The sequence below is a fragment of the Streptomyces sp. NPDC002386 genome (assembly GCF_053593175.1).
Map to the genome: position 1 here is coordinate 1 of NZ_JBSFBX010000008.1, position 223130 is coordinate 223130.

Here is a 223130-nt window from a genome sequence, read left to right on the forward strand (position 1 = left end):
GCTTTCCTCCGGGCGCTTCCCTTTGTTCTTGCGTTTCCGACTCTATCAGATCTTTTCTCGACCCGATTTCCTCGGTGCTTTCCAGGTTCCCGCTTCCGCGTTTCCCTTTCCGGCGGTTCCGACTTTACCAGATCCTCTCGGCGTCCGATTCCCTGTCGGCGGGATTCGCCGGCCGGCCTCGGGCTTTCGCTCGTCGGCCTTTCGACATTCACTACGCTAGCCGATTCTCCCGGCGACTCATAATCGAGTCCGGCGAGTTCGAATTCGACGCGCGGGCGCGCCAGAATCGACCCCGCTCAGGGGTTGTTGCTAGGTAGTGGTTTGGCCGCTCCGGCTGCAGGCGATCGCCGTACCCGGTTCAGCGGCTCGGGCCACATTACGCACCTTGCGGGGTGGAGTCAACTTCGGCGGCGCCTCGGCACGTGGGCCCGATAGGGGCTCACCGTCGGGTCGTTGGCCGCCCAGAAGCGCCAGGGGTGGACGTCGCCGTTTCCGCCCTCACCCGCGACCCCCGTGCGGGGACCGCTTCGCACCTGGTCGGATGCGACCGGCGTGCCGGTGAGCATCCGCAGGGGCGTCTCGCCGGCGGCACACGCGTCCGTGCCGTCGAGGGCTCGGTCCACCCCCAGGGCCGTCGCGAGGCGGGCCGGCCCCTTGGCCAGTTCCTTGTCGTTCCGGGCCGAAATCCTGCGCCGGCGGGCCAGCTCGGCCCCCTCGACGACCTCGCCGGCCCGGAGCAGCACGGCGCTCGCCCGGCCCTCGGGTCCGCAGACGAGGTTCATGCAGTGCCACATGCCGTAGGTGAAGTAGACGTACACATGACCGGGTTCACCGAACATGACGTCGTTGCGGGCGGTGCGGCCGCGGTAGGCGTGCGAGCCGGGATCGTTCGGACCGTCGTACGCCTCGACCTCGGTGATGCGTACCGCGATCGGGCCGTCGGGGGTCGTGCGGACCAGGATGCGGCCGAGCAGGTCGGGTGCGACCTGGAGGACGGGGCGGTCGAAGAAGCCTCGGGGCAGTGGCATACGGTCCGGGGGCGCGATCATGCCCTCCGAGGGTAGCCCAGACGGGTGGCCGCCCGGCCGGAACCGCTGGTGGCCGGATCGCGTTTGTACGGGTCGAGGGTCCTTTCGTAAAGGGAGAGTCATGGCGTTCAAGAAGCTGCTCGCGAGCCTCGGGGCCGGCGGGGCCTCGGTCGAGACGGTGCTCACCGAGGTCAACGTCGTTCCGGGAGGTGTCGTCCAGGGCGAGGTGCGGATCCAGGGCGGGTCCGTGAACCAGGACATCGAGGGTCTGTCCGTTGGCCTGCAGGCCAAGGTCGAGGTGGAGAGCGGCGACCAGGAGTACAAGCAGGACATCGAGTTCACCAAGGTGCGGCTCGGTGGTGCCTTCGAGCTCCAGGCGGGCGCGGTGCACGCGGTGCCGTTCGGGCTCGAGATCCCCTGGGAGACGCCCATCACGATGATCGACGGGCAGTCGCTGCGCGGCATGAACATCGGTGTGACCACCGAGCTGCAGATCGCGCGCGCGGTGGACTCCGGCGACCTCGACCCGATCAACGTGCACCCGCTGCCGGCGCAGAAGGCGATCCTGGACGCCTTCATCCAGCTCGGCTTCCGCTTCAAGAACGCGGACATGGAGCGCGGTCACATCCGGGGCACGCGGCAGCGGCTGCCCTTCTACCAGGAGATCGAGTTCTTCCCGCCGTCGCAGTACCGCGGGCTGAACCAGGTCGAGCTGAGCTTCGTGGCCGACGAGCACGCCATGGACGTCGTCCTGGAGATGGACAAGAAGCCGGGTCTGTTCAGTGAGGGCTCGGACACCTTCCGCTCCTTCCAGGTGGGTCTGAACGACTACCACGGGACCGACTGGGCGGCCTACCTCAACCAGTGGCTGTCCGAGGTCGGTTCCAAGCGGAACTGGTTCTAGGCTCGGAACTGCTGAGTCCAGTAATCGATCAGGAGGTACCGAGGTGACCGAGCTCAAGCGGCGGCCGCTCCCCCACGACTTCCATCCGCCCGTCCCGTCGTTCACGGTGACGAGTGAGGACGTCGAGGAGGGTGCGACGCTGGGGAGCGCCCAGGTCCACGCGGAGGGGAACACCTCGCCGCAGCTGCGGTGGGAGGGCTTCCCCGCCGAGACCAAGAGCTTCGCCGTGACCTGCTACGACCCCGACGCGCCGACCGGCAGCGGGTTCTGGCACTGGGTCCTGTTCGACATCCCGGCCTCCGTGACGGAGCTGCCGGCGGGTGCGGGCGGCGGCAAGTTCGAGGGGCTGCCCGAGGGTGCCGTGCACGTCCGCAACGACTACGGGACCAAGGACTTCGGTGGTGCCGCCCCGCCGCCGGGCGACGGCCCGCACCGGTACGTCTTCACGGTGTACGCGGTGGACCAGGAGAAGCTCGGCCCCGATGCGGACGTCTCTCCCGCGGTCGTCGGTTTCAATCTGCGGTTCCACGCGATCGCGCGTGCCCAGCTGATCGGCGAGTACGAGACGCCCGCCGAGGGCTGACGTACCGCGCCGATCCAGCCAAGCGTTCATTGAACGTTTGCCCGCCTCTGGTCTTGGAAGTGATCAGGGGCGGGCATTTTTTATTGCGTTGTCCATCTCGGCGCGCCCGTACAGAGTTGATCCGAGCCCGCCGGGGGGTGGGCAGGTGCGCACGGGAGGTGGGCTGGATGCGTGACACGCTGGTTCTGAACGCGAGCTTCGAGCCGCTGTCGACGGTGACTCTGAACCGAGCCGTCGTTCTGGTGCTGCAGGACAAGGCCGTCGTCGAGCAGGCCCATCCCGTACTGCGCATGCGCGGTGCCGATGTCGACATACCCGCGCCCCGGGTGATCAGGCTCTGCAGATACGTACGGGTGCCGTTCCGAAGACAAGCGCCCTGGTCGAGGCGCGGGGTGCTGGTCCGGGACCGGCACCGGTGCGCCTACTGCGGGCGCAGGGCGACGACCGTGGACCACGTGCTGCCGCGGGCGCAGGGCGGGCAGGACACCTGGCTGAACACGGTGGCCGCGTGCGCCGAGGACAATCACCGGAAGGCGAACCGGACTCCGGAGGAGGCCGGTATGGCCCTGCTGCGGGAGCCGTTCGAGCCGACGCCGGCCGACGCGATGCTCCTGGCCCTGGGGCAGGCGGACATGGCCGCGCTGCCCGGTTGGCTCGCCCGGGAGGCGGCCTAGTCACCGGGGCCCGCGCGGCCCGGCCGTGACACGTGAAGAAGCGACCCCGCGCCCGTCGAACGGGCGCGGGGTCGCTTCGTCGTGCGGTGTCAGTCGATCGACGGCTTCTCGCGGCGGTCCGCGTGCGGGCCGTTGTTCTGGGCCGGGACGGAGCCGCCGCCGTTGCCTCCGCCGCCCAGGGGGCCGAAGTTGCCCATGGCGCCGGACAGGCCCTTGAGGGCGTCGCCGATCTCGCTGGGGACGATCCAGAGCTTGTTGGCGTCGCCTTCGGCGATCTTCGGGAGCATCTGGAGGTACTGGTAGGAGAGGAGTTTCTGGTCGGGGTCGCCTGCGTGGATGGCCTCGAAGACGGTGCGGACGGCCTGGGCCTCGCCCTCGGCGCGGAGCGCGGCCGCCTTGGCCTCACCCTCGGCGCGCAGGATCTGGGACTGCTTCTCGCCCTCGGCGGTCAGGATGGCGGCCTGGCGCGTACCTTCGGCGGTGAGGATCGCGGCGCGCTTGTCACGGTCGGCGCGCATCTGCTTCTCCATCGAGTCCTGGATGGAGGTGGGCGGTTCGATGGCCTTCAGCTCCACGCGGTTGACGCGGATGCCCCACTTGCCGGTGGCCTCGTCCAGGACGCCGCGCAGGGCCGCGTTGATCTCCTCGCGGGAGGTCAGGGTGCGTTCGAGGTCCATGCCGCCGATGATGTTGCGCAGCGTGGTGACGGTGAGCTGCTCGATGGCCTGGATGTAGCTGGCGACCTCGTAGGTGGCGGCCCGGGCGTCGGTCACCTGGTAGTAGATGACGGTGTCGATGTTGACGACCAGGTTGTCCTGGGTGATCACCGGCTGGGGCGGGAAGGGGACGACCTGTTCACGCAGGTCGATGCGGTTGCGGATGGTGTCGATGAACGGGACCACGATGTTCAGGCCCGCGTTCAGGGTCCGCGTGTAGCGGCCGAAGCGCTCGACGATGGCGGCGCTGGCCTGTGGAATGACCTGGATGGTCTTGATCAGGGCGATGAAGACCAACACCACCAGAATGATCAGGACGATGATGACCGGTTCCATCGTGTTCCCCGTACCCCTCTCCGCCTCGGCACCATCAACGGATCCAGTCGCCGTTGAGGATCTTGCTGGTCGAGTCTGTCAGACCGTCGCCCAACTCGTGGGCCGGACGGCTCAGATGACGATCGCGGTGGCCCCTTCGATGTCCACGACGTCCACCTCCTGGCCCACGTCGTAGGCGCGGCCGGTGTCGAGCGAGCGGGCGGACCAGATCTCCCCGGCGAGTTTGATGCGGCCGCCGGCGCCGTCGACGCGTTCCAGGACGACGGCCTGCTTGCCCTTCAAGGCGTCGACTCCGGTGGCCAGTTGGGGCCGCTGTCTGCCGTGCCGGGCAGCGATGGGGCGGACCACGGCGATCAGGGCGACCGAGACGACGACGAAGGCGAGCACCTGGATCACCACGCCGAAGCCGAGGCCGGCGGCGGCCGCGGCCGCGATCGCTCCGACCGCGAACATGCCGAACTCCGGCATCGCGGTGACCACGAGGGGGATTCCGAGCGCCGCCGCGCCGACGAGCCACCACACCCATGCGTCGATGTCGTTCACAGGGGTCATGGTAGGACCGCGGTCCGGCGGCGGACAGGGCGCGAACGGGGGTGCTACGGCCTTCAGGACAGGGGCAGGCCCTGAGCGGTCCAGCGGTCGCCGACCTGCTCGACGACGAGCGGGAGGCCGAAGCAGAGGGAGAGGTTGCGGGAGGTGAGTTCGAGTTCGATGGGGCCGGCGGCGAGGACCTTGCCCTGGCGGATCATGAGGACGTGGGTGAAGCCGGGGGCGATCTCCTCGACGTGGTGGGTGACCATGATCATCGAGGGGGCGATGGGGTCGCGGGCCAGCCGGCCGAGGCGGCGCACCAGGTCCTCGCGGCCACCGAGGTCGAGACCGGCGGCGGGCTCGTCCAGCAGCAGCAGCTCGGGGTCGGTCATCAGGGCGCGGGCGATGAGGGTGCGCTTGCGCTCGCCCTCGGAGAGGGTGCCGAAGCGGCGGTCGAGGTAGTCGCTCATGCCGAGGCGGTCGAGGAAGGCGCGGGCGCGCTGCTCGTCGACCTCGTCGTACTCCTCCTGCCAGCCGGCGGTCATGCCGTAGGCGGCGGTGAGCACGGTCTGGAGGACGGTCTGGCGCTTGGGGAGCTTCTCGGCCATGGCGATGCCGGCGACGCCGATGCGGGGGCGGAGATCGAAGACGTCCACCTTGCCGAGGGTGTCGCCGAGGATGGTGGCGGTGCCCTTGCTGGGGAAGAGGTAGCTGGAGGCGACGTTCAGGAGGGTGGTCTTGCCGGCGCCGTTGGGGCCGAGGATGACCCAGCGCTCGCCCTCCTTCACCGACCAGGAGACCTGGTCCACCAGAGCCCGGCCCTCACGGACCACGGATACGTCCTGAAGCTCCAGAACATCGCTCATGAGCGCGTTGTCTCCCCTTGCAGTGTGGCCGGTCTCGGCTGGTCGCTTACGCCTGTGGCTCGGTCCGCCGCGCCGGTGGGCGCAGCCCCTATGAAATCTACGCCACGAGTGCCCCGCACCATTCCATCGGTCCGGTCCTTAGGGTGGGGGGATGCTCTCGGAACCGCGTTCAGGACGCCTCGCCGCTTGGGGAAACGCTCTTCTGGCCGGACTTGTCTCTCCGGACGACGCCGCTCTCGCCGTCGTCGGCGAGGACGCCGTGCACCGGGTGCGGGGGCTGCCGGGTGATCCGGCGCCGGCCGGGCTCACGGTCGCGCTGGGGCGGCTGCGGGCGCTGGGGGTGACCGGTCTGCGGGTGGCGCTGCCCGCGCCCGGCCATCCGCTGGGGCTGAGCGGGCCGCCGGACTTCAACGCGCGGGCGCTGGAGGCCGAGGAGGCGGTGATCTGCTTCGGTGCGGCGGTGGGACTGGTTCCGGAGGTCCACGCGGCCGGGCCCGACGGTGATGTGCATGTCGAGGTCGTCTGGCAGGTGCTGCCGGTGCGGGAGGCGCCGCCCGCCGATGTGCCCTCGCTCGGGGAGGCCGAGCGGGAGCTGGCCGAGGCGCTGCGGGAGGCGACCGAGGTGCTGTCGAAGCTGGACGTCGCCGGCTCGGGGCCGGTGGCGGAGGCGGCGATCGACGCGTACCGGGCGCGGGCCGAGCGGGGGCGCGAGGTGCTGGCGCCGGGGTACCCGCCGCGTGCGGTGCGGGTGCTCGAACTGGCTCAGCGGGTGGGTCTGCTGGTGTCCCTGGCGTACGGCAAGGGGCACGGCGGTGCGGTGAGCGCCTCGGAGATGGCGGCGCGGGGCGCCGCGCTGCGGCCGGTGGAGCGGACCGCGCGGCGCGCGCAGGTCGCGGCGTACAACTCCATGGTGGAGGAGCGGGAGCGGGGGGTCCGCTGAGCCGTGGGGGGGCCGGTGAGGCGGCCGATGCCGCGGGGTGCGGGCCGTGGCGGGCCGGCGGGCCTTCCGGGGGGAGGATCCCGGAAGGCCGGTGATCACCGCCGGCGGGGACTCAGCGGTTGATGCCGACGTTGCCGAAGGCCGGGTTCAGCAGGCCGATGACGTCGACGCTGTTGCCGACCGCGTTCACGGGGACGTGCACCGGGGCCTGGACGACGTTGCCCGAGGCGACACCGGGAGAGCCCTGGGCCACGCCGCCGGCCCAGGCACCGTCCGTGGCGGAGGCCATGCCCGCTCCCGCGGCCACCAGTCCCCCGGCCACCATCGCCACGGCCGCTGCCTTCTTCAGGTTCTTCACTTTCCAACCCCTCCTGGGTGTCCACCGCGACGATCGCCGCGGCACGCACTGGAGAACGGCGGAGGCCGCCGGAGGGTACGGCCATCCGGGTGACATTCCCACGACGGTATGAATCTCAGCCCGGAGGGGAACCTTCCGTGTCGCCGCACACGAGACGCCCGCGGGGTTCAGCCTGCCGCTCCGTGGCGCACGGCCCACAGGGCGGCCTGGGTGCGGTCGGCCAGGTCGAGCTTCATGAGGATGTTGGACACATGCGTCTTGACGGTCTTCTCGGACAGCACCAGGGCGCGGGCGATCTCCCGGTTGGAGCGGCCGTCCGCTATCAGGCCGAGCACCTCCCGCTCCCGGTCGGTGAGTGAACCCGCCCTGCCCTGGCCTGAGTTGACCTCGTCCTGGGAGAGCAGGGCGTCGGCGACCTCCGACTGGAGCAGGACGTGCCCGGCATGCACGGAGCGGATGGCGCCGGCGAGCGCGTCGGGATCCACGTCCTTGTAGACGTACCCGGCGGCGCCCGCGCGCAGGGCCGGTACCACCGTGCGCCGTTCGGTGAAGCTGGTGACGATCAGCACGCGGACGGGGTTGTCGAGTTCGCGGAGCCGGCGCAGGGCGGCGATGCCGTCCATGCCCGGCATCTTGACGTCCATGAGGACGACGTCGGGACGCAGTTCCTCGGCGCGGGCGACTCCCTCGGCGCCGTCCGCGGCCTCTCCGACGACCTCGATGTCGTCCTGCACCTCGAGGAAGGTGCGCAGGCCCCGGCGGACGACCTGGTGGTCGTCGACGAGCAGGACTCTGATGGGGTCAGCCACCGGGTACCTCCATCTCGATCGTGGTGCCCCTGCCGGGCGCCGCGTGCACGGTGAGGGTGCCGCCGACCCCGCCGGCCCGGTCCCGCATCGAGACCAGTCCCAGATGGCGTCCGGCCCGGCGCACCGCATGGGGGTCGAAGCCGCTGCCGTCGTCGGCGACGCGCAGGACGGCTCCGCCGCCGCGCCGGTCCACGGTCACCCGGACGTGCTCGGCGCCGGAGTGGCGCAGGGCGTTGTGCAGGGCCTCCTGGGCGACCCGCAGCACCGCCTCCTCCTGCGCCGCGGGCAGGGCGCGGAAGCCGTTGGCCGCGAAGCTGACGCGCGCGGTGTGGGCGCGGTCGAGGACCTGGGTCTGGGTGCGCAGGGTGGCGATCAGGCCGTCCTCGTCCAGTGCGGCCGGGCGCAACTCCACGACGGCGGCCCGCAGTTCGTCGGTGGCTTCGGCGGCGAGGACGGCGACCTGCTGCAACTCGCCCTTGGCGCGGGCGGGATCGCGGTCGACCAGGGCCGCCGCCGCCTGGGCCGTCAGGCGCAGGGAGAAGAGTTTCTGGCTGACCGCGTCGTGCAGTTCGTGGGCGAGCCGGGAGCGCTCCTCGGCGATGGTCAGCTCCCGACTGCGCTCGTACAGGCGGGCGTTGGTGAGGGCGATCGCGGCGTGCTGGGCGAGGATGGCGAGCAGTTCCTCGTCCTCCTCGGTGAAGCCGCAGCCGCCCTCGGGCTTGGGGCAGCGCTTGTTCGCGAGGAACAGGGCCCCGATGACCTCCTCGCCGTCCCTGATCGGCAGCCCCAGGAAGTCGGACATGTCCGGGTGGGCGGAGGGCCAGCCCTCGAAGCGGGGGTCCTTGCGGACGTCGGCGAGCCGCTCGGGCCGGGCCTCGTCCAGCATGGCGGCGAGGATGCCGTGCCGGCGGGGCAGCGGGCCGATGGCCTTCCACTGTGCGTCGCTGACCCCGTCGACGACGAACTGCGCGAAGCCGCCGTGGTCGTCGGGGACGCCGAGGGCGGCGTACTGCGCGTCGAGCAGTTCACGGGCCGAGGCCACGATCGTCTTCAGGACGTCGCGCACCTCGAGGTGCCTGCTCATGGCCAGCAGCGCGGAACTCACCGCGGCGAGGCCGGACCGGGGGCCTTGACTCATGCACTCACGGTACCGGCGGGGTACGACGGCGCGGATCGGTCCGGTGGCGGCAAGGCCCCCTCCGCGGGCCCTAGGGCGCGAGGGGTAGGTCCCCGGCCCCGGACGTGCGGCGTACGCCGAAGGACCCCGCCGCTCTGGTGCCCGCGTCCGAGGCGGTGCGGGGCCGGCCGTTCCTAGGTTGTGCTCACCGCCCGGCGGGGCGGCCGGGGCGCGGAGCCCCGGGTGACGAGGGGACGGTTGTCATGCCGGTAGCGATCATCACGGGAGCCTCGAAGGGGCTGGGGCGCGCGCTCGCAGAGGGGCTGGCCGCGCGCGGCTGGGACCTGGTGCTGGACGCCCGGGGCGCCGGGCGGCTCGAGGAGGCGGCGGAGGCGGCCGCCGGGCACGGCACGCGCGTGACGGCGGTGCCCGGGGACGTCACGGACGCCGGGCACCGGGCCGCGCTGGTGGCCGCCGCGCGGCGGCTGGGCGGGCTGGACCTGGTGGTCAGCAACGCGAGCGCGCTGGGGGCCGAGCCGCTGGTGCGGCTGGCGGAGCTGCCCGTGGAGGGGCTGCGGCGGACGCTGGAGGTGAACGTCGTCGCGGCGCTGGGCCTGGTCCGGGAGGCGCTGCCGCTGCTGCGGGAGTCGGCGGCGGGCACGGTGGTCACGGTCAGTTCGGACGCGGCGGTGGAGGCGTACGGGACGTGGGGCGGGTACGGCGCCTCGAAGGCGGCCCTCGACCGGCTCGCGGCGGTGCTCGGCCGGGAGGAGCCGGCCCTGCGGGTGTGGGCGGTGGATCCCGGGGACATGGCCACGGAGCTGTACGCGGCGGCCGTGCCGGACGACGACGGTCCGCGGCCCGCTCCCGCGAGCGTGGTGCCGGCGTTCCTGCGGCTGCTGGACGAGCGTCCGGTGAGCGGGCGGTACGCGGCGCCGGCGCTGCTGGAGGCACGATGACCACGGCGGTGCGGGTGCCCGGGGAGCTGTCCGCGCGCGTGCCGGCCGAGCAGCGCGGGCCCGGCCTGGACCGGGACGCCGTACGGCTGCTGGTGTCGCGCGGCACCGAGGTGGCGCACCATGCCTTCCGGGAGCTTCCGGGGCTGCTGCGGGCCGGTGACCTGCTGGTGGTGAACACCTCGCCCACGCTGGCCGCGGCGGTGAACGGGCGGATCGGGCGCACGCGCGTGGTGGTGCACTTCTCCACCCGCGGGGACGACGGCCGGTGGGCGGTGGAGCTGCGGGAACCGGACGGGCACGGCACCACGCGCGCGCGTGCGGGTGTGTCCGCGGGTACGGGTGCGGGCGGGGCCGCGGGGGTGCGCGCGGGTGCAGTGGTGCGGTTGCCCGGCGGGGCGCGGCTGGTGCTGGAGGAACCGCTGGACGGGCGGGGCGGCCGGCTGCGGTGGGCCCGGCCGTCCGGGGCGGAGGTGCTCGGGATCCTCCGGGAGCACGGGCGGCCCATTCGCTACTCCTATACGGAGCGGGACCAGCCGCTGTCGGTGTACCAGACGGTGTTCGCGCTGCCCGCGCCGGACGGGGCGGGCAGCGCGGAGATGCCGAGCGCGGCGCGCCCCTTCACGGAGCGGCTGGTGGTGGAGCTGGTGAGCCGGGGGGTGCAGTTCGCGCCGGTGTCGCTGCACACGGGGGTGGCCTCGGCGGAGGCGCACGAGCCGCCGTATCCGGAGCGGTACCGCGTCCCGGAGGCGTCGGCGCGGCTGATCAACGCCGCCAGGGCCGGCGGCGGGCGGGTCGTCGCGGTGGGGACGACGGCCGTGCGGGCGGTGGAGTCGGCGGCCGGCCCGGACGGGGTGGTGCGGGCGGCCGGGGGCTGGACCGATCTGGTGGTCACGCCCGAGCGCGGGGTACGGGCGGTGGAGGGGCTGCTGACCGGGCTGCACGAGCCGGAGGCCTCGCATCTGCTGATGCTGGAGGCGGTCGCAGGCCGGGCCGCGGTGGGCCGCGCCTACGAGGAGGCGCTGCACGGGCGCTACCTGTGGCACGAGTTCGGGGACGTGCACCTCCTGCTGCCCCCGGAAGCCACTCACTGAGTGCGTTGCGACGGCAACGCGCGGTGAGAACCGCGTGCCGCCAGTGTGAGCCCGCGCATAGGGTCCACGTCACGTACGAAGGCACATAGGAGATAAACCCCCCATAGGTGAACGGGACAGACGGCCCAGTCTGTCCCGTTTTGCCCTTCCCTGATCCACTATGCGGCTTCGTACGTCACACCTTTGCCTGGGCATTTTGCGCCCGCTAAGAATTGCTTCCGTCGCTCGGCGCCGCGGTTTCCCGCCGCGGCCCTCGTGCGGGAGGAACCGATTCCCCCGGCGGACGCAGGAGAGCGACCTCCGCGCAATCGAAGAGGTCCATCACGCCATGCCTAAGAACATCCTCAACCGTGCTTATAGTCGTACGCTGACGAAGCAGCACAAGATCGCCATCGCCGGTGTCGGCGCCCTCGGTGCCGCCGCCCTGGCCTTCACGGCCGTCCCCGGCAACGCCCAGACCGTGACCACGGACGCCGCGGCCACGCAGCAGGTGCACTACGCCGACACCCCGGTCAAGGACGTCAAGGGCTCGCTCACCGACCGGCTCGCCGGCCAGACCACCAAGCTCGACGCCGTCGCCAAGCAGCAGGCCGAGGCCAAGAAGCAGGCCGCCGCCAAGCAGGCCGAGGCGAAGAAGCAGGCCGCCGCCAAGCAGGCCGCGCAGGAGCGCGCCGACAAGGCCGCGAGCCGTTCCGCGCAGCGCCCCGCGATGCAGATGGTCGCCGCCAAGACCTACACGAACAACCTGGACGGCTGGATCCGCCAGTCCCTGGACATCATGAAGTCCAAGGGCATCCCGGGCAGCTACCACGGCCTGCACAAGAACATCATGCGGGAGTCCTCCGGCAACCCGATGGCCATCAACGACTGGGACATCAACGCCATCAACGGCATCCCGTCGAAGGGCCTGCTCCAGGTCATCCCGCCGACCTTCAAGGCGTACCACGTGCCCGGCACCTCGTGGAACATCTACGACCCGGTCGCCAACATCACCGCCGCCGCCAACTACGCGGCCGACAAGTACGGCACGATCGACAACGTGAACAGCGCGTACTGAGGCCGGCGCGGACCTCTGAGACTACGCGGAAGGGCGGCACCCCCTGGTGGGGTGCCGCCCTTCGCGTCGTGCGGCCGCGTGCCACGCGGCCCGCGGTCACTTGCGCATGACCTCGGGCTCGTGCCGGCGCAGGAAGCGGGCGACGAGGAAGCCGCAGATCACACCGAGCACGAGCAGCGCGGCCATGTCCAGGCCCCAGGCCGAGGCCGCGTGGTCCCACAGCGGATCGGTGCTGGTCGGGTCGTCGGCGTTGGGGGCGATCTTGTTGAAGTCCAGCGTGGTGCCGGCCGCGGCCACCGCCCAGCGCGACGGCATCAGGTAGGAGAACTCGTTCACACCGAGCGTGCCGTGCAGCGTGAAGAGGCAGCCGGTGAAGACGACCTGGATGATCGCGAACATCACCAGCAGCGGCATGGTCTTCTCGGCGGTCTTCACCAGCGAGGAGATCACCAGGCCGAACATCATCGAGGTGAATCCCAGCGCCATGATCGGCAGGCACAGCTCGAACAGCGTCGAACTGCCGAGCACCAGCCCCCGGCCGGGGATCTCACGGCTGGAGAAGCCGATCAGGCCCACCATCAGGCCCTGCAGCACCGTGACGGCGCCGAGCACGACCACCTTGGACATCAGGTACGCCGAGCGGGACAGGCCCGTCGCGCGCTCCCGCTCGTAGATGACCCGTTCCTTGATCAGCTCACGCACGGAGTTGGCCGCGCCCGCGAAGCACGCGCCGACCGCGAGGATCAGCAGGACGGTGGTCGCCGTACCGTTCGGCACGGGCACGCCGGTGCGCGGGTTGACCGGGTTGACCAGCAGACCCTTGTCGGAGTCGATCAGCAGGCTGACCGCGCCGAGCACCGCCGGCAGGATCACCGTGAGCGCCAGGAAACCCTTGTCGGACGCGATGACCGCCACGTAGCGGCGGATCAGCGTCATCAGCTGGGAGCCCCAGCCCTGCGGCTTGGGCGGTCTGATGGCCTGCGGCGGCGGCATGTGTACGGACTGCGGGGCAACCGCGTCGATGTCCGCGGCGTACATCTGGTAGTGCTGCGAGCCCTTCCAGCGGCCCGCCCAGTCGTAGTCGCGGTAGTTCTCGAAGGCGGAGAAGACGTCGGCCCAGCTGTCGTAGCCGAAGAAGTTCAGCGCCTCCTCCGGCGGGCCGAAGTAGGCGACCGCGCCGCCCGGCGCCATCACGAGGAGCTTGTCGCAGATCGCCAACTCGGCGACCGAGTGGGTGACCACCAGGACCGTGCGGCCGTCGTCGGCGAGGCCGCGAAGGAGCTGCATCACGTCGCGGTCCATGCCCGGGTCGAGGCCGGAGGTCGGCTCGTCCAGGAAGATCAGCGAGGGCTTGGTCAGCAGCTCCAGGGCGACCGAGACGCGCTTGCGCTGGCCGCCGGAGAGGGAGGTGACCTTCTTGTCCTTGTGGATGTCCAGCTTGAGCTCGCGCAGCACCTCGTCGATGCGGGCGTCGCGCTCGGCGGCCGTGGTGTCGGCCGGGAAGCGCAGCTTGGCCGCGTACTTCAGGGCCTTCTTGACGGTCAGCTCCTTGTGCAGGATGTCGTCCTGCGGGACCAGACCGATGCGCTGGCGCAGCTCGGCGAACTGCTTGTACAGGTTCCGGTTGTCGTACAGGACCTCGCCCTGGTTGGCGGGCCGGTAGCCGGTGAGCGCCTTGAGCAGCGTCGACTTGCCGGAGCCGGACGGGCCGATGACCGCGATCAGGGACTTCTCCGGGACGCCGAAGGAGACGTCCTTCAGGATCTGCTTGCCGCCGTCGACCGTGACGGTCAGATGGCGCGCGGAGAAGGAGACCTCACCGGTGTCGACGAACTCCTCGAGCCGGTCGCCGACGATGCGGAAGGTGGAGTGGCCGACACCGACGATGTCGTTCGGGCCGAGCAGCGCCGAACCGCCCTTGGCGATCGGCTGACCGTTGACGTAGGTGCCGTTGTGCGAGCCCAGGTCGCGGATCTCGAAGCGGCCGTCGGGCGTGGAGTGGAACTCGGCGTGGTTCCTGGAGACCTGCAGGTCGGAGACGACCAGCTCGTTCTCCAGGGCACGGCCGATGCGCATCACGCGGCCGACGGCGAACTGGTGGAACGTGGTCGGGCTGCGATCGCCGTAGACCGGCGGCGCCCCCGCCGCGCCACCGGGCGTCTTCTGCACCGGGTTCCCGGCCGGAGCACCCTGCTGCTGCGGGAACGCCGGCGACTGCCCCGACTGCTGCCAGTCGGCCTGCGGCGCCTGCTGGTGCGCGGCGGCCTGGTGCGGCACCCCCTGCTGCGGGGGCTGCTGCTGAGGGGCCTGCTGCTGGGCCCAGCCGGGTCCCGCGCCCTGCGCGGCGTACGGCGCGGACTGCGCCTGCTGCTGGGGCTGGGCGACCGCGGCCGCGGCGCCGGAGAGGTCCAGCCGCGGTCCGTCGGTCGCGTTGCCGAGGTGCACCGCCGAGCCGGGACCGATCTCCATCTGGTGGATCCGCTGGCCCCGCACGAACGTGCCGTTGGTGCTGCCGTGGTCCTCTATGACCCAACTGCGGCCGTTGAAGCCGACCGTGGCGTGACGCCAGGACACCCTGGCGTCGTCGAAGACGATGTCACCCTGCGGATCGCGGCCGAGGGTGTAGGACCTGGACGGCTCGAGCGTCCAGGTCCGTCCGTTTGTTTCCAGTACGAGTTCCGGCACTCCATGCCCCACTGAGTTGTCCCCCGAATTTCCCCCATCACAGGGAGTCTAGGGATGTCGAACATCGTGGGGAACTATTTCAGGCTCGGCCCCGTGACCGAAACCCGGGCCTTGCGACGCGGGCCGGCGCACGCCTCGATTCGCCCCGTTGACGGGGTTGAAAACCGGCCGGAGAGTGGTAATCCCCCGCGAGGGGGACAAGCGCGGCAGTGGTGCCGCGCCGCGGATCGGGGGGTCTGCCATGAGTGCTGCCACACGTACCGGGACCGCGCGGCCGGGCGGGACGCTGCCGTGGGGGGATGTCCTGCTGTCCGCGATCGCGGCGGTGAGCTGGGCGTTGGCGGGGATGACGGCCACGGCCGCGCTGGGGCTGCACCTGCTCCGGGCGGACGCGGCGGGGTCACTGGGCCCGATGACGGCGGCAGTTGTGGCGCTCGGGGCGGGTGGTTCGGTCTCCCCGTCGGGCAACGTGTCCGCCTTCGGGCTGAAGGGCGCCGAGGCGCACACCGCCGTCGAGATCACGCCACTCGGGGTGAGCCTGGCCGGTGCGCTGCTGCTGTCGTGGTTCTTCCTGCGGTCGTTGCGCACGGCGGGAGTTGAGATCGCGCCGTCCGAACTGCTCGCGCGCGCGGGCACGGTGGTCGCCCTCTTCGTGACGATGCTCGGCGGGCTCGCCTGGGTCGGGCACGACGTGGTCACCGTCGACGGCGGCGCGCTCGGCCTCGACGACCTGCCCGGCGGCGACGGCGGCACCAGCGTCCCCGGCCTCGGGGACCTCGGCGGTCTGCTTCCGGACCGGATCGGTGACCTGATCCACGCCAAGGCGGCCGTCGGCTTCAGCGTGGACACCGCGCCCACCCTCCTCGGCGGGCTCGGCTGGTCCGCGGGTGTCCTGCTGATCGCGCTGCTGGCCTCCCGCCGCACTCCCCTGCCGCCCGGCTGGGACGCCCTGCACCGGGTGGTGCGGCCGGCCGTCTCGGCGCTCGTCACCGTGCTGCTGCTGGCCGTGGCCGCCGGGCTCGCCGCGGCGGCGTACGCGGCGGTCGGCGACGAGCATCCCGGGCGGATCGCCGGCGCGGCGCTGCTCGGCGCGCCGAACGGAGTGTGGCTCGGCGTCCCGCTCGGCCTCTTCGTCCCCTGGGACGGCCGGGCCACCGGCGCCCTGGCCGGCGTTCTCCCGCATCCGCTGGACCAACTGCTGAGCACGGCGCGGGACCAGCCCGTCACCCTGAGCCGGCTGGCCGGGCTGGACGGCCGGGTGTGGCTGCTCGCGGTGGCGGCCGCCGTGGCGATGCTGCTGGCGGGGGTGCTGACGGCGGTGCGCACACCGGTGCCGGGCGGGACGGGCGCGGCGGGCTTCGCGGGGCGCTGCGCCCTGCGGCTCGGGACGGCGACCGCGCTCGCCTGGCCCCTGCTCGTCGCCCTGACGGACGTCTCGGCGGACGCCTCGCTGTCCGTGCTGGGCTTCGACGCGTTCGGCGCGGGCATCGAACTGCACGGACGGACGGGGCCGGCCCTGCTCCTGGGCGCCTTGTGGGGTGCGGTGGCCGGCGCGGTGGGAGCGCTGCTCGCCCGGGCGCTGGGGGCGGCGGGAAGCCGGGTGGCGGGGCCCGCGCGGGACGGGACGGTCACGGCGCACGGTGCGGGGCGGGCGAGGGACGGTACGGGGCCGGAATACGGGGCGCGGCCGGAGTACGGCGCGCGAGCGGGGTCCGGCGGTCCGCCGTCCGGCGAGGGCCACGGGCAGTCCGGGCGGGGCGCGCCCGGCGACGCCCACGGGCGGCCCACGTCCGGTGATGGGGCCGGGCCCTACGCGCCGGGCAGGCCGTACCGGCCGCCGAACCCCGGCACGAACCCCTATCTCCGGGTGCCGGAGGAGGTGCGTGCGGAGCCCGAGGACGCGCGGCCGCCCGCGCCCGGGGACGACATGTACGGCGCCCCGACCATCTCCCGCCGGCTGGACCCGCCTCCGCCCCGGGGGCGGCCGGCTGCCCGGCCGCCGTACCGCTCGCCGGACGGTCCGGACGAGGGCCCGCCCCCGCCGCCTCCCCCGCCGCCTCCGCGTCCGGGCACCGGGAGGTGACCGGCGGGCTCGTACGCGGGGGCGACCGCGGCGGGCAAGGTGCGGGACATCCGGGGGACACGTGTTGTTCCGTGTCCGTCAGGCGGACCGCAGGGGCGCAAGACACTGGGTGCCGGATACGGTGGTGACACCATGAGCGCTTCGCAGACCTCCGAGGTCCCCACTCTCCTCGTCAAGATCTTCGGCAAGGACAGGCCGGGCATCACGGCCGGCCTCTTCGACACCCTTGCCGCCTTCAGTGTCGACGTGGTCGACATCGAGCAGGTCGTCACCCGGGGCCGCCTGGTGCTGTGCGCGCTGGTCACCCAGCCGCCGGCCGGGCTCGAGGGCGATCTGCGGTCCACCGTGCACAGCTGGGCCGAGTCGATGAAGATGCAGGCGGAGATCATCTCCGGGCGCGGCGACAACCAGCCGCGCGGACTCGGACGCTCCCTGGTGACCGTGCTCGGCCATCCGCTCACGGCCGAGTCCACGGCGGCCATCGCCGCCCGCATCGCGAAGACCGGCGGCAACATCGACCGTATCTTCCGGCTCGCCAAATACCCCGTGACCGCGGTGGAGTTCGCCGTCTCCGGAGTGGAGACGGCGCCGCTGCGCACGGCTCTGGCCTCGGACGCGGCGGCACTGGGTGTCGATGTCGCCGTGGTCTCGGCCGGCCTGCACCGGCGGGCCCAGCGGCTGGTGGTCATGGACGTGGACTCCACCCTCATCCAGGACGAGGTCATCGAACTGTTCGCCGCGCACGCGGGCTGCGAGGACAAGGTCGCCGACGTGACGGCGGCGGCGATGCGCGGGGAGCTGGACTTCGAGCAGTCGCTGCACGCGCGCGTCGCGCTGCTGGAGGGGCTGGACGCCTCCGTGGTGGAGAAGGTGCGCGACGAGGTACGGCTGACGCCGGGCGCCCGCACGCTCATCCGCACCCTGAAGCGGCTCGGCTACCAGGTCGGCGTGGTCTCCGGCGGCTTCACACAGGTCACGGACGACCTGAAGGAACGCCTGGGGCTGGACTTCGCCCAGGCCAACACGCTGGAGATCGTCGACGGCAAGCTCACCGGGCGGGTCACCGGGGAGATCGTGGACCGTGCCGGCAAGGCGCGGCTGCTGCGCCGCTTCGCCGCCGAGGCCGGGGTGCCGCTGTCGCAGACGGTGGCGATCGGTGACGGCGCCAACGACCTGGACATGCTGAACGCGGCCGGGCTTGGCGTCGCCTTCAACGCCAAGCCGGTGGTCCGCGAGGCCGCGCACACGGCGGTGAACTTCCCCTTCCTCGACACCGTGCTCTATCTGCTGGGCGTCACCCGCGAAGAGGTCGAGGCGGCCGACACGCACGACGAGGGCTGAGCCGCGCCCGTCCGGACGGCTCTCGCTCCGGCCGAGGACGTGAGGAGGGCCCGGCACCACGACGGTGCCGGGCCCTCCTCATGCCGTGCGTGCCGTCACTCGGAGGGCGCCCAGTAGTCCACCAGCGTGGCCGTGCCGGGCTCCAGGCTCTTCCAGCCACCGTCGAAGGTCAGCACCACGAAGGCGGCGGCCGGGAAGCCGCGGCGCTCCATCCGCTTGCGGGCGTCGCCCCCGGACTCGCCGGCCAGGACCTCGGCCAGTCCGTGCACGCCCGGGTTGTGGCCGATGAGGATCACGTTCTGCGCGTCGTCCGGGACCTCGTTGAGCGCGGCGATCAGCTCGCCGGGAGAGGCCTCGTAGACCCGCTCCTCGTAGACGGTTTTCGGCCGGTGCGCGAGTTCGTGGACGGCGAGCTTCCAGGTCTCGCGGGTCCGGACGGAGGTGGAGCACAGGGCAAGGTCGAAGGTGTAACCGGTGTCGGCCAGCTTGCGTCCCGCGACCGCGGCGTCCATCCGGCCCCGCTCGGCGAGAGGGCGCTCATGGTCGGACACCTGGGGCCAGTCGGCTTTCGCATGCCGGAAGATGACGATCCTGCGGGGTTCTGCGACGCTCATGGGTCCCAGCTTCGCATGAAACAGGCCACCCGGCGCAGGGAGTTGACATGGGGAATCACCGCGATCGCGACTCCCGCGTCAACGGGCGAGGAGCTGCTGCGCGCGTTCCAGGAGCTGGGTGATCGCCGGGTCGCCGCCGGCCGCGTGGGCCTCCGACGGGTTCAGTATCAGCGCCAGCAGTACGGCGAAGGCGAGGACGGGCAGGGCGAGGGCCCACCAGGGCAGCCGGATGCCGACGCCGCCCGTGGTCGCCGGGTGGGGCCGGGTGTGCGTACGGACCGGCATGGTCGCCTCCGTGGGTCCTCGAGTGGTTCTGGCCGCCTGCCGCGGTCATGTCTCGAAGTTACGGAGTGCGGGGGCGCCGGCCCATCCGGTGACCCACCCACTTGACCCTGACCCTGCCCCCCTAGGGGATGGTGGGGACAGCCCCACCATCGGGGCACGGGGACGGTCAGGGCGAGGCGATCGTCGCGATGATGCCGATGATCACGAAGATGGCGAGGAACGAGCCGAGGACGAGCAGCAGCTTCTTCTGGCCGTTCTTGGGGTTCGGGTCGAGCACGGGCTCCATGCGCCCAGTCTCGCACCCTTCGTCCACGCCGGGGGACCGGGGGGCCGGCCGGCCCGTCGGCCGGCGGCCGCGGGCGGCGGCCGCGGCCGTGCGCTCAGGCCCGGCCCGCCTCGTCCTCCACCGTGCGGTCGCGCCCGGCGAGGAAGCCCACCGCCATCTGGGGCAGCATCAGGCCCGCCATCAGGGCGATCGGCAGGCCCCAGCCGCCGCTGTGCTGGTAGAGCACGCCGACCAGCAGCGGGCCCGGGATGGAGATCAGATAGCCGGTGCTCTGCGCGAACGCGGAGAGCTGGGCCACGCCCGCACCGGACCTGGCGCGCATGCCGACCATCGTCAGCGCGAGCGGGAAGGCGCAGTTGGCGACGCCGAGCAGCACGGCCCAGGCCCAGGCGCCGCCGGCCGGCGCCAGGTACAGGCCGGCGTATCCGGCGAGGCCGCACACGCCCAGGGCCAGCACGATCGGCCCCTGGTGGGGCAGCCTGGTGGCGAGCCGCGGGATGACGAAGGCCAGGGGGACGCCCATCACCATGGTGACGGCGAGGAGCAGGCCCGCCGTGCCGGCCGGGACACCGGCGTCCCGGAAGATCTGCGCCATCCAGCCCATGGTGATGTAGGCGGCGGTGGCCTGGAGCCCGAAGAAGACCGCGAGCGCCCAGGCGGTACGGCTGCGGGTGATGCGCAGCGGGGCCGCCTGCCCGTCCGGCGCGGTGCGCACCGGCTCCTGGGCGGGGGCCGCGTCCCGGTTCCGCACCAGCGGCAGCCAGGGCAGTACGGCGGCGGCCGCGAGGCCCGCCCACACGGCGAGCCCGGACTGCCAGCCGCCGCCCAGCGCGCCGGTCAGCGGCACGGTCACCGCGGCGGCGAGGGAGGTGCCGAGGGCGAGGGCCATCGAGTACAGGCCGGTCATGGAGCCGACGCGGTCGGGGAACCAGCGCTTGACGATGACCGGCATCAGCACGTTGCTGACGGCTATGCCCATCAGGGCGAGCGCGCTGGCGACGAGGAAGCCGGCCGTGCCGCCGGCGTACGGGCGTATCAGCAGGCCCGCGGCGATGGCGGCCATGCCGGCGCACACCACGGCGGCCGGTCCGAAGCGGCGGGCCAGGCGGGGCGCGGTGACACCGAAGACGGCGAAGCAGAGCGGGGGCACGGAGGTGAGCAGCCCGGCCACGCTGCCGCTCATGCCGAGTCCGTCGCGGACCTCCTCCAGCAGCGCGCCGAGGCTCGTGATGGCGGGCCGGAGGTTGAGCGCGGTCAGCACGATGCCGACGACGACCAGCCGGGTCGCCCACGCGCGCGTGGGCGGCGTCGTACGGGTGCCCGGCGCCGTGCTCGCGCCGCGTTCGGTCGAAGGCATCTCGGTACGGGTGTCCGCGATCCGCGTTTCCTCACTGGCCATGCGCTCATCATAGAATCATGGGATGATTGGTTGTCCACTCCCCCGGCGGCCACCGCCGGGAATCCCGTGCGAAGGTGTGCCATGCCTCTGAGCCACCCGCGCCGTTCGGCGCTCTCCGAGCAGGTCATCGCCGAGCTGCGCGCGCAGATCGCGTCCGGCGAGTGGCCCGTGGGATCGCGCATCCCGACCGAGCCGGAACTGGTGGAGCAGCTCGGCGTCGCCCGCAACACCGTCCGCGAGGCCGTACGGGCGCTCGCGCACAACGGCCTGCTGGACATCCGGCAGGGCTCGGGCACCTATGTCGCGGCGACGAGCGAGCTGGCCGGCGTGATGCAGCGCCGCTTCGCGGGGGCCGACCCCCGGCACATCGCGGAGCTGCGCTCGACGCTGGAGTCGGCGGCGGCGCGGCTGGCCGCCGAGCGGCGCAGCGAGAAGGACCTCAAGCAGCTCGACGCGCTGCTGGTGCGGCGCGAGGAGGCCTGGGAGTCGGGTGAGGCCGAGGCCTTCGTGACGGCCGACGCGACCTTCCACCTGGCCGTGGTGGCGGCCTCCCACAACGACGTCATGACGGCGATGTACGCCGACCTGGGCGAGGTGCTGCGCGACTGGCTGCGCGCCGACGTGGGCGCGGGCCTGACGCCGGAGACGCACATGGACCACGCCCGCCTGCTGGACGCCATCCGCGCGGGTGACGCGCAGGCCGCGGCCGAGGAGGCCGCGAGCTATCCGTTCCTGTGCCGTCCGGACCGGTTCAGCGCGCCTTCTGGTGGCTGACCCACACCGAGCGGATCTCCTCCCAGCAGCGCCCGGTCAGCCGTACCGTCATGGCGGCGTCGGTGTTCACCGGGGCGCTGTCGGTGTCGATGTCCCACCAGCGGGCGCACTCGATGTGCAGGCGCACGCGGTCGGTGTCGACGTAGGGGTTGTGGCAGTAGGCGACCACGTGCGAGCCGGTGACGGCCGTGCGGCACGCGGCGCCGAACAGGTTCGGCGCGGGCGGCTTGCCGTCGCTCACGCGCGTGTGGCACAGCGCGGCGTACGGCAGGCAGAGCACGAGGGAGACGGCCACGGTCACCGGGGCCAGGCTGCGGGACAGGCGCACAAGGGGACCTCCTCGGCCGGGCTGCGGAGGGATGCGCGAGGTGAACGCTGTCTCCAGGGTGCGCCGCCCGCTCCCCGCCCCGCCCGGCCGGATGAGCCGAACGAGTGACGCCCCGCTCCCCGCGCGCTGCGGGGAACGGGGCGTCGACGTCGTGCGGGGCCCACCCGCGCCCTACGCGGGTCACGGGGCGCCGTGCGTGACTCAGGCGCCGATGGCGTGCAGGCCGCCGTCCACGTGGACGATCTCGCCGGTGGTCTTCGGGAACCAGTCGCTGAGCAGGGCGACGATGCCGCGGCCGGCCGGCTCCGGGTCCTTCAGGTCCCACTCCAGCGGGGAGCGGGAGTCCCACACGGCGGCCAGGTCGCTGAAGCCCGGGATGGACTTGGCGGCCATGGAGCCGAGCGGGCCCGCCGAGATCAGGTTGCAGCGGATGTTCTGCTTGCCCAGGTCGCGCGCGATGTAGCGGCTGGTCGCCTCGAGGGCGGCCTTGGCCGGGCCCATCCAGTCGTACTGCGGCCAGGCGAAGGACGCGTCGAAGGTGAGGCCGACGACCGAGCCGCCGTTCTGCATCAGCGGCAGGCAGGCCATGGTCAGCGCCTTCAGCGAGAACGCCGAGACGTGCATGGCGGTGGAGACCGACTCGAACGGCGTGTTGAGGAAGTTGCCGCCGAGGGCGTCCTGCGGCGCGAAGCCGATGGAGTGCACGACGCCGTCGAGGCCGCCCAGCTCCTCGCCGACCACGTCGGCCAGGCGCGCGAGGTGCTCCTCGTTGGTGACGTCCAGCTCGATGACCTTGGTGGGCTTGGGGAGCTTCTTCGCGATGCGCTCCGTCAGCGTGGGCCGCGGGAAGGCGGTCAGGATGACCTCGGCGCCCTGCTCCTGCGCCAGCTTCGCGGCGTGGAAGGCGATGGAGGCCTCCGTCAGCACACCCGTGATCAGGATGCGCTTGCCCTCGAGAATTCCGCTCATGGTGATCAGTGACCCATTCCCAGTCCGCCGTCAACGGGGATGACGGCTCCAGTGATGTACGAGGCGTCGTCCGAGGCGAGGAACCGCACCGTCGCGGCGATCTCCTCCGGCTGCGCGTAGCGGCCGAGCGGCACCTGGGACACGATGTCCTTGCGCTGCTCGTCGCTGAGCACCTTGGTCATGTCGGTGTCGACGAAGCCGGGCGCGACGACGTTGAAGGTGAGGTTGCGCGAGCCCAGCTCACGGGCGAGGGAGCGCGCGAAGCCGACGAGGGCGGCCTTGGAGGCGGCGTAGTTCGCCTGCCCCGCCGAGCCGAGCAGGCCGACCACCGAGGAGATCAGGACGACGCGGCCCTTGCGCGCCCGCAGCATGCCGCGGTTGGCGCGCTTGACGACGCGGAAGGTGCCGGTGAGGTTGGTGTCGATGACCGAGGTGAAGTCCTCCTCGGACATGCGCATCAGGAGCTGGTCCTTGGTGACGCCGGCGTTGGCGATCAGCACCTCGACCGGACCGTGCTGCTCCTCGATCTCCTTGTAGGCCTGCTCCACCTGCTCGGGGTCGGTGATGTCGCACTTGACGGCGAGGAAGCCGGCCGGCGGCTCACCCGAGCGGTACGTGATCGCGACCTTGTCGCCGGCGTCGGCGAACGCGCGGGCGATGGCGAGGCCGATGCCCCGGTTGCCTCCGGTGACGAGAACCGAGCGGCTCAACGGATCACCCTTTCGATAGCGGTCTGATGCGGTACGGCACCCGCCCGAACACCTCGATGACAGGCGGCTTCATCGAAAACCTATCGGTAGCGCCCCTTCCGTGGGCAAGCGGGCACCGACAGTGGCTGAACTGCGTCACTGTCGGGTCCCTACAGAAAGCACGGTGCGCGCGGCGAAACGTGTGGTCCGGCGGGCCGCTGTCACGACATGATCGGACCGACAGGCCACGACAGCAGGGAGACCTCCGTGCCTCATTCCATCGACGAAGCCTTCACGGCGCTGCCGCTGAGGGCCCTGGCCGACGCCGCGCTGGCACGCGCGCGTGCGCTGGGGGCCGAGCATGCGGACTTCCGGTTCGAGCGGGTGCGCAGCGCGTCCTGGCGGCTGCGGGACGCCCGGCCCGCGGGATCGTCGGACACCACCGACCTCGGCTACGCGGTCCGGGTCGTGCACGGCGGTACGTGGGGCTTCGCGTCCGGGGTGGACCTGAGCCTGGACGCGGCCGCGAAGGTCGCCTCCCAGGCGGTGGCGATGGCGAAGCTGTCCGCGCAGGTCATCAGGGCGGCCGGGTCCGACGAGCGGGTCGAACTGGCCGGCGAGCCGGTGCACGCGGACCGGACGTGGGTCTCGTCGTACGAGATCGACCCGTTCTCGGTACCCGACGAGGAGAAGGCCGGGCTGCTGGCGGAGTGGAGCTCCCGGCTGCTGGCGGCGAACGGCGTGGACCACGTGGACGCCTCGCTGCTCACCGTGCACGAGAACAAGTTCTACGCGGACACCGCCGGCACCGTGACGACCCAGCAGCGGGTGCGGCTGCACCCGCAGCTCACGGCGGTGTCGGTGGACGAGTCGAGCGGTGAGTTCGACTCCATGCGGACCATCGCGCCGCCGGTGGGGCGGGGCTGGGAGTACCTGACGGGCACCGGCTGGGACTGGGACTCCGAGCTGGAGCGGATGCCGGAGCTGCTGGCGGAGAAGATGCGGGCGCCCAGCGTGGAGGCGGGCGTGTACGACCTGGTCGTCGACCCGTCCAACCTGTGGCTGACCATCCACGAGTCCATCGGGCACGCCACCGAGCTGGACCGCGCCCTCGGCTACGAGGCCGCCTACGCCGGCACCTCCTTCGCCACCTTCGACCAGCTCGGCAAGCTCCGGTACGGCTCCGAGCTGATGAACGTCACCGGCGACCGGACCGCCGAGCACGGCCTCGCGACCGTCGGCTACGACGACGAGGGCGTCGAGGCGCAGTCCTGGGACCTGGTGAAGGACGGCACGCTGGTGGGCTACCAGCTCGACCGGCGGATCGCACGGCTGACCGGGTTCGAGCGGTCCAACGGGTGCGCGTTCGCCGACTCGCCGGGGCACGTGCCGGTGCAGCGCATGGCCAACGTGTCGCTGCGGCCGGATCCGGCGGGGCTGTCCACCGAGGACCTGATCGGGGGCGTCGACCGGGGCATCTACGTCGTCGGCGACCGGTCCTGGTCGATCGACATGCAGCGCTACAACTTCCAGTTCACGGGGCAGCGCTTCTTCCGGATCGAGAACGGCCGGATCACCGGGCAGCTCAAGGACGTCGCCTACCAGGCGACGACCACCGACTTCTGGGGCTCGATGGCCGCCGTGGGCGGACCGGGGACCTATGTCCTCGGCGGCGCCTTCAACTGCGGCAAGGCCCAGCCGGGCCAGGTGGCCGCCGTGTCCCACGGGTGCCCCTCCGCCCTGTTCCGGGGCGTCAACATTCTGAACACCACCCAGGAGGCCGGTCGATGAGCGCCCGTACCAACAAGCCGCACGAGATCGTCGAGCAGGCGCTCGCGCTGTCCCGGGCCGACGGCTGCGTGGTCATCGCCGACGAGCAGTCGACCGCGAACCTGCGCTGGGCGGGGAACGCGCTCACCACGAACGGGGTGACGCGGGGCCGCACGCTCACCGTGATCGCGACCGTCGACGGCAAGGAGGGCACCGCGTCCGGTGTCGTGTCCCGGTCGGCGGTGACGGCCGCGGAGCTGGAGCCGCTGGTGCGGGCCGCCGAGGCCGCCGCGCGCGGCGCCGGGCCGGCCGAGGACGCGCAGCCGCTGGTCGGCGGCGTGCCCGCGTCCCCCGACTTCACCGAGGCGCCCGCCGAGACCTCCTCCGCGGTGTTCGCGGACTTCGCCCCGGCGCTCGGCGAGTCCTTCGCACGCGCGCGGGCCGGCGGCCGGGAGCTGTACGGCTTCGCCAACCACGAGCTGGTGTCGACGTACGTGGGCACCTCGACCGGGCTGCGGCTGCGGCACGACCAGCCCACCGGCACGCTGGAGATGAACGCGAAGTCGCCGGACCGTACCCGTTCGGCGTGGGCGGGCCGGTCGACGCGCGACTTCAAGGACGTCGACCCGGGCGCGCTCGACGCCGAGCTGGCCGTGCGCCTGGGCTGGGCCGAGCGGCGCGTGGAGCTGCCCGCGGGCCGGTACGAGACGCTGCTGCCGCCGACCGCGGTCGCCGACCTGCTGATCTACCAGCTCTGGTCGGCCTCGGGCCGGGACGCGGCGGAGGGCCGGACGGTGTTCTCCAAGCCGGGCGGCGGCACCCGGGTCGGCGAGAAGCTGAGCGGGCTGCCGCTGACGCTGCGCAGCGACCCGCACGAGCCGGGCCTGGAGTGCGCGCCGTTCGTGGTCGCCCACTCCTCCGGCGGTGACCAGTCCGTGTTCGACAACGGGCTGCCGGTACGGGCCACCGACTGGATCGGCGAGGGGGTGCTGCGCAACCTGACCACGACCCGGCACAGCGCGGGCCTGACCGGGCTGCCGGTCGCCCCGGCGCTCGGGAACCTGATCCTCGACGGCGGGCAGGACCGCTCCCTGGAGGAGATGGTCGCGGACACCGGGCGCGGGCTGCTGCTGACCTGCCTGTGGTACATCCGCGAGGTGGACCCGGCGACGCTGCTGCTCACCGGCCTGACCCGGGACGGCGTCTACCTCGTGGAGAACGGGGAGGTCACCGGGCAGGTGAACAACTTCCGGTTCAACGAGTCGCCGGTGGACCTGCTGGGCAGGGCCACGGAGGCCGGGCGCACCGAGAAGACGCTGCCGCGCGAGTGGAGCGACTGGTTCACCCGGGCCGCGATGCCCGCGCTGCGGATCCCCGATTTCAACATGAGCTCTGTCAGCCAGGGCGTATAACCTCGTAGTCGGCTGTCACCCGGCTGCCCGAAGATCTTCAAGGAGACACGAGAACCGTGACGGACATCGTCGACGAGCTGAAGTGGCGTGGGCTGTTCGCCCTGTCCACAGACGAGGACGCCTTGCGCAAGGCTCTCGCGGACGGTCCCGTCACGTTCTATTGCGGCTTCGACCCGACGGCGCCGTCGCTGCACGTGGGGCATCTGGTGCAGGTGCTCACCGTGCGCCGGCTCCAGCAGGCCGGGCACCGGCCGCTGGCGCTGGTGGGCGGGGCGACGGGGCTGATCGGCGACCCGCGCCCGACCGCCGAGCGCACGCTGAACGACCCGGAGACGGTGGCCGGCTGGGTGGGCCGGCTGCGCGGCCAGATCGAGCCGTTCCTGTCCTTCGAGGGCGAGAACGCGGCGGTCATGGTGAACAACCTCGACTGGACCGAGGGGCTCTCCGCGATCGAGTTCCTGCGGGACATCGGCAAGCACTTCCGGGTCAACAAGATGCTGACGAAGGACTCCGTGGCCCGCCGCCTGGAGTCCGACCAGGGCATCAGCTACACCGAGTTCAGCTACCAGATCCTGCAGGGCATGGACTTCCTGCAGCTGTACCGGCGGTACGGCTGCAGGCTCCAGCAGGGCGGCAGCGACCAGTGGGGCAACCTCACGGCCGGCCTGGACCTGATCCACCGGCTGGAGCCGGACGCGGACGTGCACGCCCTGGCCACCCCGCTGATGACCAAGGCGGACGGCACCAAGTTCGGCAAGACCGAGGGCGGCGCCGTCTGGCTCGACCCGGAGATGACGACGCCGTACGCGTTCTACCAGTTCTGGCTGAACGTGGACGACCGGGACATCTCGCGGTACATGCGGATCCTGTCCTTCAGGTCCCGGGAGGAGCTGGAGGAGCTGGAGCGGCAGACCGAGGAGCGCCCGCAGGCCCGTGCCGCGCAGCGCGCGCTCGCCGAGGAGCTGACGACGCTGGTGCACGGCGCCGACCAGACGGCCGCCGTGATCGCCGCGTCCAGGGCGCTCTTCGGCCAGGGCGAGCTGGCGGAGCTGGACGACAGGACGCTGTCGGCGGCGCTGTCCGAGGTGCCGCACGTCCAGGTCACCGAGCTGGGCCCGGTGGTCGACCTGTTCGCCGAGGTCGGTCTGGTGGCCAGCAAGTCGGCCGCCCGCCGGACGGTCAAGGAGGGCGGTGCCTACGTGAACAACGCGAAGGTCACCGCCGAGGACGCGGTTCCCGCCCGGGAGGACCTGCTGCACGGGCGCTGGCTGGTGCTGCGCCGGGGTAAGAAGAACCTGGCCGCGGTCGAGGTCAAGCCCGCGTGAGACGGGCCGAAGGGCGGCTCCCCGGTGCCGGGGGGCCGCCCTTCGGTGTGTCCGCCGTCAGACGCGCTGCTGCTGTTTCCGCTTGCCGATCGTCGCCATGTAGGCGGCGTCGATCAGGGCGACGATGATGATCGCGGCGATGAGCTGGAAGGCGTGCCGGCTCCAGTCGATGCCCTTGGTCTCCGCGACGCCGAGGGCACTGGCGATCGCGTTGCCCGCGATCGCGCCGAGGATGCCGCCGATGGTGGTCAGCCACAGAGGGCTGTGCTGCTTGCCCGGGATGACGGCCTTGGCGATGAGGCCCAGCACGAACCCCACGATGATCGCCCACAACCAGCCCATGGCTGCCTCCTCGTACCGATCGGCGTGAGCCCTACGGCAAGTCTCCGCGTGGGGGCCGTACGGCGCATGTCGGACACCCCCGTACGTGGCCCCGCCGACGCGGTCCGCGCGGGCGGGCGGCGACCCGGTCTCGTGGGCGGTCTGGGCGCGGCGTAACGTGGAGATGTTCCGCCACGGGTCCTTCGCCCGGGCGGACGAAGGGTGCGGGCCATGGGAGTCCGATGCGGGCGGATGGTGGAATGTGATGCGGAAGCAGCACGGCGGCGGCGTCCAGGTGTTCCGGATCACCGGCGCCCGGACCGGGCTGGCCGAGGACGTGCGGGGCCGGCAGCGGCGGTACGTCATCTCGATGACGGTCCGGACCGCCTCGGTGATCCTCGCGGCGACCCTGTGGAACGTCGAACGGTACGTCGCCATCGTGGCACTGGTGCTCGGCGCGGTGCTCCCCTACATCGCGGTGGTGATCGCGAACGCCGGCCGGGAGCGGCCGCCCGCTCTTCCGTCGACCTTCGTGACGGCCCCGACGCGGCCGATGATCACGCCGCCGCGCGCGCAAGACGACGGCGCGCGAGCGGAATCCGTACCGGAGGACCTGTCGGCCGAGCCGGGGCCGCACGGGCCCGGTGAGCGGCCGGAACGGGGCTGACCACGGCGGATACCGGGCCGCGGACCGGACCCTCGGCCAAGCTCAAGAAAAGCTCAATTCAATCGTGCGGTTCAGTGCCGGACGCAGGGTGACCCATGACATACTGCGTACGCGCTCCGCATCCCCCGTCGGAGCGACGGACCGACGCCGGGCAGCTCCCCCCGTGGCTGCTCGGCGTCGCCTTGTTTACGGGGGCTCTGTGAGACGGAACCAGTGACGAACCCGTGAGTGACGAGACCCCCATCTGCTCCGCCAAGGGCTGCCACGACCCCGCCGTGTGGGTGCTGGCCTGGAACAACCCGAAGATCCACACCCCGCAGCGACGCAAGACGTGGCTCGCCTGCGAGGAGCACCGCGAGCACCTCTCGCAGTTCCTCGGGGTCCGGGGGTTCCTCAAGGACGTGGTGAAGTTCGAGGACTGGAAGGCACCCGAGGGCTCCTAGCCGCCGATCGCCGACATCGGCCGGTCCGGCTGGACGAAGGAGGGGTCGTCGAGGCCCGCTCCGGCCTTCTTGCCCCACATCGCCTGGCGCCAGACACGGGCGATCTCCTCGTCGGGGGCGCCGGAGCGCAGGGCCGCTCGCAGGTCGGTCTCCTCGGTGGCGAACAGGCAGGTTCGCACTTGGCCGTCGGCCGTGAGGCGGGTGCGGTCGCAGGCCGCGCAGAACGGGCGGGTGACCGAGGCGATCACGCCCACGCGGTGCGGGCCGCCGTCGACCAGCCAGCGCTCCGCCGGTGCCGAGCCGCGCTCGTCGGCGCCCTCGGGAGTGAGGTCGAACCGGGTGCGCAGGGAGGTGAGGATGTCACCGGCGGTGACCATGCCCTCGCGCTTCCAGCCGTGCTGGGCGTCGAGCGGCATCTGCTCGATGAAGCGCAGCTCGTAGTCGTGTTCCACGGCCCAGGCCAGCAGGTCCGGGGCCTCGTCGGCGTTCAGGCCCGGCATCAGGACCGAGTTCACCTTGACCGGGTCGAGGCCCGCCTCGCGGGCGGCCTCGAGGCCCTCCAGGACGTCCCGGTGGCGGTCGCGGCGGGTGAGGGTCTTGAAGACGTCCGGGCGCAGGGTGTCCAGGGAGACGTTGACCCGGTCCAGGCCGGCCGCCTTCAGGGCGGACGCGGTGCGCCTGAGGCCGATGCCGTTGGTGGTGAGGGACATCTGGGGCCGGGGCTCCAGGGCCGCGACGCGCTCGACGATCCCGGTCAGACCGGGGCGCAGCAGGGGCTCGCCGCCGGTGAAGCGGACCTCCTCGATGCCGAGCAGGCGGACCGCGATGTCGATGAGGCGGACGATCTCGTCGTCCGTGAGCAGGTCGGGCTTGGCCAGCCACTGCAGGCCCTCCTCGGGCATGCAGTAGGTGCAGCGCAGGTTGCACCGGTCGGTCAGCGAGACCCGAAGGTCGGTGGCGACTCGGCCGTAGGTGTCGATGAGCACGTGGGCCCCCTCCCTCGGTACCGCATCATCGTTCTCCGTCACCTGCGAGCCTACGTGAGACCACCGACAAGAGTGGTGGCCCGATCCCACGAGGCACGGCGGGGCCGCGTCGTAGGACCGTACGATCCGGTACGACGCGGCCCCGCCGCCGGGTGGATCAGTGCGCTCCGGTGCCGGTCAGGGACCGCACCTCCAGCTCCGCGTACTTCCCGGCGTCCGGTACCTCCTTGGAGAGCAGGGTGCCCACGGCGCCCAGCAGGAAGCCGACCGGGATCGAGATGATGCCCGGGTTCTCCAGCGGGAACCAGTGGAAGTCGACGTCCGGGAACATCGAGGTCGGCTTGCCGGACACCACCGGCGAGAACAGCACGAGGCCGACCGCGGTGACCAGGCCGCCGTAGATCGACCACAGGGCGCCCGAGGTGGTGAACCGCTTCCAGAACAGGCTGTAGAGGATGGTCGGCAGGTTGGCGGAGGCGGCGACCGCGAAGGCGAGGGCGACCAGGCCGGCCACGTTCAGGTCGCGGGCCATGGCGCCGAGCAGGATGGAGACGGCGCCGATGCCGACGGTGGCCCAGCGGGCCGCGCCCAGCTCCTGCTTCTCGGTGGCCTGCCCCTTCTTGATGACGTTGGCGTAGATGTCGTGGGCGAAGGACGACGACGAGGCCAGGGTGAGGCCGGCGACCACCGCGAGGATGGTGGCGAAGGCGACGGCCGAGATGGTGGCGAGCAGGATCGCGCCCCAGTTGGAGTCCACTCCGCCCAGGTGCAGGGCGAGGAGCGGGGCGGCGGTGTTGCCCGCCTTGTTGGAGGCGATGATCTCGTCGGGTTTGATCAGCGCGGCCGCGCCGAAGCCGAGCGCGAGGGTCATCAGGTAGAAGGCGCCGATCAGGCCGATGGCCCAGATGACGGACTTACGGGCGGCCTTGGCGGTCGGCACCGTGTAGAACCGGATCAGGATGTGCGGCAGGCCCGCGGTGCCGAGGACCAGGGCGATGCCGAGGGAGATGAAGTCCAGCTTGGTGGTCCCGGTGGCGCCGTACTTCAGGCCGGGCTCCAGGAAGGCCGAGCCCTTGGCGCTGTTGTCGGCGGCCGTGCCGAGCAGGTCGGAGATGTTGAAGTGGAACTTCAGCAGGACCAGGAAGGTCAGCAGCAGGGCGCCCAGGATCAGCAGCACCGCCTTGACCATCTGGACCCACGTGGTGCCCTTCATGCCGCCGATGGTGACGTACACGATCATCAGGACGCCGACCAGGGCGACGATGCCGATCTTGCCGCCGTCGCTGGTGATGCCGAGCAGCAGCGAGACGAGGACGCCGGCGCCGGCCATCTGGGCGAGCAGGTAGAAGATCGACACGACGATGGTGGAGACGCCGGCCGCGGTACGCACGGGCCGCTGGCGCATCCGGTAGGCCAGGACGTCACCCATTGTGTAGCGGCCGGAGTTGCGCAGCGGCTCGGCCACCAGGAGGAGGGCGACCAGCCACGCCACCAGGAAGCCGATGGAGTACAGGAAGCCGTCGTAGCCGAAGAGGGCGATGGCGCCCGCGATGCCGAGGAAGGACGCGGCGGACATGTAGTCGCCGGAGACGGCCAGGCCGTTCTGGAAGCCGGTGAACTGCCGTCCGCCGGCGTAGAAGTCGGCGGCGTCCCTGGTCTGCCGGCCGGCCCAGACGGTGATCACGAGGGTCGCGGCGACGAACACCGCGAACAGGGTGATGATCAGCGTCCGGTGCTCACTGGCCTCGCCGGCGGCCAGCAGGGTGTGCTGTGCGGGGCTCATGCTCCGCCCTCCATCCGGGACTTGATGGCCTCGGCCCGCGGGTCGAGCTTGGCGGCGGCGTGCCGCGCGTACCACCAGGCGATGAGGAACGTGGTGAGGAACTGCGCCATGCCCAGGACGAGGGCCACGTTGACGTTGCCGGCCACCTTGGTGCCCATGAAGCCTCCCGCGTAGCAGGAGAGCAGCACGTACAGCAGGTACCAGGTGATGAAGGCGATGGTCAGGGGGAACGCGAAGGAGCGGTTGGCGCGGCGCAACTCAGCGAATTCCGCGCTCTGCTGGACCTCGGCGAACTCCTCGGTGGAGGGAAGGTGGGCTTGCGGTTTCGCGGGTGGCGGTGTCTCGGTGGCCACGGGCTCTCCTCGCGTCGGACATGCGCTGGGTCGACCTCACACGGACAAGGGATCACGTTACCGGCAGTCGCCAGCCGACTCCGGTGGGTGATTCCGGTGGGGACCCGCGATCGTGCCGGGCCCTCCGTCCACGGTCACGGCGCCGCGCACGGACCGGTTCAAGTCGGCCTGCCTCTTTCGGAGATCAGATCGGGGAGATAGCTTCGGCCTGCACCACCCGTCATGTACGCGCCCGAGCACCACCTGTGTATCGGGCGGTTCCGTTTCCGGATGATGTGGAGATCCCATGGTTCATCTGCGCTCCAGACGCCGACTGGCGCTCGCCGTGCCGGTCGTGCTCTCACTGACCGCCTCGCTCGGTTTCCTGCCGACGGCGGCCTCGGCGGCGACCGAGGCGGCCACCGCGGCACGGGCGGCGGACGGCCCGGCCCTGGCGTACGTGGTCAACACCAGGACGGACCACCGCACGATCGAGTCGGTGGAGCGGGCGATCTCGCGCAACGGCGGCACCATCGTGGCGAGTTACGCCCGGATCGGCGTGATCGTCGCGCACTCCGCGCAGGCGGACTTCGGCGCACGGATGCGCGCGGTGCGCGGTGTGCAGTCCGCGGGCGCCACGCGTACCGCCCCGCTGAGCGCGGCGGGGACGACGGACGAGGGCGCGGTCCAGGTCCTGTCGAAGGCGGAGGCCGCCAAGGTCTCCCGGGGCGCGGCGGCGGGCGAGGAGCCCCTCGAGGCCGACCAGTGGGACCTGCGGTCGATCGGCGCCGACAAGGCCGCGACGATCAACCCGGGCAGCCGGAGCGTGACCGTCGGCGTGATCGACACCGGCGTCGACGACACCCACCCGGACATCGCCCCGAACTTCTCGGCGTCGCAGTCGGCGAACTGCGTGAGCGGCAAGGCGGACACGACGTACGGCGCCTGGCGGCCGGCGGACGCCGACCACTACCACGGCACGCATGTCGCGGGCGAGATAGCCGCGGCCCGCAACGGCATAGGCGTGGCGGGCGTCGCGCCCGGCGTGAAGGTCGCCAGCATCACGGTGGCCCAGCCGGACTCGACCTCGCTGTTCTACCCGGAGAGCGTGGTCTGCGCCTTCGTCTTCGCCGCGGACCACGGCGTCGAGATCACCAACAACAGCTACTACGTGGACCCGTGGCTGTACAACTGCATGGACGATCCCGACCAGCGGGCCATCGTGGACGCGGTCAACCGCGCGCAGCTGTACGCCCAGCGCAAGGGCACGCTCAACGTGGCCTCGGCGGGCAACTCCAACGACGACCTCGACTCCGACGCGATCGTGGACGACTCCAGCCCGGACGACTCGACCGCCACCACCCGGACGGTCGACCCGCACGAGTGCTTCGACATCCCGACCCAGCTGCCCGGCGTGGTCACCGTGAGCGCCGTGGGCGTCAAGGGCGCCAAGTCGTACTACTCCAGCTACGGCAAGGGCGTCGTCGACGTGGCGGGACCGGGCGGCGACAAGTACCAGATCCCGGACACGCCGTCGAAGAACGGCCGCATCCTGTCCACGCTGCCGAACAACCAGTACGGCTTCCTCCAGGGCACCTCGATGGCGTCCCCGCACGTGGCCGCCGTGGCCGCGCTGCTGAAGTCGGCGCACCGGCACGCCACTCCGGCGCAGCTCCAGGCGCTGCTCAAGGCAGAGGCCGACAACCCGGGCTGCCCGGCCGGCCCGTACGACGGGGACGGCGACGGCGTCGTGGACGCGACCTGCGTCGGCGGCAAGCGCGTCAACGGCTTCTACGGGTCCGGGATCGTCAACGCGCTGCGCGCGGTGCGCTGACCCCTCCCCCGCGCACGGGTGCCGCCGGTGGGATCCCCGGCGGCACCCGCCCGGCCGCGGCCCCACCCGAAGTTGATCGAATCAATACTGCATAGTGCAGTCATGACGGAAATCAAGTTCGCCTGGGCCGCGCTCGGCGGTGACCCAGCCCTGCTGTCGCGTGTGTCGGTCGTCGAGCGGGCGGGCGCGCTGCCGGCCCGGCTGCCGGTAGCCCGGCTGGCGCGCGCGTGCGTCGGCGCGTGCGCGCTGGCCGCGGCGGAGCTGGGGGCGCTGCGGGCCGGACTCGGCCGGGTGCCGGAGGCCGAGGTGGACGACGGCGCGGTCGCCGCCGCCTTTCACAGCGAGCGGCTGCTGCGGGTGGACGGCCGGGCACCGGTCGCCTTCGCGCCGCTGTCCCGCTTCTGGCGGACCGCCGACGGCTGGGTGCGCACCCACGCCAACTACCCGCACCACCGCGCCCGGTTGCTGCGCGCGCTGGACCTGCCCGAGGACGTGACGGCGGCGCGGGCGGGCGAGCGGATCGCCGAGCGGTCCGCCCTGGAGGTGGAGGACACCGTCCACCGCGCCGGCGGCCTCGCCGTGGCCCTGCGCACTCCGCGGGAGTGGGCGGCGCACGGACAGGCCGCCGAGGTGGCCGCCCGGCCGCTGGTCGAACGCGAGCGGCCGGCCCCCTCCCCCGCTCGCGTGCCGCCCCCGCTCGACCCGGCGGCGGCCCGGCTGCTGCCCGCCGCCGGGCTGCGGGTCCTGGATCTGACCCGGGTGCTGGCGGGCCCGGTCGCCACCCGCACGCTGGCGCTGCTCGGCGCGGACGTACTGCGCCTGGACCCCCCGCGCTCGCCCGAACTCCCCGACCAGCACGCCGACACGGGCTTCGGCAAGCGCTCGGCCGTCCTCGACCTCACCACCGACCGGGCCGCACTCGAGGAACTGCTCGCCGCGGCGGACGTCGTCGTGACCGGCTACCGGCCCGGCGCCCTGGACCGGTTCGGGCTCTCCCCCGAGGCGCTGACGGAACGGCACCCCGGGCTGGTGGTGGCGCAGGTGTCGGCGTGGGGCGCGTACGGGCCCTGGGGCGGGCGGCGCGGGTTCGACAGCCTGGTGCAGGCCGCGACCGGCATCGCGGTGACCGAGGGCTCCGCCGAGCGGCCCGGCGCGCTGCCCGCGCAGGCCCTGGACCACGGCACCGGGTACCTGCTGGCGGCGGCCGTGCTGCGGGCGGTGACCGAGCAGTCGTATGACGGGGGCGGCCGGCTGATCCGGCTGGCGCTCGCCCGTACCGCGCACTGGCTGACGGACGGGATGCCGCCCGCCCGGTCCGCGGGCGGCGGTCCGTCGTACGAGGGCCCGGACGCCTGGCTGGCGGAGACCGGCAGCCGGCTCGGACGGCTGCGGTACGCCCTGCCGCCGGTGTCCTTCGCGGGCGGCCCGGCCGACTGGGCGCGGCCCCCGGCGCCCTGGGGGTCGGACCCCGCGCGCTGGGAGTGAACCCGGGGACGGCCAAAAACGCACCCGCGCCCGCACCGGTCGTTCGCCCGGACTTGCCCGGTTCCCGGCCGGCTGGCGAGGATCGCGGGATGACCTCGACACCACCGGCCGCCGGGGCCGTGGAAGCGGACGGCGCGGCGCGGGGGACCGGCACCGGCCGGGCCGTGGCCGTGCTGGTGCTGGTGGCCCTCGCGGCGCTGATCCCGCTGTACGGGCCGTCCGCCGCGCTGCACGGCACCGGGGAGGCCGCCGCGCCCGGGGCGGGCGGCATCGCGCTGCTGCGCGGGGTGCTGTTCGCCGCCCTGAGCGTGCCGCTGGGCGAGCTGTTCGTGCTGCGGCTCGCCCGGCTGCTGCCCGGCGCCCCCGCCGGACGGCCCCGAAGCTGGGCGCCGGCCGCGAACGCGGCGGGTTTCGCCGCGGCGCTGGCGCTGGCCGCGGTGGTGTCCGCCGGCAATCTGATCCCGCACGGGCCGGGGCAGATCGACGTGGGCGGTCTGTACGACTCCCGTGACGGCAGGCTGGCGCTGCTGGAGGTCAACGGCTTCCTGCTGGCGGGGCTGTGCGCGCTCGCCCGCCGGCCGGCGGCCCAGGTGTGGCCGCTGGCCGCGGTGGTGGTCGCGGAGGCGCTGCGCGCGCACCCCGCGAGCGAGCAGAGCCCGCTGACCGGCTCCGGCCTGACGCTGGTTCACCTGATCTGCGCGTCGCTGTGGGCGGGCGGACTGCTCCACGCGCTGCGGATCCTGCGGCGGTGGCGCGGCGACGCTGCCGGGCCCCGGCTGCTGGGGCTGTACGCGCGCGTGGCGGCCGTACTGCTCGCCGCCCTCACGGCGACCGGTGTGTGCAGCTCGCTGCGGCGCATGCCGGCGGCGACGGTCCTGGACCAGCTCACGACGACGGCCTACGGGCGCGCCCTGCTCGCCAAGGTGGTCCTGGTCGCCGTCGTCGCCGGGTTCGCGCTGTGGGCGCGGATCCGGCTGAGCCGCGCGGCCGACCCGCTGACCGCGTACGCCCCGGCGCGGGCCGAGGTGGCCGCCCTGGGCGCGGTGGTCGTGGTCTCGGGTCTGCTCACGGCTCTGCCGCTGCCGATCCGCTGGTCCTAGCCGGCCCCCGGCCGGGTGCTAGTGCTGTGGCCGGAAAGGTTTGCCGGGAAGCTCGCGGCGTCCGGTGCGGTGCATCGCAAGGCGGAGCATTGCCCGCGTACCGGATGTACTCGGGTGATGCGACAACGCGGCGAGGTGCCGGGCCGGGCGTCGCGAGCCGGTGAACCTCTCCGGTCGCAGCACTAGCCGTTGGTGACGAGCACCTTGAGGGCGGTGCGCTCGTCCATCGCCCGGTAGCCGTCCGGGACGCCCTCGATGCCGACGGTCAGGTCGAACACCGGGGAGGGATCGATGGTGCCGTCGAGGACGTCGGGCAGCAGGTCGGGGATGTAGGCGCGGACCGGCGCGACGCCGCCGCGCAGGGCGATGTTCCGGTCGAACATGACGCCGAGGTCCAGTCCGGTGCCGCTGCCGTGCGGCACACCGACGAAGCCGATGGCGCCGCCGTCGCGGGTGATGTTCACGGCCGTCCGCATGGACTGCTCGGTGCCGACCGCCTCGACCACGGCGTGCGCGCCCTGACCCCGGGTCAGCTCGCGCACGGCCTCCACGGCCGCCTCGCCGCGTTCGGCGACGACGTCGGTGGCGCCGAAGCGGCGCGCGATGTCGGTGCGGACCTCGTGCCGGCCGAGCGCGATGACGCGTTCGGCGCCGAGCCGCTTGGCGGCCAGCACGGCGCACAGGCCGACGGCGCCGTCACCGACGACGGCGACGGTGGCGCCCGGGCGGGCGCCCGCGCCGAGGGCCGCGTGGTGGCCGGTGCCGAGCACGTCGGAGAGGGTCAGCAGGGCGGACAGCAGGTGGTCGTCGGAGGCGGCGTCCTTGGGCAGCTGGACGAGGGTGCCGTCGGCGAAGGGCACGCGCACGGCCTCGCCCTGGCCGCCGTCGTACCCGACGGAGCCCCAGAACCCACCGTGCTCGCAGGAGGTCGTCAGGCCCTCCCGGCAGTAGTCGCAGACGCCGTCGGACCACATGAAGGGGGCGACCACCAGGTCGCCGCGCCGGACGGTGGACACCTCGGACCCGGTCTCCTCGACGATGCCGAGGAACTCGTGGCCGATGCGCTGCCCCGGCTGGCGGGCGGCGTCGCCGCGGTAGGCCCACAGGTCGCTGCCGCAGATGCAGGCGCGCAGCACCCGCACCACGGCGTCGGTGGGCAGCTGCACCACGGGTTCGGGGACGTCCTCCACGCGCATGTCGTACGGGGCGTGGATGGTGGTGGCGCGCATGGCGAGGGTCCTTCTCGTGCGAGGTGTCGTGCGGTGCGCCCGGGGGGTGGTCGAGCGCACCTCACCGTACGTCCTGGTGGCGGCGGGCCGCGCGGCCGGGGCCCGGGTCGGCCCGCCGGCGGGCTACGCCCCCACCGCGCCCAGCAGCGTCCCGGCCAGGTACGTCACGCCCATGGCGAGGGCGCCGCCCGCCGCGTTGCGCAGCACCGCGCGGCCGGGCGCGGCGGCGCCGAGCCGGGCGCTGCTCCAGCCGGTGAGCACGAGCGCGGCCAGTACGGAGAGCACCGTGACCGGGAGCCGCCAGCCGGCCGGCGGCAGGACGATCGCCAGCAGCGGCAGCAGGGCGCCCACCGTGAAGGCCAGGAAGCTCGCCCAGGCCGCGTGCCAGGGGTTGGTGAGTTCGTCCGGGTCGATGCCCAGTTCCACGCGCGCGTGTGCCCGCAGCGCGTCCCGCTCGGTGAGCTGCCCTGCGGCCTCCCGGGCGACCTCGCGGGACAGGCCGCGCTCCTCGAGCATCCGCGTCAGCTCCTCCAGTTCCGCGGCCGGCTGCTCGCGCAGCTCCCGCCGCTCCTGGGCCAGCGCGGCCTTCTCCGAGTCCCGCTGGGTGGAGACCGACACGTACTCCCCGGCGGCCATCGACATCGATCCGGCGAGCAGGCCGGCCAGGCCCGCGGTGAGCAGGGCGGTGCGGGAGTCGGTCGCGCCGGCCACGCCGACGACGAGGCCCGCGGTGGAGACGATGCCGTCGTTCGCGCCGAGGACGGCCGCCCGCAGCCAGTTGAGGCGGGAGCCCAGCGCGCCGCCGTGCGTCTCGTCATGGGTTGGTTCGGTCACAGCAGGGAGAATCGCACAGCCGCGGCCGGGCGGGCGCTGCGCCGGGACCCGCGCCGCCGCGCGCCGGCGTACTCCGCCACCGGCGCGCCGAGTTCGGGCACGGCCGCGGGAACTGCCGCGCGTCCGGGACGGGTTCGCGGCACGCACGCGTGTGCGGCCGCCGAGCGGGAGGACGGGCCCGGGGCGGCCCCGCCGGACCTGGGGGACGGCACTGTCGGTCGTGGCCCGTATCCTCAGTGACCATGCTCGAAGACCGTGCGACCGCAGTGTCCCCCGCCACCCGGTGGCCGGCCGCGTATCCGCAGGGATACGCGGTCGTTGACGTGGAGACCACCGGCCTGGCCCGGGACGACCGGATCATCTCCGCGGCCGTGTACCGGCTGGACGCGCGCGGCGAGGTCGAGGACCACTGGTACACGCTGGTCAACCCGGAGCGCGATCCGGGACCGGTGTGGATACACGGGCTGACGAGCGAGGTGCTCGAAGGGGCGCCGCTGTTCGCGGAGGTGGCGGAGGAGTTCGCGGCCCGTCTCGACGGCCGGGTGCTCGTCGCGCACAACGCGGTCTTCGACTGGCAGATGATCGCGCGCGAGTACGCGCGCGCGAGCCGCGAGGCCCCGGTGCGGCAACGGCTGTGCACCATCGCGCTGTCGAAGGAGCTGGGGCTGCCGCTGCCCAACTTCAAGCTGGAGTCGCTGGCGGCGCACTTCGGGGTGGTGCAGCAGCGGGCGCACCACGCGCTGGACGACGCGCGGGTGCTCGCCGAGGCGTTCCGGCCCAGCCTGCGGGCCGCGGCGGCGGGTGACGTACGGCTTCCGCTGCTGGAGTGCCGGCCGCTGACGGAGTGGTCGGACACCCCCCGGATCGGCCGGCAGGCGAGCGGCGGCCACGGCGCCCCGGGCTACGGCGGCTGGCGCCCGTCCCGGAAGCGCCCCGCCTGCCCCCACCCCAACCCCGGCCGCTACGAAGCGGGCAAACGACTCAAGCAGGGCATGCGGGTGGCGTTCTCCGGGGACACCTCCACCGAGCGGGAGCTGCTGGAGGACCGGGCGACCGAGGCCGGGCTGCACGTGGCGACGAGCCTGTCCCGGCTGACCAGCCTGCTGGTCACCAACGACCCCGGCTCGGGCACCTCGAAGGTGGTCAAGGCGCGGCAGTTCGGGACGCCGGTGGTCGACGAGGCCGCGTTCGGACAGCTGCTGCGGGACGTCGAGCCCGCCGACGGGTGACCGTACGGACGGGTGATTGACGCGCGACTCGCCCCGCGCCCCCTCGCCCGGGGGGTCGGCCACGGCTCACGCTGTGCCCCATGGCGACATGCGAAGTATGCGGTAACAACTACGGAATGACCTTCGAGGTGCACGCGCAGGGCGCCGTGCACGTGTTCGACTGCTTCTCCTGTGCGATCCACCGCATGGCTCCGATCTGCGAGCACTGCCGGGTCCAGATCATCGGGCAGGGCGTGGAGGTCGAGGGCCACTGGTTCTGCGGCGCGCACTGCGCCCGTGCGGAGGGGAAGACGGGGGTGGTGGACCGGGTGTGACCCGGTACCCGCCCGAATGCACCCCACGGCCCGGATGTACCGTCGTGGGGTGCACCGCTACCGCTTCCTGCTGACCCGCCAGTGGGTGATCCTCACCGTCATCGCGATCGCGCTGATCCCGACGATGATCGAGCTGGGCTTCTGGCAGCAGCACCGGTACCAGGAGCGCACCGCCCGCAACGACCTCGTCTCACGGGCGCTGCACGCCGAGCCCGTCCCCGTGGAACGGCTCACCTCCCCCGGGCACTCCGTGACCCGCGCCGAGAAGTACCGCACGGTCACCGCGACCGGCACCTTCGACGCGACCCGCGAGGTGGTCGTCCGGCGCCGGACGAACTCCGACGGCGAGGTCGGCTTCCACGTGCTGACGCCGTTCGTGCTGACCGACGGCCGGGTGCTGCTGGTCAACCGGGGCTGGATCCCGGCGAACGGCGTGCAGACCGACTTCCCCGAGGTCCCCGCGCCGCCGGCGGGACGGCTCACCCTCACCGGGCGGCTTGAGGCCGACGAGACGACCTCGGCGAGCGGCATCAAGAACATCAAGGGACTGCCGGACCGGCAGATCATGCTGATCGACAGCGCCGAGGAGGCGCGGCGGCTCGGCGCCGAGGTGCTCGGCGGCTACGTCGAGCAGACGGCGCCCGCGGCCAGGGGAGGCACCCCCGAGCAGATCTCCGACCCGGGCAGCGAGGACGCCCCGCTGAACTACGCGTACATGCTCCAGTGGTGGCTGTTCGCCGCGGCCGTCCCGGTGGGCTGGTGGTTCCTCGTCCGGCGCGAGATCCGGGACCGGGACGAGGCGGCCGCCGAGCCGGCGCCGGAGGAGAGCGAACCCGCCACCGTGTGAGGGCCCGGTCCCCCGGGGCGGACGTCACTCCCCCGGCGCACCACCTGATTGGCCGCGCGGGCCCCCGGGGAAACCGCATGCTGTGAACGAGCGCATCGAGGACTACGCGGTCATCGGGGACGAGCAGACCGCGGCCCTGGTCGGCCGGGACGGCTCGATCGACTGGCTGTGTCTGCCCCGCTTCGACTCCGGCGCCTGCTTCGCCCGGCTCCTGGGCGACGAGGACAACGGCCACTGGCGGATCGCACCGAAGGGCGCGGGCGCCTGCACACGCCGCGCCTACCGGCCCGACACCCTGGTCCTCGACACCGAGTGGGACACCGCCGAGGGCACCGTGCGGGTGACCGACCTGATGCCGCAGCGCGACCGCGCCCCCGACGTCGTACGGATCGTGGAGGGCGTCAGCGGGCGGGTCACGGTGAGCAGCATGCTGCGGCTGCGCTTCGACTACGGCTCGATCATTCCGTGGATGCGCCGCTCCGACGGCCACCGGGTGGCCATCGCCGGACCGGACTCGGTGTGGCTGCGTGCCGAGCCCCATGTGCGCATGTGGGGCGAGGACTTCTGCACCCACGCGGAGTTCACCCTCGCCGAGGGCGAGCGGGTGGCGTTCGTGCTGACCTGGCACCCCTCGCACGAACCGCGCCCCGCGCTGGTCGACCCCTACGCGGCGCTCAGCGCCAGCGTCCGGGACTGGCGGCGGTGGACGGCCCGCTGCCGCTACGACGGGCCGCACCGGGACGCCGTCGTACGGTCCCTGATCACCCTCAAGGCGCTCACCTACACCCCGACCGGCGGGATCGTCGCCGCGGCCACCACCTCGCTGCCCGAGGAACCGGGCGGGGTGCGCAACTGGGACTACCGGTACTGCTGGCTGCGCGACTCCACCCTCACCCTGGGCGCCCTGCTGGCCGCCGGCTACCACGGCGAGGCCGAGGCCTGGCGCGACTGGCTGCTGCGCGCGGTCGCGGGCGACCCGGCCGACCTGCAGATCATGTACGGGGTGGCGGGCGAGCGGCGGCTGCCCGAGTGGGAGCTGCCCTGGCTGCCCGGCTTCGCCGACTCCGCACCCGTACGGGTCGGCAACGGCGCCGTCGACCAGCTCCAGCTCGACGTGTACGGCGAGGTCATGGACTCGCTCTACCTGGCCCGCGCCTCCGGTCTGTCCACCAAGCCGCACATGTGGTCGCTGCAGTGCGCGCTGATGACGTTCCTGCGGTCGGCCTGGCGGCAGCCCGACGAGGGGCTGTGGGAGGTGCGCGGCGGCCGGCGTCACTTCGTGCACTCGAAGGTGATGGTGTGGGTGGCCGCCGACCGCGCCGTACGGACCCTGGAGCGGTACCCGGAGCTGTCCGGCGACCTCGACGGCTGGCGGACGATGCGCGACGAGGTGCACCGGGAGGTGTGCGAGCAGGGGTTCGACCCCGAGCGCAACACCTTCACCCAGTACTACGGCTCGCGCGAACTGGACGCCGCCCTGCTGCTGATCCCGCACGTCGGCTTCCTGCCGCCCGACGACCCGCGGGTGATCGGCACGGTCGACGCGATCCGGGCGGACCTGGACCACGGCGGGCTGGTCCGCCGCTACGACACCGACGCGGTCGGCGTCGACGGCATGCCGGGCGGCGAGGGCGCCTTCCTGGCCTGCTCGTTCTGGCTCGCGCAGGCCCTGCACATGACGGGCCGCAAGGAGGAGGCGCGGGAGCTGTTCGAGAGGCTGGTGGGCCTCGCCAACGACGTGGGGCTGCTCGCGGAGGAGTACAGCCAGGATCTGGGCCGCCAGCTCGGCAACTTCCCGCAGGCGTTCAGCCACATCGCGCTGGTGAACACCGCCCTCGCCCTGTTCGGCGGCGAGGAGGCAGGATAGGTGCCATGGATCTTGGACTGAAGGACCGGGTGTACGTCGTCACCGGCGCTACGCGGGGGCTGGGCAACGCCGCCGCGCGGGAGCTGGTCGCCGACGGGGCCAAGGTGGTCGTCACCGGCCGTGACGAGGAGCGGGTCGCCGGCGCGGCGGCCGAACTGGGCCCGAACGCGGTGGGCGTGGCCGTCGACAACGCCGACCCGGGGGCCGCCGAGCGGCTGATCGCGGCCGCGCGGGAGCACTTCGGCGGTTTCCACGGCGTTCTGGTCAGCGTGGGCGGCCCCGCGCCGGGGTTCGTTTCCGACAACACGGACGAGCAGTGGCGGGACGCGTTCGAGTCGGTGTTCCTCGGCGCGGTGCGTTTCGCCCGCACGGCGGCGGCCGAGCTGGAGCCGGGCGGCGTCATCGGGTTCGTGCTGTCCGGGTCGGTGTACGAGCCCATCGCGGGGCTGACCATCTCCAACGGGCTGCGGCCGGGGCTCGCCGGGTTCGCCAAGTCCGTCTCCGACGAGCTGGGGCCGCGCGGCATCCGCGTCGTGGGTCTGCTGCCGGGCCGTATCGACACCGACCGGGTGCGTGAGCTGGACGCGCTGTCCGCCGATCCCGAGGCGACCCGGGCGGCGAGCGAGTCCCGGATCCCGCTGCGCCGGTACGGGGCGCCGGACGAGTTCGGCAGGGTCGCGGCGTTCCTGCTGTCCCCGGCGGCCTCCTACCTGACCGGGATCATGGTGCCGGTGGACGGCGGGATGCGGCACGGGTTCTGAGATTCCGCCACGATCGCGTGCGGTCAGGAGACCCGTTCCGCGCGGTGCCTGACCGCCCGCAGCCGCACCTCCGCCGGGAGCGACGCCAGGCCCGCCGACTCACGCGCGCGGGTCAGGGGCGAGGCGGTGAACTCGCTCAGGGCGGCGCCGGGGTCCATGGCCGGCTCCAGCCGGAGCCCGGCCCGCACCCCGGGCCGGGTGGGGCGGCCGGCCAGCAGCACCTCGGCGTCGGCCACGCCCGGCTGCCGGGCCGCGTCCTCGGCGAGCGCGGACTCCAGGGCCGCTCCGCGCAGCAGGGCGCCCTCGCCGTCCCCGGTGTCCACCAGGATCTCGGCCGGGCGGCGCCGGCGCAGGATCGCGGCGAGCCACCACAGGGCGAGCAGGACGAGGACGGCGAGGCCCGCGATGACCGCGGGCCACCACCAGCCCGTGTCCCGCCACCGGGTGCGCTCGGCGGTGCCGAGCAGGACGTCGTGCGGGCCGGAGTGGATCCAGCGGCGCGGCGCCGGGGCACCCAGGCCCACGGCCAGCACCGAGCCGCCCGCCGCGAGCAGCAGGAGCCCCACGAGAGCGAGCAGTACGCGGTTCACGCGACCGGTGCGCACCGTCCTCACCCCTTCCGTCCGGGCCGCCGGACGGCGACCGAGAGCGCGGGCGGCCGGCTCAGCCCGAGCCCGCGCACCGCGTCGGAGAGCACGTCGTCCAGATCGGCCCGCACCTCGTCCAGATCGCGGAAGTGCGCGAATGCCCGGACCCGGGCCCGGCGGCGGCGCATCCGCACCTTCGCCTCCCGTACGCCCGAGACCTCCAGGGCCCGGTCGCGCAGCACCAGGGCGGCCGCCTCGCGGCGCAGTCCGGCGCGGACATCGGGGTGCGGGCGCAGCATGGGCAGCAGGGCGCGCAGACCGGGCGTCACGGCGAGCACGATCAGCCACAGGCCGAGGGCGGCGGCCACCCCGGCGCCGGTCAGCACCCAGACGTCGTCCAGGGGGCGTTCGGCGAGCTGCCGGGCCAGCGCGCGGCGCCAGTGCATCGCCGGGCGGTGGGCGCGCACGGCGACGACGTCGTACAGCAGGACTCCCGCGCCGGCCAGCAGAAGCAGGGCGACGACGCCGGCGGGGACCCGGCGCGGGGACCAGAAGCGGCCGCTGCCCCGGTCGAGCAGGGGCGGCGGGGCGCCGGGGTTCCTGTCGAGGCCGGGGCCGGGCGGTCGCCGGGTGTCCTCGGCCGGCCGGGGTTCGCTCATCGCGTCCTCCCACGGTGCGCGCCGGGCAGCGGGGCCGGATGCAGCCGCTCGACCCGGACGGCGACCTCCAGCACCTCCATGCTCACCAACTCGCGCACCCGCTCACTCACTTGCCGACGCACCGCGGCGCAGCGGGCACCGATGTCGACGGGGTGGGCGAGTTCGACCTGGACGCGGACACGGGCCGTTCCCACCAGGCTCCCCCGGCCCGAGCCGGACCTCGGGTGCGGGTGGACGACGACCGCGGCGTGCGGGGCGGAGGCGGCCTCGGGCAGTGGGCCGAGCGCCTCGCGGGCGGCCCGCGAGGCGATCTTCGCCACCACCCGGTCCGCGATCCTGAGGGCGCCGCGCTCACCGGGTGGCACCGGGGTGGGGCGCGGGCGCGCCGGGCCGGTCTCCGTGCTCACGGTGGTCATCCCCGCCGGTCGCGCCGGTCGCCGCGGCTCCGGAAGAGGTCACCGGGTTGCAGATCGCCCTCCAGGTACCGGCCGGCGACGAACCCGACGGCGCCCAGCGCCGCCACCAGCAGGAAGGCCCCGAAGCCGCCGAAGTACCCGGCGAATCCCAGCGCCATTCCGGCGATCATGCCGACCATGGCCATGCTCATGCAGCGCTCCTTCAGTCCGTCGGCGGTGCGGTTCCGGGCGGGTGGCCCCGGGCGGGCGGGGCGTCACTGGATCCGGGGCGGCTCGGGTTCCTCCTCCTCGTCGGGCAGCTTGACGTCGCTCACCGCGATGTTGACCTCGACGACCTCGAGTCCGGCCATCCGCTCCACGGCGGCGACCACGTTCTCCCGCACCGAGCGGGCGACGTCGGAGATGGACACGCCGTAGTCCACGACGATCTCCAGGTCGAGCGCGGTCTGCACCTCGCCGACCTCTGCCTTCACTCCCCGGGTCACGGACTTCGTGCCGCCGGGCACCCGGTCGCGGACGGCGCCGAAGGTCCGGGCGAGACCGCTGCCCAGGGCGTGCACGCCGACCACGTCACGCGCGGCCAGCCCGGCGATCTTCTCCACGACACCGTCGGCGATCGTCGTCCGGCCCCTGGCCGCCGGGTCTCCGCCACCGCGTCCGGTGGCCTTGCGGGTCGAGAGCTGCGGTTCGTTGCCACCGTCTTGGGTCGTCGTCATGTCGGTCATCGCCGTACGTCCCTTTCGGTCGTGCTTCTTCGACCACCGTAAGCGGGGTTGCGCGGTTGCGCGCCGGGGATACGGCAGGCTGGAGGAATGACGGCGCAACGGTGGACGCGGGTGTCGGGGCAGCACCGGCCGGCCCTGGGCAGACTGCTGCCGCTCGGCGGCCCGCGCGACGGCGCGTGGATCGCCGAGGGCGCGGCCCGGGCGGTACTGGAGGGCGCGGCGAACGGGGTGCCGGGCGTGCGCCTCGGCACGCCGCGGATCACGCTCGCCGATCCCGACGACGTCGGCGAACCCGTCGTACCGCGGCCGCCGGGGGCGCTGCCCCCGGGTGCGCTGCGGGTGACGGCGGACTTCTCGGCGCCGGCCGCCGAGCCGCTGCGGGCGGCGGCGTCCCGGCTGCGGCTCGCCCTGCTGGCGGCCGCGACGGACGTCCTGGGCCTCGTGGTCACGGAGGTGGACCTGCGGGTGACGGAGCTGCTGGAGACGGCGGAGAGTCAGGTCACGCCGGTGGAGGCGCCGCGTCCGGCGGCCGCCCGGGACATCACGGACCCCGACGAGTCCCGCGCGGCGGCGGCCGCGCTGGCCGTCCCCGGGGTCGTGCGGCTGACCGGCTCACTCGGCGGTCTCGGCCGGGCCGTGCACATCGAGGAGCGCGCCGGGGACACCGCGCTGCCGCACCGTCACGTACGCGTGGAGCTGGCGGCGGGCGCGGGTCACCGGACCGTGGAGGTGGCCCTGCGGGTGCGCGAGGCGGTGCGGGACGCGCTGGACGACCGTCCGACCGTGGCGGTGCTGGTCACGAGCGTGGCCTGACCGTCCGGCCGTAGGGCGCGGCGTCCCGCGGGCTCATTCGCCCACGCCGGCCAGGTCCCGCAGCCGCCGGGCCTGCGCGGCCCGCTCGGCGGCGCGCTGGGAGTCGTAGTCCCGTTCCGGCGCACCCCGCAGCAGGGCCTTGGTCTCCACCACCGCGTCGCGCGGGGCGGCCAGCAGCGCCGCGGCCAGGTCCCGTGCCGCGCCGTCGAGCTCGGCCGCGGGCACGGCGAGGTTGGCCAGCCCGGAGGCCACCGCCTCACCGGCCCCGACGAACCGGCCCGTCGCGCAGATCTCCAGCGCGCGGGCGTACCCGACGAGCCCGACCAGCGGATGCGTGCCGGTCAGGTCGGGAACGAGGCCGAGCGAGGTCTCGCGCATGGCGAACTGCACGTCGTCCGCCACGACCCGCAGGTCGCAGGCGAGCGCGAGCTGGAACCCGGCACCGATGGCATGGCCCTGGACAGCGGCGATGGACACGATGTCGTTGCGCCGCCACCAGGTGAACGCCTCCTGGTATTCGGCGATGGTCGCGTCGAGCCCGGCGTCGTCACGGCGCGCGAGTTCGACGAAGTTGGGCTCGCCCGGGATTCCCTCCGGCGTGAACATCCGGCGGTCCAGCCCGGCGGAGAAGGACTGGCCCTCGCCACGCAGCACCACGACCCGGACGGAGCCCGGCAGCAGCCGGCCGGCCTCGGTGAGCGTCCGCCACATGGCGGGGCTCTGCGCGTTGCGCTTGGCCGGGTTGGCCAGCGTCACCGTGGCGAGCGCGTCGTCGACGGTGAGCCGTACGCCGTCCTTGTCGAGTACAGGAGCGAGGTCCTGGTCGGGCGAAGCCATGGGGCGCCTCCGATGAGTGCGGTCATCACACATTGCCGTACGGCATGCTAAGTGACTGCACAGTAACCACCCGGCCGTTCAGACTGCCGGCCGGGTGGCCACCATCGAAGCCGATGGGCCGCCCGGAGTCAGGACGAAGCGGCCTTCTTGCCCCGGGTCGCTCCGCCACGCCCACGGAGCGTGACGCCCGACTCGCTGAGCATCCGGTGTACGAAGCCATACGAGCGGCCGGTCTCCTCGGCCAGCGCCCGGATGCTCGCACCGGAGTCGTACTTCTTCTTCAGGTCTGCCGCGAGCTTGTCGCGCGCGGCGCCGGTCACCCGGCTGCCCTTCTTCAGAGTCTCGGCCACCCGTGCCTCCTCATGGGAAGTGCGCTCTGGTCTCCTCATGATCACCCCTCCGGGGCGTGATGGCCACCCATTCGGCAAGGTCCGTGAGACATCGACGTGACGACAGGAGCGCGTCCCCACATACGGAATCAGTGATTCCACGATCTCGCGGACACACGGCCGAACGGGTGGTTCCGTGAAGTGCCAGGTCAGGGACGCGAGGCGGCCGACCCCTTGGTGCTGAAGGGATCGGCCGCGAAATCGGTGTACGACACACGTCGGTACGAGGAGATCTCACACAGATGATGGATCACGGCTCGGCCGAATGATCCATACGCCGTGGATCAGGCTTTCGATCAAGCCAGGGCGACGAGATCCGCGTAGTCGGCGCCCCACAGGTCCTCGACGCCGTCCGGCAGCAGGATGATGCGTTCCGGCTGCAGGGCCTCGACCGCGCCCTCGTCGTGCGTGACCAGGACGACCGCGCCCTTGTAGGTGCGCAGGGCGCCGAGGATCTCCTCGCGGCTGGCCGGGTCCAGGTTGTTGGTCGGCTCGTCCAGCAGCAGGACGTTGGCGGAGGAGACGACCAGCGTGGCGAGGGCCAGCCGGGTCTTCTCGCCGCCGGAGAGCACCCCGGCGGGCTTGTCGACGTCGTCGCCGGAGAACAGGAACGAGCCGAGCACCTTGCGGACCTCGACCAGGTCCATGTCGGGCGCGGCCGAGCGCATGTTCTCCAGGACCGTGCGCTCGGGGTCCAGGGTCTCGTGCTCCTGGGCGTAGTAGCCGAGCTTGAGACCGTGGCCGGGGACGACCTCGCCGGTGTCGGGCCGCTCGACTCCGCCGAGCAGTCGCAGCAGCGTGGTCTTGCCCGCGCCGTTGAGGCCGAGGATGACGACGCGCGAGCCCTTGTCGATGGCCAGGTCGACGTCGGTGAAGATCTCCAGCGAGCCGTACGACTTGGACAGGCCCTCGGCCATCAGCGGGGTCTTGCCGCAGGGGGCGGGGTCGGGGAAGCGGAGCTTGGCGACCTTGTCGGACTGGCGGACCGCCTCCAGGCCGGAGAGCAGCTTGTCGGCGCGGCGGGCCATGTTCTGCGCGGCGACCGTCTTGGTGGCCTTGGCGCGCATCTTGTCGGCCTGCGAGTGCAGGGCGGCGGCCTTCTTCTCGGCGTTGGCGCGCTCGCGCTTGCGGCGCTTCTCGTCGGCCTCGCGCTGCTGCTGGTAGAGCTTCCAGCCCATGTTGTAGACGTCGATCTGGGCGCGGTTGGCGTCCAGGTAGAACACCTTGTTGACGACCGTCTCGACCAGGTCGACGTCGTGGGAGATCACGATGAAGCCGCCGCGGTAGGTCTTCAGGTAGTCGCGCAGCCAGATGATCGAGTCGGCGTCGAGGTGGTTGGTCGGCTCGTCCAGCAGCAGGGTGTCCGCGTCGGAGAACAGGATGCGGGCCAGCTCGATGCGCCGGCGCTGACCGCCGGAGAGCGTGTGGAGCGGCTGGCCGAGAACCCGGTCGGGCAGGTTGAGCGCCGCGGCGATGGTGGCGGCCTCGGCCTCGGCCGCGTAGCCGCCCTTGGTGAGGAACTCGGTCTCCTGGCGCTCGTACTGCTTGAGGGCCTTCTCGCGGGTGGCGCCCTGGCCGTTGGCGATGCGCTGCTCGTTCTCGCGCATCTTGCGGAGCAGCACGTCGAGGCCGCGCGCGGACAGGACGCGGTCGCGGGCGAGGACGTCGAGGTCGCCGGTGCGGGGGTCCTGCGGCAGGTAGCCGACCTCGCCCGAGCGGGCGATCTGGCCGCCGGCCGGGATGCCCTCGCCGGCCAGGCACTTGGTGAGGGTGGTCTTTCCCGCGCCGTTGCGGCCGACAAGGCCGATGCGGTCGCCCTTGGCGACACGGAAGGTGGCGTTCTCGATGAGGACGCGCGCACCGGCGCGCAGCTCGATACCGGAAGCGGAGATCACGGACAGACTCCAGGGCGTACTGGGGATTGGCGGTGGGCGGCTGAGGACGTTCCCGCCGTCTAATGCGCGAGGAGAATGGCCATGGGCCAAGTCTAACGGGACCGTGCAAGCGGTTTTCCTGGGTCCGCGGGTCCGGGCCGGCCGGTGGGTGCCGGTGGCGGCTGCGAGACTCGGGGGACGGGGGCGGTGACCGGCGCACGAGGGAGTGATCGGCATGGCGGGAACGGGCGGACGGCCGAGCGTCTTTCCGACGTTGCTGTACGCGGACGCGAAAGCGGCGATCAGGCAGCTCACCGAGGCCTTCGGCTTCACCGAGCTGTCGGTGTACGAGACGGAGGACGGCACGGTGATGCACGCCGAGCTGGTCCAGGGCGAGGGCGCGGTGATGCTCGGCTCCAAGGGCCGCGGCGGTCTCTTCGACACGGCCATGCGGGACGCGGGGCCGGCCGGGGTGTACGTCGTCGTGGACGACGTCGACGCCCACCACCGGCGGGCCGTGGCGCACGGCGCGGAGATCCTGATGCCCCCGACGGACCAGGACTACGGCTCGCGGGACTACATGGCACGGGACGCGGAGGGCAACGTCTGGAGCTTCGGCACCTACGCGCCCGGGATCGGCGGCTGACCGGTCCGGGCCGGCCGCGGACGTCGCGGGCGCTGCGCGCCCGGCCGGCCGGCGCCCCGGATCAGCCGCCGGTGTGCACCTGGAAGGCGGCCCGGCGCACGGCCTTGGCGAGGGCCGGGTCGGGGTGGGCGGCGGCGAGGGCCACCAGGACCTGCACGGTGCGCGGGTGGCCGACGGCGCGGACCTCGTCCAGCAGCGTGGGGACGGTGGGCTGGACCGCGGCCTCCAGGTGCCGTACCAGCATCGACGTCTCGCCGTGGTCGGCGACGGCGGCGGCGGTGTCGACCCACAGCCAGGTGGCCTCCTCGCGGGTGAGGACCTCGTGGGCGTCCTCCGGGTCGACTCCGTCGTGCTCGGCCAGCCACAGCAGCGCGTAGGGCCGCAGGGCGGGGTCGTCCAGTACCGCGTGCACCTCGGGTTCGGCGGGGGCGCCGACGACGCGCAGCGCCTCGAAGGCGAGGCCGCGCAGCAGGGCGTCGTCACCCCGGGCGGCGGCCAGCAGCTCGGTGACGGCGCTGCCGACGGGGCGGGCGGCGAGCCAGGCTCGGTACTCGGCGCGGGCGGCGTTGGGGCGGAGCTGGGCGCAGCCGCGGAGCATGTCCTCGGCGGCCTGCTCGATGTTGCCGGCGGGGCTCTGCGCGGCCACGCAGATCTGCTCCAGCTTGACCCAGACCGCCCAGCTCCCCAGCGGGGTGAGCGTGGCCTGGCCGTCGCCGTAGGTCAGGGCGCCCACGGAGGCGAGGGCGGTGAGGGCCCACTCCAGGAGCGGGGCGAGCGGGGTGTCCCCGGTGGGCGCGGGCTCCGCGGGGGCGGCGGTCCCGGCGGGGGCCGGGGAGCCGGCGGCACCGGGCTCGTAGGAGACCTCGCAGCGCTCGGTGCGCAGTTCGGTGACCCGCTGCTGGAGCAGGTCCAGGAGCTGCTCGACGGGCACGGGGCCGGCCGAGAGCTGGAGGAAGGAGAGCACCTGGGGCATGGCGGAGACGACTTCGGCGACGACGGCCGGCTCGGCCTCCGCGGGCTCCGGGCCGGCGAGCGACCAGGCGTCGAACAGGGCGACCCAGCCGCGCAGCACGGCGCTGTCGTCGCGGTCCCAGGCGCGCAGGCGCCAGCCGGGGCGGGCGTTGTCCCCGTGCACCTCGATGAGTCCGGCGAGCCGGGCGGTGTCCCAGTCGGCGCGGATCCGGTCGGTGTCCAGGCCGAGGCCGGCGGCGGCGCGCTCGGCGGTCGCGTCGGAGAGGGTGGCCTTGCCGTCCGCGGTGGCGGCGTCGCTGCCGGGGCCGAGGGCGGAGTCGGCCCAGCGGGCGACCCGGACCGCGCCGGCCAGGCCGGTGCGCGCCATTCTGGCCAGTTCGGCCGGGGCGGGGGTGCCCTCCGGCGGCCGGGGTGCGGGGCGGCGCGGGCGCCGCTGGTTCACAGCTCTGGGGGCGGCGGCCAGGGGTCGCGGTCGGACGAGTCGGAGCCTGGAGTCGCGCGGGATACGGGACGTCACGGGTGCAGTCTTCCGGTTGACGGTCCGAAAACCCAAACGGAATGTCACGGGCGGCTACGGGGCCGGCCAACGCACCCGGTCCGCGGGCGGGCCGGGAGGCGGGATCAGGCCAGTGGTACGGCCTTTGACGGAACGGCCGGCCGCGGCGCGGGCCGGCCCTACCGGAGGGCACTCCGGGCCGGTCACATCAGCGGGGTCAGGAACCGGCGCAGCCGCTCCTCGTACTCCTCCGGGCCGGCGTTCCACATGGCCGCGTGCGGGGCCCGCGGCACGGTGTGCAGCGCCACGAGGTCGGGGCGGCGGGCGGCGAAGCGGCGGGAGTACTCCCACGGGGCGACCACGTCGTCGGGGCCGTGGACGATCAGCGTGGGCACGGCGAGCCGGTCGGGGTCGGCGGTCCGGGCGCCGTGGTCGGCGTGCAGTCCGGCCCGCCCCTGCGCGGCCCGCACCGCGAGCGGCAGCAGGGCGCCGGGGGTGTGGCGGGCCTGGGCGAGGGCGCGCAGGGTGGCCTGCCAGTTCAGCACCGGGGAGTCGAGGATCAGCCCGGCGACGCGCTCGCGCACGGCGGAGTGCTCGGCGGCGCGCAGGGCCATGGTCGCGCCGGTGGACCAGCCGAGGAGGACGACCCGGCGGGCGCCGTAGCGGACGGCGTAGCGGATGGCGGCGTCCACGTCGCGCCACTCCGTCTCGCCCAGGTGGTTCAGGCCGTCCGGGGAGCGCGGGGCGCCCAGGTCGCCGCGGTAGGCGAGGGCCAGCACGGGGACGCGGCGGCTGTGCAGGTACGCCATGACGTTCAGGGCGTGCTCGCGGGTGGCGCCCAGGCCGTGCACCGCGATCACCCAGGTCTCCCGGTGGCCGGGCACGAACCAGGCGGGCAGCGCGCCGAGTTCCCCGGGGACGTCGATGTCGGCGTGGTCGAGGCCGAGGGCGGCGCTCGGGTTGCCGACGTACACGTTCGGGGTGAGCCACACGGCGTCGCCGGGGGCGAAGGTGCCGTGGGTGACGCTCTCCAGACGCCGCACGACGGTGTCGGCGGTGTGCTCGGCCGAGTCCAGCGGGGGCCCGACGACCGCGTGGGAGCCGTCGCCGGCCAGGCCGTAGGTGCCGGGGCGCAGCGAGGCGAGGTCGCGGGTGAGGGTGATGCGGCCGGGCGCGGTGCCGTGCACGGTGAGCCGGGGCTCGGTGGGCAGGGGCCGGCCCGGGGGCGCCTTCAGCGCGGCGTCGCTGGCCAGCCGGCCGGCGGCGACGGATGCCGCGCCGGCGGCGAGGACGGCGCCGAGGGCGGCGGCGGTCGCTCTGACGGTGCGCACGGCTCCAGTGTCGTGGGGGGCGCCGGAACCGGCCAGCCGGAGGGCCGGGCCGGACGGCCCGCCGCGGCGGCCGAGGGGCAGCCGGCCGAAGGACAGCCGGCCGGCGGGGGGACGGAGCGGGTGGCTGTGCGACGACACGTCGTGCGACGACAAGGGGTCACCTCCGTTGGCCGTATCCCTTCAAGCGTGCCCCGGCCTCGGCGATGTGTGCCTCCGTCAGCAGAGCGGGCGTGCGGCCCGGCACGGAGGACGCCGTCAGCCACAGCCGGCACATCCACTCGAGCTGGGCGGTGCGGTCGTAGGCCTGGTCGAGGGTGGCGCCGTGGGTGATCGTGCCGTGGTTGCGCAGCAGGCAGCCGGAGCGGCCGGCCAGCGCCGTGAGCATGTTCTCGGCCAGTTCGCCGGTGCCGTAGGCCGCGTAGGGGGCGACCCGCACGATGCCGCCGAGGGAGGCGGTCATGTAGTGGATCGGGGGCAGCTCGGTGACGAGGGTGGAGACGGCCGTGGCGTGCACGGCGTGGGTGTGGACGACGGCGCGGGCGTCGGTGCTGCGGTAGACGGCCAGGTGCATGGGCAGCTCGCTGGTCGGCACGAGGGTGCCGAGCACCTGGCGCCCGTCGAGGTCGACGCCGGTGACGTCGGCCGGGGTGAGCCGGTCGTAGGGCACGCCCGACGGGGTGACCAGTACGAGGTCCCCCACGCGTACGGAGACGTTGCCGGAGGTGCCGACCACCAGCCCGTCGGTCACGGTCCGGCGGGCCGTCGCGACCAGCGCCGCCCAGCTCCGCTCCCGCTGCTCTTCCGCGTCCCGCCGCTGTTCAGCCATGCCGCGATCCTGCCAGCCCGCCGGGTGCGGGGCGGGACGCCCGCGGACTCGGGGCCGGAACCCGTGCCGCCGGACGAGTGGACACCGGTATGAAACACCCATGAAAGGACTTAACCGGGCGACGGCCAGGCATCCAATGACCACTGACGACCACAGCCGCACGACGCCTCACCGTCGCACCAGGGGGACGCATGGCCCGTGACCGCTCGCTCTCCCGTCTCCGCCGTCGCGCGGCCGTCGTCGCGGCCGCCGCGACGGCGCTGGTCCTCGCGGGCACCCAGTGCGCCTCCGCCGCCGGTCCGTCGGCCGCGGTGGCGGCCGGTCTGCCCCGGGGCCACGACGTGTCCTCGCACCAGGAACAAGTCGACTGGCCCGCCGCCCGGTCGGACGGCGCCCGGTTCACCTACGTCAAGGCCACCGAGTCCACGACCTACCGCAATCCCTTCTTCGCCCGCCAGTACGCGGGCGCGCGCCGGGCGCACCTGATCCGCGGCGCCTACCACTTCGCGCGCCCCGACCAGTCCTCCGGCGCCGCGCAGGCGGCGTACTTCGTGCGGTACGGCGGCGGCTGGCGGGCGGACGGCTGGACGCTGCCGCCGGCCCTCGACATCGAATACGACCCGTACGACGGCAGGCACATCTGCTACGGGCTCGGCCACCGGCGGATGGTCGGCTGGATCCGCTCCTTCAGCGACGAACTGGACCGGCTCACCGGCCGCCGCCCGGTGATCTACACGACCGCCCAGTGGTGGGCCTCCTGCACCGGCGGCAGCCGCGCCTTCGCCGCCGACCACCCGCTGTGGATCGCCCGTCACGGCACGTCAGGGCCCGGATCACTGCCCGGCGGATGGCACTCCTGGACCTTCTGGCAGTACGGCACGCAGGGCGGTCTGCCGGGTGACCAGAATCTCTTTCACGGGCCGCCGGACCGGCTGCGGGCCTTCGCGCGCGGCCGGTAGCCAAGGGGCGCCCGGGCGCCCGCCCGGAGCGGAATCGGGAACCCCCGTTACCGACACCCCCACGCCCGGCCCAGTTCACCTTCCGTTCACCCAGGTTGCCTACGTTCGACCCGCCAATGACGCTCGAACGATTGCCTGGGTAAATGGAAAGCTTCTCGCTGATCCTCGCGATAGTGGTGGTCACCGCTCTCGCGTTCGATTTCACGAACGGTTTCCACGACACCGCCAACGCGATGGCCACCACCATCTCGACCGGCGCGCTGAAGCCCAAGGTCGCGGTGGCCATGTCCGCCGCGCTCAACCTTGTGGGCGCTTTCCTCTCCGTGGAGGTCGCCAACACGATCTCCAAGGGTCTCGTCGATGAGAACGGCATCCGTCCCGAGGTCATCTTCGCCGCCCTGGTCGGCGCGATCCTCTGGAACCTGCTGACCTGGCTGGTGGGACTGCCCTCCAGCTCCTCGCACGCCCTGATGGGCGGCCTGATCGGCGCCACCGTCGCCTCGGCGGGCTTCGGCGCCGTCCACGGCGACGTCCTGGTCACCAAGGTGCTGCTGCCGGCGGTCGCCGCCCCGGTCGTGGCCGGCCTGGCCGCCATGCTCGCCACCCGCTTCTCCTACGGGATCGGCGGCGGCGCCGAGGGCGAGGCCACCCGCAAGGGCTACCGCGCCGGCCAGATCGCCTCCGCGGGCCTGGTCTCCCTCGCGCACGGCACCAACGACGCCCAGAAGACGATGGGCATCATCACCCTGGCGCTGATCGCGGGCGGTGCCATCGCCCCGGGCTCCAACCCTCCCACCTGGGTGATCCTCTCCGCGGGCCTGGCCATCGCGCTCGGCACGTACATCGGCGGCTGGCGCATCATCCGCACCATGGGCAAGGGCCTGACCGAGCTGGAGCCGCGTCAGGGCTTCGCCGCCCAGACCAGCGCCGCCACCGCCATCCTGGCCTCCTCGCACCTCGGCTTCTCGCTCTCCACCACGCACGTCGTCTCCGGTTCGGTGATGGGCGCGGGTCTGGGCCGCAAGGGCGGAGTGGTCCGCTGGTCCACCGCGACCCGCATGGTGGTCGCCTGGGTCCTCACCCTGCCGGCCGCCGCCCTCGTCGGAGCGCTCGCCGAGTCCGTCACGGACCTGGGCGACTGGGGCACCGCCGCCGTCGCGGTCTTCCTGGTCGGCTCCAGCGCCGCCATCTGGAAGCTCTCCCGCCGCGAGGTCGTCGACCACACCAACGTCAACGGCACCGACGAGGCCGCTGAGCCCGCCGGTGTGGTGACCACCGCCATCGCCGCGGTGACCCCGCCGCCGACCGGCACCGTCACCCTCACCGAGGGGCCGGCCATCACCTTCCCGGCGCAGTCCGGCGGCCCGGCCCCCACCGCCGAAGTCACGGCACCGGCCGCGACGGCCGTCCCGCCGGCCGCCACCGTCTGACCCGGTTACCGGAGGAAAAGCAACATGAAGATCGACTGGGCGGCCATCGGCTCCGTCTTCGGCGTCAGCCTCGCCTTCACCGTGGGCCTGGTGGCCCTGTTCACCCTCGGCGTCAACGGCCTGTCCCGGCGCGAGCGGGCGGCGGCGCAGGGCGGGTCCGCGGGGCTCGCCGTGACCGGCGCGTACGTGTGCTTCGCGGCGTGCGCGGCGGCCGTGGCCTACGGCATCTACCTGATCGTGGCCAAGCCCTGAGCCGAGCCACCCTCGAAGAGGCTCCCCGCCGGTGTGTACCGGCAGGGAGCCTTTTTCGTGTCCGGATCCCGCCGGTGTGGGGCTCAGCACACTCTCCCCCCGCAGGTCAAAGGCAAGTTGACGGCCCTTCGGGGCGCGTGGTGGACTGCCCGGGCCATGTACGGCGGCAGGAGAGGAAGCCGGTGCGAATCCGGCGCGGTCCCGCCACTGTGACCGGGGAGTGATCCCCGGGAGCCAGGAACTCTCACCGCCGGCTTCGTCGAACCAGGGCGTGGACACCCTGAGTGAGGACACATATCGCCATGCTCGGCCGCAGATCGAGGACCGGCAGCCGGTCCTGTCACGAGAGTTCCGCTCCCGCGCCCACGGCCGGCTGAGCCGATGGGTGCCGATCGCGCTTACGCGTACGGCGCCGCCGCCGGCCTTCTCGGCGACCTGCTCCTCGGCGATCCGCGCCGCGGGCATCCGGTCGCCGCGTTCGGGCGGGCGGCCGCTGCCGTGGAACGCGTGCTGTGGCACGACCACCGCGGCTGGGGCACGCTGCACACCGCGGTCTGCGCCGGCGGCGCCGTGGCCACCGGGCTCGTCGCCCAACGGGCCGTGCGCCGCTCCCCCTTCGCCTCCGCCGCGCTGACCGGTGTGGCCACCTGGGCCGTCGTCGGGGGCACCTCGCTGGCCCGCGAGGCCCGGGCGGTCGGGCGCGCCCTGGAGGCCGGTGACGTGCCGGCCGCCCGCGCGCGGCTGCCCCATCTGTGCGGCCGGGATCCGCAGGCGCTGGACGCCGACGGGATCGCCCGGGCCGTGGTCGAGTCCGTCGCCGAGAACACCTCCGACGCCGTCGTGGGCGCGCTCGTATGGGGTGCCGTCGGCGGGGTGCCGGGGCTGCTCGGGTTCCGGGCCGTCAACACCCTGGACGCGATGGTCGGTCACAAGTCGCCGCGGCTGCGCCGGTACGGCTGGGCCTCGGCCCGGCTCGACGACCTCGCCGGCTGGCCGGGGGCCCGGCTGACCGCCGTGCTCGCCACGCTGGCCGGGCCGGACCCGCGCGGAGCGGTACGGGCCTGGCGGGCGGACGCGGCCGAGCACCCGAGCCCCAACGCCGGGCCCGTCGAGGCGTCGTTCGCGGGCGCCCTCGGAGTGCGGCTCGGCGGGACGCTCTCCTACGCGGGGCGAGTGGAACACCGGCCCGTACTCAACGGCGGCACCGGGCGGGCCGTCCGGGTCACCGACATCGACCGGGCCGTACGGCTCTCCCGCCGCGTCGGCCTGCTCGCGCTCGGTGTCACCGCCGGTGCGCGCCTCCTCGTGAAGGGACGTGGCAAGTGAGCGGTGGTCTCCTCGTCGCCGGCACCACCTCCGACGCCGGCAAGAGCGTCGTGACGGCCGGGATCTGCCGCTGGCTGGTGCGCCAGGGCGTGAAGGTCGCGCCGTTCAAGGCGCAGAACATGTCCCTCAACTCCTTCGTGACGCGCGAGGGCGCCGAGATCGGGCGGGCGCAGGCGATGCAGGCGCAGGCCTGCCGGGTGGAGCCGACCGCGCTGATGAACCCCGTGCTGCTCAAGCCGGGCGGTGAACAGAGCAGCCAGGTGGTGCTGCTGGGCAGGCCGGTGGGCGAGATGAGCGCGCGCGGCTACCACGGCGGGCGCCAGCAGCGGCTGCTGGGCACGGTGCTGGACTGCCTGGCCGAGTTGCGGGGCACGTACGACGCGGTGATCTGTGAGGGGGCCGGTTCGCCCGCGGAGATCAACCTGCGGCGGACCGACATCGTCAACATGGGGATCGCGCGGGGGGCGCGGCTGCCCGTGCTCGTGGTAGGCGACATCGACCGCGGCGGCGTCTTCGCCTCGTTCTTCGGCACCCTCGCCCTGCTGTCGCCCGAGGACCAGGAGCTGGTCGCCGGATTCCTGGTGAACAAGTTCCGGGGGGACGTCTCCCTGCTGGAGCCCGGCCTCGACATGCTGCGGAACCTCACCGGGCGGCGGACGTACGGTGTGCTGCCGTTCCGGCACGGGCTCGGCATCGACGAGGAGGACGGACTGCGGGTGTCGCTGCGCGGCACCGTGCGGGAGTCCACGGTGGCTCCCCCGGTCGGGGAGGACGTGCTGCGGGTCGCCGTGTGCGCGATCCCGCTGATGTCCAACTTCACCGACGTGGACGCGCTGGCCGCCGAACCGGGCGTCGTGGTGCGGTTCGTGGACCGCCCGGAGGAACTGGCGGACGCGGACCTGGTGGTGATCCCGGGCACCCGCGGGACCGTGCGGGCGCTTCGGTGGCTGCGCGAGCGCGGGCTCGCGGACGCGCTCGCGCGACGGGCCGCCGAGGGCCGTCCGGTGCTCGGGATCTGCGGCGGCTTCCAGATCCTGGGTGAGCACATCGAGGACGAGGTCGAGTCGCGCGCCGGCGCGGTCAGCGGACTCGGCCTGCTGCCCGTGCGGGTGCGGTTCGCCCGGCAGAAGACCCTCACCCGGCCGGCCGGCCGGGCCCTCGGCGAGCGGGTCGAGGGTTACGAGATCCATCACGGGGTCGCCGAGGTCGCCGGCGGGGAACCGTTCCTGGACGGTTGCCGGGTGGGTTCCGTGTGGGGCACGCACTGGCACGGCTCGCTGGAGTCGGACGGCTTCCGGCGGGCCTTCCTGCGCGAGGTGGCGGCCGCCGCGGGCCGCCGCTTCGTACCGGCCCCGGACACCTCGTTCGCCGCGCTGCGCGAGGAGCAGCTCGACCGGCTCGGCGACCTGATCGAACAGCACGCGGACACGGACGCGCTGTGGCGGCTCATCGAGTCGGGCGCGCCGCAAGGACTGCCTTTCATTCCACCGGGAGCGCCCGCATGAGCACAGTGTTGTTGTTGTCGACCGCCGACACCGATCTGCTGGCGGCCCGGGCCTCCGGCGCCGGGTACCGGATCGGCAATCCGACCCGGGTGGACGTGGCCGGGGAACTGCCGGGGCTGGTCGAGGGCGCGGACCTCGCGGTCGTACGGCTGCTCGGCGGCAAGCGGGCCTGGGAGGACGGGCTGGCCGCGCTGAGGGCGTCCGGCGTCCCCACCGTGCTGCTGGGCGGCGAGGCCGTGCCGGACGCCGAGCTGATGGCCGAGTCGTCCGTACCGGCGGGCGTGGTGGCGGAGGCGCTGAAGTACCTCGTCGAGGGCGGCCCGGACAACCTGACCGAACTGGCCCGGTTCCTCTCCGACACGGTGCTGCTCACCGGGGAGGGCTTCGAGGAGCCGCGCAGGATGCCGGAGTTCGGCGTCCACGGCTCGTACCCGGTCCGGGACGGCCGCCCGACGGTGGGCGTGCTGTTCTACCGGGCGCACGAACTGAGCGGCAACACCGCCTTCGTGGACACGCTGTGCGAGGCGATCGAGGCACGGGGCGCCAACGCCCTCCCGGTGTACTGCGGTTCGCTGCGCGGCGCGGACCCCGGGCTGTACGAGCTGCTGGGCCGGACCGACGCCCTGGTCGCCACCGTGCTGGCGGCCGGCGGTACGCACGCCTCGCAGGCGTCCGCCGGCGGCGACGAGGAGTCCTGGGACGTCGGGGCGCTCGCCGAGCTGAACGTGCCCGTGCTGCAGGGGCTGTGCCTGACGTCCTCGCGGGCCGCGTGGGCGGAGTCGGACGCCGCCCTCTCCCCCATGGACGCGGCGATGCAGGTGGCCATCCCGGAGTTCGACGGACGGCTCGTCACCGTGCCGTTCTCCTTCAAGGAGCAGGGTCCGGACGAGGTGCCGGTGTACGTCGCCGATCCCGAGCGGGCCGCGCGGGTCGCCGGAATCGCCGTGCGCCACGCCGAGCTGGCCCACAAGCCGAACGCCGAGAAGCGGATCGCGCTGGTGTTCACCGCCTACCCGACCAAGCACTCCCGGGTCGGCAACGCGGTCGGCCTGGACACGCCCGCGTCGGCGGTACGGGTGCTGGACGCGCTGCGGGACGCCGGCTACGTGGCCGAGGGGTACCCGGAAAACGGCGACGAACTGATCCACCGGCTGATCGCGGCCGGCGGCCACGACGTCGAGTGGCTGACGGAGGAGCAGCTGGCCGCCGCGCCCGCCCGGGTGCCGCTCGCCGACTACCGGGAGTGGTTCGGCCGGCTCGACCCCGGGCTGCGGGACGCCATGCGCGAGGCGTGGGGCGAACCGCCGGGCGGCCTGTACGTGGACGGCGACGACATCGTGCTCGCCTCCCTGCGGTTCGGGAACGTCGTCGTGATGATCCAGCCGCCGCGCGGCTTCGGCGAGAACCCGATCGCGATCTACCACGACCCCGACATGCCGCCCTCCCACCACTACCTGGCGGCCTACCGCTGGCTGGAGAACGGCTTCGGCGCCGACGCGATCGTGCACATGGGCAAGCACGGCACCATGGAGTGGCTGCCGGGCAAGGGCCTCGGCCTGAGCGGCGGCTGCGCTCCGGACGCCGTGCTCGGCGACCTCCCGCTGATCTACCCGTTCATCGTCAACGACCCCGGTGAGGGCACCCAGGCCAAGCGGCGCGGGCACGCCACCGTGGTCGACCACCTGGTGCCTCCGATGGCGCGCGCGGACACCTACGGCGACCTGGCCAAGCTGGAGCAGCTGCTGGACGAGTACGCGCTCGTCTCCGACCTGGACCCGGCGAAGGCGCCGGCGGTGCGCGCCCAGATCTGGACGCTGGTCAAGGCCGCCGAGCTCCACCACGACCTGCATGTGGACGAGCAGCCGGACGACGACGCGTTCGACGAGTTCGTCATGCACATCGACGGCTACCTGTGCGAGATCAAGGACGTGCAGATCCGCGACGGACTGCACGTCCTCGGCGGCGGCCCGGAGGCCGAGCCGCGGGTGAACCTGGTCCTCGCCGTGCTGCGCGCCTCCCAGGTGTGGGGCGGGCAGGCGAACGCGCTGCCGGGGCTGCGGGCCTCGCTGGCTCAGCACTACGGCCTGGTGGAGAAGGAGCTGCTGGCCGAGCCGGGCGCGCCGGTGAAGGTGCCGGTGGAGCTGACGGACCGGGTCCAGGGTCCGTCACGCACGGCGGCCGACGCGATCGACCTGCTGGAGCAGCTCTGCCGGCGGATCGCGGAGGGCATGGAGTCGCGGGCCTGGGACCGGGCGGCCGTGCCCGGCGTGCTGGGCGACGTACTCGGCACCGGGCTCCCGGACGCCGTGGCGGTGCTGGAGTTCGCCTGCGACGAGGTCGTGCCGCGGCTGGCCCGGACCACCGACGAGATCGGGCACATCCTGCGGGCGCTGGACGGCGGTTACGTGCCCGCCGGACCCTCGGGTTCGCCGACCCGTGGTCTGGTCAACGTGCTGCCGACCGGCCGGAACTTCTACTCGGTCGACCCGAAGGCCATCCCGTCCAGGCTGAGCTGGGAGGTCGGCCAGTCGCTCGCGGACTCGCTGGTCCAGCGGTATCTCAAGGACACCGGGGAGTACCCGAGGTCGGTGGGCCTCACGGTGTGGGGCACCTCCGCGATGCGCACCCAGGGCGACGACATCGCCGAGATCCTGGCGCTGCTGGGCTGCCGTCCGGTGTGGGACGACGCCTCCCGCCGGGTGACGGGGTTCGAGGTGATCGGCCCGCAGGAGCTGGGTCGGCCGCGCGTCGACGTCACGGTCCGTATCTCGGGCTTCTTCCGGGACGCGTTCCCGCACGTGGTCGGGCTGATCGACGACGCGGTCCGGGCGGTGGCCGAGCTGGACGAGCCGGCCGAGGTCAACTACGTGCGGGCGCACGTGGAGGAGGACACGGCGGAGCACGGCGACCGCCGGCGGGCGACGGCCCGTGTCTTCGGCTCGAAGCCGGGCGCGTACGGCGCCGGCCTGCTGCCGCTGATCGACGCCCGGAACTGGCGCTCGGACGCCGACCTCGCCGAGGTGTACGCGGTGTGGGGCGGTTACGCCTACGGGCGCGGACTCGACGGGCGGGCGGCGCGCGGGGACATGGAGACCGCGTTCCGGCGGATCGCGGTGGCGGCGAAGAACGTCGACACCCGTGAGCACGACCTGGTCGACGCCGACGACTACTTCCAGTACCACGGCGGCATGGTCGCCATGGTGCGGCACCTGACCGGCGCCAACCCCGAGGCGTACGTGGGCGACTCGGCCGTGCCGGACCAGGTGAGAACGCGCACGCTGGGCGAGGAGACGCACCGCGTCTTCCGGGCGCGGGTGGTCAACCCGCGCTGGATGGCGGCGATGCGGCGGCACGGCTACAAGGGCGCCTTCGAGATGGCGGCGACCGTGGACTACCTGTTCGGCTACGACGCCACGGCGGGCGTGGTCGACGACTGGATGTACGAGAAGCTCAGCGCGGAGTACGTCTTCGACCCGGAGAACCGGGACTTCATGCGGAAGTCCAACCCGTGGGCGCTGCGCGGCATCACCGAGCGGCTGCTGGAGGCGGCGGACCGCGGGCTGTGGGCGGAGCCGGACGCGGACACGCTGGAGCGGCTGCGCGCCACCTATCTGGAGCTTGAAGGCGACTTGGAGGGCGACCAGTGACCACCCCGTTCCCGTTCACGGCCGTGGTCGGCCAGGACGATCTGCGGCTCGCGCTGCTGCTGAACGCCGTGTCACCGGCGGTCGGCGGTGTGCTGGTGCGCGGCGAGAAGGGCACCGCGAAGAGCACGGCCGTACGCGCCCTGTCCGCGCTGCTGCCGGAGGTGGCCGTCGTCCCCGGGTGCCGGTTCTCCTGCGACCCGGCGGCACCGGACCCGTCGTGCCCGGACGGACCGCACGAGGCGGGCGCCGGGGACGAACGGCCGGCGCGGATGGTCGAGTTGCCCGTCGGCGCCTCCGAGGACCGGCTGGTCGGCGCGCTCGACATCGAGCGGGCGCTCGCCGAGGGCGTGAAGGCGTTCGAGCCGGGCCTGCTGGCCGACGCCCACCGCGGGATCCTGTACGTGGACGAGGTCAACCTCCTGCACGACCATCTCGTCGACCTGCTGCTGGACGCCGCCGCGATGGGCGCCTCGTACGTCGAGCGCGAGGGTGTCTCGGTGCGGCACGCCGCCCGCTTCCTGCTCGTCGGCACCATGAACCCCGAAGAGGGCGAGCTGCGGCCGCAGTTGCTCGACCGGTTCGGGCTCACCGTGGAGGTCGCGGCCTCCCGGGAACCGGACGAGCGCGTGGAGGTCGTACGGCGCCGGCTGGCGTACGACGACGATCCGGGTGCCTTCGCCGCGCGCTGGGCCGAGGAGGAGACCGCCGTCCGGCAGCGGATCGCCGCGGCCCGGGAGCTGCTGCCGCGGGTGCGGCTCGGCGACGGCGCGCTGCGGCAGATCGCGGCGACCTGCGCGGCCTTCGAGGTGGACGGGATGCGCGCCGACATCGTCATGGCGCGTACGGCGACCGCGCTGGCGGCGTGGGCGGGGCGGACCGACGTGCTCGCCGAGGACGTCCGGCAGGCCGCGCTGCTCGCGCTGCCGCACCGGCGGCGGCGCAACCCGTTCGACGCGCCCGGCCTGGACGAGGGCAAGCTGGACGAGACGATGGAGCAGTTCTCCGGCGAGGGCGAGGACGAGGGCGACGACGACCCCGGCCCCGACGGGCCCGGCGGCGGTGGCGGACAGCCGGCGCCGGACAGCGGTCCGCAGGACGACGGCGGCGCGGCGGCGCGGCCCGAGGCCGGTGAGGGCGGGCAGCCGCAGCCGTCGGGCGGGCAGGAGCAGTCGGCGGTGCGGGCGGCCGAGCCGTTCCGTACGAAGGTGCTGAGCGTGCCCGGCCTCGGGGAGGGCGCCGCGGGCCGGCGCTCGCGGGCCCGCACCGAGCACGGGCGGACCACGGGGGCCCGGCGGCCCCGGGGCACGCTGACCAAGCTGCACCTGGCGGCCACCGTGCGGGCCGCGGCCCCGCACCAGCGGGCGCGGGGGCGGTCCGGGCCGGGTCTGGTGGTGCGCCGGGACGATCTGCGGCAGGCGACCCGGGAGGGGCGCGAGGGCAACCTCGTGCTGTTCGTGGTCGACGCCTCCGGATCGATGGCGGCGCGGCAGCGGATGAGTGCCGTGAAGGGCGCGGTGCTCTCGCTGCTCCTCGACGCCTATCAGCGGCGGGACAAGGTGGGTCTGGTGACCTTCCGGGGGGCCGCGGCGGACGTGGCGCTGCCGCCCACCTCGTCGGTGGACGCGGCGGCGGCCCGGCTGGAGTCGCTGCCGACCGGCGGCCGTACCCCCCTCGCGGCCGGGCTGCTGAAGGCGCACGAGGTGCTGCGGGTGGAGCGGCTGCGGGACCCGGCGCGGCGGGCGCTGGTCGTGGTGGTGACCGACGGGCGGGCGACCGGTGGCCCGGAGCCCGTCGCGCTGGCCGGGCGGGCGGCGCGGCTGTTCGCGGCGGAGGGCGTCGCCTCGGTGGTCGTGGACTGCGAGTCGGGGCCGGTGCGGCTCGGGCTCGCCGGGCGGCTCGCGGGCGAGCTGGGCGGCACGGCGGTGACGCTGGAGGAGCTGCGGTCCGACTCGATCGCCGGGCTGGTCAGGGATGTGCAGGGGACTTCGAGGAGGGCCGCGTAATGCCGCAGGGACAGCCGAGTGTCGTACCCGACGACGGACTGACGACCCGTCAGCGCCGCAACCGCCCGCTGGTCGTGGTGCACACGGGCGTCGGCAAGGGCAAGTCCACCGCCGCGTTCGGACTGGCGCTGCGGGCCTGGAACCAGGGCTGGCCGATCGGGGTGTTCCAGTTCGTCAAGTCCGCCAAGTGGAAGGTCGGCGAGGAGAACGCGCTGCGCGTGCTCGGCGCCTCCGGCGAGGGCGGCAGCGTCGACTGGCACAAGATGGGCGAGGGCTGGTCCTGGGTGCAGCGGGACGCACAGATGGACAACGAGGAGAAGGCCCGCGAGGGCTGGGAGCAGGTCAAGCGGGACCTGGCGGCCGAGACGTACCGGCTGTACGTGCTGGACGAGTTCGCCTATCCGATGCACTGGGGCTGGGTGGACACGGACGAGGTGGTGGACGTGCTGCGCGGCCGGCCCGGCACCCAGCACGTGGTGATCACGGGGCGGAACGCGCCGGAGAAGCTGGTGGACCTCGCCGACCTGGTCACCGACATGTCCAAGGTCAAGCACCCCATGGACGTGGGGCAGAAGGGCCAGAAGGGCATCGAGTGGTGATGACGCCGGTGCCCCGGCTGGTCGTCGCCGCACCCTCCTCGGGCAGCGGCAAGACCACCGTCGCCACGGGGCTGATGGCCGCGTTCGCCGCGCGGGGGCTCACCGTGTCCCCGCACAAGGTCGGGCCGGACTACATCGACCCCGGGTACCACGCGCTCGCGACCGGGCGGGTGGGACGCAACCTGGACGCCTACCTGTGCGGGCCCGAGCTGATCGCTCCGCTGTTCCTGCACGGGGCGCGGGGGTGCGATCTCGCCGTGGTCGAGGGCGTGATGGGGCTGTACGACGGGGCCGCGGGCCACGGTGAGCTGGCGTCCACCGCTCATGTCGCGAAGCTGCTGCGGGCGCCGGTGGTGCTGGTCGTGGACGCCTCGTCGCAGTCGCGGTCGGTGGCGGCGCTGGTGCACGGGTTCGCGTCCTGGGACCCGGAGGTGCGGGTCGGGGGCGTGATCCTGAACAAGGTGGGGTCGGACCGGCACGAGGCGATGCTGCGGGAGGCGCTGGACGCCTCCGGGGTGCCGGTGCTGGGGGCACTGCGGCGGGTGCCGCGGGTGGACACCCCGTCGCGTCATCTGGGCCTGGTGCCGGTCGCCGAGCGGCGGGCCGCGGCGGTGGACGCGGTCGCGGCCATGGCGGCGCAGGTGGCCGAGGGCTGCGATCTGGACGCGCTGGCGGCCCTGGCGCGGAACGCGGGTGCGCTGCCGGGTGCGGCCTGGGACGCGGCCGAGGCCGTGGCCGCCGTGGACCCGCCCGCCCGCGACCACCCGGCCGGGCCGGCCGGGAAGCGGGCGCCCGTGGTCGCCGTCGCCGGCGGCCCGGCGTTCACGTTCTCCTACGCGGAGCACGCCGAGCTGCTCGCCGCCGCCGGTGCCGAGGTCGTCACGTTCGATCCGCTCCGGGACGAGGAACTGCCGGAGGGCACCGCCGGACTGGTCGTCGGGGGCGGGTTCCCCGAGGTGTACGCGGCCGAGCTGTCGGCGAACGAGCCGCTGCGCGAGGCGGTCGCCGAGCTCGCGCTGAGCGGTGCTCCCGTGGCCGCCGAGTGCGCCGGACTGCTCTATCTGTGCCGGGAGCTGGACGGGCGGCCCATGTGCGGGGTGCTGGACGCGGGCGCCCGCATGGGCGAACGGCTCACTCTCGGCTACCGGGACGCGGTGGCCGTCGGCGACAGTGTGCTGGCCGCCGCGGGGACGCGGACGCGCGGGCACGAGTTCCACCGCACGATCGTCGAGCCCGGCGCCGGCGCGGCCCCCGCCTGGGGTCTGACCACCCCGGTCCGGCGGGTCGAGGGCTTCGTGCAGCGGGGCGTGCACGCGAGTTATCTGCACACGCACTGGGCCGCCGCGCCCGGTGCTGCCCATCGGTTCGTGGAGAGGTGCCGGACGTCATGAGCAGCAGGCTGGTCGGAGTCGGGGTCGGTCCCGGGGACCCGGAGCTGGTGACCGTCAAGGGGGTCAACGCGCTGCGCGCGGCCGAGATCGTCGTCGTCCCGGTGATGGACACCGGAGAGCGGGGGCGGGCCGAGGCGACCGTGTCGCACTACGTGCCCGGGGAGAAGATCGTCCGGGTGGTGTTCGCGTTGAACGAGCGGACCGACCGGGCGCGCCGGGAGGCCGCCTGGGACGCGGCGGGCGAGCGGGTCGCCGGGCTGCTGGAGCGGCACGGGTCGGTCGCCTTCGCCACCATCGGCGATCCGAACGTGTACTCGACGTTCACGTATCTCGCGCAGACGATCGCGGAACTGGTGCCGGGCGTCGTGGTGGAGACGGTGCCCGGGATCACCGCCATGCAGGATCTGGCGGCGCGGTCGGGCGCGGTGCTGACCGAGGGGACCGAGCCGTTGACGCTGGTGCCGGTGACGGCCGGCGCGGCGGCGCTCAAGGAGGCGCTGGCCGGGCCGGGCACCGTCGTGGCGTACAAGTTCGGGCGGCAGGCCACCGAGGTCGCCGAGGCGCTGCGGGAGACCGGGCGGATCGGGGACGCCGTGTGGGGTTCGGCGCTCGGGCTGCCGGAGGAGTCGGTGCGGCCGGCCGCGGAGCTGGACGGGGCGCCGCTGCCGTACCTCTCCACGCTGATCGCCCCGCCCCGGCGCGACGGCGGGCGGGGCGGGAAGCTGTGACGCGGCCCGTGCGGTCAGCCGCCGGAGACGCCGACCACCAGCCAGATGAAGGCCGCTCCCGCGACCGTGCACAGCAGGGTGGAGCGGGCGGGGTGCTCGTGGTGGGCCTCGGGGAGGATCTCGGCGGCGGCGAGATAGAGCAGCACGCCGCCGAAGAGGCCGAGATAGCCGCCGAGCACCGGCTCGGGGATGTGGAAGAAGACCGTCGACAGCGCGCCCAGCAGAGGGGCGCAGGCGTCGGCCACCAGCATCCCAACGGCCCGGCGGCGGGCGTTGCCGTACAGGCTCGTGATGGTGAAGGTGTTGAAGCCGTCGGCGAAGTCGTGCGCGATCACGGCGAGCGCGACGGACGTGCCCATGCCGCCGCCCACCTGGAACGCCGCGCCGATCGCCACGCCGTCCATGGCGCTGTGACCGACCATCGCGGCCGCCGCCGTCAGGCCCACCTCGGGCGCGCGGTGCTGGTGCTCGGCACCCCCGTGCGCCGCCTGGCGCGCGGCCAGGGTGCGCTCCACCAGATGGGCCAGCAGGAAGCCGGCCACGAACAGCAGCAGGGCCGCGGGGACGCCGAAGATCTCGCGGTCCGCCGCGTGCAGCGCCTCCGGCAGCAGGTCGAGGCCGACCACGCCCAGCATCAGGCCGCCGGCCAGCCCCAGGACGAGATGGCGACGGTCGGTCACACGCTGTGCCGTCCAGCCGCCGGCCAGCGTCATCAGGAACGCGCCGAGCGCGACGAAGACCGCCATGGGCCCTTGCTATCCGATGAAGGTGCCTTCGCGCACATCCGGCGCCCTGCGCGACTGCCCAGACCCTGACGTTCCATCCCAGACCAGACCAGCGTCTTTCCTACGAGAGGACCCCTTCCCATGGCCAAGGCCGATGCCCCCACCGGCAAGGTGACGTTCGTCGGTGCCGGCCCCGGTGCCGCCGATCTGCTGACGTTCCGGGCCGCGCGCGCGATCGCCGCGGCCGACGTGGTGATCTGGGCGGCGAGCCTGGTGCAGGCCGAGGTCCTCGAGCACGCGCGGGGCGACGCGGAGATCCTGGACTCGGCGGCGATGTCGCTGGAGGACGTGGTCGGCGTCTACCGCCGGGCGCACGCCGAGGGGCTCGAGGTCGCGCGGATCCACTCCGGGGACCCGGCGCTGTGGGGCGGCACGCAGGAGCAGCTCGACCGGTGCGCGGAGATCGGCATCGCGACGGAGGTCGTGCCGGGCGTGTCCTCGTTCTCCGCCGTGGCCGCCCTCGCCCGGCGGGAGCTGACCATCCCGGAGGTGGCCCAGTCGGTCGTCCTGACCCGGCTCGGCGGCGGCAAGACGCCGATGCCGCCCGGCGAGGAGGTGCGCGAGTTCGCCCGGCACGGCACCACCATGGCGGTCTTCCTGTCGGCGGCGCGCAGCGGCCAGCTCGTACGGGAGCTGCTGGAGGGCGGCTACCCGACGGACACCCCCGTGGTCGTCGCGTACCAGGCGACCTGGCCGGAGGAGCTGATCGTCAGGTGCACGATCGGCACGCTGGAGGAGACGGTCAAGGAGCACAAGCTCTGGAAGCACACCCTCTTCCTGGTCGGTCCGGCCCTGGACGCCCACGGCACCCGCTCGCACCTGTACCACCCGGGCCACTTCCACGGGTACCGCAAGGCCGACCCGGAGGCGCGGCGGGCGCTGCGCGAGCAGAGGGCGAAGAGTTGATCACGGTCGTCGGTACGGGGACGGGGGCGCCGGTCGCGGACGAGGTGCTCGCCGGGGCCGCCCTCGTCGTGGGCGGGCGGCGGCACCTGGACGCCGTGGACCTGCCCGAGGGGGCCGAGCGGATCGCGCTCGGGCCACTGGCGCCCGCCCTGGACGCGATCGGGCAGTACGCGGACCAGGGGCTGCCGGTCGTGGTGCTGGCCTCCGGGGATCCGGGGTTCTTCGGGATCGTGCGGGCGCTGGCCGAGCGGTTCGGGGCGGGGCGGCTGGACGTGCGGCCGGGGGTGTCCTCGGTGGCCACCGCGTTCGCCCGGCTGGGGCTGCCGTGGGACGACGCGGTCGTGGTCAGCGCGCACGGGCGTGATCTGCGAACGGCCGTCAACGCGTGCCGGGCGCATCCGAAGGTGGCCGTGCTGACCGGGCCCGGCGCCGGGCCGGGCGAGCTGGGAGCCGCGCTCGGCGGCAACCGGCTGCTGGTCGTGGCGAGCGCGCTGGGCGATCCGGAGCACGAGCGCGTGGAGCGGGTGACGCCCGCCGAGGCCGCCGCCCGGGACTGGGGCACGGCGGTGAGCGTGGTGCTGTGCCTGGACGAGGCGCGGACGCCGGGCGCCGTGCGGACGGTCGCCGGGGCGCGGGCGCGGCCCGCCGGCTGGGCCCTGGACGAGGGCGAGTTCGCGCACCGCGACTCGATGATCACCAAGTTCGAGGTGCGGGCGCTGGCGCTCGCCCGGCTGGGGCCGCGCCTGGGCGACCTGGTGTGGGACGTCGGGGCCGGATCGGGTTCGGTGGCCGTGGAGTGCGCGCGGCTCGGCGCGGCCGCCGTCGCCGTGGAGCGGACCGCGGACGGCGTCGAGCGGATCCGGGCCAACGCCGCCGCCCACGGAGTCGACGTGGACGTGGTGCACGGTGCCGCGCCGAACGCGCTGGCCGGGCTCGACGACCCCGACGCCGTGTTCGTCGGCGGCGGGGGGCGCGAACTGCCGGCCGTCGTCGGCGTGTGCGCGCGGCGGGCCCGGCGGACCGTCGTCGTCGCCGTGGCCGCCCTGGACCGGGTGCCGGCCGCGCGCGCCGCGCTGACGGACGCGGGGCTGCGCTGCGAGGGCGTGCTGCTGCAGTCGTCCCGGCTGGCGCCGCTGCCCGGGGACGTGACCCGGCTGGCGGCGGCCAATCCGGTTTTCCTGCTGTGGGGCGTGCGGCCCCCGGCATCCAGCGAAGGAGTAGCGAAGTGATCGGCCTCATTTCCGCCACCGCGGCGGGCGCGGCGGCGCGGGACCGGCTGGCCGCGGCCTGGCCGGACCGTACGCGGGTGTACGACGGCGGCGCCGGGGAGGCCGTACGGGCCGCGTTCGCCGAGTGCGAGCAGTTGGTCTGCTTCCTGGCGACGGGCGCGGTGGTACGGCTGCTCGCGCCGCTGCTCGGCGACAAGGCGACCGACCCGGGCGTGGTGTGCGTGGACGAGGGCGGCCGGTTCGCGGTGTCGCTGCTCGGCGGGCACGGCGGCGGCGCCAACGAACTCGCCCGCGAGGTCGGCGGGCTGCTGGGCGCCGAGCCGGTGGTGACGACCGCGACGGACGCGGCGGGGCTGCCGGGTCTGGACACCCTCGGCCTCCCGTTCGAGGGGGCGGTGGCCGCGGTGTCGCGGGCGCTGCTCGACGGCGAGCCGGTCGCGCTGGAGGCCGAGGTGCCGTGGCCGCTGCCCGCGCTGCCCGCCTCACGGGAGGGCGCGTACACCGTACGGCTCACCGACCGGGCCGTCGCGCCGGGCGAGCGGGAGGTGCTGCTCCGGCCGCCGTCCCTGGTGGTCGGCGTGGGCGCCTCCCGGGGCGCGCCGGCGGACGAGGTGCTCGGACTGGTCGAGGAGGCGCTGCGGGAGGCGGGCCTGTCGCCGCGGTCGGTCGCCGAACTCGCCACCGTGGACGCCAAGTCGGAGGAGCCTGGCATCGTGGCCGCCGCCGCGCGGCTGGGGGTCCCCCTGGTGACGTACCCGGCGCCGGACCTGGCGGACGTTGCGGTGCCCAACCCGTCCGGCGCGCCGCTCGCGGCCGTCGGCACGCCGTCGGTCGCGGAGGCGGCGGCGCTGGCGGGCGGCGGTGAACTCCTCGTGCCCAAGCGGAAGTCGGTGCGCGCCGACGGCCGGCCGGCGATGGCGACGTGTGCCGTGGTACGGCGTCCGGGGCGCGGGCGGCTCGCGGTGGTCGGACTCGGGCCGGGCGCCCGGGACCTGCTGACCCCGCGCGCGACGGCCGAGCTGCGGCGGGCCTCGGTGCTGGTCGGCCTCGACCAGTACGTCGACCAGATCCGCGATCTGCTGCGGCCCGGCACCCGGGTGCTGGAGTCGGGGCTCGGCGCGGAGGAGGAGCGGGCCCGCACGGCCGTGGCGGAGGCCCGGCGCGGGCACGCGGTGGCACTGATCGGCAGCGGGGACGCGGGCGTGTACGCCATGGCCTCCCCTGCGCTCGCCGAGGCGTCCGACGACATCGACGTGGTCGGCGTGCCGGGTGTGACGGCCGCGCTGGCCGCCGGGGCGGTCCTGGGCGCGCCGCTGGGCCACGACCACGTGTCCATCAGCCTGTCCGACCTGCACACGCCGTGGGAGGTCATCGAGCGGCGGGTGCGGGCGGCCGCCGAGGCGGACATCGTGGTGACCTTCTACAACCCGCGGTCCCGGGGCCGCGACTGGCAGCTGCCCAAGGCGCTCGCGATCCTCGCCGGACACCGGGACCCGGCGACGCCGGTCGGTGTGGTGCGCAACGCCTCCCGGCCGGACGAGTCGAGCCGGGTGACCGCGCTCGGCGAACTGGACCCGGCGACGGTCGACATGATGACGGTCGTCACCGTCGGCAACACCGCGACCCGGAACGTCGCCGGCCGCATGGTGACCCCGCGCGGCTACCGCTGGCAGGAGAGCACGAATACCGGCCCGCGGGAGGGTGCCCGATGAACCGTGTCGTCCACCCCATCGAGCGGGAGTCCTTCCGGCGGCTGCGCGCCCGCCTGGACACCTCGCACTTCCCGCCGCTGACCCGGGCGGTGGTGGAGCGGGTCATCCACTCCGCCGCCGACCTGGAGTACGCGACCGACCTCGTCACCGACGAGGGCGACCTGGTGAGGGCGCACGCCGCGCTGCACGCCGGGGCGCCCGTCGTGGTGGACGTGGAGATGGTCGCGGCCGGCATCACCCGGCGGGAGACCGTCTGCCGGCTGAAGGACGCCGTGGCCGGCCCGGGGCTGACCCGTTCCGCGCACGCGGTCCGGCTCGCGTACGAGCAGGTCGGTCCCGGTGCCCTGTGGGTGATCGGCTGCGCGCCGACCGCCCTGGAGGAGCTGCTGACCCTGGACGCCGCCCCGGCGCTCGTCATCGGCCTGCCCGTCGGCTTCGTCGGCGCGGCCGAGTCCAAGGAGGCGTTGCGCGCGAGCGGGCTGCCCGCCGTGAGCAACGTGTCCGAGAAGGGCGGGTCGGCGGTCGCCGCCGCCGCGCTCAACGCCTTGCTGTACCAACCGATTTCCCCGGAGGAGAACCCGTGACCACCCCGTCGCCCGCCCTGCTCATCGCCGGCCACGGCACCCGGGACGAGGCCGGAGCCGAGGCGTTCCGCGACTTCGTAGGGGAGCTGGGCCGCCGCCACCCCGAACTGCCCGTCGCCGGCGGCTTCATCGAGCTGTCCCCGCCGCCGCTGGGCGAGGCGGTCGCCGAACTGGTGGAACGGGGCGTACGCAGGTTCGCCGCCGTACCGCTGATGCTGGTGTCCGCCGGGCACGCCAAGGGCGACATCCCGGCGGCGCTGTCCCGGGAGAAGGAACGGCACCCCGGCATCTCGTACACCTACGGGCGGCCCCTCGGCCCGCACCCGTCGCTGCTGAACGTGCTGGAGCGGCGGCTGGAGGAGGCGCTGGCCGGTGCCTCCGCCGAGCGGTCCGACGTCACCGTGCTGCTGGTGGGGCGCGGCTCGACCGACCCGGACGCCAACGCCGAGGTGCACAAGGCGGCCCGGCTGCTGTGGGAGGGGCGCGGCTACGCGGGCGTCGAGACGGCGTTCGTGTCGCTGGCGGCGCCGGACGTGCCGAGCGGGCTCGACCGGTGCGCGAAGCTGGGGGCGCGGCGGATCGTCGTGCTGCCCTACTTCCTGTTCACCGGCATCCTGCCGGAGCGGGTGCGCCGGCAGACCGAGGAGTGGGCGGCCGCCCGTCCGGACGTCGAGGTGCGCTCCGCGGACGTCATCGGGCCCGAGCCGGAGCTGCTGGACCTGGTGATGGAACGGTACGCGGAGGCCGTCAAGGGTGATCTGCGGATGAACTGCGACTCCTGTGTGTACCGGATCGCGCTGCCGGGCTTCGAGGACAAGGTGGGGCTGCCGCAGCAGCCGCACTTCCACCCGGACGACGACGGCCACCACCACGGGCACGGGCACCACCATCACGGGGGGCACTCGCACAGCCATGCGCACTGAGGAGACCGGGGGCGTCCCGGGCCCCGGGCACGATCTGCGTCATCACGGCGACGCGGAGACGCGCGACGACGGCGCCGGGCTGGTCGATCTCGCCGTCAACGTCCGCGCGGACACGCCTCCGCCGTGGCTGCGGGAGGAGATCGCCGCTTCGCTGACGTCCCTCGCGGCCTACCCGGACGGGCGGGCCGCGCGGGCGGCGGTAGCGGCGCGGCACGGGCTGCCGGTGGAGCGGGTGCTGCTGACGGCGGGGGCGGCGGAGGCGTTCGTGCTGCTGGCGCGGGCTCTGAAGGTGCGCCGGCCGGTCGTGGTGCATCCGCAGTTCACCGAGCCGGAGGCGGCGCTGCGGGACGCGGGGCACACCGTGGACCGGGTGCTGCTGCGGGAGGCGGACGGGTTCCGGCTGGATCCGGCGGCGGTGCCCGGGGACGCGGACCTGGTGGTGATCGGCAACCCGACGAATCCGACGTCGGTGCTGCATCCGGGCGGCTCCGTCACCGCGCTCGCCCGGCCCGGCCGGGTGCTGGTGGTCGACGAGGCGTTCATGGACGCGGTGCCGGGTGAGCGCGAGGCACTGGCCGGGCGGACGGACGTGCCCGGTCTGGTCGTGCTGCGCAGCCTGACCAAGACCTGGGGGCTGGCCGGGCTGCGCATCGGGTACGTGCTGGCCGCGCCGGAGACGATCGCCGAGCTGGAGCGGGCCCAGCCGCTGTGGCCGGTGTCGACGCCGGCGCTCGCCGCGGCCCGGGCGTGCGTGGCGCCCCGGGCGCTGGCCGAGGCGGCGCACGCGGCCCACCGGATCGCGGCGGACCGCGCCCATCTGGTGGCGGGGCTCGCCGCGTTCGCGTCCCGCGGGGTGCGGGTGGTGTCGCCCGCGGAGGGGCCGTTCGTGCTGGTGCGTGTGCCCGGAGCGGCCGCCGTGCGGCGGCGGTTGCGTGAGCTGGGGTACGCGGTGCGGCGGGGGGACACGTTTCCCGGGCTGGACGGGGACGCGTGGGTACGGGTGGCGGTGCGGGACCGGGGGACGGTGAGCGGTTTCCTGGCGGCTCTGTCGGACGCGCTGCCGTAGCCGGGGCGCCGCCCTCACTCCCCGGATCCCGTCCGGGCCCCGTCTCCCACCCGTCCCCCCGTCCCGGTCGGCCTGGACGGTGGCGTCAGCCCCTGCGGCGGCGGGCCACCGTCACCGCGCCCCCGCCGGCCAGCAGCAGTGCCAGGGCGCCGCCCGCGATGTACGGCGTCGCGGAGCTGCCGCCCGTCTCCGCGAGGTCGGCCCGGCTGCCGGGGGCGCCCTGGGGCTTGACCTCGGGGGCGGTGCCGGCGGGGCTCGGGGCCGTGTGGCGGGCGGCGGCCGGGGTCTCGCAGGTGGCCCTGGCGAGGGTGACCGTGCCGGTCACCTCGGCCACGTTGAGCTTCAGCGGGTTGACGGAGACCTTGAGTTCGAGCGCCGTGGCGGCCGCGGTACGGGAGGTGGTCCGCCGCTGGGAGAGGTCGAGGCGGACCTCGCCGACGCCGGGCACCTTCACCTCGGCCGGACCGCCGGCGGTCAGCGTGACCCGCTTGCCCAGGACCGTGACGGCGCCGAGGACGTTCGCGGAGGCGACCGGCTTCCGGCCCGCGGCACAGGTCGCCTTGGCGGTGACCGTGCCGACCTCCACCACGGACAGCAGCGGCAGGCCCGGGACGTGCAGTCTGGCGTGGGCGAGGCGGACCGAGCCCTCGGCGAGCCGGCCGTTCGCCGTCGCCCTGGCCGACGCGGCCTGCGCGGCGAGGACCGTGAACGGCCGGCCGCCGTTCACGCCGTCGAGCCGGGCCGTCAGGGTGGTCCGGTCCGCGCTGCGCGGCGCCTGGACCTCGTTGAGGCTGACCGCGAGCGGGACGTTCACGGTCCTGTTGAGCAGGGACACGTCGAGCCCGGTGCGGAGCACGACCGCGGAGGCGCGACCGTGGCCGGTGGTCGCGTGCGCGGCGCTCGCGCCCAGCAGCGCGGGTGCCGCCGCGAGCGTGGTGACCGTCGCCACCGTGGCGAGCCTGCGTGCGGGCATGCGGAAGTTGTTGCTGTTCAAGGCGGTGGGACCCCCAGAGGAAACTTGCTTGGGACGCGTCAACCTTGTACGCACTCCGGGTGAACGGTCAGCGATCCTGCGTTACTTCACTCCTTCGTGGAGTTTCAGCACGCTTCTTCGAATCACCGGGCACGCGCGTTCCCCTGTACCGCCCCGGCCCCGCCGTCCCTACTCCACCACGCGTCCGTTCAGCACCACCCGGCGCGGGGCCGCCAGGACCCGGACGTCCGCCCGCGGGTCGCCCTCGTACACCACGAGGTCGGCCGGTGCGCCCTCCTCGAGGCCGGGCCGGCCCAGCCAGGCGCGGGCGCTCCAGCTCGCCGCCGCCACCGCCCGGACGGGCGGGATGCCCGCGGTCACCAGTTCCGCGACCTCGGCCGCGACCAGGCCGTGGGCCAGTGAGCCGCCGGCGTCCGTGCCGACGTAGACCGGGATCCCGGCGTCGTAGGCGCCGCGCACGGTGTCGTAGCGGCGCTCATGGAGCCGGCGCATATGGGCCGACCAGCGCGGATACCGTTCTTCGCCGCCCGCGGCGAGCCGCGGGAAGGTGGCGATGTTGACGAGGGTCGGGACGATGGCCACGCCCCGCTCGGCGAAGAGCGGGATCAGGTCGTCCGTCAGGCCGGTGGCGTGCTCGATGCAGTCGATACCGGCCTCGACCAGGTCGCGCAGCGAGCTCTCGGCGAAGCAGTGCGCGGTGACGCGGGCACCCAGCCGGTGGGCCTCGGCGATGGCGGCCTCGGCCACCTCCCGCGGCCAGCAGGCGGACAGGTCGCCGAGGTCGCGGTCGATCCAGTCGCCGACCAGCTTCACCCAGCCGTCGCCGCGCTCCGCCTCCCGCGCGACGTACGCGACCAGGTCCTCCGGCTCGACCTCCCACGCGTAGTTGCGGATGTAGCGGCGGGTGCGGGCGATGTGCCGGCCCGCCCGGATGATCTTCGGGAGGTCCGCGCGGTCGTCGATCCAGCGGGTGTCGGAGGGCGAGCCGGCGTCCCGGATCAGCAGGGTGCCCCGCTCCCGGTCGGTCAGCGCCTGCTTCTCGGCGGTGTCCGCGTCCACCGGGCCGTCGGCGCCGAGGCCGACGTGACAGTGCGCGTCGACCAGGCCGGGCAGCGCCCAGCCCTCGACGGTGGTGATGTCGCGCGCCCCGGCGGGGCGGTCGTAGGAGACACGGCCTCCGACCACCCACAGCTCGTCGCGGACGTCCTCGGGCCCGGCCAGGACCCGCCCCCTCACATGCAGCACCGCGTCATCGCTCATACCCGGCACCTTAGTGAGCCGCCGCCGCGGACTACTCCCCGCCCTTGCCGGCCTGGTCCGAGGTCTCCTCCTCGACCTCCGCCATCGCCGGGTCCAGCAGGCGGGAGAGGAAGTGGCGGGTGCGCTCGTGCCGAGGGGCGCCGATGACCTGGGCGGGGCCGCCCTCCTCGACGATCACGCCGCCGTCCATGAAGACGACCCGGTCGGCGACCTCGCGCGCGAAGGTCATCTCGTGGGTGACGACCATCATGGTCATGCCCTCCTCGGCGAGCCGGCGCATCACCGCGAGGACGTCCCCGACCAGTTCGGGGTCGAGCGCGGAGGTCGGCTCGTCGAACAGCATCACCTCGGGGCCCATGGCGAGGGCGCGGGCGATGGCCACCCGCTGCTGCTGGCCGCCGGAGAGGGAGGACGGGTAGGCCCCCGCCTTCTCGGCCAGGCCGACGCGGTCCAGGTTCTCGGCGGCGATCCGCGCCGCCGTCGCCTTGTCCCGGCCGAGGACCCGGCGCTGCGGCAGCGTGAGGTTCTCGGTGACGTTCAGGTGCGGGAAGAGGTTGAACTGCTGGAAGACCATGCCGATGCGGCGGCGGACGGCGTCGATGTCGACGTCGGGGTCGGTCAGTTCGGTGCCGCCGACGAAGACCTGGCCCCGGGTGGGCTCCTCCAGCAGGTTCACGCAGCGCAGCAGCGTGGACTTGCCGGAGCCGGAGGGACCGATGACGCAGACGACCTCGCCCTGGCCGATCTCCAGGTCGATGCCGCGCAGCACGTGGTTGTCGCCGAAGGACTTGTGCAGGTCCTGGACCCGGATCTCCGCGCCGCTCATCGGATGGCCTCCTGTGACCTGGACTCCATACGCCGGACGACGTAGCCGAGCGGAATGGTCACCAGCAGGTAGCACAGACCCGCGACCAGGATCGGCGTGGAGTTGGCGGTGGTACTGGCCAGATCACGGCCGTACTTGGACAGTTCGCGCTCCTCCAGGGTGACGCCGAGGAACAGCACCAGCGAGGAGTCCTTGAAGAGCAGGACGAGTTCGTTGGTGAGCGGCGGCAGGATGATCCGGAAGGCCTGCGGGACGATGATCGAGACCATGGCCCGGGCCGGCGAGAAGCCGAGCGAGCGGGCCGCCTCCATCTGCCCCTTGGGCACGGCCTGGATGCCGGCCCGGATCGTCTCCGCCATGTACGCGGCCGAGACCAGGCCGAGCGCGATGGCGACCTTGCCGTAGGTGCCGCCCGGGATCTCCGTGCCCGGGAAGGCCAGCGGCACGGCCACGCCGACGAAGATGAAGATCAGCAGGGCCGGCAGCCCGCGGAAGATCTCGATGTAGACGCCCGCCACCCAGCGGTACGGCCCCACCGAGGACAGCCGCATCAACGCGATGACCATGCCGAGGACGAGGCCGACGACGAAGCCGGACAGCGTGTAGAGCACGGTGTTCTTCAGCGCCAGCGTGATGACCTCGGGGAACATCTGCTTGGCGATGCTGCCCTGGGCGAACTGGTTCTTCAGCCGGCCCCAGTCCGCCGCGACCGCGAACGCGATCACGGCGGCGGCGAACACGACGTACTGCACGGCCCGGGACAGGCTGCGCCGCTGCCGCCGGGTCAGGCCCTTCTTCTTCGGCTGGAGCCGTACGCCGGTGTCGCTCATGAGGCGGCGGGAGAGGCGGCGGACGCGTCGTACGGGCCGATCCACTTCTCGTACAGCTTCTTGTACGTGCCGTCGGCCTTCGCGTCGGCGATCGCCTTGTTCAGGGCCTCGCGCAGCTTGGTGTTGCCCTTCTTGACGGTGAACCCGTACTGCTCACCGGTCTTGAGATTGCCGACGACCTTGAACTTGCCGGCGTTGGCCTTGTCCTTCAGCCACCCCTGGACGACCGGGTAGTCGATGACGACGGCCTGGACCTGGCCGGTGCGCAGGCCGTTGAGGACCGCGTCGGAGGACTCGAAGGAGATCGGGTCGTAGCCCTTGCCCTTGACGTAGTCCTCGCCGGTCGTCTGCGCCTGGGCGCCGAGCTTCCTGCCCTTGGCCTTGACGTCCTCGAGGGAGTTGATCCCGCTGTTCCGGTCGACGAGGACCGCCTGGGTGGCCTCGAAGTACGGGTCGGAGAAGTCGACGTTCTTCTTGCGCTCGGCGGTGATGGTCATACCGGCCGCGGCCAGGTCGCACTGCCCGGAGTTGAGGAAGGCGCCGGTCTTGAAGTTCTCGAACGGCGTGTCCAGGACCTGCTGCTTGACGCCGAGGTTCTTGGCGACGAGGTCGACGAGGGAGACGTCGAAGCCCTGCACCTTGCCGTTCACCTCCGACTGGAACGGCGGGTAGGGCAGGTGGGTGCAGGTGGTGAGCTGCCCGGCCTTGACGAGGTGGACCCCCTTGACCGTGGCGCCGCTCCCCCCGTCGCCCGAGGAGCAGCCGGCCACGAGCACGAGGCCGGCCGCGGCGGTGGTGGCGGCCAGAAGACGGGTCCGGCGCCGGAGGAGCGTATTCATGGGGGATCTCCAGTGGGGGGAATCGTGGGTTCCGATTATAAGGAGATGTTTGGGTCTCTCAAATCAAACCCATGGCCGAGGGGCTGTCCAGCCTGAGAACTCGCCGGTCGTGAGGGCGGCGGAGGGCGGGCGCTACCCTCGATCCCGTCGGCCTCCGGCCGGCCTTTTGGACCCTCGTGAGCGAAGAGAGCAGCGCCGTGACCCACCCCCTCCTCGATCTGCCCCCGCTGAGCGCCGAACGGTTCGCCGCCATCGAGGACCGGGTGGCCCGGCTACTGGAGACCCGGCAGGACGTGCTGATCACCCAGGGCGAGGCGCTGCTGCCGCTGGAGGGCGCGATCCGCGCGGCGGCCGGCCCCGGCACTACGGCGCTGAACGTGATCACGGGCCCGTACGGGCAGACCTTCGGGAACTGGCTGCGGGACTGCGGGGCCACCGTGCACGACGTCGAGGTGCCCTTCCACGCGGCGGTGACGGCCGAGCGGATCCGGGAGGCGTTCGCCGGGCACCCGGAGATCGACTTCGTGTCGCTGGTCCACGCGGAGGCGGCGACGGGCAACACCAACCCGGTCGCGGAGATCGGCGAGGTGGTGCGCGAGCACGGCGCGCTCTTCTATCTGGACGCGGTCGCCTCGGTGGGCGCGGAGCCGGTACTGCCGGACGCGTGGGGCGTGGACCTGTGCGTGATCGGGGCCCAGAAGGCGATGGGCGGGCCGGCCGGGGTGTCGGCGATCTCGGTGAGCGAGCGGGCGTGGGCGCGCATGGCGGCCAACCCGAACGCCCCGCGCCGCTCGTACCTCTCGCTGCTGGACTGGAAGGACCGCTGGATCGACGGCGGGCGCAAGGCCCTGCTGCACGCTCCCGCCCAGCTGGAGATGCTGGCGCTGGAGGCGTGCCTGGAGCGGATCGAGTCGGCGGGCCCGGACGCGGTGATGGCGCGGCACGCCGCGGCCGCGCGGGCCACCCGGGCCGGGGCCGCGGCCCTGGGCGGCGGCCTGGAGCCGTATGTGTACGAGGCGAAGGACGCGGCGCCGGTGGCCACCACGCTGCGGGTGCCCTCCGGGACGGTGGCGTCGGAGCTGGTGGCGCACGCGCTGGCGAGCGACGCGGGGCTGCCGCTGGCCGCCGGCGGCGGCGCCCTGGCCAAGGAGATGATCCGGGTGAACCACTACGGGCCGGACGCCACGGCCGACGTCGTGCACGCCTGCCTGGCGGCCCTGGGGGGAGCGCTCGCCGAGCGCGGCCTGACGGTGGACGTGGCGGCGGCCCGCCGGGCGGCCGACGAAGCCTGGCGGTGACCACGGAAGTCCGCGAAACGACGGCCCGCACGCACCGTGCGGGCCGTTTTCATTGCCCGAGTGAGAATTCAAATCACTTTCACAATTTCCGCGAATTCATCCGCCTAGAGCTTCCCGTATTCTTCTGCCCGCTTTTTGCGAAGCTAAACGGCCTCTTTTTCCGGCAGGTTTCATGCATGTGACACAATCCACAAGCAGACCCCTTTGTCCCGATTTGATGCGGGTCAAATGCGACATTTGACCGCTGCGAGTACGAGCCGGCTCGACCTCGCCCGTGCATTCTGCAAATTGTCTCGCTAAATTCTCTCCGCATGACTGCCGCACCAGCAGACCTGCTGATCGACCGACCGGCGGTGACCGACGGAGCCTCGCTCTGGCGGCTCGCCAAAGAATCGAAAACCCTCGACCTGAACTCCTCGTACAGCTATCTGCTGTGGTGCCGGGACTTCGCGGCCACCTCGGCGGTGGCCCGCGACGCGGACGGCGAGCCCGTCGGTTTCGTCACCGGGTACGTGCGGCCCGACGACCCCCGCACCCTGCTCGTCTGGCAGGTGGCCGTGGACTCCGCCTACCGGGGCCACGGCATCGCCGCCGCGCTGCTCGACGGGCTGACCGCCCGGCTCGCCGAGGAGCAGGGGATCACCGGCATCGAGACCACCATCACCCCGGGGAACACCGCCTCCGAGCGGCTGTTCACCTCGTTCGCCGCCCGGCACGGCGCGGACCTGACCCGCGAGGTGCTGTTCCAGGCCGGCCACTTCCCGGACGGCCCGCACGACCCCGAAGTCCTGTACCGCATCGGCCCCCTCACCCCCACCACCGCGCACTGAGGAGCGATTCACCGTGACGATCACCCAGCCCGACCTGAGCGTCTTCGAGACCCTCGAGTCCGAGGTTCGCAGCTACTGCCGCGGCTGGCCCACCGTGTTCGACCGTGCGCAGGGCAGCCGTATGTACGACGAGGACGGCCACGCGTACCTCGACTTCTTCGCCGGGGCCGGCTCACTCAACTACGGGCACAACAACCCGGTGCTCAAACGGGCGCTCATCGACTACCTGTCGCGGGACGGCGTCACGCACGGCCTGGACATGTCGACGACGGCCAAACGAGGCTTCCTGCAGACCTTCGAGAGCCTGGTGCTGCGCCCGCGCGACCTGCCGTACAAGGTCATGTTCCCGGGCCCGACGGGCACCAACGCCGTCGAGTCCGCGCTGAAGCTCGCCCGCAAGGTGAAGGGGCGGGAGGCGATCGTGTCGTTCACGAACGCCTTCCACGGCATGTCGCTGGGCTCCCTCGCGGTCACCGGCAACGCCTTCAAGCGGGCCGGCGCGGGCATCCCGCTGGTGCACGGCACCCCCATGCCGTTCGACAACTACTTCGACGGTCAGGTCCCCGACTTCCTGTGGTTCGAGCGGCTGCTCGAGGACCAGGGGTCCGGCCTCAACAAGCCGGCCGCCGTGATCGTGGAGACCGTGCAGGGCGAGGGCGGCATCAACGTCGCGCGCCCGGAGTGGCTGCGCGCGCTGGCCGAGCTGTGCGAGCGCCAGGACATGCTGCTCATCGTCGACGACATCCAGATGGGCTGCGGCCGCACGGGCGCCTTCTTCTCCTTCGAGGAGGCGGGGGTCACGCCCGACATCGTCACGGTGTCGAAGTCGATCAGCGGCTACGGCCTGCCGATGTCGCTGTGCCTGTTCAAGCCCGAGCTGGACGTCTGGGAGCCGGGCGAGCACAACGGCACCTTCCGCGGCAACAACCCCGCGTTCGTCACCGCCACCGCGGCCCTCGAGACGTACTGGACCGACGGCTCCGCCATGGAGAAGCAGACCCGCACCCGGGGCGAGCAGGTCGAGCAGGCGCTGATCTCCATCACCGAGGAGAACCTCGCCGACGTGAAGGAGTACCGCGGCCGCGGCCTCGTGTGGGGCCTGGAGTTCCGCGACAAGGACCGCGCCTCGCGGATCGCCCGGCGCGCCTTCGAACTGGGACTGCTCATCGAGACGTCGGGGCCGGAGGGCGAGGTCGTCAAACTGCTGCCCGCGCTGACCATCACCCCCGAGGAACTGGACGAGGGACTCAGCATCCTCGCCCGCTCGGTCCGCGAGACCGTCTGACCCGCTCCGTACGGCCCACCGGCCGCACGCACAGCACACCGTACGACCAGGAGGAAGTGCAGCACCGTGATCGTCCGATCGTTCAAGGACATCGAAGGCACCGACCGGCACGTCAAGTCCGCGTCCGGCACGTGGGAGAGCAAGCGGATCGTCCTCGCCAAGGAGCGGGTCGGCTTCTCCGTGCACGAGACCATCCTGTACGCCGGCACCGAGACGCACATGTGGTACGCCAACCACATCGAGGCCGTCGTCTGCACCAAGGGCGAGGCCGAGCTCACCGACCGCGAGACCGGCGAGACGTACACCGTCACGCCCGGCACCATGTACCTCCTGAACGGGCACGAGCGGCACACGCTGCGCGTCAAGGAGGACTTCCACTGCATATGCGTGTTCAACCCGCCCGTGACCGGACGGGAGGACCACGACGAGAACGGCGTCTACCCGCTGCTCACCGAGCCCGAGGAGGTGTGACACCCATGACCGCTGTCACCGACCTGTACCCCAGCCGCGGCACCAGTGAGGTGGCCGTGCCCCGTCAGGACCCGGTGGTCTGGGGCTCCCCCGACACGCCCGGCCCGATCCCGACGGCCGACCTGCAGGCGTACGAGCGCGACGGCTTCCTCGCCGTCGACCAGCTGATCACCCCGGACGAGGTCGAGGTCTACCGGGCCGAGCTGGACCGGCTGGTCGCGGACCCGGCGATCCGGGCCGACGAGCGCTCGATCGTCGAGCCGAAGTCGAAGGAGATCCGCTCGGTCTTCGAAGTGCACCGGATCAGCGAGGTGTTCGCAAGGCTGGTGCGCGACGAGCGGGTGGTCGGCCGGGCCCGGCAGATCCTCGGTTCGGACGTGTACGTCCACCAGTCGCGGATCAACGTCAAGCCGGGCTTCGGCGCGAGCGGCTTCTACTGGCACTCGGACTTCGAGACCTGGCACGCCGAGGACGGCCTGCCGAACATGCGCACGGTGTCCGTCTCGATCGCGCTGACCGAGAACCACGACACCAACGGCGGGCTCATGATCATGCCGGGCTCGCACCGCACCTTCCTGGGCTGCGCGGGGGCCACGCCCGAGGACAACTACAAGAAGTCGCTGCAGATGCAGGACGCGGGCACCCCGTCCGACGAGGCGCTGACGAAGCTGGCCGGCGAGCACGGCATCCGGCTGTTCACCGGCAAGGCCGGCTCGGCGACCTGGTTCGACTGCAACTGCATGCACGGCTCCGGCGACAACATCACGCCGTTCCCGCGCAGCAACGTCTTCATCGTCTTCAACAGCGTGGAGAACGAGGCCGTGGAGCCGTTCGCGGCACCGGTGCGCAGGCCGGACTTCATCGGGGCCCGGGACTTCACTCCGGTGAGGTAGAGCCGGCGTCACCCCCCCGACCACCGGGCCGGGGCCTCCTCGTGTGGGACGGGAGGCCCCGGCCCGGTCGTGCCGTCAGCGGGCCAGCGCGTCCAGCAGGCGGTCCACGTCCGCCCGCGTGTTGTAGAGGTGGAAGGCGGCGCGCAGATTGCCCGCGCGGTCGGACAGCACGACGCCCGCCTCGCCCAGCCCGGGCTGGCGGTCACCGAGTCCCGGCACCGAGACGATGGCCGAGCCGGGCGCGGGCACCGGCTCGTGGCCCAGGCCGGCGAGACCGGCCCGGAACCGGTCGGCGAGCCCCACGGCGTGCGCGTGCAGGGCGGGCAGCCCGATCTCCTCGATCAGCTCCAGCGAGCGGCGCAGCCCGGCGTAGGTGAACAGGGCATGACTGAGGTCGAACTGCCGTGCGGAGTGCGCGAGTTCCTCGACCGGGCCGTAGCAGCTGTCCCACGGCCGCTCCCCCGCGACCCAGCCCGCCAGCACCGGGCTCAGTCCGCCGAAGTCCTCCGGGACCACCAGGAACGCCGCGCCGTGCGGGCCGAGCAGCCACTTGAAGGAGACCGCGGCGCTGAAGTCGAAGGCGGCGGCGTCCATCGGGAGCCAGCCGGCGGACTGGGAGTGGTCGACGTAGGTGCGCGCGCCGTGCTGGCGGGCGGCCTCGCGCACGGCGGCCAGGTCGGCGAGCCGTCCGTCGGCGGACTGGACGGCGCTGAGCGCGACGAGCGCGGTGCCCGGACGGACGGACTCGGCGATCCGCTCCAGCGGCACCGCGCGGACCTTGAGGTCGCCGCGGACGTGGAAGGGGTTCACCACGGAGGTGAAGTCGTCCTCGACGGTGAGCACTTCGGCGCCGGCGGGGAGCGATGCGGCGATCACACCGGTGTGCGCGGCGACCGAGACACCGGCCGCGACCCGGGCGGCCGGGACACCGGCCAGCCGGGCGTAGGCGGCCCGGCAGGCCTCGACGTCCTCGTACAGCGGCAGCAGCGGCCGGCCCTCCGCCCGCAGCAGCGCCGCCTCGTGCAGGGCGGTGACGGTACGGGCGGGCAGCAGGCCGTTGCCGGCCGTGTTGAGGTAGGTGGTCCTGGGGGCGAACTCGGCGCGGACGAGGCTCTCGAACGTCTCCGTGGTCTCCATGGGTCCACTCTGCGGCCCGGGGAGGTCGCAGTCCATTGCCTGTTTCTGCGTGGATCCTCTCAGCGGCCCTTATACGTCCGCCCCCACCTGCGGTTTCTCAGTGCTGGGGCACCGCGCACCCGTCCGGGCCGCAGGCCTCGGCGCCGCTCGCGCCGACCGGCTGCAGCGGGGAGCGCCCGCCCCAGGCCTGGGTCAGCGCCTGGGTGAAGACCTCGGCGGGCTGGGCGCCGGAGACGCCGTACGTGCGGTCGAGGACGAAGAAGGGCACGCCGGTGGCGCCGAGCTCGGCGGCCTCCCGCTCGTCGGCGCGGACCTCGTCGGCGTGGGCCGTGGGGTCGGCGAGGACCGCCCGGGCCGCGTCGGCGTCCAGTCCGGCCTCGACGGCCAGTTCCACCAGCCGCTCGTCGCCCTCGGTGTACACGGACCGCTCCTCGGCGAAGTTGGCCCGGTAGAGGATCTGCAGCAGCTCGTCCTGCCTGCCCCGTTCCTTGGCGAAGTGCAGCAGGCGGTGCATGTCGAAGGTGCTGCCGTGGTCGCGGTCCCGGGTGCGGTAGTCCAGGCCCTCGGCGGCGGCCTGGGCGCCCAGGTTGTCCTCACCGGCCCGGGCCTGCGCCTCGCTCATGCCGTACTTCCGGGTCAGCATGGTGAGCACCGGCTGGACGTCGCCCTTGGCGCGGCCGGGGTCCAGTTCGAAGGAGCGGTGCACCACCTCGACGTCGTCACGGTGCGGGAAGGCCGCGAGCGCCTTCTCGAAGCGGGCCTTTCCGACGTAGCACCAGGGACAGGCGATGTCGCTCCAGATTTCGACGCGCATGCTCTCGGCTCTTCTCCCACTCGTACGGCGGCGGAGGCGGTCTCCGCGGCGCGTACGTGAACGTTCAAGCAGCGGGTTTCATTCCCCGGGGACCGTGAACACCAGGTTGAGGTGGAGGTGGCCGTCGTCCGGGTGCTCCGGGTCCGGGACCCAGCCCTGGCGGGCGTAGAAGGCCTGGGCTCGGAGGTTGTGGACGTGCACCTCGAGCGCGGCCGTCCGGGTGCCGTCGGCCTGCCACTGCTCCACGCAGGCGGCGTGCAGGGCGGTGCCGATGCCCCCGCGCCAGTGAGCGGGGTCGACGTGGAACTGGAACAGCTTGACCGCCCGGGCGGGCGAGCCCTCCGGGGCGCGGAAGGAGGCCAGACCCACCAGGCGGCCGTCGCGCACCGCGCACAGCACGTGGCCGTCGGGCCGTTCGATGGCCTGCCGCCACCGTTCGGTCCAGTCCGTCTCCGGGTCCGGAAGGCCGTCCGGGTAGTACGTGGACCGGGCCCGCACCATCACCTCGGCGGCGGCCTCGGCCTCCGCGGGCAGGGCGGTCCTGATCATCAGGGACCGGGGGGTCCGGTGCGCATCGATCATGCGGGGGTAGACGTGCCGGGGCGCGGTTCCGGTTCCCGGGCGCGCCCCGGCCGCCGGGCTCAGCCGCCGTCGCGCAGGTCGTCGGGCCAGCCGGCCCGGAACTCGAGGTGGTCGTAGGTCACCACGCAGCCCTCCCCCAGCGGCGACTGGGTCATGAAGCCGACCAGGGCCGCGCCGGACTCCTTCTCCTCGCCCAGGGTGAAGAGCCGGACGAAGGTCCAGTGCCGGCCGTCCCGGGAGGCGTGGAAGGCGAAGGCGCGGCCGGTCCGGCTGATCCGCAGCCACACCGAGCTTCCCTCGACGGTGAAGGAGTTGGCGTCGTCGGAGTGACCCCGGGTGACCACCGTGCAGACGGTGGGCACGTCCGGGGAGTACTCCAGGCAGAGCTTGGCCCAGGCGCGGTCGCCGACGTGGACGTACAGGACCCCGGCGTCGAAGGAGGCGCCGAACCCCACGGTGACCCTGGCTATGAGCTGGAAGTCCCCCTCGGGCGCCCCGAGCAGCCGGGGCGCGTCGGTGGCGGGATCGAGGGCCTCACCGGTGGGCGGTACGAAGCGGTCCTGCCGGGGTCCGGCCCAGCCGGTGAGCACACCGCCCTCGTAGGACCAGTTGCCGTCGGGCCCGTAGGTCCGCAGGGAGAAGGGCAGTTCGGGGAGTTCTACGTCCATCGCGCGAGTGTCCCAGGTTCCTCGTCGGCAGTCCGGCCGATCGGATCAGCGTTCCAGCAGGCCGTTGAACCGGCGGGGCAGTCCGAGCGGGTTGTCGTCGCGCAGTTCCCGGGGCAGCAGGGCCTCGGGCGCGTTCTGGTAGGCGACCGGCCGCAGCCACCGCTCGACGGCGGTGCCGCCCACCGAGGTGGAGGTGGAGGTGGTCGCGGGGTACGGGCCGCCGTGGTGCTGGGCCGGCGCCACCGCCACCCCGGTCGGCCACGCGTCGACCAGCACGCGCCCGGCCAGCGGAGTCAGCTCGGCCAGGATCTCCGTGCCCCGCCCCTCGCCGGCGGCCTCGCCGGCCGACAGGTGGACCGTGGCCGTGAGGTTGCCCGGCAGCCGCGACAGCACGGCCGTGGCCTCGCCGTCGTCGGCGTAGCGGACCACCACGGTCACCGGTCCGAAGCACTCCTCCAGCAGCAGGTCGTACGCCCCTTCGGCGGTCAGGCCGCTCGCCGGGACCGTCAGGAAGCCCGGGCTCACCGTGTGCTCGCCGCCCGCGCCCGGCGTGACCGGCGCCTCCACTCCCGGCAGCTGGGCGCGCTCGGCCACACCCGCGATGAAGTCGTCCCGCATCCGGTGGTCGAGCAGTACCCCGGCGGCGGTGCCGCCGACGGCGTCCGCCAGGGACTTCAGCAGCCGGTCGCCGGCGTCGCCGGACGGCACCAGCACCAGGCCCGGCTTGACGCAGAACTGGCCGACGCCGAGGGTCATGGACCCGGCGAGCCCGGAACCGATCGCCTCGGCCCGCTCGGCCGCCGCCTCCTCGGTGACCAGGACCGGGTTCAGCGAGCCCAGTTCACCGTGGAAGGGGATCGGCACCGGACGCGCGGCCGCCGCGTCGAACAGGGCGCGCCCGCCGCGCACCGAACCGGTGAATCCGGCGGCGGCGACCAGCGGGTGCCCGATCAGCTCGACCCCCGCCTCGAAGCCGTGCACGAGGCCGACGACCCCTTCGGGGATGCCGTGTTCGGCGGCGGCCCGGCGCAGCACCCCGGCGACCAGCTCGGACAGCGCCGGGTGGTCGGGGTGGGCCTTCACGACCACCGGGCAGCCGGCGGCCAGTGCGCTCGCGGTGTCGCCGCCGGCCACGGAGAAGGCGAAGGGGAAGTTGGAGGCGGAGTAGACGGCCACGACGCCCAGCGGCACCTTGTACCGGCGCAGGTCGGGGACCGGCGGGGTGGCGGTGTCGTCGGGGTGGTCGATGATCACGTCGAGGAAGGCGCCCTCGTCGACGATGCCGGCGAAGGCCCGCAACTGGTACACCGTGCGGGCGAGTTCCCCGGTGAGGCGGACCGGCCCGAGGGCGGTCTCGGCGTCCGCGGTCCCGATCAGGCCGTCCGCGGCCGCGTCCAGGCCGGCGGCGGCCGAGCGGAGGAAGGCCGAGCGCACGGCGCGGTCGGCGAGGGCACCGCGCGCGGCGCGCGCCGCCCGGACGGCCGCGTCCACCTCCTGGGCCGTGGCCTCCGTCGCAACCTGCTCACGCTGCTTCCCGGTGCGCGGGTCGACACTCCAGACTGGTGCTGCTGCCACCGCGGGTCCCTCCAGATAAGGCCGCATTCGCTGGGTAACCATCAGCCGCGTTCGATATACTGAACGCTGTCTCTGATGATGAATATGCTGCTCGGAGACTATTTCTCGTCGAACGAAGGGGTCAAGGGCGATGTCGGCAGGCGAGACGGGCGGGGCGCAGGTCAAGTCCGCGGTGCGGACCGTGGAATTGCTCGAGTACTTCGCCGGCAGGCCCGGCATGCACTCCCTCGCGGCCGTGCAGGAGGCCGTGGGCTACCCCAAGTCCAGCCTGTACATGCTGCTGCGCACGCTCGTGGAGCTGGGCTGGGTGGAGACGGACGCCACGGGGACGCGGTACGGCATCGGCGTGCGGGCACTGCTGGTCGGTACGTCCTACATCGACGGTGACGAGGCGGTGGCGGCCGCCCGGCCGACCCTGGACCGCCTCTCCGACGACACCACGGAGACCATCCACCTGGCCCGGCTCGACGGCACGAACGTGGTGTACCTGGCCACCCGGCAGTCGCAGCACTACCTGCGCCCGTTCACCCGGGTCGGCCGGCGGCTGCCCGCCCACTCCACCTCCCTCGGCAAGGCGCTGCTCGCCACCCACACCGACGAGCAGGTGCGCAAGCTGCTTCCGGAGACCCTGCCCGCGCTCACCGAGCACACCATCACCGACCGCGAGAAGCTGATCGAGGAACTGCACCAGGTCCGCGAGCAGGGCTTCGCCGTCGACCGCGAGGAGAACACACTGGGGCTGCGCTGCTTCGGCGTGGCCATCCCGTACCGCACACCCGCCCGGGACGCCATCAGCTGCTCGGTGCCGGTGGCCCGGCTGACCCCCGCCCACGAGCAGATGATCAAGGACGCGCTGTTCGACGCGCGGGACCGGCTGACGCTGGCGACGCGGCGGCTGTAGTCCGGCGCGGGCGGCGCGGTCCCCGTCCGGCGGCGCGGGATCGTCGTCACGCAGGAGGCGCGACACCGGTGCGGTACGGGAGAGCTGGGCCATGCCGACCTCGCCCTCCCCCGCCGCCTCCCCGCTGGGGAGGGCGCCGGCGTTCCTGTTCGGCGGGCGGGCGCGACGGCGCTGGATCCATCTGGTGCTGGGCGGCGCGCTCGCCATGCCCTACGTCCTCGTCGGCTGGTGATCCTCTTCCGGCGGGGCGCCCCGGATCGTGAGCAGGCTCACGGGACGCGAGAGCGAGACGCTGCGCCTCCTGGCCGCCGGGCTCACCGACGCCGAGCTCGCCCGGCGGCTCGGCGTCGGGCCGGCCACCGTGAAGTCGCACGTCGCGGCGGTGCCGGCGAAGACCGGCACCCGGGACCGGACCCAGGCGGTGATCGCCGCGTACGAGGCCGGCTTTCTGAACGGGGGATGAGAAAAACGGGCGTACGGGAACGATTGCCCCGCCCTGGTCGTCATCACGGGCGGGATGAACAAGACGATCAGGCGGGCGTCCGTCTTCACACTGCTGCTCGTGCTCGCCCTGCTGGTCAGGGCGACCTGGGTGCAGTACTACGACGGCACGGCCCTCGCGGACGACCAGGCGAACCGGCGCAACGCCATCCAGACGTACGCGCAGCCGCTGGGCAACATCATCGTGGCGGGCAGCCCCGTCACCGGCTCGGCGCGCACGAAGGGCGGCGACCTCGCGTACAAGCGGACCTACAAGGACGGAGAGCTGTACGCGGCGGTGACCGGCTACGCGTCGCAGGCGTACGCCCCGACCCAGTTGGAGGGCATTTACCAGGACCTGCTGAACGGCACGGACAGCAGGCTGAAGACCGTGCTGGACACGGTGACCGGCAAGCGCGCCGACCCCGGCGACGTGCTGACCACGATCGACCCGGCCGTGCAGAAGGCGGCGTACCGGGCGCTCGGCCGCAACAAGGGCGCCGCGGTGGCCCTCGACCCGAAGACCGGGAAGATCCTGGCCGTGGTCTCGACGCCGTCGTACGACCCCACACGGCTCACCGACGCGAACACCGCCGGGGTGGCCTGGAAGTCGCTCACCACGGACAAGGACAAGCCGCTCACCAACCGCGCGCTGCGCCAGCCGCTGCCGCCGGGCTCGACGTTCAAACTGGTCGTGGCGGCCGCCGCGCTGGAGAACGGGCTCTACGGCAACGTGGACGAGCCGACCGACAGCCCGGATCCGTACACCCTGCAGGGCACCGACCGGGTCCTGGCCAACGAGAACAAGTCGGCCCCCTGCGAGAACGCCTCGATCCGGGTCGCGCTCCGGTACTCCTGCAACAACGTCTTCGGCAAGATGGCCGTCGACCTCGGCCAGGACAAGGTGCGGGCCATGGCGGAGAAGTTCGGCTTCAACGACGAGGAGCAGGACGTCCCGGTGCGGGCGTACTCCAGCGTCTACCCCTCCGGCATGGACAAGGCGCAGACCGCCCTGTCCGGCATCGGCCAGTTCGACGTCACCGCCACCCCGCTGCAGATGGCCATGGTGTCCGCGGTGATGGCGAACGGCGGCAAGCTGGTCTCCCCGCACATGGTGTCGCGGATCACCGACGGCAACGGCGACGTGCTGCGGGACTACGACGACGAAGCGGACAGCGAGGAGATCGTCGGTTCGGACACCGCGGCGCAGCTGCGCTCGGCGATGGAGACGGTGGTCCGGGACGGTACGGGCACGAACGCGCGGATCGACGGGGCGACGGTGGGCGGCAAGACGGGCACCGCCCAGCACGGCGAGAACAACAGCAAGACGCCGTACGCCTGGTTCACCTCGTACGGCAAGTCCGACAGCACCGGCAAGGAGGTCGCCGTCGCGGTGATGGTCGAGCAGTCGGACGCGGCCCGCTCGGAGGTCAGCGGCAACGGGCTCGCGGCGCCGGTGGCCAGGGCGATGATGCAGGCGGCGCTCGACTAGGCGGGCGCAGGGGGCGGTCCGGCGGGGCCGCCCCCTCACCGTGCCTCACTTGACGCCGAGGGCCTGTTCCACCGGGTCGATGGCGAAGTACACCAGGAACAGCGCCGAGACGCCCCACAGCAGCCAGTTGACCTCGCGGGCCTTGCCCAGGACGGTCTTGATGAGCACGTAGGACAGGAAGCCCGCGCCGATGCCGTCGGTGATGGAGTAGGTGAACGGCATCGCGGCGATGGTGAGGAACGCCGGGATGGCGATCTCGTAGCGGTCCCAGTCGATGTGCTTGACGTGGGTCATCATCAGGAAGCCCACCGCGATCAGCGCGGGCGCCGCGGCCTGCAGCGGGACGATGGTCAGCAGCGGGGTGAGGAAGAGCGCCAGCCCGAACAGGCCACCGGTGACGAGGTTGGCGAAGCCGGTGCGGGCGCCCTCCCCGACGCCGGCCGCGGACTCGATGTAGGCGGTGTTGGAGGAGGCGGAGCCGACCCCGCCGGCGACGGCGGCGGCACCGTCGATGAACAGCACCCGGCCGATGCCGGGCACCTGGCCCTCCTCGTCGAGCAGTCCGGCCTCGGCGCTGATGCCGACGATGGTGCCCATGGCGTCGAAGAAGTCGGACAGGATGAGGGTGAAGACCAGCAGCACGGCGGTCAGCACGCCCGCCTCGGCGAAGCCGCCGAACAGGCTGAAGTGACCGACGAGACCGAAGTCCGGGGCGGCGACGACCTCGTCCGGGACCTTCGGCGTGGTCAGGCCCCAGCTCTTGACACCGGCGAGCGCGTCGATGACGATCGCGACCACCGTCATCGTGACGATGCTGATGAGGATCGCGCCCTTCACCCGCCGGGCGAGCAGCGCGATGGTCAGCAGCACGCCGAGGCAGAAGACCAGCACGGGCCAGCCGGTCAGCCGCCCGACCGCGCCGAGCTGGACCGGCACGGTGCTGTGCGCGGCGTCGGGGATGCGGCTGACGAACCCGGCGTCCACGAAGCCGATGAAGGCGATGAACAGGCCGATGCCGACGCCGATGGCCTGCTTGAGCTGCTGCGGGATCGCGTTCATGATCGCCTCGCGCAGGCCGGTGAGCACCAGCAGGCAGATGACGGCGCCTTCGAGGACGACCAGGCCCATCGCGTCCGCCCAGCTCATCAGCGGGGCCAGCTGGAAGGCGACGACCGCGTTGAGGCCGAGGCCCGCGGCGATGGCGAGCGGGAGGTTGCCCCCGACGCCCATCACGATCGTCATCACACAGGCCACCAGCGCGGTGGCGGTGACGAGTTGGCCGGTGTCGAGGGTGTGGCCGAACTTGTCCCTGGCGCTGCCCAGGATGATGGGATTCAGGACGAGGATGTAGGCCATGGTGAAGAACGTGGCGAAGCCGCCGCGTATCTCCCGGCCGAGAGTGGAGCCCCGTTCGGAGATTCTGAAGAAGCGGTCGACGCCGTTGCCCACGGGCGGTGCGGCGCCTGCCCGCTGGTCCGCCTTCTGCGTGTCGGACATGGTCGTACTCCTCGTCGGCTGATCAAGGGTGCGTGGATGCTGGCTGGATTGTTCCCCTGTCGGATCCGTTTCAGGTTTTCCTCGTGTTACGGAATCGGGGTTCGGCCCGCCATGGGCACCGGGCCGTCCCCGGCGCCGACGTCAGACCCCGCCGGGAACCTTCGGCGGGGCCTGCGCCGGGAGGTGCGTCCGGGCCCGCCGGGTCTCGTCCGCGTCGAGGTCGGGACGCGCGAGCAGCGGCCCGAGGACCGCCTCGGCACCGGCGGTGACGAAGCCGTCGGCGGTGCCGTCGGCGTGCTGGTCCAGCCAGCCCAGGGTCCAGGCGACGACCCGGCGGACCTCGGCCGGGGGCAGGCCGGTCAGGGACAGCAGGGCCGCCAGGACGAACCGGGACCGCCACACGGGCATGTACTGCTCCAGCCAGGACAGCGCCCAGGAGACCGCCGTCGCGCGCCGGGCCGCCGTCAGGTCGGGCCGGCCGAGGAAGGGGGCCAGCAGGAAGCTGGCGTCGTAGGCGGCGGGGTCCGGCTGGAGCCCGGAGACCACCCGGGAGACGACCTCGCGGGCCTGGTCGGGCGGCAGGTCGGTGCGCTCCACGAGCAGTCCCAGTACCCGCCAGGAGTCCGGGGCCGCGTAGTCCGACAGCCTCCCGAGGGTGAAGCCGGCGAATTGGCGGAGCTGTTCGGGGCCGAGGTCGGCGCGCGCGAACAGCGGTGCCAGCACGGTCTGCGCGTTGGCCGGGCCGTCGTGGCGTTCCAGCCAGGTGACGGTGGCGTCGAAGGCGTGGCCGATCTCCGCCGGACCGAGCCCGGCGTGCGCGTTCACCGCCACCAGCACGTGGCGTGCCTCGTGCAGGGAGCCGAACTCCCGCAGCCAGCGCGTCGCGTGGGTCACGGCGAGCCGGGTCTCGTCCGGGGTGAGGTCGGAGCGGGCGAGCAGCGGCTCGAGCACGAAGCGGGCCGCGCGCATGCTCACGTGGCGCTCCAGCCACACCTCGGTGAAGGCCACCGCGGCCCGGGCCCGGTCCCCCGTGATCTCCCCGCGCGCCAGCAGCTTGTCCAGCACGAAGCTCGCGCCGGGCGAGGTGACGTTCTGCTGGAGCCAGTCCGCGGCCAGCGCGATCCCCCGGTCCAGCGTCCGCGCCGTGATCCGCCTGCTGGCGATCAGTGCTCCCAGGGTGTAGCTGGCCTGGGCGCTCTCCCGGTGGTGCGCCAGCCACTCCAGGGCGTGGGCGGCCACCGGGCCGGTGGCGTCGTCGGGGAGTCCGCGCAGCTCCAGCAGCGGCTGCAGGAGGTAGGAGGCGGCCGTACGGGTGACGTGGTGCTCCAGCCAGGTCGTCGCGGCGGTGACGGTCCGGCGCAGTTCGTCCCCGGTCAGCTCGTGGTGGACGAAGACCGCCCGGAACACCTGCGCCGCCTCGGGGAGGTCAGGGTGCCGCTCGAGCCAGGCCAGGGCCGAGGCGAGGTCCTCGCGCCCCTGTTCGGCACCGAATCCGGGCCGGGCTGCCAGGCGGCGCGAGAGCGTCTTCGCCTCACGGTACGTGGCGCCGTTCTGCTGTCCGCGCTGGGTGGCGAAGGCGGCTGCCTGCTCGCGTTCGCCGCGGGACAGGTCGCCGCGGCCGAGCAGGGAGGCCAGCACGGGCTCCGCCTCGGGCACGTGGCCGTGGTGGGCGAGCCAGCTCAGCGCCGCGGTGACCGCCTCCCCGGCCTGGGCGGCGGTGAGGCCGCCGTGGCCGAGCAGCGGGCCGAGGACGTACCCGGCGTTCCGGGCGGTGCCGTACCGCCGCATCCAGTGGGTCGCGCGGGTGACGGCGTCGCCGGTCTGCCCGGCGGTGAGGTCGGGGCGGGAGAGCAGCGCGCGCAGGACGTACTCGGCCGCGTCGCTGTCGCCGTGCCGGCTCAGCCACCGCTCCGCCGAGCCGATGGCCTGCCGGGCCCGCTCCCCGTCGAGGTCGGAGCGGGACAGCAGCTTGCTGAGGGTGAAGTTGGCCTCCGGGGAGCCGGTGCGGGGGGCGAGCCAGGCGCAGGCCAGGGCGTGGACCCCGCCCGCCTCGTACTCCGGCAGGTCGCCGCGGCCCAGCACCCCGCTGAGGACGTACCCGGCGGCGTCGGTGCCGGCATGGCGGTCCAGCCAGGTCATCGCCGCCGTGACGGCCTGTTCGGCCTGTTCGTCGGTGAGGTCGGCGCGGGCGAGCAGCGCCCCCAGCGCGAAGCTGGCCTCGGGGGCGCCGGCGTGCAGGGCGAGCCACTGCACGGCGAAGCCGGCCGCGCGCCGGCTCTCGTCGGCGGTGAGGTCGGGGCGCGCGAGCATCTGCCGGATGAGGAAGTCGGCCTCGGGCGTGGTGGCGTGCTGCTCCAGCCACCGCACGGCGAACCCGGCCGCCCGCCGGCTCTCGTCCTCGGTGAGGTCGGTACGTCCGAGCATCTGCCGGACGAGGAAGTCGGCCTCGGGCCGTACGGCGTGCTCCTCCAGCCACTGGGCGGCGAAGTCCACGGCCCGCCGCACCTGGCTCCTGGCGAGTTCGGTCCGGGCGAGCAGCGGCCGCAGCACGAAGGTGGCGGGCGGGGCGGCGGCGTGCTGCTTGAGCCAGCGGAAGCTGAACGAGGCGGCCTGCCGGGCCTCGTTCTCGGTGAGGTCCCTGCGGGTCAGCAGGGAGCGCAGCACGTTGTGCGGCTCCCACAGGCTCCTGTGGTGCCGCAGCCATTCCAGGGCGAGCAGGACGACACGCCGCAGCTCGTCGCCCGTGAGGTCGGTGCGGGCGAGGAGCGGGGTGAGGATCTGGGCGACCTGGCGCAGCGTGGTGTCGCGTTCCGACCACCGCAGCGCCTCGGCCACGACCTGCCGGACCTGCTGGGGCGTCAGGTCGGCGCGGCCGACCAGCGCGCGCAGCACGAAGTGCGCCTCCAGCACCTCGCCGTGGCGGCGCAGCCAGGTGATCGCGTCGCGCAGGGCGGGCTTCTGCTGTTCGGCCGGGATGTCCGTGCGGCTGAGCAGGGGACCGAGGACGAAGCTGGCCTCGCGCCGCCGGCCGTGGGACTCCAGCCAGCGCAGCGCCGCCGGGACGAGCAGCAGGGCGCCGCCGTCGGTGGGCAGGTTCCACAGGCCCCGGTAGAGCACGTGCCGGGCGTTGACGCCGTCCCCGAACTCCTCCAGCCAGGGGCCGACGAGCCGCTGCCAGTTCCGGACCACGGAGTGGGCCCAGGGCTGTCCGGAGCAGAGCGCGCCGAGGGCGTAGCCGCCGATGTCGGCGTCGGCGCGCATGACCTCGCCGATGGCCGTGGCGTTGTCGGCGAACCAGGTGTCGAGGACCGCGGACACCGCCTCCGCCCGCTGGTCGAGCGCCAGGTCGTTCATGAGCCGGGCCAGGTTGGTGGCGTAGCGGCCGATGGTGCGGGGGCTGGTGAGGCTGCCGTCGAGGAGGGTCCGGGTGCGGGCGCGGTGCGGGATGCGGCTGTGGGCGGGCAGTATCACGGACTCGACGAGCTGGTCGCAGACGATGTCGTGGGCGGTGGACAGGACGTCGCCGTCCCCGTCGCGTTCCAGCCAGCCGAGGTCGATCAGGGTATCGACGACGACCTCGGCGTGCAGGCTGCCGCTCGGGGTGCCGGACAGCGCGGCGGCCGCCGCCGCGATCACCTCGGCGTGCTCCTGGGGGCAGGCGGCGGCCGCCGCGGCCGCCGCCACCAGGTCGTCGGAGGCGGTGACCTGGTCGAAGGCGGTGCGCCGGCGCTCGTCGGGCAGGCGCCGGACGGCGAGGTCGTCCTCCATGAGCCGGTCGCGCAGCCAGCGCGCGAGGTCGCCGCCGGCGCGCAGCCCGGCGTTCCCGGAGTCGAGCAGGCCGGCGGCCGCCCGGCGTTCCAGCTCCCGGGCGAGGAGCAGGGCGATGATGGGGCGGTGGCCGCAGATGGCCCGCATCCGGTCCATGCCGAGGCTGTCGATGGCCGTGGGGGCCAGACTGGCGAGGGCGTGCTCGGCGACGACCCGCTGGAACTCCTCGTCCTGGCGCAGGTCGACCTTGTCGAACAGGTCGTGCAGCGGGATGTGGGCCGCCTTCTGCAGCCAGCCCGGGCGCACCGAGGCGAGGAAGGCGACCTTGATGTCCTTGCGGCGGGCCTCGGGCAGCAGCCGGTGGCGCAGGGCGGTCAGGTCGAGCTGGGCGTCGTTGTCGTCGTCCTCGAGGTGCTCGTTGAGGTAGTCGATCACCACGAGGACCGGGCTGTCCTCTGCCAGTACCAGGCTGCTGATCTGCCCGGTGATGGTCGACTCCCGGCCGGGGCGGACGTGCAGCACCCGCCAGCCCTCGTCGAGGGCGATCCGGCCCACCTCGAGTCCGGTGCGCGTCTTGCCGGTGCCGGCCGTGCCGACGAGCAGCACACCCCGCTCGTCGGTGTCGCGGAGCCGCCGGAACAGCGTCTCGGGCGCGGCCGGATGGGTGCTGCCCGGGGAGACGAACGGCAGTTGCTCGGGGGTGAGGTTGCGGCGGAAACCGCCGAGCCCGTCGACGAAGGTCCGCTGTCCGACCACGGCGGCCAGCGGATCCGGGGCGGGCTGCGGCTGCCGCTTCGGGGCGGCGCCGGACGGGCCGGCCTCCTGCTTGAAGGCCCGGTTGAGGGCGAGCGGGATGTCGTGGCCGCCGTCGAGGGTGGCCATCCGGGGCTGCGGGACGGGCCAGCCGTCCACCTTCAGGCCCTTCAGCCCCTGCCTGAGCGCGTCGAACAGGTCGGCCGCGAGGAGGTGGCGCTGCTCCTCGCCGCGCCGGCCGCCGCGCAGCGGCCCGGTGAGGCCGTCGCGCAGCAGGCGGACCAGCTCCATGGTGAACACGCTGCCGTCCGGGCGGCACAGGGAGCGTTCGGTGGCCGCCGCCGAGGCCAGCACGCAGCCGCCGTCGAAGGCGAGCGCCCGCTCCGGGATCGGCGGCGCCTCCTCCCCCATGTGGAGGGCGCCGCCGGCGTAGCAGCAGTCCACGATCACGACCTTGTGCCGGGCCCGGGACCCGGCCACGAAGTCGCGCACGCGCGCGTAGTCGACGAAGTGGTGGGGCCGGTCGAGGTCCGCCTTCCTGGTGGCGAGCAGCAGCCCCTCGTCGGTGTGGTGGCCGTGCCCGGCGTAGTAGACGAGCAGGAGGTCCTCCGCCTCCCCGGCCGCGTCGGCCACGGCGTCGAGGACGTCGTCCGCCCGGCTGTCCGCGGGCAGGACCCGGCAGTCGTCCTCCGCCAGGCCGCCCACGTCGGGGGCGGTCAGCAGGGCGAGCAGCGCGGGGACGTTCCGCTCGACGCCGCCGAGCGCCGGGAAGCCGTCGAACGCGTGGGCCCCGAAGAGCACCGCGCGGGAGCCGCTCGGCCGCGGTGCGGTCATGACCCGTGCGTGCCGGTGTCCGTGTTCTCCAGGCGGCGCAGCAGGTCCGCGAGTTCCTCGGGGTTCAGGTGGCCGATGTCGACGGTCGTGCCGCCGTGGGTCAGGGTACGTCCGCCCGTGCCGCCGGACCCCTTGGCGAGCCGCCAACTGGCGTACGCCACGGCGAAGTTGGCGATGTCCGTCACATTGCCGAGGACGATGTCGAGGGCGTCGAGCACGGACATCGTCGGACCCGGCGTGCTGACGGGGGTGACGGAGAGCCGGCCGGCCCCGGGGTCACCGGCGAGCCACTTCCGCAGGTCCGTCAGGGCCTGTTCGTCGCCGTCCCCTTGAACGCGGATCCGCATACGTCGCCTCCCCCGGTGCATGTGCCGCAAGCAAAGCCGATGGTAACGGAATTCAACGCCCCGGGAAGCGGCGGTCACAGGTAGCCGGAAACCGCCCGTCCACCGGCCGGCCCCGGTCCCGGCAGCGTGCTGCCGGGACCGGGGCCGGGGGGGAACTACCGCTGGACGTACGGCGGTCCGGAACGGGTCAGGACACGAAGTACGTCGGGTTGGGCAGCTTGTAGGTGCGGTCGGCGTGGCCGCCGTCCAGGTCCGAGTACTGGTCGCCGAAGTTGGCGATGATGTCGTACCCGAGGTCGTCCTCGATGTGCTCGCGGGTACCGGACTTGTACTGCACGGTCGTGCAGTTCCAGGTGCCCGGCGTGGCGCAGCCGCTCAGGTAGGCCGGGGGGTTGGCCTTGTCCTTGAGGAACATGTGGCCGGCGTCGAGGTTGACGTCGGCGCCGACCTTCTTCAGGTTCTCCACCGCGCCCGCGCGCTGCGCCTCGCTGAGACCGGAGTTGTAGAAGACCTCCACGCCCTTGGACTCGGCGTAGCGCACCAGCTCCGGGCTGCCGAAGACGGCCGGGCGGTCGGCCCGGTTCACGTAGTCGTTCCACGTGGTGGGGTTGTACGTGTAGTTGTAGCGCTTCTCGTAGTCGAGGCTGAGCAGCAGGGTGTCGTCGATGTCGAAGACGACGGCCGGCCTCTCGCCGTGGTGGTGGGCCTTGCGGGCCGCCTTGTCGATGTAGCTCCGGGCGTCGGCGTCGATGCGCGCCAGGTCCTTGGCGTACGGGCTGACCGGGGACGCCTGGTAGACGCCGTTGCTGTCGGCGGTGGTGCCGTAGTAGGTGTCGATGTCCTTCACCAGGAGCCCGATGTTGTAGGGCTCGTGGGTGGAGTTCGCCGTCGACTGACCGGCGGTGGCCGCACCGGCGCCGTACAGGGCGCCGCCGGCGAGGGCACAGGCGGCGGTGGCCGCCGCGATCCGCAGTGATTTACGCATGACAGGTTTTCTACGCGCGTCACCAGGGGTAGCGCGAGGACCTTTGCCCGATCGATATCAAGCCACCGGACGAAAAGGCCCCCGCCTGCCCCGGCCGGACCAGCCGGACGTGCCGTCAGCACTCCTTCCAGGGTTCCCAGTCCCCGGGATGGGCCTCCCTGGTCGCCGACGCCGCCTGCCCGGCGGTCGGTTGCGGCCGGTTCTCCGCGGGGTGGCGCGGGCGGTTCCGCCACGGCTGCGGCTTGGGCCGTGACTGTTCTCCGTTCGCAGTGGGGCGGTTCAGGGGGCGCAGGAAGCGCTTTGCTCTCCACGCATGGGGGAAGCACTTCCGCGGTGGGCGGGGTCAGCCGGCGTAGGGGTCAGGCACGGTGCCCCGGCGGGCCAGGAACTCGAAGTCGCAGCCGGTGTCGGCCTGGGTGATCTGCTCGTTGTAGAGGGCGCCGTAGCCGCGCTCGTACCGTGCGGGCGGCGGTGTCCAGCCGGCCCGCCGGCGCTCCAGTTCCGCGTCGTCGACGTGGAGTCGCAGGGTGCGCGCCCCGACGTCCAGGGTGATGAGGTCACCGGTGCGCACCAGCGCGAGCGGTCCGCCGATGTACGACTCCGGCGCCACGTGCAGCACGCAGGCGCCGTAACTCGTCCCGCTCATCCGGGCGTCGGAGATCCGCACCATGTCCCGCACGCCCTGCTTGAGCAGGCGGTCCGGGATGGGGAGCATGCCGTACTCGGGCATGCCCGGGCCGCCCTTGGGACCGGCGTTGCGCAGCACCAGCACGCTGTCCGGGGTGATCTCCAGAGCCGGGTCGTCGATGGTGCGCTGCATCGTCCTGTAGTCGTCGAAGACGACCGCGGGCCCGGTGTGCCGGAGCAGGTGGGGCTCGGCGGCGATGTGCTTGATGACGGCGCCGTCCGGGCAGAGGTTGCCGCGCAGCACCGCGACCCCGCCCTCGTGCGCGACCGGGTTGTCCCGGGGCCGGATCACGTCGTCGTCGTGCACCCGGGCTCCGGAGATCTGCTCGCGCAGGGTGTCGTGCGACACCGTCGGCCGGTCCAGGTGGAGCAGGTCGGGGATCCTGGAGAGGAAGCCGGGCAGGCCCCCCGCGAAGTGGAAGTCCTCCATCAGGTACCGCTGTCCGCCGGGGCGGACGTTCGCGAGGACGGGGACGGTGCGGGCGATGCGGTCGAAGTCGTCCAGGGTGAGCCGCATCCCGGCCCGGCCGGCCATGGCGATCAGGTGGATCACGGCGTTGGTGGAGCCGCCGAGGCCGAGGACGGTCGTCACGGCGTCCTCGAAGGCCTCGCGGGTGAGGATCCGGCTCGGCCTGCGGTCCCGGTGGACCAGTTCGACGGCGGTCATGCCCGCCCTGGCCGCCATCCGGTCGTGCCCGGAGTCCACCGCCGGGATGCTCGACGCGCCCGGTACGGTCACCCCCAGCGCCTCGGCGGCGGCGGTCAGTGTGGAGGCCGTGCCCATCGTCATGCAGTGGCCTGGCGAGCGGGCCAGGCCGCTCTCCAGCTCGGTCAGCTCGCAGTCGCCGATCAGACCGGCCCGCTTGTCGTCCCAGTACTTCCACATGTCGGTGCCGGAGCCGAGGACCTCCCCCCGCCAGTGGCCGGGGAGCATCGGGCCGGCCGGGACGAACACGGCCGGCAGGTCAGCCGAGGCCGCGCCCATCAGCAGGGCGGGCGTGGACTTGTCGCAGCCGCCCATCAGCACCGCGCCGTCGACGGGGTAGGACCGCAGCAGCTCCTCCGTCTCCATCGCGAGCATGTTGCGGTAGAGCATCGGGGTGGGCTTCTGGAAGGTCTCGCTGAGGGTGGAGACCGGGAACTCCAGCGGGAAGCCGCCCGCCTGCCACACCCCGCGCTTGACGGCCTGGGCGCGGTCACGCAGGTGGACGTGGCAGGGATTGATGTCGGACCAGGTGTTGAGGATCGCGACGACCGGTTTGCCGAGGTGTTCCTCGGGGAGGTAGCCGAGCTGGCGGGTGCGGGCGCGGTGGCTGAACGAGCGCAGGCCGTCGGTGCCGTACCACTGGTGGCTCCGCAGCTCCTCCGGGTTCCTGCGGGGCGCGCTCATATCGACCATCCGCCGGCGATGGCGGCGACCTCGGCGCGCTCGTCCGCGGGCAGCGGCCTGCTCGGCGGGCGGACGTCACGGCGGCACAGGCCGAGCGCGGCGAGCGCCTCCTTGACGACGCTGACGTTGTTGGCGTTGCCGTGGGCGGCGCGCAGTTCCTCGAAGCGGCGGATCTGCTCCCAGACCTTCATGGCGCCCGGGAAGTCGCCGGCCCGGAGCGCCTCGATCATGTCGCGGGAGACGGCCGGGGCGACGTTCACCAGTCCGGAGGTGAAGCCGGAGGCGCCGGCCGAGAAGTAGGAGGGGGCGTAGGGCTCGGCGAGCCCGGCGACCCACACGAAGCGGTCGAGCCCCGCGTCCCGGGCGAAGCCGGCGAAGCGCGCGGCGTCCGGGACGGCGTACTTGACGCCCATGACGTTCGGGCACTGGTCGGCGAGTTCGGCGAGGCGGGCGCCGGCCAGCCGCTCGTCGCGGATGTAGGGCACCACGCCCAGTTCGGGCACGGACTCGGCGATCGCGCGGTGGTAGTCGACCCAGCCGGCGGACGAGACGTAGGGGTGCACGGGCTGGTGGACCATCACCATCGCGGCGCCGAGGTCGCGGGCGTGCCGGGCGGAGTCGATGGCGGTGGGCAGGTCGTGGCCGACGCCGACCAGGACCACGGCGCGCCCGCCGACCTCGTCCATGGTCAGCTCGGTGACGAGGCGGCGCTCCTCGGGCGTGAGGGCGTAGAACTCGCCGGTGTTCCCGTTGGAGGCGATGGTGGTGATCCCGCCGTCGAGCAGCCGGCGCAGCAGGGCCCGGTGGGTGTCCCGCTCGACGGAGCCGTCCTCGGCGAACGGGGTCACCGGGATGGCCACCACGTCGGCCAGGGCCGCCCGCTGGGTCTCGAACGTCACGCTGCTCATTCCTGGCCTTCCTCGGGACGGGGCTCGGAGATCGCCCGCCGGACGAACGACGCGATGTGGGCGTGCAGGGCGCTCGCCGCGCCGTCCGCGTCTCCCTCGAGCGCGAGGCGCAGGATGTCCCGGTGCTCGGCCGCCTCCCGCTCCCAGGAGGGGTCGGTCGCCCAGGCCACGGCCGCGACGAGGGCGGCCTGGTCGCGGACCTCGTCGAGCATCCGGCCGAGCAGCGGGTTGCCGCAGGGCAGGTACAGGGCGCGGTGGAACCGGCGGTTGGCCAGGGAGCGTTCGGCGGTGTCGCCGGCGGAGTCGGCGCGGGCCAGCGCGTCGCGGGCGGCGTCCAGGGACGCCCCGCGGCGCACGGTCCGGCGCAGGGCCTCGGGTTCCAGCAGCAGCCGGACGTCGTAGACCTCGCGCGCCATGTCCGCGTCCACCATGCGCACCGTGACGCCCTTGTACTGGCTCATCACGACGAGCCCGGTCCCGGCGAGGGTCTTCAGGGCCTCCCGCACCGGGGTCTTGGACACCCCGAACTGCGCGGCCAGTTCCGTCTCGACCAGGGCCTGGCCGGGCGTCAACTGCCCGGTGAGGATGCGGTGCTTGATCGCGTCGAGCACGTACTGCGTGCGGGACGGGATCGGCGTGGGCACAGAGGTCATACGGCCCTCTCGGATCTCGCGTATCGCGTCTCATATATGACGTACGAAGTACGACGCGTTGAAGGTAGGAGGGGGCCCGTGTTTCGTCAATGCTTCCGGCAAAGGAGGTCCGGGTCGCCGGCGGGTGCCTCAGACGGTGTGGGTGTCGCCCTCCACGGCGGCGCGGGTGGGCCGGCCGGAGACCTCGGCGGCGCGGGCGGTGGCCGCGTCCCGGGTGAGGGTGGGTCCGACGTGGGTGACGAGCAGTTCGCGCACCCGTGCCTCCCGGGCGACGCGGCCGGCGTCCTCGGGGGTGAGGTGGACCTGCGGGAGGTGTTCGCCTCCGCGATGCGCGTCGATGTCCGCCTCGCACAGGAAGAGGTCGGCCCTGGCGGCGAGTTCACCGAGCGCGGCGCAGGGGCCGCTGTCCCCCGAGTACGCGAGCACGCTCCCCTGGCACTCGGCGCGCAGGCCGTACGTCTCGGTGTCGTGGGCGACGGCGCGGGCGGTGAGCCGGAGGTTCCAGTGCCGGACGTCATGGCCGTCGTACAGGGCCCGGAAGTCGAAGACGCCCTTCAGGAAGCCGGTGTCGGGGCGCCCGAAGAAGCCCGCCAGGCGGCGCGCGCAGTCCTGTGGCGCGTACACCGGCACGGGCACGGCGGGGGCCATCCGGCCGAAGGCGAAGGCGTAGGCGGCGGCGAGCAGATCGGCGCTGTGGTCGGCGTGCAGGTGTGAGATCCAGATCGCGGTGAGCCGGGCGGGATCCGTGTGCCGCTGCAACGCCGCGAAGGTTCCGGGCCCCGCGTCCACCCACACCTCGGCGCCCCCGCCGGCCAGCAGGTAGCCGGAGCACGGCCGGTCGGGACCGGGGTGCGGGGAGGCGGTGCCGAGAACGGTGAGGGTGAGCGGCATGGCACGGAGAGTACGGGGTGCGAGGCCGGGTTCCGGCCGCTTCGGGCCAGGACGTGGCCGCGCCGCCGGGGTGCGCGGCGCGGGGCATACCGGACGCGGCACGGCCGGCGGCTGCCGCGCGGCACGCCGCCGGTCAGGACCTCCTTGGCCGGGGGCGGCCGGGCGTCACGGGCGCCACTGCGGATCCCGGCCGCTCAGTCCCACCGCCCGGTCCAGCAGGGACGCGCCCTCTTGTACCGGGACGACCGGGCCGAAGATGCCACCGCCGCGGCCGGCGTCCTCGGCGGCGGCGAGGAGGAAGCCGTGTGCCGTGTCGAGGGCGTCGGGGTCGGGCGTGTAGTGCTGCCCCGTCGCGCGGGCCAGGTCCCAGCCGTGGATCACCAGTTCGTCGACGGCGACGGCGCCCGCGACCTCGCCGGGCAGGTCGATGCCGCCGGCCCTGGTGAGGCCGGTCCAGGCGGCCGGGTCGCGCCAGGCGTCGGCGAGGTCGTCCAGCGCCTTGGGCAGTTCCTCGCGCCAGCCGGGGCCGATGTCCGGTACGGCGGCGTCCGGGCTGGTGTCCGTGGTCGGGCCGAGGTCCTTGCGGGCGGCGTCACGGAAGGCCACCGAAAGGTGCAGGAGGTGGCCGAGCAGGTTGCGCACCGCCAGGTCCGGGCACGGCGTGGCCGCCGTGAGCCGCTCGTCGGTCACCGCCGCGGCGAGCTGTGCCACGATCCGGGTCTGCGCGCCGAGATCCACCATGGTCATGGCCCACTCCTTCGGGGTCGCGATGTGCGTACGGAGGACTGACCGTCCTGGTCCGCGGAACTCATCGCTCCGGCGGAAATAAGGCACCTTGCCGATCCCGGGGCCCCCGCCTCAGGCTCACGATGGGCCGGTATGACGACTTCCTGGTCCGTGGTCCGCGTCCTGCGGGACCGCGACGCGGCGCTGTATCTCGGTGGCGTGGTGGTGTCCGCCTTCGGTACCTCCTCGCTGTGGCTGGCGGCGGGCGTGTGGGTGAAGGACCTCACCGGGTCCGACGGCCTGGCCGCCCTGTGCGCGCTCGCCATGTGGGCTCCCACGCCGGCCGGGCCGCTGCTCGGCGCGCTCGCCGACCGGGTCCGGCGCAGGCCCCTGCTCGTCGCGTCGAACCTGGGTCTGGCGGCCCTGCTCCTCTCCCTGTTCACCGTCGACTCCGCCGGCCGCCTGTGGCTGCTGTTCGCCGTGCTCTTCCTGTACGGCGCCGTCGGGGTCGTGCACGACGCCGCCGAGTCGGCCCTGGTCGCCGCCGCCGTCGCCCCGGACCTCCTCGGTGATTTCAACGGTCTGCGGACCACCGTCACGGAGGGCGTGAAGCTCGTCGCGCCGCTGACGGGAGCGGGTCTCTACGCGGTCTGCGGCGGTCCGTCCGTGGCCTGCCTGGACGCCGTCACCTTCGTCCTCGCGGCCGGGCTGTACGCCCTGCCGCGGGTGCGCGAGGAGCGGCCCGTCCGCTCCGGTGACGGATGGCGCCGGCAGACCGCACGGGGTGTCCGGCACCTGTGGGGGCATCCCGTGCTGCGCCCTCTGGTCGTGGCGGGCGGTACGGCCATGCTGCTGGCCGGGCTCGCCGGCTCCACGGTGTACGCCGTCGTCGACCGCCTCGGCCACTCCCCCGCCTACGCGGGCGTGCTGTACGCCTTCCAGGGCGCCGGTTCGGTGGCGGCCGGGCTGGTCTCGGGGCCCGCGCTGCGCCGGCTGGGGGCGCGCCGGTTCGCGGCGGCGGGGATCGCGCTGACCGCGGTCGCGGTGGCCGCGCGGGCCGTGCCGTCGGATCCGGTGGTCCTGGCGGCCGGTGCGGCGATCGGGGTGGGCCTGCCCTGCGTGCTGGTAGCGGCGTTCACCGCCGTCCAGCGCGCGACGCCCGGCCCACTGCTCGGCCGCGTGACGGCCACCGCCGGTTCGCTGGTGTTCACTCCGAACGCTCTGGGCCTCGCCCTCGGGGCCGGCCTGGTCGAACTGACCGGCCCCGGCCTGCTGCTGCCGCTGTACGGGGCCGCGCTGCTCACGGCGGCGGCCGCGCTGGCTCACCGCGCCGGGAGCGCCTCCCGGACCGCGGCCAGGTCGCCGTCCGACGCCAGTCCGGCGTGATACAGGCGCAGTTCCGTGGCGCCCTCGTCCCGCGCGCGTGCCGCGTCCTCGGCGAGGGTGCCCGGGCTGCCGCCCATCCCGGTGACCACCGTGAAGTTGGCCGCCAGGACCTTGCGGCCCTCCACCAGCCCGGCGAAGGGCGCCAGCGGTCCGGTGCCGCCCGTGCACGGCACCACCACCCCGTCCGCGACACCGAGGACGTGGCCGGGGTCGACGCCGGCGTTGGCACCGCAGTGGTACGGCACCGGGTCTGCGTGCAGCAGCACCTGGAAGCCCTCGGGCGCCGCGGCGCGTACGGCGGCGACGGCCTCCTCCTGGAGGGTTCGGGCGACGGTGTCGCGCCACGCGCGCGTGGCGGCCGCCGTGTCCTCCCCGAGGAGCCTGCCGACCGACGGCCAGCCGCCGTCGTCCGCCGCGCCCCGCCACAGGGGCTCCAGGGCGGCGCGCACGCCGGCCGCGAGCCGGCCGGGGTCCAGCCCCTGCTCGCCGTAACCGGCGGCGCAGGACGGGCAGAAGCACAGGGACATCAGGTACTGCCCGGCGTCCCCGAGACCGACACCGGAGGTCTTGTCGTGCGCGTGCAGGTGCTGCAGGCCGTACCAGCCGAGGGACTCCAGCTCGGTGCCGTGCGCGCCGGGGCGGACGGCGGCCTCGGCGGCGAGGTCGACCAGGTACGCGCGCGTGGCGGGCTGTGCGACGCACGGCGCCCACGGGTAGCGGTCGCCGTAGGCGTTGACCACCGAGGTGTCCGGATGTTCGGCGCCCATGCGGGAGTTGTGGGCGAGGACGACCCAGGTGTGCACCTCCAGCCCGGCCGCCGCGAGCGCCCCGGCGGCCTCGCCGTAGGCGTCGCCGGGGGCCCAGCGTCCGGCGGGGTAGGGGCGCAGCGTTCGGCCCGCCCAGCGGTCGCCGGGCGGGTAGAGGACGGCCGCGTGCTCCGCCGTCACGATGCGGTGGCGGGGGTGGCGGGGGGTCAGGGCGCGGGTGGAGTGGTAGGCGGAGGCGAGGGTGACCTGCCCGGCGCCGAGCGAGGCGATCCGCCCGGGGGCCCGCGGGTCCCCGGCCACGTCCCAGGGATAGAGGAACGCCGACGCCTTCACTCCCCGCCCTCCAGCAGCGCGTGTCCGCGCTCGATCAGCCGGGCGAGGCGCTTGACGTGGTCCTCGGCCGGTTCCTGCAGCGGCGGGCGGACCTCGCCCACGTCCAGGCCGCGCAGCCGCACGCCCGCCTTGACGAGCGAGACGGCGTAGCCGCGGCCCTGGTCGCGCAGCTCCACGAACGGGCGGTAGAAGCCGTCCAGCAGGCGCCGCACGGTGGCGTCGTCGCCCGAGCGCAGTGCCCGGTGGAAGGCGAGGGCGATCTCCGGGGCGAAGCAGAAGACGGCCGATGAGTACAGGGTGACGCCGAGCGCGCGGTAGGCGAGCTGGGTCTGTTCGGCGGTCGGCAGGCCGTTGAAGTACAGGAAGTCACCGGGGGCCTCGGTGCGCACGGCGCTGACGATGCGCTGCATCAGGTCCAGGTCGCCGAGCCCGTCCTTGAGGCCGATGACGCCCTCGGTGCGGGCGAGTCCGACGACGGCCTGCGGGGTGAGGACGACGTTGTCGCGCTGGTAGACGATGACCGGCAGGGCGGTGGCGGCGGCGATCTCCCGGTAGTGCCGCAGCAGGCCCTCCTGGCCGGCGTGGACGAGGTACGGCGGCATCGCGAGCAGCCCGTCGGCGCCCGCGGCCTCGGCGGTGCGCGCGTGGCGGACGGCGAGCGCGGTGCCGTAGCCGACGCCGGCCACGACGGGCACCCGGCCGCCGGCCGCCTCGACGGCCGCCCGGACGCAGGCCTCGAACTCCTCCGGCAGCAGCGCGTGGAACTCCCCGGTGCCGCAGCAGGCGAAGACGGCCGCGGCACCGGCGGCGACACCCTCGCGCACATGGGTCCGGTAGACGTCGAGGTCGACGGAGCCGTCGGGGCCGTAGGCCGTGACGGGGAAGAACAGCGGCCCGCTGGGATCGCGGAGCCGGGCGGCGAGAGGGGCTGGCGTCACGGGCGCTCCCTGTCGGTGCATATTTCTGATCAGCGTCTATATTTCTGAACAACTGCACGCTACGGCCCCCCTTCGACCCGGGTCAAGCGCCCGAACCCGCGACACCGCACCGGATTTCCCCACTCCACGGCACACTTGACCGGACACGGCAGCGCTTTCTAGCGTGTCCACGCATGTGAATGACGTCCATGTGAATGATGCCGCCGCACATGAACCCGCATCGTTCGTCCGACCCGACCAAGGAGACCGAGGATGCCCGCTCCCCGCACCGTTCTGCTCACCGGCGCCGCCGGCGGGCTCGGCACCCTGATGCGGTCCCTGCTGCCGGAGTACGGCTACAGCCTGCGCCTGTTCGACGTGCGGCCCGTCGAGGGCGAGCCGGACGCCGTCACCGCGGACCTCACCGACACGGACGCGCTGCGCGAGGCCGTGCGGGGCGTGGACGCCGTCATCCACCTCGCGGGCATCTCCCTGGAGGCGCCGTTCGAGAAGATCCTGAGGTCGAACATCGAGGGCACCTACAACCTGTACGAGGCCGCCCGCCTCGAAGGCGTGCCCCGGATCGTCTTCGCCTCCTCCAACCACGCCGTCGGCTTCACCCCGGCCCCGCGCCCGGGCGGGCCGCTGATCCCCGTCGACACCCCGCGCCGCCCGGACACCTTCTACGGCCTGTCCAAGTCCTTCGGCGAGGACCTCGCCCAGCTCTACTGGGACAAGCACGGCCTGGAGACCGTCTCCGTGCGCATCGGCTCCTGCTTCCCGGAGCCGACCAGCGTGCGCATGCTCTCGGTGTGGATGAGCCCGCGGGACGGCGCCCGCCTCTTCCACGCGGCCCTGACCGCCGAGGGCGTCGGCCACACCGTGGTCCACGGCTCCTCGGCCAACACCCGCCTGTGGTGGGACCTCACGAGCGCGCGGGCGCTCGGCTACGACCCCCGGGACGACTCCGAGCCGTACGCCGAGAAGCTCGTCGCCGAGCAGGGCGAACTCGACCCGGCCGACCCCGCGCACAGCCACCTCGGCGGCCACTTCGTGAACGACCCGCCGATCTGGCCGTACTGACGCGGCCGGCCCCCGGGGCCGGAAACGGCCGCCCACGGCGGCGGGCGGGCACCGAACGGGCCCGCCCACCGCCGTGTTCGGGCGTCCGGGCCGCCCGATCCCACCCCGCCCCGGACGGTCCCGCAGGTCCGCGACGGGCACCGCACACCGCGAACGGGCGCACCCGGGCAGGATCGGGCCCGTAACAGACCTGTTCGGCGCCGCACACCCGCTGTAGAACTTCCCCCATGGGCCCGAACGGGCAACTCGGCAGGGAAGCGGGTGACGACATGGGCACCAGGACGGCGGAGGAACGCCGGCGCGAGATCGTGCGGGCCGCGCGCACCACCGGCTCGGTCGACGTCACCGCGCTCGCCGCCGAACTGGGCGTCGCCAAGGAGACCGTCCGGCGCGATCTGCGCGCCCTGGAGGACCACGGCCTGGTCCGCAGGACGCACGGCGGCGCCTATCCGGTCGAGAGCGCCGGTTTCGAGACGACGCTCGCCGTCCGCGCCACCAGCCACGTCCCCGAGAAGCGCCGGATCGCGGCCGCCGCGGCCGAACTGCTCGGCGACGCGGAGACGGTCTTCGTCGACGAGGGCTTCACCCCGCAGCTCATCGCCGAGTCCCTGCCGGCCGGCCGGCCGCTCACCGTGGTCACCGCCTCCCTGCCGGTCGCGGGCGCCCTGGCCGGGGCCGAGGACGTGTCGGTCCTGCTCCTCGGCGGCCGGGTCCGGGCCGGCACGCTGGCGACCGTCGACCACTGGGCCACCCGGATGCTGGCCGGCTTCGTGATCGACCTCGCCTACATAGGGGCCAACGGCATCTCCCGCGACCACGGGCTCACCACCCCCGACCCCGCGGTCGGCGAGGTGAAGACGCAGGCCGTCCGGGCCGCGCGGCGCACCGTCTTCGCGGGCGTGCACACCAAGTTCGGAGCGGTCAGCTTCTGCCGGTTCGCCGAGATCGGCGCGCTGGAGGCGATCGTGACGAGCACGCTGCTGCCGGCCACCGAGGCCCACCGCTACTCCCTGCTGGGCCCGCAGGTCATCAGGGTCTGAAACGGCCGGGCCCGGAGCACCGGACCCGCACCTCGGCATCACCTCCCCCACGGGCACCCTCATGCCCCCCGAACGCCCCTTACCTCCCCATACATCCAGGAGCGATCCATGCGCATCCCGAGCCGACGGAGGTCGCGGGCCACGCTCGCCGCGGCCGCCGCGGGGACGCTGCTCGCCCCGCTGCTCTCCGGCTGCTGGGCCGGTGCGGGCGGGACCGGTTCCGGCGGCGACTCCATCAACGTGCTGATGGTCAACAACCCCCAGATGACCGAATTGCAGAAGCTGACCGCCGCCCACTTCACGAAGGAGACCGGCATCAGGGTCAACTTCACGGTCCTGCCCGAGAACGACGTCCGCGACAAGATCAGCCAGGACTTCGCCAACCAGGCCGGCCAGTACGACGTGGCCACCCTGTCCAACTACGAGATACCGATCTACGCCCGCAACGGCTGGCTGCACGACATGGACGGCTACGTCGCCGAAGACCCCTCCTACGACGAGCAGGACGTGCTGAAGCCGATGCGCCAGTCCCTGACGGCGGACGACGGCAAGCTCTACGGGCAGCCCTTCTACGGCGAGTCGTCCTTCCTGATGTACCGCAAGGACGTGTTCGCGGCGAAGGGCCTGAAGATGCCCGCGCACCCCACCTGGACGCAGGTGGCCGCCCTCGCCGCCGAGGCGGACGGCGCCCGGCCCGGCATGAAGGGCATCTGCCTGCGCGGACTGCCCGGCTGGGGCGAGCTGATGGCACCGCTCACCACCGTGGTGAACACCTTCGGCGGCACCTGGTTCGACAAGGGCTGGAAGGCACGGCTGGACTCCCCGGAGTTCGAGAAGGCGACGAAGTTCTACGTCGGTCTGGTGCGTGAGCACGGCGAGTCCGGCGCCGCCCAGTCCGGCTTCGCCGAGTGCCTGAACGGCATGACCCAGAGCAAGGTCGCCATGTGGTACGACGCCACGAGCGCCGCCGGTCTGCTGGAGGCGGCCAGGTCCCCGGTCAGGGGCAAGCTGGGCTACGCCCCCGCCCCCGTCGAGCGGACCGGCTCCTCCGGCTGGCTCTACACCTGGGCCTGGGGCATCCAGAAAGCCTCCCGCAACCCCGACAAGGCCTGGAAGTTCGTCTCCTGGGCGTCCGGCAAGGGCTACGAGCGGCTGGTCGGCGAGACCAGCGGCTGGTCCGACGTGCCGGCGGGCAAGCGGGCGTCGACCTACGAGGACGCCGACTACCGCGAGTCGGCCGCCGCCTTCCAGGAGATGACCCGGAAGGCCATCGAGGGCGCCCGCCCCAACGACCCCGGCGTACAGCCGCGGCCCGCGCCCGGCATCCAGTTCGTCGGTATCCCCGAGTTCACCGACCTCGGCACCAAGGTCTCCCAGGAGATCAGCGCGGCCATCGCCGGACGCCAGTCCGTCGACGCGGCCCTGAGGAAGTCACAGGCGCTCGCCGAGAAGATCTCCGAGGAGTACGAGGGACGATGACAGCGACGACCACGGCACCGATCGCGAGCACACCCGCACGGGCGGCGCGCCGCCCCCCGGCCCGGCTGCGCGCCTGGGCCACCCGGGCCCCGCTGCTGCCGGCCCTCGTCTTCATGATCGTCGTGACCCAGCTGCCGTTCGTGGCCACGCTGGTGATCTCCTTCTTCGACTGGAACGCCCTCTACCCCAGGGCCCGTCGCTTCACCGGCCTCGACAACTACCGCCAGGTGCTCACCGACGCGGATCTGCGGCACTCGGTGTGGACGACACTGCTGCTCACGGTGGCGGTGGTACTGGCCAGCCTGGTCCTCGGCCTGGCCCTGGCCCTGCTCCTGGACCGCAGGTTCCGCGGCCGGGGCGTCGTGCGCACCCTGCTCATCGCCCCGTTCCTGGTGGTGCCCGTGGCGGCGGCCCTGCTCTGGAAGCATGTGCTCTACAACCCTGAATACGGTCTGCTCAACGGGCTGTTGCACTATGTGGGCGGCCCACAGCCGGACTGGATCTCGAACACCCCGCTGCTCGCGGTCGAGGCCTCTCTGGTGTGGCAGTGGACACCGTTCATGATGCTGATCCTGCTGGCCGGGCTGCAGAGCCGGGACCAGCAGCAGATCGAGGCCGCGCGGGTCGACGGCGCGAGCGACTGGCAGATCTTCCGCCATCTGACCCTGCCCCACCTGCGCCGCTACCTGGAACTCGGCGCCCTGCTCGGGTCGATCTACATCGTCCAGAACTTCGACGCGGTGTTCACCATCACCTCCGGCGGTCTCGGCACCGCCAACCTGCCCTACACCGTCTACCAGAGCTTCTACCAGGCCCACGAGAACGGCCTCGCCTCGGCCGCCGGCGTCCTGGTGGTCATCGGCTCCATCGTCATCGCGACCTTCGCCCTGCGCGTGGTGTCGTCCCTGTTCCGCGAGGAGGTGTCCCGCGCATGAGCGCCACCGTCGTCAAGCGCAGGGTGCGCACGGGAACCGGCCTGGGTCTGGTGGCCTGGCTGGCCGGCGTCGTGTTCTTCCTGCCCATCGCCTGGATGGCCCTGACGTCGTTCCACTCCGAGCCGGACGCGGCGGCCAACCCGCCCTCCTTCGCCGCCTCCCTCACCCTGGACGGCTACCGCGAGTTCTTCGGCACCGGCGGCGGGGCGAGTCCCTGGCCCGCCCTGATCAACTCCACGGTGGCGTCGGTGGTCTCGACCGTCTGCGTGCTGCTGCTCGCCCTGCCGGCGGCGTACGCGCTGTCGATCCGGCCGGTGCGCAAGTGGACGGACGTCCTGTTCTTCTTCCTGTCCACGAAGATGCTGCCGGCCGTGGCGGGCCTGCTCCCGGTCTACCTGTTCGCGAAGAACGCCGGGCTGCTCGACGACATCTGGCTGCTGGTCGTCCTCTACACCTCCATGAACCTGCCGATCGCGGTGTGGATGATGCAGTCCTTCCTCGCCGAGGTGCCGGTGGCGGTGATCGAGGCGGCACGCGTGGACGGAGCCCGGCTGCCGACCGTCCTCGCGCGCGTGGTGGCCCCGATCGCGCTGCCCGGCATCGCCGCGACCGCCCTGATCTGCTTCATCTTCAGCTGGAACGAACTGCTCTTCGCCCGGGTGCTGACGGGCGTGGTCGCCGAGACCGCCCCCGTCTTCCTGACCGGCTTCATCACCAGCCAGGGCCTGTTCCTGGCCAAGGTGTGCGCCGCGTCGCTCGTCGTCTCCCTGCCGGTGCTCGCCGCGGGGTTCGCCGCCCAGGACAAGCTGGTCCAGGGCCTGTCGCTGGGAGCCGTGAAATGAAGGCCGCCGTCATCGAGTCCGTGGGCCGCGCCGTCGTCACCGACGTGCCCGACCCCACGCCGGGGCCCCGCGAGGTCGTCGTGGAGGTGGCCGCGTGCGGCCTGTGCGGCACGGACCTGCACATCCTCCAGGGCGAGTTCGCGCCCAAGCTGCCCGTCGTCCCCGGGCACGAGTTCGCCGGCGAGGTGGTCGGCGTCGGCACCGAGGTCACGGAGGTCGCGGTCGGCGACCGGGTGGCCGTGGACCCTTCCCTGTACTGCTACGAGTGCCGCTACTGCCGCACCGGCCACAACAACCTGTGCGAGCGGTGGGCCGCGATCGGCGTGACCACGGCCGGCGGCGCGGCGCGGTACGCGGTGGCCCCGGTGGCGAACTGCGTCCGGCTGCCCGAGCACGTGCGCACCGAGGACGCGGCCCTGGTGGAGCCGCTGTCCTGCGCGGTGCGCGGCTACGACGTGCTCAACGCGCGTCTCGGCGCCCATGTGCTGGTCTACGGCTCCGGGACGATGGGCCTGATGATGCTGGAGCTGGCCAAGCGCACCGGCGCGGCGAGCGTCGACGTCGTCGACGTGAACCCGGCCCGGCTCGAGACGGCGCGGCGCCTCGGTGTCTCGGCGTCGGCCGCGAGCGCGGACGAGCTGGACCGGCCGCGGGGCTGGGACGTGGTGGTCGACGCGACCGGCAACGCGGCGGCCATCCAGGACGGTCTGGACCGGGTGGCGAAGGCCGGTACGTTCCTGCAGTTCGGGGTCGCCGACTACGCGACCCGGGTGACCGTGGACCCGTACCGGATCTACAACCAGGAGATCACCATCACCGGCTCCATGGCGGTGCTGCACAGCTTCGAGCGGGCGGCGGAGCTGTTCGCGAACGGCGTGCTGGACCCGGAGGTGTTCATCAGCGACCGCATCCCGCTGGAGCGCTACCCCGAGGCGCTGGAGCAGTTCGCGGCGGGCGTCGGCCGGAAGATCGTCGTGGTGCCCTGAGCCGAACGGGGGTCGCGCCGTCGGTAAGGGAACGGTAAAGCGGTGCCGTTCGTTCACCCGGCATGACAGCTATGACCCCCGGCTCGAACATCCCTCTCTCCGCCGCCCGCGTGACGGTGGACGTCGCCGCCCCGGTGCGGCTCGACGTATCGGGCCTGCTGCTCACCGCCGACGGCAAGGTGCGCTCCGACGACGACTTCATCTTCTACAACCAGCCCGGCGGCCCCGGTGTGACGTACCGGTCCGGTGGCGGTGCCGCGCCCGACGCGATCGAGGTCGACACCGCCGCCGTGCCGCCGGAGATCGAGAAGATCGTGGTCACCGCCAGCCCGGACGCGGCGGGCCAGACCTTCCAGGGCATCGAGCCGACGGCAACCGTCCGGGACGCGGCCGGCGGCTCGGTCCTGGCGACCTTCACGCCGCCGCGGCTCGGCTCCGAGACGGCGCTGGTGGTCATGGAGATCTACCGCCGCAACGGCCAGTGGAAGGCCCGCGCCGTCGGCCAGGGGTACGCCGACGGGCTGGCCGGCATCGCCACGGACTTCGGCGTGACGGTGGAGGAGCCCGCCGCCGCGCCCGCCGCGCCGCCGGCCGCGGCACCCGTGGCCCCGCCCCAGCCGCCCGCCGCCCCGCCCGCGCCGGCCGCGCAGGCCCCCTCCACCCCGCCGCCGGCGCCCGCCGCCGCTCCGGCGCCCGGCAGCGGGAAGATCAACCTGGACAAGGGCCGGGTCAGCCTCCAGAAGAACCAGACGGTGTCCCTGGTCAAGGGCGGCCGCCCGCTGCTCTCGCTGGTGCAGATGGGCCTGGGCTGGGAGCCCGCCTATCGCGGCAAGGACATCGACCTGGACGCCTCGGTCATCGCCTACGGCCCACAGCGCAACCCGGTCGACAGCTGCTACTTCGGCAAGCTGTCGATCCTGAACGGCGCGATCAAGCACTCCGGTGACAACCTCACCGGCGAGGGCGGCGGTGACGACGAGGTGATCGTCGTCGACCTCGGCCGCATCCCCCAGGAGGTCACCGGCCTGGTCTTCACGGTCAACTCCTTCTCCGGCCAGAAGTTCACCGAGGTCGCCAAGGCCTACTGCCGCCTGGTCGACGCGGCCTCGGGCGAGGAACTGGTCCGCTTCGACCTGACCAGTGCCGAGCCGCAGACCGGCGTGATGATGGCCAAGCTCATCCGGCAGTACTCCGGCGAGTGGGAGATGACGGCGATGGGCGACTTCGTGAAGGCGCGCACGGTGCGCAACATGGTCGACCCGGGAGCCCGGGCGCTGTAGGCGCCGCTCGGCACGGCGGTCAGGGGCGCCCCCGCGCGGGGCGCCCACCGGCCGGCCGGTCGCGCCGCCCGTGCAGCCCTTCCATCAGCAGGGACAGATACCGGCGGATCTGCCCGCCCTGCCCGTCCGCGAACTCCGAGGCGGTCGCCACGCCGTGCGCCAGCCGGAGCAGTTCGACCGGTTCGACGTCGGACCGCAGGGTGCCCTCCGCCCGGGCCGCCGCCACCAGCCTGGCCGCCGCGTCCCGTACCGGTGCGCAGCAGACCGGGACCGGCGCCGCCCCTTCGTCCGTGACGGCCGAGCCCAGCAGCGCCTTCAGGCCGCGCACCCGGATCGTCCCCGCGCACACTTCGTTCAGCCACTCGACCAGCGCCTCCCCCGGCGGCAGCCCCTCGGCCAGCTCGCCGGCCCGTGCGGCGAGCGCCGCCATCCGGTCGGTGTAGGCGGCCTCCAGCAGCGCCCGGCGGTTGGGGAAGTGCCGGTACAGCGTGCCGGAACCGACTCCGGCGCGCCTGGCGATGTCGTCGAGCGAGGCGTTCTCCCCGTGCTCGGCGAAGACCTCCGCCGCGACCCGCAGCAGCCGCTCGTAGTTGCGCCGGGCGTCCGCGCGCATGGGTCTGGCCTGCGTCATCCAGGAACTCCTCGCGAACCGTGGGCCGTTCCCGAACAGTACCGGGAGCGCTTTGCGGCCGGGCGGTCAGCGCTGGTCCGGCGGCTCGTACCCGGCGCCGGCCGGGTCCGGTCCGGGCCGGCGCCGGACCGCTCCGGTGCCCAGGGCGATCGTGGCGCGGATGCGCATCGGGCCGTCGTCGCGGCGGGACAGCACGCAGATCCCGGCCACGCTCGCGTGCAGCGCACCGAGCCGGGCGGCGCACTCCGCCGCCAGCTCGCGCGGGGCCCGGGTGCGGCCCAGCGAGAGGTGCGGGGTGTAGCGCGGGAAGCGGTCCACGCATGCCGGGAAGGGCTCCGCCAGCGCGTCCCGCAGCCGCGTCCAGGGGGCGAGGCCGGCCGCCGCGGGGTCGAGCCACACGGTGGCGCCGGCGCGATGGCGGAAGAAGCGGACCCCGTCGAGCCGGACACCGAAGGGCTCGCGCTCCGCGGCCGCCGCGGCCAGCAGCGGGAGCGCCACCGGGAAGTGCTCCTCCGGCACGAACCCGAAGAGCAGGTTCACATGGGGCGGCCACCGGTGGATCTGCGGGTCGTGCTCGGCCCGGATCCGCTGGACGGCGGGCCACAGCGAGCCCGGGGGCAGCCAGGCGACGGCGGTCCGGGGCGTGGGCGCCGACGCCAGACACCCGGGGACGGCGGCCGGGCGGGGCCGTCCGGCCGGACCGGGCGTCTCGGGGCGGGGCACGTCTCCATCATGGCCCCGCCCGCCGCCGGCCGCCGCCCCCGGGACACCGCTCAGCCGGAGCGGGGCGGCCGGGTCAGCGCCGCTGCCGCTTCCACGGGCCCGTGATGGCCAGCATGATGCCGGGCGTCTGGATGTTGGCGTACAGGGTCCTGCCGTCGGGCGAGAAGGTGACGCCGGTGAACTCGCTGTACTCGGGCTCCTCGGCGGTGCCCACGTTCAGCTCGTTGCGGGCGATGGGGTAGGTGCGGCCGCTCTCCGTCGCGCCGAACAGGTGCTGCACGCCCTCGCCGTCCTCGGCGATGACCAGGCCGCCGTACGGGGAGACGGTGATGTTGTCCGGGCCGTCGAAGTTCCCGTCGGCGGACGGGTCCGGGTTGACGCCGATGAGGACCTTCAGCGTCAGGGTGCGGCGCTTGGGGTCGTAGAACCAGACCTGGCCGTCGTGCTGGACGGGACTCTCCGCCCGGGCGTAGGAGGAGACGACGTAGGCGCCGCCGTCGCCCCACCACATGCCCTCGAGCTTGCGGGCGCGGGTGATCTGGCCCTCGCCGAACTGCTTGCGGGTGGAGACCTGACGGGCGTCGCGGTCCGGGACGGTGACCCAGTCGACGCCGTAGACCGTGCCGGTCCTCGTGGCGCGGGAGAGGTCGTCGACGAACTGACCGCCGGAGTCGAAGCACTTGAAGGCCTGCAGGACGCCGGCGTCGTCGGCGAGGGTGCGCAGCTTGCCGCGGCCGTGGCGGAATCCCTCCGGCGGGGTCCAGCGGTAGAGCAGGCCGTTGGGGCCGGAGGCGTCCTCGGTGAGGTAGAGGTGGCCGCGCCGGGGGTCGACGACGACGGCCTCGTGGGCGTACCGGCCGAGGGCCTTGACCGGCTTGGGCTCGCGGTTGGCCCGGCGGTCCTCGGGGTCGACCTCGAAGACGTAGCCGTGGTCCTGGGTGAAGCCGTTCTTGCCCGCCTTGTCCTCGGTCTCCTCGCAGGTGAGCCAGGTGCCCCACGGGGTACTGCCGCCCGCGCAGTTGGTGGCGGTGCCGGCGATGCCCACCCATTCGGCGACCTCGCCGCCGCGCCGGACCTCGACGACGGTGCAGCCGCCGGCCGCGGCCGGGTCGTAGACGAGGCCCTCGGCGAGCGGCACCGGGTGCGGCCACTGGGCGCGGGCCCCGGCGAGTTCGTGGTTGTTGACGAGGAGCGTGGTGCCGCGCGGGCCGTCGAAGGCGGCGGTGCCGTCGTGGTTGGACGGGGTGAACTCGCCCGACTCCAGCCTGGTCTTCCCGCTGTGGGTGATGACCCGGTACTCGAATCCGGCGGGCAGCGCGAGGATGCCGTCGGGGTCGGGGAGCAGGGGGCCGTAGCCGACGCCGTGGTGCCCGTGCCCCTGCGCCGGCTCGCCGTCCGCGGTGCCGGTGTCCGTGGCGGCGAGGGCGCCCGGGGCGGTGGCGAGGGCGCCGACGCTGCCCGCGAGGGCGACTCCGGCACCGGTGATCGCGGATTTTCTGGCGAAGTCCCTGCGGCTGAGCGACATGGATGTCTCCTGTGACAGTGGGCGTGCCGTGGAGGGTGGCGTCCTGCGGTCGGCGCTCACGCTCCCGTCCGGTGCTGAACGGGAGTTGAACGCCGGGCCGCCAACGGGGTGCCTGTTCCATGAATCCGTACGCCCTGCCCGACCGCCGGTGCAGGAACCGGCCGCGCGCCGCTCTCAGCCGCCGTGCTGCGAGCGGGCCTTGAAGGCGGCCTTGCGCGCCTCCTTGGCCACCTTCTTGTCCGGGTGCAGCCGTCCCATCGCCTCCAGCACGTCGGCGGTCGCGGGATGGTCCACCCGCCACGCCGCCGCGAAGAACCCGCTGTGCTGCTCGGCCAGTCCCTCCACCAGGGCCTGCAGTTCCTCGGAGTTCCCCTCGGCCTGGAGCTGCGCGGCCAGGGTGTCGACGGTCAGCCAGAACACCAGGTCCTGAGAGGGCGCGGGCACGTCCGAGGCGCCGTGCTCGCTGAGCCAGACCCGGGCGAGCCCGCCCAGCTCGGGGTCGTCGAGGACGTCCCGCAGCGCCGGCTCGGCCTCCGCGCCGACCAGGGACAGCGCCTGCTGGCAGCGCAGCCGGCGCAACGGTGCCCCGGTGTCGGCGCCGCGCGCCGCCGCCAGCAACTCGCGGGCCGAGGCGAGCGGTTCGCGCCGGGTCAGCCACTGCTCGGTCTCGGCGCGGGCGGCGGACTGGCCGAAGCGGGAGGTGCCGTCGAGCAGCGCGTCCGCGCCCTTGTCGGAGAGTTCGCCGACCGCGGGGGCCTCGAAGCCGGCCTCCAGCAGCCGGGCCCGCAGCCCGTACGCGCCGAGCGCGGTCAGCCGGACCATGCCGTAGCGGGAGACGTCGGTGTCGTCCACGGGCGCGGCGGGTTCCTCGTCGGCGTCGGCCATCAGCGCCTCGTCCACCGGCTGGTACTCGACGAGCCCGACCGGCTCGAGCATCCGGAACTGGTCGTCGAGGCGCATCATCGCGTCGGAGACCTGCTCCAGGACGTCGTTGGTGGGCTCGCCCATGTCGCCGGGGACGATCACCGAGGCGGCGAGGGCGGGCAGCGGTACCGGGGCGTCGCCCGCGCCGCCCTCACTGACCGTCAGCGCGTAGAGGGTGCCGAGGACGCCGTCGAGGAACTCCGCCTCGGCCTCGGGGTCCCAGTCGAGTGACGCGAAATCGATCTCGCCGCCCTCGTCCATGGCGTCGAGCAGGCCGTCCAGGTCGGGCACGCTCGCGTCCGCGACGACCGTCTCCAGGGCGCTGAGCCACACGGTGAGCACGTCGTGCGGGGAACCGGCGGTGAGCAGCGCCAGTTCCTCGCCGGCCGCCACGGTCCCGGCCTCCTCGTCGGTGACCGCGACCAGACCCGCGTCCACGGCCACCCGCCAGGCCTCGCTCGCGTGGGCGGCGGCGTCGTCCCCGCTCAGCCCGAGCAGTTCGGCGGCGGCCGGAAGCTGCTCCTCGACCAGTCCGCCGCCGGCGTCGACCCGGGTAGCGGGCCCGGCCCAGCGAGCGAGCCGGGCGGCGCGGGAGAGCAACGGCGTGGACAGTGCGGCACGCGCCAGCTCCGCTTCAGGACGCAGCCGCACCGGCGGCAGGGGGGAGCTGTCTGACATCGGCTGACTCTCCTAGGACCGTGAAAGGGCTCAGCCGCTCAGCCTAGACGGATTTCCACCCATGCCGCCCGGTTCATCTCCCCGCCGGGCACCGTACATGGCCGAAACCTTGACAACTCACCGTCGCAGGCAGGAGATTGACGCGCGTAGAAGTTCGGGGGACAACTGTTCACTCGGCTCTACGCGTGTCACAGAGGGCCACGAGTCCCACACGCTGCCGTTCCACCCTCGTCCCGGCGCCCAGTCACGTCCCCGGAGGGATCCCCTTGCCGAGCAGGTCTTCAGCGCGCCTCGCCGCGCTCACCGTCGCCGCCGTCTGCAGCGCGGCGTCCGCCGTCGTCCTCACCTCGCCCGCGCACGCCGACTCGGTGCGCGTCCACGACATCCAGGGCACCACCCGGATATCCCCGTTCGCGGGGCAGAAGGTCACGGACGTTCCCGGCATCGTCACGGCCACCCGCACCTACGGCTCCTCCAAGGGCTTCTGGCTGCAGGACGCCACGCCGGACGACAACCCGGCCACCAGCGAAGGCGTCTTCGTCTTCACCAGCTCCACGCCGAAGGTCGCGGCCGGCGACTCGGTCACGGTGACCGGCACGGTCTCCGAGTACGTCCCGGGCGGCGCGTCCTCCGGCAACCAGTCGCTGACGGAGATCACCAAGCCCACGGTCACCGCGGTCTCCACCGGCAACGCCGTGCCGGCCCCGGTCGTCGTCGACGAGGACTCGGTGCCGGACGCCTACGCCCCGGCCGGCGACACCGCCGCGGCCGGCTCCGTCAACGGCCTCACCCTGGACCCGGCGAAGTACGCCCTGGACTACTACGAGTCCCTGGAGGGCATGAACGTCCAGGTCGCCGACGCCCGGGTGGTCACCGCGACCGACCCGTACAGCGAGCTGTGGGTCACGGCCAAGCCGCACGAGCACCCCAGCCGGCGCGGCGGCACGGTCTACGGCTCCTACGACTCCCAGAACACCGGCCGGCTGCAGATCCAGTCGCTGGGCTCCACGGCCGACTTCCCGAAGGCGAACGTCGGCGACACCCTGGAGGGCACCACCACCGGCCCGCTGGACTTCAACCAGTACGGCGGCTACACCCTGGTCGCGAGCGAGCTGGGCACGCTGAGGAGCGGCGGCCTGGAGCGCGAGACCACGCAGAAGCAGTCGGGCCGCGAGCTCGCGGTGGCGACCTACAACGTCGAGAACCTCGACCCGTCGGACGCCACCTTCGACCAGCACGCCGCCGCGATCGTGCACAACCTGCAGTCGCCGGACATCGTGTCCCTGGAGGAGATCCAGGACAACAACGGCGCCAAGGACGACGGCACGGTCGACGCGAGCCAGACCGTGAACAAGCTGATCGACGCGATCGTCGCGGCCGGCGGCCCGAAGTACGACTGGCGTTCCATCGACCCGGTCAACGACCAGGACGGCGGCGAGCCCGGCGGCAACATCCGCCAGGCCTTCCTGTTCAACCCGGAGCGGGTGTCCTTCGTGGACCGCGCCGGCGGTGACTCCACCACCGCGGTCGGCGTCACCAAGGCGCAGGGCAAGGCGCGGCTGACGGTCTCCCCGGGCCGGATCGCCCCGGCCGACGCGGCCTGGGCGAACAGCCGCAAGCCGCTGGCCGGCGAGTTCGTCTTCCACGGCAAGACGGTGTTCGTGATCGCCAACCACCTGAACTCCAAGGGCGGCGACCAGGGACTGACGTCCCAGTACCAGCCGCCGGTGCGCAGCTCGGAGATCCAGCGTCACGCGCAGGCGACCGTGGTGAACGGCTTCGTCAAGGACATCCTGTCCGTGCAGAAGAACGCGGACGTCATCGCGCTCGGCGACATGAACGACTTCGAGTTCTCCGGCACCGCCCGGATCCTCGAGGGCGACGGCGAGCTGTGGTCGGCGATCAAGTCGCTGCCCAGGAGCGAGCGTTACACCTACGACTACCAGGGCAACCAGCAGGTCCTGGACCAGATCCTGGTGAGCCCGGCGATCCGGCGCGACTGCGGCCTCGAGTACGACAGCGTGCACGTCAACTCGGAGTTCAACGACCAGATCAGCGACCACGACCCGCAGGTGCTGCGGTTCCGTCCGTAACCCCTGTCCCTGTCAGGACTGGCCGAACACGCCGTTCAGCCAGTCCTGCCAGGCGGCTTCGTCCGCCCGGCCGTCGGCGTCCGGCGCGAAGTCGTGGACGCTGACGCCGAGCGGGGCGCCCCAGTGGCCGCGTCCGAAGAACCGGATGAGGGCGCTGTCGGTGCGCAGCCCGATGAAGTACGGGTTCCGGTAGTCGAGTACGGCGTCCAGGGTCCGCCCGCCGGGCCCGCGGGCGCCGACCTTCGTGCCCGCGGCCGTGTCGTCCGCGAGCCCGAGGGCGCGGCCGACGGCGGCGAGCGCCCTCGGCGTCGCCGAGGCCGCGGGTCCGTTCACCTGGGTGAAGGTGACCGGGCGGGGCGCGAAGTGCGTGAGGTACTCGCGCAGGGTGTGCAGGTAGAAGTTGGTGTGCTTGCTCGCGCCGTCGTACTGGTTGTTCCAGTCGTCGGTGAAGATGCCGCTGTGGACGTAGCGCACCCAGGCACGGCGGCCCTCGTCGCGGGGCTCGATGGTGTGGTCGAGCTGGTTCAGCGACTGGCCGGGCATGCCCACGTCCTCGCTGCGGTTGGTGTAGCGGTGGGGCGGATCCCAGACGGTGACGGTGGATCCGAAGGGACCCCGGCCGCCCTCCCGGGGCTCGGGCGGGTCCATCGGCCACAGATAGCCGCCGGTACCGGTGGTGATCGCCTCCCAGACCTTCTCCGGCGGGACGTCGACCTCGAACTCCCGGACGATCTCGAATTCCTCGGGCATGGCGGGGCTCCTGCTCAGCTCTCTGGGGCGGTCCGGTCCCGGACCGTGGGGTGGAGGGCGACGACGATCCGGTGGTCACGGCCGTCCTCGGCGCCGGGGGCGTCGTACTTGCGGATCAGCGCGCTCACGCCGGCCGTCAGCTCCTGCGCGAAGGCGGCCCGGTCGGCCGCCGAGGCGAAGCGGACCTCGCCGTCCAGGGCGTAGGTCGCCAGCCGCTTGCGGGCCTTCGCCGCGCCGGTGATCAGCTCGCCGACGTCCCGGACGAGGCGGGCGCCGAGCGCGAGCAGCCAGCGGGCGGAGAACTGGTCGCGGAAGCGGTCCGGGTCGGGCTGCACCGCGGCGAGGGCGGCCGGCGAGATGACGTACGACGCGGCGGTCGCCCGCATCAGCCGCTCGGTGACGTTGCCCTTGCGGCGCTCCCCCGCCAGTTCGACCAGGCCGTGCCGCTCCAGCGCCTTGAGGTGGTAGTTCACCTTCTGCCGGGGCAGTCCGACCCGGCCGGCCAGCATGGCGGCCGACGCGGGTCCGGCCGCCAGCTCGGCTAGCAGCCGGGCCCGCACCGGGTCCAGCGACACGGCCGCCGCCTCGGGATCCTCGATCACGGTCACGTCCAGCATGCGACCACCCTCCCACCGAAAACTTTTTTTGTCCAGGAGGACGGAGTGTTCGGTAGGAGGGTGGTCAGCGGTGCCCGTCCGCCGGCGTGACGGGCGGGCCGGAGCGGTTCAGCGGCAGCGGCCGTGCTGCCGGCGCCAGGCGATGACCCCGGCGACGGCGGCGGTGGCGAGGGCGCCGGCGGCGAGGACGGGCCCCGGGTGCCGCCGGCCCGCGTCCAGTGCGCGCCGCACGGACTCCGGAAGGGGGCGGCCGGCGTGCCGCGCGCGCCGTTCCTGCAGGGCGTGACCGGCACTGGTGGCCTGCTCCTGCAGGGCGTGACCGGCGCTCGTGGCGCGTTCTTGGAGGGCGTGCCGGGCGTGGCCTGACCGGTCCTGCACGGCGTGCCGGGCATGACCGGACCGGTCCTGCATCGCGTGCCGGGCGTGGCTCGACCGCTCCTGCATCGCGTGCCCGGTCCTGACCGCCCGCTCCTGCACGGTGTGCCCGGCCTGGGCGGCGCTGGAGCGGAGCTGCACGGTCATGGCGCCGGCCTTGTCCTTCAGGTCGGCGGCGCGGGCCTTGGCGCGGCCCTTCATGTCGGCCTTGCCGACGAGCTGTTCGACGGTGTCGCCGAGCTGGCTGCGGGTCTGCTCTATCTGGTGCCGCAGTTCGTCGGGGCCCTTGGCGCCCGAGCCGTGCGGGTTCTTGTGGCTCATCGGTGTGCCCTTTCCCTGATCACGTCGACGTCCGCCTTGACGCTGCCGAGCGTCACCTCGGGTTTGGGCGGGGTCGCGCGGCGCAACTGGGCCCGGCCGGCCATGCCCAGCAGACCGGCCACGACGAAGAACACCGCGGCGACGATCAGCGCCGAGGCCCACACGGGCAGGGCGAGGGCGATCGCGGCGGTGGCGGCGCCGGCCAGGGTGATCAGGCCGACGTAACCGACGGCGCCCGCGGCACCGAGCAGTCCGCCGCCCCGTCCGGCGTGGCGCCCCTTCTCGGTCAGCTCCTCCTTGGCGAGGGCGACCTCCTGTCGCAGGAGCCGGGAAAGCTGTTCGGTGGCCCGGCTGACGAGTTCACCCGTGGAAGGGTGCCCGTCGAGCGGGGGCCGTGTCTGCGAGGTCACGGTCACGTGTTCCGCCTCCTCCTCCGTACGGAACCCCCCGAGTACCCAGGCCCGGGTCCGTCACCCTCTCCCCTCTCCCCCCGCGCCGGGTGAGCCGAGCCGGGCGAGTTGCGTCTGGAACCAGTCCAGCCGGGCCTGCAACAGGGCCGCCTCGGCCACGAGTTCGGGTACGCCCATGTCGCCGTCGGCCGGCAACCCGGCGGACGGGACGGCGGCCGCCGCCGCCACCCGCAGGCCCTCCCCGGCCAGCCGGGCGAATCCGGCGAGCGGGACCGACGTACGCGCTCCCGCGCAGCCCGCGCACGCGGGCACCAGGGCCTGCCAGCCGGGTCTGCCCCAGCCGGCGTCGGCGAGCGCGACCGGGCCGGCCCCGCAGGCGCACGGACCCACGGCCGCCGTGCGCACCCGCTGCCGGGCGTACCGGAAGCCGCGCTCGAAACGGATGTAGGCGCCGAGCACGGAGACTTCGAGCAGGACCGCGGCCCGGTGCTCGGCCGTGCAGAGCATGGCCTCGGCGGCCGTACGGTCGTGCACGCAGTGGAAGCCGCAGTCGCACAGGCGCGCGGGCGCGCGGTGCCGGCGCCCGTAGACGCAGGAGGCGTCGGCGAGCACGCCGTACGGCAGCGCGCCGCCCAGGGACACACCGGTGAACCCGGCCCGGGTGCCGTCCCGCGACAGCACCGGGTGGGCGATCTTGTATCCGGTCGGCGGCTCCGTCGGGCGTTCCACCGGGAGCCGCAGCCTCATCGGGCCGCCGGTACCTCTTCGCGGGCCGGCTCGGCCGGTGCGGTGCGGGTGATCTCCTCGGGGAGCTCCGGCTCCTCCTGGTGGACGCGGGGCCGCTCCTCGGCGACTCCGGTGGCCAGTGCCTTGCCGAGCTTCATGGTGCCTCCCATGACCGACGTCAATGACCGTCCCGACTCATAGTGACCCATGTCGGCCGACTTGGACACAGGACCTTCGGCCACCGCCGCACGTGTCAGCGATGCTTATCAATATCTCGTAGGGGAATTAAGTAGAGCTTCACCTTCGAGTTGCCGAGACTACCCGTATGACGATCCGACGCAAGCCCTTCGGCCGCACGCTGTGCGCGATGATCACCCCGTTCACCGAGGCGGGCACGCTCGATCTGGAGGGGGCCGCGCTGCTGGCGGACCGGCTGGTGGCCGGGGGCTGCGACGGGCTGGTGCTGAACGGCACCACGGGCGAGTCGCCGACCACCACGGACGCGGAGAAGGCGGAACTGATCGCGGCCGTCCGGGACGCCGTCGGCGACCGGGCCGCGCTGGTGGCGGGCGTCGGCACGGCGGACACCCGGCACACGGCCGAGGGGGCCCGCGCGGCGGAGAAGGCGGGCGCCGACGGCGTGCTGGTGGTGACGCCGTACTACAGCAGGCCGCCACAGGCGGCGGTGGAGGCGCACTTCCGGCAGATCGCCGACGCGAGCGGCCTGCCGGTGATGCTCTACGACATCCCGGGCCGCACCGGCACCCGGATCGAGCCGGAGACGATGATCCGGCTCGCCGGACACCCCCGGATCGTGGCCGTCAAGGACTGCTCGTACGACTTCCTCGGCACCCAGAAGGTGCTGGCGCGTACGGAACTGGCGTACTACGCGGGGTGCGACGAGCACGTGCTCGCGCTGTACGCGGTGGGCGCGGCGGGCTGCGTGAGCACGGTCGCCAACGCGGTGCCGGGGCGGATCGCCGCCGTCCTGGACGCGTTCGACGCGGGTGACACCGCCCGCGCGGCCGAACTCCAGCTGGAGGCAATGCCGTTGATCGAGGCGATGACGGCCGCGGGGCTGCCCGGCACGGTCACCGCCAAGGCCCTGCTCACCCGGCTCGGCCTCCCCGCCGGCCCGGTACGCGCACCCCTGCTCCCCGCCACCCCGGAGACGGCCGACGCCCTGCGGGCACGGTACGACCGGCTCGCCGCCCCATGACCGCCCCCGAAAACCACCTGCCCCACCCGGGCCCCGGCCGTACGGTGACCGCGTGACCCGCCCGCTCCTCTTCCTGGACGTCGACGGACCGCTCAACCCCTACGCGGCCAAGCCGGAACGCCGCCCCGAGGGCTACGTGACGATCCGGGCCTCCGTCCGCCCCGGGCGCCCGCTGCGCGTGTGGCTGAACCCGTCGCACGGCCCGGCACTGCTGGCGCTCGGGTACGAGCTGTGCTGGGCCACGACCTGGATGGCGGAGGCCAATCACTGGATCGCGCCGGTCGTCGGGCTGCCCGAGCTGCCGTACGTCGACTTCGGGCACTGCCTGTTCGCCGAGCGGCCGGACGGCGTCCACTGGAAGACGGAGGCGATCCTGGCCCACGCGGCGGGCCGCCCCTTCGCCTGGGTGGACGACGAGCAGGGCCCCGCTGACACCGCCCATGTGGCGGCCCACCACACCGCGCCGGCGCTGCTGCACCACGTCGACCCGCGGATCGGCTTGCGGACGCGGGACTTCATGACCCTCGCGGACGCGCTCGGCCGGCTCGCGGCGGGGCCGTGAGGACCGGGGAGTGCCACGCGCGTGCCCGCTCACCCCCGGACGTCACCCGCCCGCCGTGCCCTCGTCCTCGCCGTCGCCCTCCCAGCGGAGCAGGTCGCCCGGCTGGCAGGCGAGTACCTCGCAGAGCGCGGCGAGGGTCGCGAAGCGCACCGCCTTGGCGCGGCCGTTCTTGAGTACCGCGAGGTTGGCCGGCGTGATCCCCACGCGTTCCGCCAGCTCGCCCACGGACATCTTCCGCCGGGCGAGCATCACGTCGATGTCGACGACGATCGGCATCAGATCACCTCGTCCAACTCGGCCCGCATCCGCGACGCCTCGACGTCGCGCGCGACGGCCTGGACGAGCAGCATCCGCAGCACGAGCACGATGAGCGCGACCCCGAGGACGGCCAGGCCGATCCCGGCCATGATGACGGTGACGCCCGGATCGGCCCGCTGGCCGGGCGCGTTGACGGCCGTGACCGCGAACCACAGGAGAGCGGCCGCCACGACGGCACCGATCACACCGTCCACGTACCGGAAGGCGGCGTGGGAGAACACGGTTCCGCGCCGCACCATCGCCACCAGCCGCCATACGCAGAACAGCGCGACCTGGGCCGTCGCCATGCCCAGGATCGTGATCACGCGGAACGCGGTCAGCGGGAGCGACCCGTCCTCCGGATCACCGCCGCCGACCAGCACCCACACCATCCCCGCCTGCACGAACACGGTGCCGGCGAGCACCACCACGAGCACGGCGCGCAGCGCACGCACGGTCAGTTTCCCCACGACCGATCCTTCCATCGAGATGCGATGGAAATCTATCGATATTCGATAGGTGAGACAAGTGCTCGCGCGGGCGCGGTCATTTAGGTCAGGATCTGACCTCCATGCCGCCTAGCGTCCTCCCTGCCCGGCGGAACACGAACCACGGAAGGCAGCGATCATGAGCGAGACCGTGACTGTCGACGAACCGGCCACCGACGAGGCGGCCACCACCGGCGAGCATGCCGACCTGCTGGAGGCACTGGCCCGGCATCGGCGCTTCCTGCGATTGACCACCCGCGACCTCACCGACGAGCAGGCCGGGCGCCGGACCACCGCCAGCCGGCTGTGTCTGGGCGGCCTGATCAAGCACGTCACCGCCGTCGAGCGCACCTGGGCGCAGTTCATCCTGGACGGCCCGTCGGCGATGCCCGACTTCACCGCCATGACCGAGGCCGACTGGGCCCGGCGGGCCGACGAGTTCCGCATGCTGCCCGGCGAGACGCTGGCCGGAGTGCTCGCCGGCTACGCCGAGGCGGCCCGCCGGACCGACGAAGTGGTGGCCGCGCTGCCCGACCTGGGCGCCACACAACTACTGCCGAAGGCCCCCTGGTCCGAGCCGGGCGCGCGATGGTCGGCCCGCCGGGTGCTGCTGCACGTCATCGCCGAGACCGCCCAGCACGCCGGCCACGCCGACATCATCCGCGAGTCCCTGGACGGCGCCAAGAGCATGGGGTAGCGGCGGCGCGGCCGGGCGCTCCAGCGCGGCCCCCCACGCACGAGCGCCCTCCCGGGCCGTCCTCGGGCCATGGAAGGGCGCTCAACGACGACCGGCGCCGACAGCTGCCGACAGCTCGGCAGCGGGTCGGGACGCCGATCGACGAGGCGGCCGCGGGTCACGGCCGCCCGTGGTCAGTTGTGGCTGTGCAGGATGTCGTTCAGGCCGCCCCAGACCGCGTTGTTCGGTCGGGCCTCGACCGCGCCGGTGACCGAGTTGCGGCGGAAGAGGATGTTGGAGGCGCCGTTGAGTTCGCGGGCCTTGACGATCTGGCCGTCGGGCATGGTGACGCGGGTGCCCGCGGTGACGTACAGGCCGGCCTCCACCACGCACTCGTCGCCGAGCGCGATGCCGACGCCCGCCTCGGCGCCGATCAGGCAGCGCTCGCCGATGGAGATGATCACGTTGCCGCCGCCGGACAGCGTGCCCATGGTGGACGCGCCGCCGCCGATGTCCGAGCCGTCGCCGACCACGACGCCCGCGGAGATGCGGCCCTCGACCATGGAGGTGCCGAGCGTGCCGGCGTTGAAGTTGACGAAGCCCTCGTGCATCACCGTGGTGCCCTCGGAGAGGTGGGCGCCCAGGCGGACCCGGTCGGCGTCGGCGATGCGCACGCCCTTCGGGGCGACGTAGTCCGTCATGCGCGGGAACTTGTCGATCGAGGTGACCTGGAGGTGCAGGCCCTCGGCGCGGGCGTTCAGCCGCACCTTCTCGATGTCGTCCACGGCGACCGGGCCGAGCGAGGTCCAGGCGACGTTGGCGAGGTGACCGAAGATGCCGTCCAGGCTCTGGCCGTGCGGCTTGACCAGGCGGTGCGAGAGCAGGTGCAGGCGCAGGTAGACGTCGTGGGCGTCGATCGGCTTCTCGTCCAGCGAGGCGATGACCGTACGGACCGCGACCACCTCGACGCCCCGGCGGGCGTCCCGGCCGGTCGCCGCGGTCGCACCGGCGCCGAGCAGCTCCGCGGCCCGCTCGGCGGACAGCCGCTCGGTGCCGGCCGGGCCGGGGTCCGCGACCAGCTCGGGGGCCGGGAACCAGGTGTCGAGAACGGTGCCGTCGGAGGCGATGGTGGCGAGGCCGGCGGCCACGGCACCGGTGGTGCGGGAAGCAGTCGTGTCGGTCATGTGGGAAAACCTAACGTGGGCGGGGGTGCCGGAGCGAACCGTGTCTCACGTGCCGGGCGCCGCCTCAGCGGATCAGCCGGGCCAGCGCGCCGCGCGCGTACTCCTCGTCGTAGGAACCGCCGGTGAGCAGGACCTGGAGGCAGATGCCGTCCATCAGCGCGAGCAGCGCCCGGGCCGTCTCCGGATCGGTGCGCCCGGCCAGCCGCGCGGCCGTCCGGCGCGTCCAGCGTGCGACGACGGGACGCAGGGCGGGGCGTCTGAGCGCGGCGAGGTACAGCTCGTACTCCAGCTCCGCCCCCGGCCCCTCGCCGCGCAGCCAGTCGCCGAGGACGCGGGCCAGGCCCGCCGCGAGGTCGGCGTCCGGGTCCGCGAGGATCCCGTCGGCTTCGAGCACGCCGCCGAACCCCTCGCCGGCCTGCTCCAGAGCGGCCACCAACAGGTCGTCCAGAGTGGCGAAGTGGTACGTCGTGGAGCCGAGCGGGACGTCCGCGGCGGCGGCCACCGAGCGGTGGCTGAGCCCGTCGATGCCCTTCTCGCCCACGACGTGGAGCGCCGCGTCGATGATCCGCTGCCGCCGGCCGGGGTCGTGACGGCGGGGCATCAGTGCGCTCCGCCCAGGTTCAGGACCACCACTCCCCCGATGATCAGGAGTATCCCGGCCACCTTGGCGGTGCTCAGCCCCTCCCCGAACAGCGTCAGGCCGATGACGGCGATCGTCGCCGTCCCGGCGCCCGACCAGATCGCGTACGCCGTGCCGATGGACACGGTCCGCAGGGTGCGGGCGAGCAGCGTGAAGGCCACGACGTAGCCCAGGGCCGTCACGAGGGAGGGCACGAGCCTGCTGAAGCCCTCGCTGTACTTCATCGCCGTCGTCGCGACGACTTCGGCGGCGATGGCACCGGCGAGCCACAGGTATCCCATGTGTACGAGCGTACACATCGGTGCGCCGGCGGATCGTGCGCATACGGAAGGGGGCCGCGGCACACGGCCGCGGCCCCCTTCGCGAGGCGCTGTGTCAGACGTTGAACCCGAGCGCCCGAAGCTGCTCGCGGCCATCGTCCGTGATCTTGTCGGGGCCCCACGGCGGCATCCAGACCCAGTTGATGCGCAACTCGTTGACCAGGCCGTCCGTGGCGGACTTGGCCTGGTCCTCGATGACGTCCGTCAGCGGGCAGGCCGCGGACGTCAGGGTCATGTCGACGGTCGCGATGTTCGCGTCGTCGACGTGGATGCCGTAGATCAGGCCGAGGTTGACGACGTCGATGCCCAGCTCGGGGTCGACGACGTCCATCAGGGCCTCGCGAAGCTCCTCCTCAGAGGCGGGCTTCATCTCCACGGTGTCGCTCATGCGGTCTTCCTTTCGGCGTCGGCGCCGTCCAGCGCCTGGGCCGTCGCGTCCTTCCACGCCATCCAGCTCAGGAGGGCGCACTTGACCCGGGCGGGGTACTTGGAGACGCCGGCGAACGCGACCGCGTCCTCCAGCACCTCCTCCATGGCGTCGTCCGGCTCGATCCTGCCCTTGGACTGCATCAGCTCCAGGAAGGTCTCCTGGATCTTCTGCGCGTCGGCCAGGTCCTTGCCGACCAGCAGCTCGTTCAGCACGGAGGCGGAGGCCTGGCTGATGGAACAGCCCTGGCCCTCGTAACTGACGTCCTCGATCGTCGTGCCGTCGTACTTCACTCGGAGGGTGATCTCGTCGCCGCACGTCGGGTTCACGTGGTGCACCTCGGCGTCGCCATCCCGCAAGCCCCGCCCGTGCGGGTTCTTGTAGTGGTCCAGGATGACTTCCTGGTACATCGAGTCCAGCTTCATGCGATCGCTCGTCCCTGTCAGCCGAAGAAGTTCCGTACGTGCTCCAGGCCGTCGACCAGAGCGTCGATCTCCGCCGGCGTGGAGTACAGATAGAACGACGCGCGCGTGGTCGCGGGAATTCCGTAGCGCAGGCAGACGGGTCGCGCGCAGTGGTGACCCACGCGGACCGCGATGCCCTGCTCGTCGAGGACCTGGCCCACGTCGTGCGGGTGGATGTCGCCCAGCGTGAACGAGATCGCGGCCCCTCGGTCCTCGGCCGTGGTCGGGCCGATGATCCGCAGGTCCGGCACCTCGGCGAGCCGCTTCACCGCGTACTCGGTGAGCGCGTGCTCGTGCGCGAGGATCTTGTCCATGCCGATGGAGTTCAGGTAGTCGATCGCCGCGCCGAGACCGACCGCCTGGGCGATCGGCGGCGTGCCCGCCTCGAACTTGTGCGGAGCCGGGGCGTAGGTCGAGGAGTGCATCGACACCGTCTCGATCATCTCGCCGCCGCCGAGGAACGGAGGGAGGTCCTCCAGCAGCTCCTGGCGGCCCCACAGCACGCCGATGCCGGTCGGGGCGCACATCTTGTGGCCGGTGAAGGCCACGAAGTCGGCCTGGAGCGCCTGGACGTCCAGCGGCATGTGCGGCGCCGCCTGCGAGGCGTCGACGCACACCAGCGCGCCGACCTCCTGCGCGCGGCGGACTATCGCCTCGACCGGGTTGACCGTGCCCAGGATGTTGGACACCAGCACGAAGGAGACGATCTTCGTCTTCTCGGTGATGACCTCGTTGATGTTGGACAGGTCGAGCCGGCCGTCGTCGGTGAGGCCGAACCACTTCAGCTTCGCGCCCGTGCGCTGCGCCAGCAGCTGCCACGGCACGATGTTGGAGTGGTGCTCCATCTCCGTGATGACGATCTCGGTCTCGTGGTCCACGCGGTAGGGCTCGTCGGCCCAGCCCAGCATGTTGGCCACGAGGTTCAGCGACTCGGAGGCGTTCTTGGTGAAGATCACCTCGTCGCGGCTGGGCGCGTTGATGAACTCGGCGACCTTGTCGCGCGCGCCCTCGTACAGCGCCGTGGCCTCCTCGGCGAGCACATGCACACCGCGGTGGACGTTGGCGTTGTAGCGCTCGTAGTACTCGCTCAGGGCGTCCAGCACCTGGCGCGGCTTCTGCGAGGTCGCCGCGTTGTCCAGGTACACCAGCTTCCGGTCGCCGTGGACCACGCGGTCCAGGATGGGGAAGTCCTTGCGGATCGCCTCTGTGTCGAGGAGGCCCGGCAGTTGCGTCACGCGGATGCGCCACCCTTCGTGTAAGCCTCGTAGCCCTCTTCCTCCAGCTTGTCGGCGAGCTCGGCGCCGCCGGACTCCACGATCCGGCCGGCGGAGAAGACGTGGACGAAGTCGGGCTTGATGTAGCGCAGGATGCGCGTGTAGTGCGTGATCAGCAGGGTGCCGACCTCGCCGGTCTCGCGGACGCGGTTGACGCCCTCGGAGACGATGCGAAGGGCGTCGACGTCCAGACCGGAGTCCGTCTCGTCGAGGATCGCGACCTTCGGCTTGAGCAGCTCGAGCTGGAGGATCTCGTGCCGCTTCTTCTCGCCGCCGGAGAAGCCCTCGTTGACGTTGCGCTCGGCGAAGGACGGGTCCATGTTGAGGCGCTCCATGGCCTCCTTGACCTCCTTCACCCAGGTGCGCAGCTTCGGGGCCTCACCGCGGACGGCGGTGGCGGAGGTGCGCAGGAAGTTGGAGACCGAGACGCCGGGGACCTCGACCGGGTACTGCATCGCCAGGAACAGGCCCGCGCGGGCGCGCTCGTCGACGGACATCTCCAGGACGTCCTCGCCGTCGAGCAGCACGGTGCCGCTGGTGATCGTGTACTTCGGGTGACCCGCGAGCGAGTAGGCGAGAGTCGACTTGCCCGAGCCGTTGGGGCCCATGATGGCGTGCGTCTCGCCCTGCTTCACGGTCAGGTCGACACCCTTGAGGATCTCCTTCGTGGCGTTGTCGGCCTCGACGGTGACGTGCAGGTCTCGGATTTCAAGCGTTGCCATGGGTGCCTCAGGACTCCTGGGTGAGGGAGACGAGAACGTCGTCCCCTTCGATCTTTACGGGGTATACGGGGACGGGGCGCGTCGCGGGGAGGCCGGACGGCTTGCCGGTGCGCAGGTCGAAGGCGGAGCCGTGCAGCCAGCACTCGATCTGGCAGTCCTCCACCTCGCCCTCGGAGAGGGAGACGTTCGCGTGCGAGCAGATGTCGTGGATGGCGAACACCTCGCCCTCGGTCTTCACGACCGAGACCGGCGTGCCGTCGAGTTCCACCCGCTTCGGGGTGTCCTCCTCCAGCTCGCTCAGCCCACAGGCGCGTACGAAGGACGTCATGCGACCGAGGCCTCCAGCTCCTCCTCGATCTTGGCGAGCAGGCGCTCCTCGATGTCGGCGACACCGATCTGCTGGACCAGCTCGGCGAAGAAGCCGCGCACCACCAGGCGGCGGGCGTCCTGCTCGGGGATGCCGCGGGCCATCAGGTAGAAGAGCTGCTCGTCGTCGAAGCGGCCGGTGGCCGAGGCGTGGCCGGCGCCGACGATCTCGCCGGTCTCGATCTCCAGGTTCGGCACCGAGTCGACGCGCGCGCCGTCCGTGAGGACGAGGTTGCGGTTCATCTCGTAGGTGTCCGTGCCCTCGGCGGCGGCCTGGATGAGCACGTCGCCGATCCAGACCGCGTGCGCGTCGTCGCCCTGGAGCGCGCCCTTGTAGACGACGTTGGACTTGCAGTGCGGGGTGTTGTGGGTGACCAGCAGGCGGTGCTCCTGGTGCTGCCCGGCGTCGGTGAAGTACAGGCCGAACATCTCGGCCTCGCCGCCGGGACCGGCGTACTCCACGCGGGGGTGCAGCCGGACCACGTCGCCGCCGAAGGTGACGACCACGGACTTGAAGGAGGCGTCCCGGCCGATCAGCGCGTTGTGCTGGGCGACGTGCACGGCCTTCTCGTCCCAGTCCTGGACGGAGACGACGGTCAGCTTGGCGCCGTCGCCCAGGACGTAGTCGACGTTCGCGGCGAGCACCGCGTCACCGGTGTGGTCGATGACCACGACGGCCTCGGCGAAGGCGCCCAGCTCGATGACCTGGTGGCCGAAGGCGACCCCGCCCTCGCCGTGCACGGCGATGCGGATCGGCTCGGTGAGCACCGTCTCCTTGGGGACGGTGACCACGCCGGCCTGCTCGAACGCCGAGTACGCCTGGGCGGCGACGCGGTCCACCGGGGTACCGGCGCGGCCGATCCGCGCGTCGTCGCGGCCGACGGTCTCGACGGTCACGCCCTCGGGGGCCTCGACGGCGACCTTCACGCCCGCGCCGGTCGCGACGGCGGTGCCGTCGTGCAGGCCGCGCAGGCGCTCCAGCGGCGTGAACCGCCATTCCTCCTCGCGGCCGTGCGGGACCGGGAAGTCCGCCACGTCGAAGGACGGGGGCACGCTCATGCGCGTGGCGACGGTCGACTCGGCGGCCACCGCGATCTGGCCCGCGGTGGTCGAGCCCACGGGGATGTTCTGAGCCTCAGCCATGGCTGTCGGTCTGCTCGCTTTCTTACGTGAGTGGCTTGACGGGAGCGGCGGTGGCGTCAGCCGACCGCGCCCTCCATCTGGAGCTCGATCAGCCGGTTGAGCTCGAGGGCGTACTCCATGGGGAGTTCCTTGGCGATCGGCTCGACGAAGCCGCGCACGATCATCGCCATCGCCTCGAACTCGGACAGACCGCGGCTCATCAGGTAGAAGAGCTGGTCCTCGGAGACCTTGGAGACGGTCGCCTCGTGGCCCATGGAGACGTCGTCCTCGCGGACGTCCACGTAGGGGTACGTGTCGGAGCGGGAGATGGTGTCGACCAGCAGCGCGTCGCAGAGCACGTTGGACTTGGAGCCCGCGGCGCCCTCGCCGATCTCGACCAGGCCGCGGTACGAGGTGCGGCCGCCGCCGCGCGCCACCGACTTGGAGACGATGTTGGACGAGGTGTTCGGCGCCATGTGGACCATCTTGGAACCGGCGTCCTGGTGCTGGCCCTCGCCCGCGAAGGCGATGGACAGGGTCTCGCCCTTGGCGTGCTCGCCCATCAGGTAGACGGCCGGGTACTTCATCGTCACCTTGGAGCCGATGTTGCCGTCGATCCACTCCATGGTCGCGCCCTCGTAGGCGACGGCGCGCTTGGTGACCAGGTTGTAGACGTTGTTCGACCAGTTCTGGATGGTCGTGTAGCGGCAGCGGGCGTTCTTCTTGACGATGATCTCGACGACCGCGCTGTGCAGCGAGTCCGACTTGTAGATCGGGGCGGTGCAGCCCTCGACGTAGTGCACGTAGGCACCCTCGTCGACGATGATCAGGGTCCGCTCGAACTGGCCCATGTTCTCCGTGTTGATGCGGAAGTAGGCCTGGAGCGGGATCTCGACGTGCACGCCCTTCGGCACGTAGATGAAGGAGCCGCCGGACCACACCGCGGAGTTCAGCGACGCGAACTTGTTGTCGCCGACCGGGATGACCGTGCCGAAGTACTCCTTGAAGAGCTCCGGGTGCTCCCTCAGCGCGGTGTCGGTGTCGAGGAAGATGACGCCCTGCTCCTCCAGGTCCTCACGGATCTGGTGGTAGACGACCTCGGACTCGTACTGGGCCGCGACACCGGCCACGAGGCGCTGCTTCTCCGCCTCGGGGATGCCGAGCTTGTCGTACGTGTTCTTGATGTCCTCGGGCAGGTCCTCCCAGGACTCCGCCTGCTTCTCGGTGGAGCGCACGAAGTACTTGATGTTGTCGAAGTCGATCCCCGACAGGTCCGAGCCCCAGTTCGGCATGGGCTTCTTCTCGAAGAGCCTGAGGCCCTTGAGACGGAGCTTCGTCATCCACTCCGGCTCGGACTTCTTCGCGGAGATGTCCCGGACGACGTCCTCGTTGATGCCGCGCTTCGCGGAGGCGCCGGCAGTGTCGGAGTCGGCCCAGCCGTATTCGTACTTACCCAGACCCTCGAGTTCGGGGTGGGCAGTCTCCGTGGGGAGAGTCATGCGGGGTTCCTCCCGGCCGTGCTAGCAGATGCTTGGTGGCTCTGGTGATCGGACTTCGAAATCTTGGGGATGAACGTCGTGCAGACGCCGTCGCCGTGCGCGATCGTCGCCAGCCGCTGCACATGGGTACCCAGGAGCTCGGCGAAGATCTCCGTCTCCGCCTCGCACAGCTGCGGGTACTGCTCCGCCACGTGGGCGACCGGGCAGTGGTGCTGGCAGAGCTGCTCACCCTGCTGCGGGAGGGGCGCGCTGCGCGCCGCAGCAGCGTACCCGTCCGCGCTGAGGGCCTTGGCCAGTGCCTCGGCGCGCAGCTCGGGGCCGACGCTCTCGATCGCCTCGCGGTAGGCCCTCGCCTGCGCGGCGAACCGGGCCCGGGCGAAGGCGGCGACCGCCTCGGGGCCGCCCTCCCGGTCGGCGATCCAGCGGAGCGCGTCCACGGCCAGCTTGTCGTACGACTGGTCGAAGGCGTCGCGGCCGCAGTCGGTGAGCGCGAACACCTTGGCGGGACGGCCGCGCGTCCGCGCGCCGTACACCCGCTGCTCACGGGCCTCGACCACGTCGTCGGCGACGAGCGCGTCCAGGTGGCGCCGTACCGCGGCCTGGGTCAGGCCCAGCCGCCCGGCCAGCTCGGCGACGGTCGACGGGCCGTGGTCCAGGATGGACCGCGCGACCCGGTTGCGCGTCGAGCGCTCCCCGGTCGCGAGCTCCTCCTGGGGGGTCCCCACCGGGGTCTCCCGAGCCTCGCCGACGTTTTTCACAACGCCATTGTTGCGTAATTCCTCGGAGACTGACAAGCGCCGTCCGGATCACCCGGCGGTGCCCTGCGTCACTTAGGCATACCTAATCCGACCTGCGGAAACGATCTTCTGATCGATCATTCCGACCGCCCCGGCCAGGCGTTTCACCGGCGTCGCACACCCTGGCCGGGGAGGCTCCGGGGCCCCGTCCGCACCCCTGCGACCGGCCCTCTTCCCAGCGGGACGAGACGGCCGGGGAGCTGCGCCGACCGGGTGCCGGGCGCGGCGGGACCCTCCTGGCGCACCCGGCCGAGTTCCCTCGGCCGGGTGAACGGGGGCGCCGTCGCCATACGGCGCGCTCGCCGCACCGCCCCGTGCGGAGGACTTCCAGCACCCCCACGCCGGAACGCCCGGCGGCGTCCCTAGACTCTGGGTTCATGCGAAGTGAGCCCGTGGTCCAGGTCGAAGCCTTGGTGAAGCGGTACGGCACGAAGACCGCGGTGGACGGGCTCGACCTGGTGGCCCGGGCGGGCGTGACCGCCGTGCTCGGCCCCAACGGGGCCGGCAAGACGACCACGGTCGAGACCTGCGAGGGGTACCGGAGGCCGGATTCCGGCACGGTACGCGTCCTGGGCCTCGACCCGGTACGGCAGTCCGCCGAGCTGCGTCCGCGGATCGGCGTGATGCTCCAGTCCGGCGGCGTGTACTCCGGCGCCCGGGCCGACGAGATGCTGCGGCACGTCGCGAAACTGCACGCGCACCCGCTGGACGTGGACGCGCTGACGGAACGCCTCGGGCTCGGCTCCTGCGGCCGGACCACCTACCGGCGGCTGTCCGGCGGCCAGCAGCAGCGGCTCGCGCTCGCCATGGCCGTGGTCGGGCGCCCGGAGCTGGTGTTCCTGGACGAGCCGACCGCCGGCCTCGACCCGCAGGCCCGCCGGGCCACCTGGGACCTGGTGCGGGACCTGGGCGCCGACGGCGTCTCGGTGATCCTCACCACCCACTACATGGAAGAGGCCGAGCAGCTCGCCGACGACGTGGCGATCATCGACGGCGGCCGGGTCATCGCCCAGGGCTCCCCGGAGGAGCTGTGCCGGGGCGGCGCGGAGAACACCCTGCGCTTCACGGGCCGCCCCGGTCTCGACGTGGCCTCGCTGCTGAAGGCGCTGCCCGCCGACAGCACGGCCGCCGAGCTGACCCCGGGCGCCTACCGGGTCGCCGGCAAGGTGAACCCGCAACTGCTGGCCACGGTCACCTCGTGGTGCGCCCAGCACGGGGTGATGCCGGACCGGATCTCGGTGGAGCGGCACACCCTCGAGGACGTCTTTTTGGAGATCACGGGCAAGGAGCTGCGTTCATGACCACCGCGTCGGGTACCTACACCCCCAGGCCGGGTGCGGCGCCCCTGCCCCGCATGATCGCGGCGCAGGCGGCGCTGGAGACGCGGATGCTGCTGCGCAACGGCGAGCAGCTGCTGCTGACGGTCGTGATCCCGACCCTGCTGCTGGTGCTCTTCAGCTCCGTGGACATCGTGGACACCGGCAAGGGCGAGGCCGTGGACTTCCTCGCGCCCGGCATCCTCGCCCTCGCCGTGATGTCCACGGCGTTCACCGGGCAGGCCATCGCGACCGGCTTCGAGCGCCGTTACGGCGTGCTCAAGCGGCTGGCCTCCTCCCCGCTGCCCCGCTGGGGCCTGATGGCCGCGAAGACGGCGTCGGTGCTGGTCACGGAGATCCTCCAGGTGATCCTGCTCACCGCGATCGCGTTCGCCCTCGGCTGGTCCCCGCACGGCAACCCCCTCGCCGTGCTGCTCCTGCTGGTCCTCGGCACGGCCGCCTTCTCCGGGCTCGGCCTGCTGATGGCGGGCACGCTGAAGGCCGAGGCCACGCTGGCCGCCGCCAACCTGGTCTTCCTGCTGCTCCTCGTCGGCGGCGGAGTCGTCGTCCCGCTGGAGAAGTTCGGCTCGGCCGGTCAGCACGTGCTCGGTCTGCTGCCGATCTCGGCGCTCTCCGACGGCCTGCGGGACGTCCTCCAGCACGGGGCCGGGGTGCCCTGGGGCGACCTCGGGATCCTCGCGGTCTGGGCGGTCCTCGGACTGGCCGCGGCGGGGAAGTTCTTCCGCTGGGAGTGAGGCCGCGGTGGACCCTCGTGAAAGCATGCACAAGCGGCGGCCTACCATGGTGCACGTGCCAAAGCTGACCCCCGCCGACGCCACCGCGGCGCTGCGCAACCCGCTCGCCTTCATCGCCGGCCGCTGGACCCCGGATCCCCGGACCGTCCGGCGGGCGGCGCTCGCCGCGCTCGTCATGTCGGTGATCATCGTCGTCACCGGCGGCGCGGTCCGCCTCACCGGTTCGGGCCTCGGCTGCCCGACCTGGCCGACCTGCACCGAGGACTCGCTGACCACCACCCGGGCCATGGGCTTCCACGGGGTCGTCGAGTTCGGCAACCGCATGCTGACGTACGTGCTGTGCGCCGCCGTCGGCTGGGCGATCGTCGCCGCTCGTGCCGAGAAGCCGCGGCGGCGGAGCCTGACCCGGCTGGGCTGGGCGCAGTTCTGGGTGGTCATGGGCAACGCGGTGCTCGGCGGCATCGTGGTCCTGGTCGGCCTGAACCCCTACACGGTCGCCGCGCACTTCCTGCTCTCGTCGGCGCTGATCGCCATCGCCACGGTGATGTGGCAGCGCACCCGCGAGGGCGACGGGGAGCCGCGCCCACTGGTCGGCCCGGCGGTGCGGCAGCTCGTGTGGTTCCTGGTGGCCGCCTCCCTGCTGCTCATCGCGGTCGGCACGGTGGTGACCGGGGCCGGTCCGCACGCGGGCGACTCCTCGGAGGTCGAGCGGATCCCGATCGACTGGGAGACGGTCTCCAAGCTGCACGCGGTGCTCGCGTGGATCGTGGTGACGCTGACGTTCGCGCTGTGGTTCGTGCTCAAGGCGGTGGACGCGCCCGGCGGTCCCCTGGGCCGCACCCGGGAGCTGTTCCTGATCCTGCTCGGGCAGGGTGTCATCGGCTACGTGCAGTACTTCACGCACCTGCCCGAGGTCCTCGTCGGCCTGCACATGCTCGGCTCGTGCCTGGTGTGGATCGGGGTGCTGCGGGTGCTGCTGTCGCTCCGGGAGCGCCCCGGGGCCGCGCCCGGACTGCCCGGCCCCTCGGCCGAGGTGACGGTGGGCACACGCGCCTGAGTCACCCGTACGCGGTGACCAGCGCGTCGATCGCGGGGCCCAGGTAGGCCCTGGTCAGTGCGGCACGGTGGACGAGCCAGGCCTCGTCCCGCGGGGCGGGAGCGCCGTAGCGCCGGCGGGTGATGTCCTCGACGACCTCGGCGGGCGCGCCCAGCGCGGTCAGTTCGGCCAGTGCCTCCCGCTTGGGGATCAGCCGTCCGTCGCGCAGGGTGACGGTCGCGCGGGCGAAGGTGAGCAGGCCGAGGTCCACCCAGACGTCCTGCCGCCACAGCCGGGCGCGGTCCACGTGCGGCCGCCAGTAGTCCCGCTGGTCCCGTACGACGAACTCCTCCAGCAGGCCGTCCGGCACCGGCGGCAGCAGTCCGGCCGGCGATCCGCCGTGCAGCACGCGGCCGAAGTCGTGCAGTTCGCGCCGGGTCACGGGGGTGACCGGCCGGCGCATCACACGGCCGTGCGCCCAGGTCGGGTGGGACCGGCCGGGGTCCGCCGCGCCGGCCGGGGTGAGGTAGGTGCAGTGCAGCCCGGCAGCCAGCGGCTCGGCGCGCAGCCGGCGATGGGTGCGGATCACCCGGCGTACGGTGCCGAGGGTGAGCGGGCCCGGGAGCACCGCGACCAGGTCGAGGTCGCTGCGGCCCTCCTGGTAGTCGCCGCCGGCGAGAGAGCCGTGCGCCCAGAGGGCCAGCGGCCGCAGCGGTGCGAGGTCGTGCAGGAAACGGGCGAGGAGCGCTTCGGTCGGCATGGCGGCAGTCTGTACGGGGCCTTGGCCGTCGCACACCCCTCAGTCCAGCGCGTAGACCCGCCGGGCGTTGTCCGCCGCGACCATCCGGGCCACCCGCTGGGCGTCGTCCGGGGACCACGCGTCCTCGGCGACCCAGGCGCCCAGCACCCGGCCCAGGGCCTCACGGAACAGCAGGGCACCGACCACGTGCAGCTCGGGCAGGGCGTGGGCGCCGCTGGAGAAGAGGATCTTCCCGAAGGGTGCCAGTTCGAGGATCTCGGCGAGGACCGTGACCGCGCGGGCGCCGGTGCGCACGAGCGCCGCGCCGGAGTCGGCGTACACGTGCGGGAAGACCCCGGCGAGGTGGGCGGCGTGGCGGTGGTACGGGTAGCCGTGCAGCAGGATCAGGTCGGTGCCGAGCCCGGCCGTGGCGCGCACGAAGTCGGTGAGCAGCACCGGGTCGGTGCGGTCGATGCGGGAGCCGGGTTCGCCGAGCCCGGCGTGGAGCTGGAGGGGCCGGCCCGAGGCGACCGCGATCCACAGCAGGTGCCGCAGCAGCACCGGGTCGGTCAGCGCCCCGCCCACCCGCCGACCGGCCAGCCAGCGGCCGGCGGCGCCCCGTACCTCGCCCGGGCCCGGCGGCTCGGGGGCGAGGGCCAGTCCGTGCCGGAGCCCGGCGACGGAGGTGAAGGCGACCGCCTCGGCGGCGGCCCCGTGCACCGACTCGGCGAGGTTGGCGAGGAAGCACTCGACGGTGCCGGAGGTGTCCGCGACCTGTTCGGCGAGGAGCTCCAGGCGGACGATCTCGTGGGCCTCGGCGTCGCCCGCGGAGGCCAGCTCCGCCGGGCCGGTGAGGTCGCCGGGCAGGCCCGTGTCGACCAGGTAGGTGGTGATCCCGCTGCCCCGCAGCAGCCGGCGGCCCGCCTCCAGCACGCCCAGTTCGCGGCGCCGGGCCAGATACCGGGCGGGCGGGCAGTGCGGTTCCAGGCCGAGCAGGGGCGGGCACCAGCGGCGTACGGCGAAGCCGGTCTGGGTGTCGAAGAGGGTGGTGCCCGGCGCGGGCGGTCCCTCGGTGCGCGCGAGCTGGGTCTCGAAGGTGCCGAGGCCCAGCTCGGTGCGCAGCACGCCGTGGCAGTACTGGTCCACGAGGGACGGCGTTTCGATCATGCGGGCTCCCCCGGGAGGCGCTGCGCTTCTTGCAGGGCCTAACGGGTGAACCCGGATCCGGTGTTGCCCCGGGGTCCTTCGAACTGGAGGCCCCAGGCGTCAGCCGTTGGCCGGGCCGCCGACCTGGATGCCCGCCATCCGGCTCCACTCGTAGCGGCCGGTGGTCACCTTGGCCGCGAAGTCGCCGTCGAAGGACTCGTGGACGGTGATGCCCGCCTTCTCGACGGCCTGCTCGGCGACGGTGGTGCTGGGCGCCACCAGGTCGCCCCAGCCGCCGTCCGCGCCGACGAGCACGATGCGGGCGCCGCGCTCGCCGATGTGGGCAACCTGGCCCTCGGCGCCGCCGTGGGCCTTGGAGAAGGCGCCGATCTGCCGGGCCAGCTTCGCCGCCCTGCGCTCGTCCTTGGGGTCAACCTGCTGCGTGTCTGCCATGGACAGGATGCTACTCACGGGTAGATCGACTGGCGAGAGCAGGGCCCTGTGACGTACGCCCGGCGCGGGTCAGCGCAGGAACGGGTCGACGGCGACCGCGACGAAGAGGATGGAGACATAGGTGATGGACCAGTGGAACAGTCGCATCTCCTTGAGCTTCCCGCCCGTGACCTCGGCCTTCGCCCGGTTCTGCAGCCCGTGCGCCTCCCACAGCCAGAAGCCGCCGGCCGCGAGGGCGACCACCGTGTAGAACCAGCCGGTGTAGCCGAGGGGGGTGAGCAGCAGGGAGACGGCGACCATCACCCAGCTGTAGATGACGATCTGCCGGGCGACCACCTTGTTGGAGGCGATGACCGGGAGCATCGGCACGCCCACGCGCGCGTAGTCGTCCTTGACCTTCATGGACAGCGGCCAGTAGTGCGGCGGCGTCCAGAAGAACATGACGAGGAAGAGGACGACCGGCGCCCAGGACATCGAGTTCGTCACCGAGGACCAGCCGATCAGCACCGGCAGGCAGCCGGCGATGCCGCCCCAGACGATGTTCTGCGAGGTGCGCCGCTTGAGGATCATCGTGTAGACGACGACGTAGAAAAGGAGCGCTCCGAGTGACAGCCACGCGGACAGCCAGTTGACGGTGAGCCCGAACAGGAGCGTCGAGACGACGGCCAGGGTGATGCCGAAGACCAGGCATTCGAGCGGGCTGACCATGCCGGTCACCAGCGGCCGCTGCGAGGTGCGGTCCATCAGGGCGTCGATGTCCCGGTCGATGTACATGTTCAGCGCGTTGGCGCCGCCCGCCGAGAGGTAGCCGCCGACGCAGGTGAGCAGCACCAGCCTCAGGTCGGGCACGCCCTGCTGGGCGAGGAACATCACCGGAACGGTGGTGATGAGCAGCAGCTCGATGATCCGCGGCTTGGTCAGCGCCACGAACGCCTTGACACGGGCCCCGAACGGCCGGTGAACCGGGCTCTGGCCCGCATCGCGGACCACACCCTCCCCCAGCGCCTGAAGGGCCTGGGAGGTGCCCCCAGGACGGGATTCGACGGCCGTCACGCACACCCCTGACAGAGACTCCCAGCGAGCCTCCCCTCTTGATGGGCCGGGTAAGGGCTCGCGCGTACCACGCCACTTTAGACGTTGCCCAGACCCCGGCCTTCGCGGGGGTGGGGTCGTGTTGGCCGGCCGCCCGTCCGAGGTGCGGTGGAGCTCGATTGAGCAGTCGGATGAGCGGCTCCGTATTCATCTGCCAAATGCGCTGTCGGCCAGTCGGGAGGCGGATGTCCAGGAGTCCCGGCAGTCTGTAATGACTCGAAAAAACGCACGTCCTCACGGGGGTAGGCTCGTGGCGGCCGGTGGGCAGGCAGTGCACACCGGCGGCCGGGAGGGGGCACGCCCCCAGGGCCGGCGACCGACATGTGGAGAGGAGCCCTGACCCAGGGTGAGCACCAAGCCGACCACCACAGACCTTGAGTGGACCGAGCTGGACCAGCGGGCCGTGGACACCGCCCGGGTCCTGGCCGCCGACGCCGTACAGAAGGTCGGCAACGGCCATCCCGGTACGGCGATGAGCCTGGCCCCGGCCGCGTACACCCTCTTCCAGAAGGTGATGCGGCACGACCCGGCCGACCCGGAGTGGGTCGGCCGCGACCGCTTCGTGCTGTCCGCCGGCCACTCGTCCCTGACCCTCTACACCCAGCTCTACCTGGCCGGCTTCGGCCTGGAGCTGGACGACCTGGAGTCCTTCCGCACCTGGGGCTCGAAGACCCCGGGCCACCCGGAGTACGGGCACACCAAGGGCGTGGAGACCACGACCGGTCCGCTGGGCCAGGGTGTGGCCAACGCGGTGGGCATGGCGATGGCCTCCCGCTACGAGCGCGGGCTCTTCGACCCGGAGGCCGCGCAGGGCGAGTCGCCCTTCGACCACTTCATCTACTGCATCGCCGGTGACGGCTGCCTCCAGGAGGGCATCTCCGCCGAGGCGTCCTCGCTGGCCGGTCACCAGAAGCTCGGCAACCTGATCCTGCTGTGGGACGACAACCACATCTCGATCGAGGGCGACACCGAGACCGCCGTCTCCGAGGACACCGCCAAGCGGTACGAGGCCTACGGCTGGCACGTGCAGCGGGTCGCCCCGAAGCCGGACGGCGACCTCGACCCGCACGCCATCTACGACGCCATCGAGGCCGCCAAGCAGGTCACGGACCGGCCGTCGTTCATCGCGATGCGCTCGATCATCGCCTGGCCCGCCCCGAACGCGCAGAACACCGAGGCCGCCCACGGCTCGGCGCTCGGCGACGACGAGGTGGCGGCCACCAAGCGCGTCCTCGGCTTCGACCCGGAGCGCAGCTTCGAGGTCGCGGACGAGGTCCTCGCGCACACCCGCAAGGCGCTGGAGCGCGGCGCGCAGGCGAAGGCCGAGTGGGAGAAGTCGCTGCAGCTCTGGCGGGACCGCAACACCGAGCGCGCCGCCGACTTCGACCGCATCGAAGCGGGCGAGCTGCCGGCCGGCTGGGAGGAGAAGCTCCCCGTCTTCGAGCCGGGCAAGGGCATCGCGACGCGTGCCGCGTCCGGCAAGGTGCTGCAGGCCCTCGGCGCGGTGATCCCGGAACTGTGGGGCGGTTCCGCCGACCTCGCGGGGTCGAACAACACGACCATCGACAAGGACAGCTCCTTCCTGCCGGCGGGCAACCCGCTGCCGGAGGCGAACCCGTACGGCCGGACGATCCACTTCGGCATCCGCGAGCACTCCATGGCCGCGGAGATGAACGGCATCACGCTGCACGGCAACACCCGCGTCTACGGCGGCACCTTCCTGGTGTTCTCCGACTACATGCGCAACGCCGTGCGCCTGTCGGCCCTGATGCACCTGCCGGTGACGTACGTGTGGACGCACGACTCCATCGGCCTCGGCGAGGACGGCCCGACCCACCAGCCGGTCGAGCACCTGGCCTCGCTGCGCGCGATCCCCGGCCTGAACGTCGTCCGCCCGGCGGACGCCAACGAGACCGCGATCGCCTGGCGCGAGATCCTCAAGCGCTACACCAAGGAGTTCGGCAAGGGCCAGCCGCACGGTCTGGTGCTGACCCGCCAGGGCGTGCCGATCTACGAGCCCAACGACGAGGCCGCGCGTGGCGGTTACGTCCTGATGGAGGCCGACGGCGGCGAGCCGCAGGTCGTCCTGATCGCCACCGGTTCCGAGGTGCACGTGGCCGTCGAGGCCCGCGAGCAGCTGCAGGCCGAGGGCGTGCCCACGCGGGTCGTGTCCATGCCGTCCGTGGAGTGGTTCGAGGAGCAGGACCAGGGGTACCGGGACTCCGTGCTGCCGCCGTCCGTGAAGGCCCGTGTCGCCGTGGAGGCGGGCATCGGCCTGACCTGGCACAAGTACGTCGGGGACGCCGGCCGCATCGTTTCGCTGGAGCACTTCGGTGCTTCCGCCGACGGCAAGGTGCTCTTCCGCGAGTTCGGCTTCACCGCCGAGAACGTGGCCGCCAAGGCCCGGGAATCCCTGGCCGCCGCCCAGCGCTGACGCTCATATACGACACGTAGGAGATGTAATTCCATGACAGACGCACTGAAGCGCCTCTCCGAGGAGGGCGTGGCGATCTGGCTGGACGACCTGTCGCGCAAGCGGATCACGTCCGGCAACCTCGCCGAGCTGATCGACCAGCAGCACGTCGTGGGCGTCACCACCAACCCGACGATCTTCCAGAAGGCGATCTCGCAGGGTGACGGCTACGACCAGCAGCTGTCGGACCTCGCCGCCCGCAAGGTCACCGTCGAAGAGGCCATCCGCATGATCACCACGGCGGACGTCCGCGACGCCGCCGACATCCTGCACCCGGTCTTCGAGGCCACGAACGGCCAGGACGGCCGGGTCTCCATCGAGGTCGACCCGCGCCTGGCGCACAACACCAAGGCGACCGCCGCCGAGGCCAAGCAGCTCGCCTGGCTGGTGGACCGCCCCAACACGCTGATCAAGATCCCGGCCACCGAGGCGGGTCTGCCGGCGATCGCCGAGACGATCGGCAACGGCATCAGCGTGAACGTCACGCTGATCTTCTCGCTGGAGCGCTACCGCAAGGTGATGGACGCGTACCTCTCCGGCCTGGAGACGGCCAAGGAGCGCGGCCTGGACCTTTCGAAGATCCACTCCGTGGCGTCGTTCTTCGTGTCCCGCGTGGACACCGAGATCGACAAGCGCCTGGACGCCCTCGGCACCGACGAGGCCAAGGCGCTGCGCGGCAAGGCCGCCGTCGCCAACGCCCGGCTCGCCTACCAGGCGTACGAGGAGGTGTTCGGTTCCGAGCGCTGGAGCGCGCTGGAGAGCGCCGGCGCCAACCGGCAGCGTCCGCTGTGGGCCTCGACCGGCGTGAAGGACCCGGCGTACCGGGACACCATGTACGTCACCGACCTGGTCGCGCCGAACACGGTCAACACCATGCCGGAGGCCACGCTGGAGGCCGTCGAGGACCACGGCGAGATCCGTGGCGACGCCGTCGCCGGCACCTACGAGCAGGCGCGCGCCGACCTGGACGCGCTGGAGCGGCTCGGGATCTCGTACGACGACGTCGTGCGGGTGCTGGAGGACGAGGGCGTCGACAAGTTCGAGGCGTCCTGGAACGACCTGCTGAAGTCGACCCAGGCGGAGCTCGAGCGCCTCGCCCCCTCGGAGGGCTGAGTTGTCACGCCTCACCGGTTCCGGAGCGAACCCGCTTCGTGACCCCGCCGACCGACGGCTCCCGCGCATCGCGGGGCCGTCGGGCCTGGTGATCTTCGGCGTCACGGGCGACCTGTCCCGCAAGAAGCTGATGCCCGCGGTGTACGACCTCGCCAACCGGGGTCTGCTGCCGCCGGGCTTCTCGCTGGTCGGCTTCGCCCGGCGCGAGTGGGCGCACGAGGACTTCGCCGCCGAGGTCCACGACGCCGTCAAGGAGCACGCACGGACCCCGTTCCGTGAGGAGGTCTGGCAGCAGCTCATCCAGGGGATGCGTTTCGTCCAGGGCACCTTCGACGACGACGACGCCTTCGAGCGGCTGCGCGGCACCATCGAGGAGCTGGACAAGGCCCAGGGGACGGGCGGCAACTTCGCCTTCTACCTGTCGGTGCCGCCGCGTTCCTTCCCGGTGGTCATCCAGCAGCTCAAGAAGCACGGTCTGACCGACCAGTCCTCGGGTTCGTGGCGGCGCGCCGTCATCGAGAAGCCGTTCGGCCACGACCTGAAGTCGGCCGAGGAGCTGAACAAGGTCGTGCACGAGGTGTTCGAGCCGGACCAGGTGTTCCGGATTGACCACTACCTCGGCAAGGAGACCGTCCAGAACATCCTGGCGCTGCGTTTCGCCAACACGATGTTCGAGCCGATCTGGAACCGGTCCTTCGTGGACCACGTGCAGATCACCATGGCCGAGGACATCGGCGTCGGCGGCCGCGCCGGCTACTACGACGGCATCGGCGCCGCCCGTGACGTCATCCAGAACCACCTGCTGCAGCTGATGGCGCTCACGGCCATGGAGGAGCCCGCCTCCTTCGACGCGGACGCGCTGGCGGCGGAGAAGACCAAGGTGCTCGGTGCCGTGCGGCTGCCGAAGGACCTGGGCCGCAGCACCGTGCGCGGGCAGTACGCGGCGGGCTGGCAGGGCGGCGAGAAGGTCATCGGGTACCTCGAAGAGGACGGCATCGACGGCAAGTCGAAGACCGACACCTTCGCCGCGATCAAGGTGGGCATCGACAACCGCCGCTGGGCGGGCGTCCCGTTCTACCTGCGCACCGGCAAGCGCCTAGGCCGCCGGGTCACCGAGATCGCGGTGGTCTTCCAGCGGGCCCCGCACTCCCCCTTCGACCACACGGCGACGGAGGAGCTGGGCTCGAACGCGGTCGTCATCCGGGTACAGCCGGACGAGGGGATCACGGTCCGCTTCGGCTCCAAGGTGCCGGGCACCTCGATGGAGATCCGGGACGTGTCCATGGACTTCGCCTACGGCGAGTCGTTCACGGAGTCCAGCCCGGAGGCGTACGAGCGGCTCATCCTGGACGTGCTGCTCGGCGACTCCAACCTGTTCCCGCGCACGGAGGAGGTCGAGCTGTCCTGGAAGATCCTCGACCCGATCGAGGAGTACTGGGACCGGCACGGCAGGCCCGCGCAGTACAAGTCGGGCACCTGGGGGCCCGTCGAGGCGGACGAGATGCTGGCACGAGACGGACGGAGCTGGCGCCGGCCATGAAGATAGACCTGACCGGCACCACCGCCGGCGCGATCAACAAGGCGCTCGTCCGGGGCCGCCGCGCCATCGGCACCCCTGCCGTGGGCATGGTCCTGACCCTGGTCATCGTCACCGACGAGGAGAACGCCTACGACGCCCTGAAGGCCGCCAACGACGCCTCGCGCGAGCACCCCTCGCGCACGCTGGTGGTCATCAAGCGGGTCTCCCGCTCCCCGCGCGACCGCACGTCCTCGCGGCTCGACGCCGAGGTGCGGGTGGGCGCGGAGGCGGGCACCGGCGAGACGGTCGTCCTGCGGCTGTACGGCGAGGTGTCCGAACAGGCCGACTCGGTGGTGCTGCCGCTGCTGCTGCCCGACGCCCCCGTGGTCGTCTGGTGGGCGGTGAACGCGCCGTTGGACCCGGCGGGCGATCCGCTGGGCGCGCTGGCCCAGCGCCGGGTGACCGACACCTATGCCGCCGAGCAGCCGGTGCGGGAACTGTCCGCCCGCGCCGGGACCTACGCTCCCGGCGACACCGACCTGTCCTGGACCCGGATCACGCCGTGGCGCTCGATGCTCGCGGCGGCCCTGGACCAGGTGGTGTGCGAGGTGAAGGCCGTCGAGGTGGAGGGCGAGGAGTTCAACCCGAGCTGCGAGCTGCTGGCGATGTGGCTCGCGGACCGGCTGGACGTCCCCGTCCGGCGCTCGCTTTCCGCGGGGCCGGGGCTGACGGCCGTGCGGATGGACACCAGCGAGGGTCCCATCACCCTGGACCGGGCGGACGGCTCGCTGGCCACCCTGTCCATCGAGGGCCAGCCGGCCCGCGCGGTGGCGCTGAAGCGGCGGGACACCGCCGAGCTGATCGCGGAGGAGCTGCGCCGGCTCGACCCGGACGACACCTACGCCTCGGCGCTGGCCTACGGCGTGGAGCGGCTGAACACCGGGGCGGAGCCCGCGGCGGCGGAGCGGGCGGCGGCCGGACCGGAGGCGGAGGCCGCCAAGGCACCCGCGAAGAAGGCGGCCGCCAAGAAGGCCCCGGCGAAGAAGGCGGCGGCGAAGTGAGCACTCCGCAGCTGGTCGTGCACCACGACAAGGAACTGATGGCGCAGGCCGCCGCGGCCCGCCTGATCACGCGGATCGTGGACGCGCAGGCCTCCCGGGGCTCGGCGTCCGTGGTCCTCACCGGCGGCCGCAACGGCAACGGCCTGCTGGCCGCGCTGGCGGCGGCACCGGCCCGGGACGCCATCGACTGGGGCCGGCTGGACCTCTGGTGGGGCGACGAGCGCTACCTGCCCGAGGGCGATCCGGAGCGCAATGTCACGCAGGCCCGCGAGGCGCTGCTGGACGCGGTACCGCTGGACCCGGAGCGCGTACACGCCATGCCCGCCTCCGACGGTCCGCACGGTACGGACGTGGAGTCGGCTGCGGAGGCCTACGCGGCCGAACTGGCCAAGGCGGCCGGTCCGGAGAACCACGGGCCGGTGCCGTCCTTCGACGTGCTGATGCTGGGCGTCGGCCCGGACACCCATGTGGCCTCGCTCTTCCCGGAGCTGCCCGCGGTCCGGGAGACGGAGCGCACGGTGGTCGGCGTGCACGGCGCGCCGAAGCCGCCGCCGACCCGGATCTCGCTGACCCTGCCCGCGATCCGCTCGGCCCGCGAGGTCTGGCTGCTCGCGGCCGGCGAGGACAAGGCCCAGGCCGTGGCCATCGCCCTGTCGGGCGCGGGTGAGGTGCAGGCGCCGGCGGCGGGCGCCCGCGGCCGTTCGCGGACGCTGTGGCTGCTGGACTCGGCGGCGGCCTCGCAGCTGCCGCGGTCGCTGTATCCACCGGCGTCACCGTGAGGTTCGCCCTTCCGTGACGGACGGGGGCGGCAGGGAGGATCCAACTCCCCGCCGCCCCCTTCGCGTTGGCGTTCGATGACGCACTCTCAGCAGGCCTCTTCACATTTCCTGCACGGAACGTACATGTAGCCCTCATCTTTTGTGTAAGCTCCTGGCCGCAACACTCGCACCATTGAGGGGGGACCTCATGCGTATACGTTTCGCGCTGGCCGCAACCGTCTCGGCCGGAGCGCTCGCCGTCACCGTCGCGGCCCCGGCGCAGGCCGCCGAGTACTCCTCCGCCCTGAAGATCAAGGGCGTCCAGTACGACGCTCCGGGGCGGGACTCCAACAGCTGCTCGTCCGGCAACACCAAGAGCGAGTACGTGACGATCAAGAACTACTCGCGCACCGCGACCGTGAACCTCAAGGGCTACGTGGTCCGGGACAGCACCAGCAGCAACAAGTTCGTCTTCACCGGGAACCACTACCTCGAGCCCGGCGACTACGTGAAGCTGCGCGGGGGCCGCGGCACCGACTCGGACGCCGGCAACGTCGTCTACCGCCAGAACTGCAACTTCATCTGGAACAACGACAAGGACACCATCCGCCTCTACAAGCCCTCCGGCTCCCACGCGGACACCCACGCCTACACCAGGTCCGCCAACGACCGCGACGGCAACGGCTACATCACCTTCCACGGCTGACGCCGGGTCGGACCCGCACACGACGGAGGCGGCCGGTTCGCCGGCCGCCTCCGTCGTCCCCGTCAGGTGGGGTCACTTGACCGAGCCCGCCATCACGCCCTGGACGAAGTGGCGCTGGAAGGCGAAGAAGACGATCACCGGGACTATCAGGGACAGGAAGGCACCCGGGGCCAGGACGTCGATGTTGCTGCCGAACTGGCGTATCTGGGACTGGAGTTGCACGGTCAGGGGCTGGGAGGAGCTGTCGGCGAAGAGGAGCGCCACCAGCATGTCGTTCCAGACCCAGAGGAACTGGAAGATGGCCAGCGAGGCGATGGCGGGGCGCCCCACCGGCAGGACCAGGCGGGTGAAGATGCGCCATTCGCTGCCGCCGTCCATCCGCGCCGCCTCCAGCATCTCCTTCGGCATCTCCGCGAAGTAGTTGCGCAGGAGGAACACCGCGAAGGGCAGGCCGTAGGCGACGTGGAAGAGGACGACGCCGGGGATCGTGCCGAACAGGCCCAGCTGGCCGAAGAGTTTGGCCACCGGCAGCAGGCCGATCTGCACCGGCACCACCAGCAGGGCCACCACCAGCAGGAACAGCGGTTCCCGCAGCGGGAAGTCCAGCCAGGCGAAGGCGTATCCGGCCAGGGCCGCGATGACGACGACCAGGACGGTCGTCGGCACCGAGATCAGCACGGTGTTCCAGAAGGCCTGGGTGATGCCCGCGTTCTTCAGCAGCGCCGAGTAGTTGTCGAAGGAGAGCTGCGTGGGACTGGCCAGCGCCGTCCACCAGCCGCCCTTCGCCGTGTCCCGGGCCGAGCGCAGGGAGGACAGGAACAGTCCCGCCAGCGGGGTCACCCAGACCAGGCCGATCACCACGAGGAACGCCTGGACCAGGCCGTTGCCCAGGCCGCGCCTGACCGCGTTCATCGCTGACTCCTTCGGAAGCGGCGGACGTTGAAGACCATCGCGGGGACGACCAGCAGGAGCAGCAGCACGCCGAGGGCGCTGCCGAGCCCCTGGTTGTTGCCGCCGCCGAACGACACCAGCCACATCTGGGTCGCGAGCACGGTGGCGTCCTCCTGCACCGGTCCCGGCGCGATGATGTAGACGAGGTCGAACACCTTCATCACGTTGATCACGAGGGTGACGAAGACGACCGTCAGCACGGGGGCGAGCAGCGGCACCGTGATGCGGCGGAAGATCTGCCACTCGTTCGCGCCGTCCATCCGTGCCGCCTCCAGCGCGTCCCGGGGCAGGCTCGACAGACCCGCGCCGATCAGCACCATCGCGAAGCCGGTCCAGATCCACAGGTAGGCGCCGATGATCGCCGGGGTGACGAGCGTCGGGCCGAGCCAGGAGACTCCCTGGTAGGGCGGCGCGAAGTTGGAGGCGGGCAGCCTCACCGTGTACGGGCCCGCGTGGAGTCCGGTGAAACGGAAGGAGCCGTCGGAGGAGGACGTGGTGCTCGCGACCGTCCTCCCGTCGAGCAGCGCCTCGACCTTCATGCCGGGCAGGCCGCTCTCCTCGGCGTCGACCCGGCCCTGCTTTCCTCCCCCGCCGGGTGTGAAGTCCAGGTAGACGACGCCGCGCACCTCACCGGCGGCGGCACCGCGCCGGGCAGCCGGCCGGGCGGGCGAGGCGTCCCGCGGCAGGTCCCGCGGCAGCACGCCGACCATGGGCAGCCTGACCGAGCCGCCCGGGGAGACGGCCGCGTGGCTGAGGTAGGACCCGTCGCGGCCCTGGTCCAGCAGCCCCTCGCGGCCGCGGGCCGTCGGGTACGACGAGGTTCCCTCGAAGGCGTCGTGCACGGAGACCACGGCGGCGTCGAGGACGCCCTTGTCCGGGTCCTCGTCGTAGGCGAGCCGGAAGATGATGCCGGCGGCGAGGAAGGAGACGGCCATCGGCATGAACAGCAGCAGCTTGAACGCCGTCGCCCAGCGGACCTTCTCCACCAGGACGGCCAGGATCAGGCCGAGGCCCGTGAGCAGGGCCGGGGCGACGACCACCCAGATGGTGGTGTTGCGGATGGCCTTCAGCGTCGCCGGGTCGCGGAACATCTCGGCGTAGTTGCCGCCGCCGACGAACCGGGTGCCGGAGGCGTCGAAGAAGCTGCGGCCGACGGAGAACAGCACCGGGTAGACGACGAGCGCGCCGAGCAGGAGCAGGGCGGGGAGGACGAAGAGCAGGGCGACGGTCCGGGCGCGCCGCCGGCCGCGGCGCCCGCGGGCCGCGCCGGCGGCGCGCGGGGCCGCCTCCTCGGACACGAGTGTGGTGGCGGTCATCGGTCCGGTCAGTCCTGGTAGGCCTTGGCCGCGGCGGCCTCGAGCTTCGCCGCGGTCCCCTTCGGGTCGGACGGGTCGCGCAGGAAGTCCTGCAGGAGCTTCCACTCGCCGGTGCCCTTGGTGCCGCCGAAGGCCGCAGGCGCCTGGTCGGACATGTCGAAGCGGACCGAATCACCGGCGCCGACGAGGGACTTGGCGGTGGCGCGGGTGACGTCGTCGCCGTAGGAGGCGAGGTCGAGCTTCCTGTTCGGGGACAGGAAGCCGCCCGCCTTCGCCCACACGGCCGCCGCCTCGGGGGTCGCCAGGTACTCCAGGAGCTTCATGCCGGCCTTCGCGTTCTTGCCGTCCTTGAGGACGACGGCCGCGTCGCCGCCGCTGACCACCGGTGCCCTGCCGCCGCCGACCGCCGGGAACGGGAAGAAGTCCGCGTCCTTGCCGATGCTCCGCTGGAACTGGTCGTGGGCGACGCCGGCGACGAAGTCGCCCTCGTAGACCAGGCCGGCCTGCGGCTTCGGTCCGAACACCTTCTCCACCGAGCCCGGGAAGTCGGTGTTCAGGGCGCCCTTCTGGCCGCCCGCGACGAGCTGCTTGTCCTTGAACAGCTTGCCGAGGGTGCCGAGTGCCTGGACGACGGAGGCGTCCGTCCACTTCAGCCGGTGCGCGGCGAGGGCGTCGTACTTCCCGGGGCCGGCCTGGGAGAGGTAGATGTTCTCGAACCAGTCGGTGAGGGTCCAGCCGTCCTGCCCGGCCACGGCGAAGGCGGCGAGCCCGGAGTCGGAGACGGTGTGCCCGGCCTTGAGCATCTCGTCGTACGTCTTCGGCGGCTTCACCCCCGCCTGGGCGAGGGCGTCGGGGCTGTACCAGACGGTCGACTTGTGGGCGGCCTTGAAGTAGAGGCCGTAGAGGGTGCCGTCGACGCTGCCGTACTTCTTCCACACGGGGGCGTAGCCCGCGTCCACGGACTTGCCCGTGGTGGCGGACAGCGGCTCGAGCCAGCCCTTCTTCGCGAACTGCTGCAGCACGCCGACCTGCGGGACCATCACGACGTCGGGCGCGTTGCCGCCCTCGATCTTGCTGCCCACGACCGTGGAGACGTTGTCGCCGGTGGAGACGAACTGGGTCTTGGCGCCGGTCTTCGCGGTGAAGGCGTCCAGCACCTTCTGGAAGTTCTTCTGTTCGCTGCCGGACCAGACGCCGGCCACGGTGACCGTCCGGCCGCTGAGCGCCTTGTCGCCGCCGCCGGCCGAGACGGGGCCGCCGCCGCAGGCGGTCGCGCCGAGCGCCAGGGCGAGGGCGGTGCAGCCGGTGAGCAGGGTGGTACGTCGTCGCATCATCGTTGATGTCCCTTCGGAAAGGTGGGAGTTGACGTGGAGCGGGGGGAGGTCAGAGGTCGGCGAGCCACCAGGCGGCGGTCGAGCCGGGCAGCACCCCGGCCGGGCAGGGCCCGCTGGACAGCAGGGGCGTGCCGGAGGCCGGTGCGGGCGTGGGCGAGGTGGTGAAGTTGACGGCGCAGACCAGGCCGTCGCCGCGGACGAAGCCGAGGACGCCGGGCGGGGTGTCCAGCCAGCGCAGCGTGCCCTCGCCCAACTGGGGCAGCGAGGAACGCAGTTGCAGGCCGTCGCGGTACAGGTGCCAGAAGGAGCGGGTGTCGGCGAGGGCGCGGTCGGTGGCGTACTCGGCGAAGTACTCCGGCTGCGGCAGCCAGGGCCTGGCGCTCTGAGCGCCGGAGGTGAAGCCGAACGGTGAGGCCTGCCCGGACCACGGCAGGGGCACCCGGCAGCCGTCGCGGATGCGGGCCCGGCTTCCGGTGCGGTGGAAGATCGGGTCGGTGAGCACGTCGTCGGGCAGGTCGACGACCTCGGGCAGGCCCAGTTCCTCGCCCTGGTAGATGTACGCGGCGCCGGGCAGGGCCAGCATCAGCAGCGCGGCGGCGCGGGCGCGGGCGGGACCGAGGCCGCTGCCCCCGGTGGCGGGTTCGCCGTAGCGGGTGACGGTGCGCACCTGGTCGTGGTTGTTCAGGACCCAGGTGACGGTGGAACCGGTGCCGGCGATGTCCTGCATGGCCTCGGAGACGACCTTGCGGAAGGCGTCGGCGTCCCAGGGGGCGCCGAGCAGGTCGAAGAAGAAGGCCTGGTGGAGTTCGTCGGGGCGGACGTACCGGGCGTGTTCGCGGGCGGTGGGCACGGAGACCTCGCCTACCAGCAGACGCTCGCGGCCGTCGCGGGCGGTGTACTCCTCGCAGGTGGCCCGCCACCGCCGCCACACGTCGTGCACCTCGGGCTGGTTCCAGGCCAGCGGGTTGACCGAGTCACGGGTGCGGGCGTCGGCTTCCGGGTCGTCCGAGTCGGGCAGTGCGGGGTGCTTGTACAGCCCGGCGGCGACGTCGATGCGGAAGCCGTCCACGCCGCGGTCGAGCCAGAAGCGCAAGGTCCGGTCGAACTCCTCGGGCGTCTGCGGGTTCCGCCAGTTCCAGTCGGGCTGCTCGGGCGTGAACATGTGCAGGTACCACTGGCCGGGCCGGCCGTCCGCCTCGGTGACCCGGGTCCAGGCCGGGCCGCCGAACATGGCGTGCCAGTTGTTGGGCGGTTCGGCGCCGCCGGGACCGCGGCCGTCGGCGAAGTGGAAGCGGGCGCGGGCCGGGCTGCCGGGCGCGGAGGCCAGTGCCTCGCGGAACCACGGGTGCTCGCTGGAGCAGTGGTTGGGGACGATGTCCAGCAGGACCCTGATCCCGAGCCGCCGGGCGGCGGCCATCAGCAGGTCGAACTCGGCGAGGTCGCCGAAGAGCGGGTCGACGTCGCGGTAGTCGGCGACGTCGTAGCCGTGGTCGTGCTGGGGCGAGGGGTAGAACGGGCTCAGCCAGATCCCGTCGACGCCGAGCTTCTTCAGGTACGGCAGTCCGGCGCGCACGCCGGCCAGATCGCCGATGCCGTCGCCGGTGCTGTCGAGGAAGCTGCGGACGTAGACCTGGTAGATCACCGCGTCACGCCACCAATGATGCCTGTTCAACCCTGGGGCCTGTCTCTGTGAAGGGCAGCAGTTATGCATGCATGTTAGGTAGGCGTGTCGCGAGGGTGTCAATGAAAAGAACGAACACTACTGCCGAGTTGGGGGAGCAAACAGGGACTTATTCGGGCATCCTGAGCACAGTTGAGACGTCGGCGTTACTTAACAAGTAACTACGGAGGTGACTATCGGCCCGCGACGGCGTCGAGTTCCCGCGCCAGCCGGCGCACCGCGGCCGAGGGCGTCTGCCGCCCGGTCAGCGCGTCGTGCACGACGGCCTGGACCACCAGGCTGACCTGGTCGTAGTGCGGACTCGTGGGGCGCGGCTCGGCCGACATGACGGCGGCGCGCAGGGTCGGCAGATAGGGGAACCGCGCGATCAGGGCGGGATCGTCGTAGAGGGCGGCGCGCACGGGGGGCAGCGCACCCCGCGTCAGCACCTGGCGCTGGACGCGCTCGCCGGTGAGATAGGCGATCAGACGCGCGGCCGAATCCGGATGCCGGGCGTGGGTGTTGACGGCCAGGTTGGATCCGCCGAGGACGCTCTTGCCCGGCCCGTCGGGTCCGGGCAGCGGTACCGCGCCGACCCGGCCGGCGACCTTGGAACCCCGGGCGGAGGCGGCCGCGTAGGCGTAGGGCCAGTTGCGCAGGAAGAGCAGCCGGCCGTCCCGGAAGGCCTCCTTGGACTCCTCCTCCTTGTACGTCAGCGCCGCCTTGGGGATCCAGCCCTCGCGCAGGCCGCGGGCGAGGAAGCCGATGCCCTCGCGGGCGGCGTCGGAGTCCACCGTGACGCGGGTGCCCTCGTCGCCGAGGATGGTGCCGCCCGCCGAGTAGACCGCCTCGGCCGCGTTGACCGTCAGGCCCTCGTAGGGCAGGAACTGGCCCGCGTAGCCGTCCAGGCCGTACCTGGGCGCGATGGTTCTCGCGTCGCGCTCCAGCTCGGCCCAGGTTCGCGGCGGCGGCACCCCGGCCCTGGCGAGCACGTCCTTGCGGTACAGCAGCAGCCCGGCGTTGGTGACGTACGGGACGGCGTACAGCCGCCCGTCGTACGTGGCGGTCCTCACCACCGGCTTCAGGAAGCCGCCGAGCGGGAAACGGTCCCCGGGCAGCGGACGGATCCAGCCGGCCGCCGCGAACTCGGCGGTCCAGTTGACGTCGATGTTGAGGACGTCGAACCGGCCCCGGTCTCCGCCGCGCAGGTCGGTGGTCATCTGCGCGTACGTCTCGTCGGCGGAGTCCGGCAGCTCGACGAGGGTCACCTTCTCGCCGGGATGGGTGCGGTTCCAGCCCCGCAGCAGCGGGCCGAGGTAGCTGGTCAGGTCACCGGCGGTGGCCAGGGTGAGCGGTCCGCGCCCGCCGGCGCCGGGTCCGCCGGCGCGGGCGCCGGAGGCCACGTACCCGGACAGGACCACGGCGAGAACCAGGAGCCCCCTACCGGCGGCGCGCATCCACCGCATAGGTTCCTCCCTGAACACGTACACCCGGCTCCGGGCACCCTCGCCCGGGAGTCAGAGGCCATGTATACCTGTTAGGTATGGGCGATACTAGGGCCTGGAGCACATTGGCGGAGACAGGAGGAGAGCACGAGTGCGCCTGCCCCTCCTGGCACTGCTCGCGCGTGGCCCCGCCCACGGTTACGAGCTGAAGCAGGACCTTGAGCAACTGCTGGGCTCCGCGTACCCTCAGCCGAACGTCGGCCAGATCTACGTGACCCTCGGCCGCCTCGAGAAGTCGGGACTGATCGAGGGCGAGGACGTCGAGCAGTCGAGCCGGCCCAACAAGAAGGTCTACCACCTCACCGACGCCGGGCGGGAGGCGCTGCACGCCTGGTTCGAGGAGACCGAGGACGAGCCGCGGGTACGGGACGAGTTCTTCATGAAGCTCGCGCTGGCCCCGCAGGCCGGTCTCGCCGACCAGATCGCACTCATCAACAGACAGCGGCGCCAGTACCTCAACACCATGCGCGATCTGTCGAAACTGGCCGCGGCCGAGAGCCGGGACAACCGAATCGCCCAGCTGCTCATCGAGGGCGCGATGCTGCATCTGCAGGCCGACCTCGACTGGCTGGAGCGGTGCCAGGAGGAACTGGAGGAACTGGAGTGAACGACGGCTCCGTTCCGCTGCTGCGCGCCGAGGGACTGGTGAAGACCCATCACGGCGAGGGCGCGCCCGCGCACGCCGTGCGCGGGGTGGGCCTGAGCGTGGCGCGCGGCGAGTTCGTGGCGATCACCGGGCCGTCCGGAGCCGGCAAGTCCACGCTGCTGCACCTGCTCGGCGGGCTGCAGCGGCCGGACGAGGGCAGCATCTGGCTCGACGGCCGGTGCACGGACTCCTTCAGCGAGGCGCGCTGGGCGGTGGAGCGCCGCAAGGCCATCGGGATCGTCTTCCAGTTCTTCAACCTGGTGTCGAACCTGTCGGTCGCCGACAACGTCGAGCTGCCCGCCCTGCTCGCCGGCGTGTCCCCGAAGCGGGCCCGGGCCGAGCGCGAGGAACTCCTCGGCGAGCTGGGTCTCGCGGGCAAGGAGCGCAGCATGCCCGGCGAGCTGTCCGGCGGTGAGCAGCAGCGGGTCGCGCTCGCCCGCGCCCTGGTCAACCACCCGCCGCTGCTGCTGGCCGACGAGCCCGCCGGCAGTCTGGACAGCAAGGGCACCCGCGAGGTGATGCGGCTGCTGTCCCGCTTCCACGGGCGCGGGCAGAGCATCGTCCTGGTCACCCACGACGCCCGGCTGGCCAGCGCCGCCGACCGCGTGATCAGCTTCTTCGACGGCCGGATAGCCGACGACGCCGTCCTGGACGGTCCCCCGTCCCGGAAGCCCGGGACCGCGGGCGTGCTGGAGCTGAGGGACTGATGGCGCGCGGACCGGCGGCGCACCGCCTGCCGACGGCACACCGGCCGTACGGTCACGGGACCGGGGACTGAGCCGTGCGAGCCACCCTGCGCTGGGCCCACTCCGATCTGCGCACGCACCGCGGCGAGGCGCTGTTCATCACGCTCGCCACCGCCGGCATCGTCGCCTCCCTGCTGCTGGCCGCGGCCCTGTTCGGCTATGCCACCAATCCCTGGCAGCGCACCTTCACCCAGGCCCGCGGCGCCCATGTGTGGATCCACACCGCCCCCTCGGCGGACGCCCGCAAGCTCGCCCGGCTGGACGGGGTCGAGTCCGTCGCCGGCCCCTACCCCACCGAGTCCGCCACCGTCGCCGGCCGCGGCACCCGGGCCGCCGTGGAACTGCGCGGCACCCCGCGGCTGCCCTCGGTCGGCCGCCCGGTGCTCACCGCGGGCCACTGGCTCGACCCCGGGCGGCCGGACGGCGTGGTCCTGGAGAGCCGGCTGGCCCGGGCGCTGCTGGCCGAGCCCGGCGACACCCTCGCGCTGCCCGGCACCACCCGGACGCTCACCGTGGCCGGCGTCGCGGACAGCGCCGAGCCCGGCTACAGCCCGGGTTCCCAGCCCGGCCTGGTCTGGGCGCTGCCGTCCGCCGTGCGCGCGCCCGGCGGCCAGGTGACCGGGCTGCGCCTCGGCGACCCGGCCGACACGGACTACGCGGTGCAGCGCGCCGTCACCGTGCTCGGCGCGGGCGCGGTCGGCGAGGTCTCCACCTGGCAGCAGGCGCGGGCCGCGGCGCAGGGCGAGAACCGGCTGCTCGGCCAGGTGCTGGGCCTGTTCGGGCTGGGCGCCCTGGCGGCCGCCGGGTTCGCCGTGCACGGCGCGATCGGCACCCGTATCCGCGGCCATCTGCGGGACATCTCGGTACTCAAGGCGATCGGCTTCACACCCGGGCAGGTGGTCCGGGTCTTCCTGCTGCAGCACCTGGCGTACGCGGCGCTCGGCGCCGTGGCCGCCGCGGCGCTCACCGAGGGGTGCGGCAGCCGGGTCCCGGGGCGGCTCGGCGACGCGGTGGGCGTGTGGCAGACGCTGCCCGGGCACACCGTCGCGCTGTCCGCCGTGCCCGTGGGCGCGGTGCTGTTCATCGGTCTGACGACGGGGCTCGCGGCCTGGCGGGCGGGCCGGGTGCCGCCGGTGCCGGTACCGCGGCCGTCCGCTCCGGCGGGCGGCCGGCTGACCGGCCTGGCGCGCGGCGCCCTGGGGCTGCGGCTGCCGGCCGCGCTCGTCCTCGGCTGCCACAAGGCGTTCGCGGGCCGCGGCCGGTCGCTGGCCGGCGTGGCCCGGCTGACACTGCCGCTGACGCTGATCGTGGTGGCGCTCAGCGCCTGGACGACCATCGACCGTTTCCACAGCAGCCCCGAGCGGGTGGGTCTGCCGGCCGCGCTGGCGGTCCGTTCGGACGGCGCTCTCGGCGACGCGGACGTACGGGCGGTGCTGGCGGCCGACCGCCGGGTGGCCGGCGCCTATCCGGGGGTCGAGGTGGCCGCGCTGGTGCCCGGCCAGACCGGGACGATCGCCCTGCGCGGCCTCGGCACCCAGGACCGGCCCTACCCGTACGCGCTCGCCGAGGGCCGGGCCGCGCGCGGGCCGGACGAGGCGGTGGCCGGGCAGGGCCTGCTCGACCTGCTGCACGTACGGGTCGGTGACTGGGTGCGGATGACGGTGGGCGAGCGGCCGCAGATCCTGCACATCGTGGGCCGCAGCCTCGAACCGCAGAACGCCGGCCGGGTCGTGACGACCTCGGTGGACACCCTGCGCGAGAACGACCCCGCCCTGTCCCCCGCGTTCTACCAGCTCCGGCTGCGCCCCGGCGCCGATCCGCAGCGGGTCGCGGCCGCCCTCGCCGCGGCCGGGCACGGCCACCTGGACGTGGCAGCCGTGCCGAACCCGGCGGACGGTCTGTCGCCGCTGCGCGCGGTCGTCGCCGGGCTGGTCGCGGTGCTCGCCCTCATCGGTCTGGTCGAGCTGCTCACCGCGATCGGCGGCGGTGTACGGGAGGGCGAGCGGGACGTGCTGGCCCTGCGCGCGATCGGCATGTCACCGCGGCAGATCGGCGCGATCACCGTCACGGCGACGACCTGCACGGCGCTGGCGGCGGCGGTCGCCGGGACGGCACTGGGGCTGCCGCTGGCGCACCGGCTGATCGACGCCCAGGGCGACTCCAGCGGCATCGGCGCCGGGATCGCCCAGTCGCCCCCGCCCGGTCTGCTGCTCGCGCTGGGCGCGGGCGCCGTGCTGGGTGCCGCCGCCCTCACCGCGCTGCCCGCCGCCCGGGCGGCACGCCGGCGGCAGGCGGACACGCTGAGCGCGGTGGCCTGAGCGCCGGGGCCGGGCCGGAGGCGCTCGCCTTCGGCCCGGCCGGCGCACGGATCACCCGCGGCCGCGCAGCTCCCGGTACGTGGCGACGAGCGCCCGGGTGGAGGCGTCCAGGCCGGGGACCTCCGCGCCCTCGGTCAGGGCCGGCTCGATGCGCTTGGCGAGGACCTTGCCGAGCTCCACGCCCCACTGGTCGAAGGAGTCGATGTTCCACACCGCGCCCTGCACGAACACCTTGTGCTCGTAGAGGGCGACGAGCTGGCCGAGCACGGACGGGGTCAGCTCGCGCGCGAGGATGGTGGTCGTCGGCCGGTCGCCGGGGAAGGTCTTGTGCGGGACCAGGTCGTCCGGCACACCCTCGGCGCGGACCTCGTCGGCGGTCCTGCCGAAGGCCAGGGCCTGGGTCTGGGCGAAGAAGTTCGCCATCAGCAGGTCGTGCTGGGCCTTGAGTTCACCGCTCAGCTCGCCGGCCGGTTCGGCGAAGCCGATGAAGTCCGCCGGGATCAGCTTGGTGCCCTGGTGGATCAACTGGTAGTAGGCGTGCTGCCCGTTGGTGCCGGGCGTGCCCCACACGACCGGTCCGGTCTGCCACTCGACCCGTCCGCCGTCCCGCGCCACGTACTTGCCGTTGGACTCCATGTCGAGCTGCTGGAGATAGGCGGTGAACTTCGACAGGTAGTGGCTGTACGGCAGGACCGCGTGCGACTGGGCGTCGTGGAAGTTGCCGTACCAGATGCCCAGCAGGCCCATCAGCAGCGGCACGTTGGACTCGGGGGGCGCGGTGCGGAAGTGCTCGTCGACCAGGCGGAACCCGTCGAGCATCTCGCGGAACCGGTCCGGGCCGATGGCGATCATCAGCGACAGGCCGATCGCCGAGTCGTAGGAGTAGCGTCCGCCGACCCAGTCCCAGAACTCGAACATGTTGTCCGGGTCGATGCCGAACCCGGTGACCTTCTCGGCGTTGGTCGACAGGGCGACGAAGTGCCGGGCCACCGCGGAGTCGTCACCGAGCGCGTCCAGCAGCCAGGCGCGGGCCGAGGTGGCGTTGGTGATCGTCTCGATCGTGGTGAACGTCTTGGAGGCGATGATGAACAGCGTCTCTGCCGGGTCCAGGTCGCGGGTCGCCTCGTGCAGGTCGGCGCCGTCCACGTTGGAGACGAAACGGACCGTGAGGTCGCGGTCGGTGAAGCCGCGCAGCACCTCGTAGGCCATGGCGGGGCCGAGGTCGGAGCCGCCGATGCCGATGTTGACGACGTTGCGGATCCGCCGGCCGGTGTGGCCGGTCCACTCGCCGGAGCGGACCCGCTCCGCGAAGCCCGCCATCTTGTCCAGCACCGCGTGCACCTTCGGTACGACGTTCTCGCCGTCGACCTCGATCACCGCGTCCGGCGCGGCCCGCAGCGCGGTGTGCAGCACCGCCCGGTCCTCGGTCGTGTTGATCTTCGCGCCGCGGAACATGGCGTCCCGCAGGCCGAAGACGTCCGTCGCGGCGGCGAGCTCGCGCAGCAGCCGCAGCGTGTCGTCGGTGACCAGGTGCTTGGAGTAGTCGATGTGCAGGTCGCCGACCCGCAGCGTGTACCCGGCGCCGCGCTCCGGGTCGGCGGCGAACAGGTCCCGCAGGTGGGTGTCGGCCAGCTCCTCCCGGTGCTTGGCGAGAGCGCTCCACTCGGGCGTCTGGTTGAGCCTGGTACGGCCGTCTGCGTTCATCTCGACGTCAGCCTTCTTTCCTGCGACCTGTCGTGCTGTGTACCTTGCCCCGCTGCCGGTCCCAACCTAGTTGATCAGCACCGGGGACGAGCGCTCGCGGCGTCGTCCACACGGGCAACAACAGGTACGTCCGGCTTGCGGGCAGGTGTCAGCACGAGGGCGGCGCGCATGCGGAAGGCGGCCGTGCGGGCCCCGCTACAGCTGCGGCCGGCCGCCCGTGGGCGCCCGGCCGGGTCGCAGGTCTCAGATCTCGCCGCGCAGTTTGGCGAGGGCCTCGGCGAGGATCGCCTCGCCGTCCGCGTCGCTGCGCCGCTCCCGTACGTACGCGAGGTGCGTCTTGTACGGCTCGGTGCGCGGCGGGTCCGGCGGGTTGTCCCGGTCCTGGCCGGCCGGGAAGCCGCAGCGCGGGCAGTCCCAGGTCTCGGGCACTTGCGCGTCGCTGGCGAAGCTGGGCTGGGTCTCGTGCCCGTTGGAGCACCAGAAGGAGATGCGCAGACGCGGCGCGGACTCGCCGCGCTCGGCCTCGCCCATCGGCCCCGCCCCGACCCGGCTACCTCGGATCGCGTTGCCACTTGCCACGGTCGTAACTCCCTGCGTGATGGTGCCGCAAAGCGAGTCGGCGTTTCACTTCGCTGCGAGCGCCTCAGTCTACGTAAGGCCCAACGCGCGTCCAGTGATTGGAGTTACCGGCCCCGCACCTAGACGCAAGCCCCATGATAGGCCGCGCACAGGAGCGCGTACCGAACATGGGGCCTTACGTACGGAATGGATGTACCTGGGCGGTGCGGATCAGCCGTTCGACTTCATCAGCAGGCCGAGGACGATGATGCAGGCGAACCACAGGAGCCCGACCACGATGGTGATCCGGTCCAGGTTGCGCTCGGCGACCGAGGAGCCGCCGACGGAGGACTGCATGCCGCCACCGAACATGTCGGAGAGGCCGCCGCCCTTTCCCTTGTGCATCAGCACCAGCAGCATCATCAGCAGGCTGAAGACGATCAGGGCGATCGAGAACCCCAGAACCACGGCTGGACCAACTTCCTCGGAATCGGATGGACGACGGGGGCACAGCACCGGGGCCGTGCCCCCGCAAGGGTACGACGAATCGCCGTTACCGCCTACTCACGGCAGGATCACTGGTCGCGGAACCGAACGATCTTGACGAACTCGTCGGCGTCCAGCGAGGCACCGCCGACCAGGGCGCCGTCGATGTCGGCCTGCGCCATGATCTCGGCGACGTTGCCCGACTTCACGGAGCCGCCGTACTGGATCCGGATCTTGTCGGCCAGTTCCTGGGAGTACAGCTCGGCGAGCTTGGCGCGGATGGCGGCGCAGACCTCCTGGGCGTCCGAGGCGCCGCAGACCTTGCCGGTGCCGATGGCCCACACCGGCTCGTAGGCGATCACGATCGTCTCGGCCTGCTCGGCCGGAACGTCCTTCAGACCGCCCTCGACCTGGGTGAGGGTGTGCGACACGTGGTTGCCCGCCTCGCGGACGTCCAGTTCCTCGCCGACGCACAGGATCGGGGTGAGGCCGTGCTTGTAGGCGGCCTTGACCTTGGCGTTGACGACGTCGTCGGTCTCGTTGTGGTACTGCCTGCGCTCGGAGTGGCCGATCGCCACGAACGTGCACTTCAGCTTGGCCAGCATCGAGCCGGAGATCTCGCCGGTGTAGGCCCCGGAGTCGTGCGCCGACAGGTCCTGGGCGCCGTACCTGATCTTGAGCTTGTCGCCGTCGACCAGGGTCTGCACGGAGCGCAGGTCGGTGAAGGGCGGCAGGACGGCGACCTCGACGGCCTCGTAGTCCTTGTCGGCCAGGGCGAAGGCGAGCTTCTGGACGTGTGCGATGGCCTCGAGGTGGTTGAGGTTCATCTTCCAGTTGCCCGCCATCAGCGGCGTGCGCGTGCTCATTAAGGTCAGTCCTCCAGTGCGGCGAGGCCGGGGAGCGTCTTGCCCTCGAGGTATTCGAGGGAGGCGCCGCCACCGGTCGAGATGTGGCCGAATGCGTTCTCGTCGAAGCCGAGCGTACGCACGGCCGCGGCGGAGTCGCCGCCACCGACGACGGTGAAGCCGTCGGTTTCCACGAGTGCCTGGGCGACCGCCTTGGTGCCCTCGGCGTAGTCGGGGTGTTCGAAGACGCCCATGGGACCGTTCCAGAAGACGGTCTCGGCGTCGGCGAGCTTCGAGGCGTAGAGCTCTCGGGTCCTCGGGCCGATGTCCAGGCCCTCCTGGTCGGCGGGGATGCTGTCCGCGGCGACCACGGCGTGCTCGGTCGGAGCCTTGGCCTTGAGGTCCGGGAACTCCCGGGAGACCACCACGTCGAGGGGCAGCAGCAGCTCGACGCCCTGCTTCTCGGCGCGCTCCATGTACTCGGTGACGGCCGGGACCTGGTCCTCCTGCAGGAGGGAGATGCCGACCTCGTAGCCCTTGGCCTTGAGGAAGGTGTAGGCCATGCCGCCGCCGATGAGGAGGCGGTCGGCCTTGCCGAGCAGCTCGTCGATGACGGCGAGCTTGTCGGAGACCTTGGCGCCGCCGAGCGCGACGACGTAGGGGCGCTTGACGTCCTCGGTGAGCTTCTTCAGGACGCCGACCTCGGTGGCGATGAGGTGGCCGGCGTAGTGCGGCAGGCGCGCCGGGAGGTCGTACACGGAGGCGTGCTTGCGGTGCACGGCGCCGAAGCCGTCGCCGACGTACACGTCGGCGAGGGCGGCGAGGCTGTCGGCGAACGCGCCGCGCTCGGCGTCGTCCTTGGCCGTCTCGCCCGGGTTGAAGCGGAGGTTCTCCAGGACGGCGACCTGGCCGTCGGTGAGGCCGGCGACCGTCTCCTGGGCGGACGGGCCCACGGTGTCGGCCGCGAAGGCCACGTCGGAGCCGAGGAGTTCACCCAGGCGGGAGGCCGCCGGGGCGAGGGAGAAGGCGGGGTCCGGGGCACCCTTGGGGCGGCCCAGGTGCGAGGCGACGACCACCTTGGCGCCCGCGTCCGCGAGGGCCTTCACGGTGGGCAGGACGGCGCGGATGCGGCCGTCGTCGGTGATGGTCCCGTCGGCGAGCGGCACGTTGAGGTCGGCGCGGACGAAGACCCGCTTTCCGCTCACGCCGTCGGCGAGAAGTTCGTCGATCGTCTTCATGGGGTGGACTCCTGAGGAGGGCTCTTGATGCCCCTGATCGTATGAGGGCGTGGTCCGTACGCGAGACAGGGCCCGGGCAGCGCGACGTTGCGCTGCCCGAGCCCTGCTCTCACTTCAAGGTCCTGCTGCTGTGATCTAGGGCGATCAGAGCTGGTCGCCGACGAAGACCGTGAGGTCGACGAGGCGGTTGGAGTAGCCCCACTCGTTGTCGTACCAGCCGAGGATCTTCACCGAGTTGCCGTCCTGAACCATGGTCAGGGAGGAGTCGAAGGTGCAGGAGGCCGGGTCGCCGACGATGTCCGAGGAGACGATCTCGTCCTCGGTGTAGGCCAGGAAACCCTTGAGGTCGCCGTCCTCGGAGGCCTTCTTGAACGCGGCGTTGACCTCGTCCTTGGTGACCTCGCGCTGGAGCTGCACGACGAGGTCGGTGGCGGAACCGGTGGGAACCGGCACCCGCATCGCGATGCCGTCCAGCTTGCCCTTGAGCTGCGGCAGGACCAGCGCGGTGGCCTTGGCGGCACCCGTGGTGGTCGGGATGATGTTCTCGGCGGCGGCACGGGCGCGGCGCAGGTCCTTGTGCGGGAAGTCCAGGATGCGCTGGTCGTTCGTGTACGCGTGCACCGTCGTCATCAGACCCTTGACGATGCCGAAGTTCTCGTCGAGGACCTTCGCCATCGGCGCCACGCAGTTGGTGGTGCAGGAGGCGTTGGAGATGACGTGGTGGTTCGCCGGGTCGTACTTGTCCTGGTTGACGCCCATCACGATGGTGATGTCCTCGTCCTTGGCCGGAGCCGAGATGAGGACCTTCTTCGCGCCGCCGGCGATGTGCTTCGCGGCGTCTTCCTTCTTGGTGAAGATGCCGGTCGACTCGATGACGATGTCGACGCCCAGCTCGCCCCAGGGGATGTCGGCCGGGTTGCGCTCCGACAGCACCTTGATGGTGTGACCGTCGACGGTGATGGTGTCGGCGGTGTGCGAGACCTCCTGCTTGAGGCGGCCCAGGATCGTGTCGTACTTCAGCAGGTGCGCGGTGGTCGCGGTGTCACCCAGGTCGTTGACAGCCACGACCTCGATGTCCGCACCCTGCTGCAGCAGTGCGCGGAAGTAGTTACGCCCGATGCGGCCGAAGCCGTTGATGCCTACGCGGATCGTCACGAACCGATCTCCTCGTTGGTACGCCGGCCATGCGGTGCCGGCGAGCTGTATTTGGGATGTCCCCGACCACCCCCGACCCTACCCCTCTGGGGGCCCTGAGGTGACATCGAGATGCCGCATACACGGGCAGGGGGTCCGTACCCGTCAGTAGGGTACGGACCCTCCCGGATCGGCATTCGTTTCACTCTCATTTGTTACGGAATGCGAGTGCCCGACGGAGCCTTTTTCACTCGTTCGTGAGCGGGTCAGCTCACCTGATGACCATGCTCCGCCGCACCGTTGAGAGGGGGCTCCGCTCACCTGTCGAGTGCGGCCAGCGCCTTCCTCACCACGGCTGCCCGGTCGGCGGCCGACGGCACCTGTTCCAGCCCGAATCCGAGCAGCACCGTGTCGTCGGTGGTGACCGCTCCGTAGGTCTGGAACAGGGCCCCGGTCCGCGTCCAGTCCTTCAGCACCGCCGGGCTGCCCGCGGGCGGTCCGGACACCTTCCAGGCGCCGAGTGACGACTCGAATCCCTCGGTGTCCTTCGCCGTGCCCCCGACGACGAGGGAGGCGTCGTCGGCGAGGACGCCGTGTCCGCCGCCGCCCGGGTCGGTGACGTAGGCGATGGAGACCTCCACCGTCCGCCCGGCGTAGGCGCTGAGGTCGAAACCGGTCTGCCGCCAGCCGCCGGAGCTGCCGGTGAGGCTGTGCCACGAACCGGTGGTGCCGGTCGCGGCGCAGGTGTTGTCCCCCAGGGTCAGGTAGTGCCCGAGCCACGGGTGCTCCCCGACCAGGAAGCCGGCTCCGCACTCGGCGGGTACGGCGTCGGTGGTGGCCCCGCCCGTCTCCGGCAGGGTCGTCCAGTCGTCGGCGCCCGCGGTGTGCGCCTCGATCACCGCGTGGTCGTAGCCGGGTTCGGTGTCCCACAGCAGGCGGGTGGAGAGGGTGGGCCGCTCCGCGGCGGCGACACCGGTGAGGTCGATGGTGCGGGTGAGGCGCTTGTAGGCGTCGTCGGTGTGCACCGCGGCCGCCATGGCGGAGCCGCTGTACGGGCCGTAGGGGTTGACGGTGCCGGCGAACCTGCCCGCGCCCTCGCTCCTGAACCGCGGATGGGCGGACGGGGACAGCTCGTCGGAGGTGACGCCGTAGGTGCCGGCCCTGTCCAGCGGGTTGCCGGGCGCGTCACCGAGGGCGCCGCTGTAGCCGTCGAGGGCGCCGGAGCCGGTGAAGCCGGTGGCCCCCTTGGTCGAGGTACGGCTGTAGGCGCCCAGGTAGTACTGGCTGAAGTCGTTCGAGAGGGTGCCGTCGCCGAGGTCGACGCTGCCGCCGGCCAGTTCGCCGGCCTCGATCAGTCTCCCGCCCTCGTTGAGGTAGGCGCGGAGCTGGAGCTGGGTGGCGTTGCCCGGTCCGGCCGTGCCCGAGTAGTGCACGACGGTGCGGAAGTGCTTCAGCACGCCGAGGGCGTCCGGGGCGCCCCGGCCGGCCACGTCCCACACGATCGCCCGGTGCCCGGCCGCCCGGAGCGCGTCCACGTACTTCCGCGCCTCGGCGGCGGTCGCGCCCTCCTCGGCGACGACGAGGGTGTCCGCGCGGGACCGCTCGGCGACGGTGTACGTGAAGTGCGGGCCGGTCACCTTCGCGCCCTTGCCGGCCCTGCCGGTGAACCAGACCTCGACCCGGTCGCCCGGCCTGCCCTCGCGCACCGTGGCCCGGTACTCGTCGAAGTAGAGGTTGTCCTCACCGCCGTAGGTCCGGCCGCCCTTCCAGGGCCGCAGCGGCCGCTGGTGCGTACGGCCGTTGTTGACGCGGTACTTCAGCTCCTTGTCGCGGACCGCCCTGCGGACGACGGCCGAGACCTCCTGGCCGGCACCTCGCGCGTACGACGTGGTGAAGGCGGCCGGGGTGATGTCGGCGGCGTCGAGGCCGACCGCGGAGACGGGCCGGTCCGGGTGGGCGGCGGTCTCGGCGACGGAGAGCGCGAAGGGGACGTTCTTCGCGAACTCCTGCTGGATCAGCTTCTCGTCGTCGGGGAAGTTGAACACCGACTGGCAGTCCTGCGGCTTCCAGGCGTCGTCCGGATCGACGTCCGAGGCGGTCTGGCAGGTCGACATCTCGGGGGTGAACATCGAGACGCCGTTGACGTTCGCGGCATGGCCGTCCGCCTCGCCGTTGGTGGTGTACAGCTCCGAGGAGAGCTGCGAGTGGTAGCCCGGGACGGCCGGTTCGGCGGGGGTGCCGGCGAGTGCCCGGTACAGGACGTCGTCGGGGGTGGGGGTGGCCACCTGCCAGCCGACGCCGTACAGCAGGAGTTCGGCCGCGGAGTGGTAGTTGACGGCGTACTTGAACCCGACCCGCTTCTCGAGGGCGTCGAGGGCCCTGGTCTCGGGCTCGGACCCGGGGCTCGCGCCGCGGTAGGTCTGGCTGGTGGGACTGGGGGACGAACCCTCGTCGTCGTAGCCCCACTTGTAGGCGAAGTTGCGGTTGAGGTCGACGCCGTCGCCGGTGCTGATGACACCGTCGCCGTTGACGTCGCGGAGGTTCTTGCGCCACAGCCGGTTGCCGGGGCTCTTGAAGGTGTAGTCGTAGCCGTCGGGATTGGCCGAGAGGACGAACCACAGCTCGGTCGAGTCGACGATCCTCCTGATCCGCCGGTCGGTCCGGTAGTTGTCCAGGTAGTAGTGCATCAGCCGGCGGGTCGTCTCCGGCGTGATCCACTCGCGCGCGTGCTGGTTCGACATGTACAGCACGGAGGGCTTGGAGCCGTCCTTCGACTTCCTGGCGTCGCGGGTGAGTCTGAGCGCGAGGATGTCCTGGCCGCCGACGGTCCTCCCGACGGACTCGACCTTGGTCAGGCCGGGGTTGGCGCGGGCCGTCCGCAGGATCTCCTCCTTCAGTCCGCCGGCACCGCTGTACGGGCGGAACACGCCCTGGGCGGCGCCCTCCAGGCGGGCCTCGGTCCGGGCCGACAGGGTGTGCTCGGTGAGCCGGACGCCCTGCCCTTCGAGCCTCCTCGCCTGGCGGTCGGTCAGGTAGACCTCGACGGCGGTCCGGCCGGCGGCGGCCACCTGTGCGGACAGCTCCCGGCCGTCCTGGCCGGCCGCGAGGAGCAGGGGTAACTGCTGACGGGTGACCTGGGCGCGGAAGACCTTCACCTCGTCGGGGTGGGACGGGGCGGAACCGGCACCCTGGGCCTCGGCAACGGGCGTGAGGCTCGCGGCTCCGGCGAGAAGCGCGCCGACAGCGAGGATCGATCTCGCTCTGTGTCTCATGAACCCCCCTAGGGCCTGGCCGCCACAGTGGCGGCCAGGCTGCCAGGTTCATGTCACTCCATGATCGAGTCAAGGGCGCCTCACGGACACGCAAACGCCGGTGCCGGCAGCCCAAGTGGGCTCCGGCACCGGCGAGTTGGAGTGAAGTGGGTCAGCCCGCCAGGTTGTCCGCCAACTCGTCCGAGAGGTTGGACTCGGTGCCCGGGATGCCCATGTCGGAGGCGCGCTTGTCGGCCATCGCCAGCAGCCGGCGGATCCGGCCCGCGACCGCGTCCTTGGTGAGCGGCGGGTCGGCGAGCGCACCCAGCTCCTCCAGGGAGGCCTGCTTGTGCTCCATGCGCAGGCGCCCGGCGGCCGCGAGGTGCTCGGGCACCTCCTCGCCGAGGATCTCCAGCGCGCGCTGGACCCGGGCGCCGGCGGCCACCGCGGCGCGGGCCGAGCGGCGCAGGTTGGCGTCGTCGAAGTTGGCGAGCCGGTTGGCGGTGGCCCGCACCTCGCGCCGCATCCGGCGCTCCTCCCAGGCCAGCACCGACTCGTGCGCGCCGAGCCGGGTCAGCAGGGCACCGATCGCGTCGCCGTCGCGGACGACCACCCGGTCCACCCCGCGCACCTCGCGGGCCTTGGCCGCGATGGACAGCCGGCGGGCCGCACCGACCAGGGCCAGCGCCGCCTCCGGTCCGGGGCAGGTCACCTCCAGGGAGGAGGAGCGGCCCGGCTCGGTCAGCGAGCCGTGCGCCAGGAACGCCCCGCGCCAGGCGGCCTCCGCGTCGCAGGTGGCCCCCGAGACCACCTGCGGGGGCAGGCCGCGGATGGGACGGCCGCGGCCGTCGACGAGGCCGGTCTGGCGGGCCAGCTGGTCGCCGCCCGCCACCACCCGCACGACGTAGCGGGACCCGCGGCGCAGGCCGCCGGGCGCCATCACGATCAGTTCCGAGCTGTGGCCGAAGATCTCCAGGATGTCCCGCTTGAGCCGGCGGGCGGCCATCGCGGTGTCCAGCTCCGCCTCGATCACGATGCGTCCGCTCACCAGGTGAAGGCCGCCGGCGAACCGCAGAATGGCGGAGACCTCCGCCTTCCTGCAGCAGGTCCGGGTGACGGGTAGCCGGCTGATCTCGTCCTTCACCGCTGCCGTCATCGCCATGGGCCGATCCTTCCATGCATCCGAAAAATACGGTCGTACGCGGCGGCCAACAGCTCCGGGTCGTGCCTGGGGCTTCCGTCGGTCCGGGCCACCGGCGCCAGCTCGACCGCGGCTCCGAGCCGCTTTGCGGCCTCGGTGAGCGAGTCGCGGTCGGGCACGGCGGCCTCGTCGGCCAGCACCACGTCCAGGGCGAGTTTAGGGGCGTGTCGCCCCAAAACCTCCAAATGACGCTGCGGGGAGAAGCCCTCGGTTTCTCCGGGCTGCGGGGCGAGGTTCAGCGACAGTACACGGCGCGCCTTGGTCGCGGTGAGGGCGTCCAGCAGCTCGGGGACGAGCAGATGCGGGATGACCGAGGAGAACCAGGAGCCGGGGCCGAGCACCACCCAGTCCGCGTCCAGGACGGCGGCGACGGCCTCCGGGACGGCGGGCGGGTCGTGCGGCACGAGGTGCACCGACTGCACCTCGCCCGGGGTGAGGGCCACCGTCGCCTGGCCGCGGACGGTGTCCACGTCCTCGGGGCGCTCCGGGTCGTGCCCCTTGACCAGGGCCTGCAGCTCCAGCGGCACGGCGGACATGGGCAGCACCCGCCCGTGCGCGCCGAGCAGCCTGCCCACCAGGTCCAGAGCCTGGACGTGATCCCCGAGCTGCTCCCACAGGGCCACGATCAGCAGGTTGCCGACCGCGTGGTCGTGCAGGTCGCCCTGGGACTGGAAGCGGTGCTGGATGACCCGGGCCCAGGTCTGGCCCCAGTCGTCGTCCCCGCACAGCGCGGCCAGCGCCTTGCGCAGGTCACCGGGCGGCAGCACACCCAGCTCGTCGCGCAGCCGCCCGCTGGAGCCGCCGTCGTCGGCCACCGTGACGACGGCGGTGAGGTCACCGGTGATCCGGCGCAGCGCGGCGAGCGAGGCGGACAGCCCCATGCCGCCGCCGAGCGCGACGACCTTGGGCTGGGCACCGCGCCTGCGGGGCCGGCCGCCGCGTGCCTCGGCGGGGCGTGCCGCCCCGCCGTCGGCCGTCGAGCGGCCCGAGCGGCTGTCCGGCGCCATCCGGCGCAGCCGGCTCAGCCGCCGTGTACGTTCCGTCATTCCCGTCCCATGTCCCGGTGTACGACCACCGTCTCCACGCCCTCGGCCACCAGGCGCGCGGCGAGCTTCTCCGACATCGCCACCGAGCGGTGCTTGCCCCCGGTGCAGCCGATGGCGATGGTCACGTACCGCTTGCCCTCGCGCCGGTAACCGGCCGCGATGAGGCGCAGCAGTTCGGCGTACCGGTCGAGGAACTCCTTGGCGCCGGGCTGGTTGAAGACGTACGCGGCGACCTCCTCGTTGAGGCCGGTGTACGGGCGCAGCTCCGGGACCCAGTGCGGGTTGGGCAGGAAGCGCATGTCCGCGACCAGGTCGGCGTCGACCGGGAGGCCGTACTTGAAGCCGAAGGACATGACGGTGGCCCGCAGCTCGGGCTCCTCCTCGCCGGCGAACTGGGCGTCCATCTTGGCGCGCAGCTCGTGCACGTTGAGGCTGGAGGTGTCGATCACCAGGTCGGCGTCGCCGCGCAGCTCGCGCAGCAGCTCGCGCTCGGCGGCGATGCCGTCGACGATCCGGCCGTCGCCCTGCAGGGGGTGCGGGCGGCGCACCGACTCGAAGCGGCGCACCAGGGCGTCGTCGGAGGACTCCAGGAAGACGATCCGCCGGGTGACGTGCTTGGCCTCCAGGTCCGCCAGGGACTCGCGGAGGTTGTCGAAGAAGCGGCGGCCGCGGACGTCGACGACGACCGCGATCCGCGCCACGTTGCCCTGGGAACGGGCGCCCAGCTCGACCATGGTCGGGATGAGGGCGGGCGGCAGGTTGTCGACGACGAACCAGCCGAGGTCCTCCAGACACTTCGCCGCCGTCGACCGGCCCGCTCCGGACATGCCGGAGATGATCACCAGCTCGGGGATGGCCGCCTCGGCGGGGCCGGCCGGTGTGACGTCCGTACTCACCTGTGCTCCGTTGTCCTGAACCGGCTGCCGCGAGTCCGCTCCGGCCGTCTGCCGCGGCTGGTTCCCGCCCGCTTCCCCGTGCGCCTGTTCTCGCTGTTCCGTGGGGTGTGCGTCGTGCTCGGTCATGTCTCCTGCCCCCGTCGTTCGTCCGGGAGGCCCGCGCTCACGGGCTCCCCCGCGGAACCCGCCGTCGTTCCGGGTTCCTCGTCCTCAATGATCTCTCCGGTCGCCGTGTTCACGGCGGGTCCGGCCGGGACCGCCCCGGCGAGGGCCGCGGCGATGGTCTCGGCCGTCTTGCGGCCTATCCCCGGCACTTCCTGGATCTGCTCGATTGTCGCGGACCGCAGCCTCTTCACCGAGCCGAAATGCTTGATGAGCGCCTGTTTGCGGGTGTCGCCGAGGCCGGGCACGTCGTCCAGGGGGCCGGCGCGGAAGCGTTTGGCGCGTCGGGTGCGCTGGTAGGTGATCGCGAAGCGGTGGGCCTCGTCGCGGACGCGCTGGAGCAGGTACAGGCCCTCGCTGGTGCGGGGCAGGACCACCGGGTCGTCCTCGCCGGGCACCCAGACCTCCTCCAGGCGCTTGGCGAGGCCGCACACGGCGATGTCGTCGATGCCCAGCTCGTCCAGCGCCCGGCGGGCCGCGGCGACCTGCGGCTGCCCGCCGTCGACGACCACGAGCTGGGGCGGGTAGGCGAACTTCCTGGGACGGCCGTCGTCGTCCTTGAGCGCGCCGTCGATCACTTCCGCGCCGGTGAGCGGGGCCGTGGTGCCGTCGACGGGCGCGGGTCCACTGCCGACGGAGGCGGGTCCGCCGTCGACGGGCGCGGACCCGTCGGCGGTGAGCGGGGCACCGCCGTCAGCGGGTGCGGACCCCGCGCCGGTGAGCGCGGGCCCGCCGGCGCCGAGGGCGATCCCGCCGCCGGCCGTCACCTCCTCGCCGTCGGCCCACTCCCCCGTGCGCTCCTTCTCGGCGAGGTAGCGCCGGAAGCGGCGGCCGATCACCTCGTGCATGGAGCGGACGTCGTCCTGCCCGGCGAAGCCCTTGATCTGGAAGCGGCGGTACTCGCTCTTGCGCTGCAGCCCGTCCTCGAAGACGACCATGGAGGCGACCACGTCGTCGCCCTGGAGGTGCGAGATGTCGTAGCACTCGATCCGCAGCGGCGCGCTGTCCAGGTCGAGGGCCTCGGCGATCTCCTCCAGCGCGCGCGAGCGGGTGGTCAGGTCGGAGGCGCGCTTGGTCTTGTGCAGGGCGAGCGCCTGCAGGGCGTTGCGCTGCACGGTCTCCATGAGGGCCTTCTTGTCGCCGCGCTGCGGCACACGCAGCGAGACGTTCGCACCGCGGCGGCCCGCCAGCCACTCCTGGACCGGTTCGACCGGCTCCGGCAGGGCCGGGACCAGGACCTCCTTGGGTACGGCGTCTCCGCTCTCCTCGCCGTAGAGCTGCTGCAGGGCGTGCTCCACGAGGGCGCCGGTGGTGACCTCCTCGACCTTGTCCGTCACCCAGCCGCGCTGGCCGCGCACCCGGCCGCCGCGCACGTGGAAGATCTGCACCGCCGCCTCGAGCTCGTCCTCGGCGACGGCGATGAGGTCGGCGTCGGTCGCGTCGGCGAGCACGACCGCGTTCTTCTCCATGGCCTTCTTCAGGGCCCCGATGTCGTCGCGCAGGCGGGCGGCCCGCTCGTACTCCATCTCCTCCGCGGCCTCCGTCATCCGGCTCTCCAGCCGGCGGAGGTAGGTGCCGGTGCGGCCGGCCATGAAGTCGCTGAACTCCTCTGCCAGTTCCCGGTGGTCCTCGGGGGAGATCCGGCCGACGCAGGGGGCGGAGCACTTGCCGATGTAGCCGAGCAGGCAGGGCCGGCCCGTGCGGGCGGCGTTCTTGAAGACACCGGCCGAGCAGGTGCGCACCGGGAAGACGCGCAGCAGAAGGTCGACGGTGTCCCGGATGGCCCACGCGTGCGCGTACGGGCCGAAATACCTGACGCCCTTCTTCTTGTGACCGCGCATCACCTGGACGCGCGGGAACTCCTCGTTCATCGTCACCGCGAGGTACGGGTAGCTCTTGTCGTCGCGGTACTTGACGTTGAACCGGGGGTCGTACTCCTTGATCCAGGAGTACTCCAGCTGCAGCGCCTCGACCTCCGTGGACACCACGGTCCACTCCACGGACGCGGCGGTGGTCACCATCGTCCGGGTGCGGGGGTGCAGGCCCGACAGGTCCTGGAAGTAGTTCGCCAGGCGCTGGCGCAGGCTCTTCGCCTTTCCGACGTAGATCACCCGGCGGTGCTCGTCGCGGAACCTGTACACCCCCGGAGAGTCCGGGATCTCACCCGGCCTGGGGCGGTAGCTGGAGGGGTCGGCCATGCTTCACACCCTACTGGCGAGCACCGACACCGCGTCGGGCCCGTGGAGGGCGCACCCGCGCCGGGCGTTCCGCGAAGGGAGGCGGGGTCGGCCGGAAATCGCGCGTGCGGGGGGCCGTGACCCGGACAGAGCGGACCGCGACCGGTCCGCGGTGTTGTCGGGGCATGGTCAACACGCTTCAATGCGTGGGAACTCGGGGCCGTGCCCGCCCGGGCACGGGCCCCGACGTGCGCGGAGACGGGCGCGCCCGGGTGCCCACGGGGGTGGACCCGCGCCCGCGCCAGCGGTCTGACCAGCCGTCGTGACACCTCACAGAAAGGCCTCTGCCCATGCGGCACGCCACAGAGCACGCGGACGTCCCCATCGCCGAACTGGACACGGCCCTGCGGGGCGGCCCCTTCCATGTGGCGCTGCGCGCGGCGATCGCCGCCCGCGGACTGCCGCTCCAGCGCGTGCAGCACCATCTCTCCCGCCACGGGGTCAGGGTCGGCATCACGAGTCTGAGCTACTGGCAGCAGGGGGCCCGGCGCCCTCAGCGCCCCGAGTCGCTGCGCGCCGTGCGGGCCCTGGAGGAGATCCTGCGGCTGCCGGACGAGTCGCTGATCCGGCTGCTCACCGAGCCCGGCGAGCCGGGCACCGGCGGACGCCGTCCGGCCCGCTCCTACCGCTCCCTGGCGGCGGCCTGTGACGCCGGGAACCGGCTGCGGGCCGAGCTGGACTGGCACCTGGACGGGGGGCTGCACACCCTGAGCCGGTACGAGCGCGTCCGGATCGGCGCCCGGCGCGAGCTGGCGGGACTGGAGTCCCACCACATCGTGCGGGCCCATCGCGACGGCGTCGACCGTTTCGTCGCCGTCCACCGCGGCGACCCCGGCTGCAGCCCGGGCGCGATGACGGTGCACGCCCTGGAGAACTGCCGCACCGGCCGGGTCCGCCGGGACCAGGACACCGGTGTGCTCGTGGCGGAGCTGCTGTTCGGCACCCGGCTGCGCTCCGGCGACACGTTCCTCTTCCGCTACGGCGTCGAGGACGGCACGGCGGGGGTCTCGGGCGAGTACGCCCACCGGTTCGGTTTCCCGGGCGGCCAGTACGCGCTCCAGGTGGGCTTCGACGCGACGGCGCTGCCGGCCCGCTGTCACCGCTTCACCCAGCCCACGCCGGCCGCCCCGCGCGGCGGCCGGCAGGAACTGCGGATCAGCGCGCCGCACCACGGCGTCCATGTGGTCGAGCCCCGGATCCGGCCGGGGATGGTGGGCATCGCCTGGGACTGGGAGTGATCCCGCCGGGGATGGACCCGCTCAGGCGCCGGGCCCGGCGATGATCCTCCCCTTCGAGGCGCGGACCGGGACTTCGCCGAGCGGCTCGGTGGCCGGGGCCTGCAGCACCTTGCCGGTCACCGCGTCGAACTCGCTGCCGTGGCAGGGGCAGACGAGGGTGGTGCCCTGGAGCTTGTTGATCACGCAGCCGGCATGCGTGCAGACCGTGCTGTAGGCCTTGAGCTCGCCGCCCGCGTCCCGGCTGACCACCATGTTCCGGTCCCGGTAGAGCTTCGCGCCGCCCTTGGCGACCTCGTTCTCGGCGCCGAGGTCGACCGGCGTGGTCGGGTTCGCGCCGGCCGAGCCGCCCGGGGCCGAGCAGGCGGCGAGTCCCAGCCCCGCGGCGGGGACCACGGCGGCTCCGCGGAGGACGGTACGGCGGCTCGCTGACGGTCGGGCGGGCATCGGGATCTCCACTGGTCAGGGGGCGTGCAGCCCGACGATACCCGGGGGCCGGCCGGGGGCCTGGGGGCGGGTCCGGGCGGCCGTGGACGGGACGGGGCCCCCGGGGCGGGGAGGGCGGCGGAGCGGAGGTTGGGTGCGTAAACGCTTGCGCAAGCGTTTACGCGAGCCGGGGGGATGAGATAGCTTCCCGGCCTGAGGATCCGGCCGACGGCCGCCACCCGCCCGTGGCTCCGGCGGTCCGCACGGCCCGGACGTGCCCGGAACGCCCGGACGGCTCGACCGGACGGCTCGACCGGACGGAGAAGGGAGACGACGCGATGCCCACCATGGCGGACGTGGCCCGCAGCGCCGGAGTCTCCGTGGCGACCGTCTCCCACGTCCTCAACGGCACCCGTCCGGTGCTGCCCCACACGCGGCAGGCGGTGCTGGACGCCGTCGACGCCCTCGGCTACACGCCCAACACCCTGGCCCGCTCCCTGGTGACGTCCCGCACCCGTTCCATCGGTCTCGCGGTGTCGGCGATCAGCAATCCCTACTTCACGGAGATCCTCCAGGGAGTCGAAGCGGCCGCTCTGGCGGCGGGCTACGGCCTCCTCGTCGCCGATCCGCACGACGACCCCGCCCACGAGCGCAAGGTCGTCCAGCTCCTCCACGAACGCCGGGTGGACGGCGTGATCGTCGCCCCGTCCGCCCGTCCGCGGGACCTCGTGGCCTACCTCGGCCGGCACGCCGTGCCGGCCGTGTTCCTCGACCGGGCACTCCCGGCCGGCGACCACGCGGCCGGCGGCCCCGCTCCCGGCCGGTCACCGTTCGATCAGGTGTGCGCCGAGAACACCGGCCCGATGGCGGACCTCGTCGGTCATCTCGCCGGACTGGGCCACCGCCGGATCGGCCTGGTCGCGGGCCTGCCCGGCCTCAGCACCACGGAGGAACGGGTCGCGGGGTACCGGCAGGCCCTCGCCGCCGCCGGACTGCCCTTCGAGGAGGGGCTCGTGGTGTCCGGGCACTCGGAGTCGGCCGGCGCCGAGCGGGCCACGGCCGCGCTGCTCTCCCTGCCCGCCCCGCCCACCGCGCTGGTCACGGCCAACAACGCCATGACCATCGGCGCCCTGCGCGCCCTGCGCGAACGGGAGCTGGCCGTGCCGGACGACATCGCCCTGTGCTGCTTCGACGACTTCGCCTGGGCCGACCTCTTCTCACCCCGGCTCACCGCCGTCGCCCAGCCGGGCAGGGAGATCGGCGCCCGGGCCGTCAGCGTGCTGCTGGAACGGCTGGCCACGCCGGGCCGGCCCACCAGGACCGTCCGGCTGCCCTGCGCCTTCGTCCACCGCACCTCCTGCGGGTGCCCGGAGAGGCGGGACGGGTCCGCGGGACGCCCGCCGGCCGGGACCGGCGGGACCACCGAACCGTCCGCGCCTTTGGAAAGGGGAACCGCCTCGTGATCGTCGTCGCCGGAGAGGCACTGATCGACCTGGTACCGCGCGGCCCGGGCGCCCTGGCCGACCTGAAGCCGGCGCTGGGCGGCGGCCCGTACAACACCGCGGTGGCCCTCGGCCGCCTCGGCTCCCCGACCGCCTTCTGCTCCCGCACCTCGGACGACGCCTTCGGCGAGGCCCTGCTCGACGGGCTGCGGCGGGCCGGGGTGGAGGTGTCGGACGTCCAGCGCGGCCCCGAGCCGACCACCCTGGCCGTCGCCACCGTCGACGCCGGCGGCTCGGCCGCCTACTCCTTCTACGTGGACGGCACCGCCGACCGCCTCTTCACCGCCCCCGCCGCGCTTCCCGCCGGCACGCGCGCGGTGTCCTTCGGCACCTGCTCGCTCGTCCTGGAGCCCGGGGCGAGCGCCTACGAGAAGCTGATGCGCGAGGCGGCCGCCCAGGACCTGTTCACCGCCCTCGACCCCAACATCCGCACCGGGCTGATCCCGGACGGGGACGCCTACCGGGCGCGGTTCCGCGAGTGGCTGCCCTCGGTGACGCTGCTGAAGCTGTCCGCCGAGGACGCCGAGTGGCTCGGCGGCACCCCGCGGGAGTGGCTGGCCGCGGGGCCTTCGGCCGTGGTGGTCACCCGCGGCGGCGAGGGCCTCACCGTGCACACCCGGGACGGCGCGGAGTACACCGTTCCGGGCGAGAAGGTCGAGGTCGTGGACACCATCGGCGCCGGAGACACCGTGAACGCGGCCCTGCTGCACGGACTGGCCGCCCAGGACGCGCTGTCGCCACGGGCGCTCGCGACGCTGGGGCCGGACGGCTGGCGGCGGCTGCTCCGGTTCGCGGCGCGCGCGGCGGCGATCACCTGCTCCCGGGCAGGGGCGGAGCCGCCGTTCGCGGCCGAGCTGGCTGAGCTCTAGGGGGCGTCTCCCCGATACACAGGCGGCCCTACACAGGCGGCGCCCTGCGGGAGGATCCCGCGGGGCGCCGCCTGCCTGCCGGCGCGTCAGGAGCGCCGTCGGTCACCTCAGGCCTTGCGGGCCCGGGTCGTCTTCTTCGCCGGTGCGGCCTTCTTCGCCGCTGCCGTCTTCTTCGTGGCGTCGGCGGCCTTCGCGGTGGCGGTGTTGTTGGCCTTGGCCGTCACCGTCTTCTTGGCCGTCGACCGGGCGGCGGCGGCCCGCTTGGCCGCCGTGCCGCGCGGTGCCTTCACCGGTTCGGCGTCGCTGACGCGGTCGGCGCCGAGGACCTCGCGCAGGAACTTGCCGGTGTGGCTGGCCGGAACCCCGGCGACCTCCTCGGGCGTGCCCTCGGCGACCACGAGACCGCCGCCGGCGCCGCCCTCGGGGCCCATGTCGACGAGCCAGTCGGCGGTCTTGATCACGTCGAGGTTGTGCTCGATGACGATGACCGTGTTGCCCTTGTCGACCAGGCCGGAGAGGACCTTCAGCAGCTTGCTGATGTCCTCGAAGTGCAGACCGGTGGTCGGCTCGTCCAGGACGTAGACCGTGCGGCCGGTGGAGCGCTTCTGCAGCTCGCTGGCGAGCTTCACGCGCTGCGCCTCACCGCCGGACAGGGTGGTCGCGGACTGGCCGAGCCGGACGTAGCCGAGGCCGACGTCCTTCAGCGTGCGCAGGTGCCGGGAGATGGACGGGACGGCCTCGAAGAAGTCGGTCGCCTCCTCGATCGGCATGTTCAGCACTTCGGCGATGGACTTGCCCTTGTAGTGGACCTCCAGGGTCTCCCGGTTGTACCGGGCGCCGTGGCAGACCTCGCACGGGACGTAGACGTCCGGGAGGAAGTTCATCTCGATCTTGATCGTGCCGTCGCCCGCGCAGTTCTCGCAGCGGCCGCCCTTGACGTTGAAGGAGAAGCGGCCGGGCAGGTAGCCGCGGACCTTCGCCTCGGTGGTCTCGGCGAACAGCTTGCGGATGTGGTCGAAGACACCGGTGTAGGTCGCCGGGTTGGACCGCGGGGTGCGGCCGATGGGCGACTGGTCGACGTGCACGACCTTGTCGACGAGGTCGTCGCCGTCCACGCGCGTGTGCCGTCCGGGGACGTTGCGCGCGCCGTTCAGCTCGCGCGCCAGGTGCGTGTACAGGATGTCGTTGACCAGCGTCGACTTGCCGGAGCCGGACACGCCGGTCACCGCCGTGAACACGCCGAGCGGGAAGGAGACGTCGATGTCCTGCAGGTTGTTCTCCCGCGCGCCGTGCACGGTCAGCTGCCGGGACGGGTCGCGAGGGCGCCGGACGTCGGGCAGCGGGATCGACTTGCGGCCGGAGAGGTACTGACCGGTCTGGGACTCGGCGTTGGCGAGCAGTTCCTTCAGGGAGCCGCTGTGCACGACCTTGCCGCCGTGCTCGCCGGCGCCGGGGCCGATGTCCACGATCCAGTCGGCGACCTTGATGGTGTCCTCGTCGTGCTCGACGACGATGAGCGTGTTGCCCATGTCGCGCAGCCGGACCAGGGTCTCGATCAGCCGGTGGTTGTCCCGCTGGTGCAGACCGATGGACGGCTCGTCCAGCACGTACAGGACGCCGACGAGGCCGGAGCCGATCTGGGTGGCGAGGCGGATGCGCTGGGCCTCGCCGCCGGAGAGGGTGCCGGCCGCGCGGTTGAGCGAGAGGTAGTCCAGGCCGACGTCGACCAGGAACCGCAGCCGCTCGTTGACCTCCTTCAGGACCCGCTCGGCGATCTTCTTGTCGCGGGCGTTCAGCTTCAGCTTGCCCAGGAAGTCGGCGCAGTCGCTGATCGACATCGCGGAGACCTCGGCGATGGACTTCTCCATGACCGTCACGGCCAGGACGATCGGCTTCAGGCGCGTGCCCTCGCAGGAGGGGCAGGGCACCTCGCGCATGTAGCCCTCGAAGCGCTCGCGGCTGGCGTCGCTCTCGGCCTCGCCGTGCCGGCGCTTGACGAAGGGCACCGCGCCCTCGAAGGGGGTCGTGTACACGCGCTCGCGGCCGTACCGGTTGCGGTAGCGGACCTCGATCTGGGTCTTGTGGCCGTACAGCAGGGCCTTCCTCGCCCGCTGGGGCAGGCCCGCGAAGGGGATGTCGGTGCGGAAGCCGAGGGCGTCCGCGAGGGCGCCGATCAGCCGGCCGAAGTAGTCCTTGGTGTGACCGTGCGACCAGGGGTGGATGGCACCCTCGTCGAGGGACTTGTCCTCGTCCGGGACGATCAGCTCGGGGTCGACCTCCATGCGCGTGCCGATGCCGGTGCACTCGGGGCAGGCGCCGAAGGGCGAGTTGAAGGAGAAGGAACGCGGCTCCAGCTCCTCGAAGGACAGGTCGTCGTACGGGCAGTACAGGTGCTCCGAGTACATGCGCTCGCGCTCGGGGTCGTCCTCGGGGAGGTCGACGAAGTCGAGCACGACCATGCCGCCGGACAGGCCGAGCGCGGTCTCCACGGAGTCGGTGAGCCGGCGCTTGGCGGAGTCCTTGACCGTGAGGCGGTCGATGACCACCTCGATGGTGTGCTTCTCCTGCTTCTTCAGCGTGGGCGGCTCGGAGAGCTGGACGGTCTGCCCGTCGACGCGCGCGCGGGAGTAGCCCTTGGTCTGCAGGTCCGAGAAGAGGTCGACGAACTCGCCCTTGCGCTCGCGCACCAGCGGCGACAGCACCTGGAAGCGGCTGCCCTCCGGCAGCTCCAGGACCTTGTCGACGATGGCCTGCGGCGACTGGCGCGAGATGGGGCGGCCGCACTCGGGACAGTGCGGCTTGCCGATGCGCGCGAAAAGCAGGCGCAGGTAGTCGTAGACCTCGGTGATGGTGCCGACCGTCGAGCGCGGGTTGCGCGAGGTCGACTTCTGGTCGATGGAGACGGCCGGGGACAGACCTTCGATGAAGTCCACGTCCGGCTTGTCCATCTGGCCGAGGAACTGCCGGGCGTACGAGGAGAGCGACTCCACGTAGCGCCGCTGCCCCTCGGCGAAGATCGTGTCGAAGGCCAGCGAGGACTTGCCCGACCCCGACAGGCCCGTGAAGACGATGAGCGAGTCGCGCGGGAGGTCGAGCGAGACATTCTTCAGGTTGTGCTCGCGCGCTCCACGGACGATGAGACGGTCGGCCACGCCGGTCCGCACCTTTCTTGAGAGAAGTGACAGGGGCCGGGGCCCCCGTGCTTCTTCGAGACTAGGGGGAGCCACTGACAGCGCCGGTCGGATTCCGGGATGCATAACAATCCCAGGCCCTTCCGCATGCCCCGGCGCCACCTTCGACGATATAGCACGTGCTTTCGATTTACGGGCGAGCTTCACCACCTTCACCCGAAGGGGTGGCCCGGCTAGGGTCAGGCCCATGATTGATCACGCTCATGACCTGGCATGTGTGCAGGACGCGACCGAACGGCTCCTCACCGCTGTCGGGAAACTGGACAACGCGGCGCTGGCCGAGCCGTCACGCCTGCCCGGCTGGACCCGCGGACACGTTCTCGCCCACCTCGCCCGTAACGCGGACGCCCTCGTGAACGTCCTCGAGGGCCGGCCCATGTACGAGAGCGCCGAGGCACGGGACGCCGACATCGAACGGGACGCCCCGCGCCCGCTGGAGGCCCAGCTCGCCGACGTCCGCGAGAGCGCCGCCGGATTCCGGCGGGCCGGGGACGTGCCGGCGGACTGGACGCGCACGGTGGAGCTGCGCAACGGCGTCACCGACTCCGCGGCCCGTCTGCCGTTCCGCCGGTGGGCCGAGGTCGACCTGCACCACGTGGACCTCGGGATCGGCTACGAGCTGGAGGACCTCCCGGCGGAGTTCACGGAACGCGAGACCGGCTTCCTGGCGGAGCGCTTCGCCGGACACCCCGACGTCCCGGCGACGCACCTCACCGACGGCACGCGCGCGTGGCGCACCGGCCGTGAGGCGCCCGTGGCCGAGGTCACGGTGAGCGGCGCGCCGGCGGACGTGCTCGGCTGGCTCGCCGGGCGCCGCGAGGGGACGGCGCTGGAGGTGACGGGCGGCGCGCTGCCGAAGCTCCCCCCGCTGTAGCGCGACACGGTTCTCAGGACGCCGGCCCGCTATAGGCTGATCACCATGACGTACAGCGGAGAGGTCAGGGTCGGCGGGCCCGCGGACGTGCACGAGCTGAAAGACCTGATGATCACCAAGATCGCGGTCGGCCCGATGGACAACAACGCCTATCTGCTGCGCTGCCGGGCCACCGACGAGCAGCTGCTGATCGACGCCGCCAACGACGCCGGGGCACTGCTGGGCTCGATCGGTGACGACGGCATCGCGTCCGTCGTCACCACCCACCGGCACGGCGACCACTGGCAGGCGCTCGCCGAGGTCGTCGCCGCCACGGGCGCGCGTACCTACGCCGGCCGGGAGGACGCGCCCGGCATCCCGGTGGCCACCGACGTCCTCGTCGACGACGGCGACGTCATCCGGGTCGGGCACGTGGAACTCACCGCCCGCCACCTCGTCGGGCACACCCCGGGCTCCATCGCCCTGGTCTACGACGACCCGCACGGCCATCCGCACGTGTTCACCGGCGACTGCCTCTTTCCGGGCGGTGTGGGCAACACCCACAAGGACCCCGAGGCGTTCGCCAGCCTGATCCACGACGTCGAGACGAAGATCTTCGACGCGCTGCCGGACGAGACGTGGGTCTACCCCGGACACGGCAACGACACCACGCTGGGCACGGAACGGCCGCACCTGCCGGAGTGGCACGCGCGCGGGTGGTAGCCGGGCGGGCGGGACGCGCGCCGGGCGCACGCCCTTGACACGCCCATGGGGCGCCCGCCGTGGCGCGCGCCCCGTGTGAAGTCTTCACACGCGTCGGGTGCCCGTGCGCGCTCCCCGGGCCTCCTGACACGCGGTCAACTGGTAGCAGCCCCGCACAGGACGACGGCTCCTGAGCGGAATGGGCCGCCGGTCTCCAACCCCGCCCTCGACCGGCGGCCCGGGCTGCAGCAGGTTCGGTGCCGTCGACGCCCCGCGTCCCGGCGGTCGCCCGTGGCCCGCTACGCGTCGGCCCGAGCCGCCCCCGCCAGCGCGGCGACCCGCTCCACGCCGAAGACATAGCCCTGCACGCCGCAGCCCGCGATCACGCCGTCCGCGCGCAACGAGACGTAGCTGTGGTGCCGGAACGACTCACGCTGGTGGATGTTGGAGATGTGCACCTCCAGCACCGGCATGCCGTCACAGGTGTTGAGCGCGTCCAGGATCGCCACCGAGGTGTGGGAGTAGGCGCCGGGGTTGATGACGATGCCGCAGTGGTTCAGCCGCGCCTCGTGGATCCAGTCGACCAGTTCGCCCTCGTGGTTGGACTGCCGGAAGTCCACCGTGCCGCCGTGCGCGGCCGCGGCCCTGGCACACATCGCCTCCACGTCGGCGAGCGTGTCCTTGCCGTAGATCTCGGGCTGACGCTGGCCGAGGAGGTTCAGGTTGGGCCCGTTGAGGATCATGATCGGGGCGTTGGCCAGGGTGCGGGGCACGGTTCCTCCGGTCCGTTCGGGGGCGGTGCGTTCTCGACCGCTTCTCGGACCCGGTCTATCACGGCGCGAAGGACGTCCGGGGAGCGGGCGAGGCGCCGGCACGGGGCGGGCGAGCACCGGGTGAAGGGCGGGCGGGAAGCGGCGTACGCCGGTCGGTCCGGCTCGCGCCGCGGTCATCGATCGCCCCGTGCGCCCCCGTAACCCAAGATCGCCAGGGGTGGTTGACGCGGCATGCAGCCCGTACGCCCCGTGAGGGCGCCTTCCATGCCGCGGCTGGCGGCCGCCTCGCTCGCCGGGACCGCGATCGAGTTCTACGACTTCTTCGTCTACGGGACCGCGGCGGCCCTGGTGCTGGGGCCGCTCTTCTTCCCGGCGTTCTCGCCGGTGGCCGGGACGCTCGCGGCGTTCGGGACGTTCGGGGTGGGCTTCGTGGCCCGGCCGCTCGGCTCGGTGCTGTTCGGGCATCTCGGCGACCGGCGCGGACGGCGGCCGGTGCTGGTCGCCTCGCTGCTGCTGACCGGCGCCTCGACGGTCGCGGTGGGCTGCGTGCCGACGTACGGGACGATCGGGGCGGCCGCCCCCGCGCTGCTGCTTCTGCTGCGCTTCCTGCAGGGGCTGGGGCTGGGCGGTGAGTGGGGCGGGGCGGTGCTGCTGACCGCCGAGCACGCGCCGGCGGGACGGCGTGCCCTGTGGTCGAGTTTTCCCCAAGTGGGGCCCGCGGTGGGCTTCGTGCTCGCCAACGGGGTGGTGCTCGCGCTGTCGGCCGCCCTGCCCGACGACGAATTCGCCCAGTGGGGCTGGCGGGTGCCGTTCTGGGCGGCCGGGGCACTGGCCCTGGCCGGTCTGTGGCTGCGCGCCTCGCTCGCCGAGAGTCCCCGGTTCCTGGAGATCGACGACCCCGCGCGTGTGCCGCTCGTGGAGGTCGTGCGGCACCACGGGCGGCTGGTGCTGCTGACGGCCGGGGCGCTGGCCGTCGGGTACGCGGTGTTCTACGCGGTGACGACATGGTCACTGGCGTACGCCACCGGGCGGCTCGGGGTGAGCCGAACCGTCATGCTGACCTGTGTCATGGCCGCGGTGGTCGTGAAGGGAGCGCTGACGCCCCTCATGGCGCTGCTCGGTGACCGCTACGGCCGGCGCCCGCTGTGCCTGGCCGGCTGCGCGGGCTGCGCGCTGTGGATGCTGCCGATGGTCGCGCTGCTCGCGACCGGTCGACCGCTGCTGATGTTCCTCGGCATCCTGGGCGCGCTGATCGCCTTCATCACCATGTTCGCGGTGATCGCCGCGTATCTGCCGGAGCTGTACGAGGCACGGGTGCGCTGCACGGGCGCCGCGGTCGGCTACAACCTCGGCGGCGTCCTGGGCGGCGCCCTCACCCCGATCGTGGCGACGGCGCTGGCGGAGCGCGGCGGGCGCGTCCCGTGGGGTGTGGGGGCCTACCTGACCGTGATCGCCCTGGTGAGCCTGGTCTGCTTCGCCCTGCTGCCGGAGACACGGCCGGACCCCGTGCCCGCCCCGGCACCGGAACCGGCACCGGCCACGGGCTGACCGGGCTCGGGGCCGCCGGTTCGGGCCGGCACCGTCCGGAGCGGGACCCGTAGGAGCAGAACGTGCCGGAGCGGGATCTAGGGGTTGAGCGCCAGTTCCAGGTAGGCCGCGAACAGCACCAGGTGCACACCGCCCTGCAGGGGTGTGGCCCGGCCCGGCACCACCGTCAGGGAGCTGACCACCACGGTCAGCGCGAGCAGCAGCATGTGGGTGGCGCTGAGGCCGAGGACGAGCGGACCGGACAGCCAGACGGAGGCCAGCGCGACGGCGGGGATCGTCAGGCCGATGCTGGCCATCGCCGAGCCGAGCGCGAGATTGAGGCTGGTCTGCACCCGGTCCCGGCGGGCCGCGCGCACCGCCGCGATGGTCTCGGGCAGCAGGACGAGCAGGGCGATGATCACGCCGACCACGGCCTGGTGCAGGCCGGCCGCCTCCACCCCGGACTCGATGGTCGGGGACACGCCCTTGGCCAGTCCGACCACACCGATCAGGGCGAGGCCGAGCAGGGCGAGGCTGATCCACGCCGCGCGGGCCGACGGGGGTCCGGCGTGGTCGTCACCCGTGATCACATCGCCCTGCCGGCTGATCGGCAGGAAGTAGTCCCGGTGCCGCACGGTCTGGGTGGTCACGAACAGTCCGTACAGGATCAGTGAGGACAGCGCGGCGAAGGTGAGCTGGACGGTGGAGAACTCGGGGCCGGGCTTGCTGGTGGTGAAGGTCGGCAGCACCAGGCTGAGCGTGGCGAGGGTCGCCACGGTGGCCAGGGCGGCGCCGGTGCCCTCGGGGTTGAACACCGCGGTGCCGTGCCGCAGGGAGGCCACCAGGAGACTGAGTCCGACGATGCCGTTGCAGGTGATCATCACGGCGGCGAAGACGGTGTCCCGGGCCAGGGTGGCGCTCTTGTCGCCGCCGTCGACCATGAGGGTGACGATCAGGGCCACCTCGATGATCGTGACGGCGATGGCCAGCACCAGGGAGCCGAAGGGCTCTCCCACCCGGTGCGCGATCACCTCCGCGTGGTGCACGGCGGCGAGGACGGATCCGGCGAGAACCAGGGTGACCAGCACGACGAGCGGCCCGGGGAGGCTGCGGCCCCAGGTGAGGCCGAGCAGGACGACCGCGAGTACCGGCACGAGGAACGTCCACTGGGTGGTGAGCGGTCTGAGCCGAGCGATCATGCTGCGATCGTGGCAGAACCGTACAGGATTCGCATTCCGTTCTTTTCGGATCCCTTGTCATCCTTCCTGCGCGGGGCCCCGGTCGGGGTGCGACCGGGGCCCCGCGGGTTCGGTGCTGGTTGCCGCCCGCCGGTCCCGTCAGGCGTCGACGCTGCGCTTGGCCGTCTCGTCGCTCCCGGTCCCCGCCTCGCCCGCCGCCTGCTTCCGGGAGGCGATCAGGCTGGTGACGGTGGTGACGGCCAGGACCGCGCAGATGACGCCGAGCGACACCGGGATGCTGATCTCTGGAACGTGGACCCCCGACTCGTGCAAGGCGTGCAGCACCAGCTTGACGCCGATGAAGCCCAGGATGATCGACAGGCCGTACGACAGGTGGACCAGCTTCCTCAGCAGGCCGCCTATGAGGAAGTACAGCTGACGCAGTCCCATCAGGGCGAAGGCGTTGGCGGTGAAGACGATGTACGGGTCCTGGGTCAGGCCGAAGATCGCGGGAATGGAGTCCAGCGCGAACAGCACGTCCGTGGTGCCGATGGCCAGCATCACGACCAGCATCGGGGTCATGACCCGCTTGCCGTTCTCCTGGATCCACAGCTTGGTGCCGTGGTAGCGGTCCGCCACTCCGAACCTGCGCTCGGCGGCCTTCAGCAGCTTGTTCTCCTCGTACTCCTCTTCCTCCTCGTCGGCCCGCGCGTCCTGGACGAGCTTCCAGGCGGTCCAGATCAGGAAGGCGCCGAAGAGGTAGAACACCCAGGAGAAGCTGGCGATGATCGCGGCGCCGGCGGCTATGAACACCGCGCGCAGCACCAGGGCTATGAGGACGCCGACGAGCAGCACCCGCTGCTGGTACTGCGAGGGCACCGCGAACTTCGCCATGATCAGGACGAAGACGAAGAGGTTGTCGACGCTCAGCGATTTCTCGGTGACGAAGCCGGCGAAGAATTCGCCGGCCGGCCCGCCGCCGGCGTACAGGAGGAGGCCGAGGCCGAAGAGCCCGGCGAGGGCGATCCAGACGGCGGTCCAGATGCCCGCCTCCTTGATCGACACGTCATGGGGCTTGCGCCCGATGAAGAAGTCGACGGCGATGAGGACGGCGAGGCCCACGATGGTGAGGACCCACAGGGTCGGGGAGACTTCCACTGCACCTCCGGCACAGGTCATGGCAAACACATCTGCGTTGTCATTGCCGGAGGTCTCTTCCACCCGCGTGGGCCGACGCCCCGGGATCCGTAACGGTCCGTACTGACGGGTGCGCCGCAGTCAGGGAGTACTCCCCTCCGCACGGAAAACAGTACCCCAATCACCAAGGAAAGGTAAAGTGATTGGTAAAGGAAACTCCAAAGCTGCAGCTCAGAAGCACTTTACTTACGCTTGGTGCGGGCTGCCGTCACCTCGGTGAGCACCTGCTGGAGGATCCCGCTGCCGGTCGGCACGAGCGAGGGCTCGTACGTCCAGGCGTGGCCCACCCAGGGGTCGGCGAGATGGTCGTCGGGGACGGGGGTGAGTCGCATGAGCGAACGCCACAGCGGGTCGAGCAACGGTCCGTAGGCCGCCGCGTCCTCGCGGTCCGCGACCACCAGCAGGTGGACGCCGACGGTCGGCCCCTCGTCGGCGAGGTAGCGCAGCTGGGTCACCGCCCGGTCGTCGAAGCCGTGCGGGAAGTCGTTGACGAGCAGCAGTTGCTGGGCGGCGTCGAAGTCGGGCGGCAGTGACTCGGCCGCCCCGCCGCGCAGTGCCATCTGCACCAGGTCGACCCGCCGGGTGAGCCGGCCCAGGGTGTCCGCCACACCCGCCGCACCCGTGAGGGGCGGCACCGTGACGGCCCCCGTCCGGGTCAGCGGCAGCAGCGCCTGGGCTCCTGTACCGGCCGGGTCGAGGATCTGGACGTCGAACTCCCCCACCGGGTGGACGGCGAGCAGCCTGACGGCGAGCGCCACCGCGGCGTCCATGGCCAGTCGGCGTGTCTCCGCGGAGTCCAGGAAGACGTCGTCGGGCCCCGGCGCGGGAGCGCTGTCGATCCACAGGCCGCGCTCCAGCGGGAGCCGGACCAGCAGCGGTACGGAAAGCGGGGCGCTCTCCGGCAGGTGGAGGTCGCCGAGCCGCAGCGCCATCGGCGGTTCGGCCGGCACCCGGTAGCCGTGCCAGACCGGGTTGTCCCAGCGGGCACAGGCCACCGGGAGCGCGGGTTCGACCACCTCGGACTCGGCGGCGAGCTGCGCGACGTCGCGGTCGAGCGCGGCCCGGGCCTGGTCGACCAGCTGGGTGTGCCGGGCCTGGGCGGCCTCACGGGCGGCGTCGCCCGCCGCGCCGAGCCGGGCGCGGGGGTCGGCGAGTACCTGGTCGAGTTCCTTCTCCAGGCGCGACTCGGCGAAGTCGACGGCGCTGCGGTACGCGGCCGTGGTGCGGGCCAGGTCCTCGAACATGCCCCAGACCTGGTTGTACAGCCGTTCCTCCATCGACCAGCCCACCGCGTCGCCCGCGACGGGGCGTGGCGGCTGCCCGTCGGAGGCGGCGGGGGCGGCGGAGGCATCTCCCGGGTGTGGATGCGCGGCCGGCGGTCGGGCGGCCGCTGGGGCCGCGCCGGGACGGCGGCCGGGATGGGTGTAGTCGATCGGGCCGCCCGGCGTCCGCCCGTCGGCCGGGCCGTGGCCGGCGGCCTCCCCGGCAGGCCGTGGCTCCGGGGAGCCGGGGACGGACTCGGCATCCGGGGGCGGCGGTGCGGGTACCGCCCGCGCCAGGCTTTGGGCCACCGCCGCGTGGACGTCCGCGGCGAGTGCGGCGGCCGAGGGCAGGCCCTGGTCGGCGAGCAGGGCGGCGAGGCCGCCGGCGTAGCCCTGGCCCACCGCGCGCACCTTCCAGGCGCCCTGCCGCCGGTACAGCTCCAGGGCGACCACGGCCGACTCGGCGTCCAGGCCCGTCAGGACGAAGCGGGCGATCTCCGCGCCGTCGAGACCGGTGACCGCCGCCCTGGGAGCGGTCAGCGAGCCGAACCGGAGCGGGCCTCCCGGCCGCTCCGGCAGTGCGAGCAGCACGGTGACGCGGTGAACCGCCTCCGGCAGCGCGGCCAGGTCGACGGCCAGGCGGTGGTCGGCGGCGGCCTGCGGGGACACCTCGATCCCGGGCAGCGTGGGGGCGCCGGGATGGGCCACCCACTCGGCGCCGTGCACGGTGCCCTGCTCGTCGCCGAGCGTGGCACCCGCCAGGACCGGCGATCCGGCCGAGATCCGGATCTCCAGCCGGACCTGGGACAGCGGGTGGTTCTGCCCCCGCACCAGCTCGGCCGTCATCGCCGTCGCCCCCCTGTGTCGTATGTCGTGCGCGCCGCGTGCGGCGGTGTTTCTACAGGTGCGGCTGGATCGACGGCATCAGGTCCTGGAAGGTGCGGCCCCTGGCCGGCTCACCCAGCGCGGTCATCGACCAGCCCGAGCCCGACCGGTGCACCTTCGCCATGATCTGGGCGGTGTACTCGCCGCCGCCCGCCAGCGTGTAGCGGGCGAGTTCCTGGCCGGTGGTCTCGTCGACGAGGCGGCAGAACGCGTTCTGCACCTCCTGGAAGGTCTGGCCCGTGAAGGAGTTCACGGTGAAGACGATCTGGTCGACGTGGACCGGAACACGCTGCAGGTCGACGAGGATCGCCTCGTCGTCGCCGCCCTGGCCCGCACCGCCGACGAGGTTGTCACCGGTGTGCCGCACGGAGCCGTCGTCGCTCACCAGATGCCGGAAGAAGACGACGTCGACCGGCTGCTTGTCCGCGAACAGCACCGCGGACGCGTCGAGGTCGATCTCCCGTGTGCGCGAGCCGAAGAGGCCGCGGCGGGGAGCCGCCTGCCAGCCGAGACCCATACGGACCGCGCTCAGGCTGGCCCCGTCGTTCTTCTCCAGGCTGATGGCCTGACCCTTGGACAAGTTGACGGTCACGGCTGATTCCCCTCTCGGTGTTCCCCAGTTGCCGCGCACTGCGCGGTTGCCAGAACCCTACGCAGCGGCACTGACAGTGCCGAACCCCGGTCCGCGCTTTGTGTCGGTGTTGCAACACTTGGCGCATATGCCGAGGTCCGGCACCACTGGAGCCTCAACGGGCGGTCGCGGAAGGGTTCCTAGGCGATACCCGCCTCACGCATCTGCCGCAGCTCCTTCTTCATCTCGGACACCTCGTCGCGCAGCCGGGCGGCGATCTCGAACTGGAGCTCGGCGGCCGCGGCGCGCATGCGTTCCGTCATCTCCTCGATCTGCTCGGCGAGTTCGGCCGCCGGACGGTCCGTGGGCACGGCCGCCGCCTTGCCCTTGGCGGACTTCGCGGCCTTGCCCGCCTTCGCGCCCTTGGCCGCCTTGTCGCCGAGCGCGGGTACGGGAGCCTTGGCACCCTTGCCGTCCTTCAGCTTGCGGTAGCCGGAGCCGAGCAGCTGCTCGGTGTCGATCTCCTCGCGGGCGATCTGGGCGACGATGTCGTTGATCTTCTTGCGCAGCGGCTGCGGGTCGATGCCGTTGGCCTTGTTGTAGGCGACCTGCTTCTCCCGGCGCCGGTTGGTCTCGTCGATGGCCTTCTCCATCGCCGGGGTGATCTTGTCCGCGTACATGTGGACCTGGCCGGAGACGTTGCGCGCCGCGCGGCCGATGGTCTGGATCAGCGAGGTACCGGAGCGCAGGAAGCCCTCCTTGTCCGCGTCGAGGATGGCCACCAGGGACACCTCGGGCAGGTCGAGGCCCTCGCGCAGCAGGTTGATGCCGACCAGGACGTCGAACTCGCCGGAGCGCAGTTCGCGCAGCAGCTCGACGCGGCGCAGCGTGTCGACGTCGCTGTGCAGGTAGCGCACCTGGATGCCGAGCTCCAGGAAGTAGTCGGTGAGGTCCTCGGCCATCTTCTTGGTGAGCGTGGTGACCAGGACGCGTTCGTCCTTCTCGGTGCGCTTGCGGATCTCGTGCACCAGGTCGTCGATCTGCCCCTCGGTGGGCTTGACCACGACCTCCGGGTCGACCAGGCCCGTCGGGCGGATGATCTGCTCCACGACCCCGTCCCCGCGGGACAGCTCGTAGGCGCCCGGGGTCGCCGACAGATAGACGGTCTGCCCGATGCGCTGCTGGAACTCCTCCCACTTCAAGGGCCGGTTGTCCAGGGCGGAGGGCAGCCGGAAGCCGTGGTCGACCAGGGTGCGCTTGCGGGAGGCGTCGCCCTCGTACATGGCGCCGATCTGGGGGACCGTCACGTGCGACTCGTCGATGACGAGCAGGAAGTCGTCCGGGAAGTAGTCCAGCAGGGTGTTGGGCGGCGAGCCGGGCAGGCGGCCGTCGAAGTGCATCGAGTAGTTCTCCACACCGGAGCAGGTGCCGATCTGGCGGAGCATCTCGATGTCGTACGTGGTGCGCATGCGCAGGCGCTGCGCCTCCAGGAGCTTGCCCTGCTTCTCCAGCTCGGCCAGGCGCTCCCCCAGCTCCTTCTCGATGTCGTTGACGGCCCGCTCCATGCGTTCGGGACCGGCGACGTAGTGGGAGGCGGGGAAGACGTACAGCTGCTGGTCGTCGCTGATGATCTCGCCGGTGAGCGGGTGGAGCGTGGACAGCGCCTCGATCTCGTCACCGAACATCTCGATGCGGACGGCCAGCTCTTCGTAGACCGGGAAGATCTCGATGGTGTCGCCGCGGACCCGGAAGGTGCCCCGGGTGAAGGCCATGTCGTTGCGGGTGTACTGGATGTCGACGAAGCGCCGCAGCAGATCGTCGCGGTCGATCTCGTCGCCGACTCTGAGGGGGACCATCCGGTCCACGTACTCCTGCGGGGTGCCGAGGCCGTAGATGCAGGACACCGAGGCGACCACGACGACGTCGCGGCGGGTGAGCAGCGAGTTCGTCGCCGAGTGGCGCAGCCGCTCCACCTCCTCGTTGATCGAGGAGTCCTTCTCGATGTAGGTGTCGGACTGCGGGACGTAGGCCTCGGGCTGGTAGTAGTCGTAGTACGAGACGAAGTACTCGACGGCGTTGTTGGGCAGGAGCTCGCGGAACTCATTGGCCAGCTGAGCGGCCAGCGTCTTGTTCGGCGCCATCACGAGGGTGGGACGCTGGAGCTTCTCGATCATCCACGCGGTGGTGGCGGACTTGCCGGTGCCGGTCGCGCCGAGCAGGACGACGTCCTTCTCACCGGCCTCGATGCGCCTGGCCAGGTCGGCGATGGCCGCCGGCTGGTCACCGCTGGGCTGGTAGGGGCTGACGACCTCGATGGGCGCCACCGTGCGTTCGATGTGGGAAACGGGCCGCATGTCATCAACCGTACGACCCCCCACTGACAACGGGCCCCGGTCAGCGGTTCTGCGGGGCCCGGGAGACGTGCTGCCGCGGGTGGCCGGCCGGCCGGCGGCCGGGGTGGAGCCGTGAGGTACCGGCCAGGTGGGAGGCGACGGCGGCGGCCGGGACGCCCGGCTTGTCCTCGACCGGGGCCTGGGCCGGCCCGCCCATGACCATCAGCGGGTCGAACATCATGACGGCACCGGCGAGCAGCAGGAAGGCGAGCGGGCCGATCAGCATCGGTACCAGCACGGAGGCCGGCGGGCCGCCCGCGGCGCCCGCCGAGGCGCTGTGCAGGTGGACGTCCAGGGCCGCCATGCCGGTGTAGTGCATGCCGGTGACGGCGAGCCCCATCACCAGGCTCGCCCCCACGCTCCACAGCAGGCCCCGGACGCGTCCGGCGGCCCACAGGGCGGCCGTGGCGGCGACCACGGCGATGACCACGGAGGCTGCCACGGTGGCCGTGCTGTAGGCGAACCGTCCGTCGAAGCGCATGCCCGCCATGCCGAGGTAGTGCATCGAGGCGACGCCCAGACCGGTGATCGTGCCGCCGGTGAACAGGGCGGTGCCGGTGGCCCCCCGGTAGCCGACGATGAACAGCCCGACGCCGACCATCACGATGGCGAGGCCGAGACTCGCGTAGGTGATGGGCTGGTCGTAGTGGATGGGCGCTCCCTCGATACGGAAGCCCATCATCGCGACGAAGTGCATGGTCCAGATGCCGGAGCCGATCGCGGCCGAGCCGAGGGCCAGCCAGGCCGGGCGCCGGGAGTGCGTGACCAGCAGGGCGCGGGTGGTGCAGCGCAGACCGAGGGCGCCACCGAGGCAGGCCATGGCATAGGCCACCAGCGGGGTGACGACCCCGTAGCTGAATTCGTCGACCGTGCCCTGCATGTGCGACAGCCCTTCCGCCCTGTTGCGTCCCGGAATATCCGAACTGCGCCCCCGTCCCAGAACCGCGCGGGCGGCCAGGGTTGACGCAGAGAGTATGACCCGCACCGGAATGGTCGAACGATTTTCCGGCAAAGAAACACGCCCTTGCCCCAGATGTGCGGCACCGGTGAGCGGAGTTGGCCACCCCCGTTCACGGTGTGCCCGTCTCGCGCCCGCGTGCCGTTGACTCTCTGCTGTCACTCTGGTGCTGTCGGTATTCGTTCGACGGGAGGAGTCCGCTCATGCACGCGCGCACAGTCGCCGCCACGGCCACCGCGATCCTGGGGGCGGCGGTGCTGCTGACCCCCACGTCCGACGCCCGGGCGGGCGAGGTCCGCGGGCCCGTGGTGGTCGCCCACCGCGGCGCCTCGGCCTACGCCCCGGAGAACACCCTGGCGTCCATCGACAAGGCGGCCGGCCTCGGCTTCTCCTGGGTCGAGAACGACGTCCAGCGCACCAAGGACGGCCGGCTGGTGGTGATCCACGACGACAGCCTGCGGCGCACCACGAACGTGGAGGACGTCTTCCCCGGCCGGGCGCCCTGGAAGGTGAAGGACTTCACCGCCGCCGAGATCGCCCGGCTGGACGCGGGCAGCTGGTTCTCCCCGGCGTACGCGGGCACACGCGTGCCGACCCTGAAGCAGTACCTGCGCCGGGTGGAGCACAACCACGAGAAGCTACTCCTGGAGATCAAGAACCCGGAGCTGTACCCGGGGATCGAGGGGCAGACCCTGAAGCTGCTCGGCAACGAGGGCTGGCTGGACCGGGCGCACCTCGGCCGGCTCATCGTGCAGAGTTTCAGCGCGGACAGCGTGCGCGCCGTGCACGAGCTGAAGCCGGCGCTCACCACCGCCTACCTCGGCAGGCCGTCCCTCACCCAGCTTCAGCGGTACGCGGGCTTCACCGATCTGATCAATCCCTCGTACGGGTCGATCTCCAAGAGCTACGTGGCAGCGCTGCGCACCTTCGACGGGCCGCACGGCAGGCCGCTCGGGGTGTGCGCCTGGACGGTGGACGACGCCGCCACCGCCCGGAAGGTCGCGCGCTACGGCGTCGACGGCATCATCACCAACAAGCCGGACGTGGTCCGGGCGGCCCTGAACGCGGGCTGAGCGGGGACCGTGTCAGTGCCGGGTCGTACGGTGACCGCATGGACAGTCATGGGCAGGACGGGCAGCGGGTCGTGTGGGCCGTAGTGGACACCACCATCGGTCCGCTGATGCTGGCGGCGACCCGCGAGGGGCTGGTCAACGTCGTCTTCCACGCCACGGACGGGGTGCGCGAGCGGGCCCTGGAGCGGCTGGCCGCGCGGATGGGCGCCGAGCCGGTGGAGGACCCGCGGTCGCCGCTGCTGGGCGAGGCGATACGGCAGCTCGAGGCATACATGGCCGGTACGCGGCACGACTTCGACCTGCCCCTGGACTGGTCGCTGATCTCCGGCTTCAACCGGCAGGTCCTGCGCGAACTGGCCTCCTCCGTGCCGTACGGCACGGTGGTCGGCTACGGGGATCTGGCCGGGCGGGTGGGGCAGCCCGGCGGGGCGCAGGCGGTGGGGGCGGCGATGGGTGCCAATCCGCTGCCGCTCGTCGTGCCGTGCCACCGGGTGGTGGAGAGTGACGGCGGCATCGGCGGCTTCGGGGGCGGGCTGGAGACCAAGCGGAAGCTGCTCGCGCTGGAGGGTGTGCTGCCCGAGCCCCTGTTCTGACGGGGCCGGGCGGGCTATCCGTAGTGCCGGACCTCGATGACATTGCCGTCGGGGTCCCGGAAGTAGAAGCTGCGGGTGGCCTCTCCGCGGGCACCGAAGGAGCCGTACCCGACGTCGGTCAGGGGAACGGCCCGCTCGTCCAGGCGGGCGCGCAGGGCGTCGAATCCGGCGGACGGCAAGGACAGGCAGAGGTGGTTCACGGGGTGGCCGGCGCTGTCGGCGGCGCCGGGGAGCATGTCCATGCGCTCCGCGAGGGACCGCGGCGCGAGGTCGAGGATCGTCTCCTCGTTGACGCGGACGGAGGGGAACGACACCTTGCCTTCGGTGTACTCGGCGAGCCTCAGGGGTTCGAGGCCGACGGCGTTCTCGTAGAAGGCGGCGGCCGCTACGGGGTCGGCGACCCACAGGACGACGTGGTCGAGACGCGTGGTGTGGTCGGTCATGCGGCCCAGGCTGGTGGTGTCCCCCACAGACCGCAAGCGTTTATCCGGGTCCGGCGCCCGCCAGGGATGAGAAGGGACCGACGGACTAGGAGGCGGGCACGTGGTGCTGGTGGTGTCGGAAGAAGTCCGGGACGCGCTCGACGCCCGGCGGCCGGTGGTGGCCCTGGAGTCCACGATCATCGCGCACGGGCTGCCGCGGCCCCGCAATCTGGCCGTGGCGCTGGAGCTGGAGGACGTGGTGCGGCAGGCGGGCGCCGTGCCGGCGACCGTCGCCGTCCTGGACGGGCGGCCCCATGTCGGTCTGGACAAGGGGCAGCTGGAGCGGGTCGCCAACGAGGACGGCATCCGCAAGCTGGGCCATCGCGACCTGCCCCTGGCCGTGGCCGCGGGGGCGAGCGGGGCGACGACGGTGTCGGCGACGGCGCAGCTCGCCGCGCTGGCGGGCGTCCGCGTGTTCGCCACGGGCGGGCTCGGTGGTGTGCACCGGCAGTGGACGGTGACGCAGGACGAGTCGGCCGACCTGGGTCTGCTGGCCCGGACCCGGATCACCGTGGTGTGCGCGGGCGTGAAGTCGATCCTGGACGTCCCGGCGACCCTGCAGCGGCTGGAGACGCTCGGCGTGGCCGTCGCCGGGTACCGCACCGACCGGTTCCCCGGCTTCTACCTGTCCGACTCCGGGCATCCCGTCGACTGGACGCTGGAAGGCCCGGAGGAGGTCGCGCGGGTCATGCGGGCGCAGGACTCGCTCGACGCGCCGGACTCCGCGCTGATCGTCGCGAATCCCGTCCCCCCGGACGAGCAGCTCGATCCGCGGCTGCACACGCGCGTGCTCGCCGACGCGCTGCGCGCCTGTGCCGAGGAGGGGGTGTCCGGGCAGGGGGTGACACCGTTCCTGCTGGACTACCTGGTCCGGCACACGGACGGGGCCTCACTGAGCGCCAACCTGGCTGCGGTGCGCGGCAATGTGCGGCTGGCGGCACGGATCGCCACGGCGTGGGCCAGGGGGTGAGCTCCGCAGGGGGCGGAGCGCTGCTGGTCGTCGGGGACGTCGTCACCGATGTCGTCGCCCGGCACCGGGGGCCGCTCGCGGCCGGCACCGACACGGCCGCCGTGATCGGGACCCTGCCCGGTGGCGCGGGCGCCAACGTGGCCTGCTGGGCGGTGCACGCGGGCTGTGCGGACGTGCGGCTGCTGGGCCGGGTGGGCGCGGATGCGGCGCGGTGGCACGAACGGGAGCTGGTGGTGGCCGGAGTACGGCCCCGGCTGGTGATCGACGGGGAGGCGGCGACCGGCACGGTGATCTGCCTCGTCGACGCCGGCGCCTCGGCCGAGCGCACGTTCCTCACGGACAGCGGGGCGTCGCTGCGGCTGGAACCCGCCGACTGGTCCGACACCCTGCTCGAAGGGGTAGCCCGGCTGCACCTGTCGGGTTATCTGCTGTTCTCGGAGCGGAGCCGGGCGCTCGCCCGGGTGGCCCTGGCCGCGGCACTCGAGCGTGGCGTGCCGGTCAGTCTGGATCCGGCGTCGGCGGGCTTCCTCGTGCGTCTGGGAGTGGACCGCTTCCTGGCCTTCGCGGAGGGGGTCGATGTGCTGCTGCCCAGCCGCGACGAGGCGTGTCTGCTGACGGGCCTGTCCGAACCGGGTGACGCGGCCGCCGAGTTGAGCCGGCTGGTACCGCTGGTGGTCGCCAAGTCGGGTGTGGACGGGGCGCTGGTGGCGCGTTCCGGAAACGTGGTGGCCCGGGTGCCGGCCGTGACGGCCGATCCGGTGGACACGACGGGCGCGGGCGACGCCTTCACCGGCGCGTTCCTGGCCGCCCTGCTGGCGGGCGCCGCTCCCGAGGAGGCGGCGGCGAGGGGCTGCGGGGCGGGCGCGCTGGCGGTGCGGCAGGTGGGCGGCAGACCACCGCAGCGGGAGACCGGAGGGCCGCCCGTATCCACCTGACCAGGGCCTCCCGCTCTATGGCCCGACCAGGGACTCTCGTTCCTATCGCCCGACCAGGGCCTCTCGTTCGGATCGCACGCGTGCAGGGCACGCGGCGCCGTGCCTCGCCGGTGTCGACGCCGGTTGCCGCGGACCACAGGACGGCCTGGGGGGCGTCTCCCCGATCTTCGTGGATCAGGCCGCGGCGTCCGGTGCGGTGCCTCGGCGTGCGGTCGAGTCGCCCTCGTACCGGGCGTACGTGGGCGGTTCGGCCGTGCGGCGAGGTGCCGTGCCGGGCGTCGCGGACCCACGAAGACCGGGGAGACGCCCCCTAGCCCTTGCGCCCCCAAGCGGAGATCATCGGGGCGGTGGTCAGGTCCATGCCGCCGGTCCGCACGTTGGCCAGGTGACGGTCGATCTCCTCCTCGGTGGCGAGGCCCGCGGCCACCAGGCGGCCGCGGATCTGACGGACCGTGGCGGACTCCAGGGCGGTGCAGGCCGGTGACGTCATGGGGAAGTAGGCGTCGGCCTCGACCTCGTGCAGTCCGGCCTCGCGGAGCAGGCGCGGAAGCCTGCGGCCGTACGAGAGATCGGCGCCGCGCTCGGCGAGGAGGCTGCGGAAGCCGTTCCGCAGGCGGTTGGCGAGCCGCTGGTCGGGGCCGTGCTCGTCGGGGCAGAGCAGTGGCTGGAGGGCCGGGTCGGCGTCCTCGATCAGCAGCCGTCCCCCCGGCCGCAGCGCGGCGATCATGGACCGCAAGGCCCTCTCCCGGTCGGGGACATGGACGAGCACCAGGCGGGCGTGCACCAGGTCGAAGCCCTCACCGGGCGGCTCCTGCGTACCCACGTCGTGGACGCGCACCTCCACCGGCGGCCGGGCCGCGGCGGCGAGCCGGGAGGTGTCGATGTCGGTGGCGACGACCTCGCCGGTGCGGCCGACCCGCTCGGCGAGCCACGCCACCACGGAGGTACCCCCGGCACCGGCCTCCCAGCACCGCCAGCCCGGCCCGACGCCGAGGGCATCGAGGTGCCGGAACGTCGTCGGGTCGAAGAGGGAGGCGAAGGCACGGAAGCGCTCTTCCGCTTCGTCCTGCTGGTTGTCCAGGAGATATCCGTCGGATGAGGTCATGCCGCGAGCATCGCACTCGACGGGCCGGCCTGCCGGAACGGGCCCTGTCCACAAGCCGGAACAAAGCGGAAGTGGTGGTTCCCACAGGCCCGCCCGGACTTTTCGCCGGGCTGGCACACTTGCCGGGCAAGACGCGAAAGGGTTGTGCGAGGAGATCCACGCGAGGAGATCCAGATGTCCATGGCAGGGAATCTGCGGAAGGTCACCGGGCTGGGCAGGGCCGGCGGGCTGCGCAAGGTGGCGCGGCTGGCGCGGCGGCGGCCGCGCGTGGACCTGAGTCACCCCGCCCGGTCACCGCTGGGTTCGTCGGTGGTGAACTGCGTGACCTATCAGGACGGGGTACGGGTTCCGGGGGGCTCCGATCTGGTGGACGCCGTGGCCAAGGTGCGCAAGAGCGGCGAGGGCTTCGTCTGGCTGGGGCTGCACGAGCCGACGGACGACGAGTTCACCGATGTCGCCCGGCTCTTCGACCTGCATCCGCTGGCGGTGGAGGACGCGGTGGAGGCCCATCAGCGCCCCAAGCTGGAGCGGTACGCGGAGACCTTGTTCACCGTGTTCAAGACCGTCTGCTACGTGGAGCACGAGCAGCTGACGGCGACGAGCGAGGTGGTCGGCACCGGCGAGATCATGGTGTTCGTCGGCGAGGACTTCGTCATCACGGTACGGCACGGCCGGCACGGGTCACTGGGGCCGCTGCGCGAGGAGTTGGAGGCGGATCCGGCGCAGCTCGCCAAGGGGCCGGCGGCGGTGCTGCACGCGATCGCCGACCATGTCGTCGACGAGTACCTGAGCGTCACGGACGCGGTGCAGGCCGACATCGACCAGGTGGAGACGGACGTGTTCTCCGAGGGCGGCGCGCGGGCCGACCCGGGGCGGATCTACCAGCTCAAGCGTGAACTGCTGGAGCTGAAGCGTGCGGTGGTGCCGCTCGGACGTCCGGTCGAGGAGCTGGCGACGCGGCCGATAAGGGCGATCGCCCCCGAGATCCAGGCGTACTTCAGAGATGTGTCCGACCACCTGATGCGGGCCAAGGAGCAGATAGCCGCGTTCGACGAACTGCTCAACTCGATTCTGCAGGCGCACCTGGCACAGGTGACGGTCGCGCAGAACGAGGACATGCGGAAGATCACGGCGTGGGCGGCGGTGGTCGCCGTGCCGACGATGGTGTGCGGCGTCTACGGCATGAACTTCGACCACATGCCGGAGCTGCACTGGCGGTTCGGATATCCGCTCGTCATGGGTGTGATGGCGCTGGCCTGTCTCGCCCTGTACCGCGGCTTCAGGCGCAACGGCTGGCTCTGACCTGGCGGAAGGGACACGGCCCTTCACGGAGCAGGTGCCGGTCCGGCCGGTTCAGCCGTTCCAGGCGGGGTGCCTGGGGTCGTCGGCGCGCACGAGGACGTCTGCGGTGCCGGCGGGATCGGCCTCCGCCGCGTAGCGCTCGAACGCGGAGAGGGTCCAGTGGTCGGGCTCCGGGGTACGGCGGCGCAGGGCGCCCGGGGAGAGGAGGACGTGGACGGTCAGATCGAACGGGAACCAGTGGCGCAGCAGGAGGGGGCCGTGCAGCAGCAGGATTCCACCGGGCGGGAGTTGGACGTACGGACTGCGGGTGGCACGGTCGGTGGCCGGGTCCCACAGGTCGGGCAGGACGCGGCCGCTTCCGCCGGGGTCGAGCGGTCCGAAGACCTCACGCCAGAGGGCGCCGGTGTCGAACCAGCCGCTGTAGTACGACTCTGTGTCCCGTCGGCCGTGCTCCAGCCGGAGGGACGCGGGGCGCAGGAAGCCCTCCGTACCGACGACGAGCGAGGGCCGCCCGCGTACGCGCAGCGCCTCGGCGACGCGGTCGGCGAGGTCGCCCGGACGGGCGGCCGGTGCTCCGTCGAAGGCGGCACGCGGCCGGCTGCCGCCGTCGGCCGGTTCCAGCTCGAGCAGCCGGTCGGCCAGCCGCTCGGCGAGCCGGTCCCAGGTGATCGCTTCGAGTCGCACAGGCCCATGATGCCGGGTGCGGGCCGGCGGTGCGGGAGCGGTGGGCCCGGGCGGGGAAGGAACCATCCATGGCGGTATCTGCAACTCCCCTGATCCCGGGCGGGCTTGTCGTGGTCCAGCCCTTGCGGCGCAAACGCTGTGCCGGGTGCCGGCGTGGCCCGCTGTCGCTGCTCGTACTGGAGGACAACAGGGTGCCGCGCTGTCTGGACTGCGCCGACCTCGGACACCTGATCTTCCTGCCGAGGGGGGACACGGCGCTGACCCGCAGGGCGCGGGAGGAGAGCGCGCTGTGGGCGGTGGTGGTGCGGTTCGACCGGCGCCTGGGCCGCTACGACCGGCGGGGTCTGCTCGTGGAGGAGCCGGCGCTGGCCCGGGCCGAGGCACGCTGCCTGGCGGACGCGGAGGCACGACGCCGGCGGCGGGCCAGGGACGCCCGGCGCCGGGCGGCCGAGGACGAGCGGTTCACGGCGGCGTTCGCGGCGGAGATCGTGCGCCTGTATCCCGGGTGCCCGGCGGAGCGGGCGCGGGCGATCGCGGCGCACGCGTCGGCGCGGGGCAGCGGGAGGGTGGGGCGGAGCGCGGCCGGACGCGCGCTGGCGGAGGGGGCGGTGACCTCGGCGGTCGTCGCCGCCGTACGGCATGTGGACACTCCGTACGACCAGCTGCTGATGAGCGGAGTGGCGCGGTACGAGGCGCGTCGGCGGATCGCTGGGGCCGTCGCCGGCGTGCTGCGGGAGTGGGCCGGGGCCGCCGACGCCGGCTGAGGGTCCGGGGCCCGGCCTCCGCCCGCGCGGGGTCAGGGAACAGGCGGTCGGCGCTCCGCCGCGGAAGGCCGCCGAGAAAGCGCTGTCCGCCACTCTGCGGGGGTACGTACGGGGACGTATCGTGGCCGGAAGGGTGCCGCCCGATGACGCACGGCCCGTCGTACACCCCGTACCCCGGGTACACGTACGCGAGGAACACGACCATGGCCGATCCCAAGGGGTTCATGACCACGCCGCGGCAGGAGTGGCCGCGGCGGCCCGTCGAGGAACGGGTCCGGGACTGGGACGAGGTCTACGTCCCCGGAGCGCTGCTGCCCATCATCAGCAGGCAGGCGGACCGCTGCATGGACTGCGGCGTGCCGTTCTGCCACCAGGCCTGTCCGCTGGGCAACCTCATCCCCGAGTGGAACGACCTGGTCTCCCGGGAGGACTGGCGGGCGGCGAGCGACCGGCTGCACGCGACGAACAACTTCCCCGAGTTCACCGGGCGGCTGTGTCCGGCGCCCTGTGAGGCGGGGTGCGTGCTCGCGATCAACCAGCCGGCGGTCACCATCAAGAACGTCGAGTGCGCGATCGCCGACCGTGCCTGGGAGGACGGTTTCACTCCGCCGCGGCCTCCGGAACGCCTGTCGGGCAGGACCGTCGCGGTGATCGGGTCGGGGCCGACGGGGCTCGCCGCGGCGCAGCAGCTGACCCGGGCCGGTCACACCGTCGCGGTGTACGAGAAGGACGACCGGCTCGGCGGGCTCATGCGCTACGGCATCCCCGAGTTCAAGATGGAGAAGCGGCATCTGGAGCGGCGGCTGGAGCAGATGCGGACCGAGGGGACGAAGTTCCGTACCTCGACGACGGTCGGGCGGGACGTGCCGGCGGACGAGTTGCGTACGCGTTACGACGCGGTGGTGCTGGCCACGGGCGCGACGGCGTGGCGGGAACTTCCGGTGCCGGGGCGGGAGTTGCTCGGGATACACCAGGCGATGGAGTACCTGCCGCTGGCCAACCGGGTGTGCGCGGGGGACCTGGAGGCCTCTCCGCTGTCCGCCGCCGGGAAGCACGTGGTGATCGTGGGCGGCGGGGACACCGGGGCCGACTGCCTGGGCACCGCGGTGCGCGAGGGCGCCGCGTCCGTGAGCCAGCTGGACATCTACGCGCAGCCGGGTGCCGAGCGCGACGAGGACACCGAGCCGTGGCCGGTGTACCCGAAGATCTACCGGCTTTCCGCCGCGCACGAGGAGGCGGGGGAACTGCGGACGGCTCCGGCGGCGGACGCCGACGCCCGGCTGTTCGCGGCGTCGACGCTCCGCTTCGCCGGAGACGACGGCGGGCACGTCCGGTCGCTGCACCTGGTCGAGGTCGACGAGCGGCGACGGCCGCTGCCCGGCACCGGGCGCACCCTGCCCGTGGATCTCGTGCTGCTCGCCCTCGGCTTCTCCGGGCCCGACCGGGAGGACGGGCTCGTCGAGCAGCTGGGACTGGCCATGCAGCCGCGCGGCACGATCGCCCGGGACGAGGGTTTCGCCACCAATGTCGCCGGTGTGTTCGCCGCCGGGGACGCGGCGCGCGGCCAGTCGCTCATCGTGTGGGCGATAGCGGAGGGGCGGGCGGTGGCGGCGGCCGTCGACCACTACCTGACGGGTGGCTCCCGCCTTCCGGCGCCGATATCGGCCTTCGACCGACCGATGACCGCCTAGCCCGGCCGCCCACGCCCGTGCCCGCCACCCACCGCCTGCCGGCGACGGGTCATCGTCAGGTATCTGCCCGGGGGCAGCTCGGCCGGCAGGCGGGACACCAGCTCGTACGCGCCGTCCTCACCGGAGACGAGGTGCAGCAGGGCGCCGAGGGACCAGTCCTGCACGCGCGCGGGATGCGGCCTGCCGGGTCGACCCGGACGGCCGTCGGGTCCCGCCCTGTCATGCGGCACTCCGTGAGCGTCTGACGGGTCGGGAAATCAAGTCGACTTCACAGCAAGGAAAGTGAGTGAGAAGCAATAATCATCAAACGTTCAGGAGAGCAGGAAGTCGGCCACCCCCGCCTTGGCGCCCTCGATGAAGGCGGTCATCTCGTCCGAGGTGTAGATCAGCGCGGGCCCGTCCGGGTCGGTCGACTGGCGTACGGCGATCCGGCCGTCGGCGAGCTTCATCGCCTCCAGGCAGTTCCCGCCGTTGCCGCCGCTCCAGGGCTTGTGCCACCCCTCGCTGCCCAGCTCCCGCGCGGGCATGCCGTTGTAGACGCCGCCGCGCGGCGTGATGCGATCCATTCACAGCTCCTTGCGGAGATCCCGGAGGATCTCCTTCGTGCGTTGTGCCGTGGCGGCCTGCGCCGCCATGCGGTCCATGACCTCCAGGTGGGTCGCCACCTCGGAGCGCGCGTCCAGGTAGACCGCGCCGGTCAGGTACTCGCTGTAGACCATGTCCGGGAGTTCGGGCACGGCGAACCGGAAGAGCACGAAGGGCCCGTACGTCCCCGGGTGCGGCCCGTTGGCGAACGGGGCGACCTGGAGTGTCACGTTGGGCAGCTTCGTGGCCTCGAGCAACTTGTCGATCTGTGCGCGCATCACCTCGGGACCGCCCACCTGCCGTCGCAGGGCGGTCTCGTCCATCACCGCCCAGAAACGCGGGGCGTCGGGGCGGGTGAGCAGGGTCTGGCGCCGCATCCGCAGCGCGACATGGCGCTCGATGTCGTCGGGGCTGGTCTGGCCGATGGCGCCCGACTTCAGCACGCCGCGCGCGTAGTCCTCGGTCTGCAGCAGGCCCGGGACGAAGTGCGGCTCGTAGGAGCGGATGAGGCCGGCCGCGCCCTCGAGGCTGACGTACATCGAGAACCAGCCCGGCAGGATGTCGTGGAACCGCTGCCACCATCCCGGCCGGTTGGCCTCCTCGGCGAGCAGGACGAAGAGTTCGGCCTCTTCGTCGGGAACGCCGTAGGCCTTCAGCAGCAGTTGCAGGTACGGGATCTTGAGGGCGACCTCGGCCATCTCCATCCGGCGGATGGTGGCGGGGGCGACGCGCAGGACGCGAGCGGCCTCCTCGCGCTTCAGCCCGGCGCGTTCCCGCAGGTCCAGCAGGCGCCTGCCGAGGACCACCTGGCCCACGGTCGGCGCGGACCGCGGTTCGCTCACGCTCCACCTCCGGCACGATCCGCCATGACAAAAGATTCCTGACAGCCCTGCGGCGCCATTCGAAGACTCGTTCGAGGATCCGCTGGATCGCCGATGGTCCCAATTGGCGCCGCTCGAGGTGCTGTTGCGAGCAGTGTGCCACGGCCGCCGACCGAGTCACACAGCACTCTGCATTTTTCAGAGTGACACTTGCCAAGTGTTCACGCCGGGGAGATAGTGGCAAGCGTGATTCCGTCCCCGCCCTTAGGAACAGACGCCGCCGCGGACCCTCTGTGTCTCGGTGCCGATGGGGGTTCCCCCGCTCGAACAGGTTCGAGTACGGGTGGGACGGCGACACGTGACGGGAGTGCCGACGGCCGCCGGTTCCGCTTCGAGCTGGCCGCGCACCCCGGTTCCGCCGCGCAGGCCAGGCGGGTGGCGCGTGCCCGGCTGACCGGCTGGTCGGTGTGCGAGGACACCTGCGACACCGCGGCCCTGGTCATATCCGAGCTGGTCACCAACGCGATCGTGCACACCGCGAGCAGCCGTGTCGTGTGCGAGCTGCACGACCACGACGACACGGTGCGCATAGCCGTGCACGACGAGGGCTGCGCTCCCGGCGAGCCCCACCCCTCCCCGCAGCGGCCCGACGAGGAGCACGGGAGGGGACTGCTCCTGGTGGACGCGCTGTGCCGGGCCTGGGGTGCCCAGGAACGCGGGCCCGGACTGCTGGTCTGGGCCGAGCTGGCCCGGCAGACCGACGCGGCCCACGACACCGCCGAACCGCGCAACGACCTGGGCTGGGGCACCCGCCCCAAGCCCGGCGGTCCGCCGCCCGTCCCCGGCGACGAGGAGGAGGCGCAGGCCCGGCACCGGACGCCCGCGCAGCAGCGCCGGTCGTGGGGGCACCAGTGAACGCCACCGACGAGTGCGGCCCGCCGCTCGGCCTGAACACCCTGGTCCGTCTCGGACGCCACCGGCAGATTCCGGCCCAGGTCCGCCGCCCGGCGGTCCCCGACGGCATGACGGCCCCGCTCGGCTGTGACGCCGTCGCCGTACCGGACCGCCTCGGACCACTGATCGTGCCGCGGCTGCCCCGGGTGGGCTGCGTGTACGCCGACGGGGCGCACTGGTGGTGGATCGTCCCGTCCGACTCCGACTACGCCCTCCCCTGGCCCGCCCCCGCCCACTACGCTCCCGGCGCCCCCGTCCCCGTCACCGCCCGCCTGATCCACCGCCCCGAGGGGACGGTCCCCTACACCCCGCCGATCCCGCTGTACCTGGCCCTGTGCCGGGTGACCGGCACGACCCCGGACTGGTCCCGAGCCGTCTCGGCGTGACGGCTCGGGCGCCCCGACGCGACCGGGGACCCGGCGCGACCCGCGGTGTGACGCCACCCCGGAGCCTGACGCGGCCCGGCTCCGGCGTTCCGCCGCCCCGCGCCACGCATCCCGCCGCCCCACCCCCGCAACGCGTCCCGCACCCCCCGCGCCGAGCCACCGCTCCCCCGCCCGCGCTCCCCGCGCGCCCCAGGCACCCCCGCTCGCGCCCTGCCCCGCCACCGCTCCGGCAGCGATAGTGGGCGTGCCCGTCCGGCCATGGCCCAGGCGGGCCGCACGGTGCGCCCGGCGGAGGTCCACGGTGAGCCGGGAGCGGTTCATGGCGACCCCGGGGGAGGTTCCTGGTGCGGAAGAGGCGTGCGACGGCCGGTCCTGAGGTCTCGGCGTCGGAGGGGCTGCTGTTCGGCGGGCCGCTGCGCTACGACATGGGGTGGAACAAGCACGCCGACGCCTTCCTGGAGCTGGGCTTCCGGGCGATGGTGGTCCGGCTGCCAGGCATGCTGGCCTCCAGCCTGCGGCTGGCCCGGCAGGCGGATCCGGCGGCCGCGCGGACCGTGCTGGCCGCCGAGGCGGCCCGGGGCGTGGCCCAGGCGGTCAGTCTGCTGGCCGTGAACAGCGCCCTCGGCCGGCTGCTGGCCGGGACGGACATCGAGCGGCGGCTGCGCGACGCCGTGCCCGCCCTGGCCGTCGTGGCCGCCATGATGCTGGTCGCGGCGCTGCTGCGGGCGGCCTCCACCTATGCCACCGGACGGCTGGAACCCAAGGTGGAACGGGTGGCGACCGAGCTGTACCTGGAGCGGTCGGCCAACGTGGAACTGGCCGCGATCGAGGACCACGCCTTCCACAAACTGCTGGACACCGCCCGGTACGGCGCCCAGTCCGCCCGCCGCATGATCATGTACGGGGCCCGGGTGATCAACGCGGTGATCTCCCTGGTCGCCGCGGCCGGTGTGCTCACCGTGCTGCATCCGGCCCTGCTCCCGCTGCTGGTCACCATGACCCTGCCCAGCGCCTGGGGCGCCCTGACCAACGCCCGCCGCCGCTACGAGTCCTTCCACGTCTGGGTGCAGCACTCCCGCGCCGGCCACCTGATCGGCCACCTGCTCACCGAACCCGCCGCCGCCCCGGAGATCCGGGTGCACGGCGTCGGCCCGTTCCTGCTGCGGCACTACCGGTCCATGTCGGAGTCCGCGGAGGCCGAACAGGCCCGGCTGTCCCGGCTGGCCGCCCGGACCGGCCTGATCGCGGCCGCCTGGACTGGCCTGGCGACCGTCGCGACGTACGCCACTCTGGGCGCGCTGCTGCTGACCGGCGCGATGGCGCTGGCGGTGGCCGGCACCGCGGTGATCGCGATCCGCACCGGGGCGGCGAGCCTGGACACTCTGGTGCTCCAGATCAACGAGCTGCACGAGGAGGCCCTGTTCGTGGGCGATCTGCAGCGGCTGTACACAGAGGGAGCGGAACGTGCCATCCCGGCCGGCGGCGCGCCGCTGCCCGAGGAACCCGAGGAGATCCGGTTCGAGCACGTCACGTTCAGCTACCCGGGTGACGGAACCCGCCCTGCCCTCGACGACGTGTCCCTCAGCTTCCCCCTCGGCCGGATCATCGCGCTCGTCGGTGAGAACGGTTCGGGCAAGACGACCCTCGTCAAGCTGCTGGCCGGGCTCTACACCCCCGACCGGGGCCGGATCCTGTGGGACGGCGTCGACGCGGCGGACGCCGACCGGCGGCTGCTCGCCGAGCGCGTCGCGATGGTGGCGCAGGACTTCAAGCGCTGGCCGTTCACCGCCCGGGTGAACGTGGCCATCGGCCGTGCCTCCGCTCCCCTGACCGAGGAGCGCCTGGCCTCGGCGCTCGCCGAGGCGGGCGCCGAGGACGTGGTCGAAGGGCTGCCGCGTGGACTGGACACCCTGCTCGCCCGCGAGTTCAGCGGCGGCCACGAGCTGTCGGGCGGCCAATGGCAGCGCCTCGGCATCGCCCGGGCCGCGTACCGGCGCGGGCGGATCCTGATCGTGGACGAACCGACGGCGGCGCTGGACGCGCGGGCCGAGCTGGAGGTGTTCGAGAAGATCAGGGCGCTGGCGGGCAGCGGTCAGACCGTCGTGCTGATCACCCACCGGCTGGCCTCGGTCCGCCACGCCGACCTGGTGCACGTACTGGAGCACGGACGGCTGGTGGAGTCCGGCACCCCGGAGGAACTGCTGACCAGGGGCGGTGTCTACGCGGAGCTGTACGCGCTGCAGGCCGAGCAGTTCACGGCGAGGGTACCGGCCCCGAAACCGGCCTGAAGGGCCTCACCGGGCGCCGTCGCCGCCCCGCACGATCACCAGGAACGTGTCCGTCGCCAGGTCCATCACGACCTCGGCGGGCAGGCCTTCGAGGCGTCGCGCGTGCGCGAACTCCTCCGCGGGCCACGATCCCCGCGGGCCACCGGCGGGAAAGCGTTCGAGCACCGTTCGCCCGTTCACCATCTCGCACCTCCAGAAAGCGTCGACTCGTAGGAGTTAACGCTCTGAGGAGGGCGAACGCCTCGCCCAGTGACCCGACTGAGACAATGTTGACACCCGTTCAGCGCGGATCGTGAGGGTCCGTGCACCTTGCGACACGAACCGTACGTTCGGCGACGGGTTCGGAGCTTTACGTGTCAGTCCCTCGCGTCGCGCCGGTCGTCGTGCCTGCCGCGTCCCCGGATCCCCGGCCCGGTCAGTCCGCGTACTCGTCGTGGTACCGGAGCCGGTCGCTGCCCAGCGGGTTGCGGCCGAGCGCTGTCAGGTCGAGCAGGCCCGCGGTGGTGCCCAGCGTGTCCAGACCGTCGTCGTGGACGGAGTAGGTGTGGAAGACGCGGTCCCGGTCCCGCAGGAAGCAGCTGAGCCCCGGCCGCTCGACGAGTTCACCGGCCCGCTCCACGGTCGCCTCGAAGTCGCGGTTGAACTCGCCGTGGCAGGAGGAGTACCAGGGCACCGCCCAGCCCATCCGCGCCTTGAACGGCAGGATCCGGGTGAAGGGCGCCCGGGAGACCGCCGCGAACGAGGTGTCGCGGGCGTGCAGATGGGCGAGGTGACCGACCTGGTCGAGGAAGGCCGCGCAGCAGGGACAGCCTGCCTGCCACTCCGGGGCGAACATGAAATGGTGGACGACGAGTTGGGTCCGGCCCTCGAAGAGGTCGAGGAGGGTGGCCTTGCCGTCGCCGCCCTCGAACACGTACTCCGGGTCGGCCTCCACCATGGGCAGCCGCCGCCGCTCGGCGCTCAGCACCTCCCACGCCCTGCGGACCGCCTCCTCCTTGAGCAGCAACGCCTCCCGTGCGGCGCGCCACCGCTCGCGCGAGACGATCTCCGGAAGCGACATGGGCCCTCCTGTCCTACGGCCTGTACCAAGTCGGTTCCGGGTGGTGACCGCGAACGGATGCGGAACTCATCGGTGCCCGCCAAGATTTTTCCGGGACCGGCCCGGCTCACCGGGAAACACATCCGGACAGGCGGTCCGAGAGACCCGGCGAGGAGGCAGGCGCCTCGTGCACACGAACCTGCCGGGCGGCGGCTACGCGGCGACGGGCCGCACGGCCCACGCCTCGCGCCGCTCCAGCTCGTCGAGCAGGTCCCGCAGCACCCCGGTGTGCTCAGGGGTGAGCCGTCCGGTGTCGTCGAGGTGCACCGCGCAGGCGGTGGTCGTGTCGACGAGGCGTTCCAGGACGACGGCGACGGAGTCCGTGCCCTCGGTGTGCCGGGCCAGGGCGGGCAGCTCGGCGGCGGCGACCGCGATCGCGGTACGGGCCTCGGCGAGGGTGCGGTACGCCTCGCGGCGCAGCGCCCACCGTTCGGCGCGGTCGCCGGACTCGCTCAGCACGTGCACCAGGTAGGCGTGCGCGGCACTCGCGGCGGTGTCGAGCCGGGCCCGTACCCCGCCACCCCGCTTGCCGGACATCGGCAGGTGCCCGACGATCAGCACGATCGCGCAGGCCAGCAGCGTCTCGGCGATGCGGCTCAGCGATGCCTGCGGCTCGCCGCCGATCATGACCAGGGCGAGCACCAACGGGGTGATGACGGCGGTCAGCGCGGCGAAGTTCCGGGTGGACAGCGGTACGAGCGCCCCGCACACCGTCACCAGGACGACCAGGCCCTCCGGCCTGGGCAGCAGCGCGGCGAGCCCGGCGAAGACGAGGGCGCCGAGCACGGTCCCGGCGGCCCGGCACAGCACCCGGGAGGCGAGCGGCCCGAGATCGGGCTTGACCAGGAAGACGGTCGTGGCGGGCAGCCAGTACCAGTGCTGGTGCTGCCCGTACCAGCGGGCGTCGTGCAGGGCCTGGGCGACGGCCGCGCTCGCCCCGAAGCAGACCGCGACACGCAGCCCGTACTCCCGGCCGCCGGTACCGAACACGGCCCGGACGACGTCCCTGGCGCTCCGCCGCCTGGCGGGCAGCCGCTGCTCGGCGTCCCCGGCCGGGTCGAAAGCCTCGGCGGCACGCAGCAGGGCGTCGTCGAGGGCGCGCAGAGCGGGCGCCGACCGGCTGGGCGCGGGCAGCGGACCGGTGCCGGTGTTGCCGCGGACGGCGGCGGCGAGCCGCCGGGGGCCCTCGGCCGCCCGGGCGGAGAGCGGCTCGCCCGCCCAGGCCAGGGCGGTGGCGGCCTCGGCCAGGGGCAGCGCGGCGGTGAACTGGGCGTGCAGCCGGCGCTCGGCGGCGGAACTGGCGCGGCGGCGCAGCCGGGGTCCGGCGAGGGCGTCCTGGGCGTGGTCGAGGGCGGCGGTGAGCGCGGCCCGCCGGGCCATGGCACTCCCGCCGCCCACGGCGTCGAGCAGCGCGGCGATGGCGTCGTACACGTCGGCGACGGCCGACCGCTCGCCGTCGAACCGGAAGTCACCGGCGAGAGAGCCCGGCGTGGGCAGGGCCAGGCGCAGCAGAAGCAGCCAGCCCGCTCCGGCGAGGAAGGCCAGGCCCTGCTGCCGGCCGTCACCGGCCGCCGGCGTGCCGGCGCCGATCGCGGCGGTGACGAGCAGCTGGGTGCCGGCGGCGGAGGCGACCGGCCCCACGGCGCTGATGCCACCGGCGGCCAGTCCGAGCACCGTGAGGAGCAGGGTCAGCGGCACCGCGGACAGCCGCTGCCCGGCATACGTGCCCACGAGCAGCCCGACCGTCCCGGCCAGCGCGGGCACCCCGAGCCGCTTCACGGAGGCCCGCCTGCTGCCGGGCCGGTCGTTGATGCCGGCGAGCATCGCGGCGATGGCGGCGATCACGCCCAGCGGAGTCCGGTCCGCGAGCATCCCGGCGAGCAGCAGCGGCCCGGCGGCGAGCGCGCCCCGGGTCAGCGCGCTCCACGGGACGGGTCCGCGCTGAGTGCGCAGGGCATGCGCGAGCCAGGGCGGCAGTGACAGTGCGGCGGGGCGCGACACGGGGCTCCTGTCCATACGAGGGCGGGTTGGGCCTTCGGACGACAGTGGCCGAGCGGTGAGGTGCGGTTCCCAGGATAAGGGGGGTGCCCCGAAAGCCCGGAACCATAACGTTTCGGCGCAGTGAAACCTGCCCGGATCACGGTGCTTCTTTATGAACGCGACTCGGTCGGGGACGGGTCCGGTCGAGGGCTGTAGGGCCGGTCGAGGGCTGCGGGTCCGGTCGAGGGCTGTGGGGCCGGTGGGGGGAGGCTGTCGACGAGGCGGCGACGGCACTCGCCTTGCCGCGGCCGCCGCTCGGGCTCGCCGCGGCCGTCGTGCGACCCTTCCGTCGTCGCGGAAATTCGGGTGCGCGGGACCGGGTGGCCCTCCGATGATCGGGAGGTTGTCCGCCCACCATTTTCAGGAGCCGCCATGATCCGGCGAGTGACCTCCCCCGCGCTGTTCCCGCCGCCCACCTACTCCCATGCCTCCGTCGTCGAGGCCGGCACCAGGCTCGCCTTCCTGGCGGGGGCCGTACCGCTCGACGTGAAGGGTGAGGTGGTCGGTCCCGGGGATCCGGTGCGGCAGGCCGAGCAGGTGATCGCCAACCTGACGGAACAGCTGCGCGCCGTCGGCAGCGGCCTGGAGCACGTGCTGCAGACGGAGGTGTACGTCGTCAGCGGTGAGCCGTCCGTGCTGTCCGCGGTGTGGGAGGTGGTGGAGGCCTCGGGGCTGAGCCGCGGGCCGCACTCCTCGACGCTGCTCGGTGTCGCCTGCCTCGGTTACACCGGGCAACTGGTGGAGATAACGGCGACGGCCGTCGTACCGGACGCGGGAGCGGACCGATGACGTCCGGGGACGGGATCGTGCTGCGACGGGCGGTGGCGGCCGACGCGGGAGCGGACCGATGACGTCCGGGGACGGGATCGTGCTGCGGCGGGCGGTGGCGGCCGACGCGGGAGCGGCCGCCGACGTCTGGCTGCGCTCCTTCGCCGCCGCCCTGCCCACGGTCGTCCGGCCCCGCACCGACGACGACGTACGGGGGTACTTCCGCGACGTGGTGGTCCCGCTGCGGGAGACCTGGGTCGCCGAGGAGACGGCGGGCGGGACCGGGATCGTCGGCGTGATGGTCCTGAACGGCACTCTGCTGTCCCAGCTCTACCTGGATCCCGATTGGCGGGGGCGCGGTGTCGGGGACCGGTTCGTCGCCCTCGCCAAGGAGCGCAGTCCGCAGGAGCTGACCCTGTGGACCTTCCAGGTCAACAAGCCCGCGCACCGCTTCTACGAACGGCACGGATTCGTCGCCGTGGAGCACACGGACGGCAGCGGCAACGAGGAGCGGGAACCGGACGTGCGGTACGCGTGGCGGCCCTGAGCGCGGGCTGCCGCCGGCCGGCCCCGGAAGGCCCTGTCCCGGGGGCGCGCGACGCGCGGCCGGGAGCGGGGGGCGGGAAACCGTGAGCCGGAAGGGCGGGAGCCGGAAGCCGGCAGCCCGAAGGCAGGGAGCTGGGGAAACCCGGTTACGGCAGCCCGGCCGTGTCCGCTGCCGTGCGCAGCACCTCTCGCAGCATCTCGGCGGTGAGCCGGCCGGTGAAGGTGTTGCGCTGGCTGACATGGAAGCAGCCGAAGACGTCGAGATCGCCGAGGGCGACCCGGGCGCCGTGGGCGAACGCGGGACGCGGCCGCGGCACCGGCCAGCCCGCCTCGGCGAACGCGGGCAGCGCGGCCTGCCAGCCGAAGGCGCCGAGCACGACGGCGGCCCTGACCGTCGGCCGGAGCAGCCGCAGCTCCTGCACCAGCCAGGGGCGGCAGGCGTCGCGCTCGGCGGGGGTGGGCTTGTTGGCGGGCGGGGCACAGTGCACGGGTGCGGTGACGCGCACCCCGTACAGCTCCAGGCCGTCCCCGGCCCGCACGGAGGTGGGCTGCGAGGCGAGGCCCACGTCGTACAGCGCCTGGTACAGCACGTCGCCGGAGCGGTCACCGGTGAACATCCGGCCGGTGCGGTTGCCTCCGTGTGCCGCGGGGGCGAGCCCGATGATCACGAGCCGGGCGTCGGGCGGCCCGAAGCCGGGCACCGGCCGCCCCCAGTACGTCCAGTCGGCGAACGCGGCCCGTTTGGTCCGGGCCACCTCCTCACGCCACTCGACGAGCCGGGGGCAGGCCCGGCACTCCGCGACGCGCCGGTCGAGCCGGGCCAGGTCGCTGCTGTCGTCCATGCCGCCACCGTATGCCCGCCCTGTTCACCTGCCCCGCGTCGGCTGTGCGGGGGCCGCTCCGGGGAACCTGCGCACTGTGCCGACCGGGGAGGCATGGTGTTCCTGGTGGGAGCCGCCGGTGGAAAAACCCGCCCGGCCTCCCCTGTCCGGGGAGTTAGGGTCAGGACATGGCTTCCGAGGATGCGGACGAGAACGTGCACCGTGACAGCGGCGGGTCCGGCGAACCGGCCCCTGTCCGTGATGCCGAGGGCTCCGAGGCCGCGCAGTCCCAGCCGCTCGATCCCAAGGTCGCCGCGGCGGTGGCCGCCGCCGAGGCGGCCGGGCCGGGGAAGGGCGAGACCGTTCGGATCGACAGCTGGATCTGGGCCGTCCGTCTGATCAAGACCCGCTCCCTGGGCGCCACGGCCTGTCGTGGCGGGCACGTGCACGTCAACGGCGAGCGCGTGAAGCCCGCCTACTCCGTGCGCGTCGGCGACGAGGTGCGTCTGCGGCACGAGGGCCGGGAACGCGTCGTGATCGTCAAGCGGCTGATCCGCAAGCGCGTCGGCGCCCCGGTGGCCGTCCAGTGCTTCATCGACAACTCCCCGCCTCCGCCGCCCCGCGAGGCCGTGGCTCCGGCCGGCCTCCGCGACCGCGGCACCGGCCGCCCCACCAAACGGGACCGCCGCGAGCTGGAACGGCTGCGCGGATCGGGCGGACTCGGCGGCCCGGGTGCACCGGGCGGGCTGGGTGGTCCGGCTGCGCCCGGTGGGCCGGGTACACCCGGCGCGCCGGGACGAGCCCAAGGCCCCGGAGGGCGCGGCAGAGCGGGCGGGACCGGGGGCTCGGGCGGGCGTTCACGGGGGCGGTGAGTTCCCTCCCCCGGGGGCCCTCCCCCACCCCCTCCCCTCCCCCGTTCGTTTTCGGTCCGCTGCCACACCTCGGCCCGCGTCGCGCTCATCGCCTCGCGTCGCTCCGCATCGCAGCGCGTCGCCACACCGCCTTGCGTCGCGCACATCCCCTCCCGTGGCACGCGCCGCCCCGGCCGCTCGCCGGGGCCGCCGGTCGTGTCCCGCTCGGGTCAGGCCCGGTGTCCCGCGCCCCGCAGCAGCGCCAGCAGGTCCCTGTTGTGGGAGCGGCGGGCCCAGGCGATCAGCGCGAGCGGGACGATCAGGATCAGCGGGGTCGCCGCGTACTGACCGTTGAAGACGGTGAGCTGGACGATGAACGCGCCCACCATCAGCGCGCTCAGTGCCATCGCCGCCACCGACTGCAGAACCGGCACCAGCAGTGCTACGGCGCCCGCCAGTTCGAGTGCGCCGATGGCGTACATGCCCGCGCTGCCCCAGCCCATCTTGTCGAAGGACTCCACGGCCGACGGGTGAGCGATCAGCTTGGGCAGCGCGCTCGCGATCCCGAAGAACAGGGCCAGCAGCACCTGCACCGAGCGCAGCGCGATCCGGGCGAGGCGACCGCGGGCGGTCGGGGAGCCACCGGTGGTGACGGGGGCGGTGGTGACGGGGGCGGTGGTCTCGGACATGGTGGTCTCCAGGGGGAAGCGGTCCCGGTTGCTGTCACAGAGGTAGACCAGCCCCCGCCCGAGAACTCATCGGTCGTGTGCCACCGGTACCGCCCTCACCCAGGTCCGGTCCCCGGTGAGATAGGTGTCCACCTCCAGTCCCGCTTCCGCCAGGGCCTGCTCGAACTGCTCCTTGGTCAGGGGCCGGCTCCGGAACGTCTGCGTCCAGACCGCGTCCGGGAACACGTACTCGGCGCGCACCGAACGCACCCCGTCACCGACGGGCTCGTCCGACGCGATGCGCACGGTGAAGCCGCTCGGGTCGACCCGTTCTCTCGGTACGTCGGTGTGGTAGTCCTCGCCCTCCCGCTGGATGAGCACGCAGCCGTCTTCCGCGACATGCCGGACACAGGTGCGCAGCAGGCCCCGGCGCACCTCGATGTCGCCGGCGTGCACGAGGAACGAGGCGAGCATCACCACGTCGAACTTCTCGTCCAGATCGAGCTTTTCGATGGGGCCGCATATGGTGCGTGCCCCGCGGACTCGGGTGAGCATCTCGGCGGACTCGTCCACGGCGGTGACCGTGAAGCCGCGTTCGAGGAGGGCGTGGGTCACCCGGCCCACTGCGCTGCCCAGTTCGAGGATGTGTGCCCCGGCGGGCACGGCGTTGGCGATGACGTCCGGTTCGCCGCCGACGGGGAGCCGTGTGTAGAGCTCGACCGCGCACCCGTCCGGGGTGATCGCACCGGGTCCTGTTCCCTCGTGTCCCTCACGCATTTCGACCGTCATGCCGGGACAACGGGTGGGGTGGGAGGGGGCGTTCCTGGGAGGTGCGGGTTCACTCGTTCGAGTCAGGTACTGGGGAACGGGAACCATCCGTGTCCGACGTACCAGTGGCCGCCGGCCCGCAGGTGGTCGCCGACGGCTCGTTCGACGGAGGTGCGCCGTGGCAGGTCGGGGAAGGGCAGGTCCGGGTCGCCGAAGACGAACCGGACGGGTTCGGTGTCGGCGGGTTCGGTGTCCTGGTGGGCGGTGCGGAAGCGTTCCTGGAAGCGGACGATGTTGGAGCGCGCGGGCAGGTACCGCCTGAGCTGGGGGTCGAGGAGCCAGGAGTGGCAGACGGCGGCCGGGTGCTTCTCCTCCGGGTAGTGGCGGGCGAAGAAGTCGCGGGCCAGTGCCAGTGAGCGGTCGCAGGCGGCCGGGGACAGCGGGCCGGTGAAGTCGGGTATGTGCAGGTTCAGGCAGGGCGATTCCGGGGTCACGTCCAGTCCGGCGGCCGTGAGGGCGGCGGCGGTGCGCGGACCGAGCGGGGCGCGCTGGAACTGCAGGCGTCCCAGTTGGTACAGCTCGCCGCGGAAGTGCAGGGTGAGCCAGCGCGGTACCTGGAGGCCGGTCCGGCCGTGGCGGGCGCGGTGGGTGGTCATGTTCCGGCCGAGGTCGGCGAGGGTGCGCCGGGTGGTGTCGGCGGAGATGCCGCGTTCGCGGTGGTGGCGGCGGACGTGCGGCAGGGCGGCGACGAGGACGTAGACGGGGAAGCAGCGTTGCAGGGCGCCGGGCGGCCAGTCGAGGTCGGGCAGGTCGGCGCCGCCGTGCAGGTCGCCCATGTCGCGCACCAGGTCCGCCACGGCGTTCTCGAGCGAGTGCCGCAGTTCCGGGTCGTCGCGTACGCGGCGGGCCATGCGTACGAGGTCGTTGATGTCCTCGTGGGGTACCGCGAGGTCGAGCAGTTCCTCGGCGAGTTCGTCGGCGTCGGGCAGCACGCGGTGACCCCCTTGGTTGCGTTCCCTCGGAAGAGTACGTTGCTGTCAGGAGCGGTGATCGGGATGCGTACGGGAAGTGAGCCGGTGACCGCGCGCAGTGCGCTGCGGGCGCGGTTCTGGCTGAGTCTGTGGGGAATCGTCTGGGCGGTCTTCGGGACGGCGGCGTTCTCGCTGGTGGGGCGTCCTGGCTGGGCGGCGGCCTGTGGGGTGCTGTGGGTGGTGGCCACGGTGGACATGGCGGTGATCGTCAGGCATCTGCGGCAGGGCCCGCACTATCAGCCGGGGCGGGACGTTCCTCCGTACCGGCCGCCGGAGGGCGGCCCGCGGTATCCGTGGCCGCGGTGGACCCGCCACCCGTGACGGGGACCGCCCGTGTCCGGCGGGGTCAGTCGTCGAAACGGGCGGCCTTGAGGTAGTCGGGGTTGGGGTCGAGTGCGGCGGCCAGCCGGAAGTGACGTTTTGCCTGGTCGGGGCGGCCCTGGCGTTCGTAGGTGCGGGCGAGCGCGAAGTGCGCGAAGGCGTTGTCCGGTTCCCGCTCCAGCACGATGGTGAACTCCAGCTCGGCGGGCCGCAGTTGCGCGGCGGCGAAGAAGGCACGCGCGCGCAGCAGCCGGGCGGCGGTGTTCTCGGGGTGGGCGGCTACGACGCCGTCGAGGAGTTTGACCGCGCCCCGCGGGTCCCGCGCGTTGAGCAGTTGTTCGGCCGCGCGGAAGTCGATGACATGCGTCTCCGGAGTTCGTCCGGTCGAACCACTGGTCTCGGGCACGGCAGAGTCCTTCCCTTGCTGGAGCGGTTCAACGCACCGGCGTGGTCCGCTATTCCGCGCCGTCCCGCTGCGGTCGGTCGTCGGTGGCTGCCGTGCGGGGTTCGCGTGCCCGGCGGGTGAGGTCGTCCCAGACCTCCGTCACGCGCTGTCTCAGCGCGTCCAGCGGTACGTCGTTGTCGATCACGATGTCCGCGATCTCGCGGCGCTGCTCGCGGGTGGCCTGGGCGGCCATGCGAGCGCGGGCGTCGCCCTCGGTCATGCCGCGCAGCCGGACCAGCCGGTCGAGCTGGGTGGCGGGGGTCGCGTCGACGACGATCACCAGGTCGTACAGGGGGGCCAGGCCGTTCTCGGTGAGCAGCGGGACGTCGTGGACGACCACCGCGTCCTGGGCCGCGGCCGCTTCCAGTTCGCGGGAGCGGGCGCCGACGAGGGGGTGCACGATCGCGTTGAGGACGGCCAGCTTCTCGGGGTCGGCGAAGACGATGGAGCCGAGCCGTGGCCGGTCCAGGCCGCCGTCGGCGGTGAGGACGTCCGCGCCGAAGGCGTCCACCACGGCGGCGAGCCCGGGTGTTCCGGGTGCCACGGCCTCGCGTGCGATGCGGTCGGCGTCGATCAGTACGGCTCCGTGCTCCACGAGCAGCCGTGACACCTCGCTCTTGCCGGCGCCGATCCCGCCGGTCAGGCCCACTTTCAGCATGAGCGGAAGCTTAGGCCCTGTCGCTGACGGGGCCGGGGCCGGCCGGGGCCGTGCGGCGGGGCGGCGGCTTCAGCTCTCGCCCTCGCGTTCCGCCAGGAAGCGTTCGAACTCGCGCCCGATCTCGTCGGCGGAGGGGATGTCGACCGGTTCGGCGAGCATGTTGCCCCGGCTCTCGGCGCCGGCGGCGGCGTCGTACTGGTGCTCCAGGCCCTGGACGAGCGCTGTCAGTTCCTCGTCGCCCTCCTGGATCTGCCGGTCGATCTCCGTCTGGGTGCGGTGGGCCTCCGTGCGCAGTGCGTGCGCGACGCCGGGGAGCACCAGGCCGGTGGCGGCGGTGACGGCTTCGAGGACGGTCAGCGCCGCGTCCGGGTACGGGGAGCGGGCGATGTAGTGCGGGACGTGCGCGGCGACGCCGAGGACGTCGTGGCCGGCTTCCATGAGGCGGTACTCCACGAGCGCTTCGGCGCTGCCGGGTACCTGGGCCTCCTC

General features: G+C 72.7%; 215 protein-coding genes, 1 pseudogene and 1 riboswitch (1 of these 217 running past the window's edge). Of the genes and pseudogenes, 94 read left to right on the plus strand and 122 right to left on the minus strand.

The features are described 5' to 3' along the window. Positions 1–398: 398 nt before the first annotated feature. A complete protein-coding gene (locus tag ACWCPN_RS17250; protein ID WP_451206671.1) occupies positions 399–1049 on the minus strand; it encodes a DNA-3-methyladenine glycosylase in 651 nt (216 codons plus the stop codon). A 100-nt stretch (positions 1050–1149) separates the two neighbouring features. Here ACWCPN_RS17250 and ACWCPN_RS17255 point away from each other — a divergent pair, with 100 nt between their 5' ends. From ACWCPN_RS17255 to ACWCPN_RS17265, 3 genes are all read left to right on the plus strand, one after another. Continuing rightward, the gene (locus ACWCPN_RS17255) at positions 1150–1932 is read left to right on the plus strand and encodes a sporulation protein (RefSeq protein WP_451206674.1); all 783 of its coding nucleotides are present in this window, start codon (positions 1150–1152) and stop codon (positions 1930–1932) included. A gap of 43 nt (positions 1933–1975) precedes the next feature. Continuing rightward, complete coding sequence (locus ACWCPN_RS17260) at positions 1976–2515, plus strand: YbhB/YbcL family Raf kinase inhibitor-like protein (protein ID WP_199210014.1); 540 nt, start codon at positions 1976–1978, stop codon at positions 2513–2515. A gap of 167 nt (positions 2516–2682) precedes the next feature. Continuing rightward, positions 2683–3189, plus strand: a complete 507-nt coding sequence (locus ACWCPN_RS17265) for an HNH endonuclease (RefSeq protein WP_451206677.1) — start codon at positions 2683–2685, stop codon at positions 3187–3189. An 89-nt stretch (positions 3190–3278) separates the two neighbouring features. On the opposite strand, the gene ACWCPN_RS17270 is transcribed toward ACWCPN_RS17265, so the two are convergent. The 3 genes from ACWCPN_RS17270 to ACWCPN_RS17280 all read right to left on the minus strand — a co-directional run bounded on the left by ACWCPN_RS17270 (position 3279) and on the right by ACWCPN_RS17280 (position 5638). Continuing rightward, positions 3279–4241 carry an SPFH domain-containing protein gene (locus ACWCPN_RS17270; RefSeq protein WP_199210016.1) on the minus strand — a complete coding sequence of 321 codons (963 nt, stop codon included), beginning with the start codon at positions 4239–4241 and terminating at the stop codon, positions 3279–3281. A 111-nt stretch (positions 4242–4352) separates the two neighbouring features. Beyond that, a complete protein-coding gene (locus ACWCPN_RS17275; RefSeq protein ID WP_451206680.1) occupies positions 4353–4784 on the minus strand; it encodes an NfeD family protein in 432 nt (143 codons plus the stop codon). A 62-nt stretch (positions 4785–4846) separates the two neighbouring features. Next, positions 4847–5638: an ABC transporter ATP-binding protein gene (locus tag ACWCPN_RS17280; RefSeq protein ID WP_351673136.1), complete on the minus strand. Its 792-nt coding sequence runs from the start codon at positions 5636–5638 to the stop codon at positions 4847–4849. Positions 5639–5789: 151 nt separating this feature from the next. On the opposite strand from ACWCPN_RS17280, the gene ACWCPN_RS17285 reads away from it, so the two are divergent. Beyond that, complete coding sequence (locus tag ACWCPN_RS17285; protein WP_365130076.1) at positions 5790–6578, plus strand: hypothetical protein; 789 nt, start codon at positions 5790–5792, stop codon at positions 6576–6578. A 112-nt stretch (positions 6579–6690) separates the two neighbouring features. Here ACWCPN_RS17285 and ACWCPN_RS17290 read toward each other — a convergent pair whose 3' ends face one another. The 3 genes from ACWCPN_RS17290 to ACWCPN_RS17300 form a co-directional block, all read right to left on the minus strand. Next, positions 6691–6936 (minus strand): chaplin, encoded by a 246-nt coding sequence (locus ACWCPN_RS17290; protein ID WP_199210019.1) that lies wholly within the window; start codon positions 6934–6936, stop codon positions 6691–6693. A 167-nt stretch (positions 6937–7103) separates the two neighbouring features. Then, the gene (locus tag ACWCPN_RS17295) at positions 7104–7745 is read right to left on the minus strand and encodes a response regulator (protein WP_451206685.1); all 642 of its coding nucleotides are present in this window, start codon (positions 7743–7745) and stop codon (positions 7104–7106) included. Continuing rightward, a complete protein-coding gene (locus ACWCPN_RS17300; RefSeq protein WP_451206688.1) occupies positions 7738–8883 on the minus strand; it encodes a GAF domain-containing sensor histidine kinase in 1146 nt (381 codons plus the stop codon). The genes ACWCPN_RS17295 and ACWCPN_RS17300 overlap by 8 nt, the downstream gene beginning before the upstream one ends. A 242-nt stretch (positions 8884–9125) precedes the next feature. Between ACWCPN_RS17300 and ACWCPN_RS17305 the strand changes: the two genes are divergently transcribed. The 3 genes from ACWCPN_RS17305 to ACWCPN_RS17315 all read left to right on the plus strand — a co-directional run bounded on the left by ACWCPN_RS17305 (position 9126) and on the right by ACWCPN_RS17315 (position 11969). Further along, a complete protein-coding gene (locus tag ACWCPN_RS17305) occupies positions 9126–9821 on the plus strand; it encodes an SDR family NAD(P)-dependent oxidoreductase (RefSeq protein ID WP_451206690.1) in 696 nt (231 codons plus the stop codon). Further along, positions 9818–10912: an S-adenosylmethionine:tRNA ribosyltransferase-isomerase gene (locus tag ACWCPN_RS17310; protein ID WP_451206693.1), complete on the plus strand. Its 1095-nt coding sequence runs from the start codon at positions 9818–9820 to the stop codon at positions 10910–10912. The genes ACWCPN_RS17305 and ACWCPN_RS17310 overlap by 4 nt, the downstream gene beginning before the upstream one ends. A gap of 328 nt (positions 10913–11240) precedes the next feature. Then, on the plus strand, positions 11241–11969 hold the full coding sequence (locus tag ACWCPN_RS17315; RefSeq protein WP_451206695.1) for a transglycosylase SLT domain-containing protein: 729 nt from the start codon (positions 11241–11243) through the stop codon (positions 11967–11969). 96 nt (positions 11970–12065) lie between these two features. On the opposite strand, the gene ACWCPN_RS17320 is transcribed toward ACWCPN_RS17315, so the two are convergent. Then, positions 12066–14654: an FHA domain-containing protein gene (locus ACWCPN_RS17320; protein WP_451207407.1), complete on the minus strand. Its 2589-nt coding sequence runs from the start codon at positions 14652–14654 to the stop codon at positions 12066–12068. A gap of 241 nt (positions 14655–14895) precedes the next feature. On the opposite strand from ACWCPN_RS17320, the gene ACWCPN_RS17325 reads away from it, so the two are divergent. Together ACWCPN_RS17325 and serB are read left to right on the plus strand one after the other, a co-directional pair. After that, a complete protein-coding gene (locus ACWCPN_RS17325; RefSeq protein WP_451206697.1) occupies positions 14896–16737 on the plus strand; it encodes a streptophobe family protein in 1842 nt (613 codons plus the stop codon). 132 nt (positions 16738–16869) lie between these two features. Further along, entirely contained in the window at positions 16870–18078 is a 1209-nt protein-coding gene (gene serB / locus ACWCPN_RS17330) for a phosphoserine phosphatase SerB (RefSeq protein WP_392402687.1), read from the plus strand. Between the two features lie 95 nt (positions 18079–18173). On the opposite strand, the gene ACWCPN_RS17335 is transcribed toward serB, so the two are convergent. The 4 genes from ACWCPN_RS17335 to ACWCPN_RS17350 form a co-directional block, all read right to left on the minus strand. After that, the gene (locus ACWCPN_RS17335) at positions 18174–18692 is read right to left on the minus strand and encodes a SixA phosphatase family protein (RefSeq protein WP_451206701.1); all 519 of its coding nucleotides are present in this window, start codon (positions 18690–18692) and stop codon (positions 18174–18176) included. 78 nt (positions 18693–18770) lie between these two features. Then, positions 18771–18977 (minus strand): hypothetical protein, encoded by a 207-nt coding sequence (locus tag ACWCPN_RS17340; RefSeq protein ID WP_451206704.1) that lies wholly within the window; start codon positions 18975–18977, stop codon positions 18771–18773. 166 nt (positions 18978–19143) lie between these two features. Then, on the minus strand, positions 19144–19263 hold the full coding sequence (locus ACWCPN_RS17345; RefSeq protein WP_365130067.1) for an SGM_5486 family transporter-associated protein: 120 nt from the start codon (positions 19261–19263) through the stop codon (positions 19144–19146). A gap of 94 nt (positions 19264–19357) precedes the next feature. Then, positions 19358–20620 (minus strand): CynX/NimT family MFS transporter, encoded by a 1263-nt coding sequence (locus ACWCPN_RS17350; protein ID WP_451207410.1) that lies wholly within the window; start codon positions 20618–20620, stop codon positions 19358–19360. Positions 20621–20743: 123 nt separating this feature from the next. Here ACWCPN_RS17350 and ACWCPN_RS17355 point away from each other — a divergent pair, with 123 nt between their 5' ends. Next, positions 20744–21436, plus strand: a complete 693-nt coding sequence (locus tag ACWCPN_RS17355) for a FadR/GntR family transcriptional regulator (protein WP_365130065.1) — start codon at positions 20744–20746, stop codon at positions 21434–21436. Here ACWCPN_RS17355 and ACWCPN_RS17360 read toward each other — a convergent pair. The 3 genes from ACWCPN_RS17360 to fabG all read right to left on the minus strand — a co-directional run bounded on the left by ACWCPN_RS17360 (position 21414) and on the right by fabG (position 23443). Next, a complete protein-coding gene (locus ACWCPN_RS17360; RefSeq protein WP_451206709.1) occupies positions 21414–21764 on the minus strand; it encodes a hypothetical protein in 351 nt (116 codons plus the stop codon). The two genes, ACWCPN_RS17355 and ACWCPN_RS17360, sit on opposite strands and share 23 nt — an antisense overlap. 201 nt (positions 21765–21965) lie before the next feature. Continuing rightward, positions 21966–22733, minus strand: coding sequence for an enoyl-ACP reductase FabI (fabI, locus tag ACWCPN_RS17365; RefSeq protein ID WP_199210028.1), 768 nt, complete (start codon positions 22731–22733; stop codon positions 21966–21968). A 5-nt stretch (positions 22734–22738) separates the two neighbouring features. Beyond that, entirely contained in the window at positions 22739–23443 is a 705-nt protein-coding gene (gene fabG / locus ACWCPN_RS17370) for a 3-oxoacyl-[acyl-carrier-protein] reductase (protein WP_199210029.1), read from the minus strand. A 207-nt stretch (positions 23444–23650) separates the two neighbouring features. On the opposite strand from fabG, the gene ACWCPN_RS17375 reads away from it, so the two are divergent. Genes ACWCPN_RS17375 through tyrS form a run of 3 tightly spaced genes read left to right on the plus strand, consistent with a single transcriptional unit; the run spans position 23651 to position 27929 of the window. Next, the gene (locus ACWCPN_RS17375) at positions 23651–25213 is read left to right on the plus strand and encodes a TldD/PmbA family protein (RefSeq protein WP_451206713.1); all 1563 of its coding nucleotides are present in this window, start codon (positions 23651–23653) and stop codon (positions 25211–25213) included. Further along, positions 25210–26604: a metallopeptidase TldD-related protein gene (locus ACWCPN_RS17380; RefSeq protein ID WP_451206716.1), complete on the plus strand. Its 1395-nt coding sequence runs from the start codon at positions 25210–25212 to the stop codon at positions 26602–26604. The genes ACWCPN_RS17375 and ACWCPN_RS17380 overlap by 4 nt, the downstream gene beginning before the upstream one ends. A gap of 56 nt (positions 26605–26660) precedes the next feature. After that, on the plus strand, positions 26661–27929 hold the full coding sequence (gene tyrS / locus ACWCPN_RS17385) for a tyrosine--tRNA ligase (protein WP_365130062.1): 1269 nt from the start codon (positions 26661–26663) through the stop codon (positions 27927–27929). A gap of 57 nt (positions 27930–27986) precedes the next feature. Here tyrS and ACWCPN_RS17390 read toward each other — a convergent pair whose 3' ends face one another. Next, positions 27987–28271, minus strand: coding sequence for a GlsB/YeaQ/YmgE family stress response membrane protein (locus ACWCPN_RS17390; RefSeq protein WP_199210032.1), 285 nt, complete (start codon positions 28269–28271; stop codon positions 27987–27989). A gap of 244 nt (positions 28272–28515) precedes the next feature. Between ACWCPN_RS17390 and ACWCPN_RS17395 the strand changes: the two genes are divergently transcribed. After that, positions 28516–28917 (plus strand): DUF3099 domain-containing protein, encoded by a 402-nt coding sequence (locus tag ACWCPN_RS17395; protein ID WP_451206721.1) that lies wholly within the window; start codon positions 28516–28518, stop codon positions 28915–28917. Between the two features lie 224 nt (positions 28918–29141). Further along, entirely contained in the window at positions 29142–29360 is a 219-nt protein-coding gene (locus tag ACWCPN_RS17400; RefSeq protein WP_451206723.1) for a hypothetical protein, read from the plus strand. On the opposite strand, the gene moaA is transcribed toward ACWCPN_RS17400, so the two are convergent. From moaA to ACWCPN_RS17415, 3 genes are all read right to left on the minus strand, one after another. Beyond that, a complete protein-coding gene (gene moaA / locus ACWCPN_RS17405; protein WP_451206726.1) occupies positions 29357–30346 on the minus strand; it encodes a GTP 3',8-cyclase MoaA in 990 nt (329 codons plus the stop codon). The two genes, ACWCPN_RS17400 and moaA, sit on opposite strands and share 4 nt — an antisense overlap. Positions 30347–30503: 157 nt before the next feature. Beyond that, positions 30504–32129, minus strand: coding sequence for a solute symporter family protein (locus ACWCPN_RS17410; RefSeq protein ID WP_451206729.1), 1626 nt, complete (start codon positions 32127–32129; stop codon positions 30504–30506). After that, positions 32126–32482 carry a DUF485 domain-containing protein gene (locus tag ACWCPN_RS17415; RefSeq protein ID WP_451206732.1) on the minus strand — a complete coding sequence of 119 codons (357 nt, stop codon included), beginning with the start codon at positions 32480–32482 and terminating at the stop codon, positions 32126–32128. The genes ACWCPN_RS17410 and ACWCPN_RS17415 overlap by 4 nt, the downstream gene beginning before the upstream one ends. A gap of 286 nt (positions 32483–32768) precedes the next feature. Here ACWCPN_RS17415 and ACWCPN_RS17420 point away from each other — a divergent pair, with 286 nt between their 5' ends. The 3 genes from ACWCPN_RS17420 (at position 32769) to ACWCPN_RS17430 (ending at position 36880) form a co-directional block, all read left to right on the plus strand. Beyond that, positions 32769–34295, plus strand: a complete 1527-nt coding sequence (locus ACWCPN_RS17420; RefSeq protein ID WP_451206735.1) for a S8 family peptidase — start codon at positions 32769–32771, stop codon at positions 34293–34295. A gap of 102 nt (positions 34296–34397) precedes the next feature. Then, the gene (locus ACWCPN_RS17425; RefSeq protein WP_451206738.1) at positions 34398–35780 is read left to right on the plus strand and encodes a CoA transferase; all 1383 of its coding nucleotides are present in this window, start codon (positions 34398–34400) and stop codon (positions 35778–35780) included. A gap of 89 nt (positions 35781–35869) precedes the next feature. After that, positions 35870–36880, plus strand: coding sequence for a CopD family protein (locus ACWCPN_RS17430; protein WP_451206741.1), 1011 nt, complete (start codon positions 35870–35872; stop codon positions 36878–36880). Between the two features lie 182 nt (positions 36881–37062). On the opposite strand, the gene ACWCPN_RS17435 is transcribed toward ACWCPN_RS17430, so the two are convergent. Then, a complete protein-coding gene (locus tag ACWCPN_RS17435; RefSeq protein WP_451206744.1) occupies positions 37063–38109 on the minus strand; it encodes a zinc-dependent alcohol dehydrogenase family protein in 1047 nt (348 codons plus the stop codon). A gap of 123 nt (positions 38110–38232) precedes the next feature. Then, complete coding sequence (locus ACWCPN_RS17440; RefSeq protein WP_365130053.1) at positions 38233–38943, minus strand: VIT1/CCC1 transporter family protein; 711 nt, start codon at positions 38941–38943, stop codon at positions 38233–38235. Positions 38944–39185: 242 nt separating this feature from the next. Here ACWCPN_RS17440 and ACWCPN_RS17445 point away from each other — a divergent pair, with 242 nt between their 5' ends. From ACWCPN_RS17445 to ACWCPN_RS17465, 5 genes are all read left to right on the plus strand, one after another. Continuing rightward, positions 39186–40172, plus strand: coding sequence for a DEDDh family exonuclease (locus ACWCPN_RS17445; protein ID WP_365130052.1), 987 nt, complete (start codon positions 39186–39188; stop codon positions 40170–40172). A gap of 80 nt (positions 40173–40252) precedes the next feature. Next, entirely contained in the window at positions 40253–40486 is a 234-nt protein-coding gene (locus ACWCPN_RS17450; protein ID WP_143637825.1) for a hypothetical protein, read from the plus strand. 34 nt (positions 40487–40520) lie between these two features. Continuing rightward, positions 40521–41333 (plus strand): SURF1 family cytochrome oxidase biogenesis protein, encoded by an 813-nt coding sequence (locus tag ACWCPN_RS17455; protein ID WP_451206747.1) that lies wholly within the window; start codon positions 40521–40523, stop codon positions 41331–41333. 82 nt (positions 41334–41415) lie between these two features. Further along, positions 41416–43200, plus strand: coding sequence for a glycoside hydrolase family 15 protein (locus ACWCPN_RS17460; protein ID WP_451206749.1), 1785 nt, complete (start codon positions 41416–41418; stop codon positions 43198–43200). A gap of 5 nt (positions 43201–43205) precedes the next feature. Then, positions 43206–43961 (plus strand): SDR family oxidoreductase, encoded by a 756-nt coding sequence (locus ACWCPN_RS17465; protein ID WP_199210041.1) that lies wholly within the window; start codon positions 43206–43208, stop codon positions 43959–43961. A 23-nt stretch (positions 43962–43984) separates the two neighbouring features. Here the strand turns inward: ACWCPN_RS17465 and amaP are convergent, their stop codons facing one another. The 5 genes from amaP to ACWCPN_RS17490 all read right to left on the minus strand — a co-directional run bounded on the left by amaP (position 43985) and on the right by ACWCPN_RS17490 (position 46348). Next, positions 43985–44575, minus strand: a complete 591-nt coding sequence (gene amaP, locus ACWCPN_RS17470) for an alkaline shock response membrane anchor protein AmaP (RefSeq protein ID WP_451206752.1) — start codon at positions 44573–44575, stop codon at positions 43985–43987. After that, positions 44572–45207 carry a DUF6286 domain-containing protein gene (locus ACWCPN_RS17475; protein WP_451206754.1) on the minus strand — a complete coding sequence of 212 codons (636 nt, stop codon included), beginning with the start codon at positions 45205–45207 and terminating at the stop codon, positions 44572–44574. The genes amaP and ACWCPN_RS17475 overlap by 4 nt, the downstream gene beginning before the upstream one ends. Beyond that, positions 45204–45623, minus strand: a complete 420-nt coding sequence (locus ACWCPN_RS17480; RefSeq protein ID WP_451206757.1) for an Asp23/Gls24 family envelope stress response protein — start codon at positions 45621–45623, stop codon at positions 45204–45206. Before ACWCPN_RS17480 ends, ACWCPN_RS17475 begins: the two co-directional genes overlap by 4 nt. Then, a complete protein-coding gene (locus ACWCPN_RS17485) occupies positions 45620–45814 on the minus strand; it encodes a hypothetical protein (protein WP_199210044.1) in 195 nt (64 codons plus the stop codon). Before ACWCPN_RS17485 ends, ACWCPN_RS17480 begins: the two co-directional genes overlap by 4 nt. 63 nt (positions 45815–45877) lie before the next feature. Further along, entirely contained in the window at positions 45878–46348 is a 471-nt protein-coding gene (locus ACWCPN_RS17490; RefSeq protein ID WP_451206760.1) for an Asp23/Gls24 family envelope stress response protein, read from the minus strand. 87 nt (positions 46349–46435) lie between these two features. Here ACWCPN_RS17490 and ACWCPN_RS17495 point away from each other — a divergent pair, with 87 nt between their 5' ends. After that, the gene (locus ACWCPN_RS17495) at positions 46436–47161 is read left to right on the plus strand and encodes a nucleopolyhedrovirus P10 family protein (RefSeq protein WP_451206763.1); all 726 of its coding nucleotides are present in this window, start codon (positions 46436–46438) and stop codon (positions 47159–47161) included. Positions 47162–47194: 33 nt separating this feature from the next. Here the strand turns inward: ACWCPN_RS17495 and ACWCPN_RS17500 are convergent, their stop codons facing one another. From ACWCPN_RS17500 to ACWCPN_RS17510, 3 genes are all read right to left on the minus strand, one after another. Beyond that, entirely contained in the window at positions 47195–47998 is an 804-nt protein-coding gene (locus ACWCPN_RS17500) for an enoyl-CoA hydratase/isomerase family protein (protein ID WP_199210046.1), read from the minus strand. A 128-nt stretch (positions 47999–48126) separates the two neighbouring features. After that, positions 48127–48348, minus strand: coding sequence for a helix-turn-helix domain-containing protein (locus ACWCPN_RS17505; RefSeq protein ID WP_004002281.1), 222 nt, complete (start codon positions 48346–48348; stop codon positions 48127–48129). 335 nt (positions 48349–48683) lie between these two features. Continuing rightward, positions 48684–50282 carry an ABC-F family ATP-binding cassette domain-containing protein gene (locus tag ACWCPN_RS17510; RefSeq protein WP_451206767.1) on the minus strand — a complete coding sequence of 533 codons (1599 nt, stop codon included), beginning with the start codon at positions 50280–50282 and terminating at the stop codon, positions 48684–48686. 214 nt (positions 50283–50496) lie between these two features. On the opposite strand from ACWCPN_RS17510, the gene ACWCPN_RS17515 reads away from it, so the two are divergent. Further along, a complete protein-coding gene (locus ACWCPN_RS17515) occupies positions 50497–50907 on the plus strand; it encodes a VOC family protein (protein WP_392294864.1) in 411 nt (136 codons plus the stop codon). Between the two features lie 61 nt (positions 50908–50968). On the opposite strand, the gene ACWCPN_RS17520 is transcribed toward ACWCPN_RS17515, so the two are convergent. The 3 genes from ACWCPN_RS17520 to ACWCPN_RS17530 all read right to left on the minus strand — a co-directional run bounded on the left by ACWCPN_RS17520 (position 50969) and on the right by ACWCPN_RS17530 (position 54532). Next, positions 50969–52396: a hypothetical protein gene (locus ACWCPN_RS17520; RefSeq protein ID WP_451206771.1), complete on the minus strand. Its 1428-nt coding sequence runs from the start codon at positions 52394–52396 to the stop codon at positions 50969–50971. A gap of 182 nt (positions 52397–52578) precedes the next feature. After that, positions 52579–53706 (minus strand): alpha/beta hydrolase, encoded by a 1128-nt coding sequence (locus ACWCPN_RS17525; protein ID WP_451206773.1) that lies wholly within the window; start codon positions 53704–53706, stop codon positions 52579–52581. Between the two features lie 157 nt (positions 53707–53863). Then, complete coding sequence (locus tag ACWCPN_RS17530) at positions 53864–54532, minus strand: class II aldolase/adducin family protein (protein WP_451206776.1); 669 nt, start codon at positions 54530–54532, stop codon at positions 53864–53866. Positions 54533–54723: 191 nt separating this feature from the next. Here ACWCPN_RS17530 and ACWCPN_RS17535 point away from each other — a divergent pair, with 191 nt between their 5' ends. The 10 genes from ACWCPN_RS17535 (at position 54724) to cobI (ending at position 68372) form a co-directional block, all read left to right on the plus strand. After that, positions 54724–55491 carry a GH25 family lysozyme gene (locus tag ACWCPN_RS17535; RefSeq protein ID WP_451206779.1) on the plus strand — a complete coding sequence of 256 codons (768 nt, stop codon included), beginning with the start codon at positions 54724–54726 and terminating at the stop codon, positions 55489–55491. A gap of 143 nt (positions 55492–55634) precedes the next feature. Continuing rightward, entirely contained in the window at positions 55635–56921 is a 1287-nt protein-coding gene (locus tag ACWCPN_RS17540; RefSeq protein WP_451206782.1) for an anion permease, read from the plus strand. Positions 56922–56945: 24 nt separating this feature from the next. Next, positions 56946–57173: a hypothetical protein gene (locus tag ACWCPN_RS17545; protein ID WP_451206785.1), complete on the plus strand. Its 228-nt coding sequence runs from the start codon at positions 56946–56948 to the stop codon at positions 57171–57173. Positions 57174–57296: 123 nt separating this feature from the next. Further along, positions 57297–57437: riboswitch (cobalamin riboswitch) on the plus strand. 117 nt (positions 57438–57554) lie between these two features. After that, on the plus strand, positions 57555–58499 hold the full coding sequence (locus ACWCPN_RS17550) for a cobalamin biosynthesis protein (protein WP_451206788.1): 945 nt from the start codon (positions 57555–57557) through the stop codon (positions 58497–58499). Then, positions 58496–60004: a cobyric acid synthase gene (locus ACWCPN_RS17555; RefSeq protein ID WP_451206792.1), complete on the plus strand. Its 1509-nt coding sequence runs from the start codon at positions 58496–58498 to the stop codon at positions 60002–60004. Before ACWCPN_RS17550 ends, ACWCPN_RS17555 begins: the two co-directional genes overlap by 4 nt. Further along, on the plus strand, positions 60001–63651 hold the full coding sequence (cobN, locus tag ACWCPN_RS17560) for a cobaltochelatase subunit CobN (protein WP_451206795.1): 3651 nt from the start codon (positions 60001–60003) through the stop codon (positions 63649–63651). The genes ACWCPN_RS17555 and cobN overlap by 4 nt, the downstream gene beginning before the upstream one ends. Next, complete coding sequence (locus ACWCPN_RS17565; protein ID WP_451206798.1) at positions 63648–65654, plus strand: putative cobaltochelatase; 2007 nt, start codon at positions 63648–63650, stop codon at positions 65652–65654. The genes cobN and ACWCPN_RS17565 overlap by 4 nt, the downstream gene beginning before the upstream one ends. After that, complete coding sequence (cobO, locus tag ACWCPN_RS17570) at positions 65654–66253, plus strand: cob(I)yrinic acid a,c-diamide adenosyltransferase (RefSeq protein WP_171157563.1); 600 nt, start codon at positions 65654–65656, stop codon at positions 66251–66253. Before ACWCPN_RS17565 ends, cobO begins: the two co-directional genes overlap by 1 nt. Then, a complete protein-coding gene (locus tag ACWCPN_RS17575; protein WP_451206801.1) occupies positions 66253–67644 on the plus strand; it encodes a cobyrinate a,c-diamide synthase in 1392 nt (463 codons plus the stop codon). Before cobO ends, ACWCPN_RS17575 begins: the two co-directional genes overlap by 1 nt. Continuing rightward, positions 67641–68372, plus strand: a complete 732-nt coding sequence (gene cobI / locus ACWCPN_RS17580; protein WP_199210055.1) for a precorrin-2 C(20)-methyltransferase — start codon at positions 67641–67643, stop codon at positions 68370–68372. The genes ACWCPN_RS17575 and cobI overlap by 4 nt, the downstream gene beginning before the upstream one ends. Before the next feature lie 14 nt (positions 68373–68386). Here the strand turns inward: cobI and ACWCPN_RS17585 are convergent, their stop codons facing one another. Further along, the gene (locus tag ACWCPN_RS17585; RefSeq protein ID WP_451206804.1) at positions 68387–69118 is read right to left on the minus strand and encodes a ZIP family metal transporter; all 732 of its coding nucleotides are present in this window, start codon (positions 69116–69118) and stop codon (positions 68387–68389) included. A 120-nt stretch (positions 69119–69238) separates the two neighbouring features. Here ACWCPN_RS17585 and cobM point away from each other — a divergent pair, with 120 nt between their 5' ends. From cobM to cobC, 6 genes are read left to right on the plus strand one after another with little or no spacing between them, the layout of a single operon-like run. Continuing rightward, positions 69239–70063: a precorrin-4 C(11)-methyltransferase gene (gene cobM / locus ACWCPN_RS17590; protein ID WP_451206807.1), complete on the plus strand. Its 825-nt coding sequence runs from the start codon at positions 69239–69241 to the stop codon at positions 70061–70063. Next, positions 70060–71292 carry a precorrin-6y C5,15-methyltransferase (decarboxylating) subunit CbiE gene (cbiE, locus tag ACWCPN_RS17595; RefSeq protein WP_451206810.1) on the plus strand — a complete coding sequence of 411 codons (1233 nt, stop codon included), beginning with the start codon at positions 70060–70062 and terminating at the stop codon, positions 71290–71292. Before cobM ends, cbiE begins: the two co-directional genes overlap by 4 nt. Continuing rightward, positions 71289–73004 carry a precorrin-3B C(17)-methyltransferase gene (cobJ, locus tag ACWCPN_RS17600; RefSeq protein WP_451206813.1) on the plus strand — a complete coding sequence of 572 codons (1716 nt, stop codon included), beginning with the start codon at positions 71289–71291 and terminating at the stop codon, positions 73002–73004. Before cbiE ends, cobJ begins: the two co-directional genes overlap by 4 nt. Continuing rightward, positions 73001–73588: a precorrin-8X methylmutase gene (locus ACWCPN_RS17605; protein WP_451206816.1), complete on the plus strand. Its 588-nt coding sequence runs from the start codon at positions 73001–73003 to the stop codon at positions 73586–73588. The genes cobJ and ACWCPN_RS17605 overlap by 4 nt, the downstream gene beginning before the upstream one ends. Continuing rightward, positions 73585–74511 carry a sirohydrochlorin chelatase gene (locus tag ACWCPN_RS17610; RefSeq protein WP_451206819.1) on the plus strand — a complete coding sequence of 309 codons (927 nt, stop codon included), beginning with the start codon at positions 73585–73587 and terminating at the stop codon, positions 74509–74511. The genes ACWCPN_RS17605 and ACWCPN_RS17610 overlap by 4 nt, the downstream gene beginning before the upstream one ends. After that, positions 74501–75577: an Rv2231c family pyridoxal phosphate-dependent protein CobC gene (gene cobC / locus ACWCPN_RS17615; RefSeq protein ID WP_451206822.1), complete on the plus strand. Its 1077-nt coding sequence runs from the start codon at positions 74501–74503 to the stop codon at positions 75575–75577. The genes ACWCPN_RS17610 and cobC overlap by 11 nt, the downstream gene beginning before the upstream one ends. An 85-nt stretch (positions 75578–75662) precedes the next feature. Here the strand turns inward: cobC and ACWCPN_RS17620 are convergent, their stop codons facing one another. The 5 genes from ACWCPN_RS17620 to ACWCPN_RS17640 all read right to left on the minus strand — a co-directional run bounded on the left by ACWCPN_RS17620 (position 75663) and on the right by ACWCPN_RS17640 (position 80326). After that, the gene (locus tag ACWCPN_RS17620; RefSeq protein ID WP_451206824.1) at positions 75663–76571 is read right to left on the minus strand and encodes an SCO1860 family LAETG-anchored protein; all 909 of its coding nucleotides are present in this window, start codon (positions 76569–76571) and stop codon (positions 75663–75665) included. Between the two features lie 168 nt (positions 76572–76739). Then, a complete protein-coding gene (locus ACWCPN_RS17625) occupies positions 76740–77831 on the minus strand; it encodes an amidohydrolase family protein (protein WP_451206827.1) in 1092 nt (363 codons plus the stop codon). Positions 77832–77862: 31 nt separating this feature from the next. Further along, on the minus strand, positions 77863–78657 hold the full coding sequence (locus ACWCPN_RS17630) for an amino acid ABC transporter ATP-binding protein (RefSeq protein WP_451206830.1): 795 nt from the start codon (positions 78655–78657) through the stop codon (positions 77863–77865). Further along, positions 78654–79487, minus strand: a complete 834-nt coding sequence (locus ACWCPN_RS17635) for an amino acid ABC transporter permease (RefSeq protein ID WP_451206833.1) — start codon at positions 79485–79487, stop codon at positions 78654–78656. Before ACWCPN_RS17635 ends, ACWCPN_RS17630 begins: the two co-directional genes overlap by 4 nt. Then, positions 79484–80326: a transporter substrate-binding domain-containing protein gene (locus tag ACWCPN_RS17640; RefSeq protein WP_451206836.1), complete on the minus strand. Its 843-nt coding sequence runs from the start codon at positions 80324–80326 to the stop codon at positions 79484–79486. The genes ACWCPN_RS17635 and ACWCPN_RS17640 overlap by 4 nt, the downstream gene beginning before the upstream one ends. Positions 80327–80523: 197 nt before the next feature. On the opposite strand from ACWCPN_RS17640, the gene ACWCPN_RS17645 reads away from it, so the two are divergent. From ACWCPN_RS17645 to thpD, 5 genes are all read left to right on the plus strand, one after another. Then, on the plus strand, positions 80524–81624 hold the full coding sequence (locus ACWCPN_RS17645) for a pyridoxal-phosphate-dependent aminotransferase family protein (protein ID WP_451206839.1): 1101 nt from the start codon (positions 80524–80526) through the stop codon (positions 81622–81624). Between the two features lie 311 nt (positions 81625–81935). Beyond that, positions 81936–82454, plus strand: coding sequence for a diaminobutyrate acetyltransferase (gene ectA, locus ACWCPN_RS17650; RefSeq protein WP_199210066.1), 519 nt, complete (start codon positions 81936–81938; stop codon positions 82452–82454). A 13-nt stretch (positions 82455–82467) separates the two neighbouring features. Further along, positions 82468–83739: a diaminobutyrate--2-oxoglutarate transaminase gene (ectB, locus tag ACWCPN_RS17655; RefSeq protein WP_199210067.1), complete on the plus strand. Its 1272-nt coding sequence runs from the start codon at positions 82468–82470 to the stop codon at positions 83737–83739. Between the two features lie 66 nt (positions 83740–83805). Continuing rightward, positions 83806–84210, plus strand: coding sequence for an ectoine synthase (locus ACWCPN_RS17660; protein ID WP_451206842.1), 405 nt, complete (start codon positions 83806–83808; stop codon positions 84208–84210). Positions 84211–84215: 5 nt separating this feature from the next. Next, complete coding sequence (thpD, locus tag ACWCPN_RS17665; protein WP_199210069.1) at positions 84216–85103, plus strand: ectoine hydroxylase; 888 nt, start codon at positions 84216–84218, stop codon at positions 85101–85103. Between the two features lie 75 nt (positions 85104–85178). Here the strand turns inward: thpD and ACWCPN_RS17670 are convergent, their stop codons facing one another. From ACWCPN_RS17670 to ACWCPN_RS17690, 5 genes are all read right to left on the minus strand, one after another. After that, positions 85179–86240: an aminotransferase class V-fold PLP-dependent enzyme gene (locus tag ACWCPN_RS17670; protein WP_451206845.1), complete on the minus strand. Its 1062-nt coding sequence runs from the start codon at positions 86238–86240 to the stop codon at positions 85179–85181. A gap of 97 nt (positions 86241–86337) precedes the next feature. Then, complete coding sequence (locus ACWCPN_RS17675) at positions 86338–87054, minus strand: DsbA family oxidoreductase (protein WP_451206848.1); 717 nt, start codon at positions 87052–87054, stop codon at positions 86338–86340. A 78-nt stretch (positions 87055–87132) separates the two neighbouring features. Further along, positions 87133–87636 carry an N-acetyltransferase family protein gene (locus ACWCPN_RS17680; RefSeq protein WP_451206851.1) on the minus strand — a complete coding sequence of 168 codons (504 nt, stop codon included), beginning with the start codon at positions 87634–87636 and terminating at the stop codon, positions 87133–87135. 59 nt (positions 87637–87695) lie between these two features. After that, the gene (locus ACWCPN_RS17685; protein ID WP_451206854.1) at positions 87696–88304 is read right to left on the minus strand and encodes a DUF1349 domain-containing protein; all 609 of its coding nucleotides are present in this window, start codon (positions 88302–88304) and stop codon (positions 87696–87698) included. A gap of 45 nt (positions 88305–88349) precedes the next feature. Beyond that, positions 88350–89879 carry an aldehyde dehydrogenase (NADP(+)) gene (locus tag ACWCPN_RS17690; RefSeq protein WP_451206857.1) on the minus strand — a complete coding sequence of 510 codons (1530 nt, stop codon included), beginning with the start codon at positions 89877–89879 and terminating at the stop codon, positions 88350–88352. A 130-nt stretch (positions 89880–90009) separates the two neighbouring features. On the opposite strand from ACWCPN_RS17690, the gene ACWCPN_RS17695 reads away from it, so the two are divergent. From ACWCPN_RS17695 to ACWCPN_RS17710, 4 genes and pseudogenes are all read left to right on the plus strand, one after another. Beyond that, a complete protein-coding gene (locus tag ACWCPN_RS17695) occupies positions 90010–90780 on the plus strand; it encodes an IclR family transcriptional regulator (RefSeq protein WP_199210073.1) in 771 nt (256 codons plus the stop codon). A gap of 91 nt (positions 90781–90871) precedes the next feature. Continuing rightward, positions 90872–91012 carry a hypothetical protein gene (locus ACWCPN_RS17700; protein WP_451207425.1) on the plus strand — a complete coding sequence of 47 codons (141 nt, stop codon included), beginning with the start codon at positions 90872–90874 and terminating at the stop codon, positions 91010–91012. Between the two features lie 18 nt (positions 91013–91030). Beyond that, positions 91031–91243 (plus strand): annotated as a pseudogene (locus ACWCPN_RS17705) (response regulator transcription factor); the annotation flags it as partial. A gap of 54 nt (positions 91244–91297) precedes the next feature. Beyond that, the gene (locus tag ACWCPN_RS17710; protein ID WP_392294887.1) at positions 91298–92752 is read left to right on the plus strand and encodes a peptidoglycan D,D-transpeptidase FtsI family protein; all 1455 of its coding nucleotides are present in this window, start codon (positions 91298–91300) and stop codon (positions 92750–92752) included. Positions 92753–92797: 45 nt separating this feature from the next. Here ACWCPN_RS17710 and ACWCPN_RS17715 read toward each other — a convergent pair whose 3' ends face one another. The 9 genes from ACWCPN_RS17715 to ACWCPN_RS17755 all read right to left on the minus strand — a co-directional run bounded on the left by ACWCPN_RS17715 (position 92798) and on the right by ACWCPN_RS17755 (position 106212). Continuing rightward, positions 92798–94249, minus strand: coding sequence for an NCS2 family permease (locus tag ACWCPN_RS17715; RefSeq protein ID WP_451206861.1), 1452 nt, complete (start codon positions 94247–94249; stop codon positions 92798–92800). Positions 94250–94390: 141 nt separating this feature from the next. After that, on the minus strand, positions 94391–99604 hold the full coding sequence (locus ACWCPN_RS17720; RefSeq protein ID WP_451206864.1) for a caspase, EACC1-associated type: 5214 nt from the start codon (positions 99602–99604) through the stop codon (positions 94391–94393). After that, positions 99601–99951 (minus strand): effector-associated constant component EACC1, encoded by a 351-nt coding sequence (locus ACWCPN_RS17725; RefSeq protein ID WP_451206867.1) that lies wholly within the window; start codon positions 99949–99951, stop codon positions 99601–99603. The genes ACWCPN_RS17720 and ACWCPN_RS17725 overlap by 4 nt, the downstream gene beginning before the upstream one ends. Positions 99952–100138: 187 nt before the next feature. After that, on the minus strand, positions 100139–100936 hold the full coding sequence (locus tag ACWCPN_RS17730; RefSeq protein WP_451206870.1) for an HAD family acid phosphatase: 798 nt from the start codon (positions 100934–100936) through the stop codon (positions 100139–100141). Positions 100937–101279: 343 nt separating this feature from the next. Beyond that, complete coding sequence (araD, locus tag ACWCPN_RS17735) at positions 101280–103013, minus strand: L-arabinonate dehydratase (protein ID WP_451206873.1); 1734 nt, start codon at positions 103011–103013, stop codon at positions 101280–101282. Next, the gene (locus ACWCPN_RS17740) at positions 103010–103921 is read right to left on the minus strand and encodes a dihydrodipicolinate synthase family protein (RefSeq protein WP_451206876.1); all 912 of its coding nucleotides are present in this window, start codon (positions 103919–103921) and stop codon (positions 103010–103012) included. Before ACWCPN_RS17740 ends, araD begins: the two co-directional genes overlap by 4 nt. Beyond that, complete coding sequence (locus ACWCPN_RS17745) at positions 103918–104574, minus strand: GntR family transcriptional regulator (protein WP_451206879.1); 657 nt, start codon at positions 104572–104574, stop codon at positions 103918–103920. Before ACWCPN_RS17745 ends, ACWCPN_RS17740 begins: the two co-directional genes overlap by 4 nt. Before the next feature lie 129 nt (positions 104575–104703). After that, positions 104704–105465, minus strand: coding sequence for an MBL fold metallo-hydrolase (locus ACWCPN_RS17750; RefSeq protein ID WP_451206881.1), 762 nt, complete (start codon positions 105463–105465; stop codon positions 104704–104706). Between the two features lie 165 nt (positions 105466–105630). Continuing rightward, positions 105631–106212: a TIGR03086 family metal-binding protein gene (locus ACWCPN_RS17755; RefSeq protein ID WP_451206884.1), complete on the minus strand. Its 582-nt coding sequence runs from the start codon at positions 106210–106212 to the stop codon at positions 105631–105633. A 132-nt stretch (positions 106213–106344) separates the two neighbouring features. Between ACWCPN_RS17755 and ACWCPN_RS17760 the strand changes: the two genes are divergently transcribed. Continuing rightward, a complete protein-coding gene (locus ACWCPN_RS17760) occupies positions 106345–107577 on the plus strand; it encodes an MFS transporter (RefSeq protein WP_451206886.1) in 1233 nt (410 codons plus the stop codon). Here the strand turns inward: ACWCPN_RS17760 and ACWCPN_RS17765 are convergent. Further along, positions 107514–108677 carry a hypothetical protein gene (locus ACWCPN_RS17765; protein ID WP_451206889.1) on the minus strand — a complete coding sequence of 388 codons (1164 nt, stop codon included), beginning with the start codon at positions 108675–108677 and terminating at the stop codon, positions 107514–107516. The genes ACWCPN_RS17760 and ACWCPN_RS17765 overlap by 64 nt on opposite strands. Next, complete coding sequence (locus ACWCPN_RS17770; RefSeq protein ID WP_451206893.1) at positions 108674–109615, minus strand: 5-dehydro-4-deoxyglucarate dehydratase; 942 nt, start codon at positions 109613–109615, stop codon at positions 108674–108676. The genes ACWCPN_RS17765 and ACWCPN_RS17770 overlap by 4 nt, the downstream gene beginning before the upstream one ends. A 252-nt stretch (positions 109616–109867) precedes the next feature. Here ACWCPN_RS17770 and ACWCPN_RS17775 point away from each other — a divergent pair, with 252 nt between their 5' ends. From ACWCPN_RS17775 to ACWCPN_RS17805, 7 genes are all read left to right on the plus strand, one after another. Continuing rightward, positions 109868–110677, plus strand: a complete 810-nt coding sequence (locus ACWCPN_RS17775; RefSeq protein WP_451206896.1) for an NAD-dependent epimerase/dehydratase family protein — start codon at positions 109868–109870, stop codon at positions 110675–110677. A gap of 269 nt (positions 110678–110946) precedes the next feature. After that, positions 110947–111717, plus strand: coding sequence for a DeoR/GlpR family DNA-binding transcription regulator (locus tag ACWCPN_RS17780; RefSeq protein ID WP_199213484.1), 771 nt, complete (start codon positions 110947–110949; stop codon positions 111715–111717). A gap of 108 nt (positions 111718–111825) precedes the next feature. Continuing rightward, positions 111826–113196, plus strand: coding sequence for an ABC transporter substrate-binding protein (locus ACWCPN_RS17785; protein WP_451206899.1), 1371 nt, complete (start codon positions 111826–111828; stop codon positions 113194–113196). Then, positions 113193–114131 (plus strand): carbohydrate ABC transporter permease, encoded by a 939-nt coding sequence (locus ACWCPN_RS17790; RefSeq protein ID WP_451206902.1) that lies wholly within the window; start codon positions 113193–113195, stop codon positions 114129–114131. The genes ACWCPN_RS17785 and ACWCPN_RS17790 overlap by 4 nt, the downstream gene beginning before the upstream one ends. Beyond that, positions 114128–114973 (plus strand): carbohydrate ABC transporter permease, encoded by an 846-nt coding sequence (locus ACWCPN_RS17795; protein ID WP_451206905.1) that lies wholly within the window; start codon positions 114128–114130, stop codon positions 114971–114973. Before ACWCPN_RS17790 ends, ACWCPN_RS17795 begins: the two co-directional genes overlap by 4 nt. Next, positions 114970–115959, plus strand: coding sequence for a zinc-dependent alcohol dehydrogenase family protein (locus tag ACWCPN_RS17800; RefSeq protein ID WP_451206907.1), 990 nt, complete (start codon positions 114970–114972; stop codon positions 115957–115959). The genes ACWCPN_RS17795 and ACWCPN_RS17800 overlap by 4 nt, the downstream gene beginning before the upstream one ends. Before the next feature lie 71 nt (positions 115960–116030). Continuing rightward, the gene (locus ACWCPN_RS17805) at positions 116031–117239 is read left to right on the plus strand and encodes a TerD family protein (protein ID WP_451207413.1); all 1209 of its coding nucleotides are present in this window, start codon (positions 116031–116033) and stop codon (positions 117237–117239) included. Positions 117240–117258: 19 nt separating this feature from the next. Here ACWCPN_RS17805 and ACWCPN_RS17810 read toward each other — a convergent pair whose 3' ends face one another. The 4 genes from ACWCPN_RS17810 to ACWCPN_RS17825 form a co-directional block, all read right to left on the minus strand. Continuing rightward, a complete protein-coding gene (locus ACWCPN_RS17810) occupies positions 117259–117870 on the minus strand; it encodes a TetR/AcrR family transcriptional regulator (RefSeq protein WP_451206910.1) in 612 nt (203 codons plus the stop codon). A gap of 66 nt (positions 117871–117936) precedes the next feature. Next, positions 117937–118593, minus strand: a complete 657-nt coding sequence (locus ACWCPN_RS17815) for a 2'-5' RNA ligase family protein (RefSeq protein WP_451206913.1) — start codon at positions 118591–118593, stop codon at positions 117937–117939. Positions 118594–118666: 73 nt separating this feature from the next. Further along, a complete protein-coding gene (locus ACWCPN_RS17820) occupies positions 118667–120118 on the minus strand; it encodes an alkaline phosphatase PhoX (RefSeq protein ID WP_451206916.1) in 1452 nt (483 codons plus the stop codon). Positions 120119–120292: 174 nt separating this feature from the next. Further along, positions 120293–121720, minus strand: a complete 1428-nt coding sequence (locus ACWCPN_RS17825; protein ID WP_451206919.1) for a hypothetical protein — start codon at positions 121718–121720, stop codon at positions 120293–120295. Positions 121721–121986: 266 nt separating this feature from the next. On the opposite strand from ACWCPN_RS17825, the gene ACWCPN_RS17830 reads away from it, so the two are divergent. Then, entirely contained in the window at positions 121987–123813 is a 1827-nt protein-coding gene (locus tag ACWCPN_RS17830) for an endonuclease/exonuclease/phosphatase family protein (RefSeq protein ID WP_451206921.1), read from the plus strand. Between the two features lie 12 nt (positions 123814–123825). Here the strand turns inward: ACWCPN_RS17830 and ACWCPN_RS17835 are convergent, their stop codons facing one another. The 6 genes from ACWCPN_RS17835 to ACWCPN_RS17860 all read right to left on the minus strand — a co-directional run bounded on the left by ACWCPN_RS17835 (position 123826) and on the right by ACWCPN_RS17860 (position 127182). Continuing rightward, positions 123826–124563, minus strand: a complete 738-nt coding sequence (locus ACWCPN_RS17835) for an SRPBCC family protein (protein WP_451206924.1) — start codon at positions 124561–124563, stop codon at positions 123826–123828. Between the two features lie 14 nt (positions 124564–124577). Beyond that, positions 124578–125180: an ArsR/SmtB family transcription factor gene (locus ACWCPN_RS17840; RefSeq protein ID WP_451206927.1), complete on the minus strand. Its 603-nt coding sequence runs from the start codon at positions 125178–125180 to the stop codon at positions 124578–124580. Between the two features lie 108 nt (positions 125181–125288). Beyond that, the gene (locus tag ACWCPN_RS17845; protein WP_451206930.1) at positions 125289–125876 is read right to left on the minus strand and encodes a DUF3618 domain-containing protein; all 588 of its coding nucleotides are present in this window, start codon (positions 125874–125876) and stop codon (positions 125289–125291) included. After that, a complete protein-coding gene (locus tag ACWCPN_RS17850; protein WP_199210095.1) occupies positions 125873–126292 on the minus strand; it encodes a phage holin family protein in 420 nt (139 codons plus the stop codon). The genes ACWCPN_RS17845 and ACWCPN_RS17850 overlap by 4 nt, the downstream gene beginning before the upstream one ends. 54 nt (positions 126293–126346) lie before the next feature. Beyond that, complete coding sequence (locus ACWCPN_RS17855; RefSeq protein ID WP_451206934.1) at positions 126347–127033, minus strand: hypothetical protein; 687 nt, start codon at positions 127031–127033, stop codon at positions 126347–126349. Continuing rightward, on the minus strand, positions 127030–127182 hold the full coding sequence (locus tag ACWCPN_RS17860; RefSeq protein ID WP_199213800.1) for a hypothetical protein: 153 nt from the start codon (positions 127180–127182) through the stop codon (positions 127030–127032). The genes ACWCPN_RS17855 and ACWCPN_RS17860 overlap by 4 nt, the downstream gene beginning before the upstream one ends. A gap of 155 nt (positions 127183–127337) precedes the next feature. On the opposite strand from ACWCPN_RS17860, the gene dapA reads away from it, so the two are divergent. Both dapA and ACWCPN_RS17870 read left to right on the plus strand, forming a co-directional pair. Further along, complete coding sequence (dapA, locus tag ACWCPN_RS17865; protein WP_451206937.1) at positions 127338–128231, plus strand: 4-hydroxy-tetrahydrodipicolinate synthase; 894 nt, start codon at positions 127338–127340, stop codon at positions 128229–128231. Positions 128232–128283: 52 nt separating this feature from the next. Further along, positions 128284–128793 (plus strand): hypothetical protein, encoded by a 510-nt coding sequence (locus tag ACWCPN_RS17870; RefSeq protein WP_451206940.1) that lies wholly within the window; start codon positions 128284–128286, stop codon positions 128791–128793. Positions 128794–128835: 42 nt separating this feature from the next. Here the strand turns inward: ACWCPN_RS17870 and ACWCPN_RS17875 are convergent, their stop codons facing one another. Both ACWCPN_RS17875 and ACWCPN_RS17880 read right to left on the minus strand, forming a co-directional pair. After that, a complete protein-coding gene (locus tag ACWCPN_RS17875) occupies positions 128836–129069 on the minus strand; it encodes a helix-turn-helix domain-containing protein (protein ID WP_451206943.1) in 234 nt (77 codons plus the stop codon). Further along, complete coding sequence (locus ACWCPN_RS17880; protein ID WP_451206946.1) at positions 129069–129560, minus strand: DUF2975 domain-containing protein; 492 nt, start codon at positions 129558–129560, stop codon at positions 129069–129071. Before ACWCPN_RS17880 ends, ACWCPN_RS17875 begins: the two co-directional genes overlap by 1 nt. A gap of 157 nt (positions 129561–129717) precedes the next feature. Between ACWCPN_RS17880 and ACWCPN_RS17885 the strand changes: the two genes are divergently transcribed. Then, positions 129718–130275, plus strand: a complete 558-nt coding sequence (locus ACWCPN_RS17885) for a DinB family protein (RefSeq protein ID WP_451206949.1) — start codon at positions 129718–129720, stop codon at positions 130273–130275. A 173-nt stretch (positions 130276–130448) separates the two neighbouring features. On the opposite strand, the gene dapD is transcribed toward ACWCPN_RS17885, so the two are convergent. The 11 genes from dapD to ACWCPN_RS17940 all read right to left on the minus strand — a co-directional run bounded on the left by dapD (position 130449) and on the right by ACWCPN_RS17940 (position 139030). Then, positions 130449–131438, minus strand: a complete 990-nt coding sequence (gene dapD, locus ACWCPN_RS17890) for a 2,3,4,5-tetrahydropyridine-2,6-dicarboxylate N-succinyltransferase (protein ID WP_451206952.1) — start codon at positions 131436–131438, stop codon at positions 130449–130451. Positions 131439–131502: 64 nt separating this feature from the next. Beyond that, the gene (locus ACWCPN_RS17895; protein ID WP_451206955.1) at positions 131503–132039 is read right to left on the minus strand and encodes a TetR/AcrR family transcriptional regulator; all 537 of its coding nucleotides are present in this window, start codon (positions 132037–132039) and stop codon (positions 131503–131505) included. Beyond that, entirely contained in the window at positions 132039–132359 is a 321-nt protein-coding gene (locus ACWCPN_RS17900) for a DMT family transporter (RefSeq protein ID WP_365126363.1), read from the minus strand. The genes ACWCPN_RS17895 and ACWCPN_RS17900 overlap by 1 nt, the downstream gene beginning before the upstream one ends. A 94-nt stretch (positions 132360–132453) precedes the next feature. Further along, entirely contained in the window at positions 132454–132786 is a 333-nt protein-coding gene (locus tag ACWCPN_RS17905) for a metal-sulfur cluster assembly factor (RefSeq protein WP_030745090.1), read from the minus strand. Further along, positions 132783–133250, minus strand: a complete 468-nt coding sequence (gene sufU, locus ACWCPN_RS17910; RefSeq protein WP_199210101.1) for a Fe-S cluster assembly sulfur transfer protein SufU — start codon at positions 133248–133250, stop codon at positions 132783–132785. The genes ACWCPN_RS17905 and sufU overlap by 4 nt, the downstream gene beginning before the upstream one ends. 17 nt (positions 133251–133267) lie before the next feature. Then, a complete protein-coding gene (locus tag ACWCPN_RS17915; RefSeq protein ID WP_451206959.1) occupies positions 133268–134524 on the minus strand; it encodes a cysteine desulfurase in 1257 nt (418 codons plus the stop codon). Next, entirely contained in the window at positions 134521–135285 is a 765-nt protein-coding gene (gene sufC / locus ACWCPN_RS17920; protein ID WP_351669270.1) for a Fe-S cluster assembly ATPase SufC, read from the minus strand. Before sufC ends, ACWCPN_RS17915 begins: the two co-directional genes overlap by 4 nt. Before the next feature lie 7 nt (positions 135286–135292). Further along, entirely contained in the window at positions 135293–135613 is a 321-nt protein-coding gene (locus ACWCPN_RS17925) for a non-heme iron oxygenase ferredoxin subunit (RefSeq protein WP_199210104.1), read from the minus strand. Continuing rightward, complete coding sequence (gene sufD / locus ACWCPN_RS17930) at positions 135610–136794, minus strand: Fe-S cluster assembly protein SufD (RefSeq protein ID WP_365126368.1); 1185 nt, start codon at positions 136792–136794, stop codon at positions 135610–135612. Before sufD ends, ACWCPN_RS17925 begins: the two co-directional genes overlap by 4 nt. A 56-nt stretch (positions 136795–136850) precedes the next feature. Continuing rightward, positions 136851–138272, minus strand: a complete 1422-nt coding sequence (gene sufB, locus ACWCPN_RS17935; protein ID WP_451206963.1) for a Fe-S cluster assembly protein SufB — start codon at positions 138270–138272, stop codon at positions 136851–136853. Continuing rightward, entirely contained in the window at positions 138269–139030 is a 762-nt protein-coding gene (locus ACWCPN_RS17940) for a helix-turn-helix transcriptional regulator (protein WP_199210106.1), read from the minus strand. Before ACWCPN_RS17940 ends, sufB begins: the two co-directional genes overlap by 4 nt. A gap of 416 nt (positions 139031–139446) precedes the next feature. On the opposite strand from ACWCPN_RS17940, the gene ACWCPN_RS17945 reads away from it, so the two are divergent. From ACWCPN_RS17945 to ACWCPN_RS17955, 3 genes are read left to right on the plus strand one after another with little or no spacing between them, the layout of a single operon-like run. Beyond that, the gene (locus ACWCPN_RS17945) at positions 139447–140370 is read left to right on the plus strand and encodes an ABC transporter ATP-binding protein (protein WP_451206966.1); all 924 of its coding nucleotides are present in this window, start codon (positions 139447–139449) and stop codon (positions 140368–140370) included. Then, entirely contained in the window at positions 140367–141140 is a 774-nt protein-coding gene (locus ACWCPN_RS17950) for an ABC transporter permease (RefSeq protein WP_451206969.1), read from the plus strand. Before ACWCPN_RS17945 ends, ACWCPN_RS17950 begins: the two co-directional genes overlap by 4 nt. A gap of 46 nt (positions 141141–141186) precedes the next feature. Continuing rightward, positions 141187–142197, plus strand: coding sequence for a COX15/CtaA family protein (locus ACWCPN_RS17955; RefSeq protein ID WP_451206973.1), 1011 nt, complete (start codon positions 141187–141189; stop codon positions 142195–142197). A gap of 1 nt (position 142198) precedes the next feature. On the opposite strand, the gene ACWCPN_RS17960 is transcribed toward ACWCPN_RS17955, so the two are convergent. The 4 genes from ACWCPN_RS17960 to ACWCPN_RS17975 form a co-directional block, all read right to left on the minus strand. Then, positions 142199–142936, minus strand: a complete 738-nt coding sequence (locus ACWCPN_RS17960) for a nucleotidyltransferase (RefSeq protein WP_451206977.1) — start codon at positions 142934–142936, stop codon at positions 142199–142201. A gap of 39 nt (positions 142937–142975) precedes the next feature. Further along, positions 142976–144082 (minus strand): amidohydrolase family protein, encoded by a 1107-nt coding sequence (locus ACWCPN_RS17965; protein WP_365126379.1) that lies wholly within the window; start codon positions 144080–144082, stop codon positions 142976–142978. A gap of 99 nt (positions 144083–144181) precedes the next feature. Next, positions 144182–144514, minus strand: a complete 333-nt coding sequence (locus ACWCPN_RS17970) for a hypothetical protein (RefSeq protein WP_199210111.1) — start codon at positions 144512–144514, stop codon at positions 144182–144184. Positions 144515–144583: 69 nt separating this feature from the next. After that, on the minus strand, positions 144584–145573 hold the full coding sequence (locus ACWCPN_RS17975; RefSeq protein WP_451206981.1) for a heme o synthase: 990 nt from the start codon (positions 145571–145573) through the stop codon (positions 144584–144586). A 379-nt stretch (positions 145574–145952) separates the two neighbouring features. Between ACWCPN_RS17975 and tkt the strand changes: the two genes are divergently transcribed. From tkt to ACWCPN_RS18005, 6 genes are all read left to right on the plus strand, one after another. Continuing rightward, positions 145953–148040 carry a transketolase gene (tkt, locus tag ACWCPN_RS17980; RefSeq protein WP_451206984.1) on the plus strand — a complete coding sequence of 696 codons (2088 nt, stop codon included), beginning with the start codon at positions 145953–145955 and terminating at the stop codon, positions 148038–148040. 33 nt (positions 148041–148073) lie between these two features. After that, positions 148074–149192, plus strand: coding sequence for a transaldolase (tal, locus tag ACWCPN_RS17985; RefSeq protein WP_451206987.1), 1119 nt, complete (start codon positions 148074–148076; stop codon positions 149190–149192). Between the two features lies 1 nt (position 149193). After that, positions 149194–150732, plus strand: coding sequence for a glucose-6-phosphate dehydrogenase (zwf, locus tag ACWCPN_RS17990; RefSeq protein ID WP_451206990.1), 1539 nt, complete (start codon positions 149194–149196; stop codon positions 150730–150732). After that, positions 150729–151772 carry a glucose-6-phosphate dehydrogenase assembly protein OpcA gene (opcA, locus tag ACWCPN_RS17995; protein ID WP_451206992.1) on the plus strand — a complete coding sequence of 348 codons (1044 nt, stop codon included), beginning with the start codon at positions 150729–150731 and terminating at the stop codon, positions 151770–151772. Before zwf ends, opcA begins: the two co-directional genes overlap by 4 nt. Next, positions 151769–152551 (plus strand): 6-phosphogluconolactonase, encoded by a 783-nt coding sequence (gene pgl, locus ACWCPN_RS18000; RefSeq protein ID WP_199210116.1) that lies wholly within the window; start codon positions 151769–151771, stop codon positions 152549–152551. Before opcA ends, pgl begins: the two co-directional genes overlap by 4 nt. Positions 152552–152738: 187 nt before the next feature. Beyond that, positions 152739–153236, plus strand: a complete 498-nt coding sequence (locus ACWCPN_RS18005; RefSeq protein ID WP_392294932.1) for a lamin tail domain-containing protein — start codon at positions 152739–152741, stop codon at positions 153234–153236. Positions 153237–153308: 72 nt separating this feature from the next. Here ACWCPN_RS18005 and ACWCPN_RS18010 read toward each other — a convergent pair whose 3' ends face one another. The 5 genes from ACWCPN_RS18010 to ACWCPN_RS18030 form a co-directional block, all read right to left on the minus strand. Next, positions 153309–154148, minus strand: coding sequence for a carbohydrate ABC transporter permease (locus ACWCPN_RS18010; protein ID WP_199210118.1), 840 nt, complete (start codon positions 154146–154148; stop codon positions 153309–153311). Beyond that, complete coding sequence (locus tag ACWCPN_RS18015; protein ID WP_451206996.1) at positions 154145–155503, minus strand: ABC transporter permease subunit; 1359 nt, start codon at positions 155501–155503, stop codon at positions 154145–154147. The genes ACWCPN_RS18010 and ACWCPN_RS18015 overlap by 4 nt, the downstream gene beginning before the upstream one ends. An 8-nt stretch (positions 155504–155511) precedes the next feature. Next, entirely contained in the window at positions 155512–156837 is a 1326-nt protein-coding gene (locus tag ACWCPN_RS18020; RefSeq protein WP_451206999.1) for an ABC transporter substrate-binding protein, read from the minus strand. 49 nt (positions 156838–156886) lie between these two features. Beyond that, positions 156887–158548: a glycoside hydrolase family 13 protein gene (locus ACWCPN_RS18025; RefSeq protein ID WP_451207002.1), complete on the minus strand. Its 1662-nt coding sequence runs from the start codon at positions 158546–158548 to the stop codon at positions 156887–156889. A 143-nt stretch (positions 158549–158691) separates the two neighbouring features. Then, positions 158692–159963, minus strand: a complete 1272-nt coding sequence (locus tag ACWCPN_RS18030) for an ABC transporter substrate-binding protein (RefSeq protein ID WP_451207004.1) — start codon at positions 159961–159963, stop codon at positions 158692–158694. Positions 159964–160093: 130 nt separating this feature from the next. Between ACWCPN_RS18030 and ACWCPN_RS18035 the strand changes: the two genes are divergently transcribed. The 3 genes from ACWCPN_RS18035 to ACWCPN_RS18045 all read left to right on the plus strand — a co-directional run bounded on the left by ACWCPN_RS18035 (position 160094) and on the right by ACWCPN_RS18045 (position 163712). Further along, positions 160094–160609: a helix-turn-helix transcriptional regulator gene (locus ACWCPN_RS18035; protein ID WP_199210121.1), complete on the plus strand. Its 516-nt coding sequence runs from the start codon at positions 160094–160096 to the stop codon at positions 160607–160609. Then, on the plus strand, positions 160606–161355 hold the full coding sequence (locus ACWCPN_RS18040; protein ID WP_451207007.1) for an ABC transporter ATP-binding protein: 750 nt from the start codon (positions 160606–160608) through the stop codon (positions 161353–161355). Before ACWCPN_RS18035 ends, ACWCPN_RS18040 begins: the two co-directional genes overlap by 4 nt. Positions 161356–161429: 74 nt before the next feature. Then, positions 161430–163712, plus strand: coding sequence for an FtsX-like permease family protein (locus ACWCPN_RS18045; protein ID WP_451207010.1), 2283 nt, complete (start codon positions 161430–161432; stop codon positions 163710–163712). A 51-nt stretch (positions 163713–163763) separates the two neighbouring features. Here the strand turns inward: ACWCPN_RS18045 and pgi are convergent, their stop codons facing one another. From pgi to uvrC, 11 genes are all read right to left on the minus strand, one after another. Further along, positions 163764–165416: a glucose-6-phosphate isomerase gene (gene pgi, locus ACWCPN_RS18050; protein WP_451207012.1), complete on the minus strand. Its 1653-nt coding sequence runs from the start codon at positions 165414–165416 to the stop codon at positions 163764–163766. A 243-nt stretch (positions 165417–165659) separates the two neighbouring features. After that, positions 165660–165995 carry an RNA polymerase-binding protein RbpA gene (locus tag ACWCPN_RS18055; RefSeq protein WP_003976875.1) on the minus strand — a complete coding sequence of 112 codons (336 nt, stop codon included), beginning with the start codon at positions 165993–165995 and terminating at the stop codon, positions 165660–165662. Between the two features lie 210 nt (positions 165996–166205). After that, entirely contained in the window at positions 166206–166442 is a 237-nt protein-coding gene (gene secG / locus ACWCPN_RS18060) for a preprotein translocase subunit SecG (protein WP_451207015.1), read from the minus strand. A 107-nt stretch (positions 166443–166549) separates the two neighbouring features. Beyond that, positions 166550–167326 carry a triose-phosphate isomerase gene (gene tpiA, locus ACWCPN_RS18065; RefSeq protein WP_451207018.1) on the minus strand — a complete coding sequence of 259 codons (777 nt, stop codon included), beginning with the start codon at positions 167324–167326 and terminating at the stop codon, positions 166550–166552. Positions 167327–167331: 5 nt separating this feature from the next. Continuing rightward, on the minus strand, positions 167332–168543 hold the full coding sequence (locus ACWCPN_RS18070; RefSeq protein WP_451207021.1) for a phosphoglycerate kinase: 1212 nt from the start codon (positions 168541–168543) through the stop codon (positions 167332–167334). 144 nt (positions 168544–168687) lie between these two features. Beyond that, complete coding sequence (gap, locus tag ACWCPN_RS18075; RefSeq protein WP_199210127.1) at positions 168688–169698, minus strand: type I glyceraldehyde-3-phosphate dehydrogenase; 1011 nt, start codon at positions 169696–169698, stop codon at positions 168688–168690. Positions 169699–169994: 296 nt separating this feature from the next. Continuing rightward, positions 169995–172949: a M14 family zinc carboxypeptidase gene (locus ACWCPN_RS18080; protein WP_451207025.1), complete on the minus strand. Its 2955-nt coding sequence runs from the start codon at positions 172947–172949 to the stop codon at positions 169995–169997. A gap of 151 nt (positions 172950–173100) precedes the next feature. Beyond that, a complete protein-coding gene (gene whiA, locus ACWCPN_RS18085) occupies positions 173101–174090 on the minus strand; it encodes a DNA-binding protein WhiA (RefSeq protein WP_365126414.1) in 990 nt (329 codons plus the stop codon). Then, complete coding sequence (locus ACWCPN_RS18090; RefSeq protein ID WP_365126416.1) at positions 174081–175175, minus strand: gluconeogenesis factor YvcK family protein; 1095 nt, start codon at positions 175173–175175, stop codon at positions 174081–174083. The genes whiA and ACWCPN_RS18090 overlap by 10 nt, the downstream gene beginning before the upstream one ends. Then, a complete protein-coding gene (gene rapZ, locus ACWCPN_RS18095; protein ID WP_199210128.1) occupies positions 175172–176197 on the minus strand; it encodes an RNase adapter RapZ in 1026 nt (341 codons plus the stop codon). The genes ACWCPN_RS18090 and rapZ overlap by 4 nt, the downstream gene beginning before the upstream one ends. After that, positions 176194–178431 (minus strand): excinuclease ABC subunit UvrC, encoded by a 2238-nt coding sequence (uvrC, locus tag ACWCPN_RS18100; protein WP_451207030.1) that lies wholly within the window; start codon positions 178429–178431, stop codon positions 176194–176196. The genes rapZ and uvrC overlap by 4 nt, the downstream gene beginning before the upstream one ends. Before the next feature lie 329 nt (positions 178432–178760). Between uvrC and ACWCPN_RS18105 the strand changes: the two genes are divergently transcribed. Beyond that, a complete protein-coding gene (locus ACWCPN_RS18105) occupies positions 178761–179708 on the plus strand; it encodes a hypothetical protein (RefSeq protein ID WP_451207033.1) in 948 nt (315 codons plus the stop codon). Positions 179709–179729: 21 nt separating this feature from the next. Here the strand turns inward: ACWCPN_RS18105 and ACWCPN_RS18110 are convergent, their stop codons facing one another. Then, positions 179730–180152: a QcrA and Rieske domain-containing protein gene (locus ACWCPN_RS18110; RefSeq protein WP_451207036.1), complete on the minus strand. Its 423-nt coding sequence runs from the start codon at positions 180150–180152 to the stop codon at positions 179730–179732. Between the two features lie 317 nt (positions 180153–180469). Between ACWCPN_RS18110 and ACWCPN_RS18115 the strand changes: the two genes are divergently transcribed. Together ACWCPN_RS18115 and ACWCPN_RS18120 are read left to right on the plus strand one after the other, a co-directional pair. After that, on the plus strand, positions 180470–181594 hold the full coding sequence (locus ACWCPN_RS18115) for a LacI family DNA-binding transcriptional regulator (RefSeq protein WP_451207039.1): 1125 nt from the start codon (positions 180470–180472) through the stop codon (positions 181592–181594). After that, entirely contained in the window at positions 181591–182502 is a 912-nt protein-coding gene (locus ACWCPN_RS18120; RefSeq protein WP_451207042.1) for a carbohydrate kinase family protein, read from the plus strand. The genes ACWCPN_RS18115 and ACWCPN_RS18120 overlap by 4 nt, the downstream gene beginning before the upstream one ends. A gap of 107 nt (positions 182503–182609) precedes the next feature. On the opposite strand, the gene uvrA is transcribed toward ACWCPN_RS18120, so the two are convergent. After that, positions 182610–185654: an excinuclease ABC subunit UvrA gene (gene uvrA / locus ACWCPN_RS18125; RefSeq protein WP_451207045.1), complete on the minus strand. Its 3045-nt coding sequence runs from the start codon at positions 185652–185654 to the stop codon at positions 182610–182612. A gap of 226 nt (positions 185655–185880) precedes the next feature. Between uvrA and ACWCPN_RS18130 the strand changes: the two genes are divergently transcribed. Beyond that, complete coding sequence (locus tag ACWCPN_RS18130; RefSeq protein ID WP_451207048.1) at positions 185881–186567, plus strand: maleylpyruvate isomerase family mycothiol-dependent enzyme; 687 nt, start codon at positions 185881–185883, stop codon at positions 186565–186567. Between the two features lie 45 nt (positions 186568–186612). After that, positions 186613–187269 carry an MBL fold metallo-hydrolase gene (locus tag ACWCPN_RS18135; RefSeq protein WP_392294949.1) on the plus strand — a complete coding sequence of 219 codons (657 nt, stop codon included), beginning with the start codon at positions 186613–186615 and terminating at the stop codon, positions 187267–187269. Positions 187270–187547: 278 nt separating this feature from the next. Here the strand turns inward: ACWCPN_RS18135 and aroQ are convergent, their stop codons facing one another. Beyond that, positions 187548–188021: a type II 3-dehydroquinate dehydratase gene (gene aroQ / locus ACWCPN_RS18140; protein ID WP_451207050.1), complete on the minus strand. Its 474-nt coding sequence runs from the start codon at positions 188019–188021 to the stop codon at positions 187548–187550. 264 nt (positions 188022–188285) lie between these two features. On the opposite strand from aroQ, the gene ACWCPN_RS18145 reads away from it, so the two are divergent. Beyond that, positions 188286–189569, plus strand: a complete 1284-nt coding sequence (locus tag ACWCPN_RS18145; RefSeq protein ID WP_451207053.1) for an MFS transporter — start codon at positions 188286–188288, stop codon at positions 189567–189569. A gap of 77 nt (positions 189570–189646) precedes the next feature. On the opposite strand, the gene ACWCPN_RS18150 is transcribed toward ACWCPN_RS18145, so the two are convergent. The 6 genes from ACWCPN_RS18150 to ACWCPN_RS18175 form a co-directional block, all read right to left on the minus strand. Further along, complete coding sequence (locus tag ACWCPN_RS18150; protein ID WP_451207056.1) at positions 189647–190747, minus strand: calcium:proton antiporter; 1101 nt, start codon at positions 190745–190747, stop codon at positions 189647–189649. Between the two features lie 138 nt (positions 190748–190885). Then, positions 190886–191884, minus strand: a complete 999-nt coding sequence (locus ACWCPN_RS18155; protein ID WP_451207058.1) for a TerC family protein — start codon at positions 191882–191884, stop codon at positions 190886–190888. A 221-nt stretch (positions 191885–192105) separates the two neighbouring features. Continuing rightward, the gene (locus ACWCPN_RS18160) at positions 192106–194031 is read right to left on the minus strand and encodes a TerD family protein (RefSeq protein ID WP_451207061.1); all 1926 of its coding nucleotides are present in this window, start codon (positions 194029–194031) and stop codon (positions 192106–192108) included. 52 nt (positions 194032–194083) lie between these two features. Then, positions 194084–194662, minus strand: coding sequence for a TerD family protein (locus ACWCPN_RS18165; protein ID WP_365126440.1), 579 nt, complete (start codon positions 194660–194662; stop codon positions 194084–194086). 179 nt (positions 194663–194841) lie between these two features. Then, entirely contained in the window at positions 194842–196995 is a 2154-nt protein-coding gene (uvrB, locus tag ACWCPN_RS18170; RefSeq protein WP_451207064.1) for an excinuclease ABC subunit UvrB, read from the minus strand. A 40-nt stretch (positions 196996–197035) separates the two neighbouring features. Next, on the minus strand, positions 197036–197914 hold the full coding sequence (locus tag ACWCPN_RS18175) for an MHYT domain-containing protein (RefSeq protein ID WP_392294955.1): 879 nt from the start codon (positions 197912–197914) through the stop codon (positions 197036–197038). 281 nt (positions 197915–198195) lie between these two features. On the opposite strand from ACWCPN_RS18175, the gene ACWCPN_RS18180 reads away from it, so the two are divergent. Both ACWCPN_RS18180 and ACWCPN_RS18185 read left to right on the plus strand, forming a co-directional pair. Beyond that, on the plus strand, positions 198196–199065 hold the full coding sequence (locus ACWCPN_RS18180) for a glycerophosphodiester phosphodiesterase (protein ID WP_451207067.1): 870 nt from the start codon (positions 198196–198198) through the stop codon (positions 199063–199065). Positions 199066–199103: 38 nt separating this feature from the next. Further along, positions 199104–199658: a methylated-DNA--[protein]-cysteine S-methyltransferase gene (locus ACWCPN_RS18185; RefSeq protein WP_451207070.1), complete on the plus strand. Its 555-nt coding sequence runs from the start codon at positions 199104–199106 to the stop codon at positions 199656–199658. A 14-nt stretch (positions 199659–199672) separates the two neighbouring features. Here the strand turns inward: ACWCPN_RS18185 and ACWCPN_RS18190 are convergent, their stop codons facing one another. Then, positions 199673–200101 carry a VOC family protein gene (locus tag ACWCPN_RS18190; protein WP_451207073.1) on the minus strand — a complete coding sequence of 143 codons (429 nt, stop codon included), beginning with the start codon at positions 200099–200101 and terminating at the stop codon, positions 199673–199675. 100 nt (positions 200102–200201) lie between these two features. Between ACWCPN_RS18190 and ACWCPN_RS18195 the strand changes: the two genes are divergently transcribed. Both ACWCPN_RS18195 and ACWCPN_RS18200 read left to right on the plus strand, forming a co-directional pair. Further along, positions 200202–201110, plus strand: coding sequence for a pseudouridine-5'-phosphate glycosidase (locus ACWCPN_RS18195; protein WP_451207076.1), 909 nt, complete (start codon positions 200202–200204; stop codon positions 201108–201110). Further along, positions 201107–202045: a carbohydrate kinase family protein gene (locus ACWCPN_RS18200; RefSeq protein WP_451207079.1), complete on the plus strand. Its 939-nt coding sequence runs from the start codon at positions 201107–201109 to the stop codon at positions 202043–202045. The genes ACWCPN_RS18195 and ACWCPN_RS18200 overlap by 4 nt, the downstream gene beginning before the upstream one ends. A 310-nt stretch (positions 202046–202355) precedes the next feature. Here ACWCPN_RS18200 and ACWCPN_RS18205 read toward each other — a convergent pair whose 3' ends face one another. Further along, positions 202356–203150, minus strand: coding sequence for a methyltransferase domain-containing protein (locus tag ACWCPN_RS18205; RefSeq protein WP_451207082.1), 795 nt, complete (start codon positions 203148–203150; stop codon positions 202356–202358). Positions 203151–203324: 174 nt separating this feature from the next. On the opposite strand from ACWCPN_RS18205, the gene ACWCPN_RS18210 reads away from it, so the two are divergent. After that, the gene (locus ACWCPN_RS18210) at positions 203325–204452 is read left to right on the plus strand and encodes a magnesium and cobalt transport protein CorA (RefSeq protein WP_451207085.1); all 1128 of its coding nucleotides are present in this window, start codon (positions 203325–203327) and stop codon (positions 204450–204452) included. A 51-nt stretch (positions 204453–204503) separates the two neighbouring features. Here ACWCPN_RS18210 and ACWCPN_RS18215 read toward each other — a convergent pair whose 3' ends face one another. Further along, positions 204504–205136, minus strand: coding sequence for a uridine kinase (locus ACWCPN_RS18215; RefSeq protein ID WP_451207088.1), 633 nt, complete (start codon positions 205134–205136; stop codon positions 204504–204506). A gap of 68 nt (positions 205137–205204) precedes the next feature. Between ACWCPN_RS18215 and ACWCPN_RS18220 the strand changes: the two genes are divergently transcribed. Together ACWCPN_RS18220 and ACWCPN_RS18225 are read left to right on the plus strand one after the other, a co-directional pair. Continuing rightward, positions 205205–205900 carry a DUF2293 domain-containing protein gene (locus ACWCPN_RS18220; protein ID WP_451207091.1) on the plus strand — a complete coding sequence of 232 codons (696 nt, stop codon included), beginning with the start codon at positions 205205–205207 and terminating at the stop codon, positions 205898–205900. A gap of 203 nt (positions 205901–206103) precedes the next feature. Beyond that, complete coding sequence (locus ACWCPN_RS18225; RefSeq protein ID WP_451207093.1) at positions 206104–207591, plus strand: glutamate synthase subunit beta; 1488 nt, start codon at positions 206104–206106, stop codon at positions 207589–207591. Here ACWCPN_RS18225 and ACWCPN_RS18230 read toward each other — a convergent pair. The 3 genes from ACWCPN_RS18230 to ACWCPN_RS18240 all read right to left on the minus strand — a co-directional run bounded on the left by ACWCPN_RS18230 (position 207588) and on the right by ACWCPN_RS18240 (position 209018). After that, entirely contained in the window at positions 207588–207755 is a 168-nt protein-coding gene (locus ACWCPN_RS18230; RefSeq protein ID WP_451207096.1) for a hypothetical protein, read from the minus strand. The genes ACWCPN_RS18225 and ACWCPN_RS18230 overlap by 4 nt on opposite strands. 147 nt (positions 207756–207902) lie before the next feature. Continuing rightward, positions 207903–208157 (minus strand): DUF397 domain-containing protein, encoded by a 255-nt coding sequence (locus tag ACWCPN_RS18235; protein ID WP_199210141.1) that lies wholly within the window; start codon positions 208155–208157, stop codon positions 207903–207905. Then, the gene (locus ACWCPN_RS18240; RefSeq protein WP_199210142.1) at positions 208158–209018 is read right to left on the minus strand and encodes a helix-turn-helix domain-containing protein; all 861 of its coding nucleotides are present in this window, start codon (positions 209016–209018) and stop codon (positions 208158–208160) included. 189 nt (positions 209019–209207) lie between these two features. Here ACWCPN_RS18240 and ACWCPN_RS18245 point away from each other — a divergent pair, with 189 nt between their 5' ends. The 3 genes from ACWCPN_RS18245 (at position 209208) to ACWCPN_RS18255 (ending at position 212625) form a co-directional block, all read left to right on the plus strand. Beyond that, entirely contained in the window at positions 209208–209912 is a 705-nt protein-coding gene (locus ACWCPN_RS18245) for an ATP-binding protein (protein ID WP_451207100.1), read from the plus strand. Further along, on the plus strand, positions 209909–210337 hold the full coding sequence (locus ACWCPN_RS18250) for a hypothetical protein (RefSeq protein ID WP_451207103.1): 429 nt from the start codon (positions 209909–209911) through the stop codon (positions 210335–210337). Before ACWCPN_RS18245 ends, ACWCPN_RS18250 begins: the two co-directional genes overlap by 4 nt. Before the next feature lie 425 nt (positions 210338–210762). Beyond that, positions 210763–212625, plus strand: coding sequence for an ABC transporter ATP-binding protein (locus ACWCPN_RS18255; protein WP_451207415.1), 1863 nt, complete (start codon positions 210763–210765; stop codon positions 212623–212625). A gap of 6 nt (positions 212626–212631) precedes the next feature. On the opposite strand, the gene ACWCPN_RS18260 is transcribed toward ACWCPN_RS18255, so the two are convergent. The 3 genes from ACWCPN_RS18260 to ACWCPN_RS18270 all read right to left on the minus strand — a co-directional run bounded on the left by ACWCPN_RS18260 (position 212632) and on the right by ACWCPN_RS18270 (position 215725). After that, a complete protein-coding gene (locus ACWCPN_RS18260) occupies positions 212632–212808 on the minus strand; it encodes a hypothetical protein (RefSeq protein ID WP_199210143.1) in 177 nt (58 codons plus the stop codon). Positions 212809–213040: 232 nt separating this feature from the next. Next, on the minus strand, positions 213041–213685 hold the full coding sequence (locus ACWCPN_RS18265; protein ID WP_451207106.1) for a DUF899 domain-containing protein: 645 nt from the start codon (positions 213683–213685) through the stop codon (positions 213041–213043). 192 nt (positions 213686–213877) lie between these two features. After that, the gene (locus ACWCPN_RS18270) at positions 213878–215725 is read right to left on the minus strand and encodes an FUSC family protein (RefSeq protein ID WP_451207108.1); all 1848 of its coding nucleotides are present in this window, start codon (positions 215723–215725) and stop codon (positions 213878–213880) included. Positions 215726–216136: 411 nt separating this feature from the next. On the opposite strand from ACWCPN_RS18270, the gene ACWCPN_RS18275 reads away from it, so the two are divergent. Together ACWCPN_RS18275 and ACWCPN_RS18280 are read left to right on the plus strand one after the other, a co-directional pair. Next, positions 216137–216553 (plus strand): RidA family protein, encoded by a 417-nt coding sequence (locus ACWCPN_RS18275; RefSeq protein ID WP_451207111.1) that lies wholly within the window; start codon positions 216137–216139, stop codon positions 216551–216553. Positions 216554–216611: 58 nt separating this feature from the next. Beyond that, a complete protein-coding gene (locus ACWCPN_RS18280; protein ID WP_451207114.1) occupies positions 216612–217079 on the plus strand; it encodes a GNAT family N-acetyltransferase in 468 nt (155 codons plus the stop codon). A 145-nt stretch (positions 217080–217224) separates the two neighbouring features. Here the strand turns inward: ACWCPN_RS18280 and ACWCPN_RS18285 are convergent, their stop codons facing one another. Then, positions 217225–217920: a uracil-DNA glycosylase gene (locus ACWCPN_RS18285; RefSeq protein ID WP_451207117.1), complete on the minus strand. Its 696-nt coding sequence runs from the start codon at positions 217918–217920 to the stop codon at positions 217225–217227. 167 nt (positions 217921–218087) lie between these two features. Here ACWCPN_RS18285 and ACWCPN_RS18290 point away from each other — a divergent pair, with 167 nt between their 5' ends. Continuing rightward, the gene (locus ACWCPN_RS18290) at positions 218088–218771 is read left to right on the plus strand and encodes an RNA-binding S4 domain-containing protein (protein ID WP_451207120.1); all 684 of its coding nucleotides are present in this window, start codon (positions 218088–218090) and stop codon (positions 218769–218771) included. A gap of 209 nt (positions 218772–218980) precedes the next feature. Here the strand turns inward: ACWCPN_RS18290 and ACWCPN_RS18295 are convergent, their stop codons facing one another. The 3 genes from ACWCPN_RS18295 to ACWCPN_RS18305 all read right to left on the minus strand — a co-directional run bounded on the left by ACWCPN_RS18295 (position 218981) and on the right by ACWCPN_RS18305 (position 221178). Next, entirely contained in the window at positions 218981–219439 is a 459-nt protein-coding gene (locus ACWCPN_RS18295; protein WP_451207124.1) for a DoxX family protein, read from the minus strand. Between the two features lie 66 nt (positions 219440–219505). Beyond that, positions 219506–220207: a class I SAM-dependent methyltransferase gene (locus ACWCPN_RS18300; protein WP_451207127.1), complete on the minus strand. Its 702-nt coding sequence runs from the start codon at positions 220205–220207 to the stop codon at positions 219506–219508. A gap of 62 nt (positions 220208–220269) precedes the next feature. Further along, complete coding sequence (locus tag ACWCPN_RS18305; protein WP_451207130.1) at positions 220270–221178, minus strand: acyltransferase domain-containing protein; 909 nt, start codon at positions 221176–221178, stop codon at positions 220270–220272. Between the two features lie 63 nt (positions 221179–221241). On the opposite strand from ACWCPN_RS18305, the gene ACWCPN_RS18310 reads away from it, so the two are divergent. After that, a complete protein-coding gene (locus ACWCPN_RS18310) occupies positions 221242–221538 on the plus strand; it encodes a DUF6343 family protein (protein WP_451207133.1) in 297 nt (98 codons plus the stop codon). Positions 221539–221563: 25 nt separating this feature from the next. On the opposite strand, the gene ACWCPN_RS18315 is transcribed toward ACWCPN_RS18310, so the two are convergent. The 3 genes from ACWCPN_RS18315 to ACWCPN_RS18325 form a co-directional block, all read right to left on the minus strand. After that, complete coding sequence (locus ACWCPN_RS18315) at positions 221564–221944, minus strand: tetratricopeptide repeat protein (protein WP_199210151.1); 381 nt, start codon at positions 221942–221944, stop codon at positions 221564–221566. A 49-nt stretch (positions 221945–221993) separates the two neighbouring features. Next, positions 221994–222641 (minus strand): dephospho-CoA kinase, encoded by a 648-nt coding sequence (gene coaE, locus ACWCPN_RS18320; RefSeq protein WP_451207136.1) that lies wholly within the window; start codon positions 222639–222641, stop codon positions 221994–221996. A 69-nt stretch (positions 222642–222710) separates the two neighbouring features. Further along, on the minus strand, positions 222711–223130 hold the final stretch of the coding sequence (locus ACWCPN_RS18325; protein ID WP_365126493.1) for a PAC2 family protein. 519 nt of this gene lie beyond the right edge of the window; 420 of the gene's 939 nt are visible here — the last part of the coding sequence; its start codon lies off the right edge, out of view; the stop codon is at positions 222711–222713.

Bases quoted from the DNA above. Each gene is read 5' to 3' on its own strand.
- ACWCPN_RS17250 (WP_451206671.1), bottom strand. From the start codon at position 1,049: ATGATCGCGCCCCCGGACCGTATGCCACTGCCCCGAGGCTTCTTCGAC.
- ACWCPN_RS17255 (WP_451206674.1), top strand. From the start codon at position 1,150: ATGGCGTTCAAGAAGCTGCTCGCGAGCCTCGGGGCCGGCGGGGCCTCG.
- ACWCPN_RS17265 (WP_451206677.1), top strand. From the start codon at position 2,683: ATGCGTGACACGCTGGTTCTGAACGCGAGCTTCGAGCCGCTGTCGACG.
- ACWCPN_RS17270 (WP_199210016.1), bottom strand. From the start codon at position 4,241: ATGGAACCGGTCATCATCGTCCTGATCATTCTGGTGGTGTTGGTCTTC.
- ACWCPN_RS17280 (WP_351673136.1), bottom strand. From the start codon at position 5,638: ATGAGCGATGTTCTGGAGCTTCAGGACGTATCCGTGGTCCGTGAGGGC.
- ACWCPN_RS17285 (WP_365130076.1), top strand. From the start codon at position 5,790: ATGCTCTCGGAACCGCGTTCAGGACGCCTCGCCGCTTGGGGAAACGCT.
- ACWCPN_RS17300 (WP_451206688.1), bottom strand. From the start codon at position 8,883: ATGAGTCAAGGCCCCCGGTCCGGCCTCGCCGCGGTGAGTTCCGCGCTG.
- ACWCPN_RS17305 (WP_451206690.1), top strand. From the start codon at position 9,126: ATGCCGGTAGCGATCATCACGGGAGCCTCGAAGGGGCTGGGGCGCGCG.
- ACWCPN_RS17310 (WP_451206693.1), top strand. From the start codon at position 9,818: ATGACCACGGCGGTGCGGGTGCCCGGGGAGCTGTCCGCGCGCGTGCCG.
- ACWCPN_RS17315 (WP_451206695.1), top strand. From the start codon at position 11,241: ATGCCTAAGAACATCCTCAACCGTGCTTATAGTCGTACGCTGACGAAG.
- ACWCPN_RS17325 (WP_451206697.1), top strand. From the start codon at position 14,896: ATGAGTGCTGCCACACGTACCGGGACCGCGCGGCCGGGCGGGACGCTG.
- serB (WP_392402687.1), top strand. From the start codon at position 16,870: ATGAGCGCTTCGCAGACCTCCGAGGTCCCCACTCTCCTCGTCAAGATC.
- ACWCPN_RS17335 (WP_451206701.1), bottom strand. From the start codon at position 18,692: ATGAGCGTCGCAGAACCCCGCAGGATCGTCATCTTCCGGCATGCGAAA.
- ACWCPN_RS17340 (WP_451206704.1), bottom strand. From the start codon at position 18,977: ATGCCGGTCCGTACGCACACCCGGCCCCACCCGGCGACCACGGGCGGC.
- ACWCPN_RS17345 (WP_365130067.1), bottom strand. From the start codon at position 19,263: ATGGAGCCCGTGCTCGACCCGAACCCCAAGAACGGCCAGAAGAAGCTG.
- ACWCPN_RS17350 (WP_451207410.1), bottom strand. From the start codon at position 20,620: ATGCCTTCGACCGAACGCGGCGCGAGCACGGCGCCGGGCACCCGTACG.
- ACWCPN_RS17355 (WP_365130065.1), top strand. From the start codon at position 20,744: ATGCCTCTGAGCCACCCGCGCCGTTCGGCGCTCTCCGAGCAGGTCATC.
- fabI (WP_199210028.1), bottom strand. From the start codon at position 22,733: ATGAGCGGAATTCTCGAGGGCAAGCGCATCCTGATCACGGGTGTGCTG.
- ACWCPN_RS17375 (WP_451206713.1), top strand. From the start codon at position 23,651: ATGATCGGACCGACAGGCCACGACAGCAGGGAGACCTCCGTGCCTCAT.
- ACWCPN_RS17380 (WP_451206716.1), top strand. From the start codon at position 25,210: ATGAGCGCCCGTACCAACAAGCCGCACGAGATCGTCGAGCAGGCGCTC.
- ACWCPN_RS17390 (WP_199210032.1), bottom strand. From the start codon at position 28,271: ATGGGCTGGTTGTGGGCGATCATCGTGGGGTTCGTGCTGGGCCTCATC.
- ACWCPN_RS17395 (WP_451206721.1), top strand. From the start codon at position 28,516: ATGCGGAAGCAGCACGGCGGCGGCGTCCAGGTGTTCCGGATCACCGGC.
- ACWCPN_RS17410 (WP_451206729.1), bottom strand. From the start codon at position 32,129: ATGAGCCCCGCACAGCACACCCTGCTGGCCGCCGGCGAGGCCAGTGAG.
- ACWCPN_RS17420 (WP_451206735.1), top strand. From the start codon at position 32,769: ATGGTTCATCTGCGCTCCAGACGCCGACTGGCGCTCGCCGTGCCGGTC.
- ACWCPN_RS17425 (WP_451206738.1), top strand. From the start codon at position 34,398: ATGACGGAAATCAAGTTCGCCTGGGCCGCGCTCGGCGGTGACCCAGCC.
- ACWCPN_RS17430 (WP_451206741.1), top strand. From the start codon at position 35,870: ATGACCTCGACACCACCGGCCGCCGGGGCCGTGGAAGCGGACGGCGCG.
- ACWCPN_RS17435 (WP_451206744.1), bottom strand. From the start codon at position 38,109: ATGCGCGCCACCACCATCCACGCCCCGTACGACATGCGCGTGGAGGAC.
- ACWCPN_RS17445 (WP_365130052.1), top strand. From the start codon at position 39,186: ATGCTCGAAGACCGTGCGACCGCAGTGTCCCCCGCCACCCGGTGGCCG.
- ACWCPN_RS17450 (WP_143637825.1), top strand. From the start codon at position 40,253: ATGGCGACATGCGAAGTATGCGGTAACAACTACGGAATGACCTTCGAG.
- ACWCPN_RS17455 (WP_451206747.1), top strand. From the start codon at position 40,521: ATGTACCGTCGTGGGGTGCACCGCTACCGCTTCCTGCTGACCCGCCAG.
- ACWCPN_RS17465 (WP_199210041.1), top strand. From the start codon at position 43,206: ATGGATCTTGGACTGAAGGACCGGGTGTACGTCGTCACCGGCGCTACG.
- ACWCPN_RS17475 (WP_451206754.1), bottom strand. From the start codon at position 45,207: ATGAGCGAACCCCGGCCGGCCGAGGACACCCGGCGACCGCCCGGCCCC.
- ACWCPN_RS17480 (WP_451206757.1), bottom strand. From the start codon at position 45,623: ATGACCACCGTGAGCACGGAGACCGGCCCGGCGCGCCCGCGCCCCACC.
- ACWCPN_RS17485 (WP_199210044.1), bottom strand. From the start codon at position 45,814: ATGAGCATGGCCATGGTCGGCATGATCGCCGGAATGGCGCTGGGATTC.
- ACWCPN_RS17490 (WP_451206760.1), bottom strand. From the start codon at position 46,348: ATGACCGACATGACGACGACCCAAGACGGTGGCAACGAACCGCAGCTC.
- ACWCPN_RS17495 (WP_451206763.1), top strand. From the start codon at position 46,436: ATGACGGCGCAACGGTGGACGCGGGTGTCGGGGCAGCACCGGCCGGCC.
- ACWCPN_RS17500 (WP_199210046.1), bottom strand. From the start codon at position 47,998: ATGGCTTCGCCCGACCAGGACCTCGCTCCTGTACTCGACAAGGACGGC.
- ACWCPN_RS17515 (WP_392294864.1), top strand. From the start codon at position 50,497: ATGGCGGGAACGGGCGGACGGCCGAGCGTCTTTCCGACGTTGCTGTAC.
- ACWCPN_RS17530 (WP_451206776.1), bottom strand. From the start codon at position 54,532: ATGGCTGAACAGCGGCGGGACGCGGAAGAGCAGCGGGAGCGGAGCTGG.
- ACWCPN_RS17535 (WP_451206779.1), top strand. From the start codon at position 54,724: ATGGCCCGTGACCGCTCGCTCTCCCGTCTCCGCCGTCGCGCGGCCGTC.
- ACWCPN_RS17540 (WP_451206782.1), top strand. From the start codon at position 55,635: ATGGAAAGCTTCTCGCTGATCCTCGCGATAGTGGTGGTCACCGCTCTC.
- ACWCPN_RS17545 (WP_451206785.1), top strand. From the start codon at position 56,946: ATGAAGATCGACTGGGCGGCCATCGGCTCCGTCTTCGGCGTCAGCCTC.
- ACWCPN_RS17550 (WP_451206788.1), top strand. From the start codon at position 57,555: ATGGGTGCCGATCGCGCTTACGCGTACGGCGCCGCCGCCGGCCTTCTC.
- cobN (WP_451206795.1), top strand. From the start codon at position 60,001: ATGAGCACAGTGTTGTTGTTGTCGACCGCCGACACCGATCTGCTGGCG.
- cobO (WP_171157563.1), top strand. From the start codon at position 65,654: ATGCCGCAGGGACAGCCGAGTGTCGTACCCGACGACGGACTGACGACC.
- ACWCPN_RS17575 (WP_451206801.1), top strand. From the start codon at position 66,253: ATGACGCCGGTGCCCCGGCTGGTCGTCGCCGCACCCTCCTCGGGCAGC.
- cobI (WP_199210055.1), top strand. From the start codon at position 67,641: ATGAGCAGCAGGCTGGTCGGAGTCGGGGTCGGTCCCGGGGACCCGGAG.
- ACWCPN_RS17585 (WP_451206804.1), bottom strand. From the start codon at position 69,118: ATGGCGGTCTTCGTCGCGCTCGGCGCGTTCCTGATGACGCTGGCCGGC.
- cobM (WP_451206807.1), top strand. From the start codon at position 69,239: ATGGCCAAGGCCGATGCCCCCACCGGCAAGGTGACGTTCGTCGGTGCC.
- ACWCPN_RS17605 (WP_451206816.1), top strand. From the start codon at position 73,001: ATGAACCGTGTCGTCCACCCCATCGAGCGGGAGTCCTTCCGGCGGCTG.
- cobC (WP_451206822.1), top strand. From the start codon at position 74,501: ATGCGCACTGAGGAGACCGGGGGCGTCCCGGGCCCCGGGCACGATCTG.
- ACWCPN_RS17625 (WP_451206827.1), bottom strand. From the start codon at position 77,831: ATGAGCGATGACGCGGTGCTGCATGTGAGGGGGCGGGTCCTGGCCGGG.
- ACWCPN_RS17630 (WP_451206830.1), bottom strand. From the start codon at position 78,657: ATGAGCGGCGCGGAGATCCGGGTCCAGGACCTGCACAAGTCCTTCGGC.
- ACWCPN_RS17635 (WP_451206833.1), bottom strand. From the start codon at position 79,487: ATGAGCGACACCGGCGTACGGCTCCAGCCGAAGAAGAAGGGCCTGACC.
- ACWCPN_RS17640 (WP_451206836.1), bottom strand. From the start codon at position 80,326: ATGAATACGCTCCTCCGGCGCCGGACCCGTCTTCTGGCCGCCACCACC.
- ectA (WP_199210066.1), top strand. From the start codon at position 81,936: ATGACTGCCGCACCAGCAGACCTGCTGATCGACCGACCGGCGGTGACC.
- thpD (WP_199210069.1), top strand. From the start codon at position 84,216: ATGACCGCTGTCACCGACCTGTACCCCAGCCGCGGCACCAGTGAGGTG.
- ACWCPN_RS17670 (WP_451206845.1), bottom strand. From the start codon at position 86,240: ATGGAGACCACGGAGACGTTCGAGAGCCTCGTCCGCGCCGAGTTCGCC.
- ACWCPN_RS17675 (WP_451206848.1), bottom strand. From the start codon at position 87,054: ATGCGCGTCGAAATCTGGAGCGACATCGCCTGTCCCTGGTGCTACGTC.
- ACWCPN_RS17680 (WP_451206851.1), bottom strand. From the start codon at position 87,636: ATGATCGATGCGCACCGGACCCCCCGGTCCCTGATGATCAGGACCGCC.
- ACWCPN_RS17685 (WP_451206854.1), bottom strand. From the start codon at position 88,304: ATGGACGTAGAACTCCCCGAACTGCCCTTCTCCCTGCGGACCTACGGG.
- ACWCPN_RS17695 (WP_199210073.1), top strand. From the start codon at position 90,010: ATGTCGGCAGGCGAGACGGGCGGGGCGCAGGTCAAGTCCGCGGTGCGG.
- ACWCPN_RS17700 (WP_451207425.1), top strand. From the start codon at position 90,872: ATGCCGACCTCGCCCTCCCCCGCCGCCTCCCCGCTGGGGAGGGCGCCG.
- ACWCPN_RS17710 (WP_392294887.1), top strand. From the start codon at position 91,298: ATGAACAAGACGATCAGGCGGGCGTCCGTCTTCACACTGCTGCTCGTG.
- ACWCPN_RS17715 (WP_451206861.1), bottom strand. From the start codon at position 94,249: ATGTCCGACACGCAGAAGGCGGACCAGCGGGCAGGCGCCGCACCGCCC.
- ACWCPN_RS17720 (WP_451206864.1), bottom strand. From the start codon at position 99,604: ATGACCGCACCGCGGCCGAGCGGCTCCCGCGCGGTGCTCTTCGGGGCC.
- ACWCPN_RS17725 (WP_451206867.1), bottom strand. From the start codon at position 99,951: ATGCGGATCCGCGTTCAAGGGGACGGCGACGAACAGGCCCTGACGGAC.
- ACWCPN_RS17730 (WP_451206870.1), bottom strand. From the start codon at position 100,936: ATGCGTAAATCACTGCGGATCGCGGCGGCCACCGCCGCCTGTGCCCTC.
- araD (WP_451206873.1), bottom strand. From the start codon at position 103,013: ATGAGCGCGCCCCGCAGGAACCCGGAGGAGCTGCGGAGCCACCAGTGG.
- ACWCPN_RS17740 (WP_451206876.1), bottom strand. From the start codon at position 103,921: ATGAGCAGCGTGACGTTCGAGACCCAGCGGGCGGCCCTGGCCGACGTG.
- ACWCPN_RS17745 (WP_451206879.1), bottom strand. From the start codon at position 104,574: ATGACCTCTGTGCCCACGCCGATCCCGTCCCGCACGCAGTACGTGCTC.
- ACWCPN_RS17750 (WP_451206881.1), bottom strand. From the start codon at position 105,465: ATGCCGCTCACCCTCACCGTTCTCGGCACCGCCTCCCCGCACCCCGGT.
- ACWCPN_RS17755 (WP_451206884.1), bottom strand. From the start codon at position 106,212: ATGACCATGGTGGATCTCGGCGCGCAGACCCGGATCGTGGCACAGCTC.
- ACWCPN_RS17760 (WP_451206886.1), top strand. From the start codon at position 106,345: ATGACGACTTCCTGGTCCGTGGTCCGCGTCCTGCGGGACCGCGACGCG.
- ACWCPN_RS17775 (WP_451206896.1), top strand. From the start codon at position 109,868: ATGCCCGCTCCCCGCACCGTTCTGCTCACCGGCGCCGCCGGCGGGCTC.
- ACWCPN_RS17780 (WP_199213484.1), top strand. From the start codon at position 110,947: ATGGGCACCAGGACGGCGGAGGAACGCCGGCGCGAGATCGTGCGGGCC.
- ACWCPN_RS17785 (WP_451206899.1), top strand. From the start codon at position 111,826: ATGCGCATCCCGAGCCGACGGAGGTCGCGGGCCACGCTCGCCGCGGCC.
- ACWCPN_RS17790 (WP_451206902.1), top strand. From the start codon at position 113,193: ATGACAGCGACGACCACGGCACCGATCGCGAGCACACCCGCACGGGCG.
- ACWCPN_RS17795 (WP_451206905.1), top strand. From the start codon at position 114,128: ATGAGCGCCACCGTCGTCAAGCGCAGGGTGCGCACGGGAACCGGCCTG.
- ACWCPN_RS17800 (WP_451206907.1), top strand. From the start codon at position 114,970: ATGAAGGCCGCCGTCATCGAGTCCGTGGGCCGCGCCGTCGTCACCGAC.
- ACWCPN_RS17805 (WP_451207413.1), top strand. From the start codon at position 116,031: ATGACCCCCGGCTCGAACATCCCTCTCTCCGCCGCCCGCGTGACGGTG.
- ACWCPN_RS17810 (WP_451206910.1), bottom strand. From the start codon at position 117,870: ATGACGCAGGCCAGACCCATGCGCGCGGACGCCCGGCGCAACTACGAG.
- ACWCPN_RS17820 (WP_451206916.1), bottom strand. From the start codon at position 120,118: ATGTCGCTCAGCCGCAGGGACTTCGCCAGAAAATCCGCGATCACCGGT.
- ACWCPN_RS17825 (WP_451206919.1), bottom strand. From the start codon at position 121,720: ATGTCAGACAGCTCCCCCCTGCCGCCGGTGCGGCTGCGTCCTGAAGCG.
- ACWCPN_RS17835 (WP_451206924.1), bottom strand. From the start codon at position 124,563: ATGCCCGAGGAATTCGAGATCGTCCGGGAGTTCGAGGTCGACGTCCCG.
- ACWCPN_RS17840 (WP_451206927.1), bottom strand. From the start codon at position 125,180: ATGCTGGACGTGACCGTGATCGAGGATCCCGAGGCGGCGGCCGTGTCG.
- ACWCPN_RS17845 (WP_451206930.1), bottom strand. From the start codon at position 125,876: ATGAGCCACAAGAACCCGCACGGCTCGGGCGCCAAGGGCCCCGACGAA.
- ACWCPN_RS17855 (WP_451206934.1), bottom strand. From the start codon at position 127,033: ATGAGGCTGCGGCTCCCGGTGGAACGCCCGACGGAGCCGCCGACCGGA.
- ACWCPN_RS17860 (WP_199213800.1), bottom strand. From the start codon at position 127,182: ATGGGAGGCACCATGAAGCTCGGCAAGGCACTGGCCACCGGAGTCGCC.
- dapA (WP_451206937.1), top strand. From the start codon at position 127,338: ATGACGATCCGACGCAAGCCCTTCGGCCGCACGCTGTGCGCGATGATC.
- ACWCPN_RS17875 (WP_451206943.1), bottom strand. From the start codon at position 129,069: ATGCCGATCGTCGTCGACATCGACGTGATGCTCGCCCGGCGGAAGATG.
- ACWCPN_RS17885 (WP_451206949.1), top strand. From the start codon at position 129,718: ATGAGCGAGACCGTGACTGTCGACGAACCGGCCACCGACGAGGCGGCC.
- dapD (WP_451206952.1), bottom strand. From the start codon at position 131,438: ATGACCGACACGACTGCTTCCCGCACCACCGGTGCCGTGGCCGCCGGC.
- ACWCPN_RS17895 (WP_451206955.1), bottom strand. From the start codon at position 132,039: ATGCCCCGCCGTCACGACCCCGGCCGGCGGCAGCGGATCATCGACGCG.
- ACWCPN_RS17900 (WP_365126363.1), bottom strand. From the start codon at position 132,359: ATGGGATACCTGTGGCTCGCCGGTGCCATCGCCGCCGAAGTCGTCGCG.
- ACWCPN_RS17905 (WP_030745090.1), bottom strand. From the start codon at position 132,786: ATGAGCGACACCGTGGAGATGAAGCCCGCCTCTGAGGAGGAGCTTCGC.
- sufU (WP_199210101.1), bottom strand. From the start codon at position 133,250: ATGAAGCTGGACTCGATGTACCAGGAAGTCATCCTGGACCACTACAAG.
- sufC (WP_351669270.1), bottom strand. From the start codon at position 135,285: ATGGCAACGCTTGAAATCCGAGACCTGCACGTCACCGTCGAGGCCGAC.
- ACWCPN_RS17925 (WP_199210104.1), bottom strand. From the start codon at position 135,613: ATGACGTCCTTCGTACGCGCCTGTGGGCTGAGCGAGCTGGAGGAGGAC.
- sufD (WP_365126368.1), bottom strand. From the start codon at position 136,794: ATGGCTGAGGCTCAGAACATCCCCGTGGGCTCGACCACCGCGGGCCAG.
- sufB (WP_451206963.1), bottom strand. From the start codon at position 138,272: ATGACTCTCCCCACGGAGACTGCCCACCCCGAACTCGAGGGTCTGGGT.
- ACWCPN_RS17945 (WP_451206966.1), top strand. From the start codon at position 139,447: ATGCGAAGTGAGCCCGTGGTCCAGGTCGAAGCCTTGGTGAAGCGGTAC.
- ACWCPN_RS17950 (WP_451206969.1), top strand. From the start codon at position 140,367: ATGACCACCGCGTCGGGTACCTACACCCCCAGGCCGGGTGCGGCGCCC.
- ACWCPN_RS17955 (WP_451206973.1), top strand. From the start codon at position 141,187: ATGGTGCACGTGCCAAAGCTGACCCCCGCCGACGCCACCGCGGCGCTG.
- ACWCPN_RS17960 (WP_451206977.1), bottom strand. From the start codon at position 142,936: ATGCCGACCGAAGCGCTCCTCGCCCGTTTCCTGCACGACCTCGCACCG.
- ACWCPN_RS17965 (WP_365126379.1), bottom strand. From the start codon at position 144,082: ATGATCGAAACGCCGTCCCTCGTGGACCAGTACTGCCACGGCGTGCTG.
- ACWCPN_RS17970 (WP_199210111.1), bottom strand. From the start codon at position 144,514: ATGGCAGACACGCAGCAGGTTGACCCCAAGGACGAGCGCAGGGCGGCG.
- tal (WP_451206987.1), top strand. From the start codon at position 148,074: ATGACAGACGCACTGAAGCGCCTCTCCGAGGAGGGCGTGGCGATCTGG.
- opcA (WP_451206992.1), top strand. From the start codon at position 150,729: ATGAAGATAGACCTGACCGGCACCACCGCCGGCGCGATCAACAAGGCG.
- ACWCPN_RS18005 (WP_392294932.1), top strand. From the start codon at position 152,739: ATGCGTATACGTTTCGCGCTGGCCGCAACCGTCTCGGCCGGAGCGCTC.
- ACWCPN_RS18010 (WP_199210118.1), bottom strand. From the start codon at position 154,148: ATGAACGCGGTCAGGCGCGGCCTGGGCAACGGCCTGGTCCAGGCGTTC.
- ACWCPN_RS18015 (WP_451206996.1), bottom strand. From the start codon at position 155,503: ATGACCGCCACCACACTCGTGTCCGAGGAGGCGGCCCCGCGCGCCGCC.
- ACWCPN_RS18020 (WP_451206999.1), bottom strand. From the start codon at position 156,837: ATGATGCGACGACGTACCACCCTGCTCACCGGCTGCACCGCCCTCGCC.
- ACWCPN_RS18025 (WP_451207002.1), bottom strand. From the start codon at position 158,548: ATGCATAACTGCTGCCCTTCACAGAGACAGGCCCCAGGGTTGAACAGG.
- ACWCPN_RS18030 (WP_451207004.1), bottom strand. From the start codon at position 159,963: ATGCGGTGGATGCGCGCCGCCGGTAGGGGGCTCCTGGTTCTCGCCGTG.
- pgi (WP_451207012.1), bottom strand. From the start codon at position 165,416: ATGAACGCAGACGGCCGTACCAGGCTCAACCAGACGCCCGAGTGGAGC.
- tpiA (WP_451207018.1), bottom strand. From the start codon at position 167,326: ATGAGCACGCGCACGCCGCTGATGGCGGGCAACTGGAAGATGAACCTC.
- ACWCPN_RS18070 (WP_451207021.1), bottom strand. From the start codon at position 168,543: ATGAAGACGATCGACGAACTTCTCGCCGACGGCGTGAGCGGAAAGCGG.
- ACWCPN_RS18080 (WP_451207025.1), bottom strand. From the start codon at position 172,949: ATGAGACACAGAGCGAGATCGATCCTCGCTGTCGGCGCGCTTCTCGCC.
- whiA (WP_365126414.1), bottom strand. From the start codon at position 174,090: ATGGCGATGACGGCAGCGGTGAAGGACGAGATCAGCCGGCTACCCGTC.
- ACWCPN_RS18090 (WP_365126416.1), bottom strand. From the start codon at position 175,175: ATGACGGAACGTACACGGCGGCTGAGCCGGCTGCGCCGGATGGCGCCG.
- rapZ (WP_199210128.1), bottom strand. From the start codon at position 176,197: ATGACCGAGCACGACGCACACCCCACGGAACAGCGAGAACAGGCGCAC.
- uvrC (WP_451207030.1), bottom strand. From the start codon at position 178,431: ATGGCCGACCCCTCCAGCTACCGCCCCAGGCCGGGTGAGATCCCGGAC.
- ACWCPN_RS18105 (WP_451207033.1), top strand. From the start codon at position 178,761: ATGCGGCACGCCACAGAGCACGCGGACGTCCCCATCGCCGAACTGGAC.
- ACWCPN_RS18110 (WP_451207036.1), bottom strand. From the start codon at position 180,152: ATGCCCGCCCGACCGTCAGCGAGCCGCCGTACCGTCCTCCGCGGAGCC.
- ACWCPN_RS18115 (WP_451207039.1), top strand. From the start codon at position 180,470: ATGCCCACCATGGCGGACGTGGCCCGCAGCGCCGGAGTCTCCGTGGCG.
- ACWCPN_RS18130 (WP_451207048.1), top strand. From the start codon at position 185,881: ATGATTGATCACGCTCATGACCTGGCATGTGTGCAGGACGCGACCGAA.
- ACWCPN_RS18135 (WP_392294949.1), top strand. From the start codon at position 186,613: ATGACGTACAGCGGAGAGGTCAGGGTCGGCGGGCCCGCGGACGTGCAC.
- ACWCPN_RS18145 (WP_451207053.1), top strand. From the start codon at position 188,286: ATGCCGCGGCTGGCGGCCGCCTCGCTCGCCGGGACCGCGATCGAGTTC.
- ACWCPN_RS18150 (WP_451207056.1), bottom strand. From the start codon at position 190,747: ATGATCGCTCGGCTCAGACCGCTCACCACCCAGTGGACGTTCCTCGTG.
- ACWCPN_RS18160 (WP_451207061.1), bottom strand. From the start codon at position 194,031: ATGACGGCCGAGCTGGTGCGGGGGCAGAACCACCCGCTGTCCCAGGTC.
- uvrB (WP_451207064.1), bottom strand. From the start codon at position 196,995: ATGCGGCCCGTTTCCCACATCGAACGCACGGTGGCGCCCATCGAGGTC.
- ACWCPN_RS18175 (WP_392294955.1), bottom strand. From the start codon at position 197,914: ATGCAGGGCACGGTCGACGAATTCAGCTACGGGGTCGTCACCCCGCTG.
- ACWCPN_RS18180 (WP_451207067.1), top strand. From the start codon at position 198,196: ATGCACGCGCGCACAGTCGCCGCCACGGCCACCGCGATCCTGGGGGCG.
- ACWCPN_RS18185 (WP_451207070.1), top strand. From the start codon at position 199,104: ATGGACAGTCATGGGCAGGACGGGCAGCGGGTCGTGTGGGCCGTAGTG.
- ACWCPN_RS18190 (WP_451207073.1), bottom strand. From the start codon at position 200,101: ATGACCGACCACACCACGCGTCTCGACCACGTCGTCCTGTGGGTCGCC.
- ACWCPN_RS18205 (WP_451207082.1), bottom strand. From the start codon at position 203,150: ATGACCTCATCCGACGGATATCTCCTGGACAACCAGCAGGACGAAGCG.
- ACWCPN_RS18210 (WP_451207085.1), top strand. From the start codon at position 203,325: ATGTCCATGGCAGGGAATCTGCGGAAGGTCACCGGGCTGGGCAGGGCC.
- ACWCPN_RS18220 (WP_451207091.1), top strand. From the start codon at position 205,205: ATGGCGGTATCTGCAACTCCCCTGATCCCGGGCGGGCTTGTCGTGGTC.
- ACWCPN_RS18225 (WP_451207093.1), top strand. From the start codon at position 206,104: ATGGCCGATCCCAAGGGGTTCATGACCACGCCGCGGCAGGAGTGGCCG.
- ACWCPN_RS18235 (WP_199210141.1), bottom strand. From the start codon at position 208,157: ATGGATCGCATCACGCCGCGCGGCGGCGTCTACAACGGCATGCCCGCG.
- ACWCPN_RS18255 (WP_451207415.1), top strand. From the start codon at position 210,763: ATGGGGTGGAACAAGCACGCCGACGCCTTCCTGGAGCTGGGCTTCCGG.
- ACWCPN_RS18260 (WP_199210143.1), bottom strand. From the start codon at position 212,808: ATGGTGAACGGGCGAACGGTGCTCGAACGCTTTCCCGCCGGTGGCCCG.
- ACWCPN_RS18265 (WP_451207106.1), bottom strand. From the start codon at position 213,685: ATGTCGCTTCCGGAGATCGTCTCGCGCGAGCGGTGGCGCGCCGCACGG.
- ACWCPN_RS18275 (WP_451207111.1), top strand. From the start codon at position 216,137: ATGATCCGGCGAGTGACCTCCCCCGCGCTGTTCCCGCCGCCCACCTAC.
- ACWCPN_RS18280 (WP_451207114.1), top strand. From the start codon at position 216,612: ATGACGTCCGGGGACGGGATCGTGCTGCGGCGGGCGGTGGCGGCCGAC.
- ACWCPN_RS18285 (WP_451207117.1), bottom strand. From the start codon at position 217,920: ATGGACGACAGCAGCGACCTGGCCCGGCTCGACCGGCGCGTCGCGGAG.
- ACWCPN_RS18290 (WP_451207120.1), top strand. From the start codon at position 218,088: ATGGCTTCCGAGGATGCGGACGAGAACGTGCACCGTGACAGCGGCGGG.
- ACWCPN_RS18295 (WP_451207124.1), bottom strand. From the start codon at position 219,439: ATGTCCGAGACCACCGCCCCCGTCACCACCGCCCCCGTCACCACCGGT.
- ACWCPN_RS18300 (WP_451207127.1), bottom strand. From the start codon at position 220,207: ATGACGGTCGAAATGCGTGAGGGACACGAGGGAACAGGACCCGGTGCG.
- ACWCPN_RS18310 (WP_451207133.1), top strand. From the start codon at position 221,242: ATGCGTACGGGAAGTGAGCCGGTGACCGCGCGCAGTGCGCTGCGGGCG.
- coaE (WP_451207136.1), bottom strand. From the start codon at position 222,641: ATGCTGAAAGTGGGCCTGACCGGCGGGATCGGCGCCGGCAAGAGCGAG.